This is a genomic window from Bartonella sp. AA78NXGY (assembly GCF_042197005.1).
Taxonomy (GTDB): Bacteria; Pseudomonadota; Alphaproteobacteria; order Rhizobiales; family Rhizobiaceae; genus Bartonella.
The window spans coordinates 57,672-279,806 of record NZ_JBHIRI010000002.1 but is presented as its reverse complement, the minus strand read 5'-3'; the positions used below and the strand labels follow the sequence as shown (position 1 = coordinate 279,806).

176 protein-coding genes, 4 tRNA genes and 5 pseudogenes (1 of these 185 cut by a window edge) are annotated in these 222,135 nt (G+C 37.5%); 78 read left to right on the top strand and 107 right to left on the bottom strand.

The window, feature by feature from the left end; all coding sequences use genetic code 11:
* From ACFINL_RS02420 to ACFINL_RS02410, 3 genes and pseudogenes are all read right to left on the bottom strand, one after another.
* Positions 1-76, bottom strand: a pseudogene (locus tag ACFINL_RS02420) (elongation factor Tu); the annotation flags it as partial.
* 181 nt (positions 77-257) lie between these two features.
* Positions 258-331: transfer RNA gene (locus tag ACFINL_RS02415), tRNA-Gly, on the bottom strand.
* A 31-nt stretch (positions 332-362) separates the two neighbouring features.
* Positions 363-446: transfer RNA gene (locus ACFINL_RS02410), tRNA-Tyr, on the bottom strand.
* 205 nt (positions 447-651) lie between these two features.
* On the opposite strand from ACFINL_RS02410, the gene ACFINL_RS02405 reads away from it, so the two are divergent.
* Complete coding sequence (locus tag ACFINL_RS02405; RefSeq protein ID WP_375649657.1) at positions 652-1,482, top strand: TrmH family RNA methyltransferase; 831 nt, start codon at positions 652-654, stop codon at positions 1,480-1,482.
* On the opposite strand, the gene ACFINL_RS02400 is transcribed toward ACFINL_RS02405, so the two are convergent.
* The 6 genes from ACFINL_RS02400 to ACFINL_RS02375 all read right to left on the bottom strand — a co-directional run bounded on the left by ACFINL_RS02400 (position 1,479) and on the right by ACFINL_RS02375 (position 7,456).
* Positions 1,479-2,210, bottom strand: a complete 732-nt coding sequence (locus ACFINL_RS02400; protein WP_375649652.1) for a rhomboid family intramembrane serine protease — start codon at positions 2,208-2,210, stop codon at positions 1,479-1,481. The two genes, ACFINL_RS02405 and ACFINL_RS02400, sit on opposite strands and share 4 nt — an antisense overlap.
* Before the next feature lie 875 nt (positions 2,211-3,085).
* On the bottom strand, positions 3,086-3,511 hold the full coding sequence (locus ACFINL_RS02395; protein ID WP_375611302.1) for a DUF2155 domain-containing protein: 426 nt from the start codon (positions 3,509-3,511) through the stop codon (positions 3,086-3,088).
* Positions 3,512-3,600: 89 nt separating this feature from the next.
* A complete protein-coding gene (locus ACFINL_RS02390; RefSeq protein WP_375611287.1) occupies positions 3,601-3,999 on the bottom strand; it encodes an NADH:ubiquinone oxidoreductase subunit NDUFA12 in 399 nt (132 codons plus the stop codon).
* A gap of 181 nt (positions 4,000-4,180) precedes the next feature.
* Complete coding sequence (gene gatB, locus ACFINL_RS02385) at positions 4,181-5,680, bottom strand: Asp-tRNA(Asn)/Glu-tRNA(Gln) amidotransferase subunit GatB (RefSeq protein ID WP_375649647.1); 1,500 nt, start codon at positions 5,678-5,680, stop codon at positions 4,181-4,183.
* A 130-nt stretch (positions 5,681-5,810) separates the two neighbouring features.
* A complete protein-coding gene (gene tig / locus ACFINL_RS02380) occupies positions 5,811-7,238 on the bottom strand; it encodes a trigger factor (protein ID WP_375649642.1) in 1,428 nt (475 codons plus the stop codon).
* 135 nt (positions 7,239-7,373) lie between these two features.
* Positions 7,374-7,456, bottom strand: a tRNA-Leu gene (locus ACFINL_RS02375).
* Between the two features lie 134 nt (positions 7,457-7,590).
* Between ACFINL_RS02375 and trmFO the strand changes: the two genes are divergently transcribed.
* Positions 7,591-9,003 carry a methylenetetrahydrofolate--tRNA-(uracil(54)-C(5))-methyltransferase (FADH(2)-oxidizing) TrmFO gene (trmFO, locus tag ACFINL_RS02370; RefSeq protein ID WP_375649634.1) on the top strand — a complete coding sequence of 471 codons (1,413 nt, stop codon included), beginning with the start codon at positions 7,591-7,593 and terminating at the stop codon, positions 9,001-9,003.
* Positions 9,004-10,059: 1,056 nt separating this feature from the next.
* Here trmFO and ACFINL_RS02365 read toward each other — a convergent pair.
* From ACFINL_RS02365 to ACFINL_RS02330, 8 genes and pseudogenes are all read right to left on the bottom strand, one after another.
* On the bottom strand, positions 10,060-10,338 hold the full coding sequence (locus ACFINL_RS02365) for an HU family DNA-binding protein (protein ID WP_375611283.1): 279 nt from the start codon (positions 10,336-10,338) through the stop codon (positions 10,060-10,062).
* 229 nt (positions 10,339-10,567) lie between these two features.
* The gene (gene lon / locus ACFINL_RS02360; RefSeq protein ID WP_375611282.1) at positions 10,568-12,994 is read right to left on the bottom strand and encodes an endopeptidase La; all 2,427 of its coding nucleotides are present in this window, start codon (positions 12,992-12,994) and stop codon (positions 10,568-10,570) included.
* A 183-nt stretch (positions 12,995-13,177) separates the two neighbouring features.
* Positions 13,178-14,452, bottom strand: coding sequence for an ATP-dependent Clp protease ATP-binding subunit ClpX (clpX, locus tag ACFINL_RS02355; protein WP_273723371.1), 1,275 nt, complete (start codon positions 14,450-14,452; stop codon positions 13,178-13,180).
* 182 nt (positions 14,453-14,634) lie between these two features.
* Entirely contained in the window at positions 14,635-15,267 is a 633-nt protein-coding gene (gene clpP, locus ACFINL_RS02350; RefSeq protein ID WP_375611281.1) for an ATP-dependent Clp endopeptidase proteolytic subunit ClpP, read from the bottom strand.
* Positions 15,268-15,414: 147 nt separating this feature from the next.
* Positions 15,415-16,223 (bottom strand): annotated as a pseudogene (locus tag ACFINL_RS02345) (hypothetical protein).
* A gap of 10 nt (positions 16,224-16,233) precedes the next feature.
* Positions 16,234-17,610: a Trk system potassium transporter TrkA gene (gene trkA / locus ACFINL_RS02340; RefSeq protein WP_375611279.1), complete on the bottom strand. Its 1,377-nt coding sequence runs from the start codon at positions 17,608-17,610 to the stop codon at positions 16,234-16,236.
* A 4-nt stretch (positions 17,611-17,614) separates the two neighbouring features.
* On the bottom strand, positions 17,615-18,973 hold the full coding sequence (locus tag ACFINL_RS02335) for a sigma-54-dependent transcriptional regulator (protein WP_375611278.1): 1,359 nt from the start codon (positions 18,971-18,973) through the stop codon (positions 17,615-17,617).
* Position 18,974: 1 nt separating this feature from the next.
* The gene (locus tag ACFINL_RS02330) at positions 18,975-21,242 is read right to left on the bottom strand and encodes an ATP-binding protein (RefSeq protein ID WP_375611277.1); all 2,268 of its coding nucleotides are present in this window, start codon (positions 21,240-21,242) and stop codon (positions 18,975-18,977) included.
* 172 nt (positions 21,243-21,414) lie between these two features.
* Between ACFINL_RS02330 and rirA the strand changes: the two genes are divergently transcribed.
* Genes rirA through ACFINL_RS02315 form a run of 3 tightly spaced genes read left to right on the top strand, consistent with a single transcriptional unit; the run spans position 21,415 to position 23,558 of the window.
* Complete coding sequence (gene rirA / locus ACFINL_RS02325) at positions 21,415-21,858, top strand: iron-responsive transcriptional regulator RirA (protein WP_375611276.1); 444 nt, start codon at positions 21,415-21,417, stop codon at positions 21,856-21,858.
* 24 nt (positions 21,859-21,882) lie between these two features.
* Entirely contained in the window at positions 21,883-23,073 is a 1,191-nt protein-coding gene (locus tag ACFINL_RS02320; RefSeq protein ID WP_375613044.1) for a bifunctional 2-C-methyl-D-erythritol 4-phosphate cytidylyltransferase/2-C-methyl-D-erythritol 2,4-cyclodiphosphate synthase, read from the top strand.
* Complete coding sequence (locus ACFINL_RS02315; protein ID WP_375611275.1) at positions 23,070-23,558, top strand: CinA family protein; 489 nt, start codon at positions 23,070-23,072, stop codon at positions 23,556-23,558. Before ACFINL_RS02320 ends, ACFINL_RS02315 begins: the two co-directional genes overlap by 4 nt.
* 597 nt (positions 23,559-24,155) lie before the next feature.
* On the opposite strand, the gene ACFINL_RS02310 is transcribed toward ACFINL_RS02315, so the two are convergent.
* From ACFINL_RS02310 to tpiA, 15 genes are all read right to left on the bottom strand, one after another.
* Positions 24,156-24,617 (bottom strand): type II toxin-antitoxin system RatA family toxin, encoded by a 462-nt coding sequence (locus ACFINL_RS02310; protein WP_375611274.1) that lies wholly within the window; start codon positions 24,615-24,617, stop codon positions 24,156-24,158.
* Between the two features lie 2 nt (positions 24,618-24,619).
* Entirely contained in the window at positions 24,620-25,582 is a 963-nt protein-coding gene (lipA, locus tag ACFINL_RS02305) for a lipoyl synthase (protein WP_375611273.1), read from the bottom strand.
* A gap of 67 nt (positions 25,583-25,649) precedes the next feature.
* Positions 25,650-27,110 carry a dihydrolipoyl dehydrogenase gene (gene lpdA / locus ACFINL_RS02300; protein ID WP_375611272.1) on the bottom strand — a complete coding sequence of 487 codons (1,461 nt, stop codon included), beginning with the start codon at positions 27,108-27,110 and terminating at the stop codon, positions 25,650-25,652.
* A gap of 220 nt (positions 27,111-27,330) precedes the next feature.
* Positions 27,331-28,674, bottom strand: a complete 1,344-nt coding sequence (locus tag ACFINL_RS02295; RefSeq protein WP_375611271.1) for a pyruvate dehydrogenase complex dihydrolipoamide acetyltransferase — start codon at positions 28,672-28,674, stop codon at positions 27,331-27,333.
* A 14-nt stretch (positions 28,675-28,688) separates the two neighbouring features.
* Positions 28,689-30,056 carry a pyruvate dehydrogenase complex E1 component subunit beta gene (locus ACFINL_RS02290; protein ID WP_375611270.1) on the bottom strand — a complete coding sequence of 456 codons (1,368 nt, stop codon included), beginning with the start codon at positions 30,054-30,056 and terminating at the stop codon, positions 28,689-28,691.
* Positions 30,057-30,072: 16 nt separating this feature from the next.
* A complete protein-coding gene (gene pdhA / locus ACFINL_RS02285) occupies positions 30,073-31,113 on the bottom strand; it encodes a pyruvate dehydrogenase (acetyl-transferring) E1 component subunit alpha (RefSeq protein ID WP_375611269.1) in 1,041 nt (346 codons plus the stop codon).
* A gap of 135 nt (positions 31,114-31,248) precedes the next feature.
* Complete coding sequence (locus ACFINL_RS02280; RefSeq protein ID WP_012754998.1) at positions 31,249-31,560, bottom strand: septum formation initiator family protein; 312 nt, start codon at positions 31,558-31,560, stop codon at positions 31,249-31,251.
* 183 nt (positions 31,561-31,743) lie between these two features.
* A complete protein-coding gene (locus ACFINL_RS02275; protein ID WP_375611268.1) occupies positions 31,744-32,196 on the bottom strand; it encodes a TM2 domain-containing protein in 453 nt (150 codons plus the stop codon).
* Positions 32,197-32,580: 384 nt separating this feature from the next.
* The gene (locus ACFINL_RS02270) at positions 32,581-32,991 is read right to left on the bottom strand and encodes a TM2 domain-containing protein (protein ID WP_375611267.1); all 411 of its coding nucleotides are present in this window, start codon (positions 32,989-32,991) and stop codon (positions 32,581-32,583) included.
* 386 nt (positions 32,992-33,377) lie between these two features.
* Positions 33,378-33,785, bottom strand: coding sequence for an NINE protein (locus ACFINL_RS02265; RefSeq protein WP_375611266.1), 408 nt, complete (start codon positions 33,783-33,785; stop codon positions 33,378-33,380).
* Positions 33,786-33,900: 115 nt separating this feature from the next.
* Positions 33,901-35,169, bottom strand: coding sequence for a phosphopyruvate hydratase (eno, locus tag ACFINL_RS02260; RefSeq protein ID WP_375645789.1), 1,269 nt, complete (start codon positions 35,167-35,169; stop codon positions 33,901-33,903).
* 71 nt (positions 35,170-35,240) lie between these two features.
* A complete protein-coding gene (kdsA, locus tag ACFINL_RS02255; RefSeq protein WP_375649621.1) occupies positions 35,241-36,077 on the bottom strand; it encodes a 3-deoxy-8-phosphooctulonate synthase in 837 nt (278 codons plus the stop codon).
* A 36-nt stretch (positions 36,078-36,113) separates the two neighbouring features.
* Positions 36,114-37,742 carry a CTP synthase gene (locus ACFINL_RS02250; RefSeq protein ID WP_375631768.1) on the bottom strand — a complete coding sequence of 543 codons (1,629 nt, stop codon included), beginning with the start codon at positions 37,740-37,742 and terminating at the stop codon, positions 36,114-36,116.
* Positions 37,743-37,871: 129 nt separating this feature from the next.
* On the bottom strand, positions 37,872-38,324 hold the full coding sequence (secG, locus tag ACFINL_RS02245; protein WP_375638112.1) for a preprotein translocase subunit SecG: 453 nt from the start codon (positions 38,322-38,324) through the stop codon (positions 37,872-37,874).
* 82 nt (positions 38,325-38,406) lie between these two features.
* A complete protein-coding gene (gene tpiA, locus ACFINL_RS02240) occupies positions 38,407-39,171 on the bottom strand; it encodes a triose-phosphate isomerase (protein WP_375611262.1) in 765 nt (254 codons plus the stop codon).
* A 154-nt stretch (positions 39,172-39,325) separates the two neighbouring features.
* On the opposite strand from tpiA, the gene ACFINL_RS02235 reads away from it, so the two are divergent.
* A complete protein-coding gene (locus ACFINL_RS02235) occupies positions 39,326-41,215 on the top strand; it encodes a peptidyl-prolyl cis-trans isomerase (RefSeq protein WP_375611261.1) in 1,890 nt (629 codons plus the stop codon).
* Positions 41,216-42,128: 913 nt separating this feature from the next.
* Here the strand turns inward: ACFINL_RS02235 and ACFINL_RS02230 are convergent.
* The 9 genes from ACFINL_RS02230 to tatA all read right to left on the bottom strand — a co-directional run bounded on the left by ACFINL_RS02230 (position 42,129) and on the right by tatA (position 50,900).
* Complete coding sequence (locus ACFINL_RS02230; protein WP_375649613.1) at positions 42,129-42,989, bottom strand: phytoene/squalene synthase family protein; 861 nt, start codon at positions 42,987-42,989, stop codon at positions 42,129-42,131.
* Between the two features lie 877 nt (positions 42,990-43,866).
* The gene (locus tag ACFINL_RS02225) at positions 43,867-44,253 is read right to left on the bottom strand and encodes an Mth938-like domain-containing protein (protein ID WP_375611259.1); all 387 of its coding nucleotides are present in this window, start codon (positions 44,251-44,253) and stop codon (positions 43,867-43,869) included.
* A gap of 462 nt (positions 44,254-44,715) precedes the next feature.
* Complete coding sequence (yajC, locus tag ACFINL_RS02220; RefSeq protein ID WP_375649606.1) at positions 44,716-45,168, bottom strand: preprotein translocase subunit YajC; 453 nt, start codon at positions 45,166-45,168, stop codon at positions 44,716-44,718.
* A 685-nt stretch (positions 45,169-45,853) separates the two neighbouring features.
* Positions 45,854-47,035, bottom strand: a complete 1,182-nt coding sequence (locus tag ACFINL_RS02215; RefSeq protein WP_375649600.1) for a peptidoglycan DD-metalloendopeptidase family protein — start codon at positions 47,033-47,035, stop codon at positions 45,854-45,856.
* Between the two features lie 155 nt (positions 47,036-47,190).
* Complete coding sequence (locus tag ACFINL_RS02210; protein WP_273791164.1) at positions 47,191-47,850, bottom strand: protein-L-isoaspartate(D-aspartate) O-methyltransferase; 660 nt, start codon at positions 47,848-47,850, stop codon at positions 47,191-47,193.
* Positions 47,851-47,983: 133 nt separating this feature from the next.
* Positions 47,984-49,261 carry a serine--tRNA ligase gene (gene serS / locus ACFINL_RS02205; RefSeq protein WP_375649592.1) on the bottom strand — a complete coding sequence of 426 codons (1,278 nt, stop codon included), beginning with the start codon at positions 49,259-49,261 and terminating at the stop codon, positions 47,984-47,986.
* A 61-nt stretch (positions 49,262-49,322) separates the two neighbouring features.
* Positions 49,323-50,105, bottom strand: a complete 783-nt coding sequence (gene tatC, locus ACFINL_RS02200; RefSeq protein ID WP_375611255.1) for a twin-arginine translocase subunit TatC — start codon at positions 50,103-50,105, stop codon at positions 49,323-49,325.
* Positions 50,102-50,542 carry a twin-arginine translocase subunit TatB gene (locus ACFINL_RS02195; RefSeq protein ID WP_375611254.1) on the bottom strand — a complete coding sequence of 147 codons (441 nt, stop codon included), beginning with the start codon at positions 50,540-50,542 and terminating at the stop codon, positions 50,102-50,104. The genes tatC and ACFINL_RS02195 overlap by 4 nt, the downstream gene beginning before the upstream one ends.
* 55 nt (positions 50,543-50,597) lie before the next feature.
* Complete coding sequence (gene tatA, locus ACFINL_RS02190) at positions 50,598-50,900, bottom strand: twin-arginine translocase TatA/TatE family subunit (RefSeq protein WP_375611300.1); 303 nt, start codon at positions 50,898-50,900, stop codon at positions 50,598-50,600.
* 1,644 nt (positions 50,901-52,544) lie between these two features.
* On the opposite strand from tatA, the gene ACFINL_RS02185 reads away from it, so the two are divergent.
* The 3 genes from ACFINL_RS02185 to pgsA all read left to right on the top strand — a co-directional run bounded on the left by ACFINL_RS02185 (position 52,545) and on the right by pgsA (position 56,441).
* On the top strand, positions 52,545-53,408 hold the full coding sequence (locus ACFINL_RS02185) for a 23S rRNA (adenine(2030)-N(6))-methyltransferase RlmJ (protein ID WP_375612916.1): 864 nt from the start codon (positions 52,545-52,547) through the stop codon (positions 53,406-53,408).
* A gap of 399 nt (positions 53,409-53,807) precedes the next feature.
* Positions 53,808-55,787, top strand: a complete 1,980-nt coding sequence (gene uvrC / locus ACFINL_RS02180) for an excinuclease ABC subunit UvrC (RefSeq protein ID WP_375638105.1) — start codon at positions 53,808-53,810, stop codon at positions 55,785-55,787.
* Between the two features lie 72 nt (positions 55,788-55,859).
* Positions 55,860-56,441, top strand: a complete 582-nt coding sequence (gene pgsA / locus ACFINL_RS02175) for a CDP-diacylglycerol--glycerol-3-phosphate 3-phosphatidyltransferase (RefSeq protein WP_273723320.1) — start codon at positions 55,860-55,862, stop codon at positions 56,439-56,441.
* 329 nt (positions 56,442-56,770) lie between these two features.
* Here the strand turns inward: pgsA and ndk are convergent, their stop codons facing one another.
* The 4 genes from ndk to bafA (ACFINL_RS02155) form a co-directional block, all read right to left on the bottom strand.
* Complete coding sequence (gene ndk, locus ACFINL_RS02170; protein WP_375612918.1) at positions 56,771-57,193, bottom strand: nucleoside-diphosphate kinase; 423 nt, start codon at positions 57,191-57,193, stop codon at positions 56,771-56,773.
* Between the two features lie 267 nt (positions 57,194-57,460).
* The gene (bafA, locus tag ACFINL_RS02165; protein ID WP_375649584.1) at positions 57,461-60,070 is read right to left on the bottom strand and encodes a BafA family autotransporter; all 2,610 of its coding nucleotides are present in this window, start codon (positions 60,068-60,070) and stop codon (positions 57,461-57,463) included.
* An 830-nt stretch (positions 60,071-60,900) separates the two neighbouring features.
* Positions 60,901-63,465 (bottom strand): BafA family autotransporter, encoded by a 2,565-nt coding sequence (gene bafA, locus ACFINL_RS02160; protein WP_375649578.1) that lies wholly within the window; start codon positions 63,463-63,465, stop codon positions 60,901-60,903.
* A 360-nt stretch (positions 63,466-63,825) separates the two neighbouring features.
* Positions 63,826-69,330, bottom strand: coding sequence for a BafA family autotransporter (bafA, locus tag ACFINL_RS02155; RefSeq protein ID WP_375649572.1), 5,505 nt, complete (start codon positions 69,328-69,330; stop codon positions 63,826-63,828).
* Between the two features lie 572 nt (positions 69,331-69,902).
* Between bafA (ACFINL_RS02155) and ACFINL_RS02150 the strand changes: the two genes are divergently transcribed.
* On the top strand, positions 69,903-71,192 hold the full coding sequence (locus ACFINL_RS02150; RefSeq protein ID WP_375611247.1) for an MFS transporter: 1,290 nt from the start codon (positions 69,903-69,905) through the stop codon (positions 71,190-71,192).
* Here ACFINL_RS02150 and ACFINL_RS02145 read toward each other — a convergent pair.
* From ACFINL_RS02145 to ACFINL_RS02135, 3 genes are read right to left on the bottom strand one after another with little or no spacing between them, the layout of a single operon-like run.
* Complete coding sequence (locus tag ACFINL_RS02145) at positions 71,189-71,455, bottom strand: hypothetical protein (RefSeq protein WP_375611246.1); 267 nt, start codon at positions 71,453-71,455, stop codon at positions 71,189-71,191. The two genes, ACFINL_RS02150 and ACFINL_RS02145, sit on opposite strands and share 4 nt — an antisense overlap.
* Positions 71,442-71,621, bottom strand: coding sequence for a hypothetical protein (locus tag ACFINL_RS02140; protein WP_375611245.1), 180 nt, complete (start codon positions 71,619-71,621; stop codon positions 71,442-71,444). Before ACFINL_RS02140 ends, ACFINL_RS02145 begins: the two co-directional genes overlap by 14 nt.
* A complete protein-coding gene (locus tag ACFINL_RS02135) occupies positions 71,621-72,067 on the bottom strand; it encodes a DNA polymerase III subunit chi (RefSeq protein ID WP_375649565.1) in 447 nt (148 codons plus the stop codon). Before ACFINL_RS02135 ends, ACFINL_RS02140 begins: the two co-directional genes overlap by 1 nt.
* Before the next feature lie 396 nt (positions 72,068-72,463).
* Here ACFINL_RS02135 and lptF point away from each other — a divergent pair, with 396 nt between their 5' ends.
* The 6 genes from lptF (at position 72,464) to rsmA (ending at position 80,003) form a co-directional block, all read left to right on the top strand.
* Entirely contained in the window at positions 72,464-73,654 is a 1,191-nt protein-coding gene (lptF, locus tag ACFINL_RS02130) for an LPS export ABC transporter permease LptF (RefSeq protein ID WP_375649559.1), read from the top strand.
* Positions 73,651-74,742: an LPS export ABC transporter permease LptG gene (gene lptG, locus ACFINL_RS02125; RefSeq protein ID WP_375612925.1), complete on the top strand. Its 1,092-nt coding sequence runs from the start codon at positions 73,651-73,653 to the stop codon at positions 74,740-74,742. The genes lptF and lptG overlap by 4 nt, the downstream gene beginning before the upstream one ends.
* The gene (locus ACFINL_RS02120) at positions 74,743-77,103 is read left to right on the top strand and encodes an LPS-assembly protein LptD (protein ID WP_375649554.1); all 2,361 of its coding nucleotides are present in this window, start codon (positions 74,743-74,745) and stop codon (positions 77,101-77,103) included.
* A 109-nt stretch (positions 77,104-77,212) separates the two neighbouring features.
* The gene (locus tag ACFINL_RS02115; protein WP_375620739.1) at positions 77,213-78,169 is read left to right on the top strand and encodes a SurA N-terminal domain-containing protein; all 957 of its coding nucleotides are present in this window, start codon (positions 77,213-77,215) and stop codon (positions 78,167-78,169) included.
* Positions 78,169-79,182 carry a 4-hydroxythreonine-4-phosphate dehydrogenase PdxA gene (pdxA, locus tag ACFINL_RS02110; protein ID WP_375649548.1) on the top strand — a complete coding sequence of 338 codons (1,014 nt, stop codon included), beginning with the start codon at positions 78,169-78,171 and terminating at the stop codon, positions 79,180-79,182. The genes ACFINL_RS02115 and pdxA overlap by 1 nt, the downstream gene beginning before the upstream one ends.
* Positions 79,173-80,003: a 16S rRNA (adenine(1518)-N(6)/adenine(1519)-N(6))-dimethyltransferase RsmA gene (gene rsmA, locus ACFINL_RS02105; RefSeq protein ID WP_375611238.1), complete on the top strand. Its 831-nt coding sequence runs from the start codon at positions 79,173-79,175 to the stop codon at positions 80,001-80,003. The genes pdxA and rsmA overlap by 10 nt, the downstream gene beginning before the upstream one ends.
* A 29-nt stretch (positions 80,004-80,032) precedes the next feature.
* On the opposite strand, the gene gmk is transcribed toward rsmA, so the two are convergent.
* The 7 genes from gmk to ACFINL_RS02070 form a co-directional block, all read right to left on the bottom strand.
* A complete protein-coding gene (gene gmk / locus ACFINL_RS02100) occupies positions 80,033-80,710 on the bottom strand; it encodes a guanylate kinase (protein WP_375649540.1) in 678 nt (225 codons plus the stop codon).
* Positions 80,711-81,008: 298 nt separating this feature from the next.
* Positions 81,009-82,118, bottom strand: a complete 1,110-nt coding sequence (gene mltG / locus ACFINL_RS02095; RefSeq protein WP_375649533.1) for an endolytic transglycosylase MltG — start codon at positions 82,116-82,118, stop codon at positions 81,009-81,011.
* A 96-nt stretch (positions 82,119-82,214) separates the two neighbouring features.
* Positions 82,215-83,477 (bottom strand): beta-ketoacyl-ACP synthase II, encoded by a 1,263-nt coding sequence (gene fabF, locus ACFINL_RS02090; RefSeq protein WP_375622331.1) that lies wholly within the window; start codon positions 83,475-83,477, stop codon positions 82,215-82,217.
* Between the two features lie 101 nt (positions 83,478-83,578).
* Positions 83,579-83,815: an acyl carrier protein gene (locus ACFINL_RS02085; protein ID WP_004860281.1), complete on the bottom strand. Its 237-nt coding sequence runs from the start codon at positions 83,813-83,815 to the stop codon at positions 83,579-83,581.
* A 260-nt stretch (positions 83,816-84,075) separates the two neighbouring features.
* Entirely contained in the window at positions 84,076-84,813 is a 738-nt protein-coding gene (gene fabG / locus ACFINL_RS02080) for a 3-oxoacyl-[acyl-carrier-protein] reductase (protein ID WP_375631720.1), read from the bottom strand.
* Between the two features lie 18 nt (positions 84,814-84,831).
* Complete coding sequence (gene fabD, locus ACFINL_RS02075; protein WP_375612933.1) at positions 84,832-85,776, bottom strand: ACP S-malonyltransferase; 945 nt, start codon at positions 85,774-85,776, stop codon at positions 84,832-84,834.
* 77 nt (positions 85,777-85,853) lie between these two features.
* Positions 85,854-86,441 carry an undecaprenyl-diphosphatase gene (locus ACFINL_RS02070; protein WP_375634131.1) on the bottom strand — a complete coding sequence of 196 codons (588 nt, stop codon included), beginning with the start codon at positions 86,439-86,441 and terminating at the stop codon, positions 85,854-85,856.
* Between the two features lie 335 nt (positions 86,442-86,776).
* Between ACFINL_RS02070 and rpsF the strand changes: the two genes are divergently transcribed.
* The 9 genes from rpsF (at position 86,777) to ACFINL_RS02025 (ending at position 95,697) form a co-directional block, all read left to right on the top strand.
* The gene (gene rpsF, locus ACFINL_RS02065) at positions 86,777-87,184 is read left to right on the top strand and encodes a 30S ribosomal protein S6 (protein ID WP_375612935.1); all 408 of its coding nucleotides are present in this window, start codon (positions 86,777-86,779) and stop codon (positions 87,182-87,184) included.
* Positions 87,184-87,432 (top strand): 30S ribosomal protein S18, encoded by a 249-nt coding sequence (gene rpsR, locus ACFINL_RS02060; RefSeq protein ID WP_012754957.1) that lies wholly within the window; start codon positions 87,184-87,186, stop codon positions 87,430-87,432. The genes rpsF and rpsR overlap by 1 nt, the downstream gene beginning before the upstream one ends.
* Positions 87,433-87,581: 149 nt before the next feature.
* Positions 87,582-88,562 (top strand): hypothetical protein, encoded by a 981-nt coding sequence (locus ACFINL_RS02055; RefSeq protein ID WP_375634133.1) that lies wholly within the window; start codon positions 87,582-87,584, stop codon positions 88,560-88,562.
* A gap of 25 nt (positions 88,563-88,587) precedes the next feature.
* A complete protein-coding gene (rplI, locus tag ACFINL_RS02050; RefSeq protein WP_375611229.1) occupies positions 88,588-89,184 on the top strand; it encodes a 50S ribosomal protein L9 in 597 nt (198 codons plus the stop codon).
* A gap of 593 nt (positions 89,185-89,777) precedes the next feature.
* Positions 89,778-91,268, top strand: a complete 1,491-nt coding sequence (locus ACFINL_RS02045) for a replicative DNA helicase (RefSeq protein ID WP_273791081.1) — start codon at positions 89,778-89,780, stop codon at positions 91,266-91,268.
* Positions 91,269-91,274: 6 nt separating this feature from the next.
* Positions 91,275-92,651, top strand: a complete 1,377-nt coding sequence (radA, locus tag ACFINL_RS02040) for a DNA repair protein RadA (RefSeq protein WP_375611228.1) — start codon at positions 91,275-91,277, stop codon at positions 92,649-92,651.
* A 142-nt stretch (positions 92,652-92,793) separates the two neighbouring features.
* The gene (locus tag ACFINL_RS02035) at positions 92,794-93,336 is read left to right on the top strand and encodes a CvpA family protein (RefSeq protein WP_375611227.1); all 543 of its coding nucleotides are present in this window, start codon (positions 92,794-92,796) and stop codon (positions 93,334-93,336) included.
* A gap of 115 nt (positions 93,337-93,451) precedes the next feature.
* Positions 93,452-94,945 (top strand): amidophosphoribosyltransferase, encoded by a 1,494-nt coding sequence (gene purF / locus ACFINL_RS02030; protein WP_375611226.1) that lies wholly within the window; start codon positions 93,452-93,454, stop codon positions 94,943-94,945.
* Positions 94,946-94,947: 2 nt separating this feature from the next.
* Positions 94,948-95,697: an SDR family NAD(P)-dependent oxidoreductase gene (locus ACFINL_RS02025; protein WP_375611299.1), complete on the top strand. Its 750-nt coding sequence runs from the start codon at positions 94,948-94,950 to the stop codon at positions 95,695-95,697.
* A gap of 70 nt (positions 95,698-95,767) precedes the next feature.
* Here the strand turns inward: ACFINL_RS02025 and pssA are convergent, their stop codons facing one another.
* From pssA to cysS, 5 genes are all read right to left on the bottom strand, one after another.
* Positions 95,768-96,607 (bottom strand): CDP-diacylglycerol--serine O-phosphatidyltransferase, encoded by an 840-nt coding sequence (gene pssA / locus ACFINL_RS02020; protein ID WP_375611225.1) that lies wholly within the window; start codon positions 96,605-96,607, stop codon positions 95,768-95,770.
* Between the two features lie 8 nt (positions 96,608-96,615).
* The gene (locus tag ACFINL_RS02015) at positions 96,616-97,314 is read right to left on the bottom strand and encodes a phosphatidylserine decarboxylase (RefSeq protein ID WP_375611224.1); all 699 of its coding nucleotides are present in this window, start codon (positions 97,312-97,314) and stop codon (positions 96,616-96,618) included.
* Positions 97,315-97,431: 117 nt separating this feature from the next.
* On the bottom strand, positions 97,432-99,315 hold the full coding sequence (locus ACFINL_RS02010; RefSeq protein ID WP_375611223.1) for an ABCB family ABC transporter ATP-binding protein/permease: 1,884 nt from the start codon (positions 99,313-99,315) through the stop codon (positions 97,432-97,434).
* A 115-nt stretch (positions 99,316-99,430) separates the two neighbouring features.
* On the bottom strand, positions 99,431-100,102 hold the full coding sequence (locus ACFINL_RS02005; RefSeq protein WP_375649681.1) for a DUF421 domain-containing protein: 672 nt from the start codon (positions 100,100-100,102) through the stop codon (positions 99,431-99,433).
* A gap of 50 nt (positions 100,103-100,152) precedes the next feature.
* Positions 100,153-101,661, bottom strand: a complete 1,509-nt coding sequence (cysS, locus tag ACFINL_RS02000; RefSeq protein ID WP_375649530.1) for a cysteine--tRNA ligase — start codon at positions 101,659-101,661, stop codon at positions 100,153-100,155.
* A gap of 500 nt (positions 101,662-102,161) precedes the next feature.
* Here cysS and ACFINL_RS01995 point away from each other — a divergent pair, with 500 nt between their 5' ends.
* A complete protein-coding gene (locus ACFINL_RS01995) occupies positions 102,162-102,530 on the top strand; it encodes a TIGR02301 family protein (RefSeq protein WP_375611221.1) in 369 nt (122 codons plus the stop codon).
* 419 nt (positions 102,531-102,949) lie between these two features.
* Here ACFINL_RS01995 and ACFINL_RS01990 read toward each other — a convergent pair whose 3' ends face one another.
* Positions 102,950-104,278, bottom strand: coding sequence for a dihydroorotase (locus tag ACFINL_RS01990; RefSeq protein WP_375611220.1), 1,329 nt, complete (start codon positions 104,276-104,278; stop codon positions 102,950-102,952).
* Positions 104,279-104,342: 64 nt separating this feature from the next.
* Here ACFINL_RS01990 and ACFINL_RS01985 point away from each other — a divergent pair, with 64 nt between their 5' ends.
* The 3 genes and pseudogenes from ACFINL_RS01985 to ACFINL_RS01975 form a co-directional block, all read left to right on the top strand.
* A complete protein-coding gene (locus ACFINL_RS01985; RefSeq protein WP_375649527.1) occupies positions 104,343-105,215 on the top strand; it encodes a YgfZ/GcvT domain-containing protein in 873 nt (290 codons plus the stop codon).
* The gene (locus tag ACFINL_RS01980; protein ID WP_375610152.1) at positions 105,208-105,825 is read left to right on the top strand and encodes a YfbR-like 5'-deoxynucleotidase; all 618 of its coding nucleotides are present in this window, start codon (positions 105,208-105,210) and stop codon (positions 105,823-105,825) included. Before ACFINL_RS01985 ends, ACFINL_RS01980 begins: the two co-directional genes overlap by 8 nt.
* 351 nt (positions 105,826-106,176) lie before the next feature.
* A pseudogene (locus ACFINL_RS01975) lies at positions 106,177-106,318 on the top strand (integrase); the annotation flags it as partial.
* A gap of 99 nt (positions 106,319-106,417) precedes the next feature.
* Here the strand turns inward: ACFINL_RS01975 and panB are convergent.
* The 11 genes from panB to rpoZ all read right to left on the bottom strand — a co-directional run bounded on the left by panB (position 106,418) and on the right by rpoZ (position 115,816).
* Positions 106,418-107,233, bottom strand: a complete 816-nt coding sequence (gene panB, locus ACFINL_RS01970) for a 3-methyl-2-oxobutanoate hydroxymethyltransferase (RefSeq protein ID WP_375611218.1) — start codon at positions 107,231-107,233, stop codon at positions 106,418-106,420.
* Positions 107,230-108,090, bottom strand: coding sequence for a pantoate--beta-alanine ligase (gene panC / locus ACFINL_RS01965; protein WP_375611217.1), 861 nt, complete (start codon positions 108,088-108,090; stop codon positions 107,230-107,232). The genes panB and panC overlap by 4 nt, the downstream gene beginning before the upstream one ends.
* Positions 108,091-108,113: 23 nt before the next feature.
* The gene (gene recO, locus ACFINL_RS01960) at positions 108,114-108,860 is read right to left on the bottom strand and encodes a DNA repair protein RecO (RefSeq protein WP_375611216.1); all 747 of its coding nucleotides are present in this window, start codon (positions 108,858-108,860) and stop codon (positions 108,114-108,116) included.
* Positions 108,861-108,866: 6 nt separating this feature from the next.
* The gene (gene era / locus ACFINL_RS01955; RefSeq protein WP_375611215.1) at positions 108,867-109,790 is read right to left on the bottom strand and encodes a GTPase Era; all 924 of its coding nucleotides are present in this window, start codon (positions 109,788-109,790) and stop codon (positions 108,867-108,869) included.
* Positions 109,783-110,490 (bottom strand): ribonuclease III, encoded by a 708-nt coding sequence (gene rnc / locus ACFINL_RS01950; protein ID WP_375611214.1) that lies wholly within the window; start codon positions 110,488-110,490, stop codon positions 109,783-109,785. Before rnc ends, era begins: the two co-directional genes overlap by 8 nt.
* Positions 110,471-111,283: a signal peptidase I gene (gene lepB / locus ACFINL_RS01945; protein ID WP_375611213.1), complete on the bottom strand. Its 813-nt coding sequence runs from the start codon at positions 111,281-111,283 to the stop codon at positions 110,471-110,473. Before lepB ends, rnc begins: the two co-directional genes overlap by 20 nt.
* Positions 111,284-111,362: 79 nt before the next feature.
* Positions 111,363-111,764, bottom strand: a complete 402-nt coding sequence (gene acpS, locus ACFINL_RS01940) for a holo-ACP synthase (protein ID WP_375629295.1) — start codon at positions 111,762-111,764, stop codon at positions 111,363-111,365.
* A 20-nt stretch (positions 111,765-111,784) separates the two neighbouring features.
* A complete protein-coding gene (locus ACFINL_RS01935; protein WP_375606309.1) occupies positions 111,785-112,375 on the bottom strand; it encodes a DUF2062 domain-containing protein in 591 nt (196 codons plus the stop codon).
* Positions 112,376-112,468: 93 nt separating this feature from the next.
* A complete protein-coding gene (pyrE, locus tag ACFINL_RS01930) occupies positions 112,469-113,047 on the bottom strand; it encodes an orotate phosphoribosyltransferase (protein ID WP_375629334.1) in 579 nt (192 codons plus the stop codon).
* 16 nt (positions 113,048-113,063) lie between these two features.
* Positions 113,064-115,289, bottom strand: coding sequence for a RelA/SpoT family protein (locus ACFINL_RS01925; RefSeq protein WP_375611211.1), 2,226 nt, complete (start codon positions 115,287-115,289; stop codon positions 113,064-113,066).
* Between the two features lie 128 nt (positions 115,290-115,417).
* The gene (rpoZ, locus tag ACFINL_RS01920) at positions 115,418-115,816 is read right to left on the bottom strand and encodes a DNA-directed RNA polymerase subunit omega (protein WP_273791104.1); all 399 of its coding nucleotides are present in this window, start codon (positions 115,814-115,816) and stop codon (positions 115,418-115,420) included.
* Positions 115,817-116,386: 570 nt separating this feature from the next.
* Between rpoZ and ACFINL_RS01915 the strand changes: the two genes are divergently transcribed.
* Positions 116,387-117,055, top strand: a complete 669-nt coding sequence (locus tag ACFINL_RS01915) for a uracil-DNA glycosylase (protein WP_375630891.1) — start codon at positions 116,387-116,389, stop codon at positions 117,053-117,055.
* A gap of 48 nt (positions 117,056-117,103) precedes the next feature.
* On the opposite strand, the gene smpB is transcribed toward ACFINL_RS01915, so the two are convergent.
* A complete protein-coding gene (smpB, locus tag ACFINL_RS01910; RefSeq protein WP_012231306.1) occupies positions 117,104-117,580 on the bottom strand; it encodes an SsrA-binding protein SmpB in 477 nt (158 codons plus the stop codon).
* Positions 117,581-117,598: 18 nt separating this feature from the next.
* Complete coding sequence (gene dapA, locus ACFINL_RS01905) at positions 117,599-118,483, bottom strand: 4-hydroxy-tetrahydrodipicolinate synthase (RefSeq protein ID WP_375612952.1); 885 nt, start codon at positions 118,481-118,483, stop codon at positions 117,599-117,601.
* Between the two features lie 250 nt (positions 118,484-118,733).
* On the opposite strand from dapA, the gene ACFINL_RS01900 reads away from it, so the two are divergent.
* Positions 118,734-120,824 carry a lytic transglycosylase domain-containing protein gene (locus ACFINL_RS01900; protein ID WP_375649517.1) on the top strand — a complete coding sequence of 697 codons (2,091 nt, stop codon included), beginning with the start codon at positions 118,734-118,736 and terminating at the stop codon, positions 120,822-120,824.
* A gap of 1,035 nt (positions 120,825-121,859) precedes the next feature.
* Here the strand turns inward: ACFINL_RS01900 and ACFINL_RS01895 are convergent.
* On the bottom strand, positions 121,860-122,630 hold the full coding sequence (locus ACFINL_RS01895; protein ID WP_375649667.1) for an energy transducer TonB: 771 nt from the start codon (positions 122,628-122,630) through the stop codon (positions 121,860-121,862).
* A gap of 242 nt (positions 122,631-122,872) precedes the next feature.
* Between ACFINL_RS01895 and ACFINL_RS01890 the strand changes: the two genes are divergently transcribed.
* From ACFINL_RS01890 to ACFINL_RS01870, 5 genes are all read left to right on the top strand, one after another.
* A complete protein-coding gene (locus ACFINL_RS01890) occupies positions 122,873-125,050 on the top strand; it encodes a TonB-dependent hemoglobin/transferrin/lactoferrin family receptor (protein ID WP_375611208.1) in 2,178 nt (725 codons plus the stop codon).
* 263 nt (positions 125,051-125,313) lie between these two features.
* Positions 125,314-126,357, top strand: coding sequence for a hemin-degrading factor (locus ACFINL_RS01885; RefSeq protein ID WP_375649509.1), 1,044 nt, complete (start codon positions 125,314-125,316; stop codon positions 126,355-126,357).
* Positions 126,358-126,375: 18 nt separating this feature from the next.
* Positions 126,376-127,278 (top strand): hemin ABC transporter substrate-binding protein, encoded by a 903-nt coding sequence (locus tag ACFINL_RS01880; RefSeq protein ID WP_375649502.1) that lies wholly within the window; start codon positions 126,376-126,378, stop codon positions 127,276-127,278.
* A gap of 5 nt (positions 127,279-127,283) precedes the next feature.
* Positions 127,284-128,381, top strand: a complete 1,098-nt coding sequence (locus ACFINL_RS01875; protein WP_375638085.1) for a FecCD family ABC transporter permease — start codon at positions 127,284-127,286, stop codon at positions 128,379-128,381.
* A complete protein-coding gene (locus tag ACFINL_RS01870) occupies positions 128,378-129,211 on the top strand; it encodes a heme ABC transporter ATP-binding protein (protein WP_375611204.1) in 834 nt (277 codons plus the stop codon). Before ACFINL_RS01875 ends, ACFINL_RS01870 begins: the two co-directional genes overlap by 4 nt.
* A gap of 1,122 nt (positions 129,212-130,333) precedes the next feature.
* On the opposite strand, the gene ACFINL_RS01865 is transcribed toward ACFINL_RS01870, so the two are convergent.
* Positions 130,334-131,308 (bottom strand): tail fiber protein, encoded by a 975-nt coding sequence (locus ACFINL_RS01865; protein WP_375611203.1) that lies wholly within the window; start codon positions 131,306-131,308, stop codon positions 130,334-130,336.
* 1,866 nt (positions 131,309-133,174) lie between these two features.
* Here ACFINL_RS01865 and thiC point away from each other — a divergent pair.
* The 9 genes from thiC to ACFINL_RS01820 all read left to right on the top strand — a co-directional run bounded on the left by thiC (position 133,175) and on the right by ACFINL_RS01820 (position 144,884).
* Entirely contained in the window at positions 133,175-135,010 is a 1,836-nt protein-coding gene (gene thiC, locus ACFINL_RS01860; RefSeq protein ID WP_375649496.1) for a phosphomethylpyrimidine synthase ThiC, read from the top strand.
* Positions 135,007-135,957: an FAD-dependent oxidoreductase gene (locus ACFINL_RS01855; RefSeq protein ID WP_375649488.1), complete on the top strand. Its 951-nt coding sequence runs from the start codon at positions 135,007-135,009 to the stop codon at positions 135,955-135,957. The genes thiC and ACFINL_RS01855 overlap by 4 nt, the downstream gene beginning before the upstream one ends.
* 3 nt (positions 135,958-135,960) lie before the next feature.
* Positions 135,961-136,158, top strand: coding sequence for a sulfur carrier protein ThiS (gene thiS, locus ACFINL_RS01850; RefSeq protein ID WP_273791115.1), 198 nt, complete (start codon positions 135,961-135,963; stop codon positions 136,156-136,158).
* Between the two features lie 4 nt (positions 136,159-136,162).
* Positions 136,163-136,936 carry a thiazole synthase gene (locus ACFINL_RS01845; RefSeq protein ID WP_273791116.1) on the top strand — a complete coding sequence of 258 codons (774 nt, stop codon included), beginning with the start codon at positions 136,163-136,165 and terminating at the stop codon, positions 136,934-136,936.
* The gene (locus tag ACFINL_RS01840; protein ID WP_375649478.1) at positions 136,933-137,538 is read left to right on the top strand and encodes a thiamine phosphate synthase; all 606 of its coding nucleotides are present in this window, start codon (positions 136,933-136,935) and stop codon (positions 137,536-137,538) included. The genes ACFINL_RS01845 and ACFINL_RS01840 overlap by 4 nt, the downstream gene beginning before the upstream one ends.
* Positions 137,529-138,287, top strand: coding sequence for a hydroxymethylpyrimidine/phosphomethylpyrimidine kinase (locus ACFINL_RS01835; protein ID WP_375649662.1), 759 nt, complete (start codon positions 137,529-137,531; stop codon positions 138,285-138,287). Before ACFINL_RS01840 ends, ACFINL_RS01835 begins: the two co-directional genes overlap by 10 nt.
* Positions 138,288-138,735: 448 nt before the next feature.
* Entirely contained in the window at positions 138,736-139,575 is an 840-nt protein-coding gene (locus ACFINL_RS01830) for a uracil-DNA glycosylase family protein (RefSeq protein ID WP_375649471.1), read from the top strand.
* 73 nt (positions 139,576-139,648) lie between these two features.
* Positions 139,649-142,276: an aminopeptidase N gene (gene pepN, locus ACFINL_RS01825; RefSeq protein ID WP_375649463.1), complete on the top strand. Its 2,628-nt coding sequence runs from the start codon at positions 139,649-139,651 to the stop codon at positions 142,274-142,276.
* A 286-nt stretch (positions 142,277-142,562) separates the two neighbouring features.
* Complete coding sequence (locus tag ACFINL_RS01820) at positions 142,563-144,884, top strand: ATP-binding protein (protein ID WP_375620708.1); 2,322 nt, start codon at positions 142,563-142,565, stop codon at positions 144,882-144,884.
* Here ACFINL_RS01820 and ACFINL_RS01815 read toward each other — a convergent pair.
* Positions 144,881-145,405: a methylated-DNA--[protein]-cysteine S-methyltransferase gene (locus tag ACFINL_RS01815; protein ID WP_375611196.1), complete on the bottom strand. Its 525-nt coding sequence runs from the start codon at positions 145,403-145,405 to the stop codon at positions 144,881-144,883. The genes ACFINL_RS01820 and ACFINL_RS01815 overlap by 4 nt on opposite strands.
* Before the next feature lie 816 nt (positions 145,406-146,221).
* Between ACFINL_RS01815 and carB the strand changes: the two genes are divergently transcribed.
* The 3 genes from carB to ACFINL_RS01800 all read left to right on the top strand — a co-directional run bounded on the left by carB (position 146,222) and on the right by ACFINL_RS01800 (position 151,689).
* Positions 146,222-149,707 carry a carbamoyl-phosphate synthase large subunit gene (gene carB, locus ACFINL_RS01810; RefSeq protein WP_375649456.1) on the top strand — a complete coding sequence of 1,162 codons (3,486 nt, stop codon included), beginning with the start codon at positions 146,222-146,224 and terminating at the stop codon, positions 149,705-149,707.
* A 247-nt stretch (positions 149,708-149,954) separates the two neighbouring features.
* Complete coding sequence (locus ACFINL_RS01805; protein WP_012754908.1) at positions 149,955-150,164, top strand: cold-shock protein; 210 nt, start codon at positions 149,955-149,957, stop codon at positions 150,162-150,164.
* A gap of 322 nt (positions 150,165-150,486) precedes the next feature.
* Entirely contained in the window at positions 150,487-151,689 is a 1,203-nt protein-coding gene (locus ACFINL_RS01800; RefSeq protein WP_375634296.1) for a pyridoxal phosphate-dependent aminotransferase, read from the top strand.
* A 1,158-nt stretch (positions 151,690-152,847) separates the two neighbouring features.
* Here the strand turns inward: ACFINL_RS01800 and ACFINL_RS01795 are convergent.
* The gene (locus ACFINL_RS01795) at positions 152,848-153,753 is read right to left on the bottom strand and encodes a LysR family transcriptional regulator (protein WP_273791217.1); all 906 of its coding nucleotides are present in this window, start codon (positions 153,751-153,753) and stop codon (positions 152,848-152,850) included.
* Positions 153,754-153,795: 42 nt separating this feature from the next.
* Positions 153,796-154,752, bottom strand: a complete 957-nt coding sequence (gene trxB, locus ACFINL_RS01790) for a thioredoxin-disulfide reductase (RefSeq protein WP_375611193.1) — start codon at positions 154,750-154,752, stop codon at positions 153,796-153,798.
* Positions 154,753-155,062: 310 nt separating this feature from the next.
* Here trxB and ACFINL_RS01785 point away from each other — a divergent pair, with 310 nt between their 5' ends.
* Positions 155,063-156,457 carry a TrkH family potassium uptake protein gene (locus tag ACFINL_RS01785; protein WP_375631664.1) on the top strand — a complete coding sequence of 465 codons (1,395 nt, stop codon included), beginning with the start codon at positions 155,063-155,065 and terminating at the stop codon, positions 156,455-156,457.
* 1,216 nt (positions 156,458-157,673) lie between these two features.
* Here the strand turns inward: ACFINL_RS01785 and ACFINL_RS01780 are convergent.
* Positions 157,674-158,732, bottom strand: a complete 1,059-nt coding sequence (locus tag ACFINL_RS01780) for a glycosyltransferase family 4 protein (protein ID WP_375649451.1) — start codon at positions 158,730-158,732, stop codon at positions 157,674-157,676.
* Positions 158,733-158,749: 17 nt separating this feature from the next.
* Complete coding sequence (gene greA / locus ACFINL_RS01775) at positions 158,750-159,223, bottom strand: transcription elongation factor GreA (protein WP_007347010.1); 474 nt, start codon at positions 159,221-159,223, stop codon at positions 158,750-158,752.
* Between the two features lie 338 nt (positions 159,224-159,561).
* Here greA and ACFINL_RS01770 point away from each other — a divergent pair, with 338 nt between their 5' ends.
* The 3 genes from ACFINL_RS01770 to ACFINL_RS01760 all read left to right on the top strand — a co-directional run bounded on the left by ACFINL_RS01770 (position 159,562) and on the right by ACFINL_RS01760 (position 163,897).
* Complete coding sequence (locus tag ACFINL_RS01770) at positions 159,562-159,876, top strand: SH3 domain-containing protein (protein WP_375612971.1); 315 nt, start codon at positions 159,562-159,564, stop codon at positions 159,874-159,876.
* A 258-nt stretch (positions 159,877-160,134) separates the two neighbouring features.
* Positions 160,135-162,444: an excinuclease ABC subunit UvrB gene (gene uvrB, locus ACFINL_RS01765; protein ID WP_375612972.1), complete on the top strand. Its 2,310-nt coding sequence runs from the start codon at positions 160,135-160,137 to the stop codon at positions 162,442-162,444.
* A 667-nt stretch (positions 162,445-163,111) separates the two neighbouring features.
* Positions 163,112-163,897: a BA14K family protein gene (locus ACFINL_RS01760; RefSeq protein ID WP_375649444.1), complete on the top strand. Its 786-nt coding sequence runs from the start codon at positions 163,112-163,114 to the stop codon at positions 163,895-163,897.
* A gap of 70 nt (positions 163,898-163,967) precedes the next feature.
* On the opposite strand, the pseudogene ACFINL_RS01755 reads toward ACFINL_RS01760, so the two are convergent.
* A pseudogene (locus tag ACFINL_RS01755) lies at positions 163,968-164,279 on the bottom strand (MBL fold metallo-hydrolase); the annotation flags it as partial.
* A gap of 4 nt (positions 164,280-164,283) precedes the next feature.
* On the opposite strand from ACFINL_RS01755, the pseudogene ACFINL_RS01750 reads away from it, so the two are divergent.
* Positions 164,284-164,682, top strand: a pseudogene (locus ACFINL_RS01750) (two-component sensor histidine kinase); the annotation flags it as partial.
* A 472-nt stretch (positions 164,683-165,154) separates the two neighbouring features.
* On the top strand, positions 165,155-165,778 hold the full coding sequence (locus ACFINL_RS01745) for a BA14K family protein (protein ID WP_375649438.1): 624 nt from the start codon (positions 165,155-165,157) through the stop codon (positions 165,776-165,778).
* Between the two features lie 67 nt (positions 165,779-165,845).
* On the opposite strand, the gene ACFINL_RS01740 is transcribed toward ACFINL_RS01745, so the two are convergent.
* Entirely contained in the window at positions 165,846-166,496 is a 651-nt protein-coding gene (locus ACFINL_RS01740; RefSeq protein WP_375617610.1) for an MBL fold metallo-hydrolase, read from the bottom strand.
* Positions 166,497-166,640: 144 nt separating this feature from the next.
* Between ACFINL_RS01740 and ACFINL_RS01735 the strand changes: the two genes are divergently transcribed.
* Positions 166,641-167,345 carry a response regulator gene (locus ACFINL_RS01735; RefSeq protein WP_375638076.1) on the top strand — a complete coding sequence of 235 codons (705 nt, stop codon included), beginning with the start codon at positions 166,641-166,643 and terminating at the stop codon, positions 167,343-167,345.
* An 8-nt stretch (positions 167,346-167,353) separates the two neighbouring features.
* On the top strand, positions 167,354-168,694 hold the full coding sequence (locus ACFINL_RS01730) for an ATP-binding protein (protein WP_375637402.1): 1,341 nt from the start codon (positions 167,354-167,356) through the stop codon (positions 168,692-168,694).
* 45 nt (positions 168,695-168,739) lie between these two features.
* Here ACFINL_RS01730 and ACFINL_RS01725 read toward each other — a convergent pair whose 3' ends face one another.
* Together ACFINL_RS01725 and ACFINL_RS01720 are read right to left on the bottom strand one after the other, a co-directional pair.
* On the bottom strand, positions 168,740-169,240 hold the full coding sequence (locus ACFINL_RS01725; protein ID WP_375629408.1) for a YbjN domain-containing protein: 501 nt from the start codon (positions 169,238-169,240) through the stop codon (positions 168,740-168,742).
* A 403-nt stretch (positions 169,241-169,643) separates the two neighbouring features.
* Positions 169,644-169,889 carry an accessory factor UbiK family protein gene (locus tag ACFINL_RS01720; RefSeq protein WP_273791228.1) on the bottom strand — a complete coding sequence of 82 codons (246 nt, stop codon included), beginning with the start codon at positions 169,887-169,889 and terminating at the stop codon, positions 169,644-169,646.
* A 304-nt stretch (positions 169,890-170,193) separates the two neighbouring features.
* Here ACFINL_RS01720 and lgt point away from each other — a divergent pair, with 304 nt between their 5' ends.
* The 4 genes from lgt to ACFINL_RS01700 all read left to right on the top strand — a co-directional run bounded on the left by lgt (position 170,194) and on the right by ACFINL_RS01700 (position 174,426).
* On the top strand, positions 170,194-171,072 hold the full coding sequence (lgt, locus tag ACFINL_RS01715) for a prolipoprotein diacylglyceryl transferase (RefSeq protein WP_375649434.1): 879 nt from the start codon (positions 170,194-170,196) through the stop codon (positions 171,070-171,072).
* Positions 171,047-172,126: a class I SAM-dependent methyltransferase gene (locus ACFINL_RS01710; protein ID WP_375649431.1), complete on the top strand. Its 1,080-nt coding sequence runs from the start codon at positions 171,047-171,049 to the stop codon at positions 172,124-172,126. The genes lgt and ACFINL_RS01710 overlap by 26 nt, the downstream gene beginning before the upstream one ends.
* A 102-nt stretch (positions 172,127-172,228) precedes the next feature.
* Positions 172,229-173,020: a peptidoglycan editing factor PgeF gene (pgeF, locus tag ACFINL_RS01705; RefSeq protein WP_375649423.1), complete on the top strand. Its 792-nt coding sequence runs from the start codon at positions 172,229-172,231 to the stop codon at positions 173,018-173,020.
* Between the two features lie 473 nt (positions 173,021-173,493).
* A complete protein-coding gene (locus tag ACFINL_RS01700) occupies positions 173,494-174,426 on the top strand; it encodes a ribose-phosphate pyrophosphokinase (protein ID WP_375606345.1) in 933 nt (310 codons plus the stop codon).
* Here ACFINL_RS01700 and ACFINL_RS01695 read toward each other — a convergent pair.
* On the bottom strand, positions 174,423-175,922 hold the full coding sequence (locus ACFINL_RS01695; protein WP_375612981.1) for a helicase HerA domain-containing protein: 1,500 nt from the start codon (positions 175,920-175,922) through the stop codon (positions 174,423-174,425). The genes ACFINL_RS01700 and ACFINL_RS01695 overlap by 4 nt on opposite strands.
* Positions 175,923-176,214: 292 nt before the next feature.
* Between ACFINL_RS01695 and ACFINL_RS01690 the strand changes: the two genes are divergently transcribed.
* Complete coding sequence (locus tag ACFINL_RS01690) at positions 176,215-176,844, top strand: 50S ribosomal protein L25/general stress protein Ctc (RefSeq protein ID WP_375611180.1); 630 nt, start codon at positions 176,215-176,217, stop codon at positions 176,842-176,844.
* Between the two features lie 75 nt (positions 176,845-176,919).
* Positions 176,920-177,501 (top strand): aminoacyl-tRNA hydrolase, encoded by a 582-nt coding sequence (gene pth, locus ACFINL_RS01685; RefSeq protein ID WP_375631640.1) that lies wholly within the window; start codon positions 176,920-176,922, stop codon positions 177,499-177,501.
* A gap of 221 nt (positions 177,502-177,722) precedes the next feature.
* On the opposite strand, the gene ACFINL_RS01680 is transcribed toward pth, so the two are convergent.
* Complete coding sequence (locus tag ACFINL_RS01680) at positions 177,723-178,466, bottom strand: L,D-transpeptidase (RefSeq protein WP_375638071.1); 744 nt, start codon at positions 178,464-178,466, stop codon at positions 177,723-177,725.
* Positions 178,467-178,731: 265 nt separating this feature from the next.
* On the opposite strand from ACFINL_RS01680, the gene ychF reads away from it, so the two are divergent.
* The gene (gene ychF, locus ACFINL_RS01675) at positions 178,732-179,835 is read left to right on the top strand and encodes a redox-regulated ATPase YchF (RefSeq protein ID WP_375611177.1); all 1,104 of its coding nucleotides are present in this window, start codon (positions 178,732-178,734) and stop codon (positions 179,833-179,835) included.
* 159 nt (positions 179,836-179,994) lie between these two features.
* Here the strand turns inward: ychF and ACFINL_RS01670 are convergent, their stop codons facing one another.
* The 4 genes from ACFINL_RS01670 to petA form a co-directional block, all read right to left on the bottom strand.
* Entirely contained in the window at positions 179,995-180,435 is a 441-nt protein-coding gene (locus tag ACFINL_RS01670; RefSeq protein ID WP_375611176.1) for a PRC-barrel domain-containing protein, read from the bottom strand.
* A 110-nt stretch (positions 180,436-180,545) separates the two neighbouring features.
* Positions 180,546-181,442 carry a cytochrome c1 gene (locus ACFINL_RS01665; protein WP_375649414.1) on the bottom strand — a complete coding sequence of 299 codons (897 nt, stop codon included), beginning with the start codon at positions 181,440-181,442 and terminating at the stop codon, positions 180,546-180,548.
* The gene (locus tag ACFINL_RS01660) at positions 181,436-182,692 is read right to left on the bottom strand and encodes a cytochrome bc complex cytochrome b subunit (RefSeq protein WP_375649407.1); all 1,257 of its coding nucleotides are present in this window, start codon (positions 182,690-182,692) and stop codon (positions 181,436-181,438) included. The genes ACFINL_RS01665 and ACFINL_RS01660 overlap by 7 nt, the downstream gene beginning before the upstream one ends.
* A 4-nt stretch (positions 182,693-182,696) precedes the next feature.
* A complete protein-coding gene (petA, locus tag ACFINL_RS01655; RefSeq protein WP_375620691.1) occupies positions 182,697-183,245 on the bottom strand; it encodes a ubiquinol-cytochrome c reductase iron-sulfur subunit in 549 nt (182 codons plus the stop codon).
* 726 nt (positions 183,246-183,971) lie between these two features.
* Between petA and ACFINL_RS01650 the strand changes: the two genes are divergently transcribed.
* Positions 183,972-184,448 (top strand): tRNA (cytidine(34)-2'-O)-methyltransferase, encoded by a 477-nt coding sequence (locus ACFINL_RS01650; protein WP_375612986.1) that lies wholly within the window; start codon positions 183,972-183,974, stop codon positions 184,446-184,448.
* Between the two features lie 485 nt (positions 184,449-184,933).
* On the opposite strand, the gene ACFINL_RS01645 is transcribed toward ACFINL_RS01650, so the two are convergent.
* Positions 184,934-186,187 carry a CCA tRNA nucleotidyltransferase gene (locus ACFINL_RS01645; protein WP_375612987.1) on the bottom strand — a complete coding sequence of 418 codons (1,254 nt, stop codon included), beginning with the start codon at positions 186,185-186,187 and terminating at the stop codon, positions 184,934-184,936.
* Positions 186,188-186,432: 245 nt separating this feature from the next.
* On the opposite strand from ACFINL_RS01645, the gene ACFINL_RS01640 reads away from it, so the two are divergent.
* From ACFINL_RS01640 to ACFINL_RS01620, 5 genes are all read left to right on the top strand, one after another.
* On the top strand, positions 186,433-187,464 hold the full coding sequence (locus tag ACFINL_RS01640) for an AAA family ATPase (RefSeq protein WP_375649399.1): 1,032 nt from the start codon (positions 186,433-186,435) through the stop codon (positions 187,462-187,464).
* A complete protein-coding gene (locus ACFINL_RS01635; RefSeq protein ID WP_375649394.1) occupies positions 187,465-188,376 on the top strand; it encodes a DUF58 domain-containing protein in 912 nt (303 codons plus the stop codon).
* The gene (locus ACFINL_RS01630; protein WP_375649387.1) at positions 188,373-191,171 is read left to right on the top strand and encodes a DUF4159 domain-containing protein; all 2,799 of its coding nucleotides are present in this window, start codon (positions 188,373-188,375) and stop codon (positions 191,169-191,171) included. Before ACFINL_RS01635 ends, ACFINL_RS01630 begins: the two co-directional genes overlap by 4 nt.
* Positions 191,168-193,264, top strand: coding sequence for a glutamine amidotransferase (locus tag ACFINL_RS01625; RefSeq protein ID WP_375649380.1), 2,097 nt, complete (start codon positions 191,168-191,170; stop codon positions 193,262-193,264). The genes ACFINL_RS01630 and ACFINL_RS01625 overlap by 4 nt, the downstream gene beginning before the upstream one ends.
* Before the next feature lie 598 nt (positions 193,265-193,862).
* Complete coding sequence (locus ACFINL_RS01620) at positions 193,863-194,747, top strand: metallophosphoesterase family protein (RefSeq protein ID WP_375611167.1); 885 nt, start codon at positions 193,863-193,865, stop codon at positions 194,745-194,747.
* Between the two features lie 1,375 nt (positions 194,748-196,122).
* Here the strand turns inward: ACFINL_RS01620 and ACFINL_RS01615 are convergent.
* The 12 genes from ACFINL_RS01615 to ACFINL_RS01560 form a co-directional block, all read right to left on the bottom strand.
* Positions 196,123-196,947, bottom strand: coding sequence for an outer membrane protein (locus tag ACFINL_RS01615; RefSeq protein ID WP_375611166.1), 825 nt, complete (start codon positions 196,945-196,947; stop codon positions 196,123-196,125).
* A gap of 451 nt (positions 196,948-197,398) precedes the next feature.
* Positions 197,399-200,323: a bifunctional [glutamine synthetase] adenylyltransferase/[glutamine synthetase]-adenylyl-L-tyrosine phosphorylase gene (locus tag ACFINL_RS01610; RefSeq protein WP_375649373.1), complete on the bottom strand. Its 2,925-nt coding sequence runs from the start codon at positions 200,321-200,323 to the stop codon at positions 197,399-197,401.
* 90 nt (positions 200,324-200,413) lie between these two features.
* Entirely contained in the window at positions 200,414-201,796 is a 1,383-nt protein-coding gene (locus tag ACFINL_RS01605) for an ATP-binding protein (protein ID WP_375610111.1), read from the bottom strand.
* Complete coding sequence (locus tag ACFINL_RS01600) at positions 201,793-202,479, bottom strand: response regulator transcription factor (protein ID WP_273791552.1); 687 nt, start codon at positions 202,477-202,479, stop codon at positions 201,793-201,795. The genes ACFINL_RS01605 and ACFINL_RS01600 overlap by 4 nt, the downstream gene beginning before the upstream one ends.
* Before the next feature lie 72 nt (positions 202,480-202,551).
* Positions 202,552-204,063, bottom strand: coding sequence for a Do family serine endopeptidase (locus tag ACFINL_RS01595; RefSeq protein WP_375649366.1), 1,512 nt, complete (start codon positions 204,061-204,063; stop codon positions 202,552-202,554).
* A 216-nt stretch (positions 204,064-204,279) separates the two neighbouring features.
* Positions 204,280-204,690, bottom strand: a complete 411-nt coding sequence (locus ACFINL_RS01590; protein ID WP_375622274.1) for a cytochrome c-type biogenesis protein CcmH — start codon at positions 204,688-204,690, stop codon at positions 204,280-204,282.
* Between the two features lies 1 nt (position 204,691).
* The gene (locus tag ACFINL_RS01585) at positions 204,692-206,671 is read right to left on the bottom strand and encodes a heme lyase CcmF/NrfE family subunit (RefSeq protein ID WP_375611161.1); all 1,980 of its coding nucleotides are present in this window, start codon (positions 206,669-206,671) and stop codon (positions 204,692-204,694) included.
* 7 nt (positions 206,672-206,678) lie between these two features.
* On the bottom strand, positions 206,679-207,158 hold the full coding sequence (gene ccmE / locus ACFINL_RS01580) for a cytochrome c maturation protein CcmE (RefSeq protein ID WP_375611160.1): 480 nt from the start codon (positions 207,156-207,158) through the stop codon (positions 206,679-206,681).
* Between the two features lie 77 nt (positions 207,159-207,235).
* Entirely contained in the window at positions 207,236-208,006 is a 771-nt protein-coding gene (locus ACFINL_RS01575; RefSeq protein ID WP_375611159.1) for a tetratricopeptide repeat protein, read from the bottom strand.
* 234 nt (positions 208,007-208,240) lie between these two features.
* On the bottom strand, positions 208,241-209,659 hold the full coding sequence (locus ACFINL_RS01570; protein ID WP_375611158.1) for an ATP-binding protein: 1,419 nt from the start codon (positions 209,657-209,659) through the stop codon (positions 208,241-208,243).
* Positions 209,659-210,324: a response regulator transcription factor gene (locus tag ACFINL_RS01565; RefSeq protein ID WP_375649356.1), complete on the bottom strand. Its 666-nt coding sequence runs from the start codon at positions 210,322-210,324 to the stop codon at positions 209,659-209,661. Before ACFINL_RS01565 ends, ACFINL_RS01570 begins: the two co-directional genes overlap by 1 nt.
* A gap of 21 nt (positions 210,325-210,345) precedes the next feature.
* Positions 210,346-210,582: a hypothetical protein gene (locus ACFINL_RS01560; RefSeq protein WP_375611157.1), complete on the bottom strand. Its 237-nt coding sequence runs from the start codon at positions 210,580-210,582 to the stop codon at positions 210,346-210,348.
* A gap of 346 nt (positions 210,583-210,928) precedes the next feature.
* On the opposite strand from ACFINL_RS01560, the gene ACFINL_RS01555 reads away from it, so the two are divergent.
* The 4 genes from ACFINL_RS01555 to ACFINL_RS01540 all read left to right on the top strand — a co-directional run bounded on the left by ACFINL_RS01555 (position 210,929) and on the right by ACFINL_RS01540 (position 215,546).
* On the top strand, positions 210,929-213,079 hold the full coding sequence (locus tag ACFINL_RS01555; protein WP_375649349.1) for a transglycosylase domain-containing protein: 2,151 nt from the start codon (positions 210,929-210,931) through the stop codon (positions 213,077-213,079).
* Between the two features lie 17 nt (positions 213,080-213,096).
* Entirely contained in the window at positions 213,097-213,693 is a 597-nt protein-coding gene (locus ACFINL_RS01550; RefSeq protein WP_375649343.1) for a DUF1214 domain-containing protein, read from the top strand.
* Positions 213,686-214,225 carry a hypothetical protein gene (locus ACFINL_RS01545; protein WP_375611154.1) on the top strand — a complete coding sequence of 180 codons (540 nt, stop codon included), beginning with the start codon at positions 213,686-213,688 and terminating at the stop codon, positions 214,223-214,225. Before ACFINL_RS01550 ends, ACFINL_RS01545 begins: the two co-directional genes overlap by 8 nt.
* 535 nt (positions 214,226-214,760) lie before the next feature.
* Complete coding sequence (locus tag ACFINL_RS01540) at positions 214,761-215,546, top strand: DUF1499 domain-containing protein (RefSeq protein WP_375611153.1); 786 nt, start codon at positions 214,761-214,763, stop codon at positions 215,544-215,546.
* A 962-nt stretch (positions 215,547-216,508) separates the two neighbouring features.
* Here the strand turns inward: ACFINL_RS01540 and ACFINL_RS01535 are convergent.
* Together ACFINL_RS01535 and ACFINL_RS01530 are read right to left on the bottom strand one after the other, a co-directional pair.
* Positions 216,509-216,901, bottom strand: coding sequence for a hypothetical protein (locus ACFINL_RS01535; RefSeq protein WP_375649338.1), 393 nt, complete (start codon positions 216,899-216,901; stop codon positions 216,509-216,511).
* A complete protein-coding gene (locus ACFINL_RS01530; RefSeq protein ID WP_375649333.1) occupies positions 216,864-217,106 on the bottom strand; it encodes a hypothetical protein in 243 nt (80 codons plus the stop codon). Before ACFINL_RS01530 ends, ACFINL_RS01535 begins: the two co-directional genes overlap by 38 nt.
* A 254-nt stretch (positions 217,107-217,360) precedes the next feature.
* Between ACFINL_RS01530 and ACFINL_RS01525 the strand changes: the two genes are divergently transcribed.
* The 4 genes from ACFINL_RS01525 to ACFINL_RS01510 are packed head-to-tail and all read left to right on the top strand — an operon-like array spanning position 217,361 to position 220,808.
* Positions 217,361-217,540 (top strand): hypothetical protein, encoded by a 180-nt coding sequence (locus tag ACFINL_RS01525; RefSeq protein ID WP_375611151.1) that lies wholly within the window; start codon positions 217,361-217,363, stop codon positions 217,538-217,540.
* Positions 217,485-219,029, top strand: coding sequence for a peptidase domain-containing ABC transporter (locus tag ACFINL_RS01520; protein ID WP_375611292.1), 1,545 nt, complete (start codon positions 217,485-217,487; stop codon positions 219,027-219,029). The genes ACFINL_RS01525 and ACFINL_RS01520 overlap by 56 nt, the downstream gene beginning before the upstream one ends.
* Positions 219,019-220,344: an HlyD family type I secretion periplasmic adaptor subunit gene (locus ACFINL_RS01515; protein WP_375649330.1), complete on the top strand. Its 1,326-nt coding sequence runs from the start codon at positions 219,019-219,021 to the stop codon at positions 220,342-220,344. The genes ACFINL_RS01520 and ACFINL_RS01515 overlap by 11 nt, the downstream gene beginning before the upstream one ends.
* Complete coding sequence (locus ACFINL_RS01510; RefSeq protein ID WP_375645519.1) at positions 220,344-220,808, top strand: toxin-activating lysine-acyltransferase; 465 nt, start codon at positions 220,344-220,346, stop codon at positions 220,806-220,808. Before ACFINL_RS01515 ends, ACFINL_RS01510 begins: the two co-directional genes overlap by 1 nt.
* A 229-nt stretch (positions 220,809-221,037) precedes the next feature.
* Here the strand turns inward: ACFINL_RS01510 and ACFINL_RS01505 are convergent.
* Positions 221,038-221,112: transfer RNA gene (locus ACFINL_RS01505), tRNA-Gln, on the bottom strand.
* A gap of 872 nt (positions 221,113-221,984) precedes the next feature.
* Between ACFINL_RS01505 and ACFINL_RS01500 the strand changes: the two genes are divergently transcribed.
* Positions 221,985-222,135 carry the beginning of a superoxide dismutase gene (locus ACFINL_RS01500; RefSeq protein WP_375628283.1) on the top strand. 452 nt of this gene lie beyond the right edge of the window, so the window shows 151 of its 603 coding nt (coding positions 1-151); its start codon is at positions 221,985-221,987; its stop codon lies off the right edge, out of view.

Sequence of the window (222,135 nt, the reverse complement as noted above, 5' to 3'; positions counted from 1 at the left end):
TCTTCCCATGATCAACGTGACCAATCGTACCAATATTAACATGCGGTTTTGTTCGTTCAAACTTGCTCTTCGCCATTGCTATTAATCTCTTGTTTTATTCCCTATTTTTATTAGCACCTAGGGACAGTTCTGCAAAATTTAAGTCTGACCAGACTGTAAACAGCCCAATCACCACAACTCTTAGACGGAAAACCCCACCAAATTTATAAATGGAATATCCTCCATCATACCTATTTGCCCAATCATCAACAACCATTTGGAGCGGGTAGCGGGAATCGAACCCGCATATTCAGCTTGGAAGGCTGCTGCTCTACCATTGAGCTATACCCGCATGACCCACGTACTAACTCTCCTTCGATGAATGGTGGAGGGGGTTGGATTCGAACCAACGTAGCATACGCAACGGATTTACAGTCCGCCCCCTTTAACCACTCGGGCACCCCTCCATTACACCGATAAAGTCGCGCAATGAGACATCACGACAACCACCTTGAATACCCATTCAATTCAATCTGATTGCGAAGTGGTTATGACGATTACTATTGTATCTGTCAACAGAATAAATACAATTCTGTACAAATTTCCTGCTCATAATTTTAAATCATAGATTTTTTCTCTCTATTTTTCTTATTAATACGTTATAAAGAAGCTATGAAAGAAAAAACATCACAAAATTCTCATTATGCTCGTTTGCGTCGCCGATATCGCGATATAAAAGGCTCTCCTTCTCGATCTTTTACACACCCAAAGAAGAAAGCTGCTTCTTTACAGCAAGAGATCATCCATCTTTATGGCATTCATTCTGTTCAGGCTGCTTTAGAAAACCCAAAAAGAATTTTAAAATGTCTTTACGTTACACAAAATGCCTTAAAACGATTAAATATATCCGAATCAGATTATCCTTGCTCTGTTACATTATGCACCCCCAAATATCTTGATTCGCTTGTTGGAAGTGAGGCTGTTCATCAAGGTATTGTTTTGGAAACTCTCCCCCTCAAACCATGCAAACTGTCGGAACTAACCAATACTGATCTGGTCATTGTCATGGATCAAATTACCGATCCACATAATGTTGGCGCTATTATGCGCTCTGCAGTTGCATTGAAAGCTAAAGCACTTATTACAACTTGCCGTCACTCTCCCCACGAAAGCGGTGTTCTTGCGAAAGCGGCATCTGGAGCTCTGGAAATGATTCATTATATTACCGTACGAAACCTTGCTGAAGCTCTTCAAGAACTTCATCAAACAGGTTTTACAAGCTTTGGTCTCGATTCAGAAGGTGACCAACCTCTAGAAACAGCATTAACAGGGAATAAAATTGCTCTTGTTTTAGGAGCAGAAGGTAAAGGTTTACGTAAAAAAACACGCGAAACCGTTTGCGCTTTAACACGCCTTGACATGCCTGGAAATATTAAATCATTAAATGTTTCAAATGCAGCAACAATAGCTCTTTATGTGGCACATCAATATCTTAGATTCTAGTTTTTAATTTTTTGTGAAACATCAAAAAAACCAACCAACAAAAAACCCGCAAAAAACCCGCCAATATGAGCTTCCCATGCTATTGAGATGCCATTTTCTTCAAACAAAATAGAAGAAATACCTATGATCAAATCAGTCGTCAGCCATACACTCATATAAACAAGAACCCCCTTAGAACACAGAGCTTTTTTGACAGATAATAAAGGTCCTAAAAGTTTTTCGTTCTGCGCATTGACAGCTAGATTACCACTAGGAAAACCGTAACGTGCAATAGCACCCATCATTCCAGATACGGCACCTGACGCCCCAATAAGTGATATGGTACTTTCTTGATGAAATGTAAAATAAGTCAAAACAGAAATAACTGCCGTTAACACCCAAAAAATTAAAAAACGTAAAACACCAAAATGCCTTGCTAAAGGAGAACCGAAAACCAAAAGCCAAACCATATTAAGAGCAACATGTTTAAAACTACTATGCATAAATGAATAACTCACCATGGTATAACAAAATGCTACAGGATCCCTCTTAAACAATGCTGGTATAAATGAAAAAAGCTCAAGACTTTCAACATAAACATGATGAGAAAAAAAATACTGAGAAATGCAATAAAGACAAAAACAAAATGCTATCAAAACAACTATAATAAATGGAACATTCAATAAGGGTTCTTTAGGTTGTTTTGGCAATCGGGAAACATCATTATGGTGGTGACTAGAAACTTTCATTGTATAAAATCTCGTATTTTTTAGAAAATGGGTTATTCTTTTATACAAAATAAATATACCATTCCCAGTGATGCAGAATCTTTTCAACGCCTCTTCGAAGCCCCTTTTTAAATTTTCAATAGCTCTATATGAAAACACGTGTATTTTATACAAAAGATTTTAAAAAGCATGGATATCAAGAATATGATTTACAAACTTAGTGGTATCCTACTTACTTAAATGTGAAGTTACCATGCAATATACAAGAACTTACGAATAGACGAACTCACTTATGAGGTGGTGTATAATAAAAATGTATAAACATTATTTTCTTACTAGAAATATATTGATTATTGCATTTTTTAACCAAGCTATACTTCGATTGATAAACTTTAAAGAATCTTAAATCTCAATTTTCCATTAATATGGCCTGCATTGCTTCTATGCTTTGAACGAAAAACGACATCTCTATGAGAAAAATACCAATACAGTGTTCTCTAGATATAATAATTAGTGTTTCATGATAAATTACTTACTTGATAATCTGTTTCCCACATACATGCAAAAGCGTCAGTTCATCTCTTTAACAAATATAAACAAGCCTTTCATTTCAACCTTTAACAGATATAATTCAAGAACTGTCTCTTATGAAACACTTAAAAAATATGTTGATTCTAATCATGCATCTTTGAATTTAAACAGTTCATGACGGAATTTTTTATTCCTTTTTTAGACAGTGTTATTGACACATCCGCCACTTGTAACGCGCAAGAGAATAGTTTGGATTATTCAATATAAAAAAAATTAAATGAGGTAATCATAGGAATTTGCTATTAAGTTGTAAAATGATAAAGGACCATTATAAATCAATGTATTATAAATAGATAACACACTAATTATTGAAGAGGAAGATCTTGAGCATTCTGCTTGCAATCCTTTAACCACACATCATAAATAGGATGCTCAACAGCGTTCAAACCAGGACTATCTGCAAACATCCATCCTGTAAAAATACGCCGTATTTTTTTATCTAATGTTACTTCATTGACTTCAACAAAACCAGTTGTACGCGTGGGTTCATCTTTAGAGCTCGTATAACACGCACGTGGTGTTACCTGTAATGCGCCGTACTGATAAATTTTACCAAGAGTAACTTCAAAACGTGTGGTCCGTCCCGTGATTTTGTCAAGACCTGCAAAAACAGCAATTCCATTGCTAATACGCTCAGCCCGCACCCCATTATTTAAGGATAAAAACACTAAAATTTCCATAAAAAAAATATAAAAAAAATGCCTCGCCCCTAACAATAAAAAAAATCTCATCATATCAAAATCAATCGCACCTTAAAAAATAATTCTTTTCATAACATAGAGTCAAATAAGACAAAAATACACACGCACATTAAAACATGTTATTTTTTAGGTGACCACGCATCATAATCTTCATGCACACAAGAACGCTCTCCATTGGAGGTGATAGCCCCCTTTGGTCGATAGTTCTCATTTGTTCCTGTCATATTGGCAACATGTGGCTTTTCCCATTCATAAGGATGATAATCCTCTTGTGTTGGTGGACACTCACAGCGATGATGAATCCAGCCATGCCAACCTGGTGGAATAGTAGAGGCCTCAGAATAGTCTTTATAGATAACCCAACGGTGCGGATAACCATCCTTATGAAGTCCTCCTTCATAATATATATTTCCAAATTGATCTTCCCCTATCTGCTTACCTTTGCGCCATGTGAAAAAACGCGTACCAATGGTATTGCCATTCCACCATGTGAAGATTTGCTTAAAAAAACGAGCCATCTGCTATTCCATTCATTTAGTGCGTTCATGAAATTAATCGTTGGAATAAAATTATTAACGATTGAAATTATCGAAAAAGTTACTAGTAAATTCAACTACAATTCCAATTGATAGGTTAACGTGCTATCCTTTAATTTCAAGAAGATATCATATGTATGGCTTCTTCTCCACCCCATAAAATTTAATCTATGCCAAGTTTCATCTTAACCAATTCATTAACAGCTTGGGGATTTGCCTTACCACCTGTTACTTTCATTACCTGTCCAACAAACCAACCAGCTAAAGCAGGTTTGTGCTTTGCTTGCGCAACTTTATCAGAATTATTGGCAACGATCTCATCAACAGCTCTTTCAATAGCCTTTGTATCCGTTACCTGCTTCATATTTCGTTCTTCTACAATTTGGCGTGCATCTCCCCCCTCATTCCAAATAATCTCAAAAAGATCTTTGGCAATTTTTCCAGAAATAACTCCTTCTTTTATAAGATCAATAATGCTTCCCAATTGATTTGGCGATACTGGTGACTCTTCAATCTCACGATTATCTTTATTTAAAGCCCCTAAAAGGTCGTTAATCACCCAATTGGCAACTATTTTTCCATCACGCCCACGTGCTACTTCTTCAAAATAATCAGCAATAGCCTTTTCTGTCACAAGAATGGAAGCATCATACACTGTCAATCCCATTTCCTTAACAAAACGTGCTTTTATAGCGTCAGGCAACTCTGGTAAGTCTGCTGCCAAAGCATCCACAAATGCTTGATCAAATTCTAACGGTAAAAGATCAGGATCAGGAAAATAACGATAGTCATGCGCTTCTTCCTTTGAGCGCATAGAACGCGTTTCACCTTTAGCGGCATCAAAAAGCCGAGTCTCTTGATCTATGACGCCTCCATCTTCTAAAATTGCGATCTGACGACGCGCTTCATATTCAATTGCTTGACCAATAAAGCGAATAGAATTAACATTTTTAATTTCACAGCGCGTTCCAAAATCTTCACCAGGACGACGAACAGATACATTGACATCTGCACGCATAGAACCTTCATCCATATTGCCATCGCAAGTGCCCAAATAACGAACAATCGTACGCAATTTTGTCATATAGGCTTTGGCCTCATCTGATGAGCGCATATCAGGCTTGGAAACAATTTCCATAAGAGCAACACCAGAACGATTAAGATCTACAAAAGACATCGTTGGATGTTGATCGTGCATCGATTTTCCAGCATCCTGTTCAAGATGCAACCTCTCAATTCCCACTTCAATATCCTCAAATTGGCCATTCGAATCTGGACCAACAGATATAATAATCTTTCCCTCTCCTACAATGGGATAGCGAAATTGAGAAATCTGATACCCCTGCGGTAAATCTGGATAAAAATAGTTTTTGCGATCAAAAACAGATCTTAAATTAATATGCGCCTTTAATCCTAACCCCGTTCGAACCGCTTGACGAACACATTCTTGATTAAGAACAGGTAACATACCTGGCATGGCTGCATCAATAAGTGATACATGACTGTTCGGCTCTGCACCAAATTTTGTTGATGCTCCTGAAAAAAGTTTTGAATTTGATATGATTTGCGCATGAACTTCCATGCCAATGATGACTTCCCAATCACCTGTAACTCCAGAAATAAAACGCTTAGAATCAGGAGTACGCGTATCAATGATGCTCATTGCCAATCCACTACCAATATTTTAAAATTCACTCATGGCTTATCTAAAACCATTCTCTCAGTGCAATCCTAGGATATAAATCTTACAACACAAGCCCGTTTCTATCGGGCTTGTGTTGTTTGCATAAATATTAAGCTTTTTTAGGAGCCTTTTTCTTAGCTGGTTTTTTCTCTGTAGACGTTTCTTTCACTTCAGACTTTTTCTTTGCCTGCTTTTCTTCAGGGACATCTGATTCGTCATATTCTTTCATCAACTCTTCAACCGTCACTTCTTTATCTGTGACTTTTATCTGTGCTAATAAATGATCAATGACCTTTTCTTCAAAAATCGGAGCACGTAGATTTTCAACAGCTTCCGGAGTCTTACGGAAAAAATCCATAATCTCTTTCTCTTGTCCTGGATATTGGCGAACCTGATCAAAAACTGCTGCTTTTAGCTCATCCTCACTAACTTTAACACCAACCTTCATTCCAATTTCAGAAAGCACCAAACCAAGACGAACACGACGCTGCGCAAGGACACGATATTCCTCACGTGCCTTTTCTTCTGTAATACCTTCATCTTCAAAACTGCGCCCAGCCTTTTTCAAATCATCATTAACCTGAGCCCATATATTGTTAAACTCAACCTCTAAAAGTTCTTCAGGAATCTCAAAATTATAATCAGCATCTAAAGCATCAAGAATTTGACGCTTAACTTTTTGACGTGTCACTGAACCATATTGGCTTTCAATCTGCCCACGAACGACCTCACGTAAGCGATCTAGAGACTCTAAACCAACTTTTTGCGCTGCTTCATCATCAATTTTTAATTCATCTGGTTTAAAGACAGCTTTGACAGTAATGTCAAACTCTGCTTCCCGTCCCGCCAAATGTGCCGCACTGTAATTATCAGGAAATTTAACAAAAATCGTTTTTACATCCCCAGCTTTCACACCAACCAATTGCTCTTCAAAACCAGGAATAAATTGTTTTGACCCAAGAATCAGTTGTGCATCACTATCTGCCCCACCTTCAAATGGAACGCCTTCAAGCTTACCTTGATAATCTATGGTAATGCGATCACCTTCTTCAGAATTCCCCTCTTTTAGAGAATAATTACGCGTAGAAGAAAGGACGCGATTGACTTGATCATCAATATCCTGTTCAGGAATAATTGCAATTTCACGGATAACCTTAATATGTTCAAAATCTTTAATGTCAATTTTTGGTAAAACTTCATACTTTAAACTAAAAGTAAAATCAGCTTTGCCATCTAGAATTTTTTCATCTTCATCTATATCAATTTTTGGCTGCATCGCTGCACGTTCATTGCGGTCCGCTAAAATAGAACGAGGTGCATCACTGAGTATCTCATTGAGAATCTCCGCCATAAAGGATTTACCATACATTTTTCGCAAATGCCCACTAGGCACTTTACCGGGACGAAAACCATTAAGCTTGATTTTTCCCTTGGTATCATCCAATCGTTCATTCAACTTTTCTTCTAAATCTTTCGCTGGAACCACGATCTTAATTTCGCGCTTCAGTCCTTCATTAAGCGTCTCGGTAACCTGCATTAAACACCTTCATTTTTCTAAGGAGAGGGATCAACCCACTCTAATAATCATTACATTCTAACACTTCGAGTGTTACATTTACCATGAAGCGGAATTTCAGACACGTAGAAATCCGTAGCACTTAAGGGATTGCTTTGGTGCGGATGGAGGGACTCGAACCCCCACGGTCTCCCGCCAGAACCTAAATCTGGTGCGTCTACCAATTTCGCCACATCCGCTCAAACTTACAAGCTAATAACCTTATACAAGCGGCGTTTCTATACCATTAATTACAGAAAAAAAGCAAACAAATATATTAAAAAAAACAAAATCTATGCTTTTCATACATAACTGCTTACGCTAAAAGTCAATTATGTTAAAGACATTTGATATCCCAATTCATATCATCGGTGGCGGTCTTGCGGGGTGTGAAGCAAGCTGGCAAATCGCTCAGTCAGGAATTTCTGTTGTTTTGCATGAAATGCGACCCGAAAAAAAATCAGATGCCCATAAAACCGATAAATTGGCAGAACTGGTTTGTTCAAATTCGTTTCGTTGCGATGATTCATTAACAAATGCAGTAGGACTTTTACATGCTGAAATGCGATTAGCAAAATCGTTAATTATGAAAGCTGCTGATGCCAACAAAGTTCCCGCAGGTAGTGCTCTTGCTGTTGACCGTGATGGATTTTCAAAAACCGTTACGACAGCACTTGAAAACCACCCTCTTATAACAATCAAACGTGAAGAAGTTCAAGAAATTCCTAAAGCTTGGAAACATGTTGTCATTGCAACAGGCCCCCTTACATCGCCTGCACTTGCTCAAAAATTACAAGCAATAACCGGTATAAAAGCTCTTTCTTTTTTTGATGCAATTGCACCTATTATCCATACCGACAGTATTGATATCAACATTTGTTGGTATCAGTCTCGCTATGATAAAATTGGTCCTGAGGGAACAGGAAAAGATTATCTTAATTGTCCCCTCAACAAAGAACAATATGAAACATTCGTTGAAGCGTTAAAAAATGCTGAAAAAACAGAGTTTCGTGACTTTGAAAAAACGCCCTATTTTGATGGATGCCTCCCCATTGAAATTATGGCTGAGCGCGGAATTGAAACGTTAAGACATGGTCCTATGAAACCTATGGGCTTAACTAATGCCCATAACCCTACAGTTAAACCCTATGCTGTCGTTCAATTACGCCAAGATAATAAACTTGGAACGCTTTATAATATGGTCGGCTTTCAGACAAAATTGAAATATGGTGAACAAATTCGCATTTTTAGAATGATTCCCGGTCTTGAAAAAGCAGAGTTTGCGCGTCTTGGTGGTCTTCACCGCAATACCTACCTCAACTCGCCAATTATTCTTGATCAAACCCTTCGTTTAAAACAAAAAAAACAACTACGCTTTGCAGGGCAAATTACCGGATGTGAAGGTTATGTAGAATCAGCGGCAATAGGGCTTCTTGCTGGACGTTTTGCTGCTGCCGAATATCATCATATTTCCCCTTACCTACCCCCACAAACTACAGCATTCGGAGCCCTTTTGAATCATATTACAGGGGGACACATCATAGATGAAAAAGCAGAAACACAATCTTTTCAGCCAATGAATATCAATTTCGGACTCTTTCCGCCTATTGCTTCTATTAAACATTCAGGAAAACGCTTACCAAGTAAAGAAAAAAAATTAGTAAAAAAACAAGCCATAACAGCGAGAGCTCTCAATGATTGTACTCAGTGGTTAGCAAATAAAGAATCAAAGAGCTCCTGTTTATAAAAAACACACGATTCGCCTCTCTCCTACTGAATAGATCTTTATAACTCTCGTGAAAAAATCATTCTAAAGCCTTTTAAAGACTGTCTCCCCCAATCAATAAATACTACCCTACGTTTCATCATTTATTCAATTATGTAGATGCTGTAAAATAACTTTTGGCTATAAAAAAACTTTACCGCTATCAATAATTTAATATGATTTAATGACTAAAAACAAAATAATTATATAAACATATTATGAATAATCAAAATAAATAAATGGAGATACACAAGTAATACTGTACTATCTTTATTAATAGTTTTTATATTACGTAATGTATATTATTTTATAAGAGTAATTTTTCTGTTTTTTAACTTCCTCCCTCAAAATTTGTGATGTTCTCTCATTTTAACTCTTGTATGATGAAGGAAAAATACTCGCTTGCATATCACAAGTGAAATAAAGATATGGAAAAAATATTTGTAGGATAGAGCTGGAGCTATCTCTCCCCTCTCAAATGCCAAGAAAAATCCCAATATTAAAAACCAAATCTGAATATCAAAAGATTTTTTTATTTCAGGATCTTATAATAAATCAATAAAATTATCCTCTTGGTGCGTCACAAGAAAGGTTGGCGTATAAGAGTAAAAGAATAAAACTATCCCTTATGCACTCGTCTCAGATATCTGGGGCTAGTCGCAACATTATAGGAACTGAGAAAATAGATAGCAAGGTGGCACCAACATGCACTTTTATTAAGCGTAAATGGTGATATATAATAACTTTTATGGACTTTACAGAGTTTTCCGCTTCATATTATTTACGGATCTTGTTTTGAAATAAATACCGTAACACTTCAGCGTAATAAAAGTTAATATTACATTTTATAAGCCATACCCGCGCTCAATTAATACAGTACAATATTTCATTGAAAAGACTAAAAACAATATATTTCAGCAATACATGAAAATAAAAAATATCGCAAGGATCTCAAAGTTTTATGTGAAAAACAAGCATAACACATGTGTTAAAAAAACCCGTTTATAAATAAATCGGGTTTTTTTAATGTAGCTTAAATTATTTTTTATTAACTGCTTCTTTAAGGCTTTTTCCTGCAGAAAATTTGGGTACAGAACGTGCTGGAATATCGATTTCAGCACCAGTTGAAGGATTACGCCCCTTTGTTGCAGCACGATGAGAAACTTCAAAAGTGCCAAAACCTGGAAGACGAACATCTCCCCCTGAAGCCAAAGCTTCTGTTACAGAAGCCATAAAAGCATCAACAACAGCACCAGCTTGCGCTTTCGAAACACCTGCCTTTTCAGCAACGGAGCTAACGAATTCACTTTTATTCATAAAATATTTCCTTTCCCTATATTACCTGAACATGACTTAATCATGTTATTGGTCAGTTTATTGAAAAGTACAGCAAACAGAAGTCTTATTTTTATCCAAAACATTGTTTTTTTAGCAATAATCACAGTTATTCACGGAATTTTTCACTTTTTCCAACAAAAAACAGAATAATAACCTCAACAACATCTTCTACCACCTAAAAAATGCCGTTATAAATGAGATAAGTGAATCAGTGCGCAATCTGTATTCCTTCACTATCACTGCTCTCTGACCGGATTGGCACAGCCCCTGTAGAGGGTTCTTTCCATTCAATAGTGTCTGGAAAACGAACCAAAGCGTGTTTCAAAACTTCACTCACATGATTTACCGGAATAATTTCCATATTATTTTTGACATCATCAGGAATATCAACCAAATCTTTTGCATTTTCTTCAGGAATAAGTACTTTTTTTATCCCTCCTCGAAGAGCTGCTAAGAGTTTTTCTTTTAATCCACCAATGGGTAAAACGCGTCCACGTAAAGTAATTTCACCAGTCATTGCAATATCTTTATGCACAGCTACTCCTGTAAGGACCGAAACAATTGCTGTCACCATTGCAATCCCAGCCGATGGGCCATCTTTTGGTGTCGCACCCTCTGGAACATGAACATGGATATCGCGTTTTTCAAAAAGTGGAGGTTCAATACCAAAATCAACAGCACGAGAACGTACATAAGATGCTGCCGCTGAAATGGACTCTTTCATAATATCACGTAAATTTCCAGTTACAGTCATCTTCCCTTTGCCGGGCATCATAACTCCTTCAATAGTCAATAACTCTCCACCGACTTCTGTCCACGCAAGACCTGTTACAACACCAACTTGATTTTCTCCTTCAATCTGATTGTAATGATAACGTTTAATACCCAAGAAATCATGAATATTACTTTCTGTAACTTTTACAGATTTTTGATGTGTTTTGAGAATTTTTGTAACGGATTTGCGGGAAATTTTCATGAGTTCACGTTCAAGGTTACGAACGCCTGCCTCACGTGTATAAAACTGAATAATTGACCTTAGTGCGCCATCAGAAATACTGAGTTCTTTTTTAGATAAACAGTGATCTTTTAGTGCCTTTGGTAAAAGATGCTGTTTAACAATTTCCATTTTCTCACATTCAGTATAACCAGCGATACGAATAATTTCCATACGATCCATTAACGGACCTGGAATATTAAGCGTATTGGCAGTTGTGATAAACATGACATCAGAAAGATCATATTCAACTTCCAAATAGTGATCAATGAATGTACCATTTTGTTCAGGATCAAGAACTTCTAATAAAGCGGATGAAGGATCACCACGAAAATCTTGGCCCATTTTATCAATTTCATCAAGCAAGAAAAGCGGATTAGATTTTTTTGCTTTTTTCATAGACTGGATAATTTTTCCAGGCATCGATCCAATATATGTTCGGCGATGTCCACGAATTTCTGCTTCATCTCGGACACCTCCCAATGAGATACGAACATACTCACGTCCCGTTGCCTTTGCAATAGAGCGCGCTAATGATGTTTTCCCTACACCTGGAGGACCTAATAAACAAATAATGGGACCTTTTATCTTTGACGCGCGACTTTGTACGGCCAAATATTCAATAATTCGCTCCTTAACTTTTTCAAGACCAAAATGTTCATTATTCATGACCTTTTCAGCAAAATCTAAATTGTTTTTAATCTTAGATTTTTTACCCCAAGGCATTGCTAATAACCAATCAAGATAGTTACGTACAACTGTCGCTTCTGCAGACATAGGAGACATATTCCGTAATTTTCTCAATTCTGCTCCAGCTTTTTCCTGTGCTTCCTTGGATAGTTTTGTATTCTTGATACGTTCTTCTAATTCAGAGAGTTCATCTCGGCTATCATCACCTGCTCCTAACTCTTTTTGAATAGCCTTCATCTGCTCATTGAGATAATATTCTCGTTGGTTTTTTTCCATTTGCCGTTTAACATGCGAACGAATACGTTTTTCAACCTGCAAAACAGAAATTTCTCCTTCCATGAAGGACAAAACACGTTCAAGACGGGCCCGCACAGGTAAGAGCTCTAATATTTCCTGTTTTTCTGCCAGTTTAATCATCAAATGAGAAGCAATCGTATCGGCAAGCTTAGAAGGATTATCAAGCTGGCCAATCGCATTCACAACTTCAGGAGAGATTTTTTTATTAAGCTTTACATAGTTTTCAAAATAAGTAATCACTGACCTTGAAAGAGCTTCAATCTCAACATCACTCTCTCTAGGTTCTTCTGTAACAGTTGCAAAAGCCTGATGATAACCTTCACTTAAAGAAAATTGACTAATTTTTGCACGTGCAGTTCCTTCAACCAAAACCTTTACAGTACCATCAGGAAGCTTTAAAAGTTGAAGAATATTAGCAAATGTACCAATATGATAAACATCCTCTGATTTTGGATCGTCATCAGAAGCATTTTTTTGTGTCACCAATAGTATTTGCTTATCAACCGCCATCGTTTCTTCAAGAGCACGAATTGATTTTTCGCGGCCCACAAAAAGTGGAACAATCATATGGGGGAAGACAACAATATCACGAAGAGGTAAAACAGCATAAACCCCATCTCTTACTTCATCTGTCTTTTCATCAATATATTGCATAACTCTCCTTTCTGGAGCCTATGAGCTATCTACAACAATTAGCCCACCTTTAGAAAATCTCAGCTCTTCACTGTACATGAAGTGGTAATTACTCATACATAAATCAAGCATTATAATGATATTATTAGAAACACCTATCAAATACCGTTCACTACCACCTTTTATATTGTGCATCGCACAATGTCATGCTGATACATTTTCTTTATCTTCTGCACGTTCTGAGTAAATATAAAGAGGACGCGCTTTACCATCAACGACATCACTCGAAATAACCACTTTTTGAACGCCTTCAAGAGCCGGTAGCTCAAACATCGTCTCAAGAAGGATCTTCTCCATAATAGAACGTAAACCACGAGCACCAGTTTTACGTTCAATTGCTTTCTTTGCAATAACACGTAAAGCATCTTCATGAAATGCTAACTCAACATTCTCCATTTCAAAAAGACGCTGATATTGCTTTACTAACGCATTTTTAGGTTGGGATAAAATTTGCATGAGGGCGTTAACATCTAAATCCTCTAAGGTAGCGACTATAGGAAGCCGCCCAATAAATTCTGGTATTAAACCAAATTTAATAAGATCTTCAGGCTCTAAATCACGAAAAATTTCACCGACACAACGCTCATCCGGAGCCTTAACAGTCGCAGAAAAACCAATAGAAGTTTTTTCACCACGCCCTGAAATAATCCGTTCTAAACCTGCAAAAGCTCCCCCACAAATGAATAAGATGTTTGTGGTGTCAACCTGAAGAAACTCTTGTTGCGGATGCTTACGTCCACCTTGAGGAGGAACAGAAGCAATCGTTCCTTCCATAATTTTTAATAATGCTTGCTGAACTCCTTCCCCCGAAACATCTCTTGTAATAGAAGGATTGTCTGCTTTACGAGAAATCTTATCAACCTCATCAATATAAACAATACCACGCTGCGCACGTTCAACATTATAATCTGCTGCTTGAAGAAGCTTCAAAATAATATTTTCAACATCTTCTCCCACATAACCCGCTTCAGTCAAAGTGGTCGCATCCGCCATCGTAAAAGGCACATCAATAATACGTGCTAATGTTTGTGCAAGATAAGTTTTACCACAACCCGTTGGACCAACAAGAAGAATATTTGATTTAGCCAACTCAATATCATTGCTTTTAGACTGATGCGCCAACCGTTTATAATGATTATGAACAGCAACAGAAAGAACACGCTTTGCATGCTGCTGACCAATAACATAGTCATCAAGAACTGTTATAATTTCCTGTGGCGTAGGAACACCATCACGCACCTTAACCCCAGAAGACTTATTTTCTTCCCGAATAATATCCATGCAAAGCTCTACACATTCATCACAGATAAATACAGTAGGCCCCGCAATGAGCTTACGCACCTCATGCTGACTCTTGCCGCAGAACGAGCAATAGAGAGTATTTTTTGATTCGTTCCCGCTATTGCTAATTTTGCTCATTTTTCTTTCCTTTCACCACAATATATGAACACTTTGCCTTTTCAAAGGAAGCCTTTCATCATGAAAACTAAAAGACATATAGAAAACCATGCATGTCTCAATACTTTTAGGTGTTTCTCTTATTTTGCGATATTTTTTATAAAACTCTTGATTTAAAGTAGCTGTTTTTTCTATAAAAATTCTTAATCTTTTTCTTCTTTTTCAGTTTCTGCACGGTATTGTATAACATCATCAACTAAGCCAAACGCTTTGGCTTCTTCTGCTGTCATAAAATGATCGCGATCGAGAGTTCTCTCTATAACCTCATAATCTTGACTCGTATGTTGAACATAAATTTCATTTAAACGCCGTTTCATCTTTATAATATCTTGCGCATGTCGCTCAATATCTGAAGCTTGACCTTGAAAACCACCAGATGGTTGATGCACCATAATACGTGCGTTTGGCAATGTAAAACGATGACCTTTTGCTCCAGCCGTTAATAATAAAGACCCCATAGATGCCGCTTGCCCCATGCAAAGCGTAGAAACAGGAGGGCGAATAAACTGCATAGTATCATAAATAGCCATACCAGATGTTACGACACCACCTGGAGAATTAATATAAAGACTAATTTCTTTTTTAGGATTTTCCGCTTCCAAAAAAAGCAATTGTGCACAAACAAGCATTGCCATACCATCTTCAACAGGTCCATTAATAAAAATAATCCGTTCCTTTAAAAGACGGGAAAAAATATCATAGGCCCGTTCACCACGATTTGTTTGTTCAATAACCATAGGAACAAGGCTTAATGCTGTTTTCATTGGATCACTCATATTTTTACTTTCCGTTCATATAACAACCGCTCTTTACACATTCAATGTTTTTGTCCATATGTTAACATTACTCTCTTGTGCAAGCTACAATCAAGAGATTGTATAAGATAGATTAAAATCTCAATAGTTAAAATAGCAATAATAACTCTACCTAAACAAATGATGAACATCCGGAATGCGAGATACCGCCCAATGGTAAAAACTTCCTTCCTGAGGTCTTTTCGTGGTCTTTGTCTTTCTGTGAATATGAAAGCCTATCAAGCGTGAATCTGTAAGCGGCTTTACGCCAAAAGCTGGTTCAAAAATACGTTCAGTTTTTCGCCCAGTCCAATAATAAAAAGTTTCCTTTTCCTTTGCTTCATGAAAAAACCATATCGTTTTGCTAATCGTGAAATACCATCATTACCAAATATTGTAACGCCAAGATTTCCCAGTAAAATCGGCATTTTTTTCCTCTTTAACCAGAACGGTCTCCAAACACGACGCTTAAACCCAAGCCAATGAGGAATAATTTCTGCACCTGCCCAATAATCCTCAAATATTTTTATAATAGGGTTATTGGGCGGAAAATAAAGTGCAGAAACGCCTACTCTTGTATTATTTTCTCTTGCCAACCAAACCTTATCCGCATCTGGATGAAATTGTTTAACAAGGTAAACATCTGTATCTAACCAAACACCTTGTTGATATTTCATCAGCATAACACGAAAAAAATCCGAGAACTGAACAATTGTACACCCTAGTTTATCATCAGAAAAATCGGGATCAAGGCGATAAATTGCTGAGCGTGGTAAAATTGATTCGGCTTCATACAGCTCAACACCAGCAGGGAGATTATCTATTTTTTTATCATAACTAAAAAGCTTAACGCGCTGTCCAGTTTTAACCATTGAAGACAAACAAAGCCTATCTACCAATCTTAATTGTCCACTATACCAAAAAGTACAAATATCCATAGATAATACATCAAAAATATTCTAAACTTACGCGAAAGAGTTGTTCAACATCACGAACCCTATCAGCAAGAGCAAAAATCACTATTCTATCACCAGATAAAATACGCGTATCTGCCGAAAGCTGTATTATTGTCTTATTGCGATAAATTGCACCAATTCTCAAACCATCTGATAAATTGAGCTCTGATAATGACTTACCAACCAATGAAGATGTTTGCATCACTTCAGCTTCAATAATTTCTGCTCGGCCATTAAAAACTGAATGAACAGAACGAATACGCCCACGGCGCATTTGTTGCAAAATTCTCGATATTGTAACACTATGGGGATTAAGATATGCATCCACACCAACAGCACGACTAAATTCTTGATAGGCAACATTATTAATCAATACCATATTGGCTTTGCAGCCCAATCTTTTAGCAATAATAGCGCTTAAGAGATTAACCTGATCTTGATTGGTCAATGTAATCATTAAATCGGACTGATCAATTCCCGCATCTTGAAGAATCACTGGATCTAACACGTTACCGTATAAAACTGTTGTTTTTTCAAGCTGATCAGCAATTGTGAGGGCTCTTTCTCTATGCGCTTCTATAATCTTCAATTTTAATTTATGAAAACGCTTTTCAATAGCCTGTGCAACATAAAGGCCAATGTGACCACCCCCTGCAATAATCATGCGGTGGGCATCTTGTTCTTTATGACCAAAAAGCCCAACAGCACGACGCATCTGTTCACGAGAAACAACAAGATAGGTTATATCACCAACGCGTAGTTGCGTTTCTGAATGTGCAACCAATAATTCCGCGCCACGTTTAATAGCAGTAACCGTCGTATGAAGATCTGGAAAAAGCTCTGTTAATTGACGCAAAGGTGTATTAATAACGGGACAATCTTCCATGCATTCCAAAGCTAGTGCCACAATATCATCATTACAAAAATAAAGAACATCTATTGCACCAGGTAAAGCAATACGGCGCAAAACCATTTCCCCAACTTCAACTTCTGGCGAAATAACCACATCAATGGGAATATTCTCTCTGGAAAAAAGCGTCTTATAACGTGGTTCTAAATAAGATTGTGAGCGAATACGAGCAATTTTTGTGGGCACATTAAATAATGAATGTGCTACTTGGCAAGCTACCATATTAACTTCATCAAACAAAGTGACAGCAATCAACATATCAGCTTTGTCTGCATCTGCAGCCAAAAGAACTTCAGGCCGTGAACCGTGACCAACAAAACCTCTCACATCCAATGTATCGCGAATCTTTTCAATTAATCTCGTTTCAATATCAATAACAGTAACATCGTGATTTTCAGCAGCAAGACGCTCTGCTATCCCATAACCAACCTGTCCTGCTCCACAAATAATAATACGCATCGCTTTAAGAAACTCCAAGCGCTTTAAGTTTACGGTGCAAAGCTGAACGCTCCATGCCTATAAATTCAGCAGTACGTGATATATTTCCACCCAAACGCCCAATCTGCGCCACTAAATATCTCTTTTCAAATAATTCTCGAGCTTCACGTAACGGCAAATCCATTATACTTTCATCTGAATCCATTTGAAGACGTGGCAAAGAATCACTTACTTCACTGGGAAGAAAGTCCGCTGTTATAGGACCATCACCATCCCGCACAAGAATAAGAAGACGCTCAATATTATTACGTAATTGCCGCACATTACCCGGCCAAGCGTGCGTTTGCAAAATAGCAATCACATCATCACTGATTGCACGCGGTTTAATCCCAACCTGCTGTGATATTGTTTTTACAAAATGATGTACAAGTTCTGGAATATCTTCACGACGCGCTGAAAGGGGCGGAACAACAATAGGAACAACGGAAAGACGGTGAAAAAGATCCTCCCTAAAGCGCCCATCAGAAATGAGGTTTTCAAGATTTTGCGCTGTCGAAGAAATGATACGGACATCCACCTTAACACGTTTTGTGCCGCCAATTCTCTCAAATGTTTGCCCCGTTAAAACCCGAAGAATCTTCCCTTGAGTCTCACGCGGCATATCAGCAATTTCATCAAGATATAAGATACCGCCATGAGCTTCCTCTAAGGCACCAATTTTACGCTCTCTTCCCTCCATTTCGCTGCCAAACAGCTCTATTTCCATTCTTTCCGGAGTAATCGTTGCAGCATTTATTGTAACAAATGGCCCATTCGAACGCGTTGAGAGCGCATGAATAGCTCGTGCAACAGTCTCTTTTCCTGCCCCTGAAGGACCTGTTATCATGATGCGACTATTGGTTGGTGCTACTTTTTCTATGATTTGACGCAAATTTTTTATAACTGTCGATTTTCCGAGCAACTCTAATGTCTCGTTCGAACGCTTTCGCAATTCTAAAAGCTCACGTTTTAAATTTGAATTTTCAAGTGTTCTCTCTGCAACCAATACAAGTCTATCAGCTTTAAAAGGTTTTTCAATGAAATCATATGCCCCTCGCTTTATAGCGGAAACAGCCGTCTCAATATTACCATGACCAGAGATCATAACGACCGGAAGAGCCGGATATTGTGTTTTAATTTCATCAAGCAGTGCTAAACCATCGAGACGACTACCCTGTAGCCAAATATCCAAAAAAATGAGCTTTGGAATACGCTCACTAATTTGAGCCAATGCTTCATCAGAGTTACAAGCAACACGCGTTTCATAACCTTCATCATCTAAAATACCAGCAACAAGCTCACGAATATCTGCTTCATCATCAACAATCAAGATATCTGATACCATACTATTCCCCTATCTTATGATTTATGGCTTGTATAATATTACCCTGCTTACCCCCATCCGCTGGAAATATCAAACGGATCATCGCACCACGACCTTCATAAAAACTCTCCGGTGCATCATGAAGCTCCATGAAACCACCGTGATCTTCAATAACTTTGCGCACAATAGCTAACCCCAGCCCTGTTCCTTTTTCCCGCGTTGTTATATAGGGTTCTAATAACTTTTGTCTTTGCTCTTTAGGAAGTCCTTTCCCGTTATCAACAACATCCACAACCACCCATTCTTCCTGACGATAAGAACGGATAAGAATATGACCGTGAATATTTTCCTCTCGCATAACTGAATCTATGGATTCGCTCGCGTTTTTGATAACATTGCAAAAAGCCTGTACAATGAGACGGTTATCAAATGCACCCATAAGTGGTAGAGTTCCTAAATCTTGCTCAAAATGAATATCATGTCGCGTCACCTCTATCAAGAAACATGCTTCGCGCAACAATTCTCGTATATCTAAAATATGCATTTTGGGTTTGGGCATACGTGCAAAAGAGGAAAACTCATCAACCATACGCCCAATATCTCCAACCTGCCGAATAATTGTGTCAATACACCGCTCAAAGACCTCTCTATCTTGTGTAATAGCTTTGTTATAACGTTTACGAATGCGTTCAGCGGATAACTGAATAGGTGTAAGAGGATTTTTAATTTCGTGTGCAATACGCCGCGCAATATCCGCCCACGCCGCTGTACGTTGCGCTGCAACAAGGTCTGTAATATCATCAATTGTTAGAACCCAAGATTGCCCTTGTCCATCATCCTCCTCCATCGTAACTTGGACATTACAGACACGCTCTTTTCCTGCAACGTTTAAAGTGACCTGCTCACGATGGTTTTTACGATCCAATGAACGCACAAACTGAAAAACCTGCCAAATTTCAGCGCTTAAAGATAAAAGACTTTTTCCAACAACGCGCTCTGAGCGAATATCAAACATCGCTTCAATAGACCGATTGATAATGGTGATATCACCATTATCATCTATACCTGCTACTCCCGCTGTTACACCCGATAACACAGCTTCAGAAAAACGCCGTCTTTCATCAATTTGATCACGCACTGCAATCAATTCATTACGCCGACTTTTCAATTCACTGACCATGTAATTAAAAGTTTTGGATAATTGCCCAATATCTCCATCTTTTGCTCGTACTGGCACGAAAATTTCCATATTTCCAGAAGCAACATCATCGGCAGCACTAATGAGAAGACGAATAGGACGTACTAAGCGATCAGCAACAGCAATAGCAGCCCAAATGGCTGATAAGAATAAACTAAAAAAAAGACACAAATAAAGCATACCAAATGCAATCTGTGTCAGCAGGCGATTCTCATTTAAATCACGATAACGATCTGTATTAACTTCTGTCAAACGCAAAGCAGATAAAACACCTTTATCAACGTCACGCACCAAATATAAAAATGTGTTTGGAATATTGGTAAATTTTAAAATAATACCAAAATAATCATGAACGCCTGGTTGAAAAGAAAAAGGTCTCGCACTGGTTGCTCGTTCAATAAGATGAGAAGGAGGAATTGGCAGTTTATCTTCATCACCAAGAGCACTCGATACAAAAATAGCTCCACTAGAACTTAACAAAAATGCACCACGCAAATTGCGTCCTAGAGCATGACGCGTCAATTGCATCCTATATTCAGCTGGATTACGTTCTAAGAGTTTTTTGTTATCAAGTGCAAATGCCATCGCGTAGGATAAATTTTTTAAATTTTGGAGCATTTCATCTGCATAAGCATTTGCTAAATCAATAGAAGAGCCCACAATTTGCCGCGTTGTTGTATCAAACCATCGATCAAGTCCCAAATTTAGTGCTGGACCCGATACAAGAGCTACAGCAACAGCTGGCATTGTCGCAACAAGTGCAAACAATGAAATAAGGCGCACATGAAGACGCGATCCTGCACGCCTTGAACGCCAAGCACGAATGATCGGTATCATCTCATAAAAAACGATGACAATAAGCCCTAAAACCCAAAAACTATTAATTCCTATAAGAATAAGGGTTACTGTTCTACTGGGAACAACAGGAGTTAATCCAATAAGAATAATAAATGAAACAGAGGCCGTAAGTAAAGCCAATACAATAATTGTAATCCCTAAAAAAATATATACCTTACTTAAACGATACAACTCATCGTTATAAGTATTTTTATCTATGTCTTGAAGATTCGTCACAGATGTTATATTCGTCATGAGCTTACATACCCTTATCCCATTATTCTCATATAACCTTTTGTAGCAAAAATTGACAATACTAATACTACATTTAAAATAGGCAAATATAGTCAACGAGAAAAAACTTCTACATTTTGCAAAATATCTTTAAAATAGACTGTGTTCGACGATACTTTACGAAGGAAATGAGATGCGATTAACAAAACAAACAAATTATGCTCTTCGAATGCTTATGTATTGTGCAGATAATCAGGGAACTCTCAGTCGTGTTCCAGAAATTGCTAAAGCATATGCCGTTTCAGAGCTTTTTTTATTTAAAATCCTTCAGCTGCTTGTTCAAGCAGGTTTTATACAAACAGTGCGTGGACGCAATGGTGGAGTTAGATTGGCTAAACCCGCAGCAGAAATTTCAGTCGCGGATGTTGTGAAAGTAACAGAAGACAACTTTTCCCTCGCAGAATGTTTCGATACTGCAGAACCAACTTGCCCCTTGTTTGATTTTTGTGGTTTAAATACCGCACTTCAAAAAGCATTAAATGCTTTTTTTGAGGTGTTATCCGTGATATCCCTTGCTGATCTACAACAACCATCCTTTCAAAATCATTTTAAAATTAATGACAAAAAAGCAAACTAAGATTATAATACAAGGAGATTAAGTATTTCTATTGCAGCAATAATATTAGCCGCTGGACGGGGTGAAAGAGCAGGATCTCCCCATAAAATTCCAAAACAATATCGGCTTCTAGGACAAAAGCCAATTATTTATCATACCGTGCATTGTTTTTTGCAGCATCCAGCTATCACAACAATTATTCTTGTTATTCATCCAGAAGATCGTCAAATCTGTGAACAAGCTATTGACGATTTTAAAGAGCGCCTTATTATCGTTGAAGGAGGCAATACACGTCAAATCTCTACCTTATATGGACTTCAGGCACTCAAAAAATTTGCCCCCCAATATGTGCATATTCATGATGGTGCACGCCCTTTTATCGAAAACAAGCTTCTTAATAACATTCACAACACTATCACGCCTCAAGAAGGTGTTCTTCCTGTTCTGCCCATCTCTGATACCCTTAAACGTATAAATAATCAGCATGTTTTAGAAACAATTCCCCGTACCCATCTTTATAGTGCACAAACTCCACAGTGTTTTCCCTTTGAACATATCTTAGCGGCCCATAAACAAGCAAAACAAGCTTGCAAACAAGAATTCACTGACGATTCTGCAATTGCCGAATGGTTTGGAATTCCTATGCGTACCGTTCCTGGAGATCCTAACAACATAAAAATTACATGGCATGAAGATTTTAATACTGCACATTTATATCTCCAAAAGAAAATGCAAATATTTCCTGATATTCGTACCGGCAATGGTTATGATGTTCACTCTTTTGAGGATGGTGATTTTCTTATATTATGTGGTATAAAAATCCCTTTTCATAAAAAATTAAATGGACACTCCGATGCGGATGTTGCTCTTCATGCATTAACAGATGCCCTTCTTGCAACTCAAGGTGCTGGAGATATCGGTACACATTTTCCTCCCTCTGATCCTCAATGGAAAAATGTATCATCAGAAATTTTTCTCCGTCATGCTCTTGATATTATAAAACAAGCAGGTGGTCGTATCGCCAATGTTGATATCACAATTATCGCTGAAAATCCTAAAATTAGTCCATATCGTCATGCCATGACAGAAAATCTTATAACAATACTTGCAATAACACCTGATCGAATCTCTATCAAAGCAACAACAAATGAAAGGCTTGGATTTATTGGTCGTGGTGAGGGAATTGCTGCTCTTGCAACAGTGAGCGTCCTTTATTCAGGAGAAATTCCCCAATGACATATCTTTGTGAAAAACACGCACATGAAGTCCTTAATACCTTTCGCCAAAAAGGTTTGCTGTTAACAACTGTAGAGTCTTGTACAGGGGGACTCATTGCTGCATGCCTCACAAATATAGCAGGATCGTCAGATGTTCTCGATTGTGGATTTGTTGTTTATTCAAATGAATCCAAAACACGCCTTGTTGGCGTTTGTGCTGAACTTATAAGAACCTATGGTGCCGTTTCAAAAGAAGTTGCTCTTGCAATGGCTGAGGGTGGATTAAAACATTCACAAGCTGACATTGCAGTTTCTGTAACAGGAATTGCTGGTCCAGGAGGTGCAAGTCTTGATAAACCTGTAGGACTTGTGCATTGCGCAGTTGCTTACAAAAACCACTCTCCCCTGCACAAAGAAATGCACTTTGCTCATCTTAATCGCAATGCTATCCGCCACGCAACTGTTGAAAATGCTTTTAAAATGATTCTGGAATTGCTTCACTGAATTCCCCATACTAATTTCAAAATTCTTTATTCCCCATCGAGTCTATAATCGTCAACATCTTGAAAAAATTTTATTGTATCACAACTTGAAAATGAAAGATCTGAATAGCGTAAAGTTATCTCACTTCAGTCCTGTGTAGATTGAATTAATCAAATTTATTCACTTGCACGCCACAAGAGAAAAAACTGTATAAATAAAATGATTAAAGAAAGAGACACTTGTACTTCTCTCAAGTGCTAAGAGCTGGCACAACATCTTGAGAGATGGCAAATAAATGATACAGGAGGAATTCTTCATAAGTGTACAGATGTAGATTTTATATACTTTTACGAAAATCTATACTATTTATTATGAGCACTATTATGAAATGGGTATGACGCAAGCAGGTTCTATTTGGGCGTTTTGTTTAACGAGTGTGCATCCATTAAAAAAGAGAGAAACAAAAGCATGAAGCTGTGCATCATCTTCATCATTTAAAATGATATTCCTTCAATATGCTTTTGAAAGCTGAATTAAAAACAAATAGTAAAGATGGAAACCGGTTTTCACCTTCACGCTGTTTAAGCAATAGGTATTGTTAAAAAATAACAGAATAGACTATGTTACCGTAGAGCCATAAATCTGATGCGCACGCTTCTCAAAAGCCTCGGTAAATTTACGAAACGCAATATCAAACATTGAGCCCATGACTAATCCAAGCGTTTTACTTTTAAATTCATAATCAATAAAAAACTCTATATTACATGCATTGGTATTTTCAATATCATGAAAGGCCCAACGATTTTCAAGATATTTGAATGGACCATCAATATATTTAACTTCTATAAGACTTTTTTCCGGCTGAAGAAATACTTGAGTCGTAAAAGTTTCACGAATAATCTTATAGCCAACGGTCATATCCGCAAGAAGCAATATTTTTTTTCCATATTCTTTTCGAGAACGTATTATTAAAGACTCACACATTGGTAAAAATTCAGGATAACGCTCAATATCTGAAACCAGATCAAACATTTCACTGGCACTATGGGTGATCTGCCGATGTATTGTAAAAATCGGCATAATTATCTCTGTAAGGAAAATTTTTCATCACGCGCTTTTTGCAAAATGGCAAAATCATCTCCAGCATGATGAGATGAACGCGTTAGAGGATTGGAGGCCATATGTAAAAATCCTTTTACTTTACCAATCTTGGCAAAAGACTCAAATTCTTCAGGAGGCACAAAACGAACAACTGGATGATGTTTTCGTGTAGGCTGCAAATATTGTCCAATTGTCATAAAGTCAACATCAGCAGCGCGCAAATCATCCATCAATTGCAAAACTTCATTTCGCTCCTCCCCGAGGCCAACCATAATTCCCGATTTTGTAAAAATTGTTGGATCAAGTTCTTTAACACGTTGTAACAAACGAATTGAATGAAAATAACGTGCCCCTGGACGGACCTTCAAATATTTAGAAGGAACTGTTTCTAAGTTATGATTAAAAACATCAGGCTTAGCAGCAACAACAACTTCTAAAGCGCCATCCTTATGACGAAAATCAGGTGTAAGAACTTCAATTGTTGTTTTAGGAGTTTTTTGACGAATCGCATAAATAACTTTTGCAAAATGCTCAGCACCACCATCAGCAAGATCATCACGATCAACAGATGTAATGACAACATGTTTTAATTCCATCCTTGCAACAGCATCAGCGACACGTTCTGGCTCATTATCATCAACGGCAAGTGGAATACCTGTTGCAACGTTACAAAAAGCACAAGCACGCGTACATATTTCACCTAAAATCATAAAGCTAGCATGCCTCTGGCTCCAACATTCGCCAATATTAGGACAACCAGCTTCTTCACATACAGTCACTAGCTTATGCGTACGTACAATACCATGTGTTTCCTTATAAATTGGTGATGTTGGCGCTTTTACACGAATCCAATCTGGCTTTTTTTGAACGCTTGTATCAGGACGATGTGCCTTTTCAGGATGACGCAATCGTCTATTTGCAACTCTATCAACAACCGTAACCATTTAAGCCTTTGCCTTATAAATACGAAGTAACAATCAAAAATATAAAATTTTTCATACAATCCAGTCATCAAGCGTTTAAAACTTGACCATAAGCATCTAATACACTTTCTTTCATCATTTCCGATAAAGTCGGATGTGGAAAGACAGTATGCATTAATTCTTCTTCTGTTGTTTCAAGATTCATAGCAATAACAAAACCCTGTATCAATTCTGTTACCTCAGCCCCTACCATATGGGCCCCGAGAAGCTGTCCTGTTTTTTTATCAAAAATCGTTTTTACTAACCCCTGATCTTCACCCAAAGCAATCGCCTTACCATTCGCAGCAAAAGAATAACGACCAATACGTATATCATAACCTGCTTCTTTTGCTGCCGCTTCTGAAAGCCCTACAGAGGCAACCTGTGGTGTACAATATGTACACCCTGGAATTTTTCTTTTATCAAGTGGATGAGCGCTTTTCAAACCTGCAAGATGCTCAATACATATCACACCTTCTTCTTCTGCTTTATGGGCCAACATAGGTGGGCCTGCTACATCACCAATAGCATAAATACCTTCCACCCCCGTCCAACTCCATTCATCAGTTACAATGCAGCCGCGATCGGTTTTTATTCCCAAAGCTTCTAAACCAAGATTCTCAATATTACCTTGCACCCCAACAGCAGAAATCAACCGGTCAACAGTCATTGACTCTATTTTACCTTGAACATCAATATGTACACTTACAGAATCGGAAGATTTTTCAACCTTTGTTACTTTTGCTTGACGAAGAGTACGTAAACCTTTTTTCTCTAACTGTTTACGAGCAAACGTTGAAATTTCAATATCTTCAGCAGGCATGATATGGGGCATCATTTCAACAACAGTTACTGTCGCCCCCATATCATGATAAAAAGAAGCAAATTCAATGCCAATAGCCCCAGACCCTATAACCAAAAGCGATTTTGGCATTGCTGGCGGTATCATAGCTTCAAAATAAGTCCAAATGAGTTTTCCATCTGGCTCAATACCAGGAAGGACACGAGGACGTGCACCCGTTGCAATAATGATATGCTTTGCTTGATAAGTTCCCTCCCCTAACGTCCCTTTAGGGACTGGATTTTGCGGTTGCATAATCGGTTTGGAGGATGAAGAAACCATAATTTCCGCAGGAAGGCTTCCCTTTGCTTCTTTAGTAAGCTTTGCTTCACCCCAGATAATATCAATTTTGTTTTTTTTCATTAAAAAACCAACACCAGCATTTAAACGTGCTGAAACACCCCGTGAACGTGCCACAACATCTTTGATGTTTGCCTCAATTGAACCATTAATTTTTAATCCATAATTTGTCGCATGTTCAGCAAAATGTTTCATTTCCGCTGAACGTAGAAGGGCCTTTGTTGGAATACATCCCCAATTTAAACAGATCCCTCCCAAATGTTCACGTTCAACAATCGCAGTCTTAAAGCCACATTGTGCTGCACGAATTGCGGTTACATATCCGCCTGGACCTGATCCAATCACAATTACATCATAAAGATTTGCCACAGTAATTCCTCCATGGATATATAAAAAACGGATATGCATTTTTTGAACTTAAGACTGTAAAACAACATGAGAGAATTATCTTATGTCTTTGCTTTAAGCTTCACGTAAATGCTTTACCCAAACCAGAAATAGCAATAACATTGCTCTTTAAACTCTTTAAATTTGTTTCTATTCTCTTAACACGCTTTCTCACAATTTACGTGAAGAACTGTTAAACAGTTCAAACCAACATTGCTAATGGATTTTCAATCATCTTCTTAAAAGTCCGCGCGAGCTCTGCTGCTAAAGCACCATCGACAGCACGATGATCCGCAGAAAGCGTAACTGACATAACTGTCGCAACAACTAATGCACCATTTTTAACAACGGCGCGTTGCTCCCCTGCACCAATCGCAAAAATCGTCGCATGCGGTGGATTAAGAATAGCCGAAAAACTTTTTATACCATACATCCCCATATTTGATACAGCTGTTGTTCCACCCTGATATTCTTCCATTTTTAACTTGCCCTCGCGCGCACGCTTTGCAAAATCCTTCATCTCTTTGGAAATAAGTGATAACGGCTTTTTCTCTGCATGGCGAATAATCGGTGTAATTAATCCATTGGGAATAGAAACAGCAACCCCAACATCACAATGTTTATGATGAAGCATCCCGCCTTCAAGCCAAGAAACATTCGCATCAGGAACCGCTTTCAAAGAAAGTGCGACAGCTTTGATCACCATATCATTAACAGAAAGCTTATAAGTAGGCTGAGTTTCTTCCTGCCCCTTAACCATTGGAGCAGCAGCATTTAGTTGTGTACGCAGTGCTAATAGCGCATCAAGTTCACAATCTACCGTTACATAGAAATGTGGGACTCTCTGTTTTGATTCCACCAAACGTGTCGCGATTGTTTTACGCATATTATTATGGGGAGCGAAGCTATATTCATCCTCTTTGAAGAGTTTCAATATCTGTTTGTCCGAAGCACCTGTAGCTATTAGCTCCCCTATCTGTGATGAATAAGACACTTTAGACATATCGCTGCTCACAGCTTTTTCTACATCGCGCTTAATAATACGGCCATGCGGACCACTTCCAGAAATAAGGGATAAATCAAGACCTGCCTGAGATGCTAATCGCCGCGCTAAGGGAGAGGCAAAAAGACGAGCTTCCTTTTTATCTTGCTGTATTAATTGCCCAGTTGATGATTCATGAGACATTTTTATTCCCTTTGAGTCCGTCTGTTTCAGAGAATCTGTCTGTTTGATGCCCTCTGGTTTTTGTCTTGTAGAAGAAGAGATTTCTTCTGCAACTTTTGCAGCTTCAGCTAAATCTTCACCTTCTTCTGCTAAAACAACAATTAAAGCATTTACTTTAACGCCTTGTGTTCCAGCAGGAACAACAATTTTAGCAACCCTACCTTCATCAACGGCTTCGACTTCCATTGTCGCTTTATCCGTCTCAATTTCAGCAATAACATCACCAGAGGAAACCTTATCTCCCTCCTTAATATTCCATTTTGTTAAATTTCCCTCTTCCATCGTAGGGGAAAGCGCTGGCATTGTAATTTTAATGGGCATTATGCTTTCCTCCGTTATGCTCTGTATGTCACAGCCTTAACGGCCTCAATAATTTCAGCAGTATTAGGCAAAGCCAACTTCTCAAGATTAGCGGCATAAGGCATCGGAACATCTTTGCCAGAAATCGTAGCAATTGGCGCATCAAGATAGTCAAAAGCCTGCTGCATAACACGCGTTGCTATTTCAGTTCCCACAGATGACTGAGGAAATCCCTCTTCAATTGTTACCAAACGACCTGTTTTTTTAACTGACGAAAGAATTGTTGGAAGATCCATCGGGCGAATGGTTCGTAAATCAATCAATTCAACATCAATACCAAGTTTTTCGATTTCTGGTAACGCTTGAACAGCATAATGCATCCCAATTCCACATGCAACAATCGTCACATCTTGTCCAGACTTATGAATACGCGCCTTACCAATAGGCAAAAGAAAATCATCCAGTTGAGGAACATCAAATTGATGCCCATACAAAATCTCATTTTCAAGGAAAATAACAGGATTATCATCACGAATAGCAGCTTTCAGCAAACCTTTTGCATCTGCAGCACTATAAGGCATGACAACTTTCAGACCTGGTACATGACTATACCATGCAGCATAACATTGAGAATGTTGAGCACCAACACGGGCAGCTGCACCATTGGGACCTCGGAAAACCATAGGAGCGGTCATTTGTCCACCAGACATATAACGTGTTTTGGCTGCTGAGTTAATAATTTGGTCCATCGCCTGCATCGCAAAATTAAAGGTCATAAACTCGACAATAGGACGTAACCCACCAAAAGCAGCCCCAACAGCCAGCCCAGCAAAGCCGTGCTCTGTAATTGGGGTATCAATAACTCGGCGTTCCCCGAACTCTTCCAACAAACCCTGACTAACCTTATAGGCACCTTGATATTGCGCGACCTCTTCCCCCATGAGAAAAACTTTTTCATCACGCCGCATTTCTTCAGCCAAAGCCTGATTAAGCGCTTCACGAACTGTCATTGTAACCATTTGTGTTCCCGCTGGAATATCAAAATTAAGAGATGTATCAAAAGTAGGAGCAGCCTGCGGAACTGACAAAGGTAGAGAAAGAGGAGATTCCTTAGGTTTTTGTGCTGTATCCGTAGGCTGCGAAATATCCTCAGCACGCTCACCTTCTTCTAACAAAATTGCAATAACAGTGTTAACCCTTACGCCTTCTGAACCTTCAGGCACAAAAATTTTACCAAGAGTACCTTCATCAACGGCCTCTACTTCCATTGTAGCCTTATCCGTTTCAATTTCAGCAATAACATCGCCAGAGCTAACCTTATCACCTTCTTTCTTGAGCCATTTAGACAGTTTACCTTCTTCCATAGTTGGTGAAAGCGCCGGCATCAAAATATCAATAGACATACTTGCTTCCCTCGCATCAAACTAAAATATCAGTATAGAGCTCAGAAGCATCTGGCTCTTGATCACTTTGTGCAAAATCTACCGCATCAGCAACAATTGCACGGACCTCTTTCTCAACAGATTTTAAATCGTCTTCGCTCGCCCAATTTTTTTTAAGAATCCGACTTTTTACTTGATCAATCGGATCGTGCTCCTCTTTTATTTTTTGGACTTCTTCCTTGGAACGATATTTTGCTGGATCAGACATGGAATGACCACGATAGCGATAGGTCTGCATATCAAGAATGATCGGTCCTTTACCTGAGCGTGCCCAAGAAATTGCTTCATCAGCAGCTCCTTTTACTGATCGAACATCCATACCGTCAACAACAATACCTGGAATTTCAAAAGAAAGACCGCGTCGGGAAAAATCAGTTTCTGCAGATGCACGTGAAACTGACGTTCCCATAGCATACTGATTGTTTTCAATAATATAAACAACGGGAAGCTTCCAAAGTGAAGCCATATTAAAACTCTCGTAAACCTGCCCCTGATTTGCAGCACCATCACCAAAATAAACCAATGTCACATTATCTTTACCAAGATATTGATTCGAAAATGCCAAACCTGAACCAATGGGAACCTGCGCACCAACAATACCATGTCCTCCATAAAAGTTCTTTTCTTTAGAGAACATATGCATCGAGCCACCTTTCCCTTTGGAAAAGCCACCTTGGCGCCCCGTTAATTCTGCCATGACACCACGCGGACTCATCCCAACCGCTAACATATGTCCATGATCACGGTAAGACGTAATAACCTGATCACCTTCTTTTGCCGCTTTCAATGTTCCTATAACAACGGCTTCCTGACCAATATAAAGGTGACAAAATCCCCCAATAAGCCCCATACCATAAAGTTGTCCTGCTTTTTCTTCAAAACGGCGAATTAAAAGCATTTCACGATAAGCATCAATTTCTTCTTCTTTTGTAAAATCTGCTATTGGTGCTTTCTTTGTGGTGCTTGATAATGCAGTGCGCGCCGCCGACGCAGAATTTTTTTTAAGTCGTTCTGCCATATTAAACTCCCTTTTATGATTATTTAGGAATAACCTTTACGAACAAAAGTTACAAGCCTTATCAATCGGCTTAAACAATATCATTGCTGATTGTTGTTTAAATTAAGCGATTTTTCATTTACCTTTGGTATCATTTCAAGGTATTAAGATTGTCAATTCATTTGGCTTAGAAAAGTTCAAATTCTTTCGGACATACTCATCCAACATATCTTTTTCTATATGCCCATTGCGTAAAAGAGAAATACGCTTTTCCATGAATATCCGCTCAGCTTCTATTTTATGAAGCTCCTTTTCTAATTCGCTAATATGCTGATTAACTTCACTGCGTGAATACAATCCATACTCACCATGATAAATGTGATAACTGAAATAGCTTAAGACTCCCACCGTCATAAGAGGTAGTACAAAGCGTACTTTGATTGATCGACGTTTCTGCTTTGTCCACATAAAATAGCACAGTCTTTACAGCACAAATTTCTTAATAATCAGCCCAACTATGCACGATTTTGATTAATACCTCATTACCAAATCTACACCAAAATAATTTGTTATTTCAATTTATCCCCCCCCTTAATACGATCAAAGTAAGCTGAATGCCCCACTTTTTATATTATAAATATTGGATATCCTCTAAGTTGTGATTTTACACCCATCTTTGTCCTTAAAACTTCCTGTTAAAATGACTATAAAATCAATCAATACCCAAGGTGTAATTATCAAAAAAATTCCTATAAGCCCTACCGGCATAAATATTACACTTATTATACTTATTACACTTATTATATTTATAAGAAGCATTGCAATGCCCGTTCCAACTTTACCAACCATAAAACGATGAAGTCCTAGTCCACCTAGAAAAAAACAAACGACCGCTAACGTCACTTTTGATTGCTGTGACTGACCTTCAGTTGAGATAGGGAAAATAGATTTAATGGTATCCCCTTCACACACAAAATCAACGACGTCACCAACTTTCGGCGGCGTTTTTCCTGACCAATCCCAATTCGCAAACTGATAGCGCTTACCATCAGCCCCTGAAATGAAATAATCTCCTTGATCATGACCAATAATCTTACCTTTCATCTTCACCACCTATAAAATTGTTATTCATAAAGAAGCTTTTCTTCTAATATGATAATATGTTGAATAAACCTCACAGCATGAATACAGTCTGTATTCACCGTGATATATGACAATTTAAAAAGCTAAAAATTCCCCAACAACTTAAAATTCCCGCAATTACAAGTGGTAATACAAAGCACGCTGTTCGATTTGCACCTTTGCTTTTTTTCATATGAAATAGTACAGTCTTTTTCAATAGTTTTATTTAAATATTCATAATTTTCTTTAATATTTCACATTTAAAGACATATATTAAAATAATTTACATTATTAAATTAATATATTGACAACATTAAAAGTAAAGAAAGTGCCTCACTCTTTACATTTTATATTATTCTAAAATTTCTACCAATTTATAATTTTATCCCCGTTTTCATCCCTAAAATATCCGGATAAAATAACTATAAAATCAATGAATGACCACGGTATAGTAACTAACAGCCCTATACCTGTTATCGTTATAAGAAGCATTACAATACCCGTTCCAACTTTACCTGCCATAAAGCGATGAATTCCCAACCATCCAAAAAACCAACAAACAAGTGCTATCGCCAATCTTGATTTTTCTGACTGAGTTTTACTCACGAGAGGGAGAACAGATTTAACAACATTATCTTCATATACAAAATCAACGGTATCACCCACTTTTGGTGTTTTTTTTCCTAACCAATCGAAACTTGAAAATTGATAACGCTTACCGTCAGCCCCTGAAACAAAATAATCTCCTTGATCCTGACCAATAATCTTACCTTTCATTCTTGCCCACCTATAAAGCTGCTCCTCATGTGTTATTCATAAAGAGATTATTTCTAATTCGATAATATGCGGATTAACCTCACGGTGTAAATACAATTCGTACTCACCATGATAAACATGAAGTTAAAATAGTTCGGAACTCCCCAATAATCTAATATTTCCCCCTGCTATAAGCAGTAACAAAAAACATGCTTTAGTTGATTTATATCTTTGATTTACCCACATAAAATAGCACAGTCTTTTTCAATACTTTTATTCAACTGTGCATATTTCTCTTAATATCTCACATTAAAGAAATAGAGTACAATAATCTTGCATTATTGCAACTTAATATATTGATCGAAATAAAAAGTAAACTTTATTATTTTCTTTTTATTGTAAATTTTTTACAAATCTGTAATCTGATTCCCATCTTTATCCGTAAATTTTCCAGCAATAATGAGTATAAAATCAACAATCGCCCAAATACCGGTAATCATCAATCCAAACAATGATAAAGATAAAACGAGCATTAAAGTACCCGTCCGAACTCTCCCAACCATAAAGCGATGAACACCAAAGATACCTGCAACCCAACAAAGAAGTGCAAACATTATCTTTGAGTTCTCTGTACCTGATCTCAACAATGGAAAAACAGAACTGACAACACCCCCTTCATAGACAAAATCAACAGTATCACCAATCCTTGGTGGTTTCTTTCCCAACCAATCCCAAGTCGCAAACTGATAACGCTTACCGTCATCACCCGAAACGAGATACATTCCTTGATCTTGAGTAATAATTATACCTCTCATCTTAATCCCTATAAACTTAAATACCTATAAAATTACTGAGTACATGTCTTTGATAAGAAATCTCAATTTCATAATCTAAATAATATCATACTCTCACACTTTGTGCTCACAACTATCAACGATATACATCACCAGCATAACGCGCTTGGGCTCCCAGTATTTCTTCAATACGAATAAGTTGATTGTATTTGGCTAATCTATCCGAACGTGCAAGAGAACCTGTTTTAATTTGTCCACAATTCGTTGCAACTGCAAGATCTGCAATGAAAGAATCCTCTGTTTCGCCTGAACGATGAGATATAATGGCACGATAACCTGCTTTATGTGCTACTTCTACAGCATCAAGTGTTTCACTCAATGTACCAATTTGATTAACTTTTATGAGAATAGAATTGCCTACCCCCATTTTGATACCATCACGCAAACGTGCTGAATTCGTTACAAACAAATCATCGCCAACAAGCTGACATTTTTCTCCAATTGTGTCAGTAAGTAGCTTCCAACCTTCCCAATCATCCTCTGCCATTCCATCTTCAATTGTAATAATAGGATAATTTTTCACAAGCTGCGCTAAATAATCTACCTGCTCTTGGGTGTCACGGCATTTCCCCTCACCTTTATAAAAATACGAACCATTTTTATAAAATTCTGTTGAAGCACAGTCTAAACCAATGGCAATTTGTTCACCTGGTTTATAGCCACATGCCATGATAGATTCCATAATAAAATCAATTGCTTGATCAGCACTTTTAAATTGAGGTGCAAAACCACCTTCATCACCAACATTGGTATTATAACCCGCATCTTTTAAAAGCTTTTTCAATGTATGGAAAACCTCAGCGCCATAACGGATAGCTTCTTTTACAGTAGGAGCTCCTATAGGAATAATCATAAACTCTTGAAAATCAATCAAGTTATCAGCATGAACGCCACCATTAATAACATTCATCATAGGTGTTGGAAGAATATGTGCTTGTGTACCACCAATATAACGATACAAAGGTAAATTTAATGAATCCGCCGCTGCTTTTGCAACCGCTAATGAAACACCAAGAAGTGCATTGGCACCAAGACGGGCTTTATTTGGCGTTCCATCCAAAGCAATCATTGCTTGATCAATAGCGATTTGATTTGTTGCATCTCGCCCACCAAGTTCTTCAAGAATTTCGCCATTGACTGCAGAAACCGCTTTTTCAACACCTTTCCCTTGATAACGCAAACCACCATCACGAAGCTCTATAGCCTCATGTGCTCCCGTTGAGGCTCCCGATGGAACCAGAGCACGACCAAAAGCCCCATTTTCCAAATGAACATCAACTTCTACCGTTGGATTACCACGGCTATCAAGAACTTCACGCCCAATGATATCGACAATTATAGTCATATATGTTTCCTTATCCAACAAAAGTCGCGATTCATTTATAATGCCCTATTAATGAAATATTTTTTCTCTTCTCAACTCAACTTTTTTGACAGATAATCAAATTCCATTAAAGTCTCAAGCAATCTTTGTAAATCATCAATTTTAATCATATTGGGTCCATCAGAAGGTGCATTATCTGGATCTTGATGTGTTTCTAAAAAAATACCTGCGACCCCAACAGAAACAGCCGCACGCGCTAAAATTTCAACAAATTGACGCTGTCCACCAGATGAAGCCCCCTGCCCCCCAGGTTCTTGAACAGAATGTGTTGCGTCAAAAATAACAGGAGCTCCAAATGAACGTAAAATAGGCAACGAACGCATATCAGAAACAAGCCGGTTATAACCAAATGACGTGCCTCGCTCACAAAGCATAACATTCGGATTACCACTGAAAACAACCTTTTTTAAAACATTCTCCATGTCCCACGGCGCTAAAAACTGACCTTTTTTAATGTTAATAACACACCCTGTTTTAGCAGCTGCTACCAAAAGATCTGTTTGACGACATAAAAAAGCCGGTATTTGTAAAATATCGACCGTAGAAGAAACAATTGCACATTGATCTTCTGTATGCACATCCGTTAATATGGGACAATTAAACTCTTTTTTTAAATCAGAAAAAATAGCCATTGCTTTTTCAAGACCAATACCACGTGCTGCACTCAAAGAGGTTCTGTTGGCTTTATCGTAACTTGATTTATAAACAAACCCCATACCAACCTGATCGGTAATGGTTTTAATACGACCAGCCATTTCAAAAGCATGATCACGACTTTCCATCTGACACGGCCCTGCAATTAATGAAAGAGGCATTTCATTTGAAAAAATCATATTTCCAACTTTCACACGGGCATTTGGTTTAGTCATTTTATCCCTCAAAAGCAAAGTAATCCAATTTATGCATTAAACCAATCGACTTTGTTCTACAGCGGCTTCAATAAAAGAAGAAAAAAGCGGATGTGGATCAAAAGGACGAGATTTTAATTCTGGATGATATTGAACACCAATAAACCATGGATGATCTACATATTCTATCGTTTCTGGTAAAATACCATCAGGAGACATCCCAGAAAAAATCAAACCACACTGTTCTAACTTATCCTTATAATCAATATTGACCTCATAACGATGACGATGTCGCTCGACAATCTTGGTCATCCCATAAATTTGAGCAATATGACTCTCTTCTTTTAATTCAGCAGCAAAAGCACCAAGGCGCATTGAACCGCCGAGATCACCATTTCTTGTACGTTTTTCAAGAACGTCCCCTTTAAGCCATTCTGTCATTAAACCTACAATTGGATTGTCTGTTTCGCAAAACTCGCTTGATGAAGCATTCTCAATCTGTGCAATATTGCGCGCAGCTTCTATACAAGCTAATTGCATCCCAAAACAAATCCCTAAAAATGGAACTTTACGCTCTCGCGCAAATTGAATTGCTCGAATCTTCCCTTCTGCCCCTCGTGCCCCAAAAGCACCTGGAACCAAAATTCCATGGGCTTTTTGTAAAGCTGAAACAGAATCTTCTTTTTCAAAAAGCTCCGAATCAATCCACTCAATATTAACCTTCACTCTATTCGCTAAACCACCATGCGCAATCGCTTCAATCAGAGATTTATAAGCATCCTTTAAGCCCGTATATTTTCCCACAACAGCAATCGTAACTTCTCCTTCAGGATGGTGAATACGATGCGTAATATCTTCCCAACGATCCATCTTGGGGGAAGGTGCCGAATCGATTCCAAAAGCGCAAAGAACTTCAGAGTCCAAACCTTCCTTATGGTATGCCATAGGAACATCATAAATTGTTGGCATATCTAATGCCTGAATGACTGCATTGGAGCGAACATTGCAAAAAAGTGATAATTTGCACCGTTCTGTTTCTGGAATAGATCGATCTGCACGTACAAGCAAAATATCAGGAGAAATACCAACTGCTTGCAATTCTTTGACAGAATGTTGTGTTGGTTTCGTTTTTAATTCACCTGCTGAAGGAATATAAGGCATTAATGTGAGATGGACATAAACGACATTTTGTCTCGGTAGCTCATTGCGAAGCTGACGAATCGCTTCTAGAAAAGGCATTGCTTCAATATCACCAACCGTTCCACCTATCTCACACAAAACAAAATCAAATTCTTCATTTCCCATCGTAATGAATCTCTTAATTTCATCTGTAACATGAGGGATAACTTGGACTGTTGCCCCCAAATAATCACCACGCCGCTCTCGTTCAATGATATTGCGATAAATACGCCCTGTTGTAATATTATCTTGGCTATTTGCAGAACGCCCAGTAAAACGCTCATAATGACCAAGATCAAGATCCGTTTCTGCACCATCATCGGTCACAAATACTTCACCATGTTGATAAGGTGACATCGTACCTGGATCAACATTTAAATAAGGATCAAGTTTGCGAAGACGTACGCGATAGCCACGAGCCTGTAATAACGCTGCTAACGCCGCCGCTGCGATGCCTTTTCCAAGGGAAGAAACCACACCACCAGTAATAAAAACATAACGTGCCATGGGCTTATGGTGATAAGCAATTTATAATGATTTTTCCAGCAAAAAATGCAAAAAGAAACAATTTTCCTTCTAAAATAAAAAAGGCGAAAAAAATCACCTTTTTTAAAAAGTCTATGTTTTCTTAAAAAACTATTTTGTACTGTTATCGGGAACTGTATTTTCAAGAACCTGAGGAACTGGACTTTCTACTTCAGGATTTGTGGACTGTTTCTGTTCCTGCGAAGAATTCGAAGTGCCTCCTAGCTGTTCAAGAATAGAAGGGGAAGACTCACCATCTGATGATGGGACTGATCCTGAGTCTTTATTGGTAGAATTCTGCTCTGAATTAACCGGTATACGCTTTAAAATATCAGAACTAGAATTTGATATATTACTCACCACGGTAAGTCCAATAGATACAACAAAAAAACAACAGGCTAAAATAGCAGTCAAACGTGTTAAAGGGTTTCGAGATCCACGAGTTTTCATCAACCCTGAGCTATTACTCACACCTAACCCACCACCTTCTGAAGGTTGAATTAATATAATACCAACCAAAGTAATCACAATCAAAAAATGAATAACTATAAGTACTGTTTGCATAAACCCTGCTCTTTAAATAACTCTTTAATAGCTATTTACACATAAATAACGCACAATCCAAGGGGAAACTCAAATTTCTCTGCTATAGTTTACGACAAACATCGCAAATAGTTAAAAAATCAATCGCTTTTAAGCTTGCTCCACCTATCAAAGCACCATTAACATGAGCAATGCTTAAAAGCTCAAATGCATTGGATGGTTTTACGGATCCACCATAAAGCAAACGTATCTTATTGCCTTCATCACCAAAACGAGAGCGCACCCTATCACGAATGAAATGATGTACTTTTGCAATATCTTCTGGAGTCGCTGTATTGCCGGTGCCTATCGCCCAAACTGGTTCATAAGCGATAATGGTATTCTCTGCTGTTGCATCATTTGGGAGAGATTCTTCAAGCTGCTGCGTGAGAATATCCAGTACTTTATTATTATTACGCTCCTCCAATGTTTCACCAATACATACAAGAGCCACAAGACCTGCTCGCCACGCAGCTTGCACTTTGGCACAGACAATCGCATCATTTTCCTGGTACACTGTACGACGTTCTGAATGCCCAATAATAACATGACTTGCTCCCGCTTCTTTAAGCATAAAAGCTGAAATATCTCCAGTATAAGGACCATGATCATCAAAGTGACAATTTTGTCCTCCCAAAAGGAGATTTTCACCATTCAGCGTATTAGAAGCACGCGATAAAAGCGTTGCTGGAACACAAATAAGCGCCTCAAAAAGATGACCTAGATCAGAGCTAACGCCTGTAGCAATAGCACGCAACTCTCCAAGCGATTCACTCGTTCCATTCATTTTCCAATTTCCAGCAAGAAAAGGCCGAATATTTGGAGACATATTTTCACCTCAAGAGCTTTTACAATATATTGTTTATCTGTAGTTACCAAATTATAAAATGAAAGCAAGTCTTTAAAGCTTGCATCTTTCATCTCTTTATTGCAAATTCCATTACAGCTTTGATAATAACTCACATTAAAAATGGACTTGAACAATGCTTGACATCATAAGAAATGCTACAAATTCTTGGATTTTTAGAATTTTCCTTGCTATTTTACTCTTATGCTTCATTCTTTTATGGGGGGTACCGCAGTTACACAAAAAAAGTGAAAGAGATCTTATTACTTCTGGAAAGTCCACAGTAACTGTCGATGATTATCGTCTTGCACTCGCCGATCAAAGCGCACGTTTAGCATATGCTGCTCATCTTGGACGAATGTTTACAACAAATGAAATGCAGCAATACCAAATTCCTGCTTTTGTATTTAATCAATTACAACAAAATGTACTGCTTGATGAACAAGCACGTAAAATGAAAATAAGTCTTTCAAAAGATACAATAGCTCATACGATTGGTTCTGATAAAATGTTCCAAGTAAATGGCACTTTTGATAAAAACTTGTTTTATAACTATCTTCAGCATTTACGTATTAGTGAAAGTGCTTTTCTTAATTATTACACCAAACAAGAAAAGCGTAATCAGCTTATTGCTGCTTTACTTTCTGATATGAAGGCACCAAATCTCTTTTATAAAGCACTTGCTCTTTATCAAGGAGAAATGCGTATTGCTGATTATCTCGTTATTGATCTAAAAGAAAAGAAAACAATTGCTGATCCTGATTACGAAACATTACAAAAATGGTTTGAAACACATCAAAGTCAATTTCGTGCTCCAGAATACCGTACTGTCTCTTTGCTATCTATGGAACTTAATGATTTTGTAAAACCTAAAGATATCTCAACAGATGAGGCAAAAGCCTATTATACACAAAATGCTTCACGTTTTGTAACGCCTGAAAAGCGTACATTCGAAGAACTGCGATTCCCCTCACGCGAAGAAGCCGATAATGCAGCAAAAAAAATAGCTGACGGATTGAGTTTTGATGAACTGGTAAAAGCTGAAAAAAAGACTCTTAATGACATAAAAAAAGGTCCTCTCGCAGAAAACGAACTTCCTAATCATCTGACATCTGAAATTTTTGAACTTCAACAAGGCCAAGTCAGTCCTGTGATAAATGACTTACAGGGACCTGTTCTCATTCGCGTTACGCATATTGAACCTTCAAGCTCTCTTCCTTTTGAAAGTGTAGAAGAAAATATTCGCCAAATACTTGCCAAAAATCGTGCTACTGATGATATCCGTAACAATTATGCTGCCATTGAAAATGCTCGTTTTGAGGGTGCTTCTCTCAAAGAGTTAGCTGACCAATACAAGTTATCTTTGCGCACAATTACTATTGATAAAACGGGAAAAACGCTTGAAGGTGCAATACTCACGGATTTACCTCAAAAAGATATTTTACTGAATGCCATCTATCAATCAAACGAAGGAGTCGATCTTGATCCTCTCTCTTTTCAAAATGGTGGATATCTCTGGTACAAGGTCGATAAAATTATTCCTTCCCGTGATAAGACACTTGAAGAGGCTAAGCTAGATGTTCTTTCTCAATGGAAAAATGAGGAAATCCAACGTCTTCTTGATGAAAAAGCCCAAAATGCTCTCAAACAGCTCACGGAAGGAAAAAGTCTTGTTGCTCTTGCTCATACCCTTGGTGTTACAAAACAAACAACACCCGCCCTCCGGCGTCAAGACTCATCTGAAATCCTTGGCGTTGAAGGGATTAAAGCATTATTTGCTGCTCCCAAAGGTCATTATGGCATCATAAAAGGTCCGGTTGCAACAAACCGTATCATTTATCAAATAAAGACTGTAACCATGCCTAAAGATATCACGTCTCATACTCTTTCAACTGAGGTCCGCGCCAATATAGATATGATGATAAGAGAAGATCTCAAGCTAGAAATGCTACAAGTTGCCAATAAAGAACATCCTTTGGAAATTAATAGCACAAATTATAATCAGATCTTTAACGCTCTCCAATAAAAAGATTGTGCATAATTTTAAGAACTTATTGATAAAGTTTTCATCAGCTCTTCGTCTATAGTTGAAGAGGTAAGACGGATTTCTTGTCTGCATATCTTAGGATCAGCGTTTGTATAATGATTCATTTTCTCGCAAAACAGTGCATGTATGGATTTGCGAGAAAATAGTCAATGGAATGTAGAATCGTTTTTGCAATGCATTAAAAAACATTATCCATCCAAAGGTCGTAAAGGTTGCCGCCCATTAAGCTATAAACATCATCCCTATCGTCATTCATTCATAGCTCATTATATTGCTACTCTTAATATTCATTCATAGGGAGCGTATTGCTTCTTCCTTAAATGATTTCATTTACACATCCAACTTATAATAGATAAAAAAACTATTTTTAAAATTCATTATAAAAATGGAGAAATCTTTTTCTATTCAAGACTCTCATTCAATATAAGAAAAAACGTATTATCATTATAAATCAATATATTCATCAATCATAACAGTCATCAATTATGATGTTATAATTTCTCAAAAATAAGAGTTTTTTATAGACTTATAGACTGCTAAGATAACTTCTCTCATAAAATAGAAATTTCATTTCATTTGCAAATGAGATACAATCAATACATTCAGAGTACTTAAAAGTTCTTCTTCAAACAAACCAATGTATTAAGATTTATCTCATGTTTTTCTTTCTCTGCATCTCACCCATCCAATACACTGAATAAAACATATTACTGATGAAGAAATACAGCGTATTTTCAAGATCATAAAATTTCTTATTCTTTTGCGTTCATAACAACCAAAACATCAACATTTTTTATAACAAAAAAATGGTTTGGAATCACAATAGCTCCTTTTATCTTCATATGAAAAAATCAGTCTACATGTTACGCATTCCAACGTAGTAATATTTTTTTTACAATATCTTTGGAAAATTGCCGCTTATTGCTGCCCTTGTTATCAACCAATAGCGATACATCAATGGCAAAGTTGCACTCTCTTGAAAAATTGCTGCCCCCAGCTGTATAGCTTTTTGAAGAGAAGCTGGTACAATGACCAATGGAAGAAAAGCTGGCTTAAGAACTCTAGGTAAAGTACAAGAATACTCGTAAAATTGGGTATAATGATCGCGCGATAATGCTACCATAGCTTCAACAATACAACCCTTTTGTTGATCGCTGAGACGATGAGATTCCAAATCTTTCCTATTCACTCCTACAGCCTTTAATATATCAGTGGGTAAATAATATTGATATCGTGATTGCATGAATGATAAAAGACGCAATACACCGCTTAATCCTTGAGAAATCCCTCCATGTTCATAGATATCTGTAAACTCTTGTGCAGTTTCAGGATCTAATATCTGACAAGAAAGCTGTAAAATTATGCCTGCTGTCTCACCACAATAATGCTCTAGATCATGAAGTGTTTCTATTGGATTGTGATAAAGATCTAAAATTTGCGCATCACAATAACGTAAAAAAGCTGTCTTAGGTAAATTAAAAAGAGTGATTGCTTTTAATAAATCATTCAAAATCGGATTGTTTCCACTCGTTTGCATTTCACCATGAGCAATAGCATCATACCACCAACGTAACCGTATTTCTCCTATGAGTGGGTCATGTACACTTTCGCGGATACGAGAAACTTCAGCATTAAATACATAAAGAGCAGCCAATGCTTGGCGCTTTTTTTTAGGTGCAAATAAAACCGATATATAGCGATCACGATCTATGGTACGTAAAATATCAAGACAATAAGGAAGAGAGCCTATCATTCTATGAACCTATTAACGTCCCTTTTCTAGCAATTAAATTAATACCCTCTTTTTATTCATATTAAAAAATGAAGGATAAGCAAATACAGTTCAGAAAATAAGATTTTTAAATGTGTCTCTTAACTGTATTATGAATTAAAATTTCTTTTCTAATCCCTTTTCGTTTTAGAAAGAAAAAAATTAAATAAATAATTTTTCTGATAAAACTTATCTTATCGGACTTCAAGTTTTCATTTGCAATAAAAAAGCTAAAAACCAATCGTAACATGCATAGTAAAACTTGAACAACAAACAACGCAAAACACTTTTTCAGTGGATAGATGACAATGTTATTTTATAAAAAATGCACTGATCACAAAAACTTCATCAATCATTGACCTCCTCCCCATCCTAAAAGACAAAGGTTCTTACCAACACCAATTTGTAAAAAATCCAATTGCTCTCGGTGCGTTTCTGTTACTATAAACGCATTGATTTATAATCATAATTTTGTGTTTTGTATATTAAATTAGAATCCCAAATATCGTAGATATACTTTCATTTCAAACCAATTCCATGTTACATTAATAAAAACTATTCCCTTGCACGTCATAAGCGGAACTGGCTTGTAGGTAAAAACTGTATAAGAAAGAATTAAAATGCCTCTTATGAACTGTCTTAAGTCCCAAGAGCTGATCACTCATGTGATTCATTAGGAACTATGAGCAAACTTTGTCCTGAATACTTGCTGCTGTATTTAAAAAACACTTAATGTGTTAAGTTATGTATATTCTATACCCTTATATCACCGCCTTAAACGACAGTATTTTACAGCGCAGAAAATAATCACACAAGTCTTTCATGCTAGACTAGAGCCTTTGTTTTATTAAACAATACTCTATTCTACCGCAAATAATAACGCCGCAACAGCGCGATCTTCAGCCAATAAAACATTAAATGTACGCACCGCCGCTCCCGTACTCATTGTATCTGATGAAATACGTTTTTCCCATAAAAGCACCCGTAACTCTTCAGGTAATCGTAATAATTCAATTCCAGTACCTATTAATAAAACTTCGATTTCAGAAGCTTCTTCTAAAATACGAGATATATCCCTTTGAGTGGGAACAGGCCCTGCCATCTCAATGCCATAAATACCTGATGGTACACAAATAATAGAACCTCTATGAGACATATCAGCAAAACGAAACCCACCATTTCCATAAGCATCAATAGGTGCGCGACTTGGAAAATGTGCTTCACGAATTTGAATTGCATCGAACATGAATATGCACCTTTTATTTTTGAATAATCCAATTGTCTTTGCTTCTTCTCATCATAAAAATTAAAGTAAGGCTAATATAAACATTGATATGTTAAACATAGCCTAGTATTGAAGTGAAAATTTTTATATAATGCCCTAATCTTCTCATACAAGAAATATATGAAAATTTGGGAATAAACTGCCGTAAAATGCTATACCTGCTTAAATAAATCTATCTTTTAAAAAGTTTCCTCAGCTTATTTACTCACAAATTGCTTTTTATAAAAACAATGATCTTGTTTAAAAAACAGAAAAAAATTGCGTAACATTCTATAAATAAAACAACTATTTTAATAATCTAAAGAAAACAAAAACTCCATTTTCTGTAGCCACTATAAAAGCCTCTTTTTCAATGAAATTGTCTTGGTCTTGCCAAGCTTTTTATAAAAATGCTTAAAAAATGTAATAAACTGCCATTACACCTTAAGATGCATTTTCCTTTGATACAGCTTTTTTCTCTTCAGAGATACTCATATCTTCTTTCGTTGTCTTTTTAGATTTAGACTTTTGTGGTGTTTTTGCTTTAGCATTAAGTTTTGACTTTTTTTCTGCAACCGGCTCACCTTTAACGCGCACATCAGCTAATGTTGAGCGAATAACACGAATATTCATACTCTCACCAATTTCAACCTCTAATTCACCACTCTCGTCGTGAACCTTCGTAACCTTGCCGATAATACCACCACCCGTTATAACTGTATCACCACGACGTACTGCATTAAGCATTTCTTGGCGTTTTTTCATTTGGGCACGCTGTGGACGAATGATAAAAAAATACATAATTGCAAAAATTAAAATGAATGGGACAGCGCTAGCAAATGAAATTCCACCGGAAACATCGCCTGCAACTTGAGCATAAGCGTTCGTAATAAACATTTTTATCTCCTATAGTTAAACCTCAGGTATTTCCCACTCTATTAAAATGAAATTCCGATACAGAAAAAATTCCTAAAGAATTTATCATAAAAAGCAATAACGACATAATCTAATCACAGCTTTACAAAAATACAATAAATCCTTAAGAGGCAGAATACCAAAATACAATGAGAAAAATCTTAAAAAATAGATTCACTTTCCCCTATTGTATATCCTACAATACAAATCTTTTCACTAACTCAATAAATTATACAAGATAATTTTTCTAATGAACAAACTTAATTTATATAGATAATTTATCGTTTTTGATATCAAATGACAGATCTAAATACAATAAAACGCTCTCATTTCAAACCTTCTGAATTAATCAAAACGATTTTCTTGCACGTCACACATATTAAATGAGCCTGTAGATAAAAACTTTTTAAGAAAGGCGTGAAAATATCTTTTTCATGCTTCTCTCAAATGCAAGAGCAATTGAAACACTCAAAGCTGACAAATAGTATGATACTATTGTCTTACACTTTCATAAATACAAAAATGGTAATATTTACCGACCCCAACGAACTACTTTCCTAAAACCAATGATTTTTTGCTGCAATGTCATTGATTTAAGAAAATCAATTATTTTTCATGAATTTTCTATAAACTGTAAGACTATTCAAATGTAAACGTCATCAATAAATTAGTTTTCTAAATATTTAAGGGGATCAACAGGTAATGAATTCTTACGCATCTCAAAATAGACACGTGGCGTTTTAACATTTCCTGAAACACCAGATTTAGCAATCTCATCACCGCGCCTTATCCTTTGTCCTTTGTTAACAACAAGCTTACTATTACATCCATAAATAGTGATAATATCATTTTCATGTCGAATCATCACAACATTACCAAGCTCTTTTAGTCCATCTCCCGCGTAAATAACCACACCATTTTCTGCCGCCTTTACCGAAGACCCTTCAGGCACTGCAATATCTATTCCTCGATTCATTACTGTTCCCTTTTTTTGACCGAACTGGCTTAATAAACGCCCTCGTACTGGCCAACGCATCTTAGAAATTCCTGTGGCTTGCGGAGTCGTCATATTATCTGTATTCGTAACAGTACTTGACAAACCAGTCTCATGTTTCAATTGCGTCATCTGTTTAGAAAAATTTTTCTCAGAACTTGATTTGTTCATCTTTGCAGAGGGTGGCGTTGTTACAGGAGCTTTATATATAGGAGAGGACTTCTTGTTTTTTATAGAGGACATCACTTGAGATTGGGATGTAGATTCTGTAGTTGACACTGCCCAATCGTTATTATTGTGTGCATTTGAAGCTGCTAATGTACGCCTGCTTGGAACAACCAGTACCTGACCGATATAAATGGAATTGCTGTTTATACCGTTTGCTAATTTTAATGCCTCAACACTAACCCCTACTTGTCGTGCAATACTGAGCAGTGTATCTCCACTCTGGACAATATAAGAATTCCGCCGAAAAATAGGAGATTTATCCATTTGTGAACGAGAAAGTGTTCCAAGATTACGTGGAGGGGAGCCCATAACGCGACCATCAGAAGAAGTTATCCTATCTTGATGTGGAAAATTATAGGGGGAATTATCATCTCCCCACGAATCATCACTTGATTCCACAGGTGGCAATTCAGTGCTTTGTATCATACCACTACCGTATGATAGCATGCGCGGGTCTGTATACATAGTGCTTGATATATTTGATTGAGATGATACCGTACGATGAGAGAACGTATTGGAAAAACGCTGTGTACCAGAACTACAACCAGCAACAATAGTTACCACCGCTAACAAAGTTATTCTCTGAAAATTATGCTGGAAAATATTATCCAAAGCTTTTAGACACATCGTTTTGCTCACTCATCAATAATCAACTCACTCCATTAAAGCTTTTTTAAATTACCGAAGAGTTAAAATGAGATGTTTTATTCATAAATATCTTTATATAAGATCAAAATGAATTTAACGTAGACAATTTGAAGAAACTTCTTAGCTTTTAAAAATTAAAGTATCTCCGCAATGCCTTTAATAAAAGGTTGGTAACGCACTTGGAACAGTTCTAAACACTCAAATCGACTACCAATTTTTGTATAGCGCGTCACCGTTTGTACCCCTTCGTCAGGTCCTATCGCCTGAATGAGAATTCCATTTTCAGCTAAAAGTTCTAAAAATTCCTTTGGTTCATCAAAACGTGATGGCCAAATAAGAATGCGATCAAATGATCCTAAGCCTGTCACGCTATGACTTCCATCAATCTGCCGTATAACAATATTTTCAATTCCTAAAGTTTGAAATTTTTGGCGTGCTAAATCAACAAGCGTTTTATAACGATCAATCGTTGTCACACGGTCACTCAGACATGCCATAAGAGCAGTACAAAAACCAGATCCTGTACCAATTTCTAAGACACGATGCCTTTTTTTCAACGATAATGCCGAAAGAATTAAGAGTTGTTCTTCCAAACGTTCCATATATTCACCACACTCAAGGGGAATAACTTTATTATCATAAGCACTATTGAACCAAGGAGCAGCAACAAACTGTTGACGCGGAATTTTCTCTAATGCCGAAAAAAATCGCACGTCATCAATGCCTTTGCTACGCATTTTCAGTACAAGAGCGGCTAACTCCTCACGAAATTGTAAAATACCCTTTTGCCCCATAGTATCATTCAATCTCCAATGGAGGTGCACTTTTATCATACTGACAAACTGCTTCTTTTAAAATGGCAAAAACTTGCGTCTGTGTATCATCACCTCTTGGCAATAAACGCATATTGTCTCTCCTTTCGTAAAATTAAGCAGTAATACAGCGCATGCCTCCCATATAAGGTTGTAAAACATCTGGAATAATAATTGATCCATCAGCCTGTTGATAATTTTCAAGTACGGCAATAAGACAACGTCCAACAGCCGTACCAGAACCATTAAGGCTATGAACAAAATGCAATTTTTTATCGCCTTCTTTACGATAGCGCGCATTCATACGGCGACCTTGAAAATCTCCACAAACTGAACAGCTAGAAATTTCACGATAACATTCTTGACCAGGAAGCCAAACCTCGATGTCATAGGTTTTACGCGCTGCAAACCCCATATCACCCGTAGAAAGAACCACTGTGCGAAAAGGCAAACCAAGCCGCTTTAATATATCTTCTGCACATTCCGTCATACGTTCCAATTCAATTAAAGACTGCTCTTCACTGGTAATCGAGACCATTTCAACTTTCCAAAATTGATGCTGACGCAACATACCGCGCGTATCACGACCGGCTGCTCCCGCCTCTGAACGAAAACAGGGAGATAAAGAAGAAAATCGCAGTGGTAAATCTGATATTTCAAGAATTTCATCGTTGACCAAATTGGTTAATGGCACTTCTGCTGTGGAAATAAGCCATCGACCATCTGTTGTACGAAAAAGGTCTTCAGCAAATTTCGGTAATTGTGCTGCTCCGTAAACAATCTCATCACGAACAAGAAGAGGTATTGAGACTTCTGTGTAACCATTCTCATTGACATGCACATCAAGCATAAACTGGCCTAATGCTCGTTCTAGCCGTGCTAACGCCCCTGAAAGTACTGTAAAACGTGTTCCAGACAAACGACTAGCTCGTTCAAAATTCATCTGTTTGAGATCTTGACCAAGATCAAAATGTTCCTTTGGTGTAAAATTAAATGTTGGAGGTGTACCAAAATGTCGAATGACGACATTATCACTTTCATCTTTACCTTCTGGAACATCATCTAATGGAATATTGGGAAGTGCTGAAAGAATTTTCTCAAGACTCTCCGTCAGCTGTTTTTCTTCCACTGTTGCAGAGGAAAGAAAAGCTTTAATCTCTTCAACTTCAGCTTTAAGACGTTCAGCCATTTGCTGATCCGATACCGCTAAAGCCTGTCCTATTTCCTTTGAAACAGCATTGCGACGTTCCTGCGCCAATTGCACCTTAGCAATATGCGACCGACGTGCAAGATCAAGTTGTATTAACCTTTCAGCTTGTGGCTCAAGACCTCTACTTACGAGTGCTTTATCTAATTTCTCAGGATTGTCACGAATCCACTTAATATCAAGCATAAAAATTCCTCATTTATATTGTTTTTATTCATTCCTTATCGCATAAGATTATACACTTTTCTTAAGCGGATTTTCTTCTCTTTTCTATACTGTAAGCAATTAAAATTGAAATCTCGTAAAGTGCTATTGTTGGTAAAGCCACTGCAAACATCGTAAAAAAATCCGACGGCGTTATGATTGCCGCAATGATAAAAGAGAGCAAAATAGCCCATTTTCGTTTAGACACCAAATCATGAGACGTTAAAAATCCAATTTTTGTTAAAAGACTGATGACAAGAGGTAATTGAAAAATCAAACCAAAAATTAGGATAAATGATGTCATAAAGCCCAAATAATCAGAAATACGCACTATAAACTCTATTTTTAAATGAACATCTGGAAGAAATTGTTGAGAAAGGCTAAACCATAGTATTATTGGCGCTAATAGACCATAAACAAACGCTCCCCCAATACAAAATAAAATAGGCCCCCCAATGAGAAATGGTAAAAAAGCCATCCGCTCATTTTTATAAAGCCCTGGTGCAATAAAACTATAAAACTGAAAAGCCGTATAGGGAAAAGATAAAATAATTCCCCCAAAAGCAGAAAGCTTCATCTTCGTTAAAAAAGTTTCCCATACTTGCGTTGATTGCAAACGAATACCCTCAGGGTTACCCCCTGCTATTTTCATTGCCCACTGATATGGCCATAGTAAAAAATTTAAGATATAATCTTTAACAAGAAAACACATCATAAAAGCGATCATAAATGCAACCAAGGCAGAAATAATTCGCTGACGAAGTTCAATTAAATGTTCTAAAAGTGGAGCCATATTAGCATCAACTTCATTTTTTTTTACATTCATGACATATCTTCTTTTTCTTTATCTTTAGGAGAAACAAAAATGTTTTCAGAATGATGAGAAGCTATAGAAACTGTCATATCTTTCTTGATTACCTTTTGATCACATTCCAAAATTTCTTTATCTTTTTTTGATTTATGATGTGTTTCCTTAACATCCCAATTATCGTGGATATCCTCTAATATATTTTGAGTGGGATCAAAAGTTTCTGCCAACTTCTTGCTTGAATCGCTAATATCCGAACATACTTTTTGCAAATCATCGCGCTCGATTTGTTTTATTACATCATCAAACTGATGACGAAGTTCATTTGCTGTTGAATACACATACGCTCTTATCTTTGCTACTGTCTTTAATATTTTAGGTAAATCTTTTGGTCCAACGACAATGATGAGAACAAGTAAGATTACGATAAACTCTGGTCCGTCAATCCCAAACATCTCTTAATTCGACTTTCTCATCAAAAAATATTGCACAATGATGATTGCGTTTTTGTTACTGTTTTTTAGCAACAGATGTTTTGCTTTTTTTAGAAACAGAAGAAACCTTTCTGCGTGCTGTTGCATGTTTTACCGATAACGGCTGAGATTGTTGAGATTCTACATCAATCATTTGGGAAGTAGGAGCCATTTCAACTTTATCCTCAATGCCGTCATCTTCTTCTTTCATATTTTTTTTGAAGGCTTTAATTCCTTTAGCAACATCGCCCATTAATTCAGAAATTTTACCGCGACCGAAAAGCACAAAGATAATCAATAAAATTATAATTAAATGCGTTGGTGAAAAAATATTACCCATTATTCTCTCTAACTTTATGCTTTTAAATTTGATTTCATTTATCCATGCTTCCCCTGAAGAATGTATCAAATATAATATCTTACTTATATATTTTCTTCTTAACTTAAAAGCAATTACACGCTTTTATTGCAAAAAGAACTTTTTATCCTCTCATCCTTTTTTAGCGTATTATAACACAAACCATTCAAAAATGATAAACCACTTCATACAAAGTTCAAAACACTTAAAAACTTTTCTAAAATAACTTCATCTGATCTCTTAGGTTACTCATCTTCCTGTAAATACTATAGCCAATGTCTTTCCTTTTAAACAATGTTGTACGTATCATTACAAACATTTCCGCCAAATTATCCTTTACTGATAAAAATCATAACATGCTGTAAAACATTTTACGTATTCAATTAAAAAAATCAGAAAGAAAAATCTCTAAAAAACTTTCTTAACACATCATCAGTCTCTTCAAAAACGATCATCTTACGCACAACATTTACTCTTTGCGTTGGGGTGGAAATTTTATCATCCATTATTCCATATACAATACGAAATATGAGCCATCATCGTATTCAATTAAATATCTGGCGTGTAAATAAAAACTATTAGCGGAAAGAGTAAAAATGCACTTTATGAACCAACTCAAGTGCCAAGAGGTATGGCAATACTGCTAAAAAATAAAAAAGGTACCAGCTTGTGCCTTTATTCAGTAAAATACCTCCATATAACCAGCTCTCTAAGCCACTGTATGCTCTAACTATTACAAGTCTCCGGATTCTGGGCATGCGTTCTCATAATATCATGTGTTTAACCTATCTCAGTATTGAAAACAGAATGGGCATGAATAGAAAATTACATTCAATCAAAAGCATGGTATCGAAGCATAATCCATATAAAAAGAATTTCTTATCCTAGCCTTTTTTATAAGATTACCTCATAAAGCCGCTCGATAATACAGTGTTAGAGATAGATAAACCTATTTACTTTAGTTTAAAATTCCTCATTTTGATTGAGATAGCTTGCAGAGCACATATCAATTTTCAAAAGTTTTATTTTAGCATCATACACAATAACCTAGCTATTTAGCGTGTATAATGTAAAGCTTTGGCTCCGCTTAAAGCAATGAAATTCATTCACACTTTTACAAAAATCTATCACTATAACACCAGCACTTTATTGCTCTATCCATAATTTTACGCTTGCTAAAAAACTTATAAATGTAACAATGTTTTTATCAAGCATTTGAAATTCTTTAATCTTTAAACAAGCAAATTGATGAATGAATTTGAAAGATACCCTTCAATTTTCAACAAACTTCACTAATATTCTCGTTAATTGAGTGTTTTTTATAGTCTTCCTAGAAGAGTCCGCGATCATAAAAAATTTCTCTTACAACATAAATATCTCTATTGAAATGTTTGATCTCTTCTTGTCTATCTTTCATATAAAAAATTTAAAATTTTAACGATTAATCTCATAATATAAAAATAGCCTTGTGAATAAATGCTCCAATGACATTAATATTTTTTCTGTAGTGTATAATTTGGGAGTGAGGGTATTGTTTGATTTCTACAAGAGTATTTTTATGGATATCAATTCTATTATTCTATGCTAATAATCCGGTACAGTTATACATATGATAGAGTTTACTCCATGAATTATCGGCATATTTATCATGCTGGCAATTTTGCTGATGTTTTTAAACACATTATTGTCACTCGCATTGTAGAATATCTCAAACGCAAAGAAAAAGCTTTTCGCGTTATAGATACGCATGCTGGAATCGGTATTTATGACCTTTCTTCTTTAGAAGCACATAAAACAGGAGAGTGTCGCGAAGGTGTCCAACGACTTTTTTCAACTCCTATCCCAGAAGATTTAAGAACACTCCTTTGTCCATGGTGTGATATCATTGATGCCCTCAATAAAGGGGAAAAAGAAATTGTATTTTATCCTGGATCTCCTGTTCTTATTCGTCAATTATTACGGAAACAAGATCGCCTCACCGCAATAGAATTGCACAATGAAGATTATCATATTTTAGCAAAAAACTTTGCAGGAGATTATCAAACAAAAGTTCTGCATTTAGATGGTTGGCTTTCCTTAAATGCTCATGTACCACCAAAAGAAAAACGTGGGTTTATCCTTGTTGACCCTCCCTTTGAAAAAACTGGAGAGTTTTCCCGCCTTATTGATGGATTAACGAAAGCCTATCGTCGCTTTTCTGGAGGAATCTACGCTTTATGGTATCCTGTTAAATATGACAAAGAAATTGAAAGTTTTCTTCACGCGCTTTATCAAACCGGAATTCCTAAGATTCTACAGCTTGAAATGCGTATCCGAAAAAGTTCAAGTCCACCGACAATGAATGGAAGTGGTATGATTATTATTAACCCTCCCTACCTTTTGGAAGAAGAAATGAAAAAACTCAGCCCCTTTCTTATCAACCGTCTGGGACAAGATGAAAATGCCCAAATAACGCATAAGTGGCTTCAAAAAGAACATCTGTTATGTTAGATCTTTCTCTGATATTTTTTCTAAATCAAATATCATGTTGTAAAATACAAAGGCATTAAATGATAAAGTTCTTTGATTCTTTGGATAATACCAACATATTATAATGGTAAGCTAATAACGATCAGCGTGAATTAATTTTTTTCCTTTTAGAAAGTCTATCCTCTTAATCATCATGGATTTCTTATTTCAATCATTTTAATGGATAAATTGGGCAAATTCATAAAGCTGTCTTAGAATAACAACTCTCATATTTTTTATGAAAGATCGGCTCTCTAAAATCATACTCTTATGTTATAAGATATTATTTATAGAAAAAAATTATAAAGACATAAATAATCATTATTTAATAAAAAAGAATATTTCATATATTAAACAAACAACATATTCGTAACAAACGGAATGGTCCTGAAAAATAATACAAATTGTCCGCAAAATGAACGGGAAAAACTTTCTTTTCTCTCTAATGTTACATGGCATAATGCCAATCAAAGCAATGAGAAAAATCAGTTCCAAGGTATCAAATTCATACAAGAGTTTGTTAGACACCTTCCGCATAAGCCAGGGGTTTACCGGATGATTGGTGAAAATGGTGATATTCTTTATGTTGGCAAAGCCCGTAATCTCAAAAAACGTGTTTCAAACTATACACGTGAACAAGGACACAATAATCGTATTACCCGCATGATTCGTGCAACATATCATATGGAATTTATCGTCACCCATACAGAAACAGAAGCACTCCTTTTAGAAGCCAATCTCATCAAAAGATTGCATCCACATTTTAATGTACTCCTGCGTGATGATAAAAGTTTCCCTTATATTATGATTACAGATGATCATCGAGTGCCTGCACTTTACAAACATCGTGGTGCTCGAACACGAAAAGCTCACTATTTTGGTCCTTTTGCTTCTGCTGGTGCAGTGACACAAACAGTTCATGTTTTACAACGCGCCTTTTTATTACGAACCTGTACTGATTCAGTTTTTGAAAACCGTACACGCCCCTGTTTGCTTTATCAAATTAAGCGATGTTCTGCACCTTGTACTCATGAAATTAGTGACAGTGATTATAAAGAACTGGTGAAAGGAGCAAAAGCGTTCCTTTCGGGAAAAGATCAATCTATTAAAAGCGATATGGTTCAAGCTATGCATAAAGCCGCAGAAAATCTTGATTTTGAACAAGCAGCTTCCTATCGTGACCGCTTATCAGCCCTTTCTCACATACAAAGCCATCAAGGTATTAATCCTCAAACGATAAAAGAAGCGGATGTATTTGCAATTGCGCAAAAAGAAGGAATGACCTGTATTCAAGTGTTCTTTTTTCGCATGGGGCAAAATTGGGGAAACCGTGCCTATTTTCCTAAAGCAGATCCCTCTTTTTCCCGCACTGAAATTTTAGCGAGTTTTCTTGCCCAATTTTACGATGATAAACCACTTCCCAAAAGCATCCTTTTATCTGAAGAAATTGAAGAAAAGGCACTTCTTACAGAAGCATTTAGTCTCAAAGCAAACCACAAAGTATCCCTCTCTTTACCTAAACAAGGTGAACGGAAAACTCTTGTTAATCGTGCCTATCTCAATGCTCATGAAGCACTTGAACATAAGCTTTCTGAAACAGCCACCCATACAAAATTGCTTCAAGGTCTTGCTAAAACATTCCAACTACCTTTTCCTCCACACCGGATAGAAGTCTATGACAATTCTCATATCATGGGAACAAATGCTGTAGGGGCTATGATTGTTGCTGGTCAAATGGGATTTATTAAAAATCAATATCGAAAATTCAACATTCGCTCAACAGATATCACGCCTGGCGATGATTTTGGCATGATGAAAGAAGTGATTAAACGAAGATTTTCACGCCTTATCAAAGAGCATGATCTGCCAAATAGAAGTCATAACATAAAAGATGATGATCTTTTTCCCATTTGGCCTGACCTTATCTTAATCGATGGTGGTGAAGGACAAATCAACAGCGTACATGCAATACTTGCTGAATTACAATTAAATGATCTCTTCACAGTTGTTGGAATCGCCAAAGGTGTTGACCGTCATGCGGGACGTGAACGATTTTTTATAAAAGGTATTCCCCCCTTTACACTTCCTCCACGTGATCCTATCCTCTATTTTTTGCAACGTCTGCGTGATGAAGCACACCGTTTTGCGATTGGAACTCATAGGATAAAACGAAAAAAAGCAACATTCAAAAACCCACTTGATGAAATCGAAAATATCGGTCCGACAAGAAAGCGTGCATTGCTTCATCATTTTGGAAGTGCCAAAGCTGTTGCTAGTGCCTCATTTGAAGATTTAAAAAAAGTTACGGGAATCTCTATGACAATTGCACAAAAAATTTATAACCATTTTCATGAAAAATAGGCTTGTTTCATAACCTTCGCCTTGTTACGTTTAGGAAATATATTCTCTTTCACAAGAATTAAAAATGGCTCCATGAAAAATCATACTTTTTCTTTTCCAAATATTTTAACTTATGCACGAATTGTTGCAGTCCCAATGGTTGTTGCATGCTTTTTTTTAGAAGGGCGACTACAATCAAGTGATATCACTCGCTGGATTGCTGTTTCTATTTTTATCGTTGCATCCATTACTGACTTTCTTGACGGTTACCTTGCTCGTATTTGGGAACAAACATCCAATATTGGTCGCATGTTAGATCCAATCGCCGATAAACTTCTCGTCTCTGCTTGTTTGCTCTTGCTTGCCGCAGACAGTACCATCGCTGGGTGGACTCTATGGGCAGCTATTATCATTCTTTGCAGAGAAATTCTTGTATCAGGATTACGTGAATATTTGGCGGAGTTAAAAGTTAGTGTTCCTGTCTCTCGTCTTGCAAAATGGAAAACTTTTGTACAGATGATCGCTATTGTATTTCTTTTAGCTGGACCAGCCGGTAATAAAATTTTCCCTTACACAGTAGAGTTTGGCATTACTATGCTGTGGATTTCTGCCCTCCTTACATTGTGGACAGGGTGGGATTATTTTCGTGCAGGTTTAAAACACGTTATCCTATGAATAGTATGGAATTTTATAATGATGATTTATCTTTTTGTACTTAAATAAGAGATGAGAATAGCATAAGATTGATTTATTTTTATTAATGATAGATCAATAAAATGCTTTTTTGCACATTACAAATAAGGGAGACGTGTAGATAAAAGCTATTCAAAAAAGAGTAAATAGCCTTTATATTTTCGTAAAAGCAGCTGCAATATTAAAAGCTAAAAAAACGATTAATGCTCCATATGCTTTCAAAAAAATCTATAATCTCATAAGCAAAAAACCGAAATATAGTGTTTCGGATTTTTGCTTCTTATATACGCTTTATTATTATAAACGCTTTATTAACCAACAATTTCTACCTCAGGAAACCAAAAGGCGATTTCTGTTTTTGCCGTTTCAGCACTATCGGATCCATGGACAGAATTTTCGCCAATCGATAAAGCATGAACCTTACGAATTGTCCCTTCTTCTGCATCACTAGGATTCGTAGCCCCCATTACTTCACGGTTTTTAGCTATTGCATTTTCACCTTCCAAAACTTGTACAACGGTTGGACCAGAAGACATGAATTCAACCAATTCACTAAAAAAAGGACGTTCTTTATGAACAGCATAAAATTTTTCAGCCTCACGTTTGCTCATCCAGACACGTTTAGACGCAATAACACGTAGCTCCGCATCCTCAAGCATTTTAGTAATTGCGCCAGTCAAATTACGACGGGTTGCGTCTGGTTTAATCATCGAAAAAGTACGCTCTAAAGCCATTTAACCACCTTTATTTCATTTATAATATTCTCTAGCCATTTCTATAGCGAGCAAGGAGCCCTTTGCCAAGTGACTCTGCAAAAATCTATACAAATTCTCAAAAATATAGAATGAATTATAAAGAAGACTTTAATAAAAACACCTGCAATTGCTCATCCCATCATAAAGATGCGCTACCGCTCCTTAGCAAATGTTGAACTTCTTTTATATTCCTCAACGCTTTCCATCAAAATTATCATTGAGATCAATTAAAAAATAACCATATCGTTAGAAACGATAGCGTACACCTAAAATACCCTGAAAGGACTGTTTTGTTTTACGCCCTTTAATATAATGGGCCTCACCATATAACTTTAACTTCTCACTCACTAAACTGCTTAAACCTAATCCTAACTTACCTGCATTGCCCGATAAGTCCGTGGTAAATAGATGACGTTGATTAATTAACGTTTGATTGTCATCTTTATTCTCACGCAACCATGCTGCTGTAATATACGCAAGCGATGAGGAATCCATGTGAAAACCAAATTCATATCCTAAAGATAAGCCAACCTCACTGCGTAATGAAGTAAATGGACGCATGTCACCTGTCATGCCATTCGATAATTTGATTTCTTTACCCTCAATACGCAACCATGTAAATTGTCCATAAGGCTGCAACCAACTGTTCTTTGACGTCTTAAGTCGATAACCAGCTTCAAAGGAAGTTCCCAATGCCCTTTGAGTATATGTTCCTTCAATCTCTAAACCATTCGTTGATACGGCTTTTAGAGTATTTTGATAATGATTGTATTTTAAAATACCATCGAGATACCATCCACTATGATCAAAATAAGTGACATAAGCACCAATACCATAAGTATTGATTCCACTGTTACCCCCCCGTGCATGCGCAACACGGGCACGATCATAACTGCTAAAACCACCTATATAAAACTCTCCATTTTCCCACTCGCTTAAACCATTGATCCCCAAAACGATACCGGTCTGATCCAGTTTAAAATCTATATGCTCTGTCGCAATGCTCTCTTTAGATTTAATCGCATAGGTCCATAAAGCTGCATTCTTTTTACTTTTATCTAGAATTCCTCTTCCCGCACGTACGGTTTGCATTTCATTGTGAAAAATCATCGCTGGAGCCACAGACATAGACAATACCGCATCTGTAGAGGGAGTGGTCAAAAAGTGAGAAACTGAAAGTTTCTCACTCAATTGTGGAAAAGGGTGTTCTTTATGAACTGGACGCAAAGTCATTTGATCGGCTAAAGATTGAGAAGAGGTTGAAACAGCAGTTTGTTGTTTTTCATCAGAAAAAGGATGAAGACCTGATAGAGGAAACGCTACAAGAGTCTGATTTTCTTGAGAGGGAGATACAGAAACACTAGAGACATTCTGTGCCCCTCTTAAATGACGTGGAGGACGTTGCTTGGGCATCTCTTTTTTAGTAGGTGAACGAAGACTGGTGTTTTTCTCTCCAGAAGAGGCGGCTTGATCAGACTGTGTACCACTCCTTGCAGATAATGGAAGAGGAGTCTTCGCTTTCTTATTCACACACTGTACCTCAGTATCCGAACGTCCCATATCTTCAGAAGCTCTAGATAAATACCAAATTGTAGAATGACCACTAGAATCAGCACATCTTTCTCTCTTCAGCAAGCGATACTGATAGGTTCCACCATCAACAGCTGTAATGTCCGTCCCCGAAAGGTCTGCCAGAGTAAAATTAGCACCTCCCTCTTGGCTTTTATCGGTAATTAAATTGACTCCGCTAACTAAACCATTCCTTTGTAGGAGAGAATCTGTAATTTCCCGACCAGAATCTGTAACACTTACTTTGTGGTTACCGGCACCATTATCGATCAACAAATAATCGCTATTATAATCTCCCATAGCATTTATATTAAAACGAAAATGTAAATCCCCTGAAAGTTTCTCAACATGAAGCGAAATATGTCGTGGATCATACGGAATAGAAGTAAAAGTAACAGTCCCTCCATTACCACCTAAATCTTTAATTTTAATCTGAGGTTTATGCTGGGTATCCCGTTCACCAATCTCAAATATTATTTCATCAGGTTTTATTATTTCATCAGTTTTTCTTTCTATAGGAATGCTTTTCTTGGTGATATGGTTTGTTGAATCACCTGCAAACAAATAAAGTTCTCCATGATGATTAACCCTTACTTCCCCAACGACTTCTTTTACACCAACATGTAGCCACGATTTGGCAAAATCCGTAATTGTTAAAGTATCTACAAATCCTATAGGATATACAACTTGAGTAGCTCGATCCTTCAAAGTAGTTTTCACCGATTCTCCTAACGCTAAGACATGCTGTCTCCCATTCCCAGAGACCTCAGCATACATTGATTTTCCCCCCTCTTTTCTTTGTCCTGCATAAAGATTTTGTTCTCCGTTATCTCCCACTTTCGTATACCAAGTCTCTGCCCCATCATACACATTCTGCTGCCCTATTGCTCCATCTCCACCAGTAACTGTGGAATTATATGCACTACTTCGTCTAACCACGAGTGTAAGATCAATATTTGGCTCTTCATGAATAAACTGCTGACCTCCCAAAATTTTGGCGCTCATTGCAATTCCTGCTCGTGTAACTATTTGCATCCCTCCTTTTTTAATAGTGGACCCCACGGAAGTTTTTCCATTCTCAACAAGCTCTACATCACCATATTCAATCGTAATATTATTTTTGAAAAAACTAGCAATCAGTTCTAAATTTTTTTCTTCCTCTTCTCTATTTCCCACATCTGTTGCTCTTGTTAGCACTCTATTCCTACTCTCAACTACACTTGCAGATTGCAAAAGACAACTACTGATCATCAATACTGAAAAACTTAATTTGTATTTATACCGCATTATCCACACTCCACTCTCAATTATTTAGAAAAATACCCCGCGACTACATAGATAGCTCATTTTAGATTGTATCATAATGTGTTTTATTTATGTCTAAATACAATTTTTTAGTGTATTTTTTTAATTTAAACAACTTAAAGTTGTTTATCTATAAACCACTAAAAAACTCTAACTTAAGGCAGAAAAATTGAATAAAATTCAAAATGTTCACTTAAGTTAAAGGAATAATTTGCATATCTGGAATTATAGATGAAAAAAATGCTCGTGCCCTTTAATGGGGCCCCCTCTTCACGTAAAACAAAACGCCATTGGGTTGTACATTCACTCACTTGTTTTAAAGAGACATCTCTCAATGCACTCAAGCCCATTTCGCAACGTCATCCATGAATGATATACCGGTAAAGCCATTGCCCCCCTATCTTTACGCTTATGAAGAAGCGGGCCGATATCATCATACACTTTGCCATCCCAATGTTGTGACAGCCCTTGACACTAGAGACGATTCATCAGAGACATTTTTACTTCTTTTTTGTATAGTTTTTATACACACCTTCATCCCGCTTGCGATGTGCCAAGCGAATAATTTTGATTGATTCAACATAAACAGATTTGGAATGAGAGAATCCTATGATTTTCGCGACTCTTATTCAACACGCATAGAAATGAATTATTATTATAAATTCAGTATGTTGCCTTTAAAAGAGAGAGTATAAAGACATTCCTACTATTTGAGAAAGTCCCTACACTCTCGAGAAGACATAGCCGAACGTTATCTGTTTAAGTTTGCAAAACAATTACATTTGTAAAGTTAATCAGCCATGCACACATATTTAGAAACTATAGCGTAATCCTAAAATACCTTGAAGAGCATTCTTAATCTTATGTCCTTTTAGATAATGTGCTTCCGCATAAAGTGTTAGTTTATCATTGACCGAACCGTTTAAACCAATTCCCAATTTACCCGCACTGCCTGATAAATCTGTAATAAATTTATACTGGTTATTAATTGTCGTATAATTATTATTTATATTCTCACGCAACCAAGCTGCCATAATGTAAGCTGTTAATGAAGTTTCTGAACTCACAAAAAATTCATGTCCTGCAGTCAATCCAACTTCACTGCGGAATGAAGTTAATGGGCTTAGATCACCTATCATTCCATTGGAAAGTTTTATTCTTTTACCTTCAACCTGCAAACCTGTTAGCTTGATATAAGGCTGCATCCAAGTATTCTGTGCCGGTTCAAAATAACAGCCAATCTCAAATGATCCACCTATCGCCCACTGATTGTAATGACTTTGAATGGCTAAACCATTCGTTGAGATGGCTTTCAAATCATCCTGGTAATAATTATATTTCAAAACACCATCCATATACCATCCACGATGATCAAAATAAGTTGCGTAAGTTCCAATGCTATAAGAGCTCAGATCACTATCACCACCTCGTGCATGAGAAATACGTACTTGATCATAACTCCCGAAACCACCAACATACAACTCTCCATGCCTTAATTCACTCAACTGATCAGCACCAAAGACTAAACCTGTCTGCCCAAGCTTAAAGTGTGTATGGCCTGTCGCAACACGTTCTCTGCTCTTAATCCCATAAGTCCATAGTTCGATATCCTTCTTATTTCTGTCCCAAATTTTTCTACCATTCCGTATAATTTGCAACTCATTATTAAAAATAAGCCCAGGAACTACGGACAACGTTAACACTGCATCTGTAGAGGGGGTTGTTGATGTTTCTCCAGGAAAAAAAGGATTTGTCGGATCTGGTATAGAAGGTTCTGGTCCACTGAGGCGGTCTGCCGATAAAAACCAAACTTTTCCATTTTCATCCTTTCTTTCTTTCAAATCATACATATAAGTTCCACCATCAATGGCGTTAATTTTTTCACCCTTAAGATCTGTCAGCGTAAAATGCGCTCCACCACTTTGATCCGTAATTAAATCACGCTTATTTGAAAAAGGATCCGTGATTTCAACTCCAGAATCAGCAACACTTATTGTATGTTTCCCAGCGCCTTTCTCAACCAAGAGATAATCACCACGGTTATGGGCAATCGTAGTATTGAACGCGAAATGTAAATTTCCTGAAAGATTATTCACATGAAGCTGAGAATAATATGGATCAGAACCTGTAAACGAAAAAATAATACTCCCTTCACCACTTAATTTTTGTATCAAAGAACTTTTTCCATCAAACTCATCAGTAATAGAGTATAGTTTTGTATCTTTTCCATTTAAAATAATATCTTCTACTGTGGTGCGTTGTTGATCATTCCCAGCATAAAGATGAATCTGCCCAGAATGGTTTACCTGTGTCTTGCCTTCTAATGTTGCTCCAGCATGCACCCATGATTTTGTTTGATCATTCATTGTTAGATTTTTTACAGATCCATCAGTATATATTTCCTGAATAGCACTCTCATTTAAAGTGACTCCAATAGCCTGACCGCCTTTTAAGATACGCTGTTTACCACCACCAAAAACTTCTGTGTCAAATGCAAAACCACCATTTTTTGCACTTTGAGACTTTTGTCCAACCTCTTGGACACCCCCTTGCATAACTTTTGTATTCCAAACTTTTCCGCCATCATATACTTTTTGTTGGCCTAGTGTTTCATCTTGACCATAAATGATAGTATGAGAAGCACTACTGCCTTTAATCTCTCCTCCAATATCCCCCTCGCCGAAAACAAGCTGCTCACCGCCATAAATTTTAGTCCCCTCTACTTTCCCTCCATTTCCAACACTTTGGTGCCCGCCTTCTTTAACAACAGCATTTTTCGAAAAACCTTGTTTTCCCTTTAAAGCCTGAACATTTTCAATTCCACCATGTTCAATTTTACTATTCTCACTGAGTCCTCCTGCATACACATAAAGCTCTGCACCATTCCTTACAGTGTTATTAATGGATCGCCCTGGACTATCAATCTCACCATCATTTGAAATGTATGCTTTACCTTCATTATCAAGGATATAATTTTCTAATATTGCCCCATCTTTAATGGAAATAAGTTCAGGCTTTTTAAGAAACGCAGTATTTTGTTCTTGTGCATTATATCCAGCATTGTCACGATGACTGCTGTCAAGCTCCTGTTGACTCGCAAACACTCTAGCACCCTTATCCATGATAAAATCGCTAGGCTTTTTCAAAAAGTCTAATTCATTGCGCGTTCTTATCATGACATCATGAGAGGCTCCAAGTATGCATCTGCCTGTTTTCATATCCTCATTGTATTGATCGTGAAATACCTTATCATTTTCATAACTTGAAGATTGACAAAAAAGTGCTGCTCTTCCCTCATTTGCAGCAGCAGCTTGCACAAAACAGCTGCTCAACATGAGTATCCAACAATGTCGTTTCCATTTATATTGTAGAGCCATATCCTCCCCCCTTCACGCCTGCATAGACACTGAACGTAATTAGCTCTACAAAACATATTTTCAACCTTAGATTGCAACAATCCTTCTTAAAAATCCTCCTTATTTCATAAAAAACCGTTCTTTACAGTTTTTTTAATACTTTTTTGATCAAGAATATAAGGGCGTTTTTATAGTGCTTCTTTAGCATTTCCTCAGAATTTTCTTATCAAAAAAAAGTAATGCATAATCAAGTATATAAGGGTATACAGTTTATCATGAACAACGAAGCTGCGTGCTCTGAAAAATTGTTCTCTGATGCTGCATTAAAAACTTAAAAAAACTAATCATACATTTAAAGATAACTAAAAAATAACCATATCGTTAGAAACTATAGCGTACACCTAAAATACCCTGAAAGGACTGTTTTGTTTTATGTCCTTTAACATAATGGGCCTCACCATATAACTTTAACTTCTCACTCACAAAACTGCTTAAACCTAATCCTAACTTACCTGCATTGCCCGATAAGTCCGTGGTAAATGGATGACGTTGATTAATTAACGTTTGATTGTCATCTTTATTCTCACGCAACCATGCTGCTGTAATATACGCAAGCGATGAGGAATCCATGTGAAAACCAAATTCATATCCTAAAGATAAGCCAACCTCACTGCGTAATGAAGTAAATGGACGCATGTCACCTGTCATGCCATTCGATAATTTGATTTCTTTACCCTCAATACGCAACCATGTAAATTGTCCATAAGGCTGCAACCAACTGTTCTTTGACGTCTTAAGTCGATAACCAGCTTCAAAGGAAGTTCCCAATGCCCTTTGAGTATATGTTCCTTCAATCTCTAAACCATTCGTTGATACGGCTTTTAGAGTATTTTGATAATGATTGTATTTTAAAATACCATCGAGATACCATCCACTATGATCAAAATAAGTGACATAAGCACCAATACCATAAGTATTGATTCCACTGTTACCCCCCCGTGCATGCGCAACACGGGCACGATCATAACTGCTAAAACCACCTATATAAAACTCTCCATTTTCCCACTCGCTTAAACCATTGATCCCCAAAACGATACCGGTCTGATCCAGTTTAAAATCTATATGCTCTGTCGCAATGCTCTCTTTAGATTTAATCGCATAAGTCCATAAAGCTGCATTCTTTTTACTTTTATCTAGAACTCCTCTTCCCGCACGTACGGTTTGCATTTCATTGTGAAAAACCATCACTGGAGCCACAGACATAGACAATACCGCATCTGTAGAGGGAGTGGTCAAAAAGTGAGAAACTGAAAGTTTCTCACTAAATTGTGGCAAAGGTTGTTCTTTATGAACTGGACGTAAAATCATTTGATCGGCTAAAGATTGAGAAGAGGTTGAAACAGCAGTTTGTTGTTTTTCATCAGAAAGAGGATGAGAACTTCCTGAACCTAAAACTTCAATAACGTGACTTCCAAGAGAGAAAACAGTTGGAGATACAGAAGCCTGAGATTTTTGCCTTAAGTTTTGGCAGTTCTCTCTTCGACGTGGCAATTTTATAACATGCGCTTGTGGTGCTGCAATCGTTGAAAGAGAAGAAACCGATTGATTTTGATTTAAATGCCGCACAGATCTGCTTCTACTACGTGGTAAACTGTTGAGAAATGAAACATTATCAATAAATACTGCAGATAAATACCAAACTTTTTCGCCCCCACCCTCATCAATTCTCTGTTTTAAACCATACGTATAGGTTCCGCCATCAATAGTTTTAACATTTGCACCAGAAAAGCTTCTCAGGGTAAAATGTGCTCCTCCACTTTGATCAAAAATTAAATCAAGTCCTGCTGAAGAAGGATCAACAATTTCAATACCAGAATCTACGACACTTATTGTATGAAAACCACTCCCATTCTCAATAAAGAGGTAATCACCTTTTCCTTCTGCAAGGCTAACATTAAGGTCAAAATGTAGACTCCCTGCTAGATTATCAATATAAAGCTGAGAGTAATATAAATCATCTTCAGAAGAAGTAAAAATGACTTTTCCTACACCGCTTAACTGCTGAATGCGTGTACTTTTATCGTCAAACCCACGAGCAACGGAGTATAATTGAGCGTCTTCTCCGTTTAATTCAATGTTTTCTACTATAGTTTGTTGACCATTATCTCCAGCATCAAGATGGAGCCCACCAAAATCCTGAACTTTTATTTCTCCTCCTAATATTGCACCAGGAGAAATCCATGAATTAGCATTACCTTCAATCGTTAGATTCTTTACAATTCCACCTGCATAGACTTCTTGAACACCACCAGTGCGTAAAATGACTGTATTTGCTTCACCTCCTGCTAAAACACGCTGCACACCCTCTGAAAAGATTTCAGCATTTACAGCTAAACCGCCGGCTTTTTCTGCAAAGTTATCATCATTAGGAAACCATTTAGCAAGAGTTTGTATTCCTCCACTCATCACTTTTGTTCCCACAGCCATCCCATCATCATATACATTCTGCTGTCCTGGCGTATCACCTTGACCATACAGTATCGTGTTATAAGCGCTGCTCCCCACAATTCCACCATTTACATAACCATCTCCGAAAACAAGCTGCTCCCCACCATAAATTTCAGCTCTCAATGCGGTTCCTCCTCCCTCCACTCTTTGTTTTCCATCCTCGTAAATAATCGTAAATTCTGAAATCCCTTGTTCCCCTACAATCTCAACACCACCATTTTCAATGGTTGTATTTTTACTGAAACCACCAGCTTCAACATAAAGTCTTCCTGATCCCTGAATTGTATTATTAATAGACTTCTTAAGAACACCTTGCTCTCCATCATCAGAGACATAAACTACGTTATTATCACCGAGCCAAGAGCTTTGTAGAATTCCTCCTCCTTCCCCAATGCTGTAATGAATTACATCAGAGATACTAAAATCTTTTGACGATGTCATATTTTCTTCTTTTTCAGGAAGCTTATCTATAGGCGACTCCACATGAGGTGAAGGAATTACAGGAGCAGAAGTTATTTGTGATGTAGCCAAAGACCAAGTCTTTCCCCCATTATCATCTTTTGTCTTTAAGCCATACATGTAAGCTCCACCATCAATCGTACTCGTCTCTTCACCAGAAAAATCTGTCAGAGTAAAATGCGCATTTCCGCTTTGAACATGAATTAAATCAAGCTCCAAAACTAAATTCTGATCTTGTAGAGGAGAATTGGTAATTTCAACACCAGAATCGATAACACTTATGGTGTGATTACCTGATCCTTGTTTTATCAGAAGATAATCACCGCGCTGTTCTGCAAAATTAGTATGCAACCTAAAATGTAAACTCCCTGAAAGATCATTGATCTCAAGTTTAGAGTAATGTGGATTAAACATGGTAGAAGTAAAAATAACACGACCATTCCCACTCAGATTCTCAATCAAAGAACTTTCACCATCTATATTAGAGGCAATCGCGTACAATTTTGTATCTCTGCCATTTAAGACAATTTTTTCTACTTCAGTACGAGATTGCTCTGCACCAGCATAAAGATAAATCCGTCCAGAATCATTAACCGTTGTCTTTCCTTCCAATGTTGCGCCACCATGTAACCATGATTGTGCTTGATCCTTAACGGTTAAATCTTTTACATAACCTCCTAAATCTATTGCCTGAAAAGCAGTCCCTTCTAAAAGAACGCCAATCGCGATTCCTCCCGCTAAAACATGTTGCTGTCCACCAGAAAAGACCTTCGTATCAAAGGCAAAACTGCTATACTCGTCTAGATCCTCTTCTCCATAAAGATTTTGTATCCCTCCTTCCATGATCTGTGTGTTAAAAACCTCTCCATCACCATACACATTCTGATATCCTCGCACTCCATTCTCACCAGAAACGATAGTGTCATAGGCGCTGCTCCTCACCGTCGCACCTTTAATATCAGACTTTCCTGAAACAAATTGCTCACCTCCGTAAATTTTAGCCCCTTCAGCTTTTCCCCCCTCTTTAACCTTTTGTTGCCCACCTTTATGAACAATAGTATCCTGTGAAAGACCCTGTGTTTTAATAAGCTCAGTGCCACCTCTTTGAATTGTCGTATACAAGCTAAAACCACCGCTATAAACGGAAAGCTTTCCACCATCTTTAACTGTATTACTAATTGAAGTTTCTCCATTGCTATCAACTTCCTTGCTACTCGTGTCAAAGCTAGGATCTGCAATAGAAATAGTTGTTCCTTGATCAATTGTGAGTTCTGTAAGTAAATCACTTGATGAACCAGTATATGGTTTCAATACACTATCAAAAACTTGAGAAGTTGTCTCATCAATGGTGTGGTTTGCATCTAAGTACCAAATTTTACCAGTACCCTTATTGTTTCTATGTTTCAAACTGTACCGATAGGTTCCGGCATCAACAGTTCCGATTTTTTCACCAAAAGTGTTTGTCAGAGTAAAATGGGCATTTCCGCTGCGATCAGTAATTAATTTAAGCTTTTTGTAAGAAGAATTTGTAATTTCACGCCCAGAATCAGCCACACTTATTGTGTGAGAACCAGAGCCCCTTTTTTTAATCACAAGATAATCACTAAGCTGCTTGGCAAAATTGACATTAAAATCGAAATGTAAAGAACCTGAAAGATCATCGATATTAAGCTGTGAATAATGCTTATTAGTCCCTAAAGACGTAAAAATAACTCTCCCATTTCCTTTTAAATTCTTAACATTAATCTCAGTTTTTTTGCCGTTATCTTCAGACGCAATAATGTATAGTTTGCTATCTTCTCCATTTAAATTAAGATTTTCTACTTCCGTAACAGCTTCACCATTTCCAGCATAGAGATAGAGGTTGCCAAAATCATTAACATTTGTATCCTTATCTAATATCGCACCGGCAAAAACCCATGATTGTGCTTGATGATTAATTGTTAGATTATCCACGTATCCAGAATCATATATCTTCTGAGTAGCTCTATCGTATAAAGTAACTTCGCTCGCATTCCCTCCTGCAAAGATATTCTGCATACCATTTTTAAAAAGTTCGGTACTCAGTGCAAAAGCCCCCTCATTAATTGTAAAATCTTCATCTTTTATATCGGCTGTATCAGCATCTTCTGAGAAACCGTTATGAAAATTCTCTTTACCATCAAGATTCTGGACACCACCTTTCATAATCTTTGTGTCAACAGCCATCCCCCCACTATAGACACTTTGTATTCCTAGCATTCCATCTGCAGCATGAATTTCAGTGCCATAAGCACTACTTGCCTTATCTTCACGCGACAAACCATCCCCAAGAAACCCCTTACCAAAAATAATCTGCTCACCGCCATGGATTTGAGCCCCTTCTGCATTTGCACCACTCTCAACAATTTGTTTTCCCCCTTTTTTAACAGCGGCATATTCCGAACTGCTCAAGTTTTGGACAAACTCAATCCCACCATGCTCAATTGTCGTATCCCTGCTAACACTTGCTGCATCAATGTAGAGTTTTCCCCCTTCTCTAACCGTATTATTAATGGAATAAGCTGCATCTTTATAGTTAAAGCTATTTATTTCAGAACCTTCAGAGTCACGGTTAGTAATATAGATCGTAGCACCATCGCTTATTATTGAATTTGGGAGTACTTCAAAGAATAGCTTTTCTAATCTCTTCCTTTCCTCTTCTGAAAGATCACTTCCTTCTACTGTCTGTTTATTCTCTATCTTTTTTGATCCCCCCTTTTTTTCTTTTAGTCCCCTCACTTCCGATAACAACTTTCTTGTCTCTTCTAGGTGTTCACTGATACTTACTGGTGTTAATAACTTTTCTCTTGGTGTAGCTACTCCATATGCACTCGCAATCTTGACAAAAAAACCACTGGCCATTACCGCACAAAAACTTAATTTCAATTTGCGTTGCATTATTTACACTCCATAATTTTAAATTTAAATTCTCCCATTTAGAAAAAAGTGCATAGATCAAAACAACACAACGTAATTGCTCAACCTCATGTCTTTTAAGATAGCAAAGCATTCGATGGATTAAGCTCTGACAGATCAAATATACACCATGTGTTTTAAAATGCATGCACAACTAAAAGATTTAATTTGTTTTAGATACACTTTAAAAGTGTTATAATTGCATCCATGAAAAATATTTTTAATATTTTGAGACACTAAACACTGATCTACGAATAAGATTGATTCCTTAATAGATAAAAATGGCATTAAACTTTAAAGGAAACAGCAATGTGAATGAGAGCTGCGTTTATGGCCACCTATTGCCATCTTCTACAGCATTTAAAACAGTGTCTTTATTTTATTCAATATGGATAATATATAGACCACTTATTCATACTCATCAGTCCATAATCATTGTTCTAATATATAACGAAGTGTCATAATATTGACTCGACACCGATTTGAAATTTCTATAGTTATAGTCAGTTAACTCGTCATTTGATTTGTCATATACTAAAAGGGACATTCTATTCATGTCTATAAACTCAGAAATGAAAGCTACAAGCAACAGAAACTCCCCTCGTCGGATTTTATTTGCAAGCCTTATTGGCCCAACAATTGAATTCTTTGATTTTTATGTCTTTGGCACTGCCGCAGCTCTTATATTTCCTCATGTGTTTTTTCCAACACAAAATGATCAAATTGCTATTTTACAATCTTTCCTAATATTTGGAGCAGCCTTTTTTGCCCGCCCTTTTGGATCAGTTGTTTTTGGACATTTTGGAGATAAGATTGGAAGAAAAGCAACACTTATCGCTTCTCTTCTCACAATGGGTCTTTCAACAGTCATTATTGGTTTTCTTCCTACTTATGAAATAGCTGGGTGGTTTGCCCCTTTCCTCTTAACCTTGTGCCGTATTGGACAGGGAATTGGATTAGGAGGAGAATGGGGAGGAGCTGTTTTGCTCGCTACAGAAAATGCCCCTCCAGAAAAGCGCGGCTGGTATGCAATGTTTCCCCAATTAGGCGTTTCAATAGGTTTGTTTTTATCTATTGCTGTTTATTTGGGTCTGCTGCATTTCCTTGATCGTGAAGAACTTTTAGCTTGGGGATGGCGTATTCCTTTTATTGCTTCAGTTGTTTTTATGATTATAGGATTATGGGTCCGTCTTTCAATCAATGAAACTGTTCAATTCAAAAAAACTCTTGAAAGTAAAAAACATGTCAAAGTTCCTATCATAGATGTCTTTTTAAAATGTCCACGAATCCTATTTCTTGGAATATTTTCTGGTATGGCAACTTTTGTTTTGTTTTACTTGGTTACTACATATTTGTTAAGCTATTCAACAAACCATTTGCAATTGCCATTTCATCAAGCTCTTCAAATCGAAATTGTCGGTGCTATTTTTTGTGGGATTTTTACTGTCATCACGGGAAGACTCGCTGACCGTATTAGACGTAGAACTTTGATGATTTGGATTACAATCATCACCGGTATTTATTCTTTCGCAATTCCTTATTTCTTAAATTCTGGAGTTATAGGAGTCCTTGCAATGTCTGTCATTGGCTTATCTCTCATGGGAATGATATACAGTCCTCTTGGTGCTGTTTTGGCTTCACCATACCCAACAGCAATTCGATATACCGGTTCTTCTATTACTTTCAATTTATCTGCTATTGTAGGAGCATCTCTCGCGCCTTATATTGCAGAATATCTGGTGCAACATTTCGATACATCTTATATCGGTTATTATTTGCTTCTTGCTTCTTTTATTTCACTGATTTGCTTCGTCGGATTTACAGATGATGAAATATCCAACTAAAATATAATAACGAAGAATAAAATAAGGACTGGCGGCAAAAATGCTGCCAGTTTCGTTTTTAAAGATAGGGGTTGAGGTATTTTCCACCACAATATTCCTGCAAACAAGGCACTCAAAAAGAAAAATAAAAAATCTGCAATATTGCTTATATAAGAAACAGCAAACATTTCTGATAAGATATGCGTTGTCCCCAACCATGAAACGCAAAAGAAGGCCAACATCACAGCCCATAAAACAAGCAAAATTCGATCAATAATTATCATTATGGCGTTTCGTTTTTTTAATTATAGTCCATATATTTAACATGCCTAAAAGAAAAATCACAATAAAAACCCAACGCCCTCCCCCTGAGCCTTCCGTAATAAAAAGTGCAGGATTTACTATTCCCAGTAATCCTATAAAAATCAGAACAATAGATACAAGACGCATTAAACCTGTTTTTCCCAGCGACAATCTTCAGTCTGTTGCCAATACGTTAAATTATGATTTTCCATTTTATATTTTTTCCACTGTGCACGAACGAGATTCAACTGCTCTTCACTTCTACCATCAAATATCACGACAAGCCGTTGATAAGCATCAATATCCGAACAAACAGCTCCCTCTATGAGAAAACGAATCTTTGAATCATTCGGATTTTCTTGTCCTGTCGTAAGAAATACAGGCTGAAAGTTTGGATATTGATCACACTCCGTTCCATGTCCAATAAATGATTCATCAGTATAAACCCATAAATGTATATCTATAGAATCGCGTTGTTCTTTACTCACACACTGTATTGTTACTTTACCAAAACGAGCCAATGCACGCTCCACAAGCGTCGGCAAAATACCCTTCAGCGTTGACTGCGTCAAATGATAGAATAAAATATCCAATCTCTTAAGCCTTCATCATTCTTTATAAAAAGCTAACATCTTTTTAAAAAAAATTCTATATCCCTAATACAAAGGAAACGGTTCAAGATATAAACCCTCTTTTTTGATTGAGATGCATTATCTTTTTGCACGTGTCTTTAAAAGACAAAAATTTTTATCTTCAACGTTAATAAAAAAGTTTTTTAAGTTATTTTCTAGATTCTTTGTAGACTATAGTTGAAAATAAAATATAATGTACGGAAAATTTAAAGAGGACCTCATAGGCAATTTTATATTATTTATTTGGTAAAAATATCCAATTCATGAAAGGATATTTTTTCAAACTTTATTACATTTTAACCGAAAGCAGTAAGAATATTTGCTATCGAATTAAAAACTGAGGATTTTCCCCAATTTATGCGTATTATTGAGTTCTACATCCTGAAACGTGTCCTTGTTTTGTTTAGTTCTGTCATGATTGCAGCAGTGGGCGTTAGTTGGACTATACAAATTCTTGCACGGATAAACTTTCTCACAACAAGTAAACAAACACTCCTCACAGTCTTACAATTTTCACTCTCATTGGTTCCTTCTGTTATTTTTGTTGTCATTCCGTTTGCATTAGTGATCGCAATTACAACCATCCTCTCAGCAATGCATCAAGAATCAGAACTTGCTGTCATCAATGCCTCTGGTTTTCCTAAAAGTACTGTTTGGAAACCTATCCTTCTTCTTGCTATTGTTGCATCCTGTACCTCCTTTTCTATAGCTAATTTTGTTGTTCCTCAAGCGCGTCTTCATATGCGACAAATGCTAGCAAGCGCTCATTTTGATCTTATTAATCTATTCATTAGTGAAGGGAGCTTCCAAAAACTCACCAATAACCTTTACATAGAAATTGGCGAACGAAATCCAAATGGAACACTTGAACGCCTTTTCATTGCCGACCAGCGTGATCCTAAGACTGATCTTTTTTATTATGCAACAGACGCATCCATTGTGAGCAATAAAAACGGCAGTTTTCTGGTTCTCAATAACGGTGAAATAGAAAGAGTCAATCATCAAAATAACAGTGTTTCAATCGTGCAATTTAGCTCATATACTTTTAGCCTAGGAGAGTTTATCCCCAGTGATAAAACACCTACTCTTTATCCAAAAGATCGGTCTCTTTCTTATTTACAAAACCCTGACCCAAAAGATCCCTACTATCAACGAAAACCACTCCAATATAAAGCTGAATTTCACCGCAGATTAACACAATGGCTCTACCCTATTGTTTTTTCACTTATTGCATTAGCAGCAGCAGGGGATGTACGCTCCCATCGACAAGCTCGTCATTCCGCAAATCTCTCGGCAATTGCCCTCTCTTTTCTGGTGTATTGGATAGGATATTTTTTCGCAGAAAAAGCAAAAAGCGATCTTGCATACGTTCCTCTCCTTTATATTATACCCATAGGAACAAGTGCATTTGTCTTTTTTATGCTTTTAACGAATCATAAAATTGGGCTTCCCACAAAAGTTAATGAGATACTTCAAATCGCTTTTCAAAAAATAATGAACAAATTTGAACAGCAAAAATCTCAAGATTCCTCGGATAAAATATCATGATTGGGTGGACACTTGGACGATATTTTTTTATACGGTATCTTAAAATAACTTGTTATTTCTGGGGAAGCATTTTTGTTCTTGCTCTTTTAATCGATTTCACAGAGAATTCTGGTAGGCTATCTTCCCTTCCGCATTATACAGCAAAAGATGCATTTTTCCTCTCTGCTTTACGCATCCCTTTTATCATGCAACAACTTATCCCTTTCATTGCACTCTTTTCTGCAATGGCAACGCTTATCTCGCTCAACAAAAAACTTGAACTTGTAGTGACTCGTTCAATCGGTGTTTCTGCATGGCAATTTCTTATGCCAGCTTGTTTTGGAGCTTTTCTTTTGGGATTATTTTCAATTCTTCTCATTAATCCACTTGCTGCATGGGGATTTTCTCAAGCAGAAAAAAAGATGACTGAATGGCGCAATCACAATGTACTAACACCTCTTCACAATACAAGTATCCACTGGTTAACACAACGTACAAATTTAGGCAGAACAACCATTGGTGCCAAATCTATCACCGATCAAGGACTTTCTCTTCTCGATGCCACCTTTGTACAATACAATGACAACGCAACCGTCAAAAATTGGATTAACGCCCCAAAAGCAACCTTGACTAATGGATTTTGGCTATTAACAAATGGAACAATCTATAAAATAGGGCATCCTCCTGAAAAATTTACCGTGTTGCAAATAAAAACCAATCTAAAACCTGAATTTTTAACGGAACGTTTAGTGAATCCCGCAACTATTCCATTTTACCAATTGCCAAAAAAAATTATGATTGCACGTTCATTTGGCTATTCTGCTAATAATTTTGATATGTATTTTCAATCTTTGATTGCATTACCGGCATTGCTTGTGGCAATGACCCTCATTGCAGCAACTGTATCTTTAAATTTTACACGTTTTGGGCAATCTAGAATGTTGATTCTTGGTGGCGTAATAGCTGGGTTTATGCTTTATGTTATTTCCGTACTTGTTCAAGCTTTCGGTAATGCTGGATATATTCCACCAATTATTGCAGCTTGGACACCCGTTGTTATTGCGTTATTCTTAGGAATCTCTTTTTTACTTCATAAAGAGGATGGCTAAGTGAAAGCATTAACACTTAAAAAAACTATTTTAACAAAATTAAGTGCTCTCGCTTTTAAAAGTGTTGTGGGGGTTATTTTAGGAAGTGCTTTGTCTTATTGTGCGCACGCTCAAAGCCTTCAATCTCCTTCTCAAAGTCGCATTCAAAATCTGGAACCTCCTCTTTTGCTCTCTGCGGATGAACTCATCTACAATCGTGATGAAAACACTGTTTCTGCACACGGTAATGTCCAAATCGAATATGATGGCAATAAAGTTGTCGCTCAAAAAATTATTTACAATCAAAAAACAGGACGGCTTATAGCACAAGGGAACGTTGAAATTACTCAAAAGGATGGTAATAAAATTTATTCCAACCAAATTGATATGACCAAAGATCTTGGCGAGGGTTTTGTAAACGCCCTACGTATTGATACAGCCAACAATGTTCACTTTTCAGCCCAAAATGCTACACGCAAACACAATCACATAACAGTCTTTGAAAATGCAACCTATACAGCCTGTGAACCTTGCTCTTATAAACCAGATAGAGACGTCCTATGGAAAATTAAAGCAAGAAAGATCATATGGAATAATAGCGTCAAAAAAATTCGGTTTGAAAATAGCAGTTTTGAAGTTTTTGGTGTACCGATTATAAAATTTCCAAATTTTGAGATCTATGATCCAACGGTCAGGCGTGCTAGCGGTCTGCTTACTCCTCATTTTTTTTATACTGATTATCTCGGTATGGGGATAAAGAATTCTTATTTCTGGAATCTCGCCCCCCATTATGATTTTACCCTTTCTTCTACGGTTTATACCCAACAAGGGCTTTTAACCGAAGGGGAATGGCGTCAGCGTTTAAAAACGGGACGTTATAACATTCGCTTTGCTCATATATATCAAATGAAACCGCATAGATTTGATAATGATACGATTGATGCCCAACATAAAAACCGTTATATGCTGGCGACAAAGGGGGATTTTCGTATTAATTCACACTGGACTTATGGATGGGATATTCTTGCACAATCAGATCGGCATTTTAGTCGTGCCTATAAACTTGAAAACTATAACAATCCTACACAACTTTCTCAGATCTATCTGAATGGTCTTGCAGGAAAAAATTATTTTGATATGCGTTTTTATCATTTTAAAGTTCAAGATTCAATATTGAATGATCCTCATTATGAACGTCACTCTCGGCAAGCGTGGGTCTTACCACGCATCGATTATTTTTTCACACCAGATGAACCCATTTATAATGGAGAGCTTACCTTCCATAGTAATATGCAATCAGTTTATCGTCGCCATGCTGACTTCAGTTCACCCGACCAGAACGGAACCCCTCTCAACACAGTAAAACTTTCTGGTATGGCTGGAAATAGTTTGCGTTTAACAAACGAGCTTCAGTGGAAAAAGCGCTTCAACACGCACAACGGACTCATCTTAACCCCTCTTCTCTCTCTACGAGCTGATATCATTACAACCAATGCAAGCGAAAATCACACAGATTTTATAGAAAACAATACCTTATCCGCAATTCATGGTTCAGCAATTCGTGGCATGGCAACAGCAGGGTTGGAACTACGCTATCCCTTCCTCATTACAGCTGATCATTCTACACATATTATAGAACCAACTGCACAAATTTTTATACGCAATAATGAACAATATATTGGACAAATTCCTAATGAAGATGCTCAAAGCTTTGTCTTTGATGCAACCACTCTCTTTCAACGAGACAAATTTTCTGGTTATGATCGTGTAGAAGGTGGTACAAGAGCCAATATAGGTATAAGATATTCTGGAAGCCTTAATGATAATTGGTCTCTTTATGGTCTCATTGGACAATCCTTTCATCTAGCAGGAAAGAATTCTTTTGCAGAAAAGGACTTTATCAATGTCGGTACTCATTCTAGCTTAGAGGCAAAACGTTCAGACTATGTTGCAATGTTTGGTACAACCCATAAAAGTGGTTTTTCCTTAGAAACGCGTGGACGCTTTGATAAAAAAACAGGAAAAATCCGCCGTAGTGAAATCGAAGCATCACAAAAATGGCAAAATTTTTGGGCGGCTCTACAATATGCCTATATCGCAAAGCAACCAGATTATGAATATTCTCAAGAGCGCCAAGAAATTTCTTTTCAAACAGGACTTAAATTGGCAGATTATTGGTCCATTAATAGCAACGCCGGTTATGATTTAGTATCTGGTACATTTATAAAGCGAGGAATTAGCTTGAGTTATATGGATGAATGTTTCGGGTTAACATTCGGTTATCAACAGGTAACGAATCCAGGCAGGAAAGCACCCTTGCAAAACTTTAATTTCTCTCTTTCATTGCGTACGATTGCAGATATCGGAAAAAAGATAGATTAATTTATAAAGGGAATGTATCAGTCATTTAACTTATCATTGTTTTTATGAAAGAAAGCGTGTATTTTAAGTTGTTGATGAGAATTAATAAACAATGCGAAAGCCTATTTACATGAATAAATTGAAAAAGCGTTTTCTTGCTTTATTTTATATTGCATCTTTGAGCGTAAGTAGCCTGCTAATAAATGGATTTTTGATTCCGACAGTCTTTGCGCAGACTTCTATTGTTGTTACAGTTAATGGCAACCCCATCACAAATTATGATATACAAAGACGCCTTGCTTTTCTCAGGCTACAACAAAAGCAAGGCAATTTGGTGGCACAGGCTAAAAAAGAGCTTATTGATGAAAAGCTAAAAAATATTGAAATAAAACGTCGTAATATTGAAGTAAGCAATGATGAAGTTGATAGAGCTTTTGAGAATTTTGCGACACAAAATAATATGACGATTGATCAGCTCAACCAGATTCTGATCCAAACTGAGATCACAGTGCAACACTTTAAAGATTACATCCGTGGACAAATAGGATGGGGGCGTCTTGTTAGCGCACGCTATCAAGCTGAAACAGGTATGATTAGCGAACAAGAAGCTGTACGCAGAATATTAAAAAATGGTGGTGTAAAACCTTCAACCAACGAATATACATTACAGCGAATTGTTTTTGTCATTCCTGCACATCGTCGTTCAGAGATCTTTGAAAGACGTCAAAGAGAAGCAAGTAATTTTCGCGCACATTTCCGTGGATGTGCCAATGCTCACAATCAAGCAAGAGGTATTTTAGACGTTACTATCCGCCACTTAGGAAAGTTTCTGGAGCCACAACTTCCTAATGCATGGGAACAAGCTATTCTTGAAACGCCTGCTGGAAAAATGACAAAATTACAAGAAACATCTGATGGAATCGAAGCAATTGCTGTCTGCAAAATAAAAAGAGTTTCTGATGATTATGTCGCTCGACTGATATTTTCTCTTCAAGATAGTAAAAAAAGAAGCCCGCAAAAACTTGAAGAATTAAGCGACAAATATTTAGGAGAACTGCGCCGAGTGGCACGCATTCAAAATTCATAATGGCTGCTCTTATTGTTAGCGGTGGTGATCCTGCCGGAATTGGTCCTGAAATAGTACTAAAAGCGTGGAATTTGCGTGTTACGCGCCAAATTCCACCTTTTGTACTTCTTGCTGATCCAGATGTTATTCGTTCGCGCGCTCGTTTTTTACAGATTGATGTTGAGGTGCAATCTGTTTTAATCAATAATCCTGCAAAAAATTTTCAAAGCGCTCTTCCTATCATACCGTTAAAAAACAAACAAAGTGATCAATTAGGTATACCTTCATCGAAAAATACAGCTGGAATTATTGAAGCAATTAAACGCTGTGTTCAATTGATTCAAAATGGCCATGCATGTGCACTTATCACTTGTCCTATTGCAAAAAAGAGTCTTTATGATGCCGGTTTTCAATTTCCAGGTCATACAGAATTTTTAGCCGATTTAGCCCATAAAGCTTTTCATAAATGTTATCATCCAGTTATGATGTTAGCAGGACCTCGATTAAAAACAGTACCAATAACTGTTCATATTCCATTTAAAAATGTTCCTTCACAGCTTACCCGTGATTTAATTATTCAAACGGTACTTACTACTGAATATGACTTAAAAACAAGGTTTAAAATAACGTCACCCCGACTAGCTGTTGCTGGTCTTAATCCTCATGCTGGAGAAGGAGGTGCAATGGGAAAAGAAGATATTGAAATTATCACTCCTGCTATTGAATATCTTAAAAAGAAAGGACTCAATATTGCAGGCCCGCTGCCTGCCGACACAATGTTCCATGAATGCGCAAGAAAAGCATATGACGTTGCCATTTGTATGTATCATGATCAAGCCCTTATCCCTGTTAAGACATTAGACTTTGATAGCACTGTTAATGTCACGTTAGGTCTACCTTTTATTCGCACGTCTCCAGATCACGGGACTGCTTTTGACATTGCTGATAAAGGGATAGCCTCTCCCGAAAGCTTTATTGCTGCTCTTAAACTTGCAAATCAACTTGCAAAAAATAGTTTAAACCCATGCCAATAGATAATCTCCCTCCTCTGCGTGAGGTCATTGATATATATGGATTACAAGCGCATAAATCTTTGGGGCAGAATTTTCTTTTTGATCTTAATTTAACATCTAAAATTGCTCATCAAGCAGGCAATATAGAAGGAAAACCTGTTCTTGAAATTGGTCCTGGTCCTGGAGGTCTCACACGTGCCTTGCTAGCAAAGGGTGCCATTGTAACAGCAATAGAACGCGATGAGCGCTGCATACCGGCTCTCTTAGAAATAGAAAAACACTATCCTAAAAAATTAAAAGTTATTTGTAATGATGCACTGAAGCAAGATTTCTCAAAACTCTTTGAAACAAGCCCTGTAAAACCGCGCATTATTGCAAATCTTCCCTATAATATTGGGACACAACTCTTATTAAATTGGCTTTTGACTGAACCATGGCCTCCTTTTTATGAATCAATGACATTGATGTTTCAACGTGAAGTTGCCAAACGGATTACAGCTAAACCTCAATCTACTCATTATGGACGTCTTAGTGTCTTAACTGGCTGGCGTACCACTGCTAAAATTGCTTTTGATGTCCCCCCTCAAGCCTTCATACCAATACCTAAAGTAACGTCTTCCGTTGTTCATATTATTCCGCGAATACAACCTCTTTCCTGCTCTGCACAAAAACTAAGCCTCGTCACAAAAACCGCCTTTGGGCAAAGACGAAAAATGCTTCGTCAAAATCTCAAAATACTTGGAGGTGAAGAGCTATTAGAAAAAGCTGGAATTGATGGAACGCGCCGTGCTGAAACGCTCTCGATTTCTGAATTTGTAACTTTAGCGCATCTAGTGCTCTAAAAAATGCACTTTGTGTTATAAAACCTTTTTTAATCACAACATTTATCGATTTTTTCAGCAATAAGCCCATCAACAAAAGAGCCAAGATAAGAACAACGCTCACGTTTTACGGTTTCAGCTAAATAAATTGATTTAATAAAAGATAAAGACTGATCTAAATCTTCGTTAATCACAACATAATCATAAGAAAGCCAATGCTTTAACTCCGTTCGTGCATTTTCCAATCGCAAATTGACAGTATCTTGACTATCTTCTGCTCGACGATGTAAACGCGAAACAAGCTCTTTCATTGATGGTGGAAGAATAAAAACAGATACAGTGTCTCCTAGCATCTTTTTTTGCAGCTGCTCGGTACCTTGATAATCAATATCAAATAACATATCTTGGCCAGCATTCAATGCGCTTTCAACAGTTTCACGTAAAGTGCCATAATAATTTCCGTGAACTTCTGCCCACTCAATAAATTCATCCCTATCACGCTTATATTCAAACTCTTCTTTTGAAATAAAGTAATAATGCAGCCCATCTACTTCACTAGGACGCCTCTTCCTTGTAGTTACACTTACGGAAAGCTCTAATTGTCCATCTTTTAGAAGTAATCGAGAAATTGTTGATTTACCAGCGCCTGAAGGTGAAGAGAGAATAAATAAAAAACCGCGGCGTTGATTTATTTTTATAGCACTCAATTTACTTTCAAAGACTGTCATTACATCACTCTACTTTGTTCATAAATGTTTCTCCAAAATTTGAATTATACATTATCTCAACCTCTCCCCTAATCAATGTGTTTTCTTAGCAATTCTCAATGTTATTTTGCTCTTTTTTGAGATAAGGTATTAGCAGTATATTCACTTTTTTCTTAAATATTTTTATCCATACGCCAACCCACTTGTGACAGACAAGAAAATGATTTTTTATCATTCTCATAAAAAATTTAAATAGAAAAATTTTACTATATTTGGGATTCTCATTTACGATGCAAAAAGATGTGTTATCACTATAAATTCAATGTTTTGCCTTTAATTCTCGCCACTTACGAACATTCATATTATGTTCCTCTAAGGTTCGAGAAAAAACATGCCCACCTGAACCATCAGCAACAAAATAAAGTGCATCACTGCTTGGTGGATGTGCCACCGCTTTCAAAGAATCTCGACCTGGATTTGCAATAGCTGTTGGAGGCAAACCATTAATTTTATAAGTATTATAGGGTGTTTCCTTCTCAAGATCTGAACGATAAATTGCACGACCGGATGGTTTTCCTTTTCCTCCAAAGAGACCATAAATTACTGTTGGATCAGATTGAAGACGCATATGCTTTGTAAGGCGATTATAAAATACTGCAGCAACCATTGGTCTTTCTGCTGCAATTCCCGTTTCTTTCTCAACAATTGAGGCTAATATAACAAATTCATCAATCGATTTAATGGGTAAATCAGGTGAACGCGTAGCCCATATAGCATGAATTAATTTTGTCTGTCCTTCACGCAATCTGTTTACAATCTCTTTACGCGTTGTCCCCCGAATAAAGCGAACAGTATCCGTCATTAAATAGCCCTCTGGAGGCAAATTTTTTGGAAGGTCTCCAATCAAAATTTCATTCGCAGCTAATCGATCGAAAACTTGCTGAACCGTTAAACCTTCTGGTACGGTAAATGCATACTCAATGGATTTTCCTTTCACAAGAATATCCATAATATCCTGCATCGAAGCATGAGCTGGAATTAAATATTCACCAGCCTTCAGATGCGTTGTTTTTTGGTGATAACCAACCCCATAAACAAAAATATCTGATGATCGAATGAAACCACGTTTTTCTAGCAATGAAGCAATTTCACGAATTCCGGTACCAGGATGGATAAGAACAATTTGTTCTTCCTCAATTTTTCCCTTTTCTTCAAAAATACTTTTTCCAATATAAAGAGGAATACTTATGGCAAAAAGAATAATCACAATCAGCATAAGAAAAAAATGACCGAGAATGACCAACGGATTACGGACGATAGATGATTTCTTTCGTTTTTTATGTATTAACATGTCATAACTATCTGCTAAATGATTCGAAGAGGAATCACTTACGTCCTTTAATGATTTTCCATTTTTCACATCGGACATAACCCCTCAATAGCGATTAAGGATAATATTATAATTTCTTATTCACCTTATAATAAAGTAGAAAACTCAAAAGCAAAAATTAAATAAAAATACTTATTATCCCCTAAAACGTCGCATCACCAACGATGCATTTGTCCCACCAAATCCAAAAGAATTAGAAAGAATCGTATCAATCTTTCGTTCACGCGGTTTGTGTGGTACAAGATCGATTTTCGTTTCAATCGATGGATTGTCAAGATTAAGTGTCGCTGGGGCTATATTATCCCGTATAGCTAAAATAGAAAAAATAGCCTCAGCAGCACCGGCTGCACCAAGTAAATGCCCGATAGATGATTTCGTTGATGACATAGAAACTTGTGGTGCATAACTCCCTAAAACACGCTCAACAGCCGCTAGCTCTATGGAATCAGCCATCGTAGATGTACCATGAGCATTAATATAATCAAGTTCACTTACATTCACTTGTGCACGCTTAAGAGCAGCTATCATACTACGCTGAGCCCCTTCACCACTTTCTGAAGGCGCTGTAATGTGGTAAGCGTCACCAGATAAACCATAGCCAATAACCTCAGCATAAATACGCGCTCCTCGTTTTTTGGCATGTTCCAGCTCTTCTAAAACAACAACAGCTGCTCCTTCCCCCATCACAAAACCATCACGATCAGTATCATAAGGACGTGACGCCCGTTCAGGATCATCATTGCGACAAGTAGAAAGAGCTCTACAAGCTGCAAAACCTGCAAGAGATATCCGATTTATCGGAGATTCAGTCCCCCCTGCCACCATGACATCTGCATCACCAAACATAATCAAACGTGCCGCATCACCAATTGCATGCGCCCCTGTTGAACAAGCCGTTACAACAGAATGATTAGGCCCCCGTAAACCATATTGAATAGACACATAACCAGAAGCAAGATTAATCAAACGACCTGGAATAAAAAAAGGAGAAACACGACGTGGACCCTTATCACGAAGCGTATAACCAGCTTCAACAATACCCTCAACTCCCCCAATTCCCGAACCAATTAACACGCCTGTACAAATCTGATCTTCATCACTCTTAGGAAACCATTCGGCATCTGCAAGCGCTTGGTTAGCAGCTGCCATTGCATAAACAATAAATGCATCAACTTTACGTTGCTCTTTAGGTTCCATATACAAATCAGCATTATAAGTCCCCTCTGTTCCATCCCCTAAGGGGATACGCGCAGCAATCTGGCATGGCAAATCTGACACATCAAACTCAGTGATACGTCGGACACCACTTCTTCCTTCAAGAAGTCGTTTCCAACTATATTCAGTATTACCAGCTAATGGAGATACCAACCCTAAACCAGTAACAACAACACGTCTCATAACTTCTAACCTTGAACTAAACTTCACCTCTCAAAGCTCTCTTTTCAAAAGAGCTCCGAAGAATATAGGCAAAAGCAATTTATGCCTTTGCCCTTTAGTAATCACGCAGAAGCTTTATCAATGAACTTGACTGCATCGCCAACTGTAAAAATCGTTTCAGCAGCTTCATCTGGAATTTCTACCCCAAACTCTTCTTCAAAAGCCATAACGAGTTCAACCGTATCAAGGCTATCAGCCCCTAGATCATCGATAAAGCTTGCATTTTCTACAACTTTATCAGCATTAACCCCAAGATGTTCCACGATAATTTTCTTAACGCGCTCTACTGTATCACTCATGTTGAAATCCTCGAATTTATATTTCCTATAATTTGGTTAACTATATCGGTTCATCTAATCAAGCAATAGATGCATTACTTTAAAAGATTTTAGTAATGATTTAAAACATCCTGTGGATATCCCCTACAAAATGAACCAATCTGACATTCCGACATCAATTGATCAACGACCATATTAAAGAAATAGATGCATCTATCCATTTCAATCGTTACTATCTAAAATAATACAACTCATAAATCAATGTGGAATAAAATAAATACTCAAATCATTGCCATTCCACCATTGATATGGAGTGTTTGACCTGTCGTATAGGCTGCTTCATCGCTTGCTAAATAAACAGCAGTAGCGGCTATTTCTTGCCCACTTCCCATACGTTTCATCGGAATCGCAGCCATAATGGCTTCTTTTTGCTTTTCATTAAGCTTGTCTGTCATTGCGGATTTAATAAATCCTGGAGCAATACAATTGACAGTGATGTTTCGCGAAGCAATTTCTTGTGCCAATGCTTTAGAAAAACCTATCAAGCCTGCTTTTGCAGCACAATAATTCGTTTGTCCAGGGTTTCCCACAACACCAACAACAGATGTAATGTTAATAATCCTTCCATAACGGCGGCGCATCATAGAATGTATTAATTCACGCGTCAAAAGAGAAGCAGCTGTTAGGTTAACTTCTAAAACATCATCCCAGTCTTTATCTTGCATACGCACAAAAAGACCATCCCTAGTGATTCCCGCATTGTTAACCAAAATATCGACGCCATCCATTTTTCTCTCTGCAACTTCAGCCAATTGTTTAATCGATTGGCGTTCAGAAAGATTAGCGGGAAATACAAAAACATTCTGCCCTAATTCTGCCGCCACTTCTCTGAGCTTTTCTTCACGTGTTCCATGAAGTCCAACAATAGCTCCTTGTGCATGAAAGCAGCGTGCAATTGCCTCACCAATTTCTCCCGAAGCCCCCGTTACAAGAGCTTTACGCCCTGTTAATCTAAACATTTTTAAACTCCTTATAGATTAAACGCCAAGCATGCCTAGCGCTGATTCTATTTCATCAACTGTTCCAATTGTTACCCCCTTTATATCTTTGTTAATACGACGCGTTAAACCTGTTAATACTTTTCCAGAACCAACTTCAAAAAGCGTATCAACCCCATTCGCAGCGATCCATTCTATTGTTTCACGCCATCGCACCCTCCCAGTCACTTGTTGGACAAGAAGAGTAGTAATACGCTCTGGATTGCTCTCAGGTGCAACAGAAACATTGGCAATCAAAGGAACAATAGGGGACATTTTGTTAACAGTCAAAAGTGCTTTCTTCATGGCATCAGCAGCAGGTTGCATTAAAGATGAATGAAAAGGTGCAGAAACAGGAAGAAGAAGTGCACGTTTTGCACCTTTTGTTGATGCAATCTCTACCGCTGCCTCAACTGCTTTTGCTTTACCGGAAATAACAATTTGCCCACCACCATTATCATTAGCAATCTGACATAGTCCTTCTCCAGAAACAGTTTCACAAATTTCTTCCACAATGTGCTCTTCTAAACCAATTAATGCAGCCATAGAACCTTCACCAACCGCGACAGCAGCCTGCATAGCATTGCCACGAATACGCAAAAGTCTTGCCGTATCTGTGAGAGTAAATGTACCAGCAGCACAAAGAGCCGAATATTCGCCTAAAGAATGACCAGCAACAAACCTTACCTTTTCTTCTATACGAAGCCCTAATTGTTTCATCACACGAATGACAGCCATAGATACAGCCATTAATGCCGGTTGTGCATTTGCTGTTAACGTTAAAACATCTGCTGGTCCTTCAAAAATGATCTTTGATAATTTCTCACCCAAAGCATCATCAACTTCCTCGAAAACCATCCGTGCGACAATAAATTGCTCTGCAAGCGCTTTCCCCATACCAACAAGTTGACTCCCCTGCCCTGGAAAAATAAAAGCTGCACCCATTTATCAACTCCTAAAACTGTACAATTAAATTATTTTCTTTTGACCTTATTCATCCGCACAAATCAAGATAAAGCCCTTTATTTAAAACGAATACCACACTTAAAATTATATTTTAAAGGCGGAATTTGATATAAAAACTTAGGGAAATAGGGTGCTATAAACTGAATAATACCCAAACTTATGAGACTTCCTAAAAGTGCACCTGCTAAAATATCAAAGGGATAATGTACACCCACAAAGATGCGCGCCCAACAGATTAAGCATAAAAACACTACGGCAAATTTAAAAGTAACTTTGTATCGGTAAAAATAAAAGTTAGCTGCATAAGATGCAATGGTCAAGGCATGATTACTAGGAAAAGAAGCTGTTGCACGATGTTGAATAAGCGGTGTCGTCAGCCCTACCACGAATGGGCGAGGATGAAAATAAAAAAGAGAAATGAGATAACCTATGAAAAGAGATGCACAAATACTCATGCAAATGCTTAGCACAACACACCGCTCCCTCTCCCCACCACAAAACCACAACGCACAAAGATGGAGAGGAATAATATAAATTAAAAACTTTGCACAAAAAATACTAAACAAAACTACAATCGACCAAGCTTGATGATTGCCGACAAACATTTCAAAGAGTGTAACATCAATCTGGTTTAAAAAGTCCATTTTTCCCTCCTTTGCCTTTATATTACAGTATTATCTTTTTGTAGAAGAAGGAAATATATCAAGATTTAACAAATCAATTTTTTTATGTGCATAAACTTGCTATTTTAAAAGATAACCTGTAGATATGAAATATTCGTTGCCGGCACTTTAGCTGGAGGTTGAACGGAGGGCTGTAAAATATCAGTAGGAAATACAATGTTTCCGGCCTCCCGTATCTCCGCTCTGAGATGTCTCGAATTGTAAACGCGTCCTTTCTTCTTTGGATTTCCAAAAAAGACAAGTCGCAGAGGCTTTGCGCTAAAACCGGTGAAATTTAATTGAAGAAAGGCAAAACAATGGCTCTTTATGAACATATGTTCCTTGCCCGACAAGACATTGCACCGCAGCAAGTTGATGAACTTTTGAGTCTCTACAAAGGTGTCATTGAAGCGCATGGTGGAAAAGTTGGGCGTATAGAAAATTGGGGACTTCGTCCTCTTGCTTACCGTATTCGTAAAAACCGTAAAGCTTATTATGTCTTAGTCAATATTGATGCACCAGCTTCAGCAATTGCTGAAGTGGAGCGTCAGATGCGCATCAATGAAGATATTTTGCGTTATATGACCATTCGCGTAGAAAAACACGAAAAAGAAAAATCTGCTATGCTCTCACACCTTGATCGCAATAGTCACATTGGACATGATGAAGAGCGTCCTCGTTTTCCACGTCGTCAACGTGAAAATACTATAGAAGGGGTAGAATAATGACTGATACTAATCAAAACTCTGCACGTCGCCCCTTTCATCGTCGTCGTAAAACATGTCCTTTTTCAGGGACCAATGCTCCCAAAATTGATTATAAAGACATCAAGTTGTTACAACGTTATATTTCCGAACGTGGGAAAATTGTTCCTTCACGGATTACTGCTGTTAGTCAGAAAAAACAGCGTGAATTAGCTAATGCTATCAAACGTGCTCGCTTTTTAGGCTTACTTCCGTACGTTATAAAGTAAGCAATCAATACGCTATGCAACTGGAGAGTTTCTCCAGTTGCATTTCTTATATGGTTAAAAAATAGCTTGTTGTGTCCTATGTTAAGCTATTAAATGTCAAAGTTGGGGTATTGACACACCTCTAACTGCAGAAAGCAGGACAGCAATAAATGAAAAAAAATCGTACTTATGAGATATTAACCGGTATTTTGGCAGGATTATTTGCTGTTGTGATAGGACTGGCAATCATCAGTGTTGCAAATATCGCGCCCTTTTTTTCTCTTCTTCTTGGCTGCTTTCTTTCATTGCCAATTTTTATTGTTGCGTTCGGTCAAGGAACATTAGCCAGTCTCATCGCCCTCATAAGTGCCACTGTTGTTCTTATCATAACCACTAATACCTATATTGCTCTTGGCTTTATGTTCTTATTTTTCCTTCCTGCTGTCTATGCTTCTTGGCTTCTTGGGCTTGCACGACCAGCGCAAAAAGAAAACGAACTGATATGGTATCCATTATCATCGGTTATTTTTCATTTAACTAATTTTATCGCTCTTATAGCAACTTTCATTGGGCTCTATGTTCAAACACGTCCTTCCACACCCATCGTTGCAAAAAAAATCACCGAAAACATAGCACAAACTCTGCAACAAACACAGTCAATAAAAGAAGCCGATATACGCGCTTTTAGTGAGCTTTTAATGACGCATACAGCAACTTTTACTGCTTTTTCTTTGACTATTTATAGTTTGGTTTTTCTCATTGGTAACCTTTACTTTTCCATGATAGCAGCACAACATATGAAATGGCTGAAAAGACCCCGTGATGATTGGAGCCAAACTCTCCGCCTTCCCATTTCTGGAATTGTTATTTTCATTATTGTTTGCATAGCATCGATGGTTGAGCTGAGCGCTTCTCTTAACTTGAGTACCCGTGTCTTTAGTACTGCATACATTGTCATCATATTAATTAGCGGTCTAGCATATCTTCACAATATTACAAAAGGGGTAAACGGTCGGATTATTATACTTTCTCTTGTTTATATTGCTATTTTAACAGTCGTTTTTACTCCACCTATTGTTTTCATGATGCTTTTGATGGGAATTTGGGCTGCTATTCAATACAATTTTCAATCACGCAAAAAACTCCACTAAATTTATTTGTTCGAAAGGAAAAACTATGGATATTATTTTACTTGAGCGCATTCCTCGTCTTGGTCAGATGGGTGATATTGTCTCAGTTAAAGATGGTTATGCGCGTAATTTTCTCTTGCCTCAAGGTAAAGCTTTACGCGCAAATGAAGCTAATAAAAAACATTTTGAGATACAACGTGCACAACTTGAAGCACGTAATCTTGAACGCAAAAGCGAAGCGCAAAAAATTGCTGAAAAACTTGATGGACAATCATTCATTGTTGTTCGTTCTGCTGGTGAAACAGGACAACTTTATGGTTCTGTGTCAACACGTGATATTGCTGAAATCATAACAGATGAAGGCTTTTCTATTGGAAGAAATCAAATCGAACTTAATCATCCAATAAAAATGATCGGTCTTCACACTATCACTCTTAGCTTACATCCAGAGGTTCAAATTTCTGTGATTATTAATGTTGCGCGTTCTACCAGTGAAGCACAACGCCAAGCAGAAGGTGAAACCCTCACTTCGGCTAAAGAAATATATAATATTCAAGAAGAATTATTAGAAGAAAGTCAGGAAGAATTATTGGCAGAAGAAATTAATGACAACGATATAAACAGTTCTCATCAAGAAGCTTAATTTCTATTTTTTCTTTCTGTTTTATATTTTTTATTCCATTTTAAATATCGATCATAAAATACTCGCACTTTAAAAGTGAGTATTTTATGGCTATCGTACATAAAGAACCTAATTTTTATGAAAGAATTAGAAATATACTATTTAAAGGCATTACATGCCGAGAATGGTAGTATCACTAAGAGGAAATGTCTTTTGTTTTCCAGCATATAAAGTAAAAATAATTTAAAGTTCTACCCTTAAGACTAAAGTTTGTATGAGCGTTAATTTGATTATATCCTCACATGATCTGAAATAATTTCAGTTATAAAAAATAATTCTACTTACACAGATATTGGAATTTTAAGGTTAAGTAACTTAAAAATACTTAAATTTAGAGTAGCAAAACTTCCACTTTAAAATCACATATTATAAAATAAAATAGATAGACGTTATATAAATAATACACAAATGATAAATGAGGAACGAAAAGAGAGTTTTAAAAAATTATATAATTTTAACTTAAAATGAAGGTTTGTAGCTCTATTCTTTTAATTATACGATTTTCAATTTATCGCCTAAAGTAGCTAGACTTAGAATTTTAGTGGAAAAATATTATGGAAGAAACTAACGTTGTTAATGTCAGCTCTTCAAAGAAAGAGGATTCTCCTTCTTTTCGGCAACTTCCGCATAATATTGAAGCTGAACAGGCATTGCTTGGTGCCATCTTTATCAACAATGATTCTCTTGACCGCGTTTCAGATTTTCTAAAACCAGAACATTTTTTTGAACCATTGCATCAAAAAATTTATCATGTTTTATCTCACCTTATTAAAACAGGAAAACGTGTAGATCCAGTTACAATCAAGCCCTATATCCAAATGGAAGAAAAAATTGGAGATATTACTGTATACCAATATGTTGTTCGCTTAGCCACAGAGGCAGTCACTATTATTAACGCTGAAGATTATGGACGCGTCATTTACGATCTTTTTATCCGACGGTCTTTGATTAACCTTGGAACTCAAGTTGTCAATACAGCCTTTGATGCTCCTGTAGAACTCACGCCTACCCAACAAATTGAAACTGTTGAAAATCAGTTATTTGAGCTAGCAGAAAAAGGGAAATATGGAGGTGGATTTGAAAATTTTAATGAGGCTATTAAAAAAGCTATCGATATGGCAAGTGCTGCGAAAAAGCGCTCTTCACAATTATCAGGGATAGCCACCCATATTAAAACACTTGATGAAAAAATGGGAGGATTACAAGCATCTGACTTAATTATCCTTGCGGGCCGCCCTGGTATGGGTAAAACCTCACTGGCTACCAATATTGCCTTTAATATTGCTAATGCTTATAATCGTAATGCCAATATCCAAGAAAATGAAGGCGGCATTGTGGGATTCTTCTCACTTGAGATGTCATCCGAACAGCTTGCAACCCGTATTATTTCTGAACAAACAGAAGTCTCTTCTTCTGATATTCGGCGTGGCAATATTTCAGATGAACAATTTTCAAAAATTATTCGTGCGGTGAACCAACTACAAAAGGCACCACTTTATATTGATCAAACTGGGGGAATATCAATTACGCAATTAGCTGCTCGTGCGCGGCGTCTCAAGCGGCAACATGGTTTAGATATCTTGTTTATTGACTATATCCAACTCATGACAAGCAGTTCAAAGCGTTCATCAGAAAATCGTGTTCAAGAGATTACAGAAATTACCACAGGATTAAAAGCATTAGCGAAAGAACTTAATATTCCTATTATCGCTCTCTCTCAACTTTCACGTCAAGTAGAAAATAGAACAGATAAACGTCCACAGCTCTCAGATTTACGTGAATCTGGTTCAATTGAGCAAGATGCCGATATCGTTCTGTTTGTCTATCGCGAAGAATATTATCTCAAAAATGAAGAACCAAAACTAGGTAGCTTGGAACATACGAAATGGCAAGAAATAATGGATAAAGCTTTTGGAAAAGCTGACGTTATTATTGCAAAACAGCGCCATGGGCCGACAGGAATCGTGCCCCTTGCCTTTCAATCTGATTTCACACGCTTTAGTGATCTGGCCGATAGCAATTACCTTCCAGAGCAAATTGGTTAAATCGACATGGCGCGTAATCGTATTCAATTTATCTGTCAAAATTGCGGAACCATCCATTCTCGTTGGGCAGGGAAATGTAGCGCTTGTGGGGAATGGAATTCCCTTATCGAAGAAACTATAAATAGCGGCATAGGAAGTGGTCCTAAGCAGAATGCTCGTAAAGGACGCATTGTCACACTCACATCTCTTTCTGGAAATATCGAAGATGCTCCACGTATTCATTCTGGTATTGCTGAACTTGATCGTGTTACCGGTGGGGGCTTTGTCCGTGGATCAGCACTCCTTGTTGGAGGTGATCCGGGTATTGGTAAATCAACATTGCTAACACAAACAGCTGCTGCTTTATCTCGTAAAGGATATAATGTCATCTATGTTTCAGGTGAAGAGGCTATTGCGCAAATTTGTCTGCGCGCACAAAGGCTTGAAGCTAACAATACAGAAGTGAAACTTGCTGCTGAAACCAATGTTGAAGATATTCTGGCAACCTTAAGCGAACATAAAAACCTTGATATGGTGATTATCGATTCGATTCAAACCCTATGGTCAGATACAGCAGATTCAGCACCTGGCACTGTCACACAAGTACGTATCGGTGCTCAGGCAATGATCCGCTTTGCCAAGAAAACAGGAACCGCCGTTGTTCTTGTTGGGCATGTTACAAAAGATGGACAAATTGCTGGTCCTCGAGTCGTTGAACATATGGTTGATGGCGTTCTCTATTTTGAGGGTGAAGGAGGACATCATTATCGCATTCTTAGAACTGTAAAAAATCGCTTCGGACCAACAGATGAGATTGGTGTCTTTGAAATGTCTGATAAAGGATTACGCGAAGTGATAAATCCATCTGAATTATTTTTAGGGGAACGTAATGAAAAAGCACCAGGCGCTGCTGTTTTTGCAGGAATGGAAGGGACACGCCCGATACTCGTAGAAATTCAAGCGCTTGTTGCTCCTTCTTCCCTTGGGACACCAAGACGTGCAGTTGTCGGATGGGATGGAAATCGCCTTTCTATGATTCTTGCCGTTTTAGAAGCCCATTGTGGCATTCGTTTTGGACAGCATGATGTCTATCTGAACGTAGCAGGTGGATATCGCATATCAGAACCCGCTGCTGATTTAGCTGTAGCCGCTGCTTTGGTATCTTCTCTTGCCAATATCGCATTGCCAACGGATTATGTATATTTTGGTGAAGTCAGTCTTTCAGGAGCTACCCGCGCTGTTGCACATTCAGCACAGCGCATCAATGAAGCAAAAAAACTCGGCTTTCAAGGAGCCTTTCACCCCACAACAACAACCGAAATGATGAAGTCGCTCAACTTTCAACAAAAAACTTTCTCCGACCTTCCCGAACTCGTTGCTACTCTTACCGTAAGTAAAAAATGATCTGCACCACAGATATGATAATATAGAAAAAACTCTATAAAATACAAAAGATCCTTGCTATAAGAACAAAAAATGGCATAACAAAAAATATATTTGCACACAGACTTAAAAGAACACAACTTTATGTATAAGGAACAAACAAATGATCATAACAATCCTTGATGGAATTGTCGTAGTAATCATCCTGTTGTCCGCTTTTCTTGCTATGCTTCGAGGATTTTCACGTGAAGTGTTATCGTTGATTTCTTGGGCAGTTGCAGCTGTTACGACACTGTTTTTATTCAAACCTGTCTTACCTTTCTTTGAACAATATCTCTCTAATAAAATGATTGCATTGATCACAACATTGGTCACAATTTTTATTATTGTTCTCATTATTACTTCAATTATTACAATGAAGATCTCTGATTTTATTATTGATAGTCGAATTGGTATCCTTGACCGTGCTATTGGTTTTATTTTTGGAGCACTTCGTGGTTTATTTATCATGGTCATCGGTATGTTGCTGCTTAATGCACTGATTAAACCCGAGCTTCAAGCGAATTGGTTAAAAAATGCAAAAACAAGGCCTATTTTAGATTCATTGGGACAAAAAGTTTGGGAAATACTCCCCAAAGATATTGGATCTGTTCTCGAAAAGACGGAAAATTTGTTTAAAGACAGCAATAAACATACGTATGAGTAACACTCTCATGAAAAGATAATTTTCAAAAAATAGAGAATAGTTTTTCATGAGGAAAGAGAACTAAATGATGTAAAATGTGATATTAATGATTCCTACATATCACAACTGAAAGAATATGATGATAAAAAGCGATGTTTTCTGTCAAGAATTTTCATTAGATGATGATACCCTTCATGAAGAATGTGGAGTTTTTGGTATTCTTGGGCATGAAGATGCCGCAACATTAACAGCTCTTGGACTCCACGCACTTCAGCATCGTGGGCAAGAAGCAGCTGGGATTGTTTCTTACCATAATAAAATATTTCATCAAGAAAAGCATTTAGGTCTTGTTGGAGATCACTATACAAACCCTGCAACACTTGCGCGCTTACCAGGAAATCGTGCTATTGGACATACCCGTTATTCAACAACTGGAGAAGTGGCATTACGCAATGTTCAACCCCTTTTTGCTGAATTGAAAGTTGGAGGTATTGCTATTGCGCATAATGGTAATCTTACCAATGGTCTCACATTACGCCGTGAACTCATCGCTTCTGGTGCTATCTGTCAATCAACGTCGGATTCAGAAGTTTTTCTCCATCTTATTGCCCGCTCACGTTATGAGTCGTCCTCTGATCGTTTTGTTGATGCGATTCGGCAAGTAGAAGGTGGGTATGCTATGTTAGCGCTCACACGTACAAAACTTATTGCGGCACGCGATCCAACAGGAATTAGACCTCTCGTGATGGGGGAACTTGATGGTAAGCCTATCTTTTGTTCTGAAACTTGTGCTCTTGATATTATTGGAGCAAAATATGTCCGTGATGTTAAAAATGGAGAAATCATCATATGTGAAATACAAAAAAATGGGGAAATTACAAAAAAAATTATAAAACCAGAAAATACACAACCAGAAAAACTTTGCTTGTTTGAATATGTTTATTTTGCCCGCCCAGACTCAATCGTTGGAGGGCGTAGTGTTTATACAACACGCAAAAATATGGGAATCCGTTTAGCACAGGAAGCCCCTTGTGAGGGTGATGTTGTGGTTCCTGTTCCTGATGGAGGAACGCCTGCTGCAATTGGCTATGCACAAGAAATTGGAATTCCCTTCGAGCTTGGCATTATTCGTAATCACTATGTTGGCCGCACTTTTATCGAACCAACACAACAAATTCGCGCTTTTGGCGTCAAGTTAAAACATTCGGCAAACCGTCCTGTGATTGAAGGAAAACGTGTTATTCTGGTTGATGACTCTATTGTGCGTGGAACAACATCCCTTAAAATTGTACGAATGCTTCGCGATGCAGGAGCAAAAGAAGTTCATATGCGCATTTCTAGCCCTATGATTTTTTATCCTGACTTTTATGGTATTGATACACCTAAAGCTGAAAACCTTTTAGCAAATCAATATCCAGATTTAAAATCTATGTGTGATTTTATTGGAGCGGATTCATTAGAATTTCTTTCAACGGATGGATTATATCTTGCTGTAGCAGGGGAAAAACGGAATAACGCCAATCCACAATTTACTGACCATTATTTTACTGGATATTATCCTACGCATCTGGTTGATCAAGAAAATCTCTCCAAAATTCATCAATCATCTGTTCTTAAAACAAGAGATTAATGATGACAAAACGTGACTTTAGTCTCCATGGGCGTGTTGCACTTGTTACTGGCGCATCAAGAGGGATTGGCTATCATTTGGCACTCGAGCTTGCTGCACGCGGCGCTCATATTATTGCTCTTGCACGAACAGTCAGTGGACTTACTGAATTAGATAATCAAATCCGAGAAAAAGGGGCTCATACAACCCTTGTTCCCCTTGACTTGCATCATATGGAAAACATCGATACCCTTGCTATCTCAATTGCCAAACGCTGGAAAAAACTTGATATTATCGTTGCAAACGCAGGAATTCTTGGAACACTCTCACCAATAGCGCATATAGAAAACACGGTATTTGAAGATGTTTTTCAAATAAATCTTTTCAGCCAATGGCGCTTAATGAAAGCCGTTGAGCCTTTATTACGTGAATCTGATGCTGGACGAGCCATCCTGTTATCCTCAAGCGTTGCGCATGCTGCGCGCCCTTTCTGGGGAGCTTATGCAGCCTCTAAAGCGGCTTTAGAGGTGATTGCCCGCTGTTGGGCAGAAGAACTCAAACAAACCCCTATTAAGATTAATTGTGTCAACCCTGGTGCCACACGCACTGCCATGCGCGCTGAAGCTATGCCCGGTGAAGATCCACAAACTCTCCCTTCACCACAAGAGGTTGCAAAAAAGATAGTCCATTTGTTATCACCTGATTTAAAGGAAACTGGAAAACTCTTTAATGTCCATAAAAATCGGTTTGTAGATTATCATGTACCTGATTGATCATCATATGAGAAGTAAATCGTTTGACTCTCTCTTTTTCTTGTGATTTTCGACAGAAGAATGAAGCACTTTATAATTCTTGGATAGCTTTAGCATCAGCCTTTTTCTCTTCTAAAGTAGCACGTTTATTATAAGCGATAAAACTACACGGGAGAAAAATCATATAGCTAACAGCTGTAATCAATAAAGTTTCCCATGTGTAAGTCGCAAGAAAACCGACATAAATAACAATGACCAACATGCACGGTATAACGATATCGCGCCTTAAATTTTGATCAATTGTTTTTGCATTCCATACCGGTAAACGACTAATCAAAAGAAAAGCAATAATTACAGTATAAAGACTAAAAAATAATGCCCACCCCCAATTGGGGACCAAACCAAGAGTGCCTAAATAGGTAGGCAATAAAAGTAATAATGCTCCTGCTGGTGCTGGAACACCAACAAAATAACTTCTCTGCCACTTAGGTATATTGGGGTTATCTAACATCACATTAAAACGTGCTAATCGCAAACAACAAGCAACACAATAAACAAGGGCAGCAACCCACCCAATATGATTCGCTTGATTCAAGATAAAAGAATAAACAATGAGTGCAGGGGTAACACCAAAATTTATAACATCAGCAAGAGAATCCATCTGTGCCCCAAAAGATGAACTACCATCTATTAAACGGGCAATGCGACCATCAGCACCATCTAAAACTGCAGCCAAAAGCACCATTAAAATAGCAGCTTCATAACGATGTTCAAAAGCCAAACGAATGCTGCTCATCCCTGCACAAATTGCTAAAATAGTAATGATATTAGGAATAACATACCGCATTGATGTAGGTGAACGCCGCCGATTTGCAACATCATCATGCTGCCCCTCAGGATTGAATGAAGAAAATGGCGAAAAATTTTTCATTGTGAGTCCTAATCGTATCTGAAGCCCGTTGTGGCACTCTTATCATCAAAAGAACCCAAAACTGTTTCTCCAGCAATTGCTGTCTGTCCAACTGCAACACGCAATTTCATTTCAGTTGGTATATAAACATCAAGGCGAGAACCAAAACGAATCAATCCAAATCGCTCACCAGTCATAACGGCATCGTTTTCTTTTGACCAGCAAACAATCCGGCGTGCAACCATTCCCGCTATTTGTACGACACCAATTTTACCATGTTTGCTATCAATTACCACCCCATTACGCTCATTAAACTGACTAGCCTTATCAAAGTCAGCATTGGTAAATCGACCTGGATGATAAACGATAGACTCTACTGTACCACTGATAGGAATACGATTAATATGGCATGAAAAAACATCCATAAAAATGGAAATACGAATCATTTCATCTTTCCCTAATCCTAATTCTTCAGGTGGAACACATGATTCCACAAATGAAATACGCCCATCTGCAGGCGACATAACCCAATTTGAATTCAAAGGGATCACACGATCTGGATCACGGAAAAAGTATACACACCACACCGTGAGAACGAGACCAAACCAAAACAACGGACTCCATATCCAACCAAGAATGAGCGAAATAACAAAAAACGCTACAATAAAAGGATAACCTTCTTTATGAACCGGTACAAAGCTATTATGGAAAGATTGCAGAATACTCATATAATTTCCTATTCATCGTAAACTTAAACAAGCAACAAAGCTTTTTGTTCCTCTTGTGTCTTTTTATGTATTTAATCAATCACTCCATATAAAGATATAGATTACATTTTGCTCTATTTATTTTTTACGATTAACAACACTCGTCTCATCTTCTTCACGCATTTTACGTAATTTTTCTTCCGCTTGCGATGCTTCAAGCTGCTTATTCCACATTGAAGCATAAAGACCTTTCTTGCGTAAAAGCTCTGTATGCGTCCCATTTTCAATAATACGACCACTTTTAAGAACTAAAATTTCATCCGCATTGATAACAGTAGAAAGACGGTGCGCAATAATCAATGTTGTACGTCCACGGCTTACAATATCCAATGCTTGTTGAATTTCCTGTTCCGTCGCCGTATCAAGAGCCGCCGTTGCTTCATCTAGAATAAGAAGTGGAGGAGCTTTTAAAAGTGTCCGTGCAATAGCCACGCGTTGTTTTTCACCACCTGATAATTTGAGACCTCGCTCTCCTACCACAGACTGAAAACCTTCCGGTAAAATTTCAATAAATTTTGATATTTGTGCCATTTCAGCAGCTTTGCGCATCTCTTCATCTGTAGCACTTGGACGCCCATAGCAAATATTATAGGCAATTGTATCATTAAATAACACCGTATCTTGTGGGACCATGCCAATCGCTTCACGCAAACTTTTTTGTGTTACATCACGAATATCCTGCCCGTCAATTGTAATAGATCCTGCATCAACATCATAAAACCGAAAAAGCAACCGAGAAATAGTAGATTTACCGGCACCCGATGGACCGACAATAGCGACTGTTTTTCCTCCAGGAACTTCAAAATCAATATCTCTGAGAATCTGACGTCTCGAATCATAGGAAAACTTTACCTGATGAAAACAAATGGTCCCATCGCTTATCTCTAACGGTTTAGCATCCGATTTATCAACGATCTCTTTCTGAACATCTAAAAGATCAAACATTGCTTCAATATCCGTTAAACCTTGTCGAATATCACGATACATTGAACCAATAAAATTTAGTGGAATGGAAAGTTGCATTAAAAGCGCATTAATAAAAACAAAATCTCCTAAAGTTTGTGTCTTATAAAAAACTTCATAAGCTGACATCAGCATCATGATCGTCATTCCAATACCAAAGATAAGAGTCTGACCAAAATTAAGCCAGCTTAAAGATGTCCAAATCTTTGTTGCGGCTTTTTCATAACCTACCATAGAAGCATCAAATCGATCGGCTTCTAGAGTTTCATTACCGAAATATTTGACCGTTTCAAAATTCAAAAGAGAATCAACAGCGCGAGTATTCGCCTCAGTATCCGCTGTATTCATTTTTTGCCGAATACGAATACGCCAATCACTCGCCTTAATGGTAAACAAAATATATAATCCAACCGTTACAACAACAATGAGAAGATAATGCCACCCATAACTTATATAAAATACCAGTGCCGTTAATATAAATTCTAAAACTGTTGGTACTGTACTAAGAATTGAAAATCTTACGATCGCTTCGATTCCTTTTGTTCCACGCTCAATCACACGAGAAAGCCCACCTGTTCGGCGTTCCAAATGAAATCGCAAGGATAACTCATGCATATGTACAAAGGTTTTATAAGCTAATTGACGAACAGCGTATTGACCAACAGTGGCAAACAGGGAATCGCGTAATTGATTTAATCCAGCCTGCATAATACGCGCGACATTGTATGCCAAAACAAGCATGATGGGAATAATCCAACTGGATGGGAACCATTCAGGTAGCTGAAAGCTTGAATCAAGCACATTCGTAGAATATTTAAATAAATACGGTACAGATATGAGAACGAGCTTAGCCAAAACAAGATAAAATATTGCCCATAGCACACGCATTTTTAGATCACGCCGACCTACCGGCCACATATAGGGCCATAAATTGTAAAGTGTGTGCAGAGTCTTCCCTGTATCTGATGATACAGTTTTTGTCATTTCATTGCGTTTCATAAAGTCCTTACTTCTCTATCATCCGCACAAACAGGCAAAATACCCTCTGTGGTTATTTATAGATTCATCTCTTCATTACGGCTTCCAATAAGCTATACCTACCCGTTTTTTGAAGTTAGACTGTTTTTGAAAAAGGAACAAGAAATAATCCACTATATAATTTATTATTTGGGTCTGTATTCTCATACCACTCTGCTGCAAATAAATTTTCAACTTTTACATGTTTTTTTTTCAGTTCTGCATGAAGCCACTTTTTTGTTTTACCAATCTCTTTCAGCCCCTTATCAAGAATTTCACCATTTTGTATTAAAATGATAGACTTCTTTCCTTCTTCCTTTTTAATAACGGAACAATCGCCATTGGTTTCTAAACGAACGAAAGCAGCTTCATGTAAACTACAGCCTTTAATGCGCAACATTGTAATCAGATCATTCACACTGATACCTAATTTTTTAATCTTATCCACTTGAAATACTCCATCTAAAACCAATGCAATATGTCGTCCTGCAATGAGACGACGAAAAAAAACTGAATAGCGCATCAGAAAATTAAGAGATGTGACTAAAGTCTGCCAAATAAATAAGACGATCAACAATTGAATACTGCTAACATCCGAACTATAAATAACGCCTCCAATAATACTTCCCATGACAAAATTACTTACCAAATCAACTGGCGTCATTTGACTAAGACTACCACGACCTGTGGTTCTTAAAATCAAGAGGAAAGCGATAAGTCCTACAACTAGTTTTAGTGCAACATACCCATAATGATATAAAAATTCCATCATATTCTCCTTTTTTATGGAGCTGCTGGAATAGAGACATTAGTGTCGCTTTAGTGTCGCTTTATTTCCCACACAGTTATGCGCTCACCACTCTGCGGATCCTTACTGTCTTTTAAAAGAACCCCCTTGGCTGCAAGCTCATCACGAATTGTATCCGCAGCTTCCCACTCTTTATTATGGATAAGTCTTAGTCTTTCGGCAATGCGCTGATCAATAAATTTTGTATCAAGGAAAGTTTTTCTCGTAAATAATGGGCAATCTATTTCTTTAATCCATTCTTGTCTTAACAGTCCTAATAAATTCATCCCATTCAGAAGAGCCAAAGCATTTCCTTCTTTATAAAATTTTCGCAAAAGAGTCAGTGCTTTTGGAGTATTAAGATCATCACTAAGTGCATCTATCAAAGTATCATCAACTACTTCATTGTTTTTCATCTCACTCTTTTTGCTGCGAAGCCATTCATACCAACGATACAGTTCGCTGCTCGATTGTATTAAACGCTGTGCTGTCCAATTTAATGGTTCACGATAATGCGTTTGCAACATCGAAAAACGCGCAGACAAACCAGCCCAATTTTGCTTCATTTCATCGGATAAAATACCATTAAACTTCAAAAAATTATTCTCTAAAACAGAACGAATAGTTATGAAATTGCCAAAGCTTTTCGACATCTTTTTACCTTCAACTTGTAAAAAGCCGTTATGCATCCAAAAATTAGCCATTCGCTCCGTCCCAAAAGCTGAACAACTTTGTGCAATCTCATTTTCATGATGAGGAAAAATTAAATCAAGTCCACCACCATGGATATCAAAAACATTGGCGGTCGGATCATCACAAGTTAAACCACCACCATAGGGCGCTAATAACTTTGCCATTGACATTGCAGAACATTCAATATGCCAACCTGGACGACCTAAAACAGGAATTCCGCCCGGTGATTTCCAACCTGGTTCTCCTTCCTCAGAAGGCTTCCATAAAACAAAATCCATCTCTTCCCTTTTATAAGCAGCAACATCAATACGTGCCCCCGCCCTCATTTCATCTAAAGAACGATTTGCAAATGCCCCATAATGGGGAGAATTTTTTATACTACTTACAGAAAATAATATATGATTTTCCGCTTTATAAGCGTGCCCCTTTTCAAGCAACCTTTCAATTAAAGAGCGCATCTCCTCTAAATGCTCGGTTGCGCGCGGCTGACTGGTTGGCAATAGACAACCAAGTGCTATGGTATCTTGTTGAAACTGAGAATATGTACGTTCTGTTAAGTGACGAATAGCCTCATTCAATGATACGTTTGGATATTCGCTAGCTGCTCGTGCATTAATTTTATCATCGACATCTGTAATATTACGCGCATATAGAACATGCTCATTACCATAAACATGACGCAATAAGCGAAATAAAATATCAAAAACAATAACAGGACGTGCATTTCCTATATGCGCATAATCATAAATTGTCGGTCCACAAACATAAAGACGTACTCTTGTCGCATCTATTGGTGTAAATTTTTCTTTTTTACGTGTTAGCGTATTATAAAATCGCAACTCTTTCATTTATTGACTCCATGGACGGATATTATGCACCGATCCTTTTAGATGTATCTTATCTCAAATCATTGTATTACGCGGTTTAAGCTAAAAACTTGTATCTTATAGTAAATTCTTCTTACCATTTTCCCATTGTATTTACGGCTGTATTCATCGTTTATCATAAAAACAATCTATTTTATTTGATTGGACAAAAGCGTTCTATCATTAGAGATGCTTTCCCTCCTTAAAGAAAATGAGCTTAGAAAAAAATCTATAGGCAATACAATATAAATCTATGTGAAAAATAGATAGCTTGCAGGCAGAAAATCTTAAATTTTTAACCACACAAAGCTTCGTCAGTATTTTCAATATTCCACAATGGGTTCCTTACTGCCTCTTACGCCCTATATTTTATAATCAATAATTGAGAATAATGTAGCAATTAACTTTATTTTTTTACACCGTTCTCATGACAAAATTATTTTATCTTTACAGAGTTTTATTCAAAGAAAGCAATAAAAATAATGCGGTATAGATTGATAAACATCATTATTTTAATATTTCTTGTCATTTCAATGCCAGCCTTTGCACAACAATCTCCACCTTATGAAAAAAAATTACTCCGACTAGCAGAAATTTTGGGATCATTGCATTCTCTCCAAAATCTTTGCGAGCCTCCAACAAACCAATGGTATGACTATATGAATGCACTGATTGAAGCAGAACGCCCCATTCCACAAAGACGTGCTTATTTTTATGAAGCGTTTAATGAAGCGTATCGTGCTTTCTCAGAAAATTATCATCATTGTACACAAGCAGCCATTGAAGCCAACCAAAGATACATTGAGGAAGGAAGAATTTTATCTGAAAACCTCCTCATGCATTATAAATAATTAATCTATACAAAAAGTAGCTCTCTCAATCTTAGCGATATCAATGATACTCCTTTCACAAATGCGGGGAGCAATAAACCAGCTCTGAAAATAGAGAGACGTTTAAAGAATAATGTCTCGATACGCTTTTATTCGTATGAGCGCCTTTTTCCCCATACAAAATCGCTCTTTGGCTTCCTCCCCACACCTCAAAGGACGAAGATTTTTAACTAAATTTGCTCTGTAAACAATCTAGGTTCTTGTTGAACAAGGTTCCTCTTGGCTTCTAACGCATGTAATTTGCTGCATAGTTTCTACAAACAAGCCTAAGAATATTCACCACGCATTAAAAAAACACTTATGTATCAAAGAGGCTGACATACCCTATATCACCACTCTAAAGGATGGTATTTTACGGCATACTTATAATTTTAATCTGTTTACACCAAAGTTTCCATAAATTTAACAGGCTCTCCTTGTGAAGGTGTGACAATTTCACCTTCCCACATAACGCGCATACCACGGATAATAGTCCCAACAGGCCAACCTTTAACTTTTTGACCATCATAAGGTGTCCAACCGGCGCGAGAACCAATTAAGCTATTCGTAATAATTTCCTCTCGCTTAAGATCAACAATGGTTAAATCAGCATCAAACCCAACAGCAATGCGCCCTTTACAACTTATACCAAAAATACGACTAGGGCCATGTGAAGTGAGATCAACAAAACGTTCAAGAGATATTTTTCCTGCATTCACATGTGTCAACATAATTGCTGCTGTTGTTTGCACGCCTGTCATACCTGAAGGTGAAGAGGGATAAGGTTGAAGTTTTTCTTCAAGAGTATGAGGCGCATGATCTGAACCTAAGACATCAATAATTCCTTGTTGAACACCGTACCAAAGAGCGTCACGGTGGCGCAATTCACGAATAGGCGGATTCATCTGAATTAATGTACCAAACTTCTTATAATCATCAGCCGTGAGCGTCAAATGATGTTGTGTCACTTCAATTGTTGCAACATCCTTATGTTTTTTTAGAAAATCAATTTCTTCTTCTGTCGAAAGATGTAACACATGAATCCGAGCCTTCGTCTCATGAGCAATTTTTACCAAACGCTGCGTACATTTTAATGCCGCAACTTCATCACGCCAAATCGGATGTGACGATGCATCCCCTTCAATACGCAATATTTTACGCTCTTTGAGCCTCGCCTCATCTTCAGAATGAAAAGCCGCACGACGGCGTGTATTCTTCAAAATAAGGCGTACACTTTCATCATCATCAACCAAAAGATCACCGGTAGAGGACCCCATAAAGACTTTAATTCCAGCCGCACCAGGAAGTCTTTCTAATTCAGATAGTTCATGAGCATTTTCACGCGTTCCTCCAACCCAAAATGCAAAATCACAATGCATTCGATGAAATGCGCGTTTAACCTTATCGCTTAATGTTTCTTCTGATGTTGTCAATGGATTGGTGTTAGGCATTTCAAAAACTGCCGTAACACCCCCTAACACAGCAGAATACGAGCCACTTTCCAAATCCTCTTTATATTCATTTCCTGGCTCACGAAAATGCACTTGGCTATCAATAATTCCTGGTAAAATATGAAGCCCCGTACAATCAATGACCTCACTAGCCGATGCACATGTAAGGTCGCCTATTTCAGCAATACGAGCATTTGTAATACCAATATCACGCTTGCTTCTTCCATCATGATTCACAAGTGTTGCACCTTTAAAAATTGTATCAAATGTTTTAAACATAACCACGCTCCTTACATATTGCTCACTTATCGATTATGTAACTTTGAGCAGAAAGGCAAGAACCATGATTAAAAAACAAAATGCCATTTGCTTAAAAAACCGCGGGCTTATTCAAATTACAGGCGAAGAAGCAACAGATTTTCTACAATCCCTGATCACGACAGATGTAAAAAAAATCAGTCCACAGGAACTTTTCCCTGGAGCCCTTTTATCCCCACAAGGAAAGGTTCTTGCTGATTTTCTTATCGGAAAAAAAGAAGATGGTTACCTGATTGATATCAGGATGCCTTTAGCTGATACGCTCCATAAGCGTCTTTTGCTCTATAAACTGCGCAAAAAAGTAGAAATTACACAACCATTTCAAGAGCTTGTTACAGTTTTTTTGAATAATGAATCAGATGCTTTAAATTTTGATTCAAGTTTTGTTGATAAACGCTTCCCACAACAAGAAAAAATAATACGAATCTATGGCAAAAAACCTTTTTTGACTTCAGAATATCATGACACATGGAATCAATTGCGTATCCGTTATGCAATTGCGGAAAGTGATCAAGATTATAAAATTGGCAAAGTCTTTCCTCATGATATTAATTACGATCAAATCAATGGACTTGCATTCAATAAAGGATGTTATATTGGACAAGAAATTGTTTCACGAATGCACCACCGCCGTGCAGCACGTCGCCGTATTTTTATTGTAAAAGGCCAGTGTAAATTAATCCCTCAATCTAGCATTGAAGCAGGAACAAAAGTGCTTGGCTACTTGGGAACATGTGTAGAAAATGAGGCTCTTGCTTTAATGCGTATTGACCACGTCAAAGATGCTATGGATCATAACATCCCCTTTACTGTAAAAAACATTCCTGTCACTATAAGCATTGCTGAAAATATGAATTTTACCTTTCCTGAAAATACTATAGAAAACACTCATGGCTAAAGCTGAATTATTAAAAAATGGAGAAGCCCGCGCTTGGCAAAGAATGCTCTCTGGAAGGCGACTTGATCTTCTCAACCCTTCTCCTTTTGATGTTGAAATTGAAGATATTGCCCATGGACTTGCTCGCGTAGCACGTTGGAACGGTCAAACACGAGGAGAGCATGCCTATTCTGTTGCACAACATTCACTTTTGGTTGAACAAATATTTCAAAAACTTTTTCCACAATCGGGAAGCAACGAATGTCTTTATGCCCTTCTTCATGATGCTCCAGAATATGTCATCGGCGATATGATTTCCCCTTTTAAAGCTGTTATAGGAAAACAATATGAACGCGTTGAAAAGCGCATCCAAGATGCTATCCACATGCGCTTTTCTCTTCCCGTTGATCTTTCTCAAAAACTTTTAAAAAAAATTAAACAAGCCGACCGTATCGCTGCCTATTATGAAGCGATTACGCTTGCTGGATTTAATACAGAAGAAGCCCTTCACTATTTTGGCTCTCCCAATAATATTTTACCCGATGATCTGAATTTATCCCCCTATTCTACCCAACACATTGAAAACGCATTTTTAACGCGCTTTAATGACTTGGATGTCCAAAGATTATAGCCCCTTCGCATTGTTGATTCCTTGTCATTACAGAATCATCACACTGACTTATAATAATAATTCATTGTTTTTTCATTTTGAATGAGAGCTCCTAATATCGTAAGCTTCACTCATTTCAAATCTGTTTATATTGAATCAATCAAAATCATTCTCTTGCACACCACAAGCGGGTCTGGCGTGTGAGTAAAATTTTTTAAAGAAAGAGTTAAAATGCTTCTTATGAACCATCTCAAGTGCTAAGCGCTGTCGCAGCATTGAAAATTGGCAAAGTGTGTGATGATGCCGGCTTGCTCTCTTATGAAGCGTAAAGACGGGAGTACTCTATAAATTTTATAAACTTCATAAGGGACTTACCACTATACTATTAACGAACGCCGTCGCGAAATAGGTTGGGTACCTTAAGAAAGCTTTCTTTAAAAAAGCACGTGAATTAGCGACCCAATGGCGTTCTGTTTTGCATGAGAGGCGTGACTTCATTAAAGAAATGGAAAAAATCACAGTTCAAATTGCATACAAAATATATTAAATAATGCACATTCATTATCAAAATAACAAATGTTCTCTTGTCAAACCTTTCATCTTAAACTGAAGTTTATTTTAGTTTATAAACTTCATTATCCGCTGGGAAAGCGCGAGATGTGACATCCTCTGCATAATTCTTTATTGCAGTTTCCATCGCTTGTTCAAGGTCTCCATAACGGCGTACAAATTTTGGCACATGAGAACCATAGCCCAACATATCTTCCATAACCAATACTTGCCCATCACATTGATTGGACGCCCCTATACCGATCGTAGGGATAGAAAGCTTATCTGTCAGTTTCACCGCTAAAGGTTCGACCATTGCTTCTAAAACAACAGCAAAAGCACCTGCCTCTTCAATCGCTGCTCCATCTGCTTCAATTCTTTGCCAATCATTCTCCTTGCGTCCTTGTGTTTTAAAACCACCAAAACGATTCATTGCTTGGGGTGTAAGACCGATATGCCCCATCACTGGAATGCCACGTTTACACAAAAAATCTATTGTTTGGGCTATATAAACACCCCCTTCAAGCTTAACTGCACCACACCCCGTTTGTGCAAGAATGCGCGATGCATTTAAAAAAGCTTGCTCTGGACTTTCCTCATAAGAACCAAAAGGCATATCAATAACAACAAGAGCTTTTTGAGATCCACGCACCACGGCTTTCCCGTGTGAAATCATCATATCTAAATTAACAGGAAGCGTTGTCTCAAACCCATACACAACCATCCCAACGCTATCACCAACCAAAAGGATATCGCAATATGGATCAGCAATCCGCGCAGTATAAGCTTGATAAGCTGTTAAAGAAACAATTGGCTGTTGTCCCTTTCTTGCACGTATTTCGGAAGATGTTATACGCTTTACGGTTTTATGTACACTCATTTTCCACTCTTCTCTTGCAATATATATTGATCAATCAGCCTTACCTCACCAAAGCGGACAGTAAGGAGTAAAACCGCCGGTTTATTCAATGTTCCTTTAACCACGCATAAAGTTTCCATATCCCGTAAATCTATCGCTTCAATGATTGCACGCGTTTCTTGTTGTAAAATATCACGAACAGTTTTGCATAATTTATCAACCGACCGTTCACCTTCATGATAAAGCTTTTCAGCAGCTTTTCCACTTTCAGGAATAATTTTGGCAGCTTTACGATCTTCTAATGTTAAAAGCTGATTGCGTGAAGAACACGCTACACCATCTGACTCCCGTAGAATAGGAACTCCAACGATTTCAATAGGAAAAGCCAAATCTTCAACCATACGCCGAATAATTAAAATTTGTTGAAAATCCTTTTCCCCAAAAAAAGCCTTATCTGGTTGGACAATGTTAAAAAGTTTAGCAACAACGCTTGTTACACCACAAAAATGCCCTGGACGTAATTTTCCCATCAAAATACGTGATAATTTTTTCACTTGCACAATTGTATCATTTCCTAGTGGCCACATTTCATCGACAGAAGGAGCAAAAACACATTCAACACCTGCTTCTTTTAACAAAGCACAATCGCCCTTCAAATCTCTTGGATATTGAGAAAAATCTTCATGAGGTCCAAATTGCTTTGGATTGACAAAAATAGAAACCACTACGCGATCACACATTGCTCTTGCATACTGTACTAATGCAAGATGACCATCATGCAATGCCCCCATTGTTGGAACAAAACCAATCGAAAAACCTAAACGTCGTTCCTCTGAAGTATATTGGCGAACTTCAGCAATTGTCTTTAAAATTCTCATTTTCCCATTCAATTATCATCAGATCAACAAATTAATGCCTGTACACCAAATTGGCGCTCAAACAATTGTATCAAATTCATGCGCACTGACGGCTGCTTTATATCTCGTGGCTCCCAGACATGACGCATAAGAAAAAAACCCGTCAGTATAAAACCATTTATTATATCACTAAAATCAGCAGGACGAGTCGTTCTTTGTACAAGAAACTGTGGTAGAATGAGAAGCTTTTTTTTCCAAGGTTCTCCTGCTTCTTCACAGACAGCCCGACCAGATTTTGGTGATACGTAATGAAGCCTTTCCTGACGACCTGTTGCAGCACAACAAGATAAATCAAGACCAAAACCAAGTTCTTCAAGAAGCCGCATTTCAAAACGTACAAGCAATTCTGCATTTACAAATGGTTCATCAAAATTCTGCATAAAAAGGTGTAAAATATCATATAAAATGGGGTGCGGATCACGTTCGGGAAGAAGCCGTAAATGAAAAGCTATCAATTGCAAAGCATAAAGTGCTTCTGGTAGACAGATTAATCGTGCCGCATGTAAATCAAGAGCTTCAAGCCGAAAAAGTCCCAAATGTTCGTCTAAACGAGCCCACCATTCAGCCTCCACAAAATTTCCAGGTTGAAGAAGAGCTGCCATGCGACGCGAGCGCCCCCCTTTTACCACTCCCATATAACGACCATGTTCACGTGTCATAATCTCAAGAATAACACTTGTTTCACCATATTGGCGTGTACCAAGTATAACGGCTTGTTCTTTCCACTTCATTTTACTTTAATTATTTTTAAAAATCTTATTAAAAAAATCCAATCCCATTTCACGATAACGTTCTGGATCGGTATCCCAATTATCGCGCACTTTCACAAAGAGAAAAAGATGCACCTTTTGATCCATAATTTCCATGAGTTCTTTACGTGCTGCTTGACCAATCGCTTTAATTGTATCGCCTTTTGCTCCTAAGACAATTTTTTTCTGACTCTCACGCTCGACATAAATAACTTGATTAATTTTAACGGAACCATCTGAACGCTCTTCCCAGTTTTCTGTTTCAACCGTTGAGGAATAAGGAAGTTCATCATGAAGACGAAGAAAAAGTTTTTCACGCGTAATTTCAGCAGCAAGATGACGCATAGGCATATCAGAAATTTGATCTTCCGGATAATACCATGGCCCTTCCTGCATCATGTTACTCAACGCATGAAGTAAATCCTTGCAACCAGAACCGTTTAGAGCAGAAATCATAAATGTTTGCGCAAACTTTACACGTTCATTTATTTTAGTGGTTAACGCTAGAAGAGATGATTTAACAACTGTATCAACCTTATTAAGAACAAGAACTTTTTCTTGTTTCATATTGTTTACAATATCTAACATCATATCAACTTCATCCGAAAGACCACTTTGAGCGTCAATTAAAACAAGTAGAACATCAGCGCTCTTAGCCCCTCCCCAAGCAGCAGAGACCATGGCTCGTTCTAAGCGCTTATGGGGACGAAAAACACCCGGTGTATCGACCAACACAATTTGCACATCATCATGAATGACAATACCGCGGATTAAAGTTCGTGTTGTTTGTACCTTATGTGTTACAATTGAAACCTTTGTTCCAACCAATTGATTAACCAATGTCGATTTACCGGCATTAGGCATCCCAATAAGCACAACAAACCCAGAACGCGTTTTCATAACGTCACTCATAATCATTTTTTCCTACTGTTTTCCATACACCCTCTCGTCGCAAAATTTTTTCAGCTGCCATTCTTTCAGCATATCTTTTGGAGCTTCCCTGCCCAATCTCTGAAGCAAACCCAGAAATACTGACCTCTACCATAAAAACAGGATCGTGATCTGGACCTGAACGTTTTATAACCTGATAATGTGGTTGTGCATTGCCTTGGATATGCGCCCATTCCTGTAATTCTGTCTTGGCATCACGTCGACCAGCATCCATTTTCTTTGCCCGACTTTGCCAATATTTTTGAATAAAAGGGCGAACGCTTTCCAATCCTCCATCGAGATATATTACTGCAATCAAAGCTTCCACGACATCTGCATGCATGTTGATAAGTCGACGTCCCTCAAAATTTTTCATCTCAAAACCAACACGGATCATATCAGGAAGTCTCATTTCACGCGCAATATCAGCACATGTCTGTGCATTGACCAGATGATTTAAACGGACTGATAATTCACCTTCACTTGCCTGAGGAAAAAGTTGATACAGCATCTCTGCAATCAAAAGCCCTAAAACCCGATCCCCTAGAAACTCTAGTCGTTCATAATTCCCCTGTTCCGAATCTTGTACACTCGAGTGTGTTAATGCCTTCTTTAACCTCTCTTCATCTTTAAAACGATGCCCCGTCAGCTTGAAAAGCTGATCAATCATGAGACGTTTCATCGTTGTTTCCTTGCTTGATAAGCGGCAAATCATGAACCGTATTTATGAAAGAAAACAAACGTTTCCAACGCACATCAAATGGCCAGCGCCAAATCTGCCAAGCACTTGAACCATTACTGATAGAAAAGAAAATCACGCTCGCGCGACCAATAAGATTTTCTTCTGGAACATAGCCTACATCTAAACGACTATCATCTGAATTGTCGCGGTTATCTCCCATCATAAAGTAATGTCCTTGAGGAACTTCAAAGACTTCTGTATCATCAACTTTCGGGATGAAAGCTAAATCAAGTGTATCATAACTGACACCGTTAGGCATTGTCTCGCGATAAACCTCAACAGGATAGTTAACCTCTGTTATATCAGAATTATCAATCTCCCCCATAAAGTGACGTGAAACAGCCTCATCATTAATATAAAGGACACTTTGACGGACTTGTATACGATCACCTGGTAGCCCAACAACGCGTTTTATATAATCAATCTTCGGATTACTTGGTAAGCGAAAAACGACCACATCTCCACGTTGAGGTTGAGATGCCCAAATCCGTCCAGAAAAAAGAGGAGGAGAAAAGGGGATGGAAAAACGAGAATACCCATATGCATACTTAGAAACAAACAGATAATCTCCCACCAACAAAGTAGGACGCATTGAACCGGAAGGAATACTAAACGGCTGGAAAAAAAGTGTCCGAATAAACGCTGCTAAAAGCAGAGCCTGTATTAAAACAGAAATAAATTCACGAAGCCCACCTTTTTTTTCTTTTTTATGCACTTTATCTTTTTGGATCATCACCAACTGCCTTCTCATCACAGATATAATTTTTTTCATCATAATATTCAAATAACAAAAGCACAATCTCTCATGCCATCTATCCACGTGGAAGTGCTTCGATAATAATAAATGCCTGTGCCCAAGGAAAATCATCTGTTATACTAAGATGAATAACTGCATCATGATGAGGAGGTAATAACTTTTGAAGTTGTATTTGCGCACGATTTGTTAATTGCATTATTGGTTTACCAGACGGCAAATTAACTACCCCCATGTCTTTCCAATTGATACCACAAGCGATTCCCGTTCCTAAGGCTTTAGCACATGCTTCTTTAGCAGCAAATCTTTTTGCATAAGAAGAGGAGCTTTTTTTGAGATTTTCAGATCTATTTCTTTCAATATCCGTAAAAATACGTTCAATAAAACGCTCACCATAACGAACCAACATTTTCTCAATACGTCGTATATCAACCAGATCATTTCCAAGACCAATAATCATAAGATATTACCCGATCTTTCTTACGATGAGCGCTTCTTTAAACGCCTTTTTTTTATAATCTTTTGATATCGCTTTTGTTTAAAACGAACCGTTGCTCTATAAACACCTATATAAGATAAACCACCAAAAACAATACCTAAAAGAGTTCCCCCTAAAATCATAGGACTCATAATTGTGTCCCATGCGCCTTTAAAGAGGAGAGAGAGATTTGACAATGTCAAACCATTAAATAGAGCACGAATTTGCGAAAGAGAAATCTCTTTGACATCGCTAAAAAGTGATAAACAAAAATACCCTACTTTATAATCAGCCATGACAATCAATAAAAATGTGAGTGGATTAGAAAAAATTGTCCCAATGATTGCGGCAGCAAAGTTTGCACGCAAAAGCCAAGAAAAAAATATTGCCAAAATAATATGCAGCCCAAAGAAAGGGGAACAAGCTAAAAAAACGCCAACAGCAACCCCTAATGCTACTTCATGCGGTGTTGCTGATATACGCAAAATACGTTTATGTATGTAGCAAAATGAGCGAGAAAATGAACGACGTGGCCATAACCAAAGTCGAATACGCGTTACAAAATCTATTGGTTCTCGACGACGAAAAAGCATATGACTCTCAATATACATCTTTTGATGATGAAATAATCTATATCATCCAAATTAATCTTTTTAAGCTTTTGCACAAAAAAAATAGAACGACAATTAAATATTTCGACTGCCTGGTTTAATCGCGGGAAGAACAGAAAGCTCTGCAGGAAGTGCATCACTAGCATAAGAGGTTATCTCGTATTCAGCAAGCGCAATCAATGGAACTCCAACATTGACCTTACCACCAGAACGATCAAGGATACATGCACTGGCCAACACCTCTGCTCCTGCTGCAACAAGCGCTTCAACAGTCTCACGAATGGAAAGACCCGTTGTTACAATATCTTCAACAATAACAACCCGTGCACCCTTCTTGATTTCAAAACGACGCAATTCAAAGATGCCATTTATACGCTCTACCCAAAGAGAAGGAACACCAAGGTGACGTGAAGTTTCATAGGAAGGAATAAGACCGCCAATTGCGGGACCAACAACATAGTCAATTTTTCCCTCGATAGATTTTTTGATTTTTTCAGCCAATCCACGACATAACTTTTCCGTCAAGTCAGCATGCATGAATACTTTCGCTTTTTGCATATAAGTCGCACTATGGCGCCCCGATGTTAAAATAAAATGCCCTTCTAGAATAGCATCTGCTTGTTTAAAAATATCAATGACATCTTGTGTATTCATTGCAAAATCTTTCTTTTTATCCATGAACCCGCCGTACTGTACTTACTGAACCTGCCTTTTTTAACTGAGAAAAAATACGATTCAAATGTTTTAAATCCCACACTTCCAAATCAATCATAATTTCTGTAAAATCTGGTGCTGTACGGATAAAAGATAAATTTTGGATATTGGCATCGTTAGCAGAAATTATTTGTGTAATTTCAGCCAAAGAACCAGGACTATTTACAACTAAAATATTCATCCGTGCAGGAAAACGTTCATTCATTTGGGCATCAATATCCCAGCGGACATCAATCCATCGTTCTGGCTGATCATCATACGCCATCAAAGCTGAAGACTGTATTGGATAAATAACAATCCCAGCTCCTGGCTGCATAATACCAACAATCCGATCTCCAGGTACTGCTCCTTCCGGTGAAAAACGTACGGGTATATCTCCACGGGTTCCTCTAATAGGCAAGGCTTTAGATTGATGATTCTCGACCATTGCATTCTTTTCATTTTCTGGAACTTTAAAAATCATACCTTGAGCATTTTCAATATTAAACCAACCTTCTTCCCCAGGCTTAAAAGATGACTTTTGTACCACACGGTGATCTTGATAATCAGGATAAACCGCTTTAATCACATCAGCGGAAAACAGCTCTCCACGCCCAACAGCAGCCAATACATCCTCTACATCTTTACGTGCTAAACGTGGCAAAACTTTCTTCAAAAGGTCTTTTGAAAATTGCTTTCCCATATATTCAAATGAACGCTCGAGAATACGATATCCTAAACCCGAATATTGTTTACGTACCGCTGCACGACTTGCTCGTCGAATAGCTGAACGTGCTTTACCCGTGACAACAAGAAATTCCCATGCTGCTGGCGGAATTTGAGCGTGTGAGCGAATAATATCAACCTCATCACCATTTTTTAATTTGGTCATTAAAGGCATAATACGACCATTGATTTTTACACCAACACAAGAATCACCGATGTCTGTATGGACGGCATAAGCAAAATCAATAGGCGTAGCTCCTTTAGGAAAAGCAATTAATCGACCTTTCGGCGTAAAACAAAAAACTTGGTCTTGAAAAAGCTCAAGTTTTGTATGTTCTAAAAACTCTTCTGGATTATCTCCATCAGACAAAGATTGTATCGTTTGACGCAACCATGCATAGGCATTCGTTTCACTTGATAACTTCACAGTCGAATAATTGGAACCGTGCTCTTTATATATGGAATGAGCAGCAACCCCATATTCAGCAACTTCATCCATAGCAGCCGTTCTAATTTGCAACTCAACACGTTGTCTTGAAGGACCAACAATTGTTGTATGAATAGAACGATAATCATTTTGCTTTGGTATAGAGATATAATCTTTAAAACGACCAGGAACCATTGGCCATGTCGTATGAATGACACCAAGAGCACGATAACAATCATTCACGGACTCAACAATCACACGAAATCCAAAAATATCCGATAATTGTTCAAAAGATAATGCTTTACTTTCCATTTTGCGAAAAACTGAATAAGATTTTTTCTGACGGCTTTTAACATCTGCTTTAATGCCATTTTCCAAAAAAAGTTTTGTCAATTCATTTTCAATTGTGGAAAGCAAATCACGGTTGTGTTTCAATAATTCAGAAAGTCGATTGGTAATCGTACGATAACCTTCTGGATTTAAATAAAAGAAAGAGAGATCCTCTAATTCCTCACGCATATCCTGCATACCCATACGACCTGCAAGTGGCGCATAGATATCCATCGTCTCTTCAGCAATTCGCCGACGTTTATCATCACGCATAACACCAAGGGTACGCATATTATGAAGACGATCAGCAAGTTTGACTAAAAGAACACGAACATCATCAGAAATAGCAATAAGAAGTTTACGAAGATTTTCTGCTTGTACGGCTTTCTTTGATACAAGATCAAGCTTATTAAGCTTTGTAAGCCCTTCAACCAACTTCCCAATTTCAGAACCAAAAAGCTGATCAATTTCTGCTCGTGTAGCGCTTGTATCTTCAATTGTATCATGCAAAAGAGCAACAGCAATCGTTGCCTCATCCAACCGCATATCTGTCAAAATAGCAGCAACTTCTAAAGGATGAGAAAAATAAAGATCACCTGACGCACGCTTTTGATGTGCATGCTTTTTCATTGCATAATCATAGGCCCTGTTTAAAAGAGCCTCATCTACGTCAGACTTGTAACGTTGAACACGTCCAACAAGCTCACACTGACGCATCATACGAGCATATCCTTTATCTTTTCACACCTCTAATCTTTATTGAACATGTCCTATCAATAAAAGACAAGAAAAATAATTGCTCCTTACATGACAAGGTATCTTTACTCCTGTAACATAAATTGCTGCAATTAATAATCGTCACTTTTTTCTGGAACAACCAAACCTTCAATACCCGCTAAAAGCTCTTCTTCTGACATATGATCAAATGAAGTACCTTCTTCTTGCGACGACGTATTAAAAACACTTTCAGCTTCACCTGAATGGGTAATAAATTCACTTGCCATTTCTGGCTCATCTACTTCCACATGCTTTTGCAACGAATGAATAAGGTCTTCCTTTAAATCAGCAGGCGACAATGTTTCTTCTGCTATTTCACGCAAAGCAACAACTGGATTTTTATCATTATCACGATCAACCGTAATCTGCGCTCCTTGTGAAATCTGACGCGCCCGATGACCTGCTAAAAGTACCAATTCAAAGCGGTTGTCAACTTTATCAATACAATCTTCTACCGTTACGCGGGCCATTTATGCCTCTTTCTCAAATAAAAAAATTTAATAGCGGATAGAGGAGTATATACAATAATCAAAATAAAACACAAGAAAAACAACACAAACTTTTATATTTTTTGATTAAAGAACTTATTTAAAAAAAATCTTGGAAAATTTATAAAAATGTATAACCTATTCATGCTTGTTATCAAAATTTCTTTTAAAAGCATTCCAATAGATTGACTTCAAACAAAGGGAGGTCTTTCTTGACAAAATACTTGTCTGGAGTCCTTATCCTTTTAAAAGGAATACCTGCTGTTTAAACCCTTTGCAATAACAGCAGCCTTATACATACTTTTTATGATAATATCTTTATCTAAAGAGAAAACTTTTTTCTTTGAACATCATGTGTATCGCACTCTTATTCATCGAATAAATTACTGAAAAATGATCTCTCTTTACACAATAATGAGCAATAAGTTTATATTAAACTTTCTTCTAAAAAAGTTTATTTATATTCATTATAGATTGTTTATCAAAACATAACCCGTCATATACGCTATATAAAGACTCAAAAAAATAGAAAAACGATTGATGCCTAACACCATGAATAGCCAATTAACATCACTTTGCCCAGAACCACCCCAAAATTGCAATTTATGTCCTAGGCTTCATCAATTTATCGCTGGCTGGCGTGTAAAAGAACCAAGTTGGTATAACGCACCGGTGCGCCCATTCTTTCCTTATAAAGGGCCAGATACAACACGCCTTCTTATTGTTGGGCTTGCTCCTGGATTACGCGGAGCAAATCGAACTGGACGTCCATTTACTGGTGATTATGCTGGGCACTTACTTTATTCAACTTTAAAAAAGTTTGGTTTTGCCCAAGGAACCTTTGAAGAAAGAGCAGACGATACTCTTGAACTTATTGATGCAGCAATTGTTAACTCTGTTCGTTGTGTTCCACCAGAAAATAAACCCACCGGTGCAGAAATTAACACGTGCCGCTATTTCTTCTCACCTCTTTTAACAAATCTTCCCAAACTTAAAGCCGTTATTACCTTAGGCACCATTGCGCACCATTCAACGATACGTGCCCTTAATGCAAAAGTTTTATCTCACCCTTTTGGACACGGTGAAATCAATAACATCGGCAGATTACGCATCTTTTCGAGCTATCACTGTTCTCGTTATAATACAAATACTGGGCGCTTGACAGACGCCATGTTTCACCAAATCTTTCAAGCAGCAAAAACATACTTAGATCAATGCTAAAACTGTTTTAAAAAGTGCTATAAATAAAGAATATCGAAATTGCATCCATCATCCATATCTTTTTAAAAGTCTTGCTTTTTCACGTCCCCAATCACGCTTTTTTTCCGTTTCGCGCTTATCATGAAGCTTTTTCCCCCGCGCTAGAGCGATCTCCAACTTAACGCGCCCTCGTTCATTAAAATAAAGTTTGAGAGGAACAAGTGTCATTCCTTCACGAGACGTTGCATTAAAAAAACGTGCCATCTCACGTTTTGAAAGTAATAATTTGCGCAAACGTCGTGGTTCATGATTAAAACGATTAGCCTGCGTATATTCAGGAATATAGCTGTTTACTAACCATAATTCCCCATTCTCAAAACTCGCATAGCTTTCAGCAATATTGGCATGATTAGAACGTAAGGACTTCACTTCCGCTCCCTGAAGGACAAGACCAGCCTCGAGATTATTAAGGATTTCAAAATTAAAACGTGCTTTACGATTGTCAGCAATTATTTTCCGTACGGGCGCGTTCTTTTTTTTATTCATGGCTTTGTCAATATCATTTTATGCTTTTAAAAGACCAGCATGACTGAGGGCTGCATCAATAATCTTCTTTGTTCTTTCTGTTAATGGAACAATAGGAGAACGCACAGTATCACCACAAAATCCTAATTTTGCAGCAGCATATTTAATACCTGCTGGACTAGGTTCAATAAACACAGCACGATTAAGAGGCATCAAGCGATCATTTAATTCTCGTGCTGTTTTATAATCACCACGAAAACAAGCGGCTTGAAGCTCTGCACAAAGCTTTGGAGCAACATTAGAAGAAACTGAAATACACCCCATACCTCCATGTGCATTAAAACCTAACGCCGTACAATCATCACCGGAAAGCTGCACAAAATCTTTTCCACACTTTTCACCTTGTTCACTAACGCGCTCAATTCTGCTCGTTGCATCCTTAACACCAATGATATTGTTAAAATCTTGATAAAGGTCTTTCATCGTTTCTACAGCCATATCGATAATAGAACGACCAGGAATATTATAAATTATAATCGGAATAGAAACAGCTTTGGCAATGGAAGAAAAATGCTTGTATAAACCAGATTGATTTGGTCTATTATAATAGGGAGTGACAACCAAAACTGCATCTGCACCAGCTTTTTGCGCGTATTGTGCAAGCTCTACAGCCTCGCTTGTGCTATTTGATCCCGCTCCAGCAACAACAGGAACACGCTTTGCAACCTGCTCAACACACAATTCTATAATCCGCTTATGTTCTTCATGACTTAACGTTGCTGATTCACCTGTTGTCCCAACAGGGCTTACTCCGTTAATCCCTTGTGTGATCTGCCATTCAACAAAATCACAAAACGCCTTCTCATCAATCGCGCCCTTGTTATCAAACGGTGTGATAAGCGCAGTTATAGCTCCCTTGAGCATGATAAACTCCCTATAATGTTTGCTTTTATTTTTTTATAATCGCCTTTTATAAATTTTAAATAGAACATAATCTTGCTCTATCATTGAAGCAAGATGAATTTCAAAAAAAGCCCCCATAAGATGAAAATGTCCCTCCTTAAATGTTGAACATTTCTTTAAAATAAGCCGTCTATATTAACGCGTTTTTCATGCTTGTGTTCTATAAATCCTTAAGTTTTTACAAAAAGCAAGGTCTCAAGGTCTTTTCTCTATGCGTGTATTATCCACCTCTCTTTTCGTATCAACCTTTACTACACTTATACTGGCAATAAGAATTTTATTTTCAAGTGCATACGCGCAAACACCCCTTTTGCAAGGGAAAGTACCAATCCCTTTGGTTCGCCCTACTCCCTTTACCGCAAAAGAAGCTCAAGAATCTCTTCAACAGATACACACTACATCACACAATACTGCTACACTTCAGCAACTGAAAACTGGGCTAGATGCACTAGCAAACAACAATATTGCAAAAACAATAAATCTTCGTAATTCAATGGAAAAACATAGCCTTGATCGTCATATTTTGACATGGGCGCTGGGGGTGTCAAACCAAGCTAATATACCCAGTTCTGAAATATTTAATGCAATCAACATGCTAAAAGGATGGCCCGGTATAGAAACGATGCAACGCAATGCTGAACGTGCTTTTCTTAACGAAACCAATATCACACACGCCATTATCCAAAAATTTTCTCATCATCCCCCCCTTACAGCACAAGGCATGGCTCTCTTTGCTAAAGCACTCATTGCAACGGGACAAATCACCCGTGCTCAACACATTATTGCACCATGGTGGCATAAAACACGGCTTAATGCACAAGAAGAAGTATTTGTTCTTAAAAATGCAAGTGCTGCCTTAAAACCTATTGATCATTTAAAACGCATGCAGTTTATGTTGTATGCACATCGTTTTGATTCAGCGGCACGCGTTGCAAAATTAGCCCATGCTCAATCTCTTTTTAATGCTTTTGTGGCGGTTGAAAAAAATGATCCTAGCGCAACACAAAAATTAAAAGCTTTAGAAAGAGTATGGAAAAAAGATCCTCTCTTCCAGTTTGCTCGAATGCGCCATCTGCGGCGAACAGAACAATATGATGCAGCCGCAACACTCATGATGAAAACATCACAAGATGCATTCCATCTTATGAACCCTCAATCATTGTGGAAAGAGCAACGCGCCCTTTCTCGTGAAATGCTTGATTTAAACAAACCCCAAATAGCTTATCAACTCGTTGCAAGGCACACTGGTATGACATCTGCATTAGCCGTCGATGCTGAATTTCACGCAGGATGGTATGCACTACGGTTTCTTCATAACCCTAAGTTGGCAATGCAACATTTTTCACGCATTCCTCAACTCTCCTCTTTACCTTTTGCTGCATCACGTGGATATTACTGGATGGGACGAACAGCAGAAACGCTAGGAGAACATAAAAATGCCCAGCTGTACTTTCATCGCGCCGCTCATTTTGGCGCAACGTATTATGGTCAATTAGCCGCTGCGCGACTCAACCAAAAAAAATTTAATATCTCTTTTCCTAAACCAACAATCGCTGAGCGACAACATTTTAGTGCACGAAAAGCGATCAAAGCAATTCAACGTCTTGAAGAAGCTGGATATGCTGAGTTTGCTAAAGTTTTTTATAGAGAACTCGGAAAAAAAATAGAAAGCCCCGGTGAATTAGCTCTTCTGGCTGTTATGGCAGAAAAAAATGGTGACTATTATACCAGCCTCAGAATCGGAAAAATGGCTGCTTTCCTAGGAAAAAATGTCGGAGCACTCTCTCATCCTCTGGGAGCTATACCAGACTCTGCTCATATTTCTGTAGAAGAAAAATCGCTTATCTATGCCATTGCACACAAAGAAAGCGAATTTAATCCAACAGCCATATCACAAGCAGGTGCACAAGGGATACTCCAATTGCTTCCTACAACTGCAGAAGCACTAGCAAAAAAATACTCAATCGCATGGTCTCCTAAAAGATTTAGCAGTGATGCGCGTTATAATGTGACATTAGGCACCCATTTTCTCAATGAACAATTGGAACGTTTTAATGGATCCTATATACTAACTCTTATTGGCTATAATGCAGGCCCCCGCCGTGTCAATGAATGGATCAAGCGCTATGGCGATCCTCGAGGACAACCTCTCGATAACGTCATCGATTGGATTGAACGTATCCCTTATACAGAAACACGGAATTACGTGATGTGTGTCATGGAAAATTATGGTGTCTACAAAGCGAGACTCACTGGGAAAATAGATATAAAAACCGACTTGCTTTCTGGTCGACGGAAATAATATGCCTTAACTTCCCAAATAGCATTTGAAATGCGTTCACAAGAAGTGTTTTTATTCCTTTTTAAATAGTACCCACATACCAACCTTCTTAGGATATATAAAAAGTAATTTTAATTAATTCAGTATTAATAAATTCGAAATGAGAAAACCCTCCGCTATTTTGGTCTTTTATTCCAAATACAAAATGATGAATTATCATTATAAATAAACATGTCGTACAAATAGTTCATTTCTTCTCAACATAAACGACAATATCATAGAGATTACAAATATAAGAAAAGAGTGAAACAAATAGCTCATCCTTTTACTGCTGCTTATTAGACAATATTCAAATCTTGTGAAACAGCATTTTTTAAAACTATTTTTTCTGCTTATAACATTTCTATACCAAATAAGAGCACGTTATTATATATATATATATATATCGTTTGGATTATTTCTGATAACAGAAAGACAGACACATTGAGTTAGAAAGCCTTTAAAGACAAACAATTCTCTTCTGCCCCTTCCCTTTTCATTCGGTTTTACGACTTTTAAATATGTCAATATCTTTTAATAATAAAGATGAAACTTTGCTTTTTTCTCATTTTTACATATAAGCTCACATCCTTTACACAAAACAGAGCATCCCCAAATAGTATGTTTTTCTTATTTATATTATTGTTTTATTTTAATGTTTCTAAGTCCATTTCACAACGGTGTATCTGAAAAGTACTTACGAAAATCCTCTCACGAATGGTATAAAAATCGATTAGACACGATTAACCTTTAATTAATAAAAGCTATAGCTCTATCATCCCTTAACTCCCAATGTTGCAAAAGCCCTTTCATTTAGAGCACTCATAAGAAGTATATTCACTGCTTTTTAGAAGTTTTTTATCCATGCTCCTCCTCAACTTGTATCATAAGTAAGCGGATGGTTTTGATTGATTCAACATCAAAAAAATTCGAATAAATTATATTTGAACTTTCATCAAAATTATAAACAATCATTATAAATCAATATATTATAAGAAAATCGCCCCGTATAAAAAATCAGCTAAATATTAGGGATACTCTAATTGTTTTATTCACTTTTGATGGTGGTGGTGGTGGAAAAGAACCAACGCGTCGAAGGGCTGCCATCGCTAATCGATCAAGTTCTGGATCTCCAGCAGAAACAATGACACGACTAGAAAAAATACTCCCCTGCTCATGCACCATAAATTCTAACTTCACCGTTCCTTTTGTACGATTGGTGCGCTGTCCCACAATATAATTTTTTTGCCTTTCTAATTGTGACTGTACCTTTGCTAACCACTCCATTAACAACATATCTTCAAGCCCTGCTGTACCGCCGCCCTTGTTGATGGAAGAAGAACGTACCGCCTTTGCATTGGAGCGCTTTACTACGGCCTTTGGCATCTGTATTGTTTTTTTGATAAACGCTTTATGCTCCACTTTTTGAGGTAGGGGTTCTTCCAAAGGCTTTAAATCATCTTGTTCTACTATATGCTGAGGTTCTTCCGATTGAACTTCATCCACGGATTCCAATCCTTCTGACTCCTGCTCTAGGAGATCAGACTGTAATATTTCTTGTTCTGTATTAATATCCGACTCTCTATGAATATCTGGCAAGTCTGTATCAACATCCGGATATACAGTTTCTTGCACAAAAGTCAGCATAATCTCCGATGAGAGCAAACCATTACTTATACCAGTACTTTGAAAATAAAACTGTGCTGCCAATAATACATGCAAAAAGAAAGCCCCAATAAATGCACCAATCCAAAGAGTTAATAATTGTTTCGTATTTGCAAAAATCATCGTTTCTTCTGCCACTATTTTAAGCTTAATATTGGTGTTCAATCTCATTAAAACAGGCTATTTTGAAATTGCAACTTTTTTCTTGACTGATTTTGTCATGTTTAATATGGTCTTCTAATGATTTTGTGACGTTGTCAAAATCATTCCTACTTGGCTGGCAAGTTTTAATCAGTGAGTCCAGCCTTTTTGTATTAAAAAATTTCAAAACAGAGAGGGGATGTTTAAAAGGGTTATGATGTGTTATGCAAATAAGACGAAAAAATATCTATAAAAGCTGTGTAATTTTAAGTGCATTATCGGTCTGTATACCTTCATTTGTTTTTGCACAAAATAAAGATGGAAGTGCTGTCACTGAACTCAAACCAATCCTTATTAAAGGAAAAAAAATAGAAGATGCTTCAAATTCAATAACCATTCTGACTGATCGTAAGACCAACAAGAATATTGATGAAAGACAAATAACTGATGTTTATGATGTGAGTCGTCTTAATCCTTCCGTATCCTATAACTCAGAAAATAACAGTTTCGTTATTCGAGGTTTAGATGCAAACCGTGTTCTTACGACAATGGATGGTATTTCTCTTCCATGGTTTAATGATATATTCCGTGGTGGAGGTGGAAACACAACTTTTGATTTCAATGCTCTTTCTACGTTTGATACTATTCAAGGATCAGATTCTAGTCTTTATGGTTCTGGCGCCTTAGGGGGAATCATTGCGTTGCGTACCCTTGATCCTGAAGACCTGATCGTGGAAGAAAAGAATTGGGGAAGCCTTATAAAAGGTGGTTATAATTCTGTTGATAACAGCTGGCGCATCGATCAAGCTTTTGCTGTGCGTAATTACCGAACATTTTTACTTTTTCAAGGATCTTATGTAGAAGGTCATGAGCGCAAAAATATGGGAACAGTAGAAGGGTATGAGGAACGCACGCGCAAAAACCCTTCTCACTTTGATAAAAATAACTTACTTTTTAAAATTCATCAATATTTGAGTGATAATCACCGCCTTGGTTTTACCGCAGAGCGTTTTGGTCATAATAGTAACACACATGAATTAAATTCGTCTAAAAGATACGCTCCAGGTTCCGTTTATGAGCAGGATAATAAACTTCGTGAGCGCTTTTCTCTTTCTTATAATTATAATGGTAATGGTGATGCAGTTCTTGATGCGTTTAATGGGCAGCTTTATTGGCAAAGGCAATCAAGTCGTTACGTTATGACAGGCGTTCGTGTTTCAGCTCCCAAAGGGGATTATTTGAGAGATAATTTCTTGCGTAATATCAATTATGGTTTCAATGCTGATGCCCTTAAAAAAGTGGATTTTGGCACTATAAACCATACGTTAAAGTTTGTAATGAATGTTTCGTCATCTAAATTTCATCACTATTTGTTAGGTAAAGACAATTGTCATATAAAAGAATACGCTCGGGGATGTCTTTTTGTTCCTGCTAATCGATCAGATTCACCAGACACAAATGGTTACAATTTAGGTTTTGTTTTTGAAGATGAAATTGGGTTGGTTGATGATCGTTTTCGTATAACACCGGGAATCCGGTATGATTGGTACAAATATGTTCCTCAGAAAACACCTTCTTATGAGAAAGCACTGATTTCTGATAAATTCCCTCCAGAAAGAAATGGTTCACGCTTTTCTCCTAAATTACGCGTGGAGTGGGATGTTCGTAATCAAGTAACGCTCTATGCTCAGTGGGCACAGGCTTTTCGTGCACCACGTATTTCAGAACTTTACGTCTCTTATATCAAACCTTCTGCTTATTACGTGAAAGGGAATCCTGATCTTCAACCAGAAACAAGCAATGGGTATGATGTTGGTCTACGGTATGGAAATGTAAATTTCGGTGGTTCCTTCAATGCCTTTTTCAATAAATATAAGAATTTCATAGATACTGAGGATAGAGGGCCATCAGAGGAATTTAGATTTGCGCGTCGGCATTACATGAATCGTTTTCACGTGCAAATTTTTGGTGTTGAGACAAAAGCCCATTTAGTTCTTAAAAATGGTTTTCATAGCAATGTTGCTCTTGCTTATTCACAAGGAAAAGATCTTGATAAAAAGGAGTATCTTAACTCAATTCCTCCTTTGAAAGCAGTTATCGGATTAGGATATGCAAAAGAGGTTTGGGGAAGCGATATTATCCTTACTTTGGCAGCTAAACGTGACAAAGTAGCCGGAGAATCTGATTACCAAAAAATTCCAGGATATCATGTCGTTGATATGACAGGGTGGTGGAAACCATTCGGTGAAACGGGACCTATTCTAAGAGCCGGTGTTTATAATCTTTTCAATACAAAATATTGGAATGTATCTGAACTTCCTTCAGGTAAAAGTTCAACACCAAAAGATTATTATAGCCAGCCTGGTCGTAACTTTAAGGTGTCGTTTGTACAAAAGTTTTAGTCACTTCTGTTAATTATTCGGTCAATAAAATCGTATTGATAAAAGGATTAATTATTGTGTTTCTATTTTCAACATCTTTAAAATTACAAAGATTTGGTAGAAAAGTTTTAATTCTTTCTGTTTTATCGTTTTTTGATTGCTCAGCTGTTGGCGATAGAGTGTTATTTTGTGATAGATTGAACTCTTAAAAGAATTTAATTTATTGCCTTGGAATTGTAAAATTTGAAAGTTAGTTTTTGAGTTAAGTAACATAAGGTAAATTCATGGCACATACAGCTGAAATGATTCTTCGTTTGCGTGAAGAAAAAAAAGAAATGCGAAACCGCGATTTTGCGGTTTCGATTGGTATATCTGAAGCGGAGCTTATTGCGGCTTATTGTACCATTGGAAAAGCAAAAAGGCTACAAACTGATGTTGCTACTCTCTTGGAAAATGCACCTCGACTTGGAACCGTCATGGTCTTAACTCGCAATGAATATGCTGTTCACGAAATAACGGGACGCTTTGAAAAAATTGTTCAAAACGAACATATTCCTATCACACTTGGTGAAATTGATTTGCGTATTTTTACAAAACAATGGAAGTTCGGTTTTGAATATGATGTCGTTATTCTTGGAAAACCTACAAAAAGTCTGCAATTCTTTGATCAACATGGCGTTGCTATTTTAAAGGTCTATTCTAAAGATATGACAAATATGGAAGAGTGGAATAAACTTGTTGAAAAGCTCCTTCTTGAAGATCAGTCTCCTGTTCTTAACATTCTTCCCGTTTCTCTCCCAGCCCAATGTGACATAACAGAATTGGATATTGAGAGTTTTCGGGATCGTTGGCGGAAAATGACAGATGTACACCAACTTCACAAAATTATTTCCGAATTTAAAATTAATCGACATCATGCTGTAAAATATGTTGGTAATGAATTTGCCGATGAATTACAGGTAAATGCTGTTGAAATAATGCTTAACCAAGTCGCACAACAAGAACTGCCAATCATGTGTTTTGTTGGGAATATAGGGTGTATTCAAATTTTTAGTGGGACTGTAAAAAATATTAAGCAAATGGGACCTTGGCTTAATGTTCTTGATCCAAGATTTGACCTTCATTTACTCACGTCCGGGATTGCTAGAGTATGGCATGTTCGCAAACCTACCCGTGATGGTTATGTCAGTTCACTTGAAGTTTTCGATAAAGATGATGAGATGGTTATTCAATTTTTTGGCGTACGCAAGGAGGGTCAAAAAGAACGTGAAGATTGGCGTTCTTTATTGAATAATTTGCCATCATGCCAAGAAAACAGCAGTAACTAAGATAAGATAAGGTTAGACATGTTCATATCTCTTTTACATAGGTTATCAAACCTTTTTCTTACGTGTTTACTGCTCTCTCTTACTTGTTTTTCTAAACAAGTAATTGCTGAACCTGCAACGCGTTTTCCTGAAAATGCTCGAATTGTTTCTATCGGCGGAGCACTTACAGAAATTGTCTATGCATTGGGAGCCCAAGATCAACTTGTCGCCCGTGATAGTACAAGCGTCTACCCACAAGAAGCGCTCAAGCTTCCTGTGCTTGGATATATGCGTGCTCTTTCACCTGAGGGGGTTTTATCACTTGCTCCAGAGGGTATATTGCTTGTTGAAGGAAGTGGTCCCGCTTCAACAATTGATATTCTCAAAAAAACATCAATACCTCTGGTGATCATACCAGAAGACTACTCCCGTGAAAATGTGATAGAAAAGATTCGCCTCGTTGGTCAAGCCATTCATCGGGAAGTGCAAGCCGCGGCGTTAATTGAGAAATTGAAGCGTAATTTTTTAGACAACGATGCGCGTTTGGCGAAAGTAACAACACCAAAGCGTGTTCTTTTTGTTTTCTCTGTGCAAAATGGACGCGTCATGGCATCTGGAACAGGTACTGCAGCTGATAGTATGATCAAACTTTCAGGCGCTATCAATGCTATCACCGATTATAAAGGATATAAACTTCTCAACGGCGAAGCATTATTGAAATCAGATCCTGATGTTATTTTGCTTGTAAAACATGGTGCAAGATCAACCAGCATTGATAAGATTTTAGCCATACCGGCAGTTCAAGCAACAACTGCAGCGAAAAATCATGCCATAAAACAGATGGATGCTATGTATTTTTTGGGATTTGGTCCACGTACTGCAGACGCATCAAGAGAGCTTATTGAGATACTTTATGGTGCACATCAAAACGGTAAGAGCTGATAAAAATGGTAGACGGTACATCCAAGATGCATTTACCTAAAGAAAAAGAAGGTAAAAAAATAAACCGTTCAAAGCAGGGGAAGATTTTATTATTAAGCTTAATAATATTCCTTATTTTCAGTATTTTTGGTGGGCTCTTGAATGGTGCAGCAAAGGTTTCTTTCGTTGATCTCCTCCATGTGATACTTACACAAGATTTTTCGGTAAGTAGTAAAACGCGTGATTACCTCGTGCTCATCGACATAAGGCTTCCCCGTGTTATCTTGGGATTATTGATTGGAGCAGCCTTAGCTGTCTCCGGTGTTCTTATGCAAGGGCTTTTTCGTAATCCTCTTGCAGATCCCGGAATTGTAGGTGTATCAGCAGGTGCTGGACTTGGAGCAGTCTTAGCAATTGTTGTCGGCATTGCTTTTCCTGTTTCTTTTGCACCTTTTCTAGAGCCTTATAAAGTTATCATAGGTGCTTTTTTTGGTGGACTTTTATCAACGATTATTCTCTACATAATAGCAACGCATAACAGCTTTACCTCTATTGCAACCATGCTGCTTGCTGGTATTGCTCTTGGTGCATTAAGCAGTGCTGTTGTAGGAACATTGATTTTTGTCGCAAATGACCAACAACTGCGTGATATCACTTTTTGGAGTCTGGGCTCTCTTGCGGGCGCTACATGGTTGAAAGTATGGCTTGTTCTCCCTTTTATCGTTATTGGTCTTCTTTTCTCTCCCTTTTTATCACGAGCACTTAATGCCCTTGCTCTTGGAGAAGCTGTTGCTGGCCATATTGGTTTCCATATTCAACGCGTCAAAAATATTGCTATTCCCCTTGTTGCTCTTATGTGCGGTAGTGCTGTTGCTGTCAGTGGTGGTATTGGTTTTATTGGTATTATTGTTCCTCATATTTTACGTCAACTCATAGGTCCTGATCATCGCTATCTCATTCCTTGCTCTGCTCTCTTGGGAGCAGCATTACTTATTTTTGCTGATATGTTTGCACGCTTAATTGTTGCCCCCGCAGAATTGCCGATTGGGATTGTAACAGCGCTTTTTGGTGCACCTTTCTTTCTATGGATCCTTATATGCAAACGAGGAACAGACTTTTCATGATTGAAGCGACAAATATTTGTGTTCAGCGCGGAAAGAAGCAGATTCTTAAACACATTAATCTTCAAGCTAAAAGTGGTGCTTTTACCATTATTATTGGTCCTAATGGATCAGGAAAAAGTACTTTTATCAAAGCTCTGAGTGGTGAAATTCCTTATAGTGGAAAAATAACCTTAAATGGTTATAATGTATGCCAAACAAAAACTCATGTAATGGCAAAAATGCGGGCTGTACTACCACAATCAACAACGCTCGTATTTCCATTCTTAGTCCATGAAGTTGTAGGGCTTGGCCTTTCTGTAAACCAATTTAGCATTGCCAAAGCCGAATTGCAAAATCTTATCCAGAAAGCTTTAGAGTGCGTTGACCTTTCTGATTATGGCAACCTGTATTATCACCAATTATCAGGTGGAGAACAAGCTAGAGTACAACTTGCCCGTGTACTTTGCCAAGTCTGGAAACCTGTTCATAATGGGATTCCTCGCTGGATGATATTAGATGAACCTATTGCTAGCCTCGATATTCAACATCAAATCATCGTTATGGATATTGCTAAACAATTTGCTCATTCTGGTGGCGGCGTTCTTGCTGTTCTTCATGACCTCAATCTCGCGGCACATTATGCAGATAACATGATCTTGCTCAAGGAAGGTGAGATTTATTGCGAAGGAAATGCAACTAATGTGTTGACAACACAAAATCTCCGCGATGTTTATCATTGTTCTTTAAACGTTTCTGAATTACCTAAAGAAGATATCCCTTTTATACTCCCTCAAACGACATCCTCCTATGAAATTAGATCTCTAGGCTATCGGCTTCAATCTAAAAACTAAAGTCCATAGCAAAATAAAACACGCAAATATTCAAGAATCTTTTTTATTTTTATATGAACTCCTTTTTGTCATCTATCATTAAAAAAGAAGACCAAGCACCCTAAAGATATTTTTGGAAAAAACTACCAGTTTAAAATCTTTCAAGATTTTACGTAACTAAAAACATGTGAAGTTTTGTTTTGCTATCAAACTGTTAGATAATACGAATTTATACAACATAAATATGCGTTTTCCTACTCTTTATATCACTTTTATCTTTATAAAAATGATTCAAGAAATGCGTACAAATGCCTTTGTTATAATAACGGGTGTATTATTATATCTTCTAAGGACCATATAGAAATCAAGTACCTTTCTCCCCTGCATAAAAGATTTATTTGTAGCTTTAATGGTAATGTTTTCTTTATAATACATATACTTTAGCTTATTTGTATAAATAAATATTGATTTACAATGATATTTTTAATTTTCTTTCTCTATTAAAAAATTGTTTATTGGCATATCACAAAGAATTAACCTATTGAATAAAAACTTTAAAATAAACTCAATAACGCTTTTTGTAAGCCCCCTAATGCAAAAACAATGCGGAATATAGGGATGAGGAGAGAGTATAGAAATAGCGTTTGTCTTCTGCTTCATAAGCATAATGATGATTCCACTCAAAGGGGAACTATCATTTACAGATAAAGCCTCCTACCATGGCAATGCAAAGAAATGAAATCGACAACAAGGTGAGAAATATATTTATAAGATGAATTAACTCATACAGGGGTATGCTATTTTTGCACAAAAAACGCTAAAAATATTGTACTTTTTTATGCCTCAGGTTGAATAATTTTATTACCTTCCCCTATCAAAACACCTTATGAAAAAATATATCTCCAGATCTCTTCACGGCACAGTTTAAATGATTTTTAAACATTTTCCCTATGTTATCATATAATTATAAAATAAATTATATTCTTAACTCTTTCTTTCAATCATTTTAAATTTGTTTTTTGACGCTCTCAAGTATTCTATTAACAATATAGATTTCCTTTTCATATGTATAGAAAATAACGCGGAATTGCTCCGCGTTAACAAAATTATCAAGGTGTATAGATTATTATTACTTAAACATACTTATGATTTTATAGCATAGACAACGGTTGTATTAACAGGGCGCGTTTCTGCCTCACCCGTATGGGAAAGAGTTACCTTGTGTGTATGTGCACCAGCAGAAGCTGTTCTCCCTTTCAGGGTTGCATTATAAGTATAATGATTCGGGAGTCTCCCAATATCACCAACGGGCCATCCTACCCCTTGATACTCAAAATTATGCGCATGCTCGCCTGCGTTTTCAATACTCCCAATATGCGTATGTGATTTTATGCTATCTTGTTGTTCATCTGCAAACTTTCTACCACCATCTAAACCCCGACCATTATCAAAGCCGCGTAAAAACATGCCTCTAAAATCAGGAACTTTAAAAGTTTTATTGCTGTCTTTTCCCCATTTATCACCTATTGCCTCGAATAACTGCGGATAATCTTCACGCTTATAGGCCTTACCATCACATAAAAGCCAACCATTTGGCACATTTTGCATAGCAAATGTTGCAATAAATCCAGAGGGGAAACTTTCTATCTTTGGTGGTGTAGGGTTTAATAAATACCAACCCTCATGCTCTTTTATTAAAACACCATTATTGTATACCATTTCATAAATGCCATCTGTTTGAAATTCTCCACCTTCTAATGGTATAACCCCCGTATCAGTGGCTTTATAGATAAGCTTTTCTCCTATATTATTAACAGTTATTGTTGTCACGCCAATATTTACACCACAAGCTTTAAAACGTATGACGATATCATTGTTGTATTTCTTTATAGGCGAAACTGTCTTTAAGGTAATTAATGTTGTTTTATCTTCCAAATTTACTATAAAGCTTGAATTAATAGATCCACCATTATCTGCAAGATATTCGCGCACGCGCTGCATCATCGCCCTTGCACTATCATTAACAGAACTAGGCGGCTGTCCTTCTGCCCAATTAATGATACTATCTGAATAAGCATTTTCATCAGCCTTTAGAGACCAATCATAGATATTAGACATTTTAAATCCCCCATTATTTTCATAGTTTTTCTAACAACTTCTCGTTCTGTGCACTAAAATGTGCTGCCGCTGTTGATTGGTACATCATAACCACTGCACCATCCTTATTTACGCATTTTATCTCTCTTCACTCCTTCCAATTTTATAACCTAAATTCACCAGACGCTTTTCATAACATTAGTATTAATGCTTTCTCTTCTAATGTATAATGTAACCACCTCATCTGAGGTTACTTAATATCTTGTTTTGTTGCTTTGCTGTTGTTATATAATTATTTTTTCAATCTTGCATCTTGTTGCAAAATTTATAAATACTTCCAAAATTTTTCTTATTATGGATTTCATATAACCATTACTGAATGTAATAACTTATCATCCACATAGAAAGTTTCTGACTTAAACATTATCTTTTTTTATTTTTTTCAATAGTTTAAATCTATCTCGTCGATATTTTATACCATATATTTTAAACAAAGAAATTCTATCTTTTGGCTATCATTTGTATTAAAACTTTAAAAATTAGCTTCAAATTTTTTGCATGCTTCATTATGTTTTTATTCACATGCAGATACTTTGTTCTATTTTATTCAATTGATTTCTGAAATTGTGTCACAAGATTAGCACCAATGTTTTTTTTGAATAAGCTTTTGTTCAATCTAAATGTATCACAGAGAATATATTCAATATGGACATTTGCTCCACACTTTCATTGAACTGAAAATGAAATACTTTGAAATACTAAAGAAACACCTCACACCTTCACAAAATTTGAAGGTTGTATCCGATCCGGAAAAAATTAAAAAGCATAACCCAGCCCCTCCCCCAATTTTTATGAACAATATCCTTGTTTTTTAAACGCCCCATAACCAACTTTTCCCCTCCCACACTTAGCACATCCCCCTCTATATATTATTATATGTATATTTTTTTTGCAAGAACAATAAATCATTCTAAACAACATCTTGCAATTATTGGTGTTCTTCTTAATTCAAGGCAATATTATTTTTATAATAAAGATTAGGTATTGTTTCTCGCTTTTATTTATCGCATTCTTAATGCGAACATCCCCCTCATGAAGAATAGAATGCCCCAAACAAAATATAATGATATTGCATATTACGCACTTTTTAAGAAATATTGCTCAAAATATACTCCTTTCATTTTACGACAGCGCACGTCAATGATACAATAGCAAGCCATTATAGATCATCAGCTTTAAGCTTTTGAAGATACAAGTGGAATCCATCATACATTTTGTTGGCTCCCACGTTTTGACAGCCTCACTCTTAGAATGTTCATTAAATGACATTTGGCTTCCTTTCTTCAAGTGCTTTGCCCCATACGCTCCCACTTATGACGTGCAAGGAAGTGTTTTTATACGAAAAGATATATGATGAGAGGATCTTATGGTATTCTGAGTTATTATTTTAATATGAAAAAAATCTCAATCAAAGCCATAAACTATCTACTTTTCCCTGATAATCCGTTTTTAACTTTATTCTGGTTTATAAAAGCTTCAATATCATAGTTTATCACTTCATAATATCTATTTTCACTCTTAAAAACACACCAAAATCGTTTAAAATATATTTTTATGATTGACAATATAGATATTTAAGCCAACCATATTCGTATTAACAAAAATACTTCAAGTGGGAGGAGGCATGCAAATATTAGAATAGATATTGTATCAGTTTTTCAAAATAACTTTTCTTGAGCTGTATTGGGTTTTCTTTGCTACAAAGCAATACTATCCCTATTCATCTGAATGCTCGTGATTGATAATTTGAATACATCTCCATTAACATCGTAACTCCATTAACATCGCAACCTATTTTTGAACTCCGTGTCTATAAGGAAAAAGTTTGTGCAGAAAAATACTCCATCAATCAGTTGTAGCCCCTTTCCCGCTTCACGCAAAATTTATCAACAGAGCCTTCTCTTTTCTGATGTGCGCGTACCATTGCGTGAAATTTCACTGGCTGATGGCAGTGGTGAAAAACCTTTAAACGTCTACGATACTTCTGGCCCCTACACAGATAAAGATATGATCATTGATATTACAAAAGGCCTGCCAGCAATTAGCTTGCCTTGGCTCTCTAAGCGGGATGATACTGAAACTTATCCTGCACGATTAGTTAAACCTGAAGATAATGGATTGACTTCTGATAAAAACCTTACTCCAGCCTTTAAGCAAAAACGTTCTATTTTACGAGCAAAAAATGGCAAAGCAATTACACAAATGGCTTACGCACGCGCAGGCATTATTACCGAAGAAATGGAATATGTGGCTATACGAGAAAATGAAGGATTAGTAGTAAAAGAATGGCAGAATGTACCATCAAATGAAACATTTGCTGGATCAATACCAGAAATTTATACTGCGGAATTTGTGCGCAATGAAATTGCTTGTGGACGCGCCATTATTCCACAAAACATTAATCATCCAGAGTGCGAACCCATGATTATTGGGCGTAATTTTCGTGTTAAAATTAATGCTAATATTGGCAATTCAGCAGTAACTTCATCTATGGAAGAAGAAGTTGATAAAATGGTTTGGGCCATTCGCTGGGGAGCAGATACAGTTATGGATCTTTCTACAGGTCGAAATATTCACAATATTCGTGAATGGATTATTCGAAATTCTCCTGTGCCCATCGGGACTGTTCCTCTGTATCAAGCACTCGAAAAAGTACAGGGTATTGCCGAAAACTTAACATGGGATATTTTCCGTGATACCCTTATTGAGCAAGCAGAGCAAGGTGTTGATTATTTTACCATTCACGCAGGATTAAGATTACCATTTATTCCTATGACCATTGATCGTGTAACAGGTATTGTTTCACGAGGCGGTTCTATTATGGCAAAATGGTGTCTCCATCATCACAAAGAAAGCTTTCTCTATGAACATTTTGATGAAATTTGTGATATTGCACGCACGTATGACATCTCTCTTTCATTGGGGGATGGATTACGCCCTGGCTCTATTGCCGATGCCAATGATGAAGCCCAATTTGCAGAGCTTAAAACCTTGGGAGAATTGACAAAAATTGCTTGGAAAAAGGATGTACAGGTTATGATTGAAGGACCAGGACATGTCCCAATGCACAAAATTAAAGAAAATATGGAGCAACAATTAGATCTTTGTCATGAGGCGCCTTTTTATACTTTGGGACCTCTTACAACGGATATTGCTCCTGGTTATGACCATATTACATCAGCAATTGGTGCCGCTATGATTGGATGGTTTGGAACTGCTATGTTGTGTTATGTAACACCTAAAGAACACCTAGGACTCCCCGATAGGAATGACGTAAAAACTGGTGTGATCACTTATAAAATTGCTGCTCATGCCGCTGACCTTGCTAAAGGTTTACCTAGAGCACAATTGCGCGATAATGCTCTTTCGCGTGCACGATTTGATTTTAGATGGCATGATCAATTTAACCTTTCTCTTGATCCAGAAACAGCCTGTGCCTTTCACGATGAGACAATGCCTAAAGAAGCCCATAAATTAGTGCATTTTTGTTCCATGTGTGGACCAAAATTCTGTTCTATGCGTATTTCCCATGATATTCGTGAGGCAGCTGCAATAAGAAAAACAAAAGGGGAAGGTATGATCGCCATGGCCGAAAAATATCAGAAAAATGGTGACCTTTATATGGAAATTGTTCCTCCTCAAAAAAAGAAAGTAAATAGTTGAAGAACATTCTTATCAAAGGTGCAGGTGTAGGCGGCTTAACAGTTGCCTTTATGTTACAGCAAAAAGGTGCTTCTGTTACTGTATCGGCCCCCCCTCATTCACCTATAGGAAGTGCTAGTTGGTATGCAGGAGGAATGCTTGCACCTTACTGTGAAAGGGAAAGTGCAGAACAAATTGTTGAAGATCTTGGTGTACAAGCTATACAATGGTGGCGTAAAACGCTCCCAAACCTTGTCATACAAAAAGGCACTTTAGTGGTTGCACCTACACGAGATAGAGGAGAGCTTGAACGATTTTCTGTGCGTACGCATAATCACAAAACCGTAGATAATACAGAAATAGCTCATCTTGAACCAGATCTTGCGGAACGTTTTAACTGTGCACTCTTTTATGAAAATGAAGCCCATATTGATCCTCGCAAAGCACTTATGACTTTAAAAGAAAAGCTTCTCAACAATGGAGCCTGTTTTGTTGATGTAGAAATAGCTGAAAAAAAATTTGATATTGTTATTGATGCGACAGGAATAGCACGTTTAGGAAAAGATAAAAATATACGGGGCGTACGCGGCGAAATGCTTCTCGTGCGCTGCACCGATATTAAAATTTCGCGTCCAATTCGTCTTCTTCACCCACGGTTTCCTCTCTACATTGTACCTCGACAAGATAATATTTTTATGATTGGTGCAACGATGATTGAAAGTGACTTTGATGGTGCAATCTCTGTAAGATCAATGATGGAACTGCTCAACGCGGCTTATACTTTACATCCTGCTTTTGCTGAAGCAGAAATTATTGAATCTGGCGTTGGTGTTCGTCCATGTTATCCTAATAACTTCCCTTCTGTGCATAAAGATGGTAACTTTATTTCTATTAATGGATTTTATAGACATGGTTTTCTGTTGTCTCCAGAAATGGCAAAACGAGCAATGGAATTGGCATTGGAATAAAACATGCAAATATTTGTTAATGGTGAAACAGTCCAAACAGAAGTTATGACTCTCGGTCTCTTGCTTGAAGAATTGGGGTATGAAGGAAATTGGCTTGCAACTGCTGTTAACGCTGAAGTTGTTCCCATAGATGCACGAAGCCAATTTGTCTTGCATGAAGGAGATAAAATTGAAATTTTAAGCCCAATGCAAGGAGGCTAAAATTATGCTGAATCTTTATGGACGACAATTCTCTTCCCGTCTTCTATTAGGTACAGCGCAATATCCTTCACCAGCAATCCTTCGTGATGCTATTCATAAATCGAATACGGAAATTGTAACTGTTTCCTTGCGCCGTGAAACTGCAGGTGGAAAACAAGGTGGACAATTTTGGAAATTTCTTCAAGAACTTGGGGTAACAGTGCTTCCTAATACTGCTGGTTGTTATACTGTTAAAGAGGCCGTAACCACAGCCCAATTAGCAAGAGATCTTTTTAAAACGGCTTGGATTAAACTCGAAATTATCGGTAATTCAGACACCTTACAGCCAAATATTTTTTCCTTAATCGAAGCAGCTCAAATTTTAAACAATGAAGGTTTCAAAATTTTTGCCTATACAACGGATGATCTCATTGTTGCTGAAAAACTTTTTGACATTGGTTGCCGTGTTATTATGCCTTGGTGTGCTCCTATTGGTTCTGCCAAAGGACCTCATAATACTGATGGATTGCGTTCTATCCGTGCTTATCTTCCTGATGCTACTCTTGTTATTGATGCCGGCATTGGACGCCCATCACATGCCGCCATTGCGATGGAACTCGGTTATGATGCAGTACTGCTTAATACCGCAGTTGCTAAAGCAGGTGATCCTGTCTTAATGGCTGAAGCATTTTCTAAAGCTGTTCAAGCAGGACGTATGGGATATAAAGCTGGCATGATCGAAGCACGCAGTGTAGCAGTCCCTTCAACGCCAATCATTGGAAAAGCAGTATTTTCATGAAACTGGATCCATTTTACCTCATCGTTGATAACGCTGATTGGATTGAACGTTTGCTTCCTCTTGGTATCAAGCTCGTACAATTGCGTATGAAACATGAAAATCAACAACTAATCCGTCAACATATCAAGCGTGCAAAAAACATATGCAATAAATTGGGAGCACAATTAATTATTAATGATCATTGGGAAATAGCAATTGATGAAAAGTGTAATTTTATTCATCTGGGACAAGAAGACCTAAGCAATGCTGATCTTCACGCAATTCGTAAAAGTGGTATAAAAATTGGTCTTAGTACACATGATGAACATGAATTGGATATCGCACTCTCTGCTAATCCTGAGTATATTGCACTTGGTCCTATTTATCCGACAATCTTAAAAAAAATGAAATGGATGCCGCAAGGACTAGAAAAAATCAAACAATGGAGAAAGCGGATTGGTGTTTTACCTTTGGTGGGTATTGGTGGTTTAACACCAGAACGCGCAGTTGGTGTTTTAAAAGCAGGAGCAAATAGTGCTGCTGTTGTGACTGATATTATCCTCCATAAAAAACCTGAAGAGCGTGTACAACAGTGGATAAAAGTGACACAAACATGGCGTTGATACCTTCCATTCTTATTGTTGCGGGCACTGATCCAACAGGAGGTGCTGGTATTGTTCGTGATATAGAAACCTCTGCGCATTTTCAAATAAAAGCAAATTTAGCAATTACTTGTGTTAACGTACAAGATGATAATCGCGTTGTCGAAATCATTCCAATGCGTGGAGACCTCGTCGCTGCGCAAATGCGTGCTGCCCTAGAAGCAAATCCAATAAGCGCAATAAAAATCGGTATGACGGGGACAAAAGAAATTATAGCAGCAATCTGTAACGTACTCAAAGACTATCCCCATGTTCCAGTTATTTTGGACCCTGTACTTGTCGCTTCATCAGGAGGAAAACTAATAACGGAAACAATCATCGACACTATGATCGATAAACTGCTTCCTCATGTTGATCTTTTAACACCGAATAGAGAAGAACTCGCTCTTCTTAGCCAAAGTCCATTGGCATCTCATGATAAGCAAGCAATACAACAAGCAAAAAAACTTTTGTCATTGGGAGCTCGCTCTATTTTAGTAAAAGGGGGACATGCGGAGGGGCCTCTTGCAATTGATAGCTTCATTGACAAAACTGAAGTCATAAATATCTCTACTCCACGTTTAAAAGGAACAATGCGAGGAACAGGTTGCATTCTCTCAAGCGCTATTGCAGCGCATTTAGCATTAAATGAACCTCTCATTTCAGCGGTAAAAAAAGCAAAAGAATATATCCACACATTGCTTTTAACCCATTGTAAAAATAGTTTATAACGTCTTAGTATTTTCTCATGTAAAAGTAATATTTATATATTTCAATTAATATATTTAATTTTTTTAATAAAAGTTATTAAAAAAATATAATAATATAAAATTTATAATTAATCCTATAAATAAAATACTACAAAATTCACTTTCATTAAGTATTAAATATAGAATATAATGATAAAAAATATTATCACACCACTTGCATTCAGTAAAAAAATCTTTTATTATGAATGAGTTTAGTCTGTTTAAAAAGTTGAAATAGCGCAATTTAAACAAATTGTACATTTAAAGATGTATATAATAGCGAACACTCGCATTTTACGATTTGCCTTTTTTGTGAAAAGAGAGAATTTTATCGGCGTTCTTATACATTAATGGCTAGCGAATACATTTAATAAAACTTGAAGGATAATTTTGTTTGATCTATAATCGCTAGATCATTAGAAAAAGTAAAATGTTAAATCAAACGCCGTGCTCAATTTCCTATGAAGAACTCTTAAACTTTTATAAAGAAAGTGGTGCGGATGCCGTTCTGACGGATTTCCCTATTGATCGTTTTAAGCAGTCTGCTTGTTCAGAGAGAAAATTAATATCTGTCGTGAACATTTCTCATAATCAACAAGCATCTGCCAAAACATCTCCAACCGTAAAATTAGATCATCATCAGCTGCATAACTCTAGGACTATACAAAATGAATCCACAGCTATAGAGAGTGCAAAAAGTGCCAAGACACTTGATGAATTAAAATCTGCTCTCCTTGCATTTAATGGCTGTTCATTAAAATTGACAGCAAAAAATACCTGTTTTTCAGATGGAACAGCAGGAAGCCCCCTGATGCTTATAGGCGAAGCACCAGGACGAGACGAGGATATACAAGGAATTCCTTTTGTGGGAAAAGCCGGGATGTTGCTTAATAAAATCCTCGCATCAATTGGCTTAACAAGAAATAATGTTTACATTGCCAACACTATTCCTTGGCGTCCGCCAGGAAATCGTACACCAACACCAAGAGAAGTTGCCTTGTGCCGCCCTTTTATTGAACGGCACATTTATTTAGCGCGTCCTCGTGTTCTTATAGCACTAGGAGGCGTTGCTGCACAGTTTCTTACTGGATCTCAAAATGGGATTATCCGAACAAGAGGGAAATGGCATATCTATGAAAGCGAGGATAATATAAAAATACCTGTTATGCCAACTTTCCACCCAGCTTACCTTCTTAGAACCCCTAGTCAAAAGAAGCTTACATGGATAGACTTCTTAGAAGTAAAAAATCGCCTCGACAGCCTTTTGTAATTCTTTAATCCTATATTGCTTCTAAAATTAACACACCCTTCTTTAACTCTTAAAATACAAATGGGAAAAAACTATGAAACAGCCAATAACATCTATTTATCGTTTGGAAGACTACCAACCAACCCCTTACGTTATCCCTAAAACACAACTTTCTTTCCAATTAGCACCGACAAAAACCTATGTTACAGCCATATTGTCTATTGAATCCCGTCACGATACAAAAGAATTAACACCTCTTGTTCTTTCTGGTGATGATCTTACTTTAATTTCCGTTTCTATTAATGATGAGATATTAGCCCCAAACACTTATAAAGTGACGCCTTCACGTTTAGAAATTACAACGCCACCAACGGTTCCTTTTACATTGAAATTGGTTACGGAACTGAATCCTGAAAGCAACCGCCAACTTATGGGGCTTTATCTTTCAAATGGTGTTTATTGCTCACAATGCGAATCGGAAGGTTTTCGTCGTATTACTTATTTTTACGACCGCCCAGATGTTCTTTCTACCTATAGAGTGAAAATTGAAGCAGATACCCAAACAATCCCAATCTTGCTTTCAAATGGTAATCTGGTGGAAACAGGAACTTTAGAAAATAATCGCCATTTTGCCATTTGGGAAGATCCTTATCCCAAACCATCTTATCTCTTTGCTTTAGTAGGTGGAGATCTTGATAAGTTAGAAGACCATTTTACAACTGTATCTGGACGACGTATCGAGCTTGGTATCTATGTAGAAAAAGGAAAAACCGAACGCGCAACCTATGCAATGGATGCTCTTAAACGTTCCATGCGTTGGGATGAACAATGTTTTGGGCGCGAATATGATCTTGATGTTTTCAATATTGTTGCTGTGTCCGACTTTAATATGGGAGCAATGGAAAACAAAGGCCTTAACGTTTTTAATGATAAATATGTTCTTGTCGATCCTGAAACAGCAACCGATCAGGATTATAGAAATGTTGAACGTGTCATTGCACATGAATATTTTCATAATTGGAGCGGTAATCGTGTTACCTGTCGCGATTGGTTTCAACTCTGTTTAAAAGAAGGATTCACTGTTTATCGTGATCAGGAATTTTCATCAGATCAAAATGTACGCAGCCTACAGCGAATTGAAAATGTAAAAGCATTAAAAGCAACGCAATTTGCAGAAGATGCAGGACCTCTTGCGCATCCTGTGCGTCCTCGTCAATATAGCCAAATTAATAATTTTTACACAACAACTGTTTATGAAAAAGGTGCTGAAGTTGTTCGCATGATACGGACTATTTTAGGTCCTACTCTTTTTCGTAAAGGCACTGATCTTTATTTTCAACGTCATGATGGACAAGCTTGTACAATTGAAGATTTTATTACCTGTTTTGCTGAAGTGTCTGGTCAAGACTTCTCCCAATTCATGCTATGGTATGAACAGGCAGGAACACCCAATGTAGAAATCGATAGTCATTATAGCGATGGTGTTTTAACAATTCATGCAAAGCAACATATTCCCGTTACCCCACAACAAAAAACAAAAAAGCCCATGTTTATCCCTATCGCTTTTGGACTCCTAGGACCTAACGGAGAAAACCTCACCTATGAAGCAGATACAAATATTCAATCAGATGTTATGCTTTTATCCAAGGAAAGCCAAACCTTTACATTAAAGGGACTGCGTGAAAAACCCGTTTTATCACTGCTGCGAGACTTTTCAGCACCAATCATTCTACACACTCCATTCAATGAAAGAGAACTTATTTTTCTTGCACAACATGATGACAATCACATCAATCGCTGGCAATCTCTTAATCATTTAATGACGCAAGCTTTGATTCAAAGCATTCAAGATAAAACACAAGAAAAAGCAACACTCCCTTCTGCTTTGCTAAAGCTGATTGAAACGATCATAACAGATGAAACCTTAGAGCCTGAATTTCGTGCCTTCTGTTTAAATTTACCTAGTGAAGTTGAGCTTGCTCATACAATCGGTAAAAATATTGACCCAGATCGTATTCATTATGTCCGCAATCAGTTTTTAGTTTCACTTGCACAAACTCACCAAGAGCTCTTAACAAAACTCTATGGACAAATGCAAACCCAAGAGCCCTATTCACCAAACACTGCACAAGCTGGAAAGCGAGCATTAAAGAATATCATACTGGATTACCTTTCCATTGCTGAAGCCAATCCAAATCGAGCTGCTATACAGTATGCAACAGCTGATAATATGACTGACCGTATGGCGAGTATCGCTGTTCTCGTGAAGCGTTTTAATGAAAATGAGCAGGCACAAAATGCCTTAAATGATTTTGAAAACAGCTATCAGAATGACCCTTTGGTCATGGATAAATGGTTTTCTATTCAAGCAATGGTTGCTGGCACATCAACACTCGAAAATGTTCAAAAGCTCATGCAACACCCGCTATTTTCAAAGGATAATCCTAATCGTGTACGATCTCTGATCGGTGTCTTTGCCTCTAACAACCTAACAGGCTTTAACAGAGTTGATGGTGCCTCCTATGATTTTCTTTGCCAAATCATTTTAGAAATTGACAAAAAAAATCCACAGCTTGCTTCACGATTATTAACAACTTTGCGCTCTTGGCGACAATTAGAATCTATTCGGCAACGAAAACTTGAAATGGCATTAAAAACGATTGCTGCCGCGCCAAAATTATCAAGCGATGTTTCTGATATCATCAACCGTCTGCTTACTTGAAACAAAAAATTATTTTAAATCAATATGCTATAATATTTTTTAAAATAAATTCTATAAACTATTCGATCATCATTAAATCTATAAACAGGCAATCTAAGCCTGTTTATAGATCACGTTTAAAGTACTTTTTTCTTTTCATATTCCAAAATCATAAAAGTAAAATTATTTTTTTTTAAAAAAAGACTGGACAGAAGACTCCTGTTTTGATTCATTGCACTCGATGGGGTTACTATGAATATCGAAGCAGTTTTTAAATCACATTATTCCAGAATTAAAGGAACGCGAGATGGCTAAATTGGACGCATATAATGCGCCAAGGGAGGTGTATGCTGATTCAAAATCAAGCGCTCAAAGTCGCAAGGAGCGGACAGAGCGTACCAATCTGTTTTCTGGTTCTGCCTATAAAAAACTTCTTTTTATTGAACCTTGGCTGCGACGTTCACTCCCATTTGTAATTCTTGCATTTCTTGTTATACTAGCAGCAATCCGTTTCCTATCAATCTATGATTGGCGCAACACAATTGATAAAAACACGCATTCTACCATCGCTCTCTTAGCTTCTCATATTACCAATACAATCGACCGTGACTTACTTGCCGCCACTCGACAAGGAAAAGCTGCTGCTCTTTCTCATAATCATTTACAAAATATCCTGACTAATTTTCGTAACAAAGGTTTTATAAAAACCAGCGCTGTTATTGCTATTGTCGATCAAAAAGGCAATGTCCTAGCTTCATCAAGTTCCGAGATTGTCTTAGGAAAACCCTTACAGAATTTTACCTCTGAAAGCATTACTTTACAAGCTCTAGGAAAACATGCTGGAATCATGAAAATTACAATAGGAAAAGATATTCCTGCTCTCGCTTCCTTTCAGCAAACAGAAAATGGACAATATGGGGTATTCATCAGTGAAAAAATGCAACATATTTACATGGAATGGCGGAAAGCTCTCTCGTTAAATATAACCATGTTCATTGGAACTAGTGGCGTTATCCTTGCTCTTCTTTATGCTTATTACAACCAAATTGTACGAGCACGCAAAACAGATCTTGTTTCAGAAAAAATTCAAAACCGTATTGATATGGCAATGATGCGTGGACGCTGTGGACTATGGGATTGGAATATGGCAAGTGGACGCGTCTACTGGTCACGAGCAATGTACGAAATGCTCGGCTATGTCCCTCAAGATGCATTGCTCTCAATTTCCCAAATTAGCGCCATTATCAATCCAAATGATGCGAATTTTTTTGACCTTGCTCAGGAATTAATGAGCGGTAAAAAAAAGCATATCGATATTAACGTTCCTATGCGTCATGCTGATGGTCATTATGTATGGATGCGCATTCGTGCCGAAGTTACTGAAGAAGAAGAACCCCATTTGGTTGGTATTTCCTTCGATATTAGTGAACAGCAACAATTGGCTGAACAAACAGCGCAAGCCGACCTTCGTATCCGTGATGCGATTGAAAACATTTCAGAATCTTTCGTCTTGTGGGATGCTGAAGGACGTTTAGTCATGTCCAACAGCAAATTTTGCGAATATGCCGCTATTCCTAAACAAATTCTCCAATCAGGTATCCAACGTGCAACCGTCGAAGCCATGGCACGCCCTGCACTCAGTGAATATCCCCTTAAAGATGATGGTACTGGTAACTTAACCAGTATTCGCCAAACGGCAGATGGTTGTTGGCTCAAAATTAACGAACGACGAACCCAAGATGGAGGATTGGTTTGTATTGGTACTGACATTTCTGAGCTTAAACAACAACAGGAAAAATTTGAAGACAGTGAAAGGCGTCTTTTTTCTTTCATTCAAGAACTCAAGCGCGCGCGAGGGAGTGCTCAACAACGCGCAACAGAAGTTGAAAAACTTAATAAAAGTCTGAAAGCAGAAAAAGAACGCGCCGAAAGTGCTAATAAGGCTAAATCAGAATTTTTAGCCAATATGTCTCATGAATTGCGCACGCCTCTGAATGCTATTCTTGGTTTTTCAGATATCATGTTGCAATCGACTTTTGGTCCTCTTGGTTCACAACGCTATAAGGAATATATGCATGATATTTACAATTCAGGAACCCATCTTCTAACCCTTATCAATGACATCCTTGATATGTCAAAAATCGAAGCAGGAAGATTTACGCTTGATTGTAAAAATACCGATCTTGAGCCCATCATTAGTGAAGCAGTACGAACACTAACACCTCAAGCTCAAGAAAAAAATATTGTTGTTACAACAAACATTACCCCAGAACTTCATGCTGAAGTTGATGGTCGTGCAATGAAACAGATTTTCCTTAATCTCATCTCTAATGCCGTTAAATTTACGCCTTCTGGCGGAAATATTGATGTCTGCGCTTTCAAGAAAAAAAATAACCTTATTTTTAAAATTACAGATACAGGCGTTGGTATTCCCCAATCAGCAATTAAAAAACTTGGGCAACCTTTTGAACAAGTCGAAAATCAGCTCACTAAATCTCATACGGGCTCAGGTCTTGGATTAGCCATTTCACGCTCCTTGCTAGAACTCCACAAAGGAAAACTTGAAATTACTTCAAAAGAAATGAAAGGAACAACTGTAACGATTATAATGCCCATCACACAAAGTTAAATTTTTCCATTTTGTTCCCGTTGTAGTAAAATCTGTTTCCGTTTTTCCCCCCAACGATACCCTGAAATAAAACCATTTTTACGCACAACACGATGACACGGAATGATAATAGCCAATTCGTTACGTGCACAGGCATGAGCAACGGCACGAAAAGCTTTCGGCATACCAATACGGCATGCTAAGATCTCATATGAAATTGTTTCACCACATGGTATATCACATAATACTGCCCATACTTGTCGTTGAAAAACTGTACCATTTATATCTAAGGGAAAATTATATTTTTTTACCAGCTTAGGTGTTTCTATCATGGCTATAATATGGGCAACTTCTCTCTTAAATGTATTGTCACCTACAACTTGTTGTACATCACCAAAGCGTATCGTAAACTCCTGTAATAATTGCTCTATAGTGTCTCCTAACGCTATATGACAAATCCCTTTTTGAGACCTAGCCACCAAAAGCTTTCCTATTGATACATCTTTCAGACAGAATACTCTCGTTTGGGAAATATTCAGCATTTTAGCCTTCTTTATATTTTAAAAAGTTTTGAACATCATCCATAAAGTAAAGGGAGAGTATTCACTATCTTTTAAAAACAAACAAAATCATTCTGAAATTATCTCCTTAGCCATTGTATTAAATACACTCTCACCTTTTTATGAAATGGAAAGATACATAGATTGACTTTCTTCCTACCCTAAGACGGAAACTTCGACCAGAGCTGATCTATCAACAATCTTGCTTTTTATATAACAGATTCCAACTGAACCCATTTGATATGGTTTATTTCATAAGCTCTCTACAGACAAATCCTGCTCTGAATTCTATCATACACTCTAACAAAAACACCTTAATGTGGTAAATTTTCATACCTTATATCACAACTCTAAACGGCAGTATTTTACGGAACAACACGATAAGCTTCCCATTTTATTTTACGAAATCCCATCGAACCATAAATAATAGCTTATGTTTTACAAGCAACAGAAAAAGCGCGTGCTCTCTTAAGCAAAAAACGTCATAAAACACAAAGAAAGTATGCCGGCAATGGATTGGAAAGATGTTCCGGCTTTTTATGCTCCACAGTATGCTTGAATATTCTAATTTGTTGGAGCACTGTTATTATTTTTTATCAAAGGTCATACTTTTGATAAACTGACGAGATGACTCAACTCAAAAAAGAAATTTATCTTCAATTTTATGAAAAAAAGCATGGAAAAGGTATTTTAATGCTTACTTTCTTTTTCACTTAACTTATAAAATGACGGTAGCCTCAGAACTAAAATATTTTGCCCGCAACAATCACACACAGATATTTGTCATAGGAAAAAGTCATGCCCAAACGCACAGATATAAAATCTATTCTTATCATCGGAGCAGGACCTATTATCATTGGTCAGGCATGTGAATTTGATTATTCAGGCACTCAAGCCTGTAAAGCATTAAAAGAAGAAGGTTACCGAATTATTTTGGTAAATTCTAATCCTGCCACGATTATGACAGATCCAGATCTAGCTGATGCAACTTATATAGAGCCCATTACTCCTGAAATAGTTGCCAAAATTATTGCTCACGAGCGTCCCGATGCCCTTTTGCCCACTATGGGAGGACAAACAGCCCTCAATACTGCTTTATCATTAAAGCGTATGGGTATTCTAGACCGCTATCATGTTGAAATGATAGGAGCCAATGCTGATGCTATTGATAAAGCTGAAGATCGTGCTTTATTCCGCCAAGCGATGGCAAAAATCGGTTTGGAAACGCCACGCTCTATGTTAGCCAATGCAACAGAACTGAAAGAAGAAAATCGCCAACAACACGCAAAAACGTGTGCTGAACTTAAAGCAAAACTTTCTGGTGCTGCGCTTGACAAAGCACTCGAAGAACTTGAGCGCAACTGGCGACATACCGAAGCTGATCGCAAACAACATTATATCGCTCATGCAACAGCAAAAGCAGTTCAAGCTCTTGATGTTGTTGGGCTTCCAGCTATTATTCGTCCTTCATTCACCCTTGGTGGAACTGGTGGTGGAATCGCTTATAACCGCTCTGAATTCTATGAAATTATTGAACGTGGGCTTGAAGCTTCACCAACAACAGAAGTATTAATTGAAGAAAGTGTTTTAGGGTGGAAAGAATATGAGATGGAAGTTGTTCGTGATAAGAACGACAACTGTATCATCGTTTGTTCTATTGAAAACATTGATCCAATGGGGATTCATACCGGTGATTCGATCACTGTAGCACCTGCTCTCACCTTAACCGATAAAGAATATCAATGTATGCGTAATGCTTCGATTGCTGTTTTGCGAGAAATTGGTGTTGAAACGGGGGGATCCAATGTACAGTTTGCTGTCAATCCTGAAAATGGGCGCCTCATTGTTATTGAAATGAATCCGCGTGTTTCTCGCTCTTCAGCGCTTGCCTCAAAAGCAACGGGGTTTCCCATTGCCAAAGTAGCGGCTAAACTGGCTGTTGGTTATACACTTGATGAATTAAAAAATGATATCACGGGTGGTGCAACACCAGCATCATTTGAACCTTCTATTGACTATATTGTGACAAAAATTCCTCGTTTTGCGTTCGAAAAATTTCCCGGTTCATCACCTGTCCTCACAACTGCGATGAAATCTGTAGGAGAAGTCATGGCAATTGGACGCACTTTTCAAGAATCGTTACAAAAAGCACTCCGTGGACTTGAAACAGGGCTTACGGGTCTTGATGAAATTGTGATTCCAGAGCATGCTGAAGGTGATGAAAAAAGTTCTATACGCTCAGCCATTGCCATACCAAGCCCTGATCGTCTACGCTATATTGCTCAAGCCATGCGCACAGGCTTACCCTTAAATGAGATTCACCAAATTAGCAAAATTGATCCGTGGTTTTTAGAACAAATAGCCTCCATCATTGAAATGGAGCAGCGTATCCGCATTCATGGATTACCCCAAGACGCAGATAATTTACGTATGTTAAAAGCTATGGGCTTTTCAGATGCGCGATTAGCCTCCCTTACAGGGAAAGAACCCGATTATATCGCAGCTTTACGTAAATCACTGAATGTTAAACACGTCTTCAAACGGATTGATACTTGTGCCGCTGAATTTTCTTCTCCTACAGCCTATATGTATTCAACATATGAAGTTCCCTTTGCAGGTGTAGAGCACTCGGAAGCACACGTTTCTGAACGCAAAAAAATTGCTATTTTAGGCGGTGGACCAAACCGCATTGGGCAAGGTATTGAATTTGATTACTGTTGCTGCCACGCTGCTTTTGCACTGCGTGATGCAGGATTTGAAGCGATTATGATTAACTGTAATCCTGAAACAGTTTCAACCGACTATGATACCTCTGATCGCCTTTACTTTGAATCTTTAACAACAGAAGACGTTATCGCTATTTTAGAAGCAGAACAGGAAAAAGGAGATTTGGTTGGAGTCATCGTCCAATTTGGCGGACAAACACCCTTGAAATTGGCAAGCGCTCTAGAAAAACACAATATCCCCATCCTAGGTACTTCACCTGACGCTATCGACTTAGCAGAAGATAGAGACCGCTTTCAAAAACTGTTATTTAAACTTAATTTAACACAACCTCAAAATGGTATTGCCCACTCCATTGAACAAGCACGCCTCATTGCTCACGAACTAGGCTTCCCCTTGGTTGTACGTCCCTCTTATGTTTTAGGAGGACGTGCTATGCAAATTATCCGTGATGAACGTAGCTTACAAAATTATTTACTTGAGAGTGTCCCCGAATTAATTTCAGAAGATATCAAAGTCCGTTATCCTAACGACACAACAGGACAAATCAATATATTGCTTGGTAAAAATCCGCTTCTCTTTGATACCTATTTAACAGAAGCAATTGAAGTAGATGTTGATTGTCTATGTGATGGTAACGAAACACTAATCGTTGGTATTATGGAACATATTGAAGAAGCTGGTATCCACTCTGGTGATTCAGCATGTTCTCTACCAGTCCATACGCTCTCAAATAAAATAGTTACTGAATTAGAGCGCCAAACCAAAGCATTAGCACAAGCACTTCATGTTCGCGGCTTAATGAATGTACAATATGCTATAAAAGATGACACCATTTATGTCTTAGAAGTCAATCCCCGTGCTTCACGTACTGTCCCATTTGTTGCAAAAACGATTGGTCGCCCTATTGCTAAAATGGCTGCACGTATTATGGCAGGAGAAACGCTTCATGATGCTCTTGAAGCTTATGGTGGATTACCTTCTTTGCAAAAAAAACAACATATTGCCGTCAAGGAAGCAGTATTTCCTTTTGCTCGTTTTTCAGGTGTTGATACACTTCTTGGTCCAGAAATGCGCTCAACCGGTGAAGTTATGGGTCTTGACTATGAATTTTCGCTTGCTTTTGCTAAAGCCCAACTTGGAGCTGGTGTAAAACTCCCTAAAGAGGGAACTTTGTTCGTTTCTGTAAGGGATGAAGATAAAAAACGCATCTTAAATCCTGTAAAACGTTTAACTGAGCTTGGCTTTTCTGTTGTCGCCACAAGTGGAACACAAAAATTTCTCACCGAACACCACGTTGAAGCAAAAAAAATCAACAAAGTTCTAGAGGGACATCCCCATATTGAAGACGCTATTCGTAATCGCCAAATTCAATTAATTTTTAATACAACTAGCACTGCCAGTGCCATCTCAGACTCAAAATCATTACGTTATGCAGCACTCATGCAAAATGTTCCCTATTATACAACAATAGCTGGAGCCGAAGCCGTCGTAGAAGCGATCAAAGCACTCAAAAAAAGGCACCTTGAGGTACGTTCACTACAAAGTTATTTTAGTTGAATTTTTTTCTACTTAGCAAAATGTACACTGTTTTCTTATTTTTTCTTTATATAAAAATTGATTAAGACTTGCTTTTTGTTCTAAAAACTTTTATAGAGGTTTCATCGAATTTTCGGTTACGTGACTTTCTTTCCTGTGCAATCTGCACTTTCGGCGAAACTTCTCCCACCTAATTTCGATCTACAACCGTATTGAAGAAATGAAAGCTTCAATGCTCAATATAATTATATATTCTAAGGAGTTTCCTATGTCTACAGGAACAGTTAAGTGGTTTAATACAACAAAAGGTTTCGGATTCATTCAGCCTAGCGATGGTAGTGCAGATGTATTTGTACACATTTCTGCCGTCGAGCGTTCAGGTCTAAACAGTCTTAATGAAGGGCAAAAAATCTCTTATGATGTTCTTCAAGATCGTCGTTCAGGAAAATTTGCCGCTGGTAACCTTGCAGCACTTTAAAGTTTAAATGCTGCAATATTTTATTTAGAAATCTTCGTCTGTAAAGACGAAGATTTTTTTATTTTGTATAAAGCATTATTTTACCTTGTTAAAATAAAAGACTGCTTATCTCCTTTGCACAATTTATCAAACCTCTCTTATACTTCCTCAAAAACTTTCATAAAATCTACGAAGAGATTATCTTGTAAAAGATCTCAAAAAAGAAGAATATAAAGCCCGTGTAAGAGTATTTTGGAAGTTTTTTATTGCATACAATATAATCTCTTATAGAATATCCTTAAAGCAATAACCATTTGTTGATATAATATAAGGATTTAAAATTATGGCTTTTATTGCCGACAAACTGTCTCGTATCAAACCTTCTGCAACAATTGCTGCTTCTCAAAAGGCCCGTCATTTAAAAGCATTAGGGCGAAATGTTATTGCTTTAAGTGCTGGAGAGCCAGACTTTGATACCCCAGACAACATCAAAAACGCGGCTATTGAAGCTATTCGAAGGGGAGAAACAAAATACCCTCCCATATCTGGAATTCCAGAATTGCGCCAAGCAATTTCTGCAAAGTTTAAAAGAGAAAATAACCTTCTTTACCAACCAGAACAAATTATTGTTGGTACTGGTGGAAAACAAATTCTCTTTAATGCATTCATGGCAACTTTGAATAAAGGAGATGAGGTTATCATTCCATCCCCTTATTGGGTTAGTTATCCAGAAATGGTCGCACTCAACGATGGTACGCCTGTCTTTTTAGAAACAAAAGCCGAATTTTCTTATAAACTCCAACCACAAGAGCTAGAAGCTGCCATTACCCCCAAAACCAAATGGTTCATCTTTAACTCTCCTTCAAATCCATCAGGTGCCGCTTATACACATAATGAATTGAAAAAACTTACAGATGTTTTAGTAAAATATCCTCATGTTTATATCCTTTCCGATGATATATATGAACATCTCACATATGAGGGTTTTACCTTTGTGACTCCAGCTCAAGTAGAACCAGCGCTTTATGAGCGTACACTCACAATGAATGGTGTTTCTAAAGCCTATGCGATGACGGGATGGAGAATCGGTTATGCAGGCGGACCACAAGAATTAATTAAAGCCATGGATACCATTCAAGGACAGCAAACATCTGGAACAAGTGTCATTTCACAATGGGCTGCGGTTGAAGCACTTAACGGACCACAAGACTTTATTGCTAAAAATAAAAGTATTTTTCAAGCACGCCGTGATCTCGTTGTCTCCATGCTAAATCAAGCTCCTGGCATTTACTGTCCAACGCCTGAGGGTGCTTTTTATGTTTATCCTTCTTGCACCGGACTTATTGGAAAGAAAACACCCAATGGTCAACGTATTACGAATGATGAAGACTTTGCCATAGCGCTTCTAGAAACAGAAGCTGTTGCTGTCGTCCAAGGATCTGCTTTTGGACTTGGATCAACTTTTCGTATTTCTTATGCAACATCAGAAGAATTACTTGAAAAAGCTTGTATACGTATACAGCGTTTTTGCAACAGTTTAATTTAAAATTTTTAATATCATCTCTTGTGATTGTTTTTTGCCGAATGTTAGTATATCCGAGAAAATATCTGAAACTGTGTCACGAAATCTATCGATTCAGCAAAAATATCTATGAATAAACACAAAAATAGATGCTGTAGATAAAGATCAAAAAAATTTAGCTATCAAATAAATGAATCGGTCTATTATCATAAGAGATGACAAGCCTATTCTACTTTCTCCATTCAATTTATAACTCTAAAAAAGACCGAGCACTTTTAAACACAATTGCCCTTATAATCAAAGGCCCTTACAATAAAATCTCTTCTATTTCTCAGCTTCTTCTTCGTCCTAAAACGAAGAAGAAGCCACCTCCCATCGTTGTGTAAGCAATCCAGTTTCCTTTAAGTTCTATTTAATAACTACTTGATTTACTTCATAGGCTTTATGAACAAGACCTGCCTTAAATATTCACCTCACATTCTAATAAAAAGCACTTCATGTATAAGGTTTTAAATATTTTATATCACACCCCTAAAAGACAGACTTTTACAGTACAATAGAATATCCCCTCTCAAACTCCTCATTGAATTTTAGTATTCTTAAAAAAATTGTTGGATATCCACCAGTTTCGAAATTTTTTCTTTATCATCTTCCCATATATTGCAATTTCTAGGGACTCTTTCAAAAATTAAAAAAAAGCCGGACATATGTCCGGCAAATTTGGAAGATCCTCAGAGATAAAATCAATCTGATAGATCTTCGTAAGGGAACACTCAAGAAAACGAAACTGGGAGGCAACATAATCAAGAGATAGTATTCTATGTCATTTTATAAGGAAAAGCACAATAAAGACTTAAGCGTATCTGCTATGCAATAAACACATAGCTTTAAATTTGTCTCCATCATGTACCACTCTCTTTAATTAAATAGTAAAAATGTTAACTACACCATCACACGATTGTCCATTTTTCAATATATAATAGCTCTCACGTTTGCTAGCATTTGTAAAAAAACATTTATCCCTCTTTTCAAAAATATTTACCCGTACGGACTCCCTCCACTTTTAATGTGCAACAAATAATTTTAATTGATTCAATATAGGCAAATTTGAAACGAAAGAATATTACGGGAGTCTCAAGTTGCAAAATAGCTAATTATTCCTTATAAATTAAGATATTAATATTAAAAAGACCACTGGCGAGCTTTTAAAAAAATATAATCTCGAAAAGCATTTAACCTTGCCAAATTCTTTAAATTATAAGGATAACAAAAAAAAGTATCAAAAGAAGGAATATCAACCATATCAGGAAAAAGACGCACTAAATGCTCATCATTATTGACGATATAATCAGGAAGCACAGCAATCCCAAGATCACGCATAAGCGCATTCTTTATTGAGATGATATTGTTGATTTGTAAAACTGAAACGCGCAATGATCCATCACTTCTACCAGCCTTTTCCAACCAATTTAAACCAGACAAATAAGGTGGAACAGGTTCACCGAACGAAATAATACGATGCTCATCGAGATCAGACAATTTTTCCGGCTTTCCATAATTTGCAATATACTTTTCCGAAGCATAGACATGCATATGAATTGTAAAGAGTTTTCTTTGTATAAGATCAGGTTGTTTGGGTTGATGTAAGCGAACAGCACAATCCGCATGACACATTGTCAAATCAAGCTCTTCATCGGAAAGCAAAAGCTGAACCTGCATATCAGGATAAAGACTAAGAAATTCTGGCATACGCTCTGCAATCCACCCTGCCCCCATTCCAAAGGTCGAGGTCACACGCAAGTGCCCCGTTGGTTTTGCATAGCTTTCACTTAATTGCAAACGCACACTTTCAAGCTTCATCAAAACATCATGAGCTGTACGATAAAGAGTTTCTCCCTGTTCTGTAAGAATCAAACCACGCGCATGACGTTGAAATAAGGATACCCCAACCTCTTGTTCTAAAGCCGAAACCTGTCGTGAAACGGCTGATTGAGATAAATGAAGTTTTTGAGCAGCATGCGTAAAAGATCCCGCTTCTGCTGCAGCGTGAAAAACCCTTAACTTATCCCAATCCAACGGTGGCGCCACAATTAATTCTACCTCTATATTCTCTATGTTCTCAATGAGTGACTAACGCTTGGGTATATCCAAAAACCGTTCTGCTTCCAACGCTGCCATACATCCTCTTCCCGCAGCTGTTACAGCTTGGCGGAATGTTTCATCTGTCACATCCCCAGCAGCAAAAACACCAGCAATGCTTGTTGCTGTTGAGTCGGGTGCTGTCCATAAATAGCCGCCTCGTTTTTGTTTCAGCTGTCCTTCAAACAGAGAAACAGCAGGATCATGCCCAATGGCAATAAATATGCCCTCTGCATTCACTTTCATCTCGTGACCTGTCTTAACATTTTTCAGACGTGCCCCTGTTACAACAGCGCCCATTGAATCTTGAGCTGGCAGCCCCACAATTTCTTCAACCACATGATCCCAAAGAACACGCACATTATTACAAGCCAGCAACCTATCTTGTAAAATTTTTTCTGCCCGAAACTGCCCCCGCCTGTGAACCACGCTTACACTTTTAGCCAAATGCGATAAATAAAGTGCTTCTTCAACAGCCGTATTTCCTCCTCCTACGACAATAACGTCCTTATCACGATAAAAAAAGCCATCACATGTAGCACAAGCGGAAACACCTCCGCCCATAAAGGTCTGTTCACTTTCTAAACCAAGCCAGCGCGCTTGAGCTCCTGTTGCAATAATCAGTGCATCACAAGAATATTGTGTTCCTGAATCCCCATATAAGACAAAAGGATACTTCAACAAATCAGCCTTTATAATTGTATCATAGACAATTTTTGTCCCCATATTCTCAGCTTGTTTTGCCATTTGTTCCATCAACCATGGTCCTTGAATGGGATCTGCAAAACCTGGATAATTCTCAACATCAGTTGTAATTGTTAATTGTCCACCCTGCTGCAAGCCCGTCACCAAAACCGGCTTAAGCATTGCTCTTGCTGCATAGACCGCCGCTGTATAACCAGCCGGACCTGAGCCAATAATTAGCAGACGAATATGCGATTGTACCATTAAATCCCCTTCACTTTATTATAAATTAATTATTCTATAAATGATAACGGAATGCAGCCTTTTAAAAAAATATTTTTCAAGAGCCCTAATTATGTTATGTATACTTCTTTTCAAGTTTTATGAAAAGGTCTGATTACTAATTCATCAAGGCACGCTAATGTTAAGAATTAATCCTTATCCTATAAAGAGAAAAATGTAACTTCTTATGAGCACAAAACCATAATAAAAAGAGATACAAAGATAGGGAACGATCATTTTTCAATTTATTATCAATGTCTGTGCACGTTTTGCCTTAATCATGGGAGGAGCAATGCTTTTGCCAATTTTTGTGGATTTGCACGACAACAATCGTAATTGGATAAGCTTTCTCTATTCTTGTGCCATAACCACCATGTTAGCAACGCTGATTCTTTTAGCAACTAAGGGAGCTACTTGTCGCTTTTCAGCACGGCTTGGCTTTATGCTCACTGTTTGTCTTTGGCTTACAGGAAGCATCGTAGGTGCCTTACCTCTTTATCTTTCTCCTCTTCCCATTTCTCTAGCAGGAGCCATTTTTGAATCTGTTTCTGGAATTACAACAACAGGCTCCACAGTCCTTTCTGATCTTGATAATTTATCGCGAAGTATTTTATTATGGCGTTCTCTTATATGCTGGATTGGGGGCATTGGTTTTATCGGTTTAGCCCTCTTAATTTTGCCTTCACTGCGTGTGGGTGGCGTGCGACTTTTTCATATGGAATCATCTGATAAATCTGAAAAAATATTGCCTCGCATCAACCAAATTGCTAACGGAATTATCATCGCTTATGTTGGGTTAACATTGGCTTGTATGCTTTCTTATTTTGCTGCAGGCATGAATTTATTTGATGCCATTAACCATGCAATGAGTACAGTAGCAACAGCTGGTTTTTCAACGCATGATGCTTCTTTTGGCTATTTTTCTGATACACCAGCCATCTTAATTATTTCAACAATCTTCATGTTGCTTTCTGCTTTACCTTTCGTACTTTATGTTAAATTAGTCCTTCCTGGACACTCCAAACGCTTCCTTGACCCACAAGTGATTGTTTTTCTCCATATCGTTCTCCTTTTCAGCTTTGCTTTAGCGGCATGGCTACGGTTTTATGATCATCGCGCGTTCCACTTGATTTTCCTTGATGTCATTTTTCACCTTTCATCCATTATTAGCACCACCGGTTACAGCGCTGAAGATTATCAACTTTGGGGACCGTTTGCGCTTGGAATTTTCTTTATTGTTTCTTTTACAGGCGGATGTGCTGGTTCTACTTCTGGTGGTATGAAAATCAATCGCCTCATTATTCTTTGGCGTATTACACAAACAAATATAGAAAAACTTCTTTCTCCTAATGTCGTTGTAAAAGCGCGCTACGATCACTCAAATATATCAAATGATGTTGCTCAAGCCGTTTTGTTTTTTGTCTGCCTTTATATGTTTTGCCTTGTTATCGGCACTGCACTTTTGCTTACAACCGGTCTTGACTTTACCTCTGCCTTTACGGGGGTCTTAACCGCACTTTCAAATGTTGGTCCAGGCTTTGGAGATATTATTGGCCCCACTGGTAATTTCTCTACAATCAACGATCATGCTTTATGGATTTTAAGTTTTCTAATGTTAGCTGGACGCCTTGAAATCATAACAATATTCGTCCTTTTTATTCCCGCTTTCTGGCGTGAACAATTCTAATGTATAGAGTATTTTATGCTACCATGATAAAAAATTGACAAGATAAAAAGGCGAGAACAGTATGCGTCATAATATTCACCCCTTACTCAATCCACTGAAGATTTTCTAAAATTTCCATACAAATCATCATATCAATGATATAAAAATAATTCAACAAAAACAATCAAATACCAATATTTTCAAAGCCATAACATATAAAACTTCACTTTATTGATCTTCTTTATCAAATAAAGTGGACGCATAGAACATTCTTTTTTACGAATAATCTCTCATGCAAAAAATATGAATATTTGCTGATAAAAGTGTTTTTTCTCTTTAATAGAGTTACACCCTTATAGAAAAAAATGCTATTATATTACGAACTCACAAGCTTGTAAAAAACATCTCACAATACTCATCACCCCCATTTCACGACAGCCCTCATGAAAGATATAAAATGGGCACCATCATTTTTACTTAAATAACAATAAGGTGCAAGTCGGTACCAAAAAATAAGATATAAATTAGTACCACCATATTATTTTCTTTCTATTAATGTCGTAACAGCCTGCATTTCAGACAATTTATAAGAAATCTCTTTACACCCTGTCTTCAATAGTTTTTATCCACCACATGCCTTCTTCCAATTGTGATGTGCAAGAAGATAGCTCTCATTGTTAATATCAACAGATTTGACATAAGAAAATCTTACGCTACTCAAAGCTCTTATTCAAATTGAAAAGGTAAGTTATCTATAAAAATCATATATATATATATATATTGATCTTAAATCCATCTTATCATGAATTTATTGAAAATATGTACGACTATTTTATCCATGGAGATACCATCATTATCTTTTTAAGACAAGAAAACGTTTTTTTTGCTATCTATTTAAGTCTTACAAAACCAACAATATCAGCACGACCCCGTATAAGATAGTGCATAAATCCCCAGACTTGAGTTAAAGCATTATTTTCTTATTCTAAAATATCAATGAATAAAAGTAGCTTTCTTCTCTCCTAGTATGCTTTATCATAAACTACATATCGCTCTCAAGCGTATACATTTTTAATCTTTTATCCAAAATTTTGGGAACTTCTTATAGTGTTCTACTAAAGACAATATAAATTTTGTAAAATAACATTTATATCATTGAGCTGTTTTCTTGATAACTATGAAAAACCTTTAAGGAAAATACTTTTATCATTCCTCAAGAAGATTTTTGATATAATAATCAAAGTCTTTTTTCTGCAAACAGTTCTTTGTAAACACTTTCAATCTTGCTTGCCTCTTTTTCCAAAGGAAAGTGCGTACGAACATGGGTTAAAGCTTTCTTTCCGGATGCCAATGTTTTTTCTACATCAGCAAAATAAGGTTCAATTGCTGCTGTTAAAGCCGCTCCATCTCCTGCTTTTACAACTGTTCCTGTCGCTTCTACAACCAATTCTTTATAAGCTCCTGCATCACTCGTTACAACCGCAACCTGTGATGCCATTGCTTCTAATGGTGTTAAACCGAAACCTTCTGTACGAGAGGGTGCAACATAAAGTGTTAAACGACGGTACCATAAAGGGATGTCCAGAATCTCACCAAGAAAAATAATGCGATCATCCAGACCAGCCTTAGCAATCTTTTGGCGTAATTCTTTTTCAAAATGATAATATTGCTCTGTCGTACGACCAGCGATAAGTGCTGTCCATTCAGGATAGTCAGGCAATAATGCTATCATGGCATCAACAAATAAATCTGTTCCCTTTGAGTAGCGCAGACGCCCAAAACATCCTACCGCATATTTTCCTGGAAATCCTGTCGAAGAAAAGTAATCATCAAGAGTGTGTGGTGGAGTAAAACGCCTCACATCCACCCCATGCATAATAACCTTATGAGGCACTTCTAAATAGACGCCCGTACGTGTACTGGTAGCGATAACCCTATCCATACAGCGAATCAACCATTTGGTAAAAGGCTTATGATGACGTTGTGAAGCCGATGTGAAGATAAGTTTCAGCTTCATTCGCAAAACATCGCGCAAAAAGACCCCACAAAGCATCTCAATATTGCGTCGTGCATGCCAAATACGAAACGGCTTCCCTTTCGGACTTTTCCAAAGTCCGAAAAGGTCCCTAAAGGCAAGAGTTGGTAAAGTTCGTGGTAAACCAAACCCCAAAGTGGATATACGCACACCCTGTTCGCGTTGCAGTGGAATAAGCTGAATAATCGTAGATGTTACTCCCGACAAACGCCTTTTAAAGTGAGGCGCAATAATTTCAGTTTCGTCCAAAGATACACGCATAATAATCCATATGTTATTTAGATGTACTGAACCTTAATGATCTCGTAATTATGCGCACCACCTGGTGCATTCACCTCAATCACATCACCTTCTTGCTTGCCAATAAGTGCACGTGCGATAGGCGAAGAAATAGAGATTTTACCAACCTTTACATCAGCTTCTTGATCCCCTACGATCTGATACACTTTTTTTTCCTCAGTATCCTCATCCAAGAGTTTAATGGTTGCACCAAATTTTATTTTGTCACCTGAAAGACGCGAGACATCTATAACTTCTGCTCGTGCGATATAATCTTCAAGCTCATTTATACGCCCCTCATTATGACTTTGTGCTTCTTTAGCTGCATGATACTCAGCATTTTCAGATAAATCACCATGCGCACGCGCCTCAGAAATTGCTTCAATAATTCGCGGACGCTCCTGTTGTTGACGCCAACGCAACTCTTCTTTAAGACTCTCAAAACCAGCTGTAGTCATCGGAACTTTTTCCATAATCCGTCCCTTTCTATTACACGGAAGGTTTAATAAAAATACAAAAAACGGCTTCCAAAATTACTTTTGGAATCCGAAAACTACGATCTTTTTTATTATATAGTACAGTATCGCTGTTTTCCATATAAAAATAAATAAAGCAAACAAAACATGCACAAATAGTGATTAAAACATCTCATTTTGGTGTTTAAAACGGTAAACTTCACTCTTCTCTTTAAAGTGTCCTAAAGAAGAAAGAATTGTATTTTTTTCTGTTTTATCATAATCTAGTAAAAGAAATTATATAGAATATGAAGAGAGAAGGATAGAAAATCTCTAAAGAAATTCTTTACAGAAAAATGAAAAAAATCGTCATTTTTTTTATGTTTGGCTCTTTCTTTTTAGCCACAACAATATCAGAGGCAGCAGATGCTTTTGTTACGAGAAATCTTAATTTTAGAACAGGTCCCAGCACTCAATATGCACTTTGCGGCTTAATCTCTGCTGGAGAATTAGTTTTTGTTAAAAACTGTGAAGGAAATTGGTGCCATATCCGATATAACACTCAAATAGGTTGGGTGTCATCTCGTTATCTTTCATTTAAAGATGGAAATGATCTTTATCACACATATACAATGTCTTTAATGCCCAAACGTACCGATTATTCTCCATAACAGCTATAATAACTTATGCCCTCTTGAATATCATCATGGCAAAAATGCAATAGTGTTCACGAACAACCACAAATATGCTCCTTCCAAAGAAATACTTCGAAGAATTTGTCTCATAAAAAACTTGATCAATATCCTAATGAAAGCTCTAATAAACCAAAATAAATCTGTTCAATAACGTTTTGCTGTTGTCGTAATAAATTTGTAAAAATTAGTATTTTCTTTAAAATCACCAGCACTTTTCTATCAAAGGATACAACAATGAAAAATGGTGTTACTGCAACAGTAGAAGCTCTTTCTGCTCTTATTGCTTCAGGTAATCCTCTTTTTAAGAATGGTGCATTATGGACACCTCACCGCCCCATTCGTCCTGAAAAATCTGAAGGTGGTATTCCATTTCAACTCGAAACATCTTTTAAACCAGCGGGAGATCAACCTCAAGCCATTAAAACTCTGGTTGAGGGAATTCAAAAAAATGAACGTACACAAGTGCTTTTGGGTGTTACCGGCTCAGGGAAAACCTATACAATGGCCAATATCATTGAAAAAACACAGCGTCCAGCTTTAATATTAGCTCCCAATAAAACTCTAGCAGCGCAGCTTTATGGGGAATTTAAAAGTTTTTTTCCCCATAATGCCGTCGAATATTTTGTTTCCTATTATGACTATTATCAACCAGAAGCCTATGTTGCACGCTCAGACACTTATATTGAAAAGGAATCCTCAATTAATGAACAAATCGACCGTATGCGCCATGCTGCAACACGCGCTGTCTTAGAGCGTGATGATGTTATTATCGTCGCATCTGTCTCCTGCATCTACGGAATTGGTTCCGTAGAAACCTATACGGCCATGACCTTCGAAATAGAAAAAGGGGACAAACTCAATCAACGAAAACTCTTGGCTGATTTAGTCTCTCAACAGTATTATCGACAAGATATCAACTTCGTTCGTGGTTCCTTTCGTGTACGAGGGGATACAATCGAAATTTTCCCTGCCCACCTCGAAGATCGTGCTTGGCGTATTTCGCTCTTTGGCGATGAAGTGGAAACAATTACGGAATTTGATCCTCTCACCGGACAAAAAACAGGCGATCTTCAATCAATTAAAATTTATGCCAACTCACACTACGTAATACCACGCCCAACACTTAACCAAGCGATGAAATCTATCAAAATGGAACTCGTTCAACGCCTCGATGAGTTGAACGAAGCTGGACGTCTTTTAGAAGCACAACGTTTAGAACAACGTACAGTTTTTGATTTGGAAATGTTGGAAACCACCGGTTCATGTCCGGGAATTGAAAATTATTCACGTTATTTAACAGGACGAAATCCCGGTGAACCACCCCCAACTTTATTCGAATATATTCCACTCAATTCTCTTGTTTTTATCGATGAAAGCCACGTAACCATTCCCCAAATTGGTGGTATGTACCGAGGTGATTTTCGCAGAAAAGCAACCTTAGCAGAATATGGTTTTCGCCTCCCTTCTTGTATGGATAACCGTCCTTTGCGCTTTGAAGAATGGGATGCTATGCGCCCACAAACGATTGCTGTCTCCGCAACACCTGGACGGTGGGAAATAGAACAATCTCACGGTACTTTTGCAGAACAAGTTATTCGCCCCACAGGGCTTGTTGACCCACCAACAGAGGTTCGTCCAGCCAAAAATCAAGTCGATGATGTTGTGAATGAAATTCGTAAAACAATTCAAAAAGGCTACCGCACACTAGTGACCGTCCTAACCAAGCGTATGGCCGAAGATTTAACGGAATATCTCCACGAACAAGGTATTCGTGTACGCTATATGCATTCCGACATTGATACATTAGAACGCATTGAAATTCTACGCGATCTTCGGCTTGGCACCTTTGATGTCCTCATCGGTATCAACTTGCTCCGAGAAGGCTTAGATATTCCAGAATGTGGTTTTGTTGCCATTCTAGATGCCGATAAAGAGGGCTTTTTGCGCTCTGAAACTTCCCTCATACAAACAATCGGACGTGCTGCACGTAACGTAGATGGCCGTGTTATCCTCTATGCAGATACGATCACTGGTTCCATAAAACGAGCCTTACAGGAGACACAAAGACGTCGACAAAAACAAATAGCCTATAATGAAGAACACCATATCACACCGAAAAGTATCAAAAAAAATATCGGAGATATTCTCAATTCAGGCTATGAAAACAACCATATTCGTACAAATATCCCTGATGTCATCGAGAAAAAAAATATGGTTGGCAACAATTTAGCATCTCATATTAAACACCTCGAAAAATTAATGCATGAAGCAGCTGCTGATCTTAATTTTGAAGAAGCAGCACACCTTCGCGATGAAATCAAACAATTACAAAAGATAGAACTAGAACTCGCGGAAAATCCCTTAACACATCATAGCGAACAATCCACCCATGAGCGCGTATTACAACCAAGTCTTTTCTCCAAACCAAACCTTGCACACATGGGACCAACCATGGACACTGGTATTTTGGAAAATCAAAAAGGAAAATCTCGTAAAAACACCCCTAATCAAGCAACAATAAAACGAAAAAAACGCAATCAATGAAGGAGCAAAAAATTTCAAACCGCCAAAACTAATCTTTAGCTCTTCTAAAAAACTGACTATCGATGAAGAGCAAACAGTATTGCCCTAAAAATAGATAACAGCAAATATTAAAAATATTCCAATTTTTCTAAGACAACATAAGAGAGGATATTTTACAAAAAATGCCTAAACTTATTGACTTTTTAAAAAATCTTTCTTGTTCAACTTTATTATAAAAATCTTTAAAACTGTAAAAACTTCTAAAATATAAATAAATGCAGACAAATTTTAAAAAATATCTTCCATGAAACAAAATATTACTACAAATATATTATATTTATACAATTATACTACAATATATAATTTAATATTAATCATAATTATATAGTGATAAAACTATAGGCTTTATTTATAAAATAGTTATTAAATTACATTAAATTAATTGATAGTAACAAATTATTCCCAAATAAATACTTTATACAACATAGTAAAAATCATCTACTACCAATACAATCTTATCAATTAAATACATTAAATTGAAATCAAAATTTTGTCAGTATCTATGATAGCTTTTACTAAATGGCTTATTTATTTGTTTTGTCACAATAAAGTCCCAAATTGTTCAGGCTCTATTCAGTTTGAAACGTGTAGGATGTGAAAAATACGAATTAACACAAGGAGCATCATTATGAAAAAAGTGATCAGGTTAGCGGTATTATCAGCAATGTCAACTGTGACCATTTTGATGCCGCTAAATGCAACGCTTGCGGATATGGCATGGAATCGTAGTGACTCTATCTCGAGAGAAATAGATGATATGATGAGGAAGATGCGTAAAGAAAGAGATGATGCGATAAGGGAAATAAGGAAGAGAGCTGATATTCTGCCTTGCGGTTTTTCTCACTCCCATTGTTCTGATAAAAAACGTGGTTTTTTTTCTGATGATTTCCAAAAGTTTGTTGATGATTTCCACAAGAGTTCTGATGACAACAAGAGAAGATTTAAAGCCAAACATGAAAGGTCTGTAGCCAAACATAGTAAGACGGAACAACAACAACACCATCATCACCACCACCACCATTATCATCATGTTGAAAACAAAACATATCATTACGTCGAGCGCAAAAAGACAAAACACAGTAATATTCATATAGACAACTCAGGAGATGCTTTAGCGGTGGGCATTCTTGGTCTTGCAACAGGTACAATTCTTGGTACAATTTTAAAAAAACCAGAACAGCCACAAGTGGTTTATCAAATAGTACCACAAAGTCAGGTAATTTATCAAAAAGTTCCGCAAAATCAAGGGGTTTATCAAGTGCAGCAAACGGTGGCATATGAGCCATTCCAGCAATCATTAGAATCTGATTGGCTTAACTATTGCAAGAAAAAATACCGTTCCTTTAACCCTAAAACAGGGACCTTTCGAGACCGTAATGGTTTGGAACACATTTGTTATGCCCCAATAAATTAACTTCTGTTGCGTCCTACTAAAAAAGTTTTAAATGGCAAAAAAAAACGCTTCAAAGCGTTTTTTTGTTTTCTCATATATTAAAATCTTGAAGAAAAGGATTATTTTGGCGCTCATAGCCTATGCTACTTTTGGGATCATGCCCACAGATAAAACAAACATCATCGCCTAAGGGTAAAACTTTTTCTCGAAGGGATTGCATCAATTTTTCATAAGAACAGAAGGGGAAGTCCGTACGTCCAATAGAACCACGAAAGAGAACATCACCCAAGAGGGCTAAGTGCTCTTTTTCATTGAAATAAATAACATGACCAAGGGAATGCCCCAGTGTATGTAAAACCCTAAACTCATGTCCAGCAAAATACACACACTCACCATCTTCTAACTATATCGAACAACGCACCACGATGCTTTCGGGTGTAAGCCATGATTTAAGAACCATTCTCACCCGTTTTAAACTTCAGCAAGCGTTAGCAAATACTGACTTTGATATCAAGCTGCTTGAACAAGATGTGAGCGACACGCAAAACATGTTAGAAGATTACCTTGCTTTTGCCCGTAGTGAAGAAAGTGAGTGTGTTAAAACTTTTGATTTAAATGCTCTTATGCAAAAATTCTCTACCGATGTGCATCTTCACAAACGTCAATTTTCCTACACCATTGAAAGCCCTACACCAATACAAGCACGCCCACGTGCCTTCAGGCGTCTCATCAGCAATCTTGTGTCAAATGCATTTTGTTATGCCAATACTGTCAAACTAACAGCCATATCCCAACAAGAATGTTTCCCATATATCAAAAAAAGTTCCCGCAATATATTATATTTATACAGTTATAATATGATATCGAACTCAATATTTAGCCTCACAAGAGAGTGGTCAAACAGGACTGTATTCAATCACACAAATAAGGTTCTATCTTAGCACCATAAGCCTATAATAAAAAACGATAACTTTTGTTCATACACCTATTGTTCAATTCATATTGTATCAAGCAATAAAAAATTACTCATCAATAAATAATTTATAACCAATAGTAAAAAATCTGGTGCTCTAAATACAAGCTGCTTAATTAATCTTAAGAAGAGTACATTAATTGAAATCAAAATTCTGTCATGATTTTATTTTATTGTATTGATAATAGTTTTAACTAAATGAATTTTTATTTTTTTGTCACAATAAAGTCCAAAATTGTTCAGTCTCTATTCAGTTTGAAACGTGTAGGATGTGAAAAATACGAATTGACACAAGGAGCATCATTATGAAAAAACTCTTCAGATTAGCGGTATTATCAGCAATGTCTACTGCAACCGTTTTGATGCCATTAAATCCAACGCTTGCAGATATGGCATGGTATCATAACTATGACATGAGAAGGGAGGCTGGTTTACCGTCTCACAATTTTAGCTCCCATTTTTCTCATAGTGAACATCACTCTTTTGATAACCCCCACACGCGTCATTATGTTAGCCATAAATGGGGAGCACAACAACACCATCATGTTGAACACAAGACATATCATTATGTCGAGCGCAAAAAGACAAAACACAGTAGTATTAATATAAATAACTCAGGAGAAGCTTTAGCAATGGGCATTCTTGCTCTTGCAGCAGGTGCACTTCTCGGCAAAATTTTTAAAAAATCAGAACAGCCACAAGTTGTTTATCAAACCGCACCACAGCATCAAATTGTATATCAACAGGTTCCACAAGAACAGATAATTTATGAAGCTCCGCAAACGGTGGAATATGAGCCAGTACAACAATCATTAGAATCTGATTGGCTTAACTATTGCAAGAAAAAATACCGTTCTTTCAACCCTAAAACAGGAACTTTCCGAGACCGTAATGGTTTGGAACACGTTTGTTATGCCCCAATAAATTAACTTCTGTTCTGCCCTACTAAAAAGTCTTAAATGGCAAAAAAAACGCTTCAAAGCGTTTTTTATTTGCTCATATATTAAAATCTTGAAGAAAAGGATTATTTTGGCGCTCATAGCCTATGCTACTTTTGGGACCATGCCCACAGATAAAACAAACATCATCGCCTAAGGGTAAAACTTTTTCTCGAAGAGATTGCATCAATTTTTCATAAGAACAGAAGGGGAAGTCCGTACGTCCAATAGAACCACGAAAGAGAACATCACCCAAGAGGGCTAAGCGCTCTTTTTCATTGAAATAAATAACATGACCAGGGGAATGTCCTGGGGTGTGAAAAACCTTAAACACATGTCCAGCAAAATGAACGCACTCACCATCTTCTAACCATTGGTCAGGAATACAGATGCAAGCATCAGTGATGCCATAATTTTTTGCGCTTTCGCTCACGGCATCCATCACAGGCTTATCATCGCGATGTGAACCGATAATTTTTACATTAAGCGCTTCTTTCACTTGCATTGCTGCTCCTACATGATCAAAATGACCATGTGTTATCCAAATAGCCTCAACGATAACACCATTCTTTTCGATTACGTCTTGAATTCGTGGCCAATCACCACCAGGATCAACGAGAACCCCCGTTTTACATTCACTATCAAAAAGCAAAGTGCAATTTTGTTGGAATGTCGTAACTGGAATAATATGTATATTAAGACTACCCATAATATCCTTTTCAAAAATAACTTTTTTAAATTTATAAATAAAACTTTCTTTGCTTTAAGGTAAAGGTGCTGCTCGACAGCTTTATACAACTTATGTAAACTTGCATTTTGTGTAAACTAAATTTTTATCAAGGTTTTTTTAAGAATGAGCAATCACGTTCAAGTTTTGTGTGACGATGCCCCTCACCTTCTTGTGATTGATGACGATACACGTATTCGCAATCTTTTATTTCAGTTTCTCATTAAAAATGGATTTCGTGTTTCAGTTTCAGCTAATGCGAATGAAGCAAGACGACTGTTAGTAAGTTTAGATTTTGATCTTCTTATTGTTGATGTCATGATGCCTGGCGAAAACGGTATTGATCTCACTCATTCACTCCGCCAAACAAAAGATGTCCCTATCTTTATGTTAACAGCTTTATCAGAAATAGACAATCGTATCCGTGGATTAGAAGCAGGGGCAGATGATTATCTGGCTAAGCCGTTTGACCCTCGTGAACTTCTCCTTCGCATCAACGCCATTTTACGACGTGGTTTTCCCCCTCACCAACCTAAAATTGAGCAAATAGTTTTTGGTCCTTATATATTTTCAATTTCACGACGCGAACTCAAAAAAGGAGGAGAAATTATTAAATTAACAGATAAAGAACAAGAAATGATGGTCATGTTTGCCGAAAATGCAGGCGATACAATTCCGCGCCATAAATTCGCGACCGATGACAGCAATATAAGTGAACGTGCCATTGATGTGCAGATCAACCGCCTTCGTCGTAAGATCGAAAAAAACCCAGCACTGCCTATATGGCTCCAAACCGTGCGAGGAATAGGGTACAAACTCTCTATTGAATAGGCACAAGAATGATCAAACCTTTAAGATTTTTTCTTCGATGGTTAACGAAAAAAATGCCTAAACGGCTTTATGCTCGCTCTTTGATCATTATCATCGCTCCCATGGTGCTTCTGCAAACGGTCATTGCTTATGTCTTTATGGAACGCCATTGGCAAATGGTAACCGAGCGTCTTTCAACGGCTGTCGTGCATGATATTTCAGCCATTATTGATATTCTTGAAACATATCCCCAACAAGATAACTATGAAGATATCAAGCGTATTGCACAACAACGTATGGGATTAAATATTTCTATTCTATCTCCTACCTCCTTACCCCCTCCAGGACCTAAGCCATTTTTTGCAATTCTTGACTATTTTTTAAGTGAAGAAATCACCCGCCAAATTAACCGTCCCTTCTGGATCGATACCGTAGGAGATTCTGATCTTGTTGAAATCCGTATCCACCTTGGTCACAACATTTTACGCGTCTTTGCTCCACGCAGCCAAGCCTATGCTTCCAATACTGCTATTTTTTTAAGCTGGATGGTAGGAACAGCTCTTGTTTTATTGCTGATAGCAATTTACTTTTTACGCAATCAAATCAAACCGATTCAACAATTGGCTGAAGCAGCAGAAAGCTTTGGACGCGGTCGTCCTTTACCAAAAGGATTTCAACCACAAGGAGCTGATGAAGTCCGACGTGCAGGCATCGCTTTTTTACGCATGCGTGAACGTATTGAACGCCAAATTGAACAACGTACCATGATGCTCTCAGGAGTAAGTCATGATTTAAGAACCATTCTTACACGCTTTAAACTTCAGCTGGCATTAGTAAATACTGACTTTGATATTAAACCGCTTGAGCAAGATGTAAGTGACATGCAAAATATGTTAGAAGATTATCTTGCTTTTGCTCGTGGTGAAGGAAGTGAAAGTGTCAAGACTTTTGATTTAAATGCTCTTATGCAAAAATTCTCCACCGATGCTCGTCTTCACAAACGTCAATTTTCTTACACCATTGAAGGTCCTACAGAAATACAAGTACGTCCCCGTGCTTTCACACGCTTAGTCAGCAATCTTGTAACAAATGCATTTTGTTACGGCACGACTGTTAAACTAACCGCTAACTCTCAACAAGAATCTTTTATATTGATAATCGATGATAATGGACCTGGAATTCATGAAAATATGCGCACAGAAGTTTTTAAGCCATTCTTTCGACTTGATAAAGCGCGAAATCAAGATGCAAGTGGAACAGGACTTGGTCTTTCTATTGCTCAAGACATAGCACGCAGCCATGGCGGCAATATACAATTAGATGAAAGCCCACTCGGGGGAGTGCGCGCTATTCTTGATGTCCCCCTATGAGCAATATTTCCGCAAACCATCTGTAAAAATAACAGACTGTATATTTTAGGCATTCCCTACAGTTTCAAACAAAGTGTATTGCAGTGCCTTGTAAGCACTTTCTCCCGACAAAGCAACCATCTGAAATGCAACATAATGGCTTTCACAAGCTTTAAGTGCATGTATCAACAATGTTTCAACCTGTATATGAGATGGATGCATCCCACCAGCCAAAAGAAGACCTTGTCGATAAATGACTGAATTATTCCTTTGCCAGTAATCAAAATGTCCCAACAACAACTTTTCATTAATTGCTAGCAATAAGCGCTGTATTTCAGCTGTTCGAGCATTTTTAGTAGAGAGATCAAACGAACAAGCTAAATGAAGTGCTTCATGCTCTTCCATCCATGAAAAAGCAAGACGATAGTTTGCGCGTTTTCCTTCCACACAAACGCTAATTTCATCTTGTGCATCCCGCTCAAACGACCAATCATATTCACAGGCAATCTGTTCGATAAAGTCAACAGGGTGCTCTTTTCTTTCTGTGGCGCAAAATGCAAGCCTCATCACAATCCTCAATCATCTTAAAACATTGTCAACAGAATATAAACCGTCTAAACTGTAACAATATTTTGCTACAATCAGAACCTTTACACCAAACAAATACACATAAAAACATCGACAGTACACAAACACCCAGAACACAATCGCGCTGTTTAGGGCAACCTGATAGTCATAAAACGAATCATCAAGTCTTTTCAGTGTATTGATACAATTTCATAGCGCCAGCCCCCCTGATTCAAAAAAATGTATTTTACCCCAAAAAAAATCAAAAATAAACAAATGCTCCGCTCTAACAGACTCAAGATTAAGCATTTTTTAGTTTCACGCATCACATTGAAAAATTGGGGATATTTTTTGAAGATTCTTTTTTTAAGAAACTATTTTACTTTTTTGTGTCTGCGTTTTTTTAATCATCTTTCTTTAAATCATCAAGGCGCCTTTTCAAATCAGCATTATCAGCATGGATTTTCAGCACCATCTCCTTAAAAGTCTCAAACTCTTCGCGAGACACAAGATCAAGTTTGTTTGCTATCTTTTCAGCCTGCACACGAAAAGCTGTTCCAGCTTCACGTCGTATGCCTTGCGCAACGTCAGCAGCATCCGTTGCTAATTTTGCTAATTCATCAAGAATACGATTTGATCCATTACGCATAACATTTTTCCTTAAATTTTAATTATTGACGCACGCATTATAGCGTATTCTCATAACATTTAGATACTGTAATTTGTTCCTTTTACTCTATATTTTACATACTATGTAGACTTTTCATAACGATTTTGTTTAAGATTTTTTAATATTCCTTTATCACCATATTTTTTACCGCGATAAATCAGTGGAAATCTATCTCCCTTTCTGACTAGCCTCCCTACTGACTTGACCATTGTGCATTCATCTGTCATTTCTGACCATCAGAGTCACTTCATATTCATCTCGTATAATGTAAAATGCTTAACTCATGAACAATCTGTCTTGTCCAGCCATTGCTTTTCCGTCTTTTCTTGATCCTGTTATTATCCAGCTAGGTCCCGTAACACTTCATTGGTATGGACTTGGTTACGTGCTGGGTATTCTTTTTGCTTGGTGGTATGCGCAAAAATTATTAAAAAAAACATCTCTATGGTATAGAGGCCACCCTCCTATGGATAAAGAAAAGATCGGAGATTTTGTTGTCTGGTCTGCCATAAGTGTTGTTGTCGGAGGGCGTTTAGGACAAGTTCTTGTATGGGATCCCATTTACTATTTTAATCATCCAAGTGCTATTATTGCCGTATGGGATGGGGGAATGTCCTTTCATGGCGGACTTATTGGTATTATCATTGCTATGATCTGGTTTGCCCGTAAAAATCATATTAACATACGAGCCATGTTTGATATCATTGCTGCAGGTGCTCCTATTGGTATCGGCATTGTACGAATCTGCAACTTCATCAACCAAGAGTTATGGGGCAATATTACTACACATCCTTGGGCTGTTTGTTTTCCTCTCGATCCTTACTATTTACCGCGCCATCCAAGCCAGCTTTACGAAGCATTTATGGAAGGATTTTTTCTCTTCATCATCCTGTGTCTTCTTATTTTTGGGTTCAAAGCATTAAAACGTCCCGGTACTGTATCAGGAACATTTATTATAGGCTACGCAGTAACACGCAGCATTTCTGAAGTTTACCGTGCGCCTCAAGAAGATCCAGAATGGTTTTCGACTCTTTTCCATTCTACTGGTTTTACCTATGGCATGGCTTTATCTCTTCCCATGCTTCTTGTAGGGTTTTATCTTCTTCTCCACGCCTTTAAATATAAACCGACAGAAAATGGCCAATCTCAAAGAAAAAATTAAAGAAATTATTGCCCTTAATGGACCAATCACTGTTAGCCAATATATGACGTTGGCAATCACCGATCCCCAATTTGGTTATTATCACACACAAACCCCTTTTGGACATGCTGGTGATTTCATTACAGCACCTGAAATAAGCCAATTATTTGGAGAGATGATTGGCATTTGGACTCTTGCAAGCTGGAAAGCTCAAGGTTGTCCTCATCCTTTTATCCTCGCTGAGATAGGTCCAGGACGAGGAACTTTGATGGATGATATTTTGCGAACCATCCAAAAGCTCTCTCAAACGGCATTTAATGCTGCTGAAATTTTTCTGATCGAAATAAGCAAAAAACTTGCAAAAGAACAAAAAAAGCGCCTTTGCTCTTATCAAAAACAAATCCATAGCATTGAAAATTTTGATCAAATTCCTCCAAAACCTCTCTTCCTCATTGCTAATGAATTTCTCGATACACTCCCTATCAACCAATATATTAAAGTCAATGGAGAATGGAAAGAGCGCCGCATTACAGTCAATCAAAATGGAGATTTCATCTTTATTGCTGCCCCGCATAGACTTCCCTCTTCTTGTCTACAAACCTATTGTTCTAAAGTCCCTGACGGAACAATTTTTGAACATGCCCCCTTACGACATCAGTTCATGAAACAAATCAGCCACCATTTAGTGCAAGTGACAGGTTCTGCTTTACTTATTGACTATGGTGCTTGTGAGCTTGCCTTTGGCGATACCTTGCAAGCACTCTCAAAACATAGATTTCGTGATGTTTTTGATGCCCCTGGTGAACATGATTTAACATCCCATGTTGATTTTTCTTTTTTAAAAAACATAGCTCTTAAACAGGGCTGTTTTGCTGAAATCTTCGAGCAAGGAGATTTTCTTTTTAAAATGGGGCTACTGGAGCGCGCAAACCAGCTTGGAGTTGGCAAAAGCACTCCTTTGCAAGACAAAATCCGCCAAGACATCGAACGGCTCTCTGGTCCAGATCAGATGGGAAAATTATTTAAAGTTTTATATTTCAGTGACAAAAATATCCCCATACCTCCTCAATTTTAATGATCGGCGCTTTTGTCAATAAGCACATCATTATCTGAAATATTCATTGACAAATATGAGCATCTCCATCCTCACTTTAAATAATCTCCATAAGGAACTTTTATGAAACCTACCCCTCATCCTATCTTCGCAAAAAAACTTTCTACTTTACACACCCATGGGATAAAACATGGATTTTTTACACGACAAAGTGGTGTTTCAAAAAATCTTTATCATAGCCTTAATGTCGAGAAAAGTTCAAATGATCAACCTGAACATATCGTACAGAATCGTCTTTTGATTGCCGACTATTTTTCTATTGAGGTACAAAATTTAGTCACGGTCAATCAAATACACTCCTGTAACGTTGTTGTAGCTCATCAAGCAATTATCGGTGAACCTCCTAAAGCTGATGCTCTTGTTACGACCACACCAGGACTCGTTATTGGGGTTCTTACAGCAGATTGCGGACCCATTCTGTTTGCTGATCCACAAGCCGGTGTCATCGCTGCAACTCATGCTGGCTGGCGAGGAAGCTTAAATGGAATTATCGAGAAAACAATTGCTGTTATGGAAACACAAGGAGCCAAAAGACAATCAATAACAGCAGTCCTTGGACCTTGTATTGGCCCTTATCACTACGAAGTAACAAATGAATTTTACGACCAATTTATTGATTACCACAGCAAATACCAAAAATATTTTTTAAAAACAGAAAAAGTCAATCATTTTCGCTTTAATCTATGGGCATTTATTATAAATCAACTCAAAGAAGCAGGCGTTAATGCTTCTTGTGTAGAGCTTTGTACCTATCAAGATGAACAGCATTTTTTTTCTTATCGCCGTGCAATACACCGCAATGAACCCGATTACGGACGGCAAATTTCTGCTATTATGCTGAAAAACAAAAGATGAGCCCCTTCATGCTTGAGAACAATACCAAAACTGCAAAACTAAACTTTTTACCCAAATGTAAAAATAAATCCCATTGTACTTTGCTTTTTTCACGAAATTATCTACCAGCCCATAAAATATGATAGCCTTCGCTATGATCATTTTCAATGTTTGGTTATAATGATTGAAGGCAAGATGATACTTCTTTTTATTACTCCCCTTCATTCATCTTAAATATGAAACATTCCCCATATTGAAAGTATTTTTATAAAGTAATAACTAAAAAGCTTAATCAATATGTATTTCTTTGCCGCATGGAGAAAAAACTTTGCTCTAAAAGTAACAAACTTTTGGAAAAAGAGAAAACATACTGCATAGCTCTTTAATAATAATCAATAAAATTGTAAGGCTTTTGTAATTGTTCTCTTGCAATTTAATAAAAAGAAATTAAAAACCGTGTCGCATTCCCACCATGATGATTCAGAGGTTCTACTATGAAACTTTTCTGCGGAAATTCTAATCCACGCCTAGCTGAAGATGTTGCAAATTATTTGAACATCCCCTTAGGCAAAGCAACTGTAAAGCGCTTTGCTGATCAAGAAATTTTCGTAGAACTGCATGAAAATGTACGTGGACAAGATGTTTTTGTTTTGCAATCTACATCCTATCCCGCAAATGATCATTTGATGGAATTACTCATCATGATTGATGCCCTTCGTCGTTCTTCTGCGCGTCGTATTACAGCTGTTATCCCCTATTTTGGCTATGCCCGCCAAGATAGAAAACCAGGACCACGAACTCCTATTTCTGCAAAACTTGTTGCCAACCTCATTACTGAAGCAGGGGCTCATCGTGTTTTAACATTGGACCTTCATGCAGGACAAATTCAAGGTTTTTTTGATATCCCTACGGATAATCTCTATGCTGTTCCTGTCATTTCTCGCGATGTCAAAGTGCATTATTCTCTTGAAAATGTTATCGTTGTTTCACCTGATGTGGGTGGTGTGGTGCGCGCGCGCGCGCTTGCCAAGCGCTTGAACAGTTTGCTCGCTATTGTGGATAAACGTCGCGAAAGCCCGGGTGAATCAGAAGTTATGAATATCATTGGAGATGTATCGGGAAAAGATTGCCTTTTGCTTGATGATATTGTTGATTCAGGTGGAACTTTATGCAATGCAGCAAGTGCTCTGCTTAAACATGGTGCCAATAGTGTCACAGCTTATATCACGCACGGTGTTCTTTCTGGTAATGCAATCGAGCGAATTGCCAATTCAGAGATGAAAGAATTGGTTATTACAGATTCAATTATGCCAACACAAGCTATTGAGAAAACCCATAATATTCGTGTTTTGCCCATTGCCGACCTTATGGGAGAAGCAATAGCAAGGACAGCAGCAGAACAATCGGTTTCCAGCTTATTTGGTTAAAGTGGTTCCTTGGGGTCTCCCGGTGCTGTTTCAACACCAAGATCAGGAAATGCAACAATACGTTGACCACTAAAATGCGTGTGAATAACAATAAGTCCACGCTCTTCAAAGTAGGTTAAAAGTCGGCGTGCACGGCTTAAAGAATGAGTCCCATAAAGACGTGCTAAAAATGCATCAGATGGACATGGCTTTCCCCCTAATGCGGCCTGTGCCACGTTCAAGAAGACTCCTTGAACATCTTCTTCCAAACTTTCTGATATCTGCAAAATATGTTTCCAATGTTCACTGACAGCCGTTTGTTCATCAACAAAAGCCTGAGCAATAGCCAATTTACGCCGAAATTGTGAAAGATTAAAAGGAACCTTTGACATCCCATGGATACGGCAACGAACTGAAAAATCTTGATAAAGCACCGCTGTTGAACGATAAAAAGCTTCAGAATCCTCAAGAATTTCCCGAATAATATGTTCTGCTTGCCCGTCACGCTCAACATCAGAAAGTTCAGGAAATAAACTTGGGTTTTCTTCTAACAACTCTTGTTTTTTATGCACGACCTCCTCTAACATCTCGTGCATTGACTTTTCCCTCATCGGTTCTCGTGTTTGTTTAAATGGCGTTAAAATTTCCTCTGGTGAAGCAGTAAAAACGAGCTCTTGCACATCATCCCGCTCTGTTGGAAGTGGCATTAATTTAGGGCTAGAAGAGCGTGCCAAAGTTTCAACAGAACCGATAATAATTGGTAAGGGACGTCGTGATAAAGCAGGGCCTAAAGCTATAAAATTTCCCCGTTCAAGATCTCTAAACATTTCCGCTTGGCGACGCTCCATCCCCAAAAGATCAGCGGCGCGCACCATATCAATATCTAAAAAAGTCCGCCCTATTAAAAAGTTTGAAGCTTCAGCCGCAACATTTTTGGCAAGCTTAGCCAAACGTTGTGTCGCAATAACACCAGCAAGACCACGTTTACGTCCTCGACACATCAGATTGGTCATAGCGCTCAAAGAAATTTTACGCGCTTCATCAGAAACTTCTCCTGCTGCAGTTGGAGCAAACAATTGTGCTTCATCGACAACGACAAGCATAGGATACCAATAATCACGTTCCACATCAAACAGTGCCCCAAGGAAAGCCCCTACAGCACGCATCTGTTGTTCAGTGTCCAAACCTTCAAGATTAAATACCACCGAAACCCGATGTTGTCGAATGCGATGCGCAATACGTGTCAATTCTAGTTCGCTCCGTTGAGCCTCTACAATAACATGACCAAATTTATCTGCCAAAGTTACAAAATCGCCTTCTGGATCAATTACACAATGCTGCACCCACTGAGCACTTTGCTCCAGAAGACGGCGTAAAAGATGTGATTTCCCTGAACCAGAATTACCTTGTACAAGAAGACGTGTCGCCAATAATTCTTCCAAATCAAGAAGTGCTGGCATCGATTTATGCAAAGCACGACTTTCTGACATCTCACCCAAGGCAATCTCAACCTTCATAACATCTCCAGTGTTTGATTTTGAACATATCAGTGCCAGCACATATTGGTTGATTCTCCATCCACACCGTAATTTGTAACATTTCCTCCTTTTTAACGGTAGAAATCATCGATTTTTCCCACAACTCTTGCATCTATGAATAGTTTGAACTATAGAACAAACTTCTGCGTAGACACCCTTGGAGGCAACGTAGAATGGAGTGATCGCTGTTGGTTAGCGCATATCTTCATATCCATGCAAAAACTATTACTGTTTTTGAAGGATCTCCAATCATGTAAAAAGGACTTAAATTATGAGCAAAAGCTACACTCTTAAGGCCGAAAAACGCGAGCGGGTTGGTAAGGGGTCCTCCCGTGAACTTCGCCGCAACGGTCTTATTCCTGCTGTCATTTATGGTGAAAAACAACCACCTTTGGCAATAACAGTTCCCTATAAAGAAATTTTCTACAAAATTCATGCTGGTGGCTTTCGCACCACCATTGCAACGATTATTCTTGACAAGCAAAAAATTATGGTTTTGCCAAAAGATTATCAATTAGATCCCGTGCGTGACTTTCCCCTCCATGTAGACTTTTTGCGCATTTCAGCAAAATCCGTTGTAGAAGTGAATATTCCTGTCCACTTCCTCAATGAAGATACGGCACCTGGACTTAAAAAGGGTGGTGTCCTCAATATTGTTCGGCACGAAATTGAATGTACAGCTCCAGCAAGTGCTATTCCTGAAGCTATTGAAATTGATCTCTCCAGCTACTCTATTGGTGATTCTATTCACATTTCAGCAGTGCAACTGCCAAAAGATGTGACTCCCATCATCCAAGATCGAGACTTTACCATTGCAACCATTGCAGCTCCTGCTGGCATGGATGTCAGCGATGAAACTTCTGAACAAGAAAATGATGAAGAAGACACACAAACTTCATAAAACTCAAAAGGCGGGAATTTTTCCGCCTTAATTTATGAGACATTACCCTTACTCATACTTTGACTGAAGATACACATGTGGCTTATTGCTGGTCTTGGCAATCCTGGTTTACAATATCAAAATAACCGCCATAATATCGGTTTTATGGCTGTTGATGCCATTTATCAGTCCTTCTCTTTTTCTCCATGGTCAAAGAAGTTTCAAGCAGAAATCTCCAATGGTTTCATAAATAATGAGAAAATTTTTCTTATAAAACCACAAACTTTCATGAATCTTTCTGGTCAAGCTATCGGTGAAGCTTTGCGATTTTATAAATTAGATTTAAAGAATTTGATCATCATTTATGATGAACTAGACCTGTCACCGGGGAAAGTTCGTATAAAAATTGGTGGAGGACATAATGGGCATAATGGCATTAAGTCTATTGATGCCCATTGTGGTACTGACTATTGTCGTATACGCATAGGAATTGGTCATCCTGGAAGCAAAGAACTTGTTCATCAACATGTCTTGGGGAATTTTACCAAATCTGATCAAGAATGGTTATCCCCTCTCTTAGAGACAATTGCAAAAAATATCGCTCTCCTTATAAAAGATGATAAATCCCTCTTTATGAATGAAGTTTCACAAACGATAAAACACAATCAGAACCATTAGCTTGCGTGCCCCTGTCGCGTGAAGAATATGAATAAGAACTCTTAAAAAAATCCTCTTATAAACTTTCTCAAAGGCAAAATCTGTTGGCAACGTGAGAAGCTAGAAAATAGAACAGAATACAAGCTTGTATACACCTTTGAAGAAGAAAGGCTTATATTCTCTTTTGAGAGAAAGAGAAGATTGAACAGCAAACACAGCTCTCTCCAATCTTCTCCCCTAAATTAAAAAAAATCATTTGGCTGAATGGTCGACTGTAGCGGATCGTAACCATTTGATTGTTGACTATAAACTGCAGGAATACTCCTATTGTTTTGCAATACCACAACACGCGAACCAATGGGAACACGATCATAAAGATCGATAATATCTTGATTAAGCAAACGGATACACCCACTTGAAATAGCACGCCCAATTGACCACGATTCGTGTGAGCCATGAATACGGAAAAGTGTATCTTTCCCATTTTTGAACAAATAAAGTGCCCGCGCACCTAATGGATTATCGGGCCCTGGTGGCATTCCTTTCCCAAGATGACCATAACGTTCTGGTTCTCGAGCCATCATAGCTGCAGTAGGAGCCCAATTTGGCCACCGACGCTTGCGCTGTATAACCCCCTCACCTTCAAATGCTAGGCCTTCTTTACCGACACCAATCCCATAACGCAAAGCTTTTCCATTTTCACCAATAAGGTAAAGAAAACACTCTTGCGTATCTATAACCAATGTTCCAGGCGCATAAGATGTATAATAAATCACCTCTTGTCGCCAATATTTTGGATCAATTGTCGCAAGATCAACAGCAGGTAACGAATAGGTCTCATTCGTTACAGGACCATACAAAGCCTGTATTTCTGGTGGAATGTATCGAACTTGTTGAAAAGGTACCGATGACATATCTGACTGACGTGTAGCACATCCAGCCAAAGCCAAAAGTGCTGCAATTAAAAAGGCACAACGAGATAACACTCTTCTATTTTCTCCGATTAATTATTTATGCAGATTTGCATACCATGAAAAACTTAGCACAATATTAACATTAATTCGAAGTTTTCTTATCCTTTTAACTAAGGAGAACAATAAGGTAAGAAGAACTAAGGTAAAAAAGTAGATACCTATTACTTTAGACTTTTTTCTCACTTATCGCAAGACCAGGACTATAACTCTTCTGAAAATATGCTATAAAAAGGAAGCTTTATCTTGACCATAAAATTAATAGAAAAGAAAGACTCTCATGGGCTTTAAATGCGGTATTGTCGGATTACCTAATGTCGGGAAATCAACTCTTTTTAATGCATTAACAAAAACAGCCACTGCACAGGCTGCCAATTATCCTTTTTGTACCATTGAACCCAATACCGGAGAAGTTGCTGTTCCAGATTTACGAATGGAAAAAATTGCATCAATCGCTGGTTCAAAAGAAATGATTCCTACACGCATTAACTTCGTCGATATTGCGGGGCTTGTGCGAGGAGCTTCAAAAGGCGAAGGTTTAGGAAACAAGTTTTTAGCCAATATTCGCGAAGTCGATGCGATTGTCCACGTTTTACGCTGTTTTCAAAATGAAGATATTACCCATGTAGAGGGACGTATTGATCCTGTTTGTGATGCGACAACGGTTGAAACCGAACTCATGCTTGCGGATCTTGAAAGTCTTGAGAGACGAATCATACAAATCCGTAAACGAGCAACCGGAAAAGACAAAGAAGCTCTCACAATTTTACCTATTATGGAAAAAGCATTAAACATACTGCAACAGGGAAACCCTGTCCGGTTATTACTCAAAGATATTTCTTCCGATGAACACCACATTCTTAAGAGTTTGAATCTTTTAACCTCCAAGCCTGTACTTTATGTTTGTAATGTAAGCGAAAATGACGCCGCTCGTGGAAATAGCTTTACCCAAACAGTTGAAAAAATGGCAACAGAGCAAAATGCGCAAAGCATTATCATTTCTGCTTCTATCGAAGCGGAAATTACACAACTGAGTGATGCTGAAGCATCAGAATATCTCAATGCGCTAGAACTCTTTGAACCGAGTCTCAATCGCCTCATTCGCGCTGGTTACCATTTACTTGATCTCATTACTTACTTCACCTGTGGGCCTAAGGAAACACGAGCATGGACAATTACGCGTGGTACAAAAGCTCCCCAAGCAGCTGGTGTTATTCATTCAGATTTTGAGCGCGGTTTCATTCGTGCCCAAACCATCAGCTATAATGACTATATTGCTCTGGGTGGAGAAAGCGGTGCAAAGGAAGCAGGAAAAGCCCGCGATGAAGGAAAGGAATACATTGTGCAAGATGGCGATATCATGTTATTTAAACATAATACTTAAATCTTCACTCTGTCTTAATAGTTTATCTTGAAAACTTTGATAATAGCTCCTTGGAATCTTGTCGCAAAAATTCTCAAGAGCTTTTAGAACAAAAAAACTGTTGCTAGCATATGATTGTGATAGCAACAGCTTGGTCCATTAAAGAATAGAAATATAAAATTAGCGTGTCCAACGCCCTTCGTATTTAAATGTTGGAGCGTTCTTTAAAGAATCTTTTGTTGCATTTGTAATGAGTTTCCATTTACCATAATCATTTGTCATCTGGATTGTTTCTGGAGAAACGACCACATAACTCTCGCCTATGCCAAGAAAACCACCAACAGCAATAACAAATCCTGCAATATTATTTTCACGCAAAATAATATCTTTTACTTCACCAATATTTTCATCTTCTATATTATATACATTGGCGCCTATAAGACTGGAAGCAACAAAATCCGTTGCTAAAGGTGTCACATAACGCACAGACTTATCTATCCCCACCTGTACAATACCCGTCGAAGAGATCATTTCAGGTTTTGAAGGCACTTCAAAAGACTGAGCATAAGTACTAGAAACCATCAAAATTGACATAAGAGTAGTACATGCAATTTTTTTCATTTTAACATCTCCATTTTTACTTTGCTTTTACTTTATAAAACCTCAATGCATCATAAAAAGATTTGTTCCTTATGCTCTTTATACTCTATACTCTTTTGAGCCTTATCGCTTTACCCTTTTCTCTTTATTTCGTCTTTTATTTCTTTCTCAAACTCTTCTTCTAAACTACGCCAAATACGACCTTTTAAAATATAAACAAGCCCTGCAAAAATGATTAAAAATAAAATAACACGAAAACCGGTTTTTTTACGAATTTCCATATGAGGATCGGCAGCCCACATCAAAAAAGCAGAAACATCACGGGCGTAATGTTCAATGATTTCTGGGGTTCCATCTTCATAAGCAACTACACCATCACTCAAAGGAGGAGCCATAGTTAAAGAATTACCGGCAATAAAATAAGGATTATACCAATAACCATCAGAAACTTTTACCTTCTTCGGCGCTTCCTGATATCCTGTTAAAAGAGCTGTAATATAATCTGGACCAGCCGTATCATAATGAGTCAAAACATCCGTAATTAAAGCAGGAAAAGGTAAAGATACACCACGTGCACGTGCCATCAATGACAAATCTGGAGGATAAGCACTATTCAAAATAAATCTTGCTTCTTCTTCATGTGAAAAGGGAGAAGGAAAATAATCCGTTGCAACCCCAGCACGTTTAAAAAATTTTCCTTCTCGATTAGGACCATCACGCACTTCATATTGCCCCGCCAAAACTTTAATCTGTTCTTGATCATACCCAAGAGCTTTTAAATTGCGAAAAGCCACATATTTTAGCCCATGGCAGCTGGAACAAACTTGTTTATAAATCTTTAATCCGCGCCTCAATTGCGCCTTATCGTAGAACCCAAATGGACCTGAAAAACTCCATTCTTGTTTTTTAGGAACCTGTAAAGGAAAAGAAATAAATCCCTCTTCCTGATCAGAGGCACCACCCGCTAAACTCTGAGCAGAAAAACTCATAGCAACAATAACAACCAGCCCGACAAAAACATTTACCATAGTCTCTTTTTTTTCTGTTTTAAATCTTGCATAATTGAAGAAGGAAGAGAATAATTTTTTTCAAACGCTGGCAAAATCGGCAAAATAACCAAAAAAAATATAAAATAATAAACCGTAGCCAATTGTGTCCATAAAAGAATTTTGTCACTTATTTCTCTTGACCCCAACCAACCAAGAAAAACGACATCAATAACCAACGCCCAAAAGAAAATTTTATAAACAGGTCGATATCTTGCTGAACATATTTTAGAGCGGTCCAACCATGGCACAAAAATTAAAATGCAAATCGAACTGACGAATAAAACAAAGCCAACAAAGTTTGAAGAGAAAATACCAATATCAAAAGTTATAGCACGAAGCATCGCATAAAAAGGCAAAAAATACCATTCTGGAACTACACGAAGAGGTGCCTTTAAAGGATCTGCCACACTATAATTTTCAACCTGCCCCATATAATCGGGCATATAAAACAAAAACCAGGCAAAGAAGATGAGAAAAACAGTAATAGCAAAAATATCTTTGATCAGTGCATAAGGCGAAAATGGAACCGTTTCCTTATCTGACTGTATAGCAAGACCCGTTGGATTGCCTTGCCCAACACAATGAATTGCCCAAATATGCAGCCCCACAAAAAGAAGCAAAATAAATGATAAAACATAATGGAAAACATAAAAACGATTCAACGTTGGTTGTCCTACGACATAACCACCCAGAAGTGTCTCATGCAACCATGTCCCCACCAAAGGAATCGTTTTGAAAAGCCCTGCAATCACTGAAGCCGCTGAAATAGACATCATCCCCCAAACAAGCACATAACCAAAAAATGCTATTGCCATCATGATGATATAAATAAAAATACCTGTAACCCATACCATTTCTCGCATATTTTTATAAGAACCATAATAAAGTCCACGTGCTAAATGGATATAAACAGCAATAAAAAAAAACGAAGAGCCTACACAATGCCATGGACGAAAAAGCCAACCAAACTGCCCTTCACGCCGAAATCGTTCACTGGTTTCAAAAGCCAAATGAATATCCGGAACATAATGCATAGCCAAGACAATACCAGTCAAAAGCTGTGATAAAAGCATAATGGTCAAAATACCGCCAAATGTATAAAAGTAATTAAGATTACGCGGAACAGGAAAAATCACAAATGCATTATAAAAAAAACGAGGAAGAGGAAAACGCTTATCAAACCAACGGGCAAGTGCATTTTTAGGACAATAAGGAGAAAACCTTGTCATAACCTTATCCTATTTTGAGCAAAGTATCAGAAAGAAATTGGTAAGGAGGAATAGTCAAATTATAGTTAGCTGGACCCGACCGCACTCTTCCAGCTGTATCATAAACAGACCCATGACAGGGGCACAACCATCCTCCAAATTTACCCGATTGCCCAAGTGTTACACAGCCTAGATGCGTACAAAGATTAATGACGATAAGCCAATTTTCACGTCCTTTACCTGCTGAACGTGCAAAATCCGTCGCTTCTTTTTCACCTTCAAGATTAGGATTGCGCGCTTGACGATCTTTTAGAAGTCTCAATTCAGTAGCGCGCGCATCAGCAATTTCTTTTGCCGTACGATTTCGAATAACAACAGGCTGTCCTCGCCACTTTACCGTTACTGACATCCCCTCTTCAATACCAGAAAGATCAACCTCAACAGAGGAAGATGCCAAAACAGCTTCATCTGGACGCAACTGACGGATAAAAGGCCACACAACCGCTCCCATTCCAACTGCTCCTGCAACAGCTGTTACCAAAAACAGAAAATCCCGCCTCGTTTGCTCACCCATGGCCTTAACTTAAAGAGACACTTTGCTAAAACATTCTTTTACCATACCCTCTCCCATTGTACAATGCTTGATCACTCCGTTACCTCAACCATAAAAACATCCCCGTAAAACACTCCTGCCATTTGTATGGTTTATACAAAAAACTGTTTTATAATGATAATTCATCGTTTTACAGAGTGAATGAAATCCTGAAACACCGTAAGGTTTTTTCATTTCAAACCTATTCATATTAATCAATCAAAATTACTCCCCCGCCCGTGAAAATCAGAGATAGCATGTAAATAAACACTTCTAAAGAAAGAAACATAGTCTTGTTATGACCATATCTCAGTAAACAAGTTGAGCTTATCGGTTATTTCTTTAACACATTTACAGCATCTCTCCCTCCCTCAATTCCAACTGGTTGCATGAGTATTTTTTTCGCTTCTGTTTTTGCATAAAAAGCATATTTTGTTGATTTTAATTAAAATTGATGATCTAACCTCATTAAATATCCCACTTTTCAACATAATGAGCCAATTCATTTCATGGATTGCTCAATAAAATGAAGTCCCTAATAGGGAGCTTCTCTCTGATCCCAAACAGACCTGTATACATAACTTTTTCCCTGAAATTTAAAGGGAATAAAAATGAACCGTAAAAAACATGTATTTCTCAAAGCATATTTTTCGAATAAATTGTGGTGCTTCTTTACAAAGTCGAAAGAAAAATCATATTATAGAGAACATGACACTTCATATAGCTCTTTTCCAACCTGATATTGCTGGTAATACTGGAACGATTTTACGTCTTAGCGCTTGCTTTGGTTTACATGTGCACATTATTGAACCTGCAGGCTTTAATCTGTCGGATCGTAATCTCAAACGCGCAGGATTGGATTATCTCGAATATGCTTCCTTAGAACGACACATTGATTGGCAACATTTTATAAGCTCCATGAAACACTTTAACCGCCGCCTGTTGCTTTTAAGTACAAAAGCAAAAACATGCTATACGCAGATATGCTATCAAAGAAATGATGTTTTACTTTTTGGTCGTGAAACAGCTGGCGTTCCCGATTATGTTCATGAAGCGGCCGATTACACATTAAAAATTCCCATGCAACCACAGGCACGCTCTCTAAATCTCGCCATGAGCGTAGCCATAACAACAGGAGAAGCATTACGCCAAATTGGTTATCATGAAAGAAACTGTAATCTATAAAAACATAAATTATCACGAAAAACAATAATACAACATATAAAGAACAGTTAGAGCGTATAATGCCTATCATTTTCCAACAATTAAGTGCTGGTAAAATAAACATTTCTTAGTGCCCATCACATCCATTTTATATCACCTCATATCACCACCTATGAATGATTAAATACTCCTCATAGTAAAAATCCAGTGAACATCCCCCTCTTTATGGTCATACAAGGTGCAAACCGCTACCACTATTCTCTTTATTCGTTCTCATTTTCGAGAATCCTTATCTTTGAGATGATTCATAAGAGACATTTTTCCTCTCTGTAATCATTTTTCCTCACTTGTGACGTGTAAGGCAATAACTTTGATTGATGTAATATGAACAGGTTTGAAATAACCTTACAATATTGTGAACTCTTATTTCACATGAATAATGATTATTATAAATTAATATATTGACTTAAAAAATATAAACAACAGTGAGTTTATAAACAGAAATATTATAAATCAATTTTTTCTAATAGTGCATGACGATCCATTAAAAATCCGCTTTCAATCCATATCATTTCTAGCTCTTTAAGCTTTTTTCCTAAAAGTACACCTTTTGTAAAACCTTTCTTTATTAAATCGTTACCATTAATAGGAAAAGTTGGAATTTGCCATTTTTGGGCAAATTGATAAAGCTTGACATAACCCTCTGCTTTTTGCAAAGCATCACTTTTTTCCAGATGATCAAGATGTGATGCAGCGACAGACAACGATAATTGATCTAAAACTGGCTGTCGTCCATGAAAATAAATCAGTTTTTGCACAAAATGATCAGAACAGTTTTGGTTTATTATTTCTAACTCTGCCCATTCTTTTAATCGCGTTGTTTCTTTAAGAGAAAAACGCAAGCGCTGTGCCATTTCATGAAGACGCATTGGATCAGGAGGAAGAAGGCTTTCTAGCCGTAACAATGGATCAACTTTCCAACCAAGATCCTGTTCTGTCTTCACCAATGCGTGAATTGCATCAATACCCCATCGTTCTGTTTCAGGAAAAATGAGTGCCAAAATTCTGCTTTGTCGCATCCATAAAAGAGCACGCGTTGGATCAAACGCCGCAAGAAGCTTTTTCATTTCTGCCCAAATACGTTCAGAAGAAAGTTTTTTTAAACCGTGTTTTAAACGAACACATGCCTTCAATCCTTGCACATCAGGTCGCCCTGCTCCATACCACGCAAAAAAGCGAAAAAACCGTAAAATACGCAAATAATCTTCGCCAATACGATCTTCTGCAACCCCAATAAAACGAACTGTTCGGCTAGCAATATCACTCAAACCTCCCACATCATCATAAAGGTTGCCAGCAGCATCACAATACAGCGCATTTATCGTAAAATCTCGCCGTTCAGCATCTTTTTTCCAATCACGACCAAATGCCACTTTTGCATGACGACCATCTGTTTCAATATCGCAGCGAAGCGTTGTAACCTCATAAGAACATGAATGAGCAACTACTGTTATTGTACCAAAAGCAATCCCTGTAGGAATAGCTTTAAATCCTGCTTCTTCTACACGTGCAATAACCTGTTGCGGCAAACAGGTTGTTGCAATATCAATATCACTAATAGGCTGCCCTAGCAGTTGATTGCGCACTGCTCCCCCTACAATACGCGCCTCTTCCCCCTCCACAGACAAAACACGAAGAAGTGTTTGGATATCACTTTGTTGTAACCACGCAACCTGTTTGAAGTTCTGTCTTATATTCACCCTTTAACCTTTCAAAAAAGTTGTCTTCATTGCTTTAAAAAACTCTCTTCATAAAACAAATTTTTTAAGACATCCCTTATAAAGCACGTCTATTCTTCCAAAGAAACTTTTCTCTTCTATACGAATATGAAAAAAAACGGCATATGATACTTCATTTCTTCTCATTTTCTGTTACAAACAATAAGATATCCATTATCATGCAGAGAAAATTACCATTTTTGCGACAAACGCCTTAAGGAAGAAATATGAGTCAACATGATCCATCATCCAATTCTATAAAAAAGGTCAATATCAATCATGAAGCTCAAGTCATTATTGATGATATTGATACGGCACACAAAGAATTGGATATTTTACAAAAAGAAATTGACAAAGTTATTTTTGGGCAAAATCAGGTAATCGAAAATGCTTTAATCGCTATTTTTGCTGGTGGTCACGCCCTTCTTGTCGGTGCTCCAGGACTTGCAAAAACACGTCTTGTTGAAACATTGGGAACAGTCTTAGGGCTTGATGAAAAACGCATCCAATTCACTCCTGACTTAATGCCATCGGATATTATTGGTTCTGAAATTATGGATTCCGATAAAGACGGTAAACGTTCTTTTCGATACATTCAAGGTCCTATTTTTACGCAACTTCTCATGGCCGATGAAATCAATCGTGCTTCCCCACGGACACAGTCAGCCCTTTTACAAGCTATGCAAGAATATCATGTTACTGTTGCAGGTACCCGTTATGATTTGCCACAACCTTTTCATGTTCTTGCAACGCAAAATCCTCTCGAACAAGAAGGGACCTATCCACTTCCTGAAGCACAACTGGATCGCTTTTTGATGCAAATCGATATTGACTATCCTGACCTCACAACAGAGCGACGGATTATTTTAGAAACAACAAAAGAAAAAAAATCAAATGCAAAACCAATTTTATCCGGCAAAAAATTGCAAAAAATTCAAAATATCGTTCGCAAAATGCCTCTTTCAGAAAATGTGATTGAAGCTATTTTAAAAATTGTCCGCTCATCTCGCCCTCATAAAGACAATAGCCTTGCTAATACTTATGTTTCTTGGGGACCTGGTCCACGGGCATCACAAGCCCTTTCACTTTGTGTTCGCGCTCGTGCTCTTTATTATGGACGCTTAGCTCCTTCACTTGATGATGTTGAAGCATTGGCCTATCCCGTATTACAACACCGCATGGCTCTTAATTTTTCTGCCCGTGCTGAAGATATAACCGTAAAAGATATTATTAATAACCTTGTGAAAGATGCTCTTTGAATGGCTCTTGGCAAAAAAGTTTTACAAAAGCCTCCATTGTCGCTGGCAAATGAACTGCATAAGGATACTGGCAAAATGCCATATTTCCTTTTACAAGCGCGTCATATCGCTAATACATTGATAACCGGATGGCATAGACAACGTAAAAGCGGTAATGGGGAAAACTTTTGGCAATTTCGTCCCTATATGGAAGGAGAATCCATTAGCCGCATTGACTGGCGTCGCTCAGCGCGTGATGAAAATACATATCTCCGTGAACATGAATGGCAAATGACACAAACCGTTTGGCTTTGTCCTGATCAGAGCGCATCAATGCATTACTGTTCGCGCTTTTCTAAAATCTCTAAAGGTAATCATGCCATTATTCTTACCCTTACCTTGGCATCCCTTCTTGCACGCAGTGGCGAACATATTGCTATTCCCAACTTAATGTCCCCCACAATGACATCCAATGTCGTAGAACGAATAGCCTTTGCTTTAGAAAATCATTCCGATGAAAATTTATTTCCGGATTTTTCAACGATTACACGCTTTTCACATGTCGTTATAATGAGTGATTTTCTCGATTATCCTGAAAAAATCATCCAACATTTAACCGTTTTAACTACAAAACAGGTGACAGCTCATTTAATTGAAATCTCTGATCCCGCAGAAGAAAGCTTTCCCTACACAGGTCACACAGAATTTTTGGATCCTGAAACGAAAGAGAAACATGTTTCCACTAAAGCAGAAGATCTTCGTAGGAGCTATTGTAAACTATATCACGCAAGGCGACAAGAATTGGTAAATTTTTGCGCACGCCAAGGATGGTCTTATCACGTTAGTACAACAGATCAACCTTTAACAGAGACCATTTTTCATCTTGCAAATACAATGAGCGACTCTCCATTGCAAAAAAGGAGGGCACTTTGAGTTTTGCTGCTCCCTTTCTGTTACTAGGGCTTTTGTTCCTACCGGTCATTTGGTGGCTGTTGCGGATAACTCCTCCATCTCCGCGTAAAGAGCTTTTTCCCCCTTTTCGCTTCTTACCCAAACCAACTCATCAACAAGAAACAGCAAAACATACACCTTGGTGGTTGCTCTTGTTGCGTTTAACCATAGCGGCACTTGTTATCATAGCTCTAGCACGCCCCACTTGGAATCAAAAACCAATAAGCTTTTCTGGGTCTCAACCCCTTGCACTCATTATTGATAATGGTTGGGTTTCTGTAAAAGAATGGAAACAGCGCATCTCTATCGCTGAAATGCTCCTTGCACAGGCAGAAAAACAGCAAAAAAATATTTATCTTGTTGCAACGGCTGAAAATAATATCTCCAATATAGAGCCCCAACCAGCCAAGATTATAAAACAGCATTTAATGCATTTGCAACCGCGTCCTTGGCCTGTCAACCGTGTGCATGCCTTCAAAAAACTCAGCGAAATAACCAAAGGAAAACCTCTTGATATTGCTTATTTAAGTGATGGATTACAAACAAATGAAGATGAGCAAGCTTTTGCTCTTCTTGAAGAATTAAAACCTAGAAACTTCTTGTGGTATTTGACTGATATTTCCGATTTAACCGGCATAACATCCATAGAAAATAACAATGGAAACATGGGCGCGCGTATTATCCGCTCAACAACACACAGTAATACTCCCGCTATACTCAGCCTTTACGATTCAAATAATCAACTTCTCGGTCAATTTACGAACAATTTCTCTGAAGGAGAAACAACAGCACTTGTTCCTTTTAATGTACCACTTGAACTACGCAATGATATCGCTTGGATAAAAATAAACAATCAAAACCATGCTGCTGCAACCTTCTTGGTAGACAGCCATAACAGGATAAGCCGTGTTGCTCTTCTCTCACCCGATACTAATGAAATGGCACAGCCTTTACTTGCTCCATTTTATTACATTATCAAAGCCTTACAAGGTCATACACAGCTTATAACAGCCGGTGGAAGAGAACTTTCAACGGATATTGATCATTTGCTTAAACAAAATCCATCTGTTTTGATTATGGGTGACATTGTTAACATACCCCCAAAAGCAGAAAAAAAACTTTCTGATTTTGTGAATAAAGGGGGAACACTCATCCGCTTTGCAGGAGAAAAACTCAGTAGCGCAGAACATTACGATAACCTTCTTCCGATACCACTGCGCCCAGGTCAACGTTCCCTTGGAAGTATTATGTCTTGGACAAAACCACAAAAGCTTGCACCTTTTGCAAAAAATAGCTTTTTCTTTGGTCTTCCCTGTCCAGGAGATGTTACTGTCTCGCGCCAAATCCTCGCAGAACCAACCCCAGATCTTTTTGAAAAAACGTGGCTTAGCCTTTCGGATGGAACTCCTCTTATTACCGCAGCAAAACGTGGTAAAGGAACCCTCATTCTCATTCATGTTGCTCCTGACCCAACATGGTCTAACCTTCCTCTTTCTGGCTTTTTTGCACAAATGCTGCAAAAATTAATCACATTAGGTTCTAACGAAAACACAAACCTAACACACAGAGAAAAAAGAACAGTGATACAAAACCCTTGGCGAACTATAGCCGTTGACGGACAATTACAAGTACCACCCTCTGATGTTGTTCCTTTGATCTTTGACTCTCAAAATCCACCCCATCCTTCCTACCATACTCCCCCAGGACTTTATGGTGCCAAAAACAATTTTTATGCACTCAATCTCTTAACTCATTCGTCGCACTTGATGAAACAATCATCATTGCCAACTTCTCTTAATAAAAGCCCTTTATCTTACGATACAAAAGAAAAAAATCTTATCGGTCCACTTTTAGGATTAGCCATCTTATTATTCGCCTTTGACAATTTTCTCATTTTATGGATGGGAGATATTTTTTCTTTCATGAAACGGCGTAATATGTTTCTCGTCCCCTTTATAAGTCTTATTGCCTTGTTTTCATATGATCCAACTCTTCATGCACAAACGAAAGAAAATCATCATGATAGTGTACAAGCTGCTGGCGCAACACATCTTGCCTATGTTATAACCAATAATCATGAAATTGATACAACGAGTAAAAGTGGTCTAGAAGCGTTAAGTCAATTTATCGCAGAGCGCACAATGCTTACCCTTGGCTCTGTTACAGCACTTGATCTCGATAAAGATGAACTCTCTTTTTATCCTCTTATTTACTGGCCAATTGATGTTAAGAGTCCTATACCAACCCCCAAAAGCCTTGAAAAAATAAATAACTTTATGAAACATGGGGGAACAATTTTATTTGACACGCGCGATCAGATAAAGAGCAATCTTAATCTTGAAGGAGACGCTACTCCAGAAACGCAAAGATTACGAGATATCTTAAAAGAGTTAAATATTCCATCCATTGAGCCAGCATCAACAGATCATGTTGTTGCACGTTCTTTTTATATTATGCCAGATTTTCCTGGTCTCTACCGTGGTTCACCTTTATGGGTTGAATCCTCATCAACAAACAAAAAAAATAAAAACTCTCTTGCCAACGGCGATAACGTAAGCTCCCTTCTCATCACCGCAAATAACTTTGCTGGGGCTTGGGCACTCGATGAAAAAGGGGCATGGAAATATCCCCTTGTTCCCAATGATCCAATGCAACGTCTATGGGCATTTCGTGCAGGTTTAAATATTGTCCTTTATGTGCTTACAGGAAACTATAAAGCGGATCAAGTGCATGTTCCAGCACTCTTGGAACGCTTTAAAAGAGAAAGAAGGCAATGATATCATTTTTCACTTTTCAGCCTTTTTTACCACTCTTTTGGATTCTGCTCTTAAGCGGAATATCGATTCTTTTTGTCGTTGTTGGTCTTGTTACGCAACGGCAAGGTTCTTTATTTCGTCTGATGGCATTAAGCGCCCTTATCCTTGCTTTGCTCAATCCAATGATCATAAAAGAACAGCGCGAACCACTGAAAAGCACAGTAGGCATTGTCATTGACCGCAGCAAAAGCCAATCATTTGGAACACGTACAAATGATAGTGATGAAGCGCGCAGGCAATTAGTCGAAACACTGGCGCATTATCCACAATTTGAACCACGCTTTATTGAAGCTGGGAAACTTGCTGATAATCAATATGCACCCTCAACGAATTTGTTTGAAGCTTTAACACAAGCATTATCTGATGTACCGTTCTCTCGTTATGCAGGAACCATTTTTATCACCGATGGACAAGTGCATGACATCCCTGACCTATCAGATCTTCATCATGAAGCACCTCTCAATGCCCTGATTACAGGATACTCAGATGAATTTGATCGCCAAATCAAGTTTATTTCTCCTCCACGCTTTGCCCTTGTCAACAAACCACAAACGCTCTCCATTTTGGTAGAAGATAAAGGCCCCGCCAAAAAAACAATATCAGAGAAAGCAAATATTACACTAAGCGTCAATGGACAAGACATTGGCCATTATTCTGTAACTCCTGGCGTGATTTTTCAAACTGAAATTACCCTTCCTCATGCTGAAAAAAATATTATCCAAGTTATAACTGATCCACACAAAGGTGAACTAAGCTTGGAAAACAACCGCGCCATAACAATTATTGAAGGAATCAGAGAAAATTTACGCGTTCTTCTTATTTCAGGTGCTCCTTATAATGGAGAACGGACATGGCGAGACCTTTTGAAAGGTGACTCCAATATTGATCTTGTTCACTTTACTATTTTGCGTCCCCCCACCAAAGCAGATAATACGCCCTCAAGCCAATTATCCTTAGTGGTCTTTCCCACAAGAAAACTCTTTGTTAAAGAAATTAATAACTTTGATCTCATCATCCTTGATGGCTACCAGCACTCTACTGTTCTCCCCTTAATCTATTATGATTATATCGCCCAATATGTACAAAAGGGGGGTGCATTGTTGATGGTAACAGGACCTGAATTTACCCAAAAAAACTCACTTGCGAAAACACCTTTAATAAGCATTCTACCGGCATTGCCCAATGGAACTATTATTGAAAAACCTTTTCGCCCCACATTAACCAAAGAAGGTGAGCGCCATCCTGTCACAAGGGGTCTTGCAACACTTAACCTTCCCGCTTCTCAATGGGGGCAATGGTTGCGACAAATTGCTATTCAAAACATAAATAACGGAATCGCCCTCATGAAAGGAGCGGATGAACAACCACTTTTACTTCTCTCCCATGTTGATAAAGGACGTGTGGGCATGTTGCTTTCTGATGAAAGTTGGCTTTGGGCACGAGGTTTCGAAGGCGGTGGTCCTTATGCTGCTCTTTATCGTCGTATTGCCCATTGGCTCATGAAAGAACCAGAACTTGAGGAAGAAAAATTAAGTGCGACCAGCAGCCATCATCATTTAACAATTCGCCGCCAAACTCTAAAAGACCATCCAGAACCCGCTGAAATAATCTTTCCCTCTGGAAAAAAAGAAAATATTACTCTGACCAAAGAGAAAGAAGGCCTTTTTACTGCAACTGTGACCACTGATGAGACAGGAATTTTTAACATTAAAAATGGCGGTTTAACAATACTTTCTTCTGTAGGGATGCTCGATAATCTTGAGTTGTTTGACTTGATTTCAACACAAGAAAAACTAGCCCCCATTATTAAGCACACTGGTGGCTACATCGGACGTTTACACCCTGAAGGAAAAGAAAACATTCATCTTCCTCCATTTAAGCTGATTCAATCAAAAACAAGTCCGTCCTCTTCCCCAGCACATTCAATTGTTCTGAAAGAAGCAACAGAAACCCGTTTAATCAATACCTTTTATTTTTCGATATTTTCTGGTTTTTTTGCACTGCTTGCTTGCCTTTTACTGTTGAGCAGCATGTGGTATTATGAAGGCCGTTAAAAAGTCTGAGATTTCGTATAATAGTTTTAAAATTCAGCTTATCTTTTTACGTATTTACTTGTCTTTTGTAATTAGATAACGTATTGATTTATAACTCAAAATACAGTGGAATTCTCCTTATTTCCAATATCCTCATATTAAAACAATAAAAAACATTCTCTTGCGTATTATTAGAAGGGATGCTGTATGGATAGAAACCATTGAAGAAAAGAGTGAAATACCTCTTATGAATCCTCTTAAAGCAAAGCAAGGATTTTCATAAAATTGGGGGAAAATAGTATGATGTTTTTTATTTGCACCTTGTATTAAGTGTAGAGATGGTAGTGTACAGTAAGCCCTATATAGTTCACAGAAGCTTTCCATTATAATATCGAGTACCATCGTGAAATTAGCTCAAACGCATTGAGAAATGTTTTTTTTTACAAATATGTGAATCTACAACACAATGATATTTTATTAGGGATATTCTATTTGGAACATTCCGCTTGAGACATTCTTTTTTGCAAGCTAATTTTCATTTTACAATCTTTCTTGCCTTTAAGCACTAACTTATCTTATGTTTATTCTTTAAATCGTTTTTAATACTTTACGAGCTTTTATGTTTTATCTTGCCCATATATCGGATGTACATCTTTCCCCTCTCCCGCAACCTTCCCTTTTTGAACTTTCTGGGAAACGTCTTACCGGTTATCTGAACTGGCAAAAAAAACGTAAGAGTCAGATGGCAACAGATGTCCTAGAAACTTTAATAGATGCCTTGAACAAAACAAAACCTGATCACCTTGTGATCTCTGGTGATCTTGTAAATCTTGCTCTCGATAAAGAATTTGTACAAGCTCATCGTTGGCTACTTAACCTAGGAAAACCTCAAGATATTTCTTTGACATTTGGAAATCACGATGCCTATGTCCGGGGCGCTTTACAAAAAGCATGCACTCTCTTTAAACCTTGGATTACAGGTGACATCCCTCAAAAAAGTGCCTTTCCTTATATGCGCATTCGCAAAGATGTTGCCATCATAGCAGCTTCTTCAGCCATTGCGACATTGCCTTTTCAAGCTTCTGGCTATTTTGGTAAAATGCAAGCGCAAACTTTACCGCTCTTTTTAAAGGAAGCAGCACAGCGCAACCTTTTTCGTGTCGTCATGATTCACCACCCCCCCTTTCCAAAGGCAACGTCTTGGCATAAAAAACTACGGGATATAAAACGTTTTCTAGACATTATCAAATACCACGGTTGTGAGCTTATTCTTCACGGACATACTCATTTACCCACATTGAATTACATTGAAGGACCAATTAAAAAAATTCCTATTGTTGGTGTTCCTTCCGCATCACAAGCTTTTGGTGATAAAAAACCGCCCGCAGGCTTTAATTTATTTTCCATTGAACGCTTACAAAATCAATGGCATTGCCAATTACAACGTTATAGCATTATCAACCCCAAAAACGAGATTGCATGTACTGAAACAATTAATCTTTAAACACCTTCATAGTTGCCCAAACAACAAAAAATAAAAACATTTTTATTTCACATCCCTTTGGAAATCATAATTCTTATTTCCCTTTTTCTCCTTAAAAGATAAAGTTTCACCTTCTCTGTCAATAGATCAATTTTTCTCAGACAGTTCCATCTGCTGCCCCACTTATGTGACTAGCTTTTTACAAACTTATCGGTTTTCTTCCTTCCCGCTCTAAAGGACGAAAATTCTACCACATCTGATTTATAAATAATTCGGATTCTTGTCTCACGGGTTCCAGCTGCTAATTGCGCATGTGATTTACTTCACAAAGCTCTACACATAAACCCTGCTTTGAATTTCATCATCCACTCCTCCAAAAGCATCTAATGCCTAAAATCCTTATATTATTACAATGATGATATTTTATAGAATAATAGAGACGCTCATTCAGCTTCTATACCTGAAAATCAATGGCTAAAAAAGCCAAATAATAACTAAAGTATATAATTTAAATAACCCAACCTACTTGTGATTCATAAACAAATGATGTTGATTGATTTATCGTAAATAGATTTGAAATGATCCATTACTATTTCACTCGAAATTTATTATCGTACATTAAAAAATTAGGAAAATAATAGATTATATTTCGATAACAGACATAGGTAATAATGTTTTTTATGTCTCAATAAATTCCTAATTTTCTCTCTATTTTTTCCTATAAATCACTTTATAATACTCTTTATAATTATTTTATTATTGAATTATATTGCGGATGTAATTTTACGTTCTTTAGAATTTTTTTGCGAGCTTTTTGTTATTAAATAAAATATTTTACGATACCGCAAAACAGAAAAGTTGATTGTATGAAAAATCTTTCAAATAAAATAAAATGCCATTAGCTTGCCAATTCACATGTTGGTTTAAAAAAGCATCTTTTAAAGCACCCAAACCCATTTCCCGACGGTACCTATGAATGATGTAATGTTAAGTCCATTTAGCAACACCATCTTCACGTTTATGGAAAAGCAAGCTAGTATCAAAATCTCACACTTTGCCACCCCCTAATGTAGCGACAGCCTTTAGCACTTAAAATGGTTCATAAGAAGCATTTTTATTCTTTCTTTAATGTTTTTATCTCACGACGCCCCCTCTTTTTGACGTGCAAAAGACATGGTTTTGATCGGTTCAATATGGTATAGGTTTAAAATGAGAAAATCTTATGACACTTGGGTCTCTCACTCAACATGACAAAAAGTAATTTATGTTTACAAATCAAAGTATTGTTCGAATAAAATAGTAGCTCTTTTGAGTAAAGGATATTTACTAGAACATATCTGAAAAATAAAAGCCTCATTCGAAAATGAGACTTTTGAAGTGTTTAATTCTGCAAAAATTAAAATTTATAAGCTACACCCACACGAAAATCATTTGTCTTGTAGCCCATTTCAAATTTATCCTGTATGAACTTCTTTTTGCCAAAATCTGAATAACGATATTCTGCACGTACAATAATATTATCAGTCATTGCAAAATCAATACCACCTCCAAGGGTATAACCAATCATGGTCTTTTTTTCATCATGCAACCAATCAGAAAAATCAACTTCTCCATTTTTGCTATCAGCTACTGCCGCAAAAATATTCTGAAGCTGCGTATAAGCAATCCCTCCAGAAATATAAGGCATCATACGCTCAATCGCAAAACCAACTCTCACCCGTGTAGCACCAGCCCATTTTTGTTTTAAAGTATGACGTACAGCTTTAATAGGTGTTGTCGAATCCTCCTCATGCAAATCTCTTGTTAGACTTGTTTTTTCTACAAGTTTTGGTGTTTCTTCAGTTGAACTTTTTTTCGGTAGATTGACATCTTTAGAATTCTTTTTACCAAACCACATAATATCTGTATCAATACCTATAATAAAACTATTATCGATATCAATATTGGAACCTGCATAAACGCCCCCGATAAAACCAGAAAGTTTAGGTAAATTCTCCTTTCCAATTGGATTCCATATCCCTGTCTCATGTTTTAAATAACTTGCAGTTGTTTTACCTGAAAAGTTACCAATCTGTCCTCCAAGATAAAATCCTGTCCAAGACAAAGCAGGTGCTGGAATAACAGGAACAGGTTGTTCAGGAATAACGATATCCGACGCCTGTACTACAGAAATTGAAATTAAAGAAAATATAGATGTTGAGGCTAAATACTTTGTAATCATAATTGCTCCCCTAAAAGCTAATGTGATACATAAATAATGATAAATCGTTTCACAATTTTTTGAAAAAATCTATAGCAAAAATGACACAGTTAAAAAATTAAAATTAGTTTTAAATAAAGCTTAAATATTATTTATAATTTCCAGAAGCTATTAATCTATAGTAGCTTTTATAGCTTCATATTGATCATTATTACCTAGAATTATATAAATAATTATAATGTCAATTTTTTGAAAAAATGAGATACCGCTCATAAAAAATATGATTCACTAAATTAATCACTCACCGCTTTTTGTATAAAGAATGATACCTAGAATGGAGAATTTTTTCATCACACTTGAAAAAACAGTAGAGAACTTCACTCTAACCCTCTCAAGCGTCTATGAAATGAAAGACAAAAATTAATATATAAAAATGGAATTAATAATTTTTATTTATTCTTATAGAATTATTTTAATATTTCATGATTTTTGTAAAAACTGAACAGACCAATTGCCCAGTTTCTGCAATTAATTTTTCCACACGAAGCAAATCAGGTTCCCCAACACTATTCAACAAAAGGTCACTTAATCCAGGTGGCATGTCATTGGGATCAAGAGAATCATTTAAGCAAAGCCGTATAATTTGACTCAAATTTGTATAAAGACGATAGGCATAATGTAAATCAGCAATACATGACTGATTAAGAAAACTGTTTGGTAAGTGATCTAAAATATCCGCTGTCGTCGCTCCAATTTGAAACTCAATGACATGCGTAATAAGAGAAAATTGAGCAATAAACTCCAAATCCATAATGCCACCAGACATCGTTTTTAAATCCCATTGATTTTTTGGCGGCTTTTCTTTTGCAATCAAGGCACGCATTTCACATACTTCTTTTGCAACTTCCTTCTTATCACGAGAAATAGCAATAATTGCACACACTTCATTTTCTAGCTTTTGTAAAAAATCAGGGTCTCCTGCAATGCCTCGAGCCCTTGTTAAAGCAAGATATTCCCATATCCATGCTTCTTGGCGATAATACTTTTTAAAAAATGGAAAAGAAACAGCAATAGGTCCTTTATTGCCTAATGGCCGTAACCTTAAATCAACGACATAAAGAATACCTTGGCTTGTAAGAGTGGATAAAGCAGAAACGAGGCGTTGTGCTAAACGCGTATAATATTGAGAGATATAAAGAGGCTTTTCTCCATCAGATATTTCTGCATCATCATCGTGTTCATAAAGCAAAACGAGGTCAACATCGGAATCTGCTGTTAATTCGCGACTTCCAAGCTTCCCCATACCCAATATGCCAACACGCCCCCCTTTAATACGACCATGAAGACGAGAAAATTCCTCTTGAACAGTAGCAAATGTTTTTGTAATCATAAGATCAGCAAGCGCAGTAAAAGCAAAACCCGCTCTTTCTCCTGTAATTGTACCGTTTAAAATTCGAATACCAATCAAAAAACGTTGTTCATCTGCAAAAATCCTTAAATGGTCAAGAATTTCCTCATAAGAAAGAACATTTTCAAGAAAATATTCAAGCCGTTTTTCTAAGTACGTTTTGGTCGGTAATTCTGAAAGAATATTCGGATCTAACATTCCATCAAAAACATGGGACCTGCGTGCAATAATTTCTGCAAGACGTGGAGCAGCCCCCATAATAAGGACAAGCATATCCAAAAGAGAAGGATTAGACTGCAAAAGACTAAAAAGCTGAATTCCTGAAGGTAAGCCCTGTAAAAAACCATCAAAACGTAACATCGCCTCATCAGCTCGTTTTGTCCCACCAAAAGCTTTCAAAAGAGCTGGTGTTAATTCCGTTAATCTCTCGCGTGCTTCGGCTGATTGCGTTGCTTTATAACGACCAAAATGGAGCGTGCGCATAATACGACAAATATCACTTGCTCTTTCGAAGCCTAAACGGCTTAACGTTATTAATGTCTCCGGATCATCTTCTTCACCGGTAAAAACTAAATTACCAATTTCTAAACCAAGTTCTTGCTCATTCTCAAACAGTGCAGCATAATGTTTTTCAACAATCTGAAGTGTTTTTAATAAATCACGGATAAAACTGCTCCTGTCTTGATAACCCATTAAATAGGCAACACTCGTGAATTGAGCAGTATCATTTGGAAGAAGATGTGTTTGTTCATCGAAAAGCATTTGAATACGATGTTCCACATTTCGAAGAAAAGCATAACTTTTTATAAGGCTATTTCTCGTTTTCTCACTGATCCAACCAAGCGTGTGAAGTTCTGCTAACATTGCAACTGTCTGACGTCCACGTAATTGAGGAAAACGTCCACCAGCAATGAGCTGCTGTGTCTGAACAAAAAACTCAATCTCACGAATACCACCACGACCTAACTTTATATTATGCCCATAAGCTGCAATTTGACCGTAATTTTTATGCGCATGAATTTGACGTTTGATCGAATGAATATCAGCAATAGCAGCATAATCTAAATATTTCCGCCACACATAGGGAAAAAGCTCTTTGAGAAAGTTAAAACCTGCCCTCTTATCACCAGCAACTGGACGTGCTTTAATCATGGCTGCTCGTTCCCAATTTTGCCCACGCCCTTCGTAATAACGCAATGCAGTCCTTACTGGTAAGGCCAAAGGGGTTGAACCTGGATCTGGACGAAGACGAAAATCAAGACGAAAAACATATCCTTCCGCAGTGCGTTCTTGAATGATACGGATTAATCGGCGTACCATTTTAGAAAATACGTCAACACTTTCAGAAAGATTACCAATATGAGGTGATGTTTCATCAATGAAAACAATAAGATCAATATCAGAAGAATAATTAAGTTCCCCTGCTCCTAACTTTCCCATCCCTAAAATAATTAAACCACAGTCTTTTTCTGGATTCTCACGGCTTAATAAATTGATCTTACCATGATCATGCGCTTCTCTTAATAGAAAACGTAGTGCTACACTTAATGCTGCTTCGCCCAAACGTGTCAACCAAGCACATGAAACTTCGTAAGTAAAAACACCACCCAAATCAGCTAAAGCAATAAGAACATGCGCTTCTCGTTTTTTGCGCCTTAAAGCAGCCATCAATGAAGTTTCATTTATAGCTTCATCTTTATCAATAGCTGTAATATCATCTATAATTTCGCTCAGCCTTGTTTCTATATCAACATTTAATAAAGCACTAAGATATGATGGGTTGGCAATTAAAACCTCACGCAAAAAAGGAGATAAGGTCATAACCGAACTGATAAAATCAATCTGCGTTCCACTCTCTGAAATGATGGAAACAAGCGATTCTAAACCTTCTTTCCTTGCTTGTTCTTCCATGTCTTTTAACCATTGGGAACCACTTTTATCGAGAGGACATAAAGGGAGAAGCTGTGTTTTTAAAAAAGCTTGTTTCATCTCTGCTCCCTTGAAAAGCATTTTGCTTTCCTTTCTATTGCTTTATACTTTTAAAATAGTTGTTACGTATGAAAGTGAAGAAAAATATCTTTAAGGAAATAACAAAACAGCCCTAAGCCCTGGATTTGCATTTTCAAGTAACAATTCACCCCCGTGAAGCTTCATAACCGCTTTTGCTATACTTAAACCAATCCCAAACCCAGGTTGTGTGCGGCTTTCTTCAAGACGAACAAATCGTTCTGTCACTTTTTCACGTTTATCCTCTGCTATTCCTGGTCCATTATCGCTCACAACAACTAATAAATGTTCATCACGATATTCCATTGATAAGCAAACCTTCGCTTGCCTTCCACCTTTAGGCGCATATTTAATTGCATTATCTATAAGATTAAAAATTGATTGTGCAACAAGCTCACGATTCAATTTTAGCTCTTTATCAAATATATCTCCCAACTGAAGTAAAACACCTGACTCTTCAGCAAAAGGTTCGTAAAGCTCAACAGCATCCTCAATAATCAGTTTCATATTCATCATTTCAAGATGTTCAATTGCACTGCTGGCCTCAATACGTGAAATCATTAAAATCGCATTGAACGTACAAATAAGTTGATCTGATTCTGCAATAACCCTATCAAGGACCTGACGATATTCAAGCTTTGTCTTATTTCCTGAAAGCGCTTCTTCAGCGCGATTTCTAAGACGCGTTAACGGCGTTTTCAGATCATGAGCAATATTATCTGATACTTGACGTAAACCAATATTTAACTCTTCAATGCGGTCTAACATAACATTAAGATTGGTTGACAATCGATCAAACTCATCCCCTACTCCAGAAACAGGTAAACGCCCACTGAAATCACCATCCATCAAGCGCTGTGATGCAGCCGTTACATGATCAATCCTTTGTAAAGCTCTCCTGCCAACAAAAAACCATATGAGTAAAGCGCCTCCAACCATTGCAGCAAGTGCAATGATCACAGCTTTGCGAATAACAACAGCAAAACGTTCTGGCTCATCCAAATCACGTCCTATAAGAATCTTCATAGCATTAGGTAAATCAACAATAACCGCCAAAGCGCGATGTTCACTTGTTTTGCCATGTTCTCCAAAACGGGAATACAAAAAAGAGGTAGAAATAAAACCACTCTGATTCAAAAGACCTAATTCAATACGTGCTACATTTCCAGCTAAAATACGCCCCATAGAATCTGTAACAAGATAAAGAAATGCTCCTGGTTGTCTTGAACGATAATCAATAGTGCGCATTAATAAGGATAATCCCCCATAATTATAAGCATTTTCAATATACTTTAATTCTTCATGTAAAGCCTGTTCAGTTTGCTCTGTTAACAATGAAGCAGAAAATGCCGTCATATAAATAGAAAGTCCTGTTGCCACCAATCCAAACAATAAAATGTAAAGTGCTGAAAGCCTTAGCGCCGTCGTGCGCATTATATTAATCAAACGATTCATGCTTTGTTATCTGGTACTTTCAGCATATATCCAGCTCCACGCACTGTATGGAGAAGGGGAACATCAAAATCTTTTTCAATTTTGGCTCTCAAACGAGAGATATGGACATCAATGACATTCGTTTGTGGATCAAAATGGTAATTCCAAACGTTTTCCAAAAGCATAGTGCGTGTAACAACCTGCCCCGCATAACGCATCAAATATTCAAGTAAACGAAACTCTCGTGGTTGCAATAGAATGTTTCTATCACCTCGTTTTACCGTATGTGCTAACCGATCAAGCTCAAGATTACCTACACAGTAAACAGTTTCTGCTTCTTTAGGATTTTTCCGCCGTTGTAAAACTTCAACACGCGCAAGAAGTTCAGAAAAAGCATAAGGCTTTGTCAAATAATCATCTCCCCCTGCACGCAGCCCCGTTACACGATCATTAACTTGCCCTAAAGCAGACAGAATAAGAACCGGTGTTTCATTGCCTTTAGCGCGCAATTCAGCAATAATAGAAAGACCATCACGATGCAAAAGCATTCGGTCAACAACCATAACGTCATAATTTTCCGTGGTTGCTAAAGCATATCCCGTATCCCCATCATAAGCAACATCAACAGAATGCCCTACTTCCAAAAATGCTTTTTCGAGATAATGCCCCGTCTCATGATCATCTTCAATAACGAGTATCTTCATAAAACGTATCTCCATTATTTTATTATGTTGTAGGACAAATGTTTAATAAACATTTGTCCTACAACTAAAGCCTTATTTTTTGAAAATTGGAAGAGCAACAAAACGATTTTGATCATTTGTTCGCACTTGTAAGAGTATAGCCTTTCGTCCTAACTGCTGAGCATTTTTGATTGTGTTAATAATATCAGAGACTCGTTTAACTGGTTTATTATTTGCTGTCACAATGATATCACCAGGGCGTATCCCTTTATCTGCAGCATCTGAATCGGTATCGACATCCGTTACGACAACCCCTACACCATCATCAGAAGGCATAACAATCAAACCATAATCTTCCAATGTTTCATCTAAATCACTCTGTCCATTTGAATATTTTGAAGTCTCTTTCTTACTTTCATCTTCAGACATTGAAGCGAGTTTAACCTTTATACTCTCCTCCTTACCTGATCTCCAAATCCCTATGGTTACCATTTCTCCTGGTTTAATATTTGCAATACGTTTCGCCAGCTCACGCGCATCAGCAACTTTTTCATTATTCACTGAAATAATTACATCACCCGCTTTAATACCAGCCTTTTCTGCCGGTCCTTTTAACGGATCAGTAACCAAAGCACCTTTGGCTTCTTTCAATCCTATTGAATCGGAAATCTCCTTTGTTACCGGCTGAATCTGAACACCTAACCAACCACGTTGAACTGAACCTTTTTCAATAAGTTGTTGTACAACCTGTTTTACAGTCGCTGCTGGAATAGCAAAAGCAATCCCAACATTTCCTCCAGAAGGAGAAAAAATTGCTGTATTAACCCCAACAACCTTTCCATTAAGATCAAACGTTGGACCACCAGAGTTCCCTCTATTAACAGCAGCATCAATCTGAATAAAATCATCGTACACACCAGTGCCAATATCACGTCCACGTGCAGAAACAATACCTGCTGTCACAGTTCCACCAAGACCAAATGGATTCCCAATGGCAACAACCCAATCCCCAACACGAAGCTTTGAATCATCACCAAAATCAACATAAGAAAATTTTCTTTTATCATTCACTTTTAATACGGCAAGGTCGGTTTTTGGGTCTTTCCCAATGAGCTTTGCGTTCAATTCTGTACCATCATCAAGAACAACAGTATAACTTGTTCCGTCAGAAATCACATGATCATTGGTCACAATGTAACCATCAGATGAAATAAAAAAACCCGATCCAAAAGCAACAGGACGGAGTCTCTGCGATTGGTGCGGAAATTTATTTTTAGGTTTATCAAAATCATAAAACTCTTTAAAAAATCTTTTTAAAGGATGCTGATCTGGTAATTGATCAAGTCCTGGACCACTAAAAAAGTTGCTAAAGAACCTATCTTCTTTCTTTTTATTGCTCTTTACTTGTACTGCCACAACGGCTGGTTTCACTTGAGCAACAATATCGGCAAATCCCTGTTGTTGCATTAACGAAGTAAATACAGAACTTGCATGAGCCTTTGTCATCCACAAGCTTGATGTACATCCACTAAAAAACAGTGCACTTTCCAATATCGCAGAAAAACTCACTGCGACAAATGTTTTAAAGAAAGCCTTTTTAACCATTTATTCTATGCTCCTATTCAATCATACCTTTATTTCAATTCCGATCACTTATAAAATACCAGACCTTACCATTTTCTGTCTAAATTATTAAAGTTTTGTAAGGTTTCAGTATTCCCTAATATAATTACAATAAGATTGTCTGCTCATTGCAGATGATCTGATTTTTTCTTTTATGTAACATTTTTTTAATGCAATGACATTTTTGACTGTTCTTTTTCATTCACATAACGCATGATTATTCCGTTTGAAGTGGAAAAATATGATACTTATGCCAATGATAATAATGATCAAAGGCGAGAACCATAAAAACCAAGTTATCTTATTCAATGGTGGTTTCAAGAGAATAAATTCACCATATCGCTCAACAAGAAAGTCAGTGACTTGCTGATTACTATAGCCCATTTTTAGCCTTTCCCGAATTAAAAGCCGTAAATCACGTGCTAAAGCAGCATCTGAATCATCAATTGATTGATTTTGACAAACCGGACAACGTAAATGCGATGAAATATGGCGTGCTCGCGCTTCAAGAATCTTATCCTTTAAAATCTCATCCGGCTCTACTGCTATTGCTAATCGAAAAGGAAACGTTGCAATTAAAAAAAATACAATCCAAAGAATTTTTTTCATCTCAATGTCTTTTCCAAAAATTTAAAGCAAGCACTACCCTATTGTACATGCCAATGCGAAACCAATACCCCAGAAGAGAAAGACATCCCCCCATAGCCATCATGAATGCCCCTAACCAAATACATATTACATAAGGCTTCCACCATACGTGCACAACGAGACCCCGATTATCGATATGTCCCGGTATAATATATAGCTGCGATAAGCCACGATTTTTAAGACCAACTTCTGTTGTTGATGTATTTTGGCTTGAATAAAATCGCTTTGAGGCTGTTACATGACCCACAATGTTTTTATTTTCATATATTTTAAAATAAAATTCCATTGTCGAATAATTCGAACCAACACCATCATGCACTGCATCAAAATGAAGCGTTTTATCCGCTATCGTCACCCTATCCCCTACGTTCATGATTAAAATACGTTCTTGCCCAAAACTTGCCACGCAAACAATACCAAATAATGTAACGCCTAATCCCATATGTGCTATTGCTGCACCAAAAGTAGACCATGGCAATCCAAGAAATCTCTTAACGCGTACTGAAAAAGCTCTCTTGCCATATCCACTCTTTCCCCATAGATCCGCTAAACTGCCTAAAAAAACAAACGCTGAAAGCCCAATCCCTAAAACTGCAAAAATATCACGCACAGATGTCGCATAGAATATTATAAAACAGACGATACCAACCAATACAAAAACAAACCACAAGCGTTCAAAAACTGCAAGAAAATCACCGCGTTTCCATGCCATCATTGTCCCAAATGGAACAAACAACAACAGCAAAACCATTAGCGGTCCACAGGTAAGATTAAAAAAAGCAGCCCCTACAGAAATTTTTTGCCCTGTTAATATCTCAATAAAATAAGGATAAAGCGTACCAATCAATACTGTTGCTGTTATTGTTGTCAGTAACAAGTTATTTAAAACAATAAACCCTTCACGTGAAATTGGTTGAAAAAATCTTTCTGTTTTTAAAATAGGGGTACGCAAAGCAAAAAGAAGAAAAGCAGCTCCCGTAAAAAAAAATAAAAGAGCAAGAATTGCTTGCCCGCGTGCTGGATCAACAGCAAAACTATGAACAGAAACTAAAAGCCCAGAACGCACAAGAAAAGTTCCCATCAGAGAAAGGGAAAAAGTAAGCAGCGCTAAAAACAGAGTCCAACTTTTCAATATTTCTCGTTTTTCGAGAACAAGAGCAGAATGTAAAAGAGCCGTTCCTGAAAGCCACGGCATAAACGAAACATTTTCAACAGGATCCCAAAACCAATACCCCCCCCATCCTAGCTCATAATAAGCCCAATAAGAGCCAACCATAATACCCAATGTCAAAAAACACCAAGCAAGTAAAAGCCACGGACGAATCCCACGCGCCCAAATTCTATCAACATGTCCCATAATCAATGCCGCAACGGCAAAAGAAAAACAAAGTGAAAAACCGACATAACCTAAATAAAGTAGCGGTGGATGAATTGCTAATGCGATATCTTGTAAAAGAGGATTGAGACCATTTCCCTGCAATGCTGGTGGATTTACGCGTAAAAATGGATTGGATACAAAAAGAATAAATAAAAGAAAAGCAGTTGTAATCCAACTTTGGCAAATTAAAACAAGCGTCTTAAAATCTTCTGGCAAATGTTGGCTAAAAAAAGCCATCAATGCGCTAAAAAAAGCAAGACTTAAAACCCATAACAACATAGAGCCTTCGTGGTTGCCCCAAACACCTGTAATTTTATAGAGCATCGGTTTTTCTGAATGAGAATTCTCAACAACGTTCAAAACAGAAAAATCAGATACGACATAAGCATAAATTATCACTAAAAAAGATAAAAGCAGTAATGTAAAAGTAATATATGTTAGAGGAACAACTGTTTGCATTAACAAACGCTCTCTCCACCAAAAACCTAAAGCAGGTAAAAATGCCCCTAATAAGCTTACTGAAAATGCTGCAGCTAAAAAAATATGACCCAGTTCGACAAGCACAATCGAATTATTTCTCCATAATGTAATGTTTTTTCAAACGATCAGCTGTTTCTTTAGGCATATAAGTTTCATCATGTTTTGCTAAAATACGCATCCCTATAAAAAAGCCCTGTTTATCGAAATGCCCTTCTACGATCACCCCCTGACCTTCACGAAAAAGATCCGGTAAGGCACCATTGAAAACTACTTTTTCATGTTTTTTGTTATCCGTTACAAAAAAAACAACGCCTCTCTCTCCAACATATTGAACAGTTCCCTTTTCAACAAAGCCACCCAAACGCAAAGGGCGCTCCGTTAAAATATCTTCTCTTGTAATTTCAGAGGGCATTCTAAAAAAACTGACCGCATGACGCATTGCATACACTATGAGACTTGCTGCAATTGTCATAACCAAACAACATAATAATATGATCAGTAAGCGCTTTTTTTTTCGCTGCTCTAAAATAACCTTCCATGAGGCAGAATTCTTTAAAGATTGACTGTTCATAGACACTCTGCGAAAAAATTTTAAATACGTTATAATTAAGTATCAATATTTTATTTTTTAAGAGCTTTGCACATCTTCTACATAGGTGCAAGATTTCTTTTCTTTGTATGCTCACTCGATAAATCACGTAACTGAATCATCATTTTTTTAACACGTGATTGTCCTGAAAAATTTTCAGGCATTGTATCAAGAAAGCTTTGTAAAAATTGTACTGCCTGCGCAGTTTTTCCTGCTTGATGCAATGCATCGGCCAACAATAAACGTGGATAAAAATCTGTTGGCGCTAAATCTGCTGCTTTTTGAAAAGCATTTTGCGCTTCTTGCGTTATCACTCCCCCTTCATAACCAACCAATGCTAAACCGTATCCTACAAGCCTTGGAGCTGTTTCTCCATTCAAACGAAGTGCATCTAAATAAGTATTCACTGCTTCTTGAAAAAGGCTTTCTTCGAGATACCCTACCGCTAACGCATCTGCTAGCTTGCCATCATGAGGTGCACGGAAAAAAAGCACTTGTAAACGAATAAGCTTTTCTTGCTTACTAAGAGTTTGAGGATCCTTATCCATTAATTCGCTAAAAAAATAACTTTTCACTTCCGGATTACCTGTCAGCCCATAAATATTCCATGTCATAAGGAGAACAAATAAGATACTTAAAGCCTTAAGAATATTTCTTTTTTTATAATGCATATAAAGCTTGTTAAACTCAATCATACGCTTATGGCTTCTGTAACCATCCACGGTTTGAACTTTCCATTCTTTTTTTATCTCATCGTCAAAACGTAGTGAAAGAAAAAGAACACTTGCCAGAAAAATCAGAAAAAATGCTGCAAAAATTAATAAGAGCATATCGTTTTTTTCCAATACGAACAGAGAATAACTCGCTTACATTTTATCCTCTTCATGAGAAAAGTGATGTGAATTAATAAAAATTCATTTTTTCATGGAGAATATTATAAAATCTATTATATACATCAATTAAACAAAGAAACTAAAAACAATGTTTCCCTACTCTTTGATGTATTATCTGAAAATACTGCTTTACAAACTTTATAGACATTTCTTGCTTAAGGAGAAAATATGTTATTCTCCCATCTTAGGTAATAAAACTTTTGCATACAACCCACCCAAATCAGAACGTGATAAAAAGAGATTGCCACCATATTCACTGACCATATCTGAAACAATTGCTAACCCTAAGCCTGACCCTAGTTTACTTTCATTAAACCGCCGCCCTCTTTTTAATGCTTCATCAATTTTGTCTTCTGTTAAACCAGGACCATCATCTTCTACAAAGATACTAAAATATTCTGTTTCTTCAGCATTTTCTTCTAAACAACAAGAGATCAAAACCTTTGCGCGAGACCACTGAGTAGCATTTTCAATCAAATTCCCTATAATTTCTTCTAAATCTTCCTTCTCTCCAGAAAAAACAATATCATCAACATCCATAATAAATTGAATTTGTTTTTCAGGATTAAGCTTTTTCATAACCCGTACCAAGCGTTCAAGCACACTGCGAACAGACGTATGATAGACAACACTATCGCATTGTGCTGCAATCCGCGCACGCTGAAGATAATGATTGATTTGAGCTTGCATTATTTGCGTTTGCTCTCTCAACAAACTAGCCTTTTCTCCGCGCATCTTATCTGTCTCATTCATAATCACGGATAGAGGCGTCTTCAATGAATGCGCGAGATTACCAACCTGTGTGCGAAATCGCTCGATAATACGCTGATTATTATTAATGAGAGCATTCATCTCTTGTACAAGCGGCATCACTTCGCTTACTAAATCCGTATTCACATAATGAACTCTTCCTTCGCGAATATCATTCAATGCACGTCGAATAAGCTTCAACGGTTGAAAACTAAAGAAAATAATAGCAATATTAATAAGAACACTCCCGATACCGAAACTCCAAAGAAAAATTTGCAAAGTTCGCTTAAATTCCTTTACCTGGGCATGAGCTTCATCGATATTCCCAACAAGCCGAAAACGTGCAATATGATTTTTATTATCAAGAACAACATCACTCTCAATCACTTGTAGCTTTTGACCATTGTTCCCCGTTATCCGATAAGAGCGAAAGAATTTATTGTCAAAAGGTATATCAACATCACTTGGTGTAAATATCTCGCCTGTTCCCAATGAGGGAGATGTCAATCTTCCTTTTAAATTATGGGATATCGCAACAACTTCCCAATACCATCCTGTTGTTGGATCAGAATAACGAATATCATCAATCCCAGCCCCTCCTATCAAAGTACCTTCCGATGACACCGTCACTGTTGCAATAAGACTGTAGAGTTGAGCAGAAAGGATACGCTCTAGGCTTTGTTCAGTCGAACGCTTATAAAATAAAATACTTACTGCAGAAATCGATAAAAGAGAAATAACAACCCATAATGTTGATAAGATCATAACACGTAAACTGAGAGATCGAGTAATTACAAAAAAGAACCTCCTATACCAATTATTCTCTTCAAAAACATTCATTAATCACCTCGCGTTCTCACGCGATATCCCATTCCTCGAATAGTTTCAATCAAATTCACTCCAAGCTTTTTCCGTAACCGACCTACAAAGACTTCCACCGTATTCGAATCCTTATCAAAATCCTGATCATAAAGATGTTCAGTAAGCTCTGTTCTTGAAATGACCCTGTCACAATGATGCATGAGATACGAAAGCAGTCTGAATTCATAAGATGTTAGTTTAATCAATTGACCATCCACAAAAACACGAGACGTCTTTGTATCCAACAAAACATTTCCGCAACATAATGCACTTGTCGCATGTCCCGTAGTGCGACGAATTAATGCTCGCAAGCGCGCCATCACCTCCTCCAAATGAAATGGCTTCACAACATAATCGTCAGCTCCAGCATCAATACCGCGCACCTTATCAGACCAACGGTCTCGCGCCGTTAGCATTAAAACAGGCATGGAGAGCCCTTCTTGACGCCACTTTTCAACAACACTAATACCATCAATCTGCGGTAAACCTATATCAAGTATCACCGCGTCGTAAGACTCTGTGCTCCCTAAAAAATAAGCCTCTTCACCATCGAAAGCACTATCGGAAACATATCCTGCACGTCTTACAGCTTCTGCTAATTGATGGTGAAGATTCCGATCATCTTCAACGATTAAGATACGCATCACAACACCATCTGCCAAAAACTAATCAGCAGGAACAAAAAATTCAACACGACGTAACTTTTCACCATTACGGGCTGGTACAACAACCACAATTGCACACATGTTCTTTCCATCCTGAACAACCGGTTTTGAACGGACGAGAACCCCGCTCTCTTGTGCGGCAGCCTTCTTACCTACTTCAGCACACCCAGAAGCTAGAACAGAATCTGCTCCTAAAAAAGCTGCTATTATTACGAACAAGAATTTTTTTTTCATCATAAATATTTCAATAACCCATCTCTTCTCTTCCTTGATAAAGGGTAAAAGAAATAATGGTTTTTTTTAGTCGATTAAAAAATCACAAATGGAAATAATTTATCCTCTATCTTACAGAATAACATATTAACATTACTCCAAATTTTTAAAAAATCAAAAAAATATTTTTAATAATGAGAATAAAATTTATTCAATAAAATAATAAAATATTAATATACTATCTTACAAAAAATGAATAATTCTAAAACAAATTCTTTCTCTGTTAGAACTATAGAAAAAAAATACTTCTACTCCATATAATTATTGTAGATTTGTTTGGTTGTATTGCTTTGCCATAGGCTCTCTTTAAATGTTTGATTTTTTTAAAAAAAAGAAAGGGCAACACCGTAAGCCATTTCATAGTCCTGCTCTCATTGAATTAGACGCACGATTAGACACAGCGCTTTATCACATTCGTTCTGCTAACAGTTTTTTCTGGAAAAAGGCAAAAATCGTCTCACAAAATTTTCATCTTCAAGGATGGAAACGTTTTATCGTTGAAGTTCTCGATGAAATACTGACATTAGGGTTGATGGGATTTACTCTTTTCACTATTTTGGGCATTTCTGTTTTTGAACTGACCAAAACAGATTGGTCTTCTCCTAAAAACTTTTCCATTCTTTTTCTAGATCGCTATGGAAATTCCATTGGGCACCGTGGTGCACTGCCGGCAATCTCTGTCCCCGTTGAAGAAATGCCTGACACTGTCATTAAAGCGGTTCTCGCTACAGAAGACCGTCGTTTTTTTGATCATTGGGGCATTGATTTTCAAGGACTTACACGGGCAATTTCACAAAATATGCAAGCTAAAGGTGTGGTGCAAGGTGGTTCAACTCTCACACAACAATTGGCTAAAAATTTATTTTTAACAAACGAAAGAACCATAACACGTAAAATCAAAGAAGCTTATCTTGCTCTTTGGCTAGAAGCAAATTTTAGCAAAAAGCAGATTTTACAACTTTACCTTGACCGAGCCTATATGGGAGGAAACAATTTTGGTATTGCCGCAGCGGCAAAATTTTATTTTGGAAAAAACATACGTCATGTCTCTTTAAGTGAATCTGCTATGTTAGCAGGACTCTTTAAAGCTCCAACAAAATATGCTCCTCATAGTCATCTCTTTGCAGCTCAAACACGTGCCAATATCGTCCTTTCTAATCTTGTTAATAGTGGCTTTATGACGAAGAGCCAAATTATCAATGCGCATCGCCACCCTGCTAAGGCACTTCCCCAAAGAGAAAATAATCAGCCAGATTATTTTCTTGATTGGGCATTCGAGGAAGTCAAAAAAATGCGTAATCAACTTCCAAGCCATAGTTTAATTATTCAAACGACCCTTGATCCGAATATTCAAAAAGCAGCAGAAGAATCAATTGCATATCATTTACATCAGTATGGTCAACAATATCGCGTAACCCAAGCTGCCACCGTTATACTCGATAATAACGGTGCCGTATGCGCAATTGTTGGAGGACAAGATTATAAAAAGAGTCAATTTAACAGAGCAACACAAGGCGGACGGCAAACTGGTTCTTCATTCAAACCTTATGTTTACGCAACCGCACTGGAACACGGACTGTCTCCCTCGACAATCGTTTTAGATGCTCCTATCAATTGGGGAGGTTGGACACCAAAAAATAATTCTGGCCGTTATTTGGGGAAAATTGATTTAGCAACAGCTTTAGCTTTTTCTATTAATACAGTCCCTGTGTATCTCACCTATCAATATCTTCACCGCGATACCCAACCTATCATAGATCTCATCAAGAATATGGGGATTAACGCGCATATTTTATCACACAAAACGATGGTTCTGGGCACTTCCAACATGACCCCCATGGATCAAGCGACTGGCTTTAATGTCTTTGCGAATGGCGGGATAGCTGGTAATCGTCATGGGTTTACGCAAATCAAAACAATTGATGGTCGTGTCGTGTGGGATTTCGAACATAACGGAAAAAAACTACACCGAGTTCTGAGTGAACAATCAACAGCTTATATGAACCAAATGATGGTGGGTGTCACGACACGAGGATCTGGTAAGCGTGCTGCTCTACCCATGACTCTCGTCGCTGGGAAAACTGGAACATCACAATCTTATCGTGATGCTTGGTTTGTTGGCTTTACAGGCAATTATACAGGAGCGGTATGGATGGGAAATGATAACTTTTCACCGATGAATCGTGCTTTTGGGGGTGGCGTTCCTGCCATGATATGGCATCGCATCATGCTTGCTGCACATCAAAATATCATGCTCAAACAGCTCTATGGTGTTAAAGATTCTCTCCTTCCTTATCAGCCTCCAGTACTTTCTTCCCATGCAGATTCTGAAGTTCCTCCTCCAATACCCTCTACGCTTTCTCCTGAAACATTAAATATCGTGCGATTGATTAACAAAGATCTGAAAAAAACATCTGCAATTTCTTTGAAAATGAAAACAACTGGAGATTCAACATTTTGAATTCAAGATATTCACTGATGTTTTTTAATATCACCATTTTCTTCTTTATCTTCGCTTTTTCCATTTTATGTGGAACACTGAGTGTCGATTATGTGCTCAATTCCTTTCCTCATTTTGGACTCTTTAGAATTGGAAAATGGAGTGCTTATCCCCAAATGGGAACCGCCAATATGGATCCTTATACCCGCGCCCGCACCGCTAAACAAGGCATTGTTTCACTCGGACGAACTGAAGGTATTCAATTCCAGATTTGGCAAGATAATCAAGGGCGTCCACTCCACCCCCACTGTCATTATTTACTCAAAGGCACCATCCCTGAAACCCGTCTTTTTACCCTTTATACAGCTGACAAATCTCTAAAACCCTATACTTCATCCAAAGAAATACCTTTTGAACTCCACACGAACGCTATTATTTATGAGCATAATGGCTCATTGCGCATTAATATTTCACCCACACCGCAAACCGGCAATTGGCTTGCAACAGTTAGTCAAAAAGAATTCGGGCTTATTCTTACCTTATACGATACCTCAATCATCTCTGCAACGGCATTACAAAAGCTTACAATGCCATCAATAGAACAAATCCCATCAGGACAAATAAATTGTGACTAGATTTATTTATATCGCACTTCTTGCAATCATTGGCGCTATTATTGTTCATATTTGCGTTCTCTTTCTGATCCCCTATTGGGCACAAGATAATATATGGACAACACTTAAAAAATCCGGAGCCCCTTATCAATTTGTCGATTTTACGCTCGATAACCCTATTCAGCAATCTGCTGATCCACTCTTTCTTCTTAAAGTCTGTAGATTTAACCTTGAAAATGGACCTGTTCATTTAAAAGCTTTGAAAACACGACAATTTTGGTCACTAGCAGCCTACACACACGACGGAATTATTTTCTATAGCCTTAATGACCGAACAGCCCCTGATAATACACTCGATCTTATCATTGGAAAACCAATACAAATCATAGAACTCAAAAAATCAAAACCTAAAAAAAATACCAATTCAGTTTTGGTTGCTAAAAATTTGAATGAAGGGTTTGTTATTTTACGTACTTTTGTCCCTTCTTCCCTTGCGAAAAAAGAAAGTGAAGCTTTCCTTTCATCTGCGACCTGCCGTATATTTTATGAATAAAAACGGACTAAGCTCTCATTTGTACAATACCTTACTTTCTATACAAAATACATGAAGCCTATCAAAATGGTTATCTTTTTTCTCTATTAATCAAATATTCGAATTCAAATTTATCTGATTATAAATCCCTCAATTTTTTATTGAGATATAATGAAATCTCTATTGCACATCATCATATCCTATTTGATACGCATTATCTGACAGAAAAAACTCCCCGCAATCAGAAGAGAAAAATCAAGAGTAAAGCTCTAAAAAAATATGCTGCTAACAATTGTAAAACTTGTTATTTGAGTTTATTTCTTTTTATTTACAAACATTCCCATAAAACTCGCATCAATGACATGATAAACTATAGAAGAAATACTGTTTACCTTCAATAAAGTGCGAAAATAATCGCTGGAAACTTATAAGACATTACGCATCCTTGACCTCAAAAATAAGTGCTTTATTTTTCTCTTATAAGCAGAAGCTTTTTGTACGATAGGCACTCTGAAAAAACTTGGCTTATAGTTTACAATTGAGGGGAAAAAACTTCATGAAGAAGAGATATGTTCGGTTCGTTTCAAGAGCAGCAGTATGGTCCCCTCGATTTGGCGGATTGTCGTTCTTTATTTTATTATTTTCAGTCATTTTACAACGTTTTTCGGTCATTAACGTAACCGATTTCATAATTTTGATAGGTATCTCTACTGGCTGTGTAATTATTTCTCTTTTTCTGGCTATTAAAGCACTTCATAGTTTGTGGGTCTATGGTGCTCTAGGCGGAATGAAAGCTTTAAAAGGGATCATTTATTCGTTGATAACGGCTACACCACTGATGCTCTTTTTGGGACTTTGGTTTACCTTACCGGCTCTTTACGACGTTTCTACCGATACACAAAAACCGCCGGCTTTTTTTCGCACAATACGTCCTAGCGATGCTTTACCGCTCAAAAGTGTTTTGACTGAACAAGAAACATTACAGATGTCACAATGGCCAGAAATATCGGGGCGCCGTTATGATGGCTCACCTGATCGTATTCGCGAATCTGTTCTCAATGTTTTAGCAGCCTATGATTGGCCTGTTGTGGCTCAACGAGAGTTTAAAGGTGAAGAAAATGCGCTTTATATTGAAACGAGAGCTAAAACTTTTTACCTTGGTTTTATTTCGGATATCGTGATACGCTTAACTGATGAAGGGGATACAACTTTTGTTGATATGCGTTCTGCTTCTCGTTATTTGCCAAGAGATTTGGGGACAAATGCTGCTTTTATTATCGATTTTATGGATGCCCTTGATACAGAAATCGCCTCACTTCCTCTCTCACAAGACGATGAATAACAATCTAAGAGAAATAAGGCATTTTATTTCATAAAAGTTGCCTATTTTTCAATAAATCATGATACATAAGCAAACAATCACTTTTCAAAAACTATAAATTGATAATCCTTATACAAAAGATAATAATCTCAAAACAACCCATGCTTGAAATAATGAAAAAGATTAAAAAAATAGGAAATAAAAAACAGAAATATTGATAATAATATTAAAGTCTCTGTCTAACTGTAATCAGTAAATATTTTTTAAAGTTTAATATTATATAAAAATAATAACTTATTTTTTATAAATAACTCTACAAATAACACCTTATAATTATATTTTTAAAATAATATAACAACTTGATTTTATATTATTTTAAAATTCCCATATATTCAATTAATAAATTTGCAGCATAATATAATATAAAAAACCTAATTGTTGTTAATATTGTCCTTTTTATACTCCATTTCTTACCTTTAAATCTATTGTAAAAAAACATGCAAAGTCCAAATCCAATTGCTGTCATTAAGGAGCTAGTAAAAGTATGCATAACAAAAAATCCAGACTGAAATTTCATCTACTTTATGAATGATTTAAGAGAGAGCAATAAATTATAATTCAAATAATTATAATTTTATATATAAGCAATCTTTATAAAATTCCCATATATTTAACTAATAAATTTCCAGCATAATATAATATAAAAAACATAATTGTTGATAATATTGTCCTTTTTATACTCCAGTTCTTACCTTTAAATCTATTGTAAAAAAACATGCAAAATCCAAATCCAATTGCTGTTACTAAGGAGCCAGTAAAAGTATTCATAACAAAAAATCCAAAATAAAATATCTATTATCACACACAAAAATATCCCTGAAATCAGTTTAGCCGTAGCTTTAAAGTATGTTTACAATATCACTGATCTCAGAAATATCTTACTAGCTATTTTCTAAATAAATTAGAAACAGTGTCCCTCCACTTTACGGATGACATTGATTGTACTTATCTATAAAACCACTAATAGCTCCTCCTAATCCGCCTGCTACTGCTGTTTCCGGACCACCTAATAAACCAATTAATGCTCCTGCGCCTCCCTTTATGGCCGCTGTTTCGACATAATCGCTTACTTCACAACTTGGATTCGGATGGCATTCATTGTACTTATCTATAAAACCGTCAGCCGCTCCTCCTAATCCGCCTATTGCTGCTCCTTCCGGACCAAATAATGCACCAGATGCTAGTCCTATGCCTCCGTGTATGGCAGCTGCTTCAACATAATCGCTTGTTTCACAACTTGGTGCCGTATAGCATGCATTGTATTTATCTACCACAGCGTCACCAGCTCCTGCTAGTCCACCTCCTATTGGCTCCATTGACAAAGCCAGAACCGACACCTCCCGGTCCAGAAAAAAAACCTCCAACTGCACCAGCAATACCTCCTATTACGTCTCCTATGATGCCGCCTGCACCTGCTGCTTGGGCATGAGCGCCTGCGCTACAATCATCTTCTTCTGGAAAAAGCCAACTTTTTGGATGTGAGTTACTACTTGAATCATTTGATGAGCTTGAACTACCCATTTAAATCCTCCTTTTATTATTAAAAATAACTGTATCACAACGATACAGTTGAAAATTCATTATTGTTCATTTTAGAAAATTTCAAATATAATTTGTATAAATAACAATAAAAATACTGTATAAACAATAAATACATTATGTTTATATTATATTCACACAAAATGTATATTTTGTATAAATATAATACTATTTACAATACTGTTTAAATATGCGACATCAATCGCTCTTTCTCTTAAATAAAATCATAAATTCAAATGAGTCATTCACAAGAAAAACCTGTATCATTCTCTTGGTTTACAAGAACAACAAAGAAATATATCTATTATGTCATCGAACTCAGTTGCGTTGCTGTTGTTTTGCGTTTGCTGGGCTTGGTGAATCCTTTTATTTTTCAAGCGATTATCGACCGTATTCTCTCCTTTTCAGCGTATTGAAAGTCTCTATGCTATCGTTGTCTTGATGGTTGCTATCATGCTGTTTAGCACAGCTCTTAGCACTCTATCAGGCTACTTAGGTGCTTATTTAGCCAATCGGCTTACGCTAGAATTTGGACGGCGCATTTACACCCATCTTTTAAGTCTCTCCTTGCCCACTTTACGCCGTTGGCAAGTAGGAGAACTATTCACGCGAATCGGAGAGGTTGATACAATTCGCGGGTTTCTAACAGGAACCATTACAACAACTGTCCTGAATGTTCTTTTTGCCATCATTTATCTCGCAGCACTTTTTTCTATCAGCCCGCAACTTACTTTTATCGTTCTTATTGTTTTACCATTACAAATGGGTTCTTTAGCATTGGTTGGTCCCTTTTTACGTCGCCAACTACGCCGTGCTTTCACCCTGCAAGCAGCCCATCAATCACGCCTCATTGAAAGTTTTACTAATCTTGAAGCCATCAAAGCGCATGTAAAGGAGCCAATCCATACCATACGCATGCAAGAAACTTTAGCTCGTAGTCTTGATCAAAGCCTCACAACCAGCAAATTACATCTCCTGAATGGAGCTATGGGGCACATTTTTGGTGATCTTTTCACTATTTTTATTATCTTTTTTGGTGCTCAGGCAGTTCTTCAAAATCAAATCACATTAGGGCAACTTATTGCTTTTCATCTCCTCGCCGGTAATGTTTCCGGTCCTATCTTAAGTCTTGCGTCTCTATGGGAAGAATGGCAACATTTAAAAATCTCTCGCCTGCGTTTGGGCGATATTCTTAACTCCCCATCAGAATGGGAAGAGGAAAAGCCTCCCTTTCAGCTTATCACAACGCCTTATCTTGAAGCTAAAGATACCTGTTTTTCTTATGGAGAAAAGCCAATTATCAACCATCTTGATATCTGTTTACAACCTGGAAAACCCATTATGCTGCTCGGTCCTTCAGGGTGTGGAAAATCAACTTTAGCAAAGCTCCTTTGCGGACTCTATCCCCCGACAAGCGGGCAGATATTGATTAATGACCAACCTTTACAGAATTTTGATGTCCGTAGCGTGCGTGAAACAATCGCGTACTTTCCTCAAAATCCTTGCCTTTTTTCCGGAACCATTCTTGAGAATATGCTTCTTGCTAAACCAGATGCCACTAAAGATGAAATTGACGCTGCACTATATGTTAGTGCTTGCCATGATTTGATTGCTCAGTTGCCTCTAGGACTCCATACTCAAGTAGGAGAGCAAGGTGGTTTTTTATCGGGTGGTCAGCGCCAACGCTTGGCTTTGGCTTGTTTCTTTCTGATAAACCCAAGCCTGCTTATTTTAGATGAACCTACTTCCGCATTGGATGACACTGTCAGTGCACAAATTGTTGAGCATTTATATAAACTTTCACAAGATCGTATTGTTCTTGTTATTACCCACAAAAGTGACCTCTTTCCTCAGCATGCAAACGTCTTAAACTTTACTGATTTGGAGGCAAAAAATGGCAGATAAAGCTCCCTATTTGCGCCCTTTGTCACCAACGCTTCATATGGTTGTTGCTGTTTTGGTCACCTTATTTCTCTTTATTGTGATCGGCAGCTTTATCGCAAAAACAGAGATTGTTGCACGGGGGCAAGGAAGTGTTATTCCCACCGCTTACGTTCAGCTGGTCCAAGCGCAAAATACAGGACGCATTGAGAAAATCCTTGTAAAAAAAGGGCAATTTGTTCATCAAGGGGATCTCCTTATTCAATTAGATCCCCGTGAAGCCCTCAATGAGTGCGCACGTGTTCAAGCAGATATCGCGCAACAAACCCTTCAAGCACAAATCGCAACAGCTATTTTAACAGCTTTGCATGAAAGTGATCCTTTGGATAAAGATTTTGTGACCAAAGGACTTGCCTATCTGCCAGTTCCTCCTTCTGGCAACACGACTGCAAGAATAGAAGGGGAAAAACTCATTAGCGCTGCCCTTCAATCTCTCCAAGATAAATTAAGAGCGCTAAAAGCACAAGCGGACCGCGTCGAGCGCAGCGGTGCAACACAACATGCGCAATTAGATAGGTTGGAAGATGATCGTCAATTAAGCCAAGGAAAATTAAAAGCTGCAAAAAGCCTGATGGAAACAAAAGTCATTAGCCAAGCCGTTTATTTAGAGCGTTTACATGATTTTAAAAATGTCGAGCATGAAATTTTAACCAATCAAAGACGTTTGGAAGAAAATGCCGCCGAAATAAACACCCTCCGCCAACAACGGAAAAGTCTCATTTCCGATGAAATCGCCCGCTATCGGCAACTTTCGCGTGAAACAGAACTGAATCTTCAAGGATTAAAAGCAAAGCTTGATAGCACTCAATACCATCTTGACCACTTATCACTCTATGCGCCTGTTGATGGACGTATCGATGATTTAAGTATCCATACTTTGGGCGGCTTTGTAGAGGCTGGTAAAACTCTCATGCGCATTGTCCCTGGTGCGGGTGGTCTCATTATTGAAGCATTTTTTGATAATCGAGATATTGGTTTTTTAGAAAAGGGCCAACGTGCTTACATCAAGTTTTCTGCCTTTCCTCCTGAACGTTTCGGTGTTATCCACGGTACAGTCGTTAATGTAGGCGCTACAGCGCGCTATAATAAAGAAATTAATGGTGTCTATGCTGTTTTAATCAAAATTGACCAAGATCACATCACTTTGAATAACAAACATCTTAAATTTATCCCTGGCATGACTGTGGCAACGGATGTCATTACCTCAAAACGGCGTCTCATTTCCTATTTCTTTGAACCTATTACCAAAGTTTTAGAACAATCTCTAAAGGAAAGATAATGTCTGTAAATGAAAATTCATCACCATCATTCATAGACCCTCTTACGGCTTTGGGTGCCATGGTTGTTTTAATGCTCACATCTCCCTTATACCGCCGCTGGCGAATCTGGGATATCGAACGAAATTTAGGACCAGCTTTACAGACTGGGCAATACAAGCTCTATAAAAATGAACGTGGAGAATTTTGTGCCTTTATCACTTGGGCTTTTTTAGATGAGAAAAATCATCAATCTATGCTTGATAAGGGAGAATTTTTACCTGATGCCAATTGGCAGAATGGAAAATACGTATGGTTTATTGATTGTGTAGCACCCTATGGCCATACTGCTCATATTGTACGCGATATGCAACGAAATATATTTCCTGATCAGCGTTATTGTTATGCTGTACGACGTAATGAAGATGGTGGAATACGAAAAATTGCACGCTGGTGTTGCTATAGAGCGCAAAATCCAGCCAAATAGTTTTTCTAAAGCAAGTGCGCATAAATCATTTACCCCTCGTCTTATAGAAAAGAATCTTTTAAAAGAGCTCTTTAAGCGATAGCTATAGCAAGAGAACCTTACCATATTTAGAGCTAACCCGCTACAAATAGGTGGTTTTCAGCTTACCAGACTTTCTATGAATAGCAATAGATAGTTAAGGGGATTGATCCACTCTCAAGCCGAACTTTTATTAACATTTTACCGGAACTGGCTGGGGTACCTGGATTCGAACCAGGGAATGCCGGTACCAAAAACCGGTGCCTTACCGCTTGGCTATACCCCAAAAAAACACGCTTTATAGCGACTCCTGCACCTTATAGCGATTCCTGTGATTGGACGCAATATCTGAAAATCAAAGACTTTACTTTTTTATCATAAAATTTCTGAGTCTTGTATGGCATTGCCATCGATACAAATTCGTAGCAGAAACTGATATACAGTTGTGATTTTAACATAAGTAGGAACCATTTATCCATCAATTATTTTGCTCTTTGTATTGATTTTCTAGGAACAGAAAATGAAAATCTTGCAGTTTACTCATGTATCTAATAAATTTGCATATGATTTACTTTTCTTGATATATTAAAATCCCATCTTGCTCAATTAAAAAAAACTGTCTCCACATTGGCAACCGGTAAGTGTATGATAGTGCTGCTGTGCTCTTGCATTAAGCATAAAGATGGTAATGTCCACTAATTTTTACATTATATTATTCATGGGTAGCACCATAAAATAAAATCAAGCACATTGAAAAATATTTCCTAAAAAATAACACTTATTATTCTGTTGAAAACATTATGATACACCCATAAACTGGAAGAGTTTTGCAAAAATTAAAAACATTTTATATGGTATTTGAAAAAATAGAGATACAAAAACAAGGAATAATAGCTATTTCCATTTACTTTTTATTCAAAAGATAATGATATTTATTACCCACTCATAGATGTAAAAAATCTTCAGAAGCAATCTTTATGTAGACCAATATCCTTTTTGATTGATGAATATACATTTCCTAAAAGCTTCTTTTACAAAAAGAGAGACATTAAAACTATTTCATACAAACTAGGTATTCAACATTTGCTTTTAAATGCGGTAAATGGCAAATTAGGCTTATGAAATAAGCTTAACAATTAGAATCGAGGAGATTTTTAAATGGCTTTTGAATTGCCCCCGTTGCCTTATGATTACGATGCCCTTTCGCCTTATATGTCACGCGAAACGCTTGAATATCATCATGATAAGCATCACCTCGCTTATCTTACCAACACCAATAATTTTGTGAAAGAGTTAGGCTTAGAAAATG

What these genes read in the sequence shown, in the direction of transcription:
- pepN (WP_375649463.1), top strand. Translation starts at nt 139,649, where the DNA reads ATGAAACAGCCAATAACATCTATTTATCGTTTGGAAGACTACCAACCA.
- panC (WP_375611217.1), bottom strand. Translation starts at nt 108,090, where the DNA reads ATGAGAATTTTAAAGACAATTGCTGAAGTTCGCCAATATACTTCAGAG.
- ACFINL_RS01535 (WP_375649338.1), bottom strand. Translation starts at nt 216,901, where the DNA reads ATGGAGCCAATAGGAGGTGGACTAGCAGGAGCTGGTGACGCTGTGGTA.
- clpP (WP_375611281.1), bottom strand. Translation starts at nt 15,267, where the DNA reads ATGAGTGATCCAATGAAAACAGCATTAAGCCTTGTTCCTATGGTTATT.
- ACFINL_RS01990 (WP_375611220.1), bottom strand. Translation starts at nt 104,278, where the DNA reads ATGTTTAAAACATTTGATACAATTTTTAAAGGTGCAACACTTGTGAAT.
- ACFINL_RS02025 (WP_375611299.1), top strand. Translation starts at nt 94,948, where the DNA reads ATGACAAAACGTGACTTTAGTCTCCATGGGCGTGTTGCACTTGTTACT.
- ACFINL_RS01915 (WP_375630891.1), top strand. Translation starts at nt 116,387, where the DNA reads ATGAATAGCCAATTAACATCACTTTGCCCAGAACCACCCCAAAATTGC.
- lptG (WP_375612925.1), top strand. Translation starts at nt 73,651, where the DNA reads ATGATTGGGTGGACACTTGGACGATATTTTTTTATACGGTATCTTAAA.
- ACFINL_RS01870 (WP_375611204.1), top strand. Translation starts at nt 128,378, where the DNA reads ATGATTGAAGCGACAAATATTTGTGTTCAGCGCGGAAAGAAGCAGATT.
- ACFINL_RS01700 (WP_375606345.1), top strand. Translation starts at nt 173,494, where the DNA reads ATGAAACTTTTCTGCGGAAATTCTAATCCACGCCTAGCTGAAGATGTT.
- ACFINL_RS01550 (WP_375649343.1), top strand. Translation starts at nt 213,097, where the DNA reads ATGTTTTTTAATATCACCATTTTCTTCTTTATCTTCGCTTTTTCCATT.
- ACFINL_RS01610 (WP_375649373.1), bottom strand. Translation starts at nt 200,323, where the DNA reads ATGAAACAAGCTTTTTTAAAAACACAGCTTCTCCCTTTATGTCCTCTC.
- ACFINL_RS01900 (WP_375649517.1), top strand. Translation starts at nt 118,734, where the DNA reads ATGCGTGTATTATCCACCTCTCTTTTCGTATCAACCTTTACTACACTT.
- ACFINL_RS01830 (WP_375649471.1), top strand. Translation starts at nt 138,736, where the DNA reads ATGTTAAATCAAACGCCGTGCTCAATTTCCTATGAAGAACTCTTAAAC.
- ACFINL_RS01620 (WP_375611167.1), top strand. Translation starts at nt 193,863, where the DNA reads ATGTTTTATCTTGCCCATATATCGGATGTACATCTTTCCCCTCTCCCG.
- lipA (WP_375611273.1), bottom strand. Translation starts at nt 25,582, where the DNA reads ATGGTTACGGTTGTTGATAGAGTTGCAAATAGACGATTGCGTCATCCT.
- trmFO (WP_375649634.1), top strand. Translation starts at nt 7,591, where the DNA reads ATGTTAAAGACATTTGATATCCCAATTCATATCATCGGTGGCGGTCTT.
- ychF (WP_375611177.1), top strand. Translation starts at nt 178,732, where the DNA reads ATGGGCTTTAAATGCGGTATTGTCGGATTACCTAATGTCGGGAAATCA.
- petA (WP_375620691.1), bottom strand. Translation starts at nt 183,245, where the DNA reads ATGGGTGAGCAAACGAGGCGGGATTTTCTGTTTTTGGTAACAGCTGTT.
- era (WP_375611215.1), bottom strand. Translation starts at nt 109,790, where the DNA reads ATGAGTGACGTTATGAAAACGCGTTCTGGGTTTGTTGTGCTTATTGGG.
- ACFINL_RS02085 (WP_004860281.1), bottom strand. Translation starts at nt 83,815, where the DNA reads ATGAGTGATACAGTAGAGCGCGTTAAGAAAATTATCGTGGAACATCTT.
- ACFINL_RS02115 (WP_375620739.1), top strand. Translation starts at nt 77,213, where the DNA reads ATGAATAAATTGAAAAAGCGTTTTCTTGCTTTATTTTATATTGCATCT.
- ACFINL_RS02010 (WP_375611223.1), bottom strand. Translation starts at nt 99,315, where the DNA reads ATGAAACGCAATGAAATGACAAAAACTGTATCATCAGATACAGGGAAG.
- ACFINL_RS01510 (WP_375645519.1), top strand. Translation starts at nt 220,344, where the DNA reads ATGTCTGTAAATGAAAATTCATCACCATCATTCATAGACCCTCTTACG.
- ACFINL_RS01590 (WP_375622274.1), bottom strand. Translation starts at nt 204,690, where the DNA reads ATGAAAAAAATTCTTTGGATTGTATTTTTTTTAATTGCAACGTTTCCT.
- rirA (WP_375611276.1), top strand. Translation starts at nt 21,415, where the DNA reads ATGCGATTAACAAAACAAACAAATTATGCTCTTCGAATGCTTATGTAT.
- ACFINL_RS01565 (WP_375649356.1), bottom strand. Translation starts at nt 210,324, where the DNA reads ATGCGTATCTTAATCGTTGAAGATGATCGGAATCTTCACCATCAATTA.
- ACFINL_RS01515 (WP_375649330.1), top strand. Translation starts at nt 219,019, where the DNA reads ATGGCAGATAAAGCTCCCTATTTGCGCCCTTTGTCACCAACGCTTCAT.
- ACFINL_RS02400 (WP_375649652.1), bottom strand. Translation starts at nt 2,210, where the DNA reads ATGAAAGTTTCTAGTCACCACCATAATGATGTTTCCCGATTGCCAAAA.
- ACFINL_RS02210 (WP_273791164.1), bottom strand. Translation starts at nt 47,850, where the DNA reads ATGGGGCAAAAGGGTATTTTACAATTTCGTGAGGAGTTAGCCGCTCTT.
- ACFINL_RS01875 (WP_375638085.1), top strand. Translation starts at nt 127,284, where the DNA reads ATGGTAGACGGTACATCCAAGATGCATTTACCTAAAGAAAAAGAAGGT.
- ACFINL_RS01845 (WP_273791116.1), top strand. Translation starts at nt 136,163, where the DNA reads ATGCTGAATCTTTATGGACGACAATTCTCTTCCCGTCTTCTATTAGGT.
- ACFINL_RS01805 (WP_012754908.1), top strand. Translation starts at nt 149,955, where the DNA reads ATGTCTACAGGAACAGTTAAGTGGTTTAATACAACAAAAGGTTTCGGA.
- gmk (WP_375649540.1), bottom strand. Translation starts at nt 80,710, where the DNA reads ATGACAGTCTTTGAAAGTAAATTGAGTGCTATAAAAATAAATCAACGC.
- ACFINL_RS01525 (WP_375611151.1), top strand. Translation starts at nt 217,361, where the DNA reads ATGAGTCATTCACAAGAAAAACCTGTATCATTCTCTTGGTTTACAAGA.
- thiS (WP_273791115.1), top strand. Translation starts at nt 135,961, where the DNA reads ATGCAAATATTTGTTAATGGTGAAACAGTCCAAACAGAAGTTATGACT.
- ACFINL_RS02185 (WP_375612916.1), top strand. Translation starts at nt 52,545, where the DNA reads ATGAATTATCGGCATATTTATCATGCTGGCAATTTTGCTGATGTTTTT.
- gatB (WP_375649647.1), bottom strand. Translation starts at nt 5,680, where the DNA reads ATGAGCATCATTGATACGCGTACTCCTGATTCTAAGCGTTTTATTTCT.
- ACFINL_RS01925 (WP_375611211.1), bottom strand. Translation starts at nt 115,289, where the DNA reads ATGATGCGTCAGTGTGAGCTTGTTGGACGTGTTCAACGTTACAAGTCT.
- ACFINL_RS01820 (WP_375620708.1), top strand. Translation starts at nt 142,563, where the DNA reads ATGGCTAAATTGGACGCATATAATGCGCCAAGGGAGGTGTATGCTGAT.
- fabF (WP_375622331.1), bottom strand. Translation starts at nt 83,477, where the DNA reads ATGAGACGTGTTGTTGTTACTGGTTTAGGGTTGGTATCTCCATTAGCT.
- rpsF (WP_375612935.1), top strand. Translation starts at nt 86,777, where the DNA reads ATGGCTCTTTATGAACATATGTTCCTTGCCCGACAAGACATTGCACCG.
- ACFINL_RS01690 (WP_375611180.1), top strand. Translation starts at nt 176,215, where the DNA reads ATGAGCAAAAGCTACACTCTTAAGGCCGAAAAACGCGAGCGGGTTGGT.
- fabD (WP_375612933.1), bottom strand. Translation starts at nt 85,776, where the DNA reads ATGGGTGCAGCTTTTATTTTTCCAGGGCAGGGGAGTCAACTTGTTGGT.
- ACFINL_RS02315 (WP_375611275.1), top strand. Translation starts at nt 23,070, where the DNA reads ATGACATATCTTTGTGAAAAACACGCACATGAAGTCCTTAATACCTTT.
- pgeF (WP_375649423.1), top strand. Translation starts at nt 172,229, where the DNA reads ATGAAACCTACCCCTCATCCTATCTTCGCAAAAAAACTTTCTACTTTA.
- ACFINL_RS01895 (WP_375649667.1), bottom strand. Translation starts at nt 122,630, where the DNA reads ATGATTTTTGCAAATACGAAACAATTATTAACTCTTTGGATTGGTGCA.
- bafA (WP_375649572.1), bottom strand. Translation starts at nt 69,330, where the DNA reads ATGCAACGCAAATTGAAATTAAGTTTTTGTGCGGTAATGGCCAGTGGT.
- ACFINL_RS01600 (WP_273791552.1), bottom strand. Translation starts at nt 202,479, where the DNA reads ATGAAGATACTCGTTATTGAAGATGATCATGAGACGGGGCATTATCTC.
- ACFINL_RS01575 (WP_375611159.1), bottom strand. Translation starts at nt 208,006, where the DNA reads ATGCTCTTATTAATTTTTGCAGCATTTTTTCTGATTTTTCTGGCAAGT.
- ACFINL_RS01640 (WP_375649399.1), top strand. Translation starts at nt 186,433, where the DNA reads ATGAGTCAACATGATCCATCATCCAATTCTATAAAAAAGGTCAATATC.
- pgsA (WP_273723320.1), top strand. Translation starts at nt 55,860, where the DNA reads ATGAAAAATCATACTTTTTCTTTTCCAAATATTTTAACTTATGCACGA.
- ACFINL_RS02015 (WP_375611224.1), bottom strand. Translation starts at nt 97,314, where the DNA reads ATGAGTATTCTGCAATCTTTCCATAATAGCTTTGTACCGGTTCATAAA.
- ACFINL_RS02335 (WP_375611278.1), bottom strand. Translation starts at nt 18,973, where the DNA reads ATGGTATCAGATATCTTGATTGTTGATGATGAAGCAGATATTCGTGAG.
- ACFINL_RS01880 (WP_375649502.1), top strand. Translation starts at nt 126,376, where the DNA reads ATGTTCATATCTCTTTTACATAGGTTATCAAACCTTTTTCTTACGTGT.
- bafA (WP_375649584.1), bottom strand. Translation starts at nt 60,070, where the DNA reads ATGCGGTATAAATACAAATTAAGTTTTTCAGTATTGATGATCAGTAGT.
- ACFINL_RS01735 (WP_375638076.1), top strand. Translation starts at nt 166,641, where the DNA reads ATGAGCAATCACGTTCAAGTTTTGTGTGACGATGCCCCTCACCTTCTT.
- acpS (WP_375629295.1), bottom strand. Translation starts at nt 111,764, where the DNA reads ATGATTATTGGTCTTGGAAATGATCTGGTTGATATACGACGTATTGAG.
- lgt (WP_375649434.1), top strand. Translation starts at nt 170,194, where the DNA reads ATGAACAATCTGTCTTGTCCAGCCATTGCTTTTCCGTCTTTTCTTGAT.
- rplI (WP_375611229.1), top strand. Translation starts at nt 88,588, where the DNA reads ATGGATATTATTTTACTTGAGCGCATTCCTCGTCTTGGTCAGATGGGT.
- panB (WP_375611218.1), bottom strand. Translation starts at nt 107,233, where the DNA reads ATGAGTGTACATAAAACCGTAAAGCGTATAACATCTTCCGAAATACGT.
- pssA (WP_375611225.1), bottom strand. Translation starts at nt 96,607, where the DNA reads ATGAAAAATTTTTCGCCATTTTCTTCATTCAATCCTGAGGGGCAGCAT.
- ACFINL_RS01605 (WP_375610111.1), bottom strand. Translation starts at nt 201,796, where the DNA reads ATGAATCGTTTGATTAATATAATGCGCACGACGGCGCTAAGGCTTTCA.
- pyrE (WP_375629334.1), bottom strand. Translation starts at nt 113,047, where the DNA reads ATGAATACACAAGATGTCATTGATATTTTTAAACAAGCAGATGCTATT.
- rpoZ (WP_273791104.1), bottom strand. Translation starts at nt 115,816, where the DNA reads ATGGCCCGCGTAACGGTAGAAGATTGTATTGATAAAGTTGACAACCGC.
- ACFINL_RS02005 (WP_375649681.1), bottom strand. Translation starts at nt 100,102, where the DNA reads ATGGAATTTTTATATCATTATGGGTATGTTGCACTAAAACTAGTTGTA.
- ACFINL_RS01760 (WP_375649444.1), top strand. Translation starts at nt 163,112, where the DNA reads ATGAAAAAAGTGATCAGGTTAGCGGTATTATCAGCAATGTCAACTGTG.
- tpiA (WP_375611262.1), bottom strand. Translation starts at nt 39,171, where the DNA reads ATGTCTCCAAATATTCGGCCTTTTCTTGCTGGAAATTGGAAAATGAAT.
- rpsR (WP_012754957.1), top strand. Translation starts at nt 87,184, where the DNA reads ATGACTGATACTAATCAAAACTCTGCACGTCGCCCCTTTCATCGTCGT.
- ACFINL_RS02265 (WP_375611266.1), bottom strand. Translation starts at nt 33,785, where the DNA reads ATGAGAGGTATAATTATTACTCAAGATCAAGGAATGTATCTCGTTTCG.
- rsmA (WP_375611238.1), top strand. Translation starts at nt 79,173, where the DNA reads ATGCCAATAGATAATCTCCCTCCTCTGCGTGAGGTCATTGATATATAT.
- tatA (WP_375611300.1), bottom strand. Translation starts at nt 50,900, where the DNA reads ATGGGTAATATTTTTTCACCAACGCATTTAATTATAATTTTATTGATT.
- ACFINL_RS01555 (WP_375649349.1), top strand. Translation starts at nt 210,929, where the DNA reads ATGTTTGATTTTTTTAAAAAAAAGAAAGGGCAACACCGTAAGCCATTT.
- fabG (WP_375631720.1), bottom strand. Translation starts at nt 84,813, where the DNA reads ATGTTTAGATTAACAGGGCGTAAAGCTCTTGTAACGGGGGCTTCGGGA.
- purF (WP_375611226.1), top strand. Translation starts at nt 93,452, where the DNA reads ATGATGATAAAAAGCGATGTTTTCTGTCAAGAATTTTCATTAGATGAT.
- ACFINL_RS01890 (WP_375611208.1), top strand. Translation starts at nt 122,873, where the DNA reads ATGCAAATAAGACGAAAAAATATCTATAAAAGCTGTGTAATTTTAAGT.
- pdhA (WP_375611269.1), bottom strand. Translation starts at nt 31,113, where the DNA reads ATGGCAGAACGACTTAAAAAAAATTCTGCGTCGGCGGCGCGCACTGCA.
- greA (WP_007347010.1), bottom strand. Translation starts at nt 159,223, where the DNA reads ATGGAAAAAGTTCCGATGACTACAGCTGGTTTTGAGAGTCTTAAAGAA.
- lptF (WP_375649559.1), top strand. Translation starts at nt 72,464, where the DNA reads ATGCGTATTATTGAGTTCTACATCCTGAAACGTGTCCTTGTTTTGTTT.
- trkA (WP_375611279.1), bottom strand. Translation starts at nt 17,610, where the DNA reads ATGCGTATTATTATTTGTGGAGCAGGACAGGTTGGTTATGGGATAGCA.
- ACFINL_RS01780 (WP_375649451.1), bottom strand. Translation starts at nt 158,732, where the DNA reads ATGCGTGTATCTTTGGACGAAACTGAAATTATTGCGCCTCACTTTAAA.
- radA (WP_375611228.1), top strand. Translation starts at nt 91,275, where the DNA reads ATGGCGCGTAATCGTATTCAATTTATCTGTCAAAATTGCGGAACCATC.
- kdsA (WP_375649621.1), bottom strand. Translation starts at nt 36,077, where the DNA reads ATGACTAAACCAAATGCCCGTGTGAAAGTTGGAAATATGATTTTTTCA.
- ACFINL_RS02215 (WP_375649600.1), bottom strand. Translation starts at nt 47,035, where the DNA reads ATGTGTCTAAAAGCTTTGGATAATATTTTCCAGCATAATTTTCAGAGA.
- ccmE (WP_375611160.1), bottom strand. Translation starts at nt 207,158, where the DNA reads ATGAACAGTCAATCTTTAAAGAATTCTGCCTCATGGAAGGTTATTTTA.
- ACFINL_RS02270 (WP_375611267.1), bottom strand. Translation starts at nt 32,991, where the DNA reads ATGAAAGGTAAGATTATTGGTCAGGATCAAGGAGATTATTTTGTTTCA.
- bafA (WP_375649578.1), bottom strand. Translation starts at nt 63,465, where the DNA reads ATGGCTCTACAATATAAATGGAAACGACATTGTTGGATACTCATGTTG.
- ACFINL_RS02230 (WP_375649613.1), bottom strand. Translation starts at nt 42,989, where the DNA reads ATGATAGGCTCTCTTCCTTATTGTCTTGATATTTTACGTACCATAGAT.
- cysS (WP_375649530.1), bottom strand. Translation starts at nt 101,661, where the DNA reads ATGAAAGAGTTGCGATTTTATAATACGCTAACACGTAAAAAAGAAAAA.
- ACFINL_RS01745 (WP_375649438.1), top strand. Translation starts at nt 165,155, where the DNA reads ATGAAAAAACTCTTCAGATTAGCGGTATTATCAGCAATGTCTACTGCA.
- ACFINL_RS01530 (WP_375649333.1), bottom strand. Translation starts at nt 217,106, where the DNA reads ATGGGTAGTTCAAGCTCATCAAATGATTCAAGTAGTAACTCACATCCA.
- ACFINL_RS01570 (WP_375611158.1), bottom strand. Translation starts at nt 209,659, where the DNA reads ATGAATGTTTTTGAAGAGAATAATTGGTATAGGAGGTTCTTTTTTGTA.
- ACFINL_RS01770 (WP_375612971.1), top strand. Translation starts at nt 159,562, where the DNA reads ATGAAAAAAATCGTCATTTTTTTTATGTTTGGCTCTTTCTTTTTAGCC.
- ACFINL_RS01635 (WP_375649394.1), top strand. Translation starts at nt 187,465, where the DNA reads ATGGCTCTTGGCAAAAAAGTTTTACAAAAGCCTCCATTGTCGCTGGCA.
- ACFINL_RS01720 (WP_273791228.1), bottom strand. Translation starts at nt 169,889, where the DNA reads ATGCGTAATGGATCAAATCGTATTCTTGATGAATTAGCAAAATTAGCA.
- ACFINL_RS01980 (WP_375610152.1), top strand. Translation starts at nt 105,208, where the DNA reads ATGGCTAAAGCTGAATTATTAAAAAATGGAGAAGCCCGCGCTTGGCAA.
- ACFINL_RS01985 (WP_375649527.1), top strand. Translation starts at nt 104,343, where the DNA reads ATGATTAAAAAACAAAATGCCATTTGCTTAAAAAACCGCGGGCTTATT.
- ACFINL_RS02310 (WP_375611274.1), bottom strand. Translation starts at nt 24,617, where the DNA reads ATGCCGATTTTTACAATACATCGGCAGATCACCCATAGTGCCAGTGAA.
- ACFINL_RS01835 (WP_375649662.1), top strand. Translation starts at nt 137,529, where the DNA reads ATGGCGTTGATACCTTCCATTCTTATTGTTGCGGGCACTGATCCAACA.
- ACFINL_RS02035 (WP_375611227.1), top strand. Translation starts at nt 92,794, where the DNA reads ATGATCATAACAATCCTTGATGGAATTGTCGTAGTAATCATCCTGTTG.
- ACFINL_RS01725 (WP_375629408.1), bottom strand. Translation starts at nt 169,240, where the DNA reads ATGAGGCTTGCATTTTGCGCCACAGAAAGAAAAGAGCACCCTGTTGAC.
- tig (WP_375649642.1), bottom strand. Translation starts at nt 7,238, where the DNA reads ATGCAGGTTACCGAGACGCTTAATGAAGGACTGAAGCGCGAAATTAAG.
- pth (WP_375631640.1), top strand. Translation starts at nt 176,920, where the DNA reads ATGTGGCTTATTGCTGGTCTTGGCAATCCTGGTTTACAATATCAAAAT.
- ACFINL_RS02150 (WP_375611247.1), top strand. Translation starts at nt 69,903, where the DNA reads ATGTCTATAAACTCAGAAATGAAAGCTACAAGCAACAGAAACTCCCCT.
- dapA (WP_375612952.1), bottom strand. Translation starts at nt 118,483, where the DNA reads ATGCTCAAGGGAGCTATAACTGCGCTTATCACACCGTTTGATAACAAG.
- serS (WP_375649592.1), bottom strand. Translation starts at nt 49,261, where the DNA reads ATGCTTGATATTAAGTGGATTCGTGACAATCCTGAGAAATTAGATAAA.
- carB (WP_375649456.1), top strand. Translation starts at nt 146,222, where the DNA reads ATGCCCAAACGCACAGATATAAAATCTATTCTTATCATCGGAGCAGGA.
- trxB (WP_375611193.1), bottom strand. Translation starts at nt 154,752, where the DNA reads ATGGTACAATCGCATATTCGTCTGCTAATTATTGGCTCAGGTCCGGCT.
- ACFINL_RS02275 (WP_375611268.1), bottom strand. Translation starts at nt 32,196, where the DNA reads ATGAAAGGTAAGATTATTGGTCATGATCAAGGAGATTATTTCATTTCA.
- ndk (WP_375612918.1), bottom strand. Translation starts at nt 57,193, where the DNA reads ATGGCTTTAGAGCGTACTTTTTCGATGATTAAACCAGACGCAACCCGT.
- ACFINL_RS02070 (WP_375634131.1), bottom strand. Translation starts at nt 86,441, where the DNA reads ATGGACTTTTTAAACCAGATTGATGTTACACTCTTTGAAATGTTTGTC.
- ACFINL_RS01670 (WP_375611176.1), bottom strand. Translation starts at nt 180,435, where the DNA reads ATGAAAAAAATTGCATGTACTACTCTTATGTCAATTTTGATGGTTTCT.
- ACFINL_RS02395 (WP_375611302.1), bottom strand. Translation starts at nt 3,511, where the DNA reads ATGAGATTTTTTTTATTGTTAGGGGCGAGGCATTTTTTTTATATTTTT.
- ACFINL_RS02280 (WP_012754998.1), bottom strand. Translation starts at nt 31,560, where the DNA reads ATGTGGACAAAGCAGAAACGTCGATCAATCAAAGTACGCTTTGTACTA.
- ACFINL_RS01660 (WP_375649407.1), bottom strand. Translation starts at nt 182,692, where the DNA reads ATGACAAGGTTTTCTCCTTATTGTCCTAAAAATGCACTTGCCCGTTGG.
- smpB (WP_012231306.1), bottom strand. Translation starts at nt 117,580, where the DNA reads ATGAATAAAAAAAAGAACGCGCCCGTACGGAAAATAATTGCTGACAAT.
- mltG (WP_375649533.1), bottom strand. Translation starts at nt 82,118, where the DNA reads ATGTCCGATGTGAAAAATGGAAAATCATTAAAGGACGTAAGTGATTCC.
- tatC (WP_375611255.1), bottom strand. Translation starts at nt 50,105, where the DNA reads ATGAATGTAAAAAAAAATGAAGTTGATGCTAATATGGCTCCACTTTTA.
- ACFINL_RS01840 (WP_375649478.1), top strand. Translation starts at nt 136,933, where the DNA reads ATGAAACTGGATCCATTTTACCTCATCGTTGATAACGCTGATTGGATT.
- ACFINL_RS02405 (WP_375649657.1), top strand. Translation starts at nt 652, where the DNA reads ATGAAAGAAAAAACATCACAAAATTCTCATTATGCTCGTTTGCGTCGC.
- secG (WP_375638112.1), bottom strand. Translation starts at nt 38,324, where the DNA reads ATGCAAACAGTACTTATAGTTATTCATTTTTTGATTGTGATTACTTTG.
- ACFINL_RS02225 (WP_375611259.1), bottom strand. Translation starts at nt 44,253, where the DNA reads ATGTTCGATGCAATTCAAATTCGTGAAGCACATTTTCCAAGTCGCGCA.
- ACFINL_RS01560 (WP_375611157.1), bottom strand. Translation starts at nt 210,582, where the DNA reads ATGATGAAAAAAAAATTCTTGTTCGTAATAATAGCAGCTTTTTTAGGA.
- ACFINL_RS02295 (WP_375611271.1), bottom strand. Translation starts at nt 28,674, where the DNA reads ATGCCCATTAAAATTACAATGCCAGCGCTTTCCCCTACGATGGAAGAG.
- ACFINL_RS02290 (WP_375611270.1), bottom strand. Translation starts at nt 30,056, where the DNA reads ATGTCTATTGATATTTTGATGCCGGCGCTTTCACCAACTATGGAAGAA.
- ACFINL_RS01885 (WP_375649509.1), top strand. Translation starts at nt 125,314, where the DNA reads ATGGCACATACAGCTGAAATGATTCTTCGTTTGCGTGAAGAAAAAAAA.
- lon (WP_375611282.1), bottom strand. Translation starts at nt 12,994, where the DNA reads ATGCAATATATTGATGAAAAGACAGATGAAGTAAGAGATGGGGTTTAT.
- uvrB (WP_375612972.1), top strand. Translation starts at nt 160,135, where the DNA reads ATGAAAAATGGTGTTACTGCAACAGTAGAAGCTCTTTCTGCTCTTATT.
- ACFINL_RS01540 (WP_375611153.1), top strand. Translation starts at nt 214,761, where the DNA reads ATGAAGAAGAGATATGTTCGGTTCGTTTCAAGAGCAGCAGTATGGTCC.
- ACFINL_RS01935 (WP_375606309.1), bottom strand. Translation starts at nt 112,375, where the DNA reads ATGCTTTTTCGTCGTCGAGAACCAATAGATTTTGTAACGCGTATTCGA.
- ACFINL_RS02140 (WP_375611245.1), bottom strand. Translation starts at nt 71,621, where the DNA reads ATGCGTCTTGTATCTATTGTTCTGATTTTTATAGGATTACTGGGAATA.
- ACFINL_RS01695 (WP_375612981.1), bottom strand. Translation starts at nt 175,922, where the DNA reads ATGAAGGTTGAGATTGCCTTGGGTGAGATGTCAGAAAGTCGTGCTTTG.
- lepB (WP_375611213.1), bottom strand. Translation starts at nt 111,283, where the DNA reads ATGATCCAAAAAGATAAAGTGCATAAAAAAGAAAAAAAAGGTGGGCTT.
- ACFINL_RS01785 (WP_375631664.1), top strand. Translation starts at nt 155,063, where the DNA reads ATGCTTTTGCCAATTTTTGTGGATTTGCACGACAACAATCGTAATTGG.
- ACFINL_RS02045 (WP_273791081.1), top strand. Translation starts at nt 89,778, where the DNA reads ATGGAAGAAACTAACGTTGTTAATGTCAGCTCTTCAAAGAAAGAGGAT.
- rnc (WP_375611214.1), bottom strand. Translation starts at nt 110,490, where the DNA reads ATGAAACGTCTCATGATTGATCAGCTTTTCAAGCTGACGGGGCATCGT.
- ACFINL_RS02365 (WP_375611283.1), bottom strand. Translation starts at nt 10,338, where the DNA reads ATGAATAAAAGTGAATTCGTTAGCTCCGTTGCTGAAAAGGCAGGTGTT.
- ACFINL_RS02330 (WP_375611277.1), bottom strand. Translation starts at nt 21,242, where the DNA reads ATGACGAATATAACATCTGTGACGAATCTTCAAGACATAGATAAAAAT.
- ACFINL_RS02390 (WP_375611287.1), bottom strand. Translation starts at nt 3,999, where the DNA reads ATGGCTCGTTTTTTTAAGCAAATCTTCACATGGTGGAATGGCAATACC.
- ACFINL_RS01995 (WP_375611221.1), top strand. Translation starts at nt 102,162, where the DNA reads ATGCGGTATAGATTGATAAACATCATTATTTTAATATTTCTTGTCATT.
- ACFINL_RS01625 (WP_375649380.1), top strand. Translation starts at nt 191,168, where the DNA reads ATGATATCATTTTTCACTTTTCAGCCTTTTTTACCACTCTTTTGGATT.
- ACFINL_RS02055 (WP_375634133.1), top strand. Translation starts at nt 87,582, where the DNA reads ATGAAAAAAAATCGTACTTATGAGATATTAACCGGTATTTTGGCAGGA.
- ACFINL_RS01740 (WP_375617610.1), bottom strand. Translation starts at nt 166,496, where the DNA reads ATGGGTAGTCTTAATATACATATTATTCCAGTTACGACATTCCAACAA.
- ACFINL_RS02250 (WP_375631768.1), bottom strand. Translation starts at nt 37,742, where the DNA reads ATGGCACGTTATGTTTTTATTACTGGTGGTGTGGTTTCTTCCCTTGGA.
- ACFINL_RS01665 (WP_375649414.1), bottom strand. Translation starts at nt 181,442, where the DNA reads ATGGTAAATGTTTTTGTCGGGCTGGTTGTTATTGTTGCTATGAGTTTT.
- ACFINL_RS02235 (WP_375611261.1), top strand. Translation starts at nt 39,326, where the DNA reads ATGCTTGACATCATAAGAAATGCTACAAATTCTTGGATTTTTAGAATT.
- uvrC (WP_375638105.1), top strand. Translation starts at nt 53,808, where the DNA reads ATGGTCCTGAAAAATAATACAAATTGTCCGCAAAATGAACGGGAAAAA.
- ACFINL_RS01800 (WP_375634296.1), top strand. Translation starts at nt 150,487, where the DNA reads ATGGCTTTTATTGCCGACAAACTGTCTCGTATCAAACCTTCTGCAACA.
- clpX (WP_273723371.1), bottom strand. Translation starts at nt 14,452, where the DNA reads ATGAGCAAAATTAGCAATAGCGGGAACGAATCAAAAAATACTCTCTAT.
- ACFINL_RS01815 (WP_375611196.1), bottom strand. Translation starts at nt 145,405, where the DNA reads ATGCTGAATATTTCCCAAACGAGAGTATTCTGTCTGAAAGATGTATCA.
- ACFINL_RS01615 (WP_375611166.1), bottom strand. Translation starts at nt 196,947, where the DNA reads ATGATTACAAAGTATTTAGCCTCAACATCTATATTTTCTTTAATTTCA.
- ACFINL_RS01865 (WP_375611203.1), bottom strand. Translation starts at nt 131,308, where the DNA reads ATGTCTAATATCTATGATTGGTCTCTAAAGGCTGATGAAAATGCTTAT.
- recO (WP_375611216.1), bottom strand. Translation starts at nt 108,860, where the DNA reads ATGAAGTGGAAAGAACAAGCCGTTATACTTGGTACACGCCAATATGGT.
- yajC (WP_375649606.1), bottom strand. Translation starts at nt 45,168, where the DNA reads ATGTTTATTACGAACGCTTATGCTCAAGTTGCAGGCGATGTTTCCGGT.
- ACFINL_RS02195 (WP_375611254.1), bottom strand. Translation starts at nt 50,542, where the DNA reads ATGTTTGGGATTGACGGACCAGAGTTTATCGTAATCTTACTTGTTCTC.
- ACFINL_RS01710 (WP_375649431.1), top strand. Translation starts at nt 171,047, where the DNA reads ATGGCCAATCTCAAAGAAAAAATTAAAGAAATTATTGCCCTTAATGGA.
- ACFINL_RS01730 (WP_375637402.1), top strand. Translation starts at nt 167,354, where the DNA reads ATGATCAAACCTTTAAGATTTTTTCTTCGATGGTTAACGAAAAAAATG.
- ACFINL_RS02145 (WP_375611246.1), bottom strand. Translation starts at nt 71,455, where the DNA reads ATGATAATTATTGATCGAATTTTGCTTGTTTTATGGGCTGTGATGTTG.
- eno (WP_375645789.1), bottom strand. Translation starts at nt 35,169, where the DNA reads ATGACTATAATTGTCGATATCATTGGGCGTGAAGTTCTTGATAGCCGT.
- ACFINL_RS01650 (WP_375612986.1), top strand. Translation starts at nt 183,972, where the DNA reads ATGACACTTCATATAGCTCTTTTCCAACCTGATATTGCTGGTAATACT.
- pdxA (WP_375649548.1), top strand. Translation starts at nt 78,169, where the DNA reads ATGGCTGCTCTTATTGTTAGCGGTGGTGATCCTGCCGGAATTGGTCCT.
- ACFINL_RS01595 (WP_375649366.1), bottom strand. Translation starts at nt 204,063, where the DNA reads ATGGTTAAAAAGGCTTTCTTTAAAACATTTGTCGCAGTGAGTTTTTCT.